The organism is Pseudomonas sp. FP1762 (assembly GCF_030687105.1).
In the GTDB taxonomy this organism is placed as follows: Bacteria; Pseudomonadota; Gammaproteobacteria; order Pseudomonadales; family Pseudomonadaceae; genus Aquipseudomonas; species Aquipseudomonas siliginis.
Genome location: NZ_CP117458.1, coordinates 57,672 through 288,357, shown reverse-complemented (window position 1 = coordinate 288,357; position 230,686 = coordinate 57,672). Strand labels below are relative to the sequence as shown.

General features: G+C 60.3%; 188 protein-coding genes, 3 tRNA genes, 4 rRNA genes and 1 pseudogene (2 of these 196 only partly in view). 96 read left to right on the top strand and 100 right to left on the bottom strand.

Annotated elements, in window-relative coordinates; all coding sequences use genetic code 11:
• A protein-coding gene (locus PSH90_RS01225; RefSeq protein ID WP_305381982.1) for an ATP-dependent DNA helicase RecQ crosses the window boundary here: on the bottom strand, nucleotides 1-1,048 show its 5' portion. 881 nt of this gene lie to the left of the window's left edge; 1,048 of the gene's 1,929 nt are visible here — the first part of the coding sequence; its start codon is at nucleotides 1,046-1,048; the stop codon falls past the left edge of the window.
• Nucleotides 1,049-1,319: 271 nt separating this feature from the next.
• On the opposite strand from PSH90_RS01225, the gene PSH90_RS01220 reads away from it, so the two are divergent.
• From PSH90_RS01220 to PSH90_RS01210, 3 genes are all read left to right on the top strand, one after another.
• A complete protein-coding gene (locus PSH90_RS01220) occupies nucleotides 1,320-2,456 on the top strand; it encodes a hypothetical protein (protein WP_305381980.1) in 1,137 nt (378 codons plus the stop codon).
• A gap of 324 nt (nucleotides 2,457-2,780) precedes the next feature.
• Nucleotides 2,781-3,227, top strand: coding sequence for a hypothetical protein (locus PSH90_RS01215; RefSeq protein WP_056787116.1), 447 nt, complete (start codon nucleotides 2,781-2,783; stop codon nucleotides 3,225-3,227).
• Nucleotides 3,227-3,499 carry a type II toxin-antitoxin system mRNA interferase toxin, RelE/StbE family gene (locus PSH90_RS01210; protein ID WP_056787114.1) on the top strand — a complete coding sequence of 91 codons (273 nt, stop codon included), beginning with the start codon at nucleotides 3,227-3,229 and terminating at the stop codon, nucleotides 3,497-3,499. The genes PSH90_RS01215 and PSH90_RS01210 overlap by 1 nt, the downstream gene beginning before the upstream one ends.
• 177 nt (nucleotides 3,500-3,676) lie before the next feature.
• Here PSH90_RS01210 and PSH90_RS01205 read toward each other — a convergent pair whose 3' ends face one another.
• On the bottom strand, nucleotides 3,677-5,218 hold the full coding sequence (locus tag PSH90_RS01205; protein WP_016772179.1) for a phosphoenolpyruvate carboxykinase: 1,542 nt from the start codon (nucleotides 5,216-5,218) through the stop codon (nucleotides 3,677-3,679).
• Between the two features lie 181 nt (nucleotides 5,219-5,399).
• On the bottom strand, nucleotides 5,400-6,302 hold the full coding sequence (gene hslO / locus PSH90_RS01200; protein WP_150637920.1) for an Hsp33 family molecular chaperone HslO: 903 nt from the start codon (nucleotides 6,300-6,302) through the stop codon (nucleotides 5,400-5,402).
• Between the two features lie 107 nt (nucleotides 6,303-6,409).
• Between hslO and PSH90_RS01195 the strand changes: the two genes are divergently transcribed.
• Nucleotides 6,410-7,210, top strand: coding sequence for a phosphatase PAP2 family protein (locus tag PSH90_RS01195; protein WP_150741778.1), 801 nt, complete (start codon nucleotides 6,410-6,412; stop codon nucleotides 7,208-7,210).
• A gap of 97 nt (nucleotides 7,211-7,307) precedes the next feature.
• Here PSH90_RS01195 and PSH90_RS01190 read toward each other — a convergent pair whose 3' ends face one another.
• Nucleotides 7,308-7,715: an RNA-binding S4 domain-containing protein gene (locus PSH90_RS01190; protein ID WP_016772182.1), complete on the bottom strand. Its 408-nt coding sequence runs from the start codon at nucleotides 7,713-7,715 to the stop codon at nucleotides 7,308-7,310.
• Nucleotides 7,716-7,831: 116 nt separating this feature from the next.
• On the opposite strand from PSH90_RS01190, the gene PSH90_RS01185 reads away from it, so the two are divergent.
• From PSH90_RS01185 to rimK, 3 genes are all read left to right on the top strand, one after another.
• Nucleotides 7,832-8,611, top strand: coding sequence for an EAL domain-containing protein (locus PSH90_RS01185; protein ID WP_150638092.1), 780 nt, complete (start codon nucleotides 7,832-7,834; stop codon nucleotides 8,609-8,611).
• Nucleotides 8,612-8,687: 76 nt separating this feature from the next.
• Nucleotides 8,688-9,107, top strand: a complete 420-nt coding sequence (locus tag PSH90_RS01180; RefSeq protein ID WP_231982547.1) for an ATP-dependent zinc protease — start codon at nucleotides 8,688-8,690, stop codon at nucleotides 9,105-9,107.
• Complete coding sequence (rimK, locus tag PSH90_RS01175) at nucleotides 9,104-10,009, top strand: 30S ribosomal protein S6--L-glutamate ligase (RefSeq protein WP_024011184.1); 906 nt, start codon at nucleotides 9,104-9,106, stop codon at nucleotides 10,007-10,009. Before PSH90_RS01180 ends, rimK begins: the two co-directional genes overlap by 4 nt.
• An 88-nt stretch (nucleotides 10,010-10,097) precedes the next feature.
• Here rimK and PSH90_RS01170 read toward each other — a convergent pair whose 3' ends face one another.
• Both PSH90_RS01170 and ompR read right to left on the bottom strand, forming a co-directional pair.
• Nucleotides 10,098-11,411, bottom strand: a complete 1,314-nt coding sequence (locus PSH90_RS01170) for an ATP-binding protein (RefSeq protein ID WP_016770645.1) — start codon at nucleotides 11,409-11,411, stop codon at nucleotides 10,098-10,100.
• A 114-nt stretch (nucleotides 11,412-11,525) separates the two neighbouring features.
• Complete coding sequence (gene ompR, locus PSH90_RS01165; RefSeq protein ID WP_016772186.1) at nucleotides 11,526-12,266, bottom strand: two-component system response regulator OmpR; 741 nt, start codon at nucleotides 12,264-12,266, stop codon at nucleotides 11,526-11,528.
• Between the two features lie 358 nt (nucleotides 12,267-12,624).
• Here ompR and PSH90_RS01160 point away from each other — a divergent pair, with 358 nt between their 5' ends.
• From PSH90_RS01160 to tauD, 7 genes are all read left to right on the top strand, one after another.
• Nucleotides 12,625-14,949, top strand: a complete 2,325-nt coding sequence (locus tag PSH90_RS01160) for a Tex family protein (RefSeq protein ID WP_305381979.1) — start codon at nucleotides 12,625-12,627, stop codon at nucleotides 14,947-14,949.
• Nucleotides 14,949-15,332, top strand: a complete 384-nt coding sequence (locus PSH90_RS01155) for a PaaI family thioesterase (protein ID WP_052512482.1) — start codon at nucleotides 14,949-14,951, stop codon at nucleotides 15,330-15,332. Before PSH90_RS01160 ends, PSH90_RS01155 begins: the two co-directional genes overlap by 1 nt.
• A gap of 247 nt (nucleotides 15,333-15,579) precedes the next feature.
• Nucleotides 15,580-17,163: a glutamate--cysteine ligase gene (gene gshA / locus PSH90_RS01150; RefSeq protein ID WP_041477477.1), complete on the top strand. Its 1,584-nt coding sequence runs from the start codon at nucleotides 15,580-15,582 to the stop codon at nucleotides 17,161-17,163.
• A gap of 329 nt (nucleotides 17,164-17,492) precedes the next feature.
• Nucleotides 17,493-18,470, top strand: a complete 978-nt coding sequence (tauA, locus tag PSH90_RS01145; RefSeq protein ID WP_110644783.1) for a taurine ABC transporter substrate-binding protein — start codon at nucleotides 17,493-17,495, stop codon at nucleotides 18,468-18,470.
• Nucleotides 18,471-18,485: 15 nt separating this feature from the next.
• The gene (gene tauB / locus PSH90_RS01140; RefSeq protein WP_305381978.1) at nucleotides 18,486-19,280 is read left to right on the top strand and encodes a taurine ABC transporter ATP-binding subunit; all 795 of its coding nucleotides are present in this window, start codon (nucleotides 18,486-18,488) and stop codon (nucleotides 19,278-19,280) included.
• Entirely contained in the window at nucleotides 19,277-20,110 is an 834-nt protein-coding gene (tauC, locus tag PSH90_RS01135; RefSeq protein ID WP_150637913.1) for a taurine ABC transporter permease TauC, read from the top strand. Before tauB ends, tauC begins: the two co-directional genes overlap by 4 nt.
• A 144-nt stretch (nucleotides 20,111-20,254) precedes the next feature.
• Nucleotides 20,255-21,097 (top strand): taurine dioxygenase, encoded by an 843-nt coding sequence (gene tauD, locus PSH90_RS01130; RefSeq protein WP_305381977.1) that lies wholly within the window; start codon nucleotides 20,255-20,257, stop codon nucleotides 21,095-21,097.
• Between the two features lie 199 nt (nucleotides 21,098-21,296).
• Here the strand turns inward: tauD and mgrA are convergent, their stop codons facing one another.
• The 3 genes from mgrA to PSH90_RS01115 form a co-directional block, all read right to left on the bottom strand.
• Complete coding sequence (gene mgrA / locus PSH90_RS01125) at nucleotides 21,297-22,334, bottom strand: L-glyceraldehyde 3-phosphate reductase (protein ID WP_252879236.1); 1,038 nt, start codon at nucleotides 22,332-22,334, stop codon at nucleotides 21,297-21,299.
• A gap of 193 nt (nucleotides 22,335-22,527) precedes the next feature.
• Nucleotides 22,528-23,847, bottom strand: a complete 1,320-nt coding sequence (locus PSH90_RS01120) for an LLM class flavin-dependent oxidoreductase (protein WP_056787075.1) — start codon at nucleotides 23,845-23,847, stop codon at nucleotides 22,528-22,530.
• Between the two features lies 1 nt (nucleotide 23,848).
• Nucleotides 23,849-26,074 (bottom strand): TonB-dependent receptor, encoded by a 2,226-nt coding sequence (locus tag PSH90_RS01115; protein WP_305381975.1) that lies wholly within the window; start codon nucleotides 26,072-26,074, stop codon nucleotides 23,849-23,851.
• Between the two features lie 203 nt (nucleotides 26,075-26,277).
• On the opposite strand from PSH90_RS01115, the gene PSH90_RS01110 reads away from it, so the two are divergent.
• Nucleotides 26,278-27,315: a LacI family DNA-binding transcriptional regulator gene (locus tag PSH90_RS01110; RefSeq protein ID WP_252879235.1), complete on the top strand. Its 1,038-nt coding sequence runs from the start codon at nucleotides 26,278-26,280 to the stop codon at nucleotides 27,313-27,315.
• Nucleotides 27,316-27,353: 38 nt separating this feature from the next.
• Here the strand turns inward: PSH90_RS01110 and PSH90_RS01105 are convergent, their stop codons facing one another.
• The 4 genes from PSH90_RS01105 to epsC form a co-directional block, all read right to left on the bottom strand.
• Entirely contained in the window at nucleotides 27,354-27,755 is a 402-nt protein-coding gene (locus tag PSH90_RS01105; protein WP_039756416.1) for a type II toxin-antitoxin system HicB family antitoxin, read from the bottom strand.
• Nucleotides 27,730-27,954 (bottom strand): hypothetical protein, encoded by a 225-nt coding sequence (locus tag PSH90_RS01100; protein ID WP_252879234.1) that lies wholly within the window; start codon nucleotides 27,952-27,954, stop codon nucleotides 27,730-27,732. The genes PSH90_RS01105 and PSH90_RS01100 overlap by 26 nt, the downstream gene beginning before the upstream one ends.
• A 48-nt stretch (nucleotides 27,955-28,002) precedes the next feature.
• Nucleotides 28,003-29,964: a choline transporter BetT gene (gene betT, locus PSH90_RS01095; protein ID WP_305383100.1), complete on the bottom strand. Its 1,962-nt coding sequence runs from the start codon at nucleotides 29,962-29,964 to the stop codon at nucleotides 28,003-28,005.
• A 473-nt stretch (nucleotides 29,965-30,437) separates the two neighbouring features.
• Nucleotides 30,438-31,364: a serine O-acetyltransferase EpsC gene (gene epsC / locus PSH90_RS01090; RefSeq protein ID WP_024011175.1), complete on the bottom strand. Its 927-nt coding sequence runs from the start codon at nucleotides 31,362-31,364 to the stop codon at nucleotides 30,438-30,440.
• A gap of 190 nt (nucleotides 31,365-31,554) precedes the next feature.
• Between epsC and PSH90_RS01085 the strand changes: the two genes are divergently transcribed.
• From PSH90_RS01085 to PSH90_RS01035, 11 genes are all read left to right on the top strand, one after another.
• Nucleotides 31,555-32,547: a D-cysteine desulfhydrase gene (locus PSH90_RS01085; RefSeq protein ID WP_305381974.1), complete on the top strand. Its 993-nt coding sequence runs from the start codon at nucleotides 31,555-31,557 to the stop codon at nucleotides 32,545-32,547.
• 243 nt (nucleotides 32,548-32,790) lie between these two features.
• Entirely contained in the window at nucleotides 32,791-33,591 is an 801-nt protein-coding gene (gene tcyJ / locus PSH90_RS01080; RefSeq protein WP_305381972.1) for a cystine ABC transporter substrate-binding protein, read from the top strand.
• A complete protein-coding gene (gene tcyL, locus PSH90_RS01075; protein WP_305381971.1) occupies nucleotides 33,591-34,256 on the top strand; it encodes a cystine ABC transporter permease in 666 nt (221 codons plus the stop codon). The genes tcyJ and tcyL overlap by 1 nt, the downstream gene beginning before the upstream one ends.
• 4 nt (nucleotides 34,257-34,260) lie before the next feature.
• On the top strand, nucleotides 34,261-35,010 hold the full coding sequence (gene tcyN / locus PSH90_RS01070; RefSeq protein ID WP_041477470.1) for an L-cystine ABC transporter ATP-binding protein TcyN: 750 nt from the start codon (nucleotides 34,261-34,263) through the stop codon (nucleotides 35,008-35,010).
• A gap of 462 nt (nucleotides 35,011-35,472) precedes the next feature.
• Nucleotides 35,473-36,237, top strand: coding sequence for a hypothetical protein (locus tag PSH90_RS01065; protein WP_236168232.1), 765 nt, complete (start codon nucleotides 35,473-35,475; stop codon nucleotides 36,235-36,237).
• A 265-nt stretch (nucleotides 36,238-36,502) separates the two neighbouring features.
• Nucleotides 36,503-37,744, top strand: a complete 1,242-nt coding sequence (locus tag PSH90_RS01060) for an SfnB family sulfur acquisition oxidoreductase (RefSeq protein ID WP_305381970.1) — start codon at nucleotides 36,503-36,505, stop codon at nucleotides 37,742-37,744.
• A 27-nt stretch (nucleotides 37,745-37,771) separates the two neighbouring features.
• A complete protein-coding gene (locus PSH90_RS01055) occupies nucleotides 37,772-38,965 on the top strand; it encodes an SfnB family sulfur acquisition oxidoreductase (RefSeq protein ID WP_305381968.1) in 1,194 nt (397 codons plus the stop codon).
• Nucleotides 38,965-40,323: an LLM class flavin-dependent oxidoreductase gene (locus tag PSH90_RS01050; protein ID WP_305381967.1), complete on the top strand. Its 1,359-nt coding sequence runs from the start codon at nucleotides 38,965-38,967 to the stop codon at nucleotides 40,321-40,323. The genes PSH90_RS01055 and PSH90_RS01050 overlap by 1 nt, the downstream gene beginning before the upstream one ends.
• 126 nt (nucleotides 40,324-40,449) lie before the next feature.
• Entirely contained in the window at nucleotides 40,450-41,259 is an 810-nt protein-coding gene (locus PSH90_RS01045; RefSeq protein WP_236168236.1) for a MetQ/NlpA family ABC transporter substrate-binding protein, read from the top strand.
• 2 nt (nucleotides 41,260-41,261) lie between these two features.
• Nucleotides 41,262-42,383, top strand: coding sequence for a methionine ABC transporter ATP-binding protein (locus tag PSH90_RS01040; protein WP_305381965.1), 1,122 nt, complete (start codon nucleotides 41,262-41,264; stop codon nucleotides 42,381-42,383).
• Nucleotides 42,373-43,017 carry a methionine ABC transporter permease gene (locus PSH90_RS01035; RefSeq protein ID WP_150741789.1) on the top strand — a complete coding sequence of 215 codons (645 nt, stop codon included), beginning with the start codon at nucleotides 42,373-42,375 and terminating at the stop codon, nucleotides 43,015-43,017. The genes PSH90_RS01040 and PSH90_RS01035 overlap by 11 nt, the downstream gene beginning before the upstream one ends.
• Before the next feature lie 77 nt (nucleotides 43,018-43,094).
• Here PSH90_RS01035 and PSH90_RS01030 read toward each other — a convergent pair whose 3' ends face one another.
• Nucleotides 43,095-45,902 (bottom strand): RHS repeat domain-containing protein, encoded by a 2,808-nt coding sequence (locus PSH90_RS01030; protein WP_305381963.1) that lies wholly within the window; start codon nucleotides 45,900-45,902, stop codon nucleotides 43,095-43,097.
• A 457-nt stretch (nucleotides 45,903-46,359) separates the two neighbouring features.
• Here PSH90_RS01030 and PSH90_RS01025 point away from each other — a divergent pair, with 457 nt between their 5' ends.
• Both PSH90_RS01025 and PSH90_RS01020 read left to right on the top strand, forming a co-directional pair.
• Complete coding sequence (locus tag PSH90_RS01025) at nucleotides 46,360-46,716, top strand: hypothetical protein (RefSeq protein ID WP_041477463.1); 357 nt, start codon at nucleotides 46,360-46,362, stop codon at nucleotides 46,714-46,716.
• Between the two features lie 105 nt (nucleotides 46,717-46,821).
• Nucleotides 46,822-47,451 carry a bifunctional 2-polyprenyl-6-hydroxyphenol methylase/3-demethylubiquinol 3-O-methyltransferase UbiG gene (locus tag PSH90_RS01020; protein WP_056787053.1) on the top strand — a complete coding sequence of 210 codons (630 nt, stop codon included), beginning with the start codon at nucleotides 46,822-46,824 and terminating at the stop codon, nucleotides 47,449-47,451.
• Nucleotides 47,452-47,541: 90 nt separating this feature from the next.
• On the opposite strand, the gene PSH90_RS01015 is transcribed toward PSH90_RS01020, so the two are convergent.
• From PSH90_RS01015 to PSH90_RS01005, 3 genes are read right to left on the bottom strand one after another with little or no spacing between them, the layout of a single operon-like run.
• Entirely contained in the window at nucleotides 47,542-50,595 is a 3,054-nt protein-coding gene (locus PSH90_RS01015) for an efflux RND transporter permease subunit (protein ID WP_305381962.1), read from the bottom strand.
• Nucleotides 50,592-51,656, bottom strand: coding sequence for an efflux RND transporter periplasmic adaptor subunit (locus PSH90_RS01010; RefSeq protein WP_041477460.1), 1,065 nt, complete (start codon nucleotides 51,654-51,656; stop codon nucleotides 50,592-50,594). Before PSH90_RS01010 ends, PSH90_RS01015 begins: the two co-directional genes overlap by 4 nt.
• A complete protein-coding gene (locus PSH90_RS01005) occupies nucleotides 51,653-52,756 on the bottom strand; it encodes an efflux RND transporter periplasmic adaptor subunit (RefSeq protein WP_150637886.1) in 1,104 nt (367 codons plus the stop codon). The genes PSH90_RS01010 and PSH90_RS01005 overlap by 4 nt, the downstream gene beginning before the upstream one ends.
• A 146-nt stretch (nucleotides 52,757-52,902) precedes the next feature.
• Between PSH90_RS01005 and PSH90_RS01000 the strand changes: the two genes are divergently transcribed.
• Nucleotides 52,903-54,063, top strand: a complete 1,161-nt coding sequence (locus PSH90_RS01000) for an AAA family ATPase (RefSeq protein ID WP_056787044.1) — start codon at nucleotides 52,903-52,905, stop codon at nucleotides 54,061-54,063.
• 830 nt (nucleotides 54,064-54,893) lie between these two features.
• Here PSH90_RS01000 and PSH90_RS00995 read toward each other — a convergent pair.
• The 7 genes from PSH90_RS00995 to PSH90_RS00965 form a co-directional block, all read right to left on the bottom strand.
• Nucleotides 54,894-55,691 carry a MetQ/NlpA family ABC transporter substrate-binding protein gene (locus tag PSH90_RS00995; RefSeq protein ID WP_041477458.1) on the bottom strand — a complete coding sequence of 266 codons (798 nt, stop codon included), beginning with the start codon at nucleotides 55,689-55,691 and terminating at the stop codon, nucleotides 54,894-54,896.
• Between the two features lie 167 nt (nucleotides 55,692-55,858).
• On the bottom strand, nucleotides 55,859-56,791 hold the full coding sequence (locus PSH90_RS00990; protein WP_095181118.1) for a sigma 54-interacting transcriptional regulator: 933 nt from the start codon (nucleotides 56,789-56,791) through the stop codon (nucleotides 55,859-55,861).
• A 51-nt stretch (nucleotides 56,792-56,842) separates the two neighbouring features.
• Nucleotides 56,843-57,424: an alpha/beta hydrolase gene (locus tag PSH90_RS00985; RefSeq protein WP_041477456.1), complete on the bottom strand. Its 582-nt coding sequence runs from the start codon at nucleotides 57,422-57,424 to the stop codon at nucleotides 56,843-56,845.
• A gap of 362 nt (nucleotides 57,425-57,786) precedes the next feature.
• Nucleotides 57,787-58,188 carry a biopolymer transporter ExbD gene (locus PSH90_RS00980; protein ID WP_056787038.1) on the bottom strand — a complete coding sequence of 134 codons (402 nt, stop codon included), beginning with the start codon at nucleotides 58,186-58,188 and terminating at the stop codon, nucleotides 57,787-57,789.
• Between the two features lies 1 nt (nucleotide 58,189).
• Nucleotides 58,190-58,915: a MotA/TolQ/ExbB proton channel family protein gene (locus tag PSH90_RS00975; RefSeq protein WP_041477454.1), complete on the bottom strand. Its 726-nt coding sequence runs from the start codon at nucleotides 58,913-58,915 to the stop codon at nucleotides 58,190-58,192.
• 45 nt (nucleotides 58,916-58,960) lie between these two features.
• Nucleotides 58,961-59,776 (bottom strand): energy transducer TonB, encoded by an 816-nt coding sequence (locus PSH90_RS00970; protein WP_252877230.1) that lies wholly within the window; start codon nucleotides 59,774-59,776, stop codon nucleotides 58,961-58,963.
• Between the two features lie 408 nt (nucleotides 59,777-60,184).
• Nucleotides 60,185-62,545, bottom strand: coding sequence for a TonB-dependent receptor (locus tag PSH90_RS00965; protein ID WP_305381961.1), 2,361 nt, complete (start codon nucleotides 62,543-62,545; stop codon nucleotides 60,185-60,187).
• 165 nt (nucleotides 62,546-62,710) lie between these two features.
• Between PSH90_RS00965 and PSH90_RS00960 the strand changes: the two genes are divergently transcribed.
• Both PSH90_RS00960 and PSH90_RS00955 read left to right on the top strand, forming a co-directional pair.
• The gene (locus tag PSH90_RS00960; protein ID WP_056787027.1) at nucleotides 62,711-63,655 is read left to right on the top strand and encodes a LysR family transcriptional regulator; all 945 of its coding nucleotides are present in this window, start codon (nucleotides 62,711-62,713) and stop codon (nucleotides 63,653-63,655) included.
• Between the two features lie 178 nt (nucleotides 63,656-63,833).
• The gene (locus PSH90_RS00955) at nucleotides 63,834-65,450 is read left to right on the top strand and encodes an alkaline phosphatase family protein (RefSeq protein ID WP_305381960.1); all 1,617 of its coding nucleotides are present in this window, start codon (nucleotides 63,834-63,836) and stop codon (nucleotides 65,448-65,450) included.
• A 197-nt stretch (nucleotides 65,451-65,647) separates the two neighbouring features.
• Here PSH90_RS00955 and PSH90_RS00950 read toward each other — a convergent pair whose 3' ends face one another.
• Nucleotides 65,648-66,556: a TauD/TfdA family dioxygenase gene (locus PSH90_RS00950; protein WP_056787022.1), complete on the bottom strand. Its 909-nt coding sequence runs from the start codon at nucleotides 66,554-66,556 to the stop codon at nucleotides 65,648-65,650.
• A 182-nt stretch (nucleotides 66,557-66,738) separates the two neighbouring features.
• Here PSH90_RS00950 and PSH90_RS00945 point away from each other — a divergent pair, with 182 nt between their 5' ends.
• Complete coding sequence (locus tag PSH90_RS00945; protein WP_095181123.1) at nucleotides 66,739-67,659, top strand: LysR family transcriptional regulator; 921 nt, start codon at nucleotides 66,739-66,741, stop codon at nucleotides 67,657-67,659.
• Nucleotides 67,660-67,759: 100 nt separating this feature from the next.
• Here PSH90_RS00945 and PSH90_RS00940 read toward each other — a convergent pair whose 3' ends face one another.
• Entirely contained in the window at nucleotides 67,760-68,773 is a 1,014-nt protein-coding gene (locus tag PSH90_RS00940) for an ABC transporter substrate-binding protein (RefSeq protein WP_252877226.1), read from the bottom strand.
• A gap of 395 nt (nucleotides 68,774-69,168) precedes the next feature.
• On the opposite strand from PSH90_RS00940, the gene PSH90_RS00935 reads away from it, so the two are divergent.
• From PSH90_RS00935 to PSH90_RS00925, 3 genes are read left to right on the top strand one after another with little or no spacing between them, the layout of a single operon-like run.
• Nucleotides 69,169-70,767, top strand: coding sequence for an ABC transporter permease (locus tag PSH90_RS00935; protein WP_095181124.1), 1,599 nt, complete (start codon nucleotides 69,169-69,171; stop codon nucleotides 70,765-70,767).
• Nucleotides 70,764-71,579 (top strand): ABC transporter ATP-binding protein, encoded by an 816-nt coding sequence (locus tag PSH90_RS00930; protein WP_041477445.1) that lies wholly within the window; start codon nucleotides 70,764-70,766, stop codon nucleotides 71,577-71,579. Before PSH90_RS00935 ends, PSH90_RS00930 begins: the two co-directional genes overlap by 4 nt.
• A 14-nt stretch (nucleotides 71,580-71,593) precedes the next feature.
• Nucleotides 71,594-73,204: an arylsulfatase gene (locus PSH90_RS00925; RefSeq protein ID WP_150743119.1), complete on the top strand. Its 1,611-nt coding sequence runs from the start codon at nucleotides 71,594-71,596 to the stop codon at nucleotides 73,202-73,204.
• Nucleotides 73,205-73,382: 178 nt separating this feature from the next.
• Here the strand turns inward: PSH90_RS00925 and PSH90_RS00920 are convergent, their stop codons facing one another.
• Nucleotides 73,383-74,453, bottom strand: coding sequence for a fatty acid desaturase (locus PSH90_RS00920; RefSeq protein WP_305381959.1), 1,071 nt, complete (start codon nucleotides 74,451-74,453; stop codon nucleotides 73,383-73,385).
• Nucleotides 74,454-74,553: 100 nt separating this feature from the next.
• Between PSH90_RS00920 and PSH90_RS00915 the strand changes: the two genes are divergently transcribed.
• Nucleotides 74,554-75,558 carry an AraC family transcriptional regulator gene (locus tag PSH90_RS00915; protein WP_305381957.1) on the top strand — a complete coding sequence of 335 codons (1,005 nt, stop codon included), beginning with the start codon at nucleotides 74,554-74,556 and terminating at the stop codon, nucleotides 75,556-75,558.
• 3 nt (nucleotides 75,559-75,561) lie between these two features.
• Here the strand turns inward: PSH90_RS00915 and PSH90_RS00910 are convergent, their stop codons facing one another.
• From PSH90_RS00910 to PSH90_RS00895, 4 genes are all read right to left on the bottom strand, one after another.
• Nucleotides 75,562-76,785, bottom strand: coding sequence for a type II toxin-antitoxin system HipA family toxin (locus PSH90_RS00910; RefSeq protein ID WP_305381956.1), 1,224 nt, complete (start codon nucleotides 76,783-76,785; stop codon nucleotides 75,562-75,564).
• Complete coding sequence (locus PSH90_RS00905) at nucleotides 76,778-77,026, bottom strand: helix-turn-helix domain-containing protein (RefSeq protein WP_016772238.1); 249 nt, start codon at nucleotides 77,024-77,026, stop codon at nucleotides 76,778-76,780. The genes PSH90_RS00910 and PSH90_RS00905 overlap by 8 nt, the downstream gene beginning before the upstream one ends.
• Nucleotides 77,027-77,137: 111 nt before the next feature.
• Complete coding sequence (locus PSH90_RS00900; protein WP_150637866.1) at nucleotides 77,138-78,526, bottom strand: heavy metal sensor histidine kinase; 1,389 nt, start codon at nucleotides 78,524-78,526, stop codon at nucleotides 77,138-77,140.
• Complete coding sequence (locus PSH90_RS00895; protein ID WP_041477440.1) at nucleotides 78,516-79,196, bottom strand: heavy metal response regulator transcription factor; 681 nt, start codon at nucleotides 79,194-79,196, stop codon at nucleotides 78,516-78,518. Before PSH90_RS00895 ends, PSH90_RS00900 begins: the two co-directional genes overlap by 11 nt.
• 136 nt (nucleotides 79,197-79,332) lie before the next feature.
• Between PSH90_RS00895 and PSH90_RS00890 the strand changes: the two genes are divergently transcribed.
• Entirely contained in the window at nucleotides 79,333-79,818 is a 486-nt protein-coding gene (locus tag PSH90_RS00890) for a heme-binding protein (RefSeq protein WP_150637864.1), read from the top strand.
• An 11-nt stretch (nucleotides 79,819-79,829) separates the two neighbouring features.
• The gene (uraH, locus tag PSH90_RS00885) at nucleotides 79,830-80,240 is read left to right on the top strand and encodes a hydroxyisourate hydrolase (RefSeq protein ID WP_150637862.1); all 411 of its coding nucleotides are present in this window, start codon (nucleotides 79,830-79,832) and stop codon (nucleotides 80,238-80,240) included.
• Nucleotides 80,241-80,399: 159 nt separating this feature from the next.
• Here the strand turns inward: uraH and PSH90_RS00880 are convergent, their stop codons facing one another.
• Nucleotides 80,400-81,077 (bottom strand): Crp/Fnr family transcriptional regulator, encoded by a 678-nt coding sequence (locus PSH90_RS00880; protein ID WP_041477437.1) that lies wholly within the window; start codon nucleotides 81,075-81,077, stop codon nucleotides 80,400-80,402.
• Between the two features lie 84 nt (nucleotides 81,078-81,161).
• On the opposite strand from PSH90_RS00880, the gene PSH90_RS00875 reads away from it, so the two are divergent.
• Complete coding sequence (locus PSH90_RS00875) at nucleotides 81,162-81,686, top strand: DUF962 domain-containing protein (protein ID WP_252868591.1); 525 nt, start codon at nucleotides 81,162-81,164, stop codon at nucleotides 81,684-81,686.
• 82 nt (nucleotides 81,687-81,768) lie between these two features.
• On the opposite strand, the gene PSH90_RS00870 is transcribed toward PSH90_RS00875, so the two are convergent.
• The 6 genes from PSH90_RS00870 to dibA form a co-directional block, all read right to left on the bottom strand.
• Nucleotides 81,769-82,758, bottom strand: a complete 990-nt coding sequence (locus tag PSH90_RS00870) for a sulfate/molybdate ABC transporter ATP-binding protein (RefSeq protein ID WP_305381955.1) — start codon at nucleotides 82,756-82,758, stop codon at nucleotides 81,769-81,771.
• Between the two features lie 3 nt (nucleotides 82,759-82,761).
• Entirely contained in the window at nucleotides 82,762-83,634 is an 873-nt protein-coding gene (cysW, locus tag PSH90_RS00865) for a sulfate ABC transporter permease subunit CysW (RefSeq protein WP_041477435.1), read from the bottom strand.
• Nucleotides 83,635-83,646: 12 nt separating this feature from the next.
• A complete protein-coding gene (cysT, locus tag PSH90_RS00860) occupies nucleotides 83,647-84,465 on the bottom strand; it encodes a sulfate ABC transporter permease subunit CysT (RefSeq protein WP_016772245.1) in 819 nt (272 codons plus the stop codon).
• A 126-nt stretch (nucleotides 84,466-84,591) separates the two neighbouring features.
• Entirely contained in the window at nucleotides 84,592-85,605 is a 1,014-nt protein-coding gene (locus PSH90_RS00855; protein WP_305381953.1) for a sulfate ABC transporter substrate-binding protein, read from the bottom strand.
• 139 nt (nucleotides 85,606-85,744) lie between these two features.
• Entirely contained in the window at nucleotides 85,745-85,927 is a 183-nt protein-coding gene (oscA, locus tag PSH90_RS00850; RefSeq protein WP_041477433.1) for a sulfur starvation response protein OscA, read from the bottom strand.
• Between the two features lie 299 nt (nucleotides 85,928-86,226).
• Nucleotides 86,227-88,146 (bottom strand): phosphodiesterase DibA, encoded by a 1,920-nt coding sequence (dibA, locus tag PSH90_RS00845; RefSeq protein WP_305381951.1) that lies wholly within the window; start codon nucleotides 88,144-88,146, stop codon nucleotides 86,227-86,229.
• Nucleotides 88,147-88,293: 147 nt separating this feature from the next.
• Here dibA and desA point away from each other — a divergent pair, with 147 nt between their 5' ends.
• Both desA and PSH90_RS00835 read left to right on the top strand, forming a co-directional pair.
• On the top strand, nucleotides 88,294-89,478 hold the full coding sequence (gene desA / locus PSH90_RS00840; protein ID WP_016772248.1) for a delta-9 fatty acid desaturase DesA: 1,185 nt from the start codon (nucleotides 88,294-88,296) through the stop codon (nucleotides 89,476-89,478).
• Nucleotides 89,479-89,673: 195 nt separating this feature from the next.
• Nucleotides 89,674-90,663, top strand: a complete 990-nt coding sequence (locus PSH90_RS00835; protein ID WP_150638089.1) for a sensor domain-containing diguanylate cyclase — start codon at nucleotides 89,674-89,676, stop codon at nucleotides 90,661-90,663.
• A gap of 135 nt (nucleotides 90,664-90,798) precedes the next feature.
• Here the strand turns inward: PSH90_RS00835 and PSH90_RS00830 are convergent, their stop codons facing one another.
• The 3 genes from PSH90_RS00830 to gabD all read right to left on the bottom strand — a co-directional run bounded on the left by PSH90_RS00830 (nucleotide 90,799) and on the right by gabD (nucleotide 95,050).
• Nucleotides 90,799-92,010 (bottom strand): response regulator, encoded by a 1,212-nt coding sequence (locus PSH90_RS00830; protein ID WP_150637854.1) that lies wholly within the window; start codon nucleotides 92,008-92,010, stop codon nucleotides 90,799-90,801.
• A 134-nt stretch (nucleotides 92,011-92,144) separates the two neighbouring features.
• Nucleotides 92,145-93,422 (bottom strand): 4-aminobutyrate--2-oxoglutarate transaminase, encoded by a 1,278-nt coding sequence (gabT, locus tag PSH90_RS00825; RefSeq protein ID WP_003220503.1) that lies wholly within the window; start codon nucleotides 93,420-93,422, stop codon nucleotides 92,145-92,147.
• Nucleotides 93,423-93,607: 185 nt separating this feature from the next.
• Entirely contained in the window at nucleotides 93,608-95,050 is a 1,443-nt protein-coding gene (gene gabD, locus PSH90_RS00820) for an NADP-dependent succinate-semialdehyde dehydrogenase (RefSeq protein WP_024011131.1), read from the bottom strand.
• Between the two features lie 433 nt (nucleotides 95,051-95,483).
• Between gabD and PSH90_RS00815 the strand changes: the two genes are divergently transcribed.
• Nucleotides 95,484-95,560 (top strand) — tRNA-Arg (locus PSH90_RS00815).
• A gap of 77 nt (nucleotides 95,561-95,637) precedes the next feature.
• Here the strand turns inward: PSH90_RS00815 and PSH90_RS00810 are convergent.
• Nucleotides 95,638-95,907 (bottom strand): hypothetical protein, encoded by a 270-nt coding sequence (locus PSH90_RS00810; protein ID WP_071174021.1) that lies wholly within the window; start codon nucleotides 95,905-95,907, stop codon nucleotides 95,638-95,640.
• A gap of 46 nt (nucleotides 95,908-95,953) precedes the next feature.
• Nucleotides 95,954-96,514: a YbhB/YbcL family Raf kinase inhibitor-like protein gene (locus PSH90_RS00805; RefSeq protein WP_016772253.1), complete on the bottom strand. Its 561-nt coding sequence runs from the start codon at nucleotides 96,512-96,514 to the stop codon at nucleotides 95,954-95,956.
• Nucleotides 96,515-96,653: 139 nt separating this feature from the next.
• On the opposite strand from PSH90_RS00805, the gene PSH90_RS00800 reads away from it, so the two are divergent.
• A complete protein-coding gene (locus PSH90_RS00800) occupies nucleotides 96,654-98,177 on the top strand; it encodes an FAD-dependent oxidoreductase (RefSeq protein WP_305381950.1) in 1,524 nt (507 codons plus the stop codon).
• A gap of 18 nt (nucleotides 98,178-98,195) precedes the next feature.
• Here PSH90_RS00800 and pgaD read toward each other — a convergent pair whose 3' ends face one another.
• The 11 genes from pgaD to PSH90_RS00745 form a co-directional block, all read right to left on the bottom strand.
• Nucleotides 98,196-98,726: a poly-beta-1,6-N-acetyl-D-glucosamine biosynthesis protein PgaD gene (gene pgaD, locus PSH90_RS00795; RefSeq protein ID WP_305381949.1), complete on the bottom strand. Its 531-nt coding sequence runs from the start codon at nucleotides 98,724-98,726 to the stop codon at nucleotides 98,196-98,198.
• Nucleotides 98,723-100,078, bottom strand: a complete 1,356-nt coding sequence (gene pgaC, locus PSH90_RS00790; protein WP_305381948.1) for a poly-beta-1,6-N-acetyl-D-glucosamine synthase — start codon at nucleotides 100,076-100,078, stop codon at nucleotides 98,723-98,725. The genes pgaD and pgaC overlap by 4 nt, the downstream gene beginning before the upstream one ends.
• Nucleotide 100,079: 1 nt before the next feature.
• Nucleotides 100,080-102,077 (bottom strand): poly-beta-1,6-N-acetyl-D-glucosamine N-deacetylase PgaB, encoded by a 1,998-nt coding sequence (gene pgaB, locus PSH90_RS00785; RefSeq protein ID WP_305381946.1) that lies wholly within the window; start codon nucleotides 102,075-102,077, stop codon nucleotides 100,080-100,082.
• A 12-nt stretch (nucleotides 102,078-102,089) separates the two neighbouring features.
• On the bottom strand, nucleotides 102,090-104,570 hold the full coding sequence (gene pgaA, locus PSH90_RS00780; RefSeq protein WP_305381945.1) for a poly-beta-1,6 N-acetyl-D-glucosamine export porin PgaA: 2,481 nt from the start codon (nucleotides 104,568-104,570) through the stop codon (nucleotides 102,090-102,092).
• Between the two features lie 237 nt (nucleotides 104,571-104,807).
• On the bottom strand, nucleotides 104,808-106,313 hold the full coding sequence (locus tag PSH90_RS00775; protein WP_305381944.1) for a YdgA family protein: 1,506 nt from the start codon (nucleotides 106,311-106,313) through the stop codon (nucleotides 104,808-104,810).
• A gap of 249 nt (nucleotides 106,314-106,562) precedes the next feature.
• Nucleotides 106,563-107,198 carry an NADH:ubiquinone oxidoreductase subunit N gene (locus PSH90_RS00770; protein WP_150742987.1) on the bottom strand — a complete coding sequence of 212 codons (636 nt, stop codon included), beginning with the start codon at nucleotides 107,196-107,198 and terminating at the stop codon, nucleotides 106,563-106,565.
• 93 nt (nucleotides 107,199-107,291) lie between these two features.
• Complete coding sequence (locus PSH90_RS00765; protein ID WP_305381943.1) at nucleotides 107,292-108,734, bottom strand: efflux transporter outer membrane subunit; 1,443 nt, start codon at nucleotides 108,732-108,734, stop codon at nucleotides 107,292-107,294.
• Complete coding sequence (locus PSH90_RS00760) at nucleotides 108,731-109,618, bottom strand: HlyD family secretion protein (protein ID WP_056786955.1); 888 nt, start codon at nucleotides 109,616-109,618, stop codon at nucleotides 108,731-108,733. The genes PSH90_RS00765 and PSH90_RS00760 overlap by 4 nt, the downstream gene beginning before the upstream one ends.
• Entirely contained in the window at nucleotides 109,615-109,824 is a 210-nt protein-coding gene (locus PSH90_RS00755; protein WP_016772264.1) for a DUF1656 domain-containing protein, read from the bottom strand. The genes PSH90_RS00760 and PSH90_RS00755 overlap by 4 nt, the downstream gene beginning before the upstream one ends.
• Nucleotides 109,821-111,884 (bottom strand): FUSC family protein, encoded by a 2,064-nt coding sequence (locus tag PSH90_RS00750; protein ID WP_305381941.1) that lies wholly within the window; start codon nucleotides 111,882-111,884, stop codon nucleotides 109,821-109,823. Before PSH90_RS00750 ends, PSH90_RS00755 begins: the two co-directional genes overlap by 4 nt.
• Nucleotides 111,881-112,309 (bottom strand): MarR family winged helix-turn-helix transcriptional regulator, encoded by a 429-nt coding sequence (locus PSH90_RS00745; RefSeq protein ID WP_016772266.1) that lies wholly within the window; start codon nucleotides 112,307-112,309, stop codon nucleotides 111,881-111,883. Before PSH90_RS00745 ends, PSH90_RS00750 begins: the two co-directional genes overlap by 4 nt.
• 195 nt (nucleotides 112,310-112,504) lie before the next feature.
• On the opposite strand from PSH90_RS00745, the gene PSH90_RS00740 reads away from it, so the two are divergent.
• Together PSH90_RS00740 and PSH90_RS00735 are read left to right on the top strand one after the other, a co-directional pair.
• A complete protein-coding gene (locus tag PSH90_RS00740) occupies nucleotides 112,505-112,783 on the top strand; it encodes a hypothetical protein (RefSeq protein ID WP_016772267.1) in 279 nt (92 codons plus the stop codon).
• Entirely contained in the window at nucleotides 112,780-113,061 is a 282-nt protein-coding gene (locus PSH90_RS00735) for a type II toxin-antitoxin system RelE/ParE family toxin (protein WP_016772268.1), read from the top strand. The genes PSH90_RS00740 and PSH90_RS00735 overlap by 4 nt, the downstream gene beginning before the upstream one ends.
• On the opposite strand, the gene PSH90_RS00730 is transcribed toward PSH90_RS00735, so the two are convergent.
• The 11 genes from PSH90_RS00730 to PSH90_RS00680 all read right to left on the bottom strand — a co-directional run bounded on the left by PSH90_RS00730 (nucleotide 113,049) and on the right by PSH90_RS00680 (nucleotide 126,844).
• A complete protein-coding gene (locus tag PSH90_RS00730; protein WP_056786950.1) occupies nucleotides 113,049-113,303 on the bottom strand; it encodes a DUF2789 domain-containing protein in 255 nt (84 codons plus the stop codon). The genes PSH90_RS00735 and PSH90_RS00730 overlap by 13 nt on opposite strands.
• 78 nt (nucleotides 113,304-113,381) lie before the next feature.
• The gene (locus PSH90_RS00725; protein WP_305381939.1) at nucleotides 113,382-114,977 is read right to left on the bottom strand and encodes an efflux transporter outer membrane subunit; all 1,596 of its coding nucleotides are present in this window, start codon (nucleotides 114,975-114,977) and stop codon (nucleotides 113,382-113,384) included.
• Complete coding sequence (locus PSH90_RS00720; protein WP_150637840.1) at nucleotides 114,974-116,041, bottom strand: HlyD family secretion protein; 1,068 nt, start codon at nucleotides 116,039-116,041, stop codon at nucleotides 114,974-114,976. Before PSH90_RS00720 ends, PSH90_RS00725 begins: the two co-directional genes overlap by 4 nt.
• Nucleotides 116,042-116,068: 27 nt before the next feature.
• Nucleotides 116,069-117,607: an MFS transporter gene (locus PSH90_RS00715; protein ID WP_305381938.1), complete on the bottom strand. Its 1,539-nt coding sequence runs from the start codon at nucleotides 117,605-117,607 to the stop codon at nucleotides 116,069-116,071.
• Between the two features lie 224 nt (nucleotides 117,608-117,831).
• Nucleotides 117,832-118,749 carry a LysR family transcriptional regulator gene (locus tag PSH90_RS00710; RefSeq protein ID WP_016772273.1) on the bottom strand — a complete coding sequence of 306 codons (918 nt, stop codon included), beginning with the start codon at nucleotides 118,747-118,749 and terminating at the stop codon, nucleotides 117,832-117,834.
• Between the two features lie 174 nt (nucleotides 118,750-118,923).
• Nucleotides 118,924-119,790, bottom strand: a complete 867-nt coding sequence (locus PSH90_RS00705; RefSeq protein WP_041477414.1) for an ABC transporter permease — start codon at nucleotides 119,788-119,790, stop codon at nucleotides 118,924-118,926.
• 20 nt (nucleotides 119,791-119,810) lie between these two features.
• Complete coding sequence (locus tag PSH90_RS00700) at nucleotides 119,811-120,671, bottom strand: ABC transporter ATP-binding protein (protein WP_305381936.1); 861 nt, start codon at nucleotides 120,669-120,671, stop codon at nucleotides 119,811-119,813.
• A gap of 17 nt (nucleotides 120,672-120,688) precedes the next feature.
• Nucleotides 120,689-121,585, bottom strand: a complete 897-nt coding sequence (locus tag PSH90_RS00695; protein WP_236168266.1) for a TauD/TfdA family dioxygenase — start codon at nucleotides 121,583-121,585, stop codon at nucleotides 120,689-120,691.
• A gap of 359 nt (nucleotides 121,586-121,944) precedes the next feature.
• Nucleotides 121,945-123,312, bottom strand: a complete 1,368-nt coding sequence (locus tag PSH90_RS00690; protein ID WP_056786928.1) for an HlyD family type I secretion periplasmic adaptor subunit — start codon at nucleotides 123,310-123,312, stop codon at nucleotides 121,945-121,947.
• The gene (locus PSH90_RS00685; RefSeq protein ID WP_051600365.1) at nucleotides 123,302-125,458 is read right to left on the bottom strand and encodes a type I secretion system permease/ATPase; all 2,157 of its coding nucleotides are present in this window, start codon (nucleotides 125,456-125,458) and stop codon (nucleotides 123,302-123,304) included. The genes PSH90_RS00690 and PSH90_RS00685 overlap by 11 nt, the downstream gene beginning before the upstream one ends.
• A gap of 33 nt (nucleotides 125,459-125,491) precedes the next feature.
• Nucleotides 125,492-126,844: a TolC family outer membrane protein gene (locus PSH90_RS00680; protein WP_305381935.1), complete on the bottom strand. Its 1,353-nt coding sequence runs from the start codon at nucleotides 126,842-126,844 to the stop codon at nucleotides 125,492-125,494.
• A 361-nt stretch (nucleotides 126,845-127,205) separates the two neighbouring features.
• On the opposite strand from PSH90_RS00680, the gene PSH90_RS00675 reads away from it, so the two are divergent.
• Together PSH90_RS00675 and PSH90_RS00670 are read left to right on the top strand one after the other, a co-directional pair.
• Nucleotides 127,206-143,144, top strand: a complete 15,939-nt coding sequence (locus PSH90_RS00675) for a LapA family giant adhesin (protein WP_305381934.1) — start codon at nucleotides 127,206-127,208, stop codon at nucleotides 143,142-143,144.
• A 149-nt stretch (nucleotides 143,145-143,293) separates the two neighbouring features.
• Complete coding sequence (locus PSH90_RS00670; protein ID WP_016772279.1) at nucleotides 143,294-143,632, top strand: hypothetical protein; 339 nt, start codon at nucleotides 143,294-143,296, stop codon at nucleotides 143,630-143,632.
• 209 nt (nucleotides 143,633-143,841) lie between these two features.
• Here PSH90_RS00670 and lapD read toward each other — a convergent pair whose 3' ends face one another.
• Both lapD and lapG read right to left on the bottom strand, forming a co-directional pair.
• Nucleotides 143,842-145,788: a cyclic di-GMP receptor LapD gene (gene lapD / locus PSH90_RS00665; protein WP_305381933.1), complete on the bottom strand. Its 1,947-nt coding sequence runs from the start codon at nucleotides 145,786-145,788 to the stop codon at nucleotides 143,842-143,844.
• 14 nt (nucleotides 145,789-145,802) lie between these two features.
• Nucleotides 145,803-146,495 (bottom strand): cysteine protease LapG, encoded by a 693-nt coding sequence (lapG, locus tag PSH90_RS00660; RefSeq protein ID WP_256811911.1) that lies wholly within the window; start codon nucleotides 146,493-146,495, stop codon nucleotides 145,803-145,805.
• Between the two features lie 196 nt (nucleotides 146,496-146,691).
• Between lapG and PSH90_RS00655 the strand changes: the two genes are divergently transcribed.
• From PSH90_RS00655 to PSH90_RS00635, 5 genes are all read left to right on the top strand, one after another.
• Complete coding sequence (locus tag PSH90_RS00655) at nucleotides 146,692-147,402, top strand: GntR family transcriptional regulator (protein WP_056786898.1); 711 nt, start codon at nucleotides 146,692-146,694, stop codon at nucleotides 147,400-147,402.
• A 699-nt stretch (nucleotides 147,403-148,101) separates the two neighbouring features.
• On the top strand, nucleotides 148,102-148,878 hold the full coding sequence (locus tag PSH90_RS00650; protein WP_236169884.1) for a DUF3050 domain-containing protein: 777 nt from the start codon (nucleotides 148,102-148,104) through the stop codon (nucleotides 148,876-148,878).
• A complete protein-coding gene (locus PSH90_RS00645; RefSeq protein ID WP_252877209.1) occupies nucleotides 148,875-149,804 on the top strand; it encodes a diiron oxygenase in 930 nt (309 codons plus the stop codon). The genes PSH90_RS00650 and PSH90_RS00645 overlap by 4 nt, the downstream gene beginning before the upstream one ends.
• Nucleotides 149,805-149,814: 10 nt before the next feature.
• A complete protein-coding gene (locus tag PSH90_RS00640) occupies nucleotides 149,815-153,207 on the top strand; it encodes a non-ribosomal peptide synthetase (RefSeq protein ID WP_305381932.1) in 3,393 nt (1,130 codons plus the stop codon).
• Nucleotides 153,208-153,229: 22 nt separating this feature from the next.
• On the top strand, nucleotides 153,230-153,697 hold the full coding sequence (locus tag PSH90_RS00635; RefSeq protein WP_056786888.1) for an SRPBCC family protein: 468 nt from the start codon (nucleotides 153,230-153,232) through the stop codon (nucleotides 153,695-153,697).
• Nucleotides 153,698-153,824: 127 nt separating this feature from the next.
• Here the strand turns inward: PSH90_RS00635 and PSH90_RS27400 are convergent, their stop codons facing one another.
• Nucleotides 153,825-154,610: a methyl-accepting chemotaxis protein gene (locus PSH90_RS27400; protein WP_370593577.1), complete on the bottom strand. Its 786-nt coding sequence runs from the start codon at nucleotides 154,608-154,610 to the stop codon at nucleotides 153,825-153,827.
• A gap of 117 nt (nucleotides 154,611-154,727) precedes the next feature.
• A pseudogene (locus PSH90_RS27395) lies at nucleotides 154,728-155,705 on the bottom strand (cache domain-containing protein); the annotation flags it as partial.
• Nucleotides 155,706-156,017: 312 nt separating this feature from the next.
• Here PSH90_RS27395 and PSH90_RS00625 point away from each other — a divergent pair.
• The 4 genes from PSH90_RS00625 to PSH90_RS00610 all read left to right on the top strand — a co-directional run bounded on the left by PSH90_RS00625 (nucleotide 156,018) and on the right by PSH90_RS00610 (nucleotide 161,363).
• Nucleotides 156,018-156,518 carry a sigma-70 family RNA polymerase sigma factor gene (locus PSH90_RS00625; RefSeq protein WP_071173994.1) on the top strand — a complete coding sequence of 167 codons (501 nt, stop codon included), beginning with the start codon at nucleotides 156,018-156,020 and terminating at the stop codon, nucleotides 156,516-156,518.
• Nucleotides 156,518-157,519, top strand: coding sequence for a FecR domain-containing protein (locus PSH90_RS00620; protein WP_305381931.1), 1,002 nt, complete (start codon nucleotides 156,518-156,520; stop codon nucleotides 157,517-157,519). The genes PSH90_RS00625 and PSH90_RS00620 overlap by 1 nt, the downstream gene beginning before the upstream one ends.
• An 87-nt stretch (nucleotides 157,520-157,606) precedes the next feature.
• Nucleotides 157,607-160,108 carry a TonB-dependent siderophore receptor gene (locus PSH90_RS00615; protein WP_305381929.1) on the top strand — a complete coding sequence of 834 codons (2,502 nt, stop codon included), beginning with the start codon at nucleotides 157,607-157,609 and terminating at the stop codon, nucleotides 160,106-160,108.
• A 76-nt stretch (nucleotides 160,109-160,184) separates the two neighbouring features.
• On the top strand, nucleotides 160,185-161,363 hold the full coding sequence (locus PSH90_RS00610; protein ID WP_095181160.1) for a PepSY domain-containing protein: 1,179 nt from the start codon (nucleotides 160,185-160,187) through the stop codon (nucleotides 161,361-161,363).
• Between the two features lie 66 nt (nucleotides 161,364-161,429).
• Here the strand turns inward: PSH90_RS00610 and rrf (PSH90_RS00605) are convergent.
• The 8 genes from rrf (PSH90_RS00605) to PSH90_RS00570 form a co-directional block, all read right to left on the bottom strand.
• Nucleotides 161,430-161,545 (bottom strand): 5S ribosomal RNA (rrf, locus tag PSH90_RS00605).
• A 105-nt stretch (nucleotides 161,546-161,650) separates the two neighbouring features.
• Nucleotides 161,651-161,766: ribosomal RNA gene (rrf, locus tag PSH90_RS00600) — 5S ribosomal RNA — on the bottom strand.
• A 154-nt stretch (nucleotides 161,767-161,920) separates the two neighbouring features.
• A 23S ribosomal RNA gene (locus PSH90_RS00595) occupies nucleotides 161,921-164,814 on the bottom strand.
• Nucleotides 164,815-165,061: 247 nt separating this feature from the next.
• Nucleotides 165,062-165,137: transfer RNA gene (locus PSH90_RS00590), tRNA-Ala, on the bottom strand.
• A 30-nt stretch (nucleotides 165,138-165,167) separates the two neighbouring features.
• A tRNA-Ile gene (locus PSH90_RS00585) sits at nucleotides 165,168-165,244 on the bottom strand.
• Nucleotides 165,245-165,325: 81 nt separating this feature from the next.
• Nucleotides 165,326-166,861 (bottom strand): 16S ribosomal RNA (locus tag PSH90_RS00580).
• The 16S, 23S and 5S rRNA genes sit together here with 2 tRNA genes alongside, the layout of an rRNA operon.
• Before the next feature lie 629 nt (nucleotides 166,862-167,490).
• On the bottom strand, nucleotides 167,491-168,711 hold the full coding sequence (locus PSH90_RS00575; protein WP_076564898.1) for a CaiB/BaiF CoA-transferase family protein: 1,221 nt from the start codon (nucleotides 168,709-168,711) through the stop codon (nucleotides 167,491-167,493).
• Nucleotides 168,712-168,725: 14 nt separating this feature from the next.
• A complete protein-coding gene (locus PSH90_RS00570; protein WP_024015035.1) occupies nucleotides 168,726-169,907 on the bottom strand; it encodes an acyl-CoA dehydrogenase in 1,182 nt (393 codons plus the stop codon).
• A gap of 157 nt (nucleotides 169,908-170,064) precedes the next feature.
• On the opposite strand from PSH90_RS00570, the gene PSH90_RS00565 reads away from it, so the two are divergent.
• The 10 genes from PSH90_RS00565 (at nucleotide 170,065) to PSH90_RS00520 (ending at nucleotide 179,917) form a co-directional block, all read left to right on the top strand.
• Complete coding sequence (locus PSH90_RS00565) at nucleotides 170,065-170,964, top strand: LysR family transcriptional regulator (RefSeq protein WP_095182267.1); 900 nt, start codon at nucleotides 170,065-170,067, stop codon at nucleotides 170,962-170,964.
• Nucleotides 170,965-171,398: 434 nt separating this feature from the next.
• Nucleotides 171,399-172,520, top strand: coding sequence for a Re/Si-specific NAD(P)(+) transhydrogenase subunit alpha (locus tag PSH90_RS00560; RefSeq protein ID WP_056791317.1), 1,122 nt, complete (start codon nucleotides 171,399-171,401; stop codon nucleotides 172,518-172,520).
• A gap of 15 nt (nucleotides 172,521-172,535) precedes the next feature.
• Nucleotides 172,536-172,856 carry an NAD(P) transhydrogenase subunit alpha gene (locus tag PSH90_RS00555; protein ID WP_003220416.1) on the top strand — a complete coding sequence of 107 codons (321 nt, stop codon included), beginning with the start codon at nucleotides 172,536-172,538 and terminating at the stop codon, nucleotides 172,854-172,856.
• Complete coding sequence (locus tag PSH90_RS00550) at nucleotides 172,856-174,289, top strand: NAD(P)(+) transhydrogenase (Re/Si-specific) subunit beta (protein WP_041476447.1); 1,434 nt, start codon at nucleotides 172,856-172,858, stop codon at nucleotides 174,287-174,289. The genes PSH90_RS00555 and PSH90_RS00550 overlap by 1 nt, the downstream gene beginning before the upstream one ends.
• A gap of 214 nt (nucleotides 174,290-174,503) precedes the next feature.
• Nucleotides 174,504-175,997: an acetyl-CoA hydrolase/transferase family protein gene (locus tag PSH90_RS00545; RefSeq protein WP_071173986.1), complete on the top strand. Its 1,494-nt coding sequence runs from the start codon at nucleotides 174,504-174,506 to the stop codon at nucleotides 175,995-175,997.
• A gap of 321 nt (nucleotides 175,998-176,318) precedes the next feature.
• Nucleotides 176,319-176,534 carry a DUF1127 domain-containing protein gene (locus tag PSH90_RS00540; protein WP_007911656.1) on the top strand — a complete coding sequence of 72 codons (216 nt, stop codon included), beginning with the start codon at nucleotides 176,319-176,321 and terminating at the stop codon, nucleotides 176,532-176,534.
• A gap of 333 nt (nucleotides 176,535-176,867) precedes the next feature.
• Nucleotides 176,868-177,185: a DUF2388 domain-containing protein gene (locus PSH90_RS00535; protein ID WP_016772298.1), complete on the top strand. Its 318-nt coding sequence runs from the start codon at nucleotides 176,868-176,870 to the stop codon at nucleotides 177,183-177,185.
• Nucleotides 177,186-177,293: 108 nt separating this feature from the next.
• Nucleotides 177,294-177,611 carry a DUF2388 domain-containing protein gene (locus PSH90_RS00530; protein WP_056791311.1) on the top strand — a complete coding sequence of 106 codons (318 nt, stop codon included), beginning with the start codon at nucleotides 177,294-177,296 and terminating at the stop codon, nucleotides 177,609-177,611.
• Between the two features lie 27 nt (nucleotides 177,612-177,638).
• Complete coding sequence (locus PSH90_RS00525; RefSeq protein WP_041476450.1) at nucleotides 177,639-177,959, top strand: DUF2388 domain-containing protein; 321 nt, start codon at nucleotides 177,639-177,641, stop codon at nucleotides 177,957-177,959.
• Complete coding sequence (locus PSH90_RS00520; protein ID WP_236167911.1) at nucleotides 177,956-179,917, top strand: DUF4105 domain-containing protein; 1,962 nt, start codon at nucleotides 177,956-177,958, stop codon at nucleotides 179,915-179,917. The genes PSH90_RS00525 and PSH90_RS00520 overlap by 4 nt, the downstream gene beginning before the upstream one ends.
• Nucleotides 179,918-179,975: 58 nt before the next feature.
• On the opposite strand, the gene trpA is transcribed toward PSH90_RS00520, so the two are convergent.
• Together trpA and trpB are read right to left on the bottom strand one after the other, a co-directional pair.
• On the bottom strand, nucleotides 179,976-180,785 hold the full coding sequence (trpA, locus tag PSH90_RS00515) for a tryptophan synthase subunit alpha (protein ID WP_076564881.1): 810 nt from the start codon (nucleotides 180,783-180,785) through the stop codon (nucleotides 179,976-179,978).
• The gene (trpB, locus tag PSH90_RS00510; RefSeq protein ID WP_305381927.1) at nucleotides 180,785-182,026 is read right to left on the bottom strand and encodes a tryptophan synthase subunit beta; all 1,242 of its coding nucleotides are present in this window, start codon (nucleotides 182,024-182,026) and stop codon (nucleotides 180,785-180,787) included. Before trpB ends, trpA begins: the two co-directional genes overlap by 1 nt.
• Before the next feature lie 113 nt (nucleotides 182,027-182,139).
• Here trpB and PSH90_RS00505 point away from each other — a divergent pair, with 113 nt between their 5' ends.
• On the top strand, nucleotides 182,140-183,057 hold the full coding sequence (locus PSH90_RS00505) for a LysR family transcriptional regulator (protein WP_095182271.1): 918 nt from the start codon (nucleotides 182,140-182,142) through the stop codon (nucleotides 183,055-183,057).
• On the opposite strand, the gene PSH90_RS00500 is transcribed toward PSH90_RS00505, so the two are convergent.
• On the bottom strand, nucleotides 183,030-183,356 hold the full coding sequence (locus tag PSH90_RS00500) for a YqjD family protein (RefSeq protein ID WP_039757078.1): 327 nt from the start codon (nucleotides 183,354-183,356) through the stop codon (nucleotides 183,030-183,032). The genes PSH90_RS00505 and PSH90_RS00500 overlap by 28 nt on opposite strands.
• A gap of 166 nt (nucleotides 183,357-183,522) precedes the next feature.
• Here PSH90_RS00500 and PSH90_RS00495 point away from each other — a divergent pair, with 166 nt between their 5' ends.
• The gene (locus tag PSH90_RS00495; protein WP_016772305.1) at nucleotides 183,523-183,738 is read left to right on the top strand and encodes a dodecin; all 216 of its coding nucleotides are present in this window, start codon (nucleotides 183,523-183,525) and stop codon (nucleotides 183,736-183,738) included.
• Between the two features lie 129 nt (nucleotides 183,739-183,867).
• Entirely contained in the window at nucleotides 183,868-184,092 is a 225-nt protein-coding gene (locus tag PSH90_RS00490; protein WP_071173980.1) for a DUF1161 domain-containing protein, read from the top strand.
• Between the two features lie 83 nt (nucleotides 184,093-184,175).
• Here PSH90_RS00490 and PSH90_RS00485 read toward each other — a convergent pair whose 3' ends face one another.
• Together PSH90_RS00485 and PSH90_RS00480 are read right to left on the bottom strand one after the other, a co-directional pair.
• Nucleotides 184,176-185,147, bottom strand: coding sequence for an IS110 family transposase (locus PSH90_RS00485; protein ID WP_305381925.1), 972 nt, complete (start codon nucleotides 185,145-185,147; stop codon nucleotides 184,176-184,178).
• A 332-nt stretch (nucleotides 185,148-185,479) separates the two neighbouring features.
• Nucleotides 185,480-186,481 (bottom strand): LLM class flavin-dependent oxidoreductase, encoded by a 1,002-nt coding sequence (locus tag PSH90_RS00480; RefSeq protein ID WP_150637340.1) that lies wholly within the window; start codon nucleotides 186,479-186,481, stop codon nucleotides 185,480-185,482.
• Nucleotides 186,482-186,721: 240 nt separating this feature from the next.
• On the opposite strand from PSH90_RS00480, the gene PSH90_RS00475 reads away from it, so the two are divergent.
• Both PSH90_RS00475 and PSH90_RS00470 read left to right on the top strand, forming a co-directional pair.
• Nucleotides 186,722-187,153: an OsmC family protein gene (locus PSH90_RS00475; protein ID WP_252868559.1), complete on the top strand. Its 432-nt coding sequence runs from the start codon at nucleotides 186,722-186,724 to the stop codon at nucleotides 187,151-187,153.
• Between the two features lie 240 nt (nucleotides 187,154-187,393).
• Nucleotides 187,394-187,633, top strand: coding sequence for a DUF1161 domain-containing protein (locus PSH90_RS00470; RefSeq protein WP_056791294.1), 240 nt, complete (start codon nucleotides 187,394-187,396; stop codon nucleotides 187,631-187,633).
• Nucleotides 187,634-187,640: 7 nt separating this feature from the next.
• Here the strand turns inward: PSH90_RS00470 and PSH90_RS00465 are convergent, their stop codons facing one another.
• Entirely contained in the window at nucleotides 187,641-188,060 is a 420-nt protein-coding gene (locus PSH90_RS00465; RefSeq protein ID WP_056791291.1) for a hypothetical protein, read from the bottom strand.
• A gap of 39 nt (nucleotides 188,061-188,099) precedes the next feature.
• Nucleotides 188,100-188,522: a hypothetical protein gene (locus tag PSH90_RS00460; protein ID WP_056791288.1), complete on the bottom strand. Its 423-nt coding sequence runs from the start codon at nucleotides 188,520-188,522 to the stop codon at nucleotides 188,100-188,102.
• Nucleotides 188,523-188,580: 58 nt separating this feature from the next.
• Between PSH90_RS00460 and PSH90_RS00455 the strand changes: the two genes are divergently transcribed.
• Complete coding sequence (locus PSH90_RS00455) at nucleotides 188,581-189,672, top strand: aminopeptidase (RefSeq protein ID WP_252868558.1); 1,092 nt, start codon at nucleotides 188,581-188,583, stop codon at nucleotides 189,670-189,672.
• A 99-nt stretch (nucleotides 189,673-189,771) separates the two neighbouring features.
• Here the strand turns inward: PSH90_RS00455 and PSH90_RS00450 are convergent, their stop codons facing one another.
• Nucleotides 189,772-190,422, bottom strand: a complete 651-nt coding sequence (locus PSH90_RS00450; protein WP_252868557.1) for an HAD family hydrolase — start codon at nucleotides 190,420-190,422, stop codon at nucleotides 189,772-189,774.
• A gap of 28 nt (nucleotides 190,423-190,450) precedes the next feature.
• Nucleotides 190,451-190,996: a gamma carbonic anhydrase family protein gene (locus PSH90_RS00445; RefSeq protein ID WP_016772314.1), complete on the bottom strand. Its 546-nt coding sequence runs from the start codon at nucleotides 190,994-190,996 to the stop codon at nucleotides 190,451-190,453.
• Between the two features lie 89 nt (nucleotides 190,997-191,085).
• On the opposite strand from PSH90_RS00445, the gene prlC reads away from it, so the two are divergent.
• The 3 genes from prlC to PSH90_RS00430 all read left to right on the top strand — a co-directional run bounded on the left by prlC (nucleotide 191,086) and on the right by PSH90_RS00430 (nucleotide 195,565).
• Nucleotides 191,086-193,137 carry an oligopeptidase A gene (gene prlC, locus PSH90_RS00440; RefSeq protein ID WP_051600831.1) on the top strand — a complete coding sequence of 684 codons (2,052 nt, stop codon included), beginning with the start codon at nucleotides 191,086-191,088 and terminating at the stop codon, nucleotides 193,135-193,137.
• Nucleotides 193,134-193,424 (top strand): YheV family putative zinc ribbon protein, encoded by a 291-nt coding sequence (locus PSH90_RS00435; RefSeq protein ID WP_056791282.1) that lies wholly within the window; start codon nucleotides 193,134-193,136, stop codon nucleotides 193,422-193,424. The genes prlC and PSH90_RS00435 overlap by 4 nt, the downstream gene beginning before the upstream one ends.
• A gap of 113 nt (nucleotides 193,425-193,537) precedes the next feature.
• Entirely contained in the window at nucleotides 193,538-195,565 is a 2,028-nt protein-coding gene (locus tag PSH90_RS00430; RefSeq protein ID WP_305381923.1) for a M3 family metallopeptidase, read from the top strand.
• Nucleotides 195,566-195,570: 5 nt separating this feature from the next.
• Here the strand turns inward: PSH90_RS00430 and PSH90_RS00425 are convergent, their stop codons facing one another.
• Nucleotides 195,571-196,218, bottom strand: coding sequence for a tyrosine-protein phosphatase (locus tag PSH90_RS00425; RefSeq protein ID WP_024015019.1), 648 nt, complete (start codon nucleotides 196,216-196,218; stop codon nucleotides 195,571-195,573).
• A 280-nt stretch (nucleotides 196,219-196,498) separates the two neighbouring features.
• On the opposite strand from PSH90_RS00425, the gene PSH90_RS00420 reads away from it, so the two are divergent.
• Genes PSH90_RS00420 through PSH90_RS00410 form a run of 3 tightly spaced genes read left to right on the top strand, consistent with a single transcriptional unit; the run spans nucleotide 196,499 to nucleotide 200,343 of the window.
• Nucleotides 196,499-197,242: a gluconate 2-dehydrogenase subunit 3 family protein gene (locus tag PSH90_RS00420; RefSeq protein WP_056791272.1), complete on the top strand. Its 744-nt coding sequence runs from the start codon at nucleotides 196,499-196,501 to the stop codon at nucleotides 197,240-197,242.
• 2 nt (nucleotides 197,243-197,244) lie between these two features.
• Nucleotides 197,245-199,029 (top strand): GMC family oxidoreductase, encoded by a 1,785-nt coding sequence (locus PSH90_RS00415; RefSeq protein WP_041476464.1) that lies wholly within the window; start codon nucleotides 197,245-197,247, stop codon nucleotides 199,027-199,029.
• 12 nt (nucleotides 199,030-199,041) lie between these two features.
• A complete protein-coding gene (locus PSH90_RS00410) occupies nucleotides 199,042-200,343 on the top strand; it encodes a cytochrome c (protein ID WP_305381920.1) in 1,302 nt (433 codons plus the stop codon).
• Nucleotides 200,344-200,412: 69 nt separating this feature from the next.
• Here the strand turns inward: PSH90_RS00410 and PSH90_RS00405 are convergent, their stop codons facing one another.
• Nucleotides 200,413-200,715 carry a hypothetical protein gene (locus tag PSH90_RS00405; protein WP_236167900.1) on the bottom strand — a complete coding sequence of 101 codons (303 nt, stop codon included), beginning with the start codon at nucleotides 200,713-200,715 and terminating at the stop codon, nucleotides 200,413-200,415.
• A gap of 243 nt (nucleotides 200,716-200,958) precedes the next feature.
• Here PSH90_RS00405 and PSH90_RS00400 point away from each other — a divergent pair, with 243 nt between their 5' ends.
• The 3 genes from PSH90_RS00400 to PSH90_RS00390 all read left to right on the top strand — a co-directional run bounded on the left by PSH90_RS00400 (nucleotide 200,959) and on the right by PSH90_RS00390 (nucleotide 204,600).
• Nucleotides 200,959-202,017 carry a PA0069 family radical SAM protein gene (locus tag PSH90_RS00400; RefSeq protein WP_305381918.1) on the top strand — a complete coding sequence of 353 codons (1,059 nt, stop codon included), beginning with the start codon at nucleotides 200,959-200,961 and terminating at the stop codon, nucleotides 202,015-202,017.
• Nucleotides 202,018-202,254: 237 nt separating this feature from the next.
• Nucleotides 202,255-202,983, top strand: coding sequence for a carbonic anhydrase (locus PSH90_RS00395; protein WP_305381917.1), 729 nt, complete (start codon nucleotides 202,255-202,257; stop codon nucleotides 202,981-202,983).
• 90 nt (nucleotides 202,984-203,073) lie between these two features.
• Entirely contained in the window at nucleotides 203,074-204,600 is a 1,527-nt protein-coding gene (locus PSH90_RS00390; protein ID WP_305381915.1) for a SulP family inorganic anion transporter, read from the top strand.
• Nucleotides 204,601-204,735: 135 nt separating this feature from the next.
• Here the strand turns inward: PSH90_RS00390 and PSH90_RS00385 are convergent, their stop codons facing one another.
• Complete coding sequence (locus tag PSH90_RS00385; protein ID WP_041476468.1) at nucleotides 204,736-205,386, bottom strand: hypothetical protein; 651 nt, start codon at nucleotides 205,384-205,386, stop codon at nucleotides 204,736-204,738.
• A gap of 370 nt (nucleotides 205,387-205,756) precedes the next feature.
• Between PSH90_RS00385 and coxB the strand changes: the two genes are divergently transcribed.
• The 4 genes from coxB (at nucleotide 205,757) to PSH90_RS00365 (ending at nucleotide 210,151) form a co-directional block, all read left to right on the top strand.
• A complete protein-coding gene (coxB, locus tag PSH90_RS00380; RefSeq protein WP_016772326.1) occupies nucleotides 205,757-206,884 on the top strand; it encodes a cytochrome c oxidase subunit II in 1,128 nt (375 codons plus the stop codon).
• Between the two features lie 82 nt (nucleotides 206,885-206,966).
• On the top strand, nucleotides 206,967-208,553 hold the full coding sequence (gene ctaD, locus PSH90_RS00375) for a cytochrome c oxidase subunit I (RefSeq protein ID WP_016772327.1): 1,587 nt from the start codon (nucleotides 206,967-206,969) through the stop codon (nucleotides 208,551-208,553).
• Nucleotides 208,554-208,686: 133 nt separating this feature from the next.
• Nucleotides 208,687-209,238 carry a cytochrome c oxidase assembly protein gene (locus PSH90_RS00370; protein WP_016772328.1) on the top strand — a complete coding sequence of 184 codons (552 nt, stop codon included), beginning with the start codon at nucleotides 208,687-208,689 and terminating at the stop codon, nucleotides 209,236-209,238.
• A 25-nt stretch (nucleotides 209,239-209,263) separates the two neighbouring features.
• The gene (locus PSH90_RS00365; RefSeq protein ID WP_095182286.1) at nucleotides 209,264-210,151 is read left to right on the top strand and encodes a cytochrome c oxidase subunit 3; all 888 of its coding nucleotides are present in this window, start codon (nucleotides 209,264-209,266) and stop codon (nucleotides 210,149-210,151) included.
• 9 nt (nucleotides 210,152-210,160) lie between these two features.
• Here the strand turns inward: PSH90_RS00365 and PSH90_RS00360 are convergent, their stop codons facing one another.
• A complete protein-coding gene (locus tag PSH90_RS00360) occupies nucleotides 210,161-210,364 on the bottom strand; it encodes a twin transmembrane helix small protein (protein WP_016772330.1) in 204 nt (67 codons plus the stop codon).
• Nucleotides 210,365-210,434: 70 nt separating this feature from the next.
• On the opposite strand from PSH90_RS00360, the gene PSH90_RS00355 reads away from it, so the two are divergent.
• Genes PSH90_RS00355 through PSH90_RS00335 form a run of 5 tightly spaced genes read left to right on the top strand, consistent with a single transcriptional unit; the run spans nucleotide 210,435 to nucleotide 214,343 of the window.
• Entirely contained in the window at nucleotides 210,435-211,175 is a 741-nt protein-coding gene (locus PSH90_RS00355; RefSeq protein WP_305381913.1) for an SURF1 family protein, read from the top strand.
• A complete protein-coding gene (locus tag PSH90_RS00350; RefSeq protein ID WP_305381911.1) occupies nucleotides 211,141-211,734 on the top strand; it encodes a hypothetical protein in 594 nt (197 codons plus the stop codon). Before PSH90_RS00355 ends, PSH90_RS00350 begins: the two co-directional genes overlap by 35 nt.
• Before the next feature lie 10 nt (nucleotides 211,735-211,744).
• Nucleotides 211,745-212,824 (top strand): heme A synthase, encoded by a 1,080-nt coding sequence (locus PSH90_RS00345; RefSeq protein ID WP_305381909.1) that lies wholly within the window; start codon nucleotides 211,745-211,747, stop codon nucleotides 212,822-212,824.
• Complete coding sequence (gene cyoE / locus PSH90_RS00340) at nucleotides 212,812-213,711, top strand: heme o synthase (protein WP_150743231.1); 900 nt, start codon at nucleotides 212,812-212,814, stop codon at nucleotides 213,709-213,711. Before PSH90_RS00345 ends, cyoE begins: the two co-directional genes overlap by 13 nt.
• Nucleotides 213,708-214,343 carry an SCO family protein gene (locus tag PSH90_RS00335; protein ID WP_071173962.1) on the top strand — a complete coding sequence of 212 codons (636 nt, stop codon included), beginning with the start codon at nucleotides 213,708-213,710 and terminating at the stop codon, nucleotides 214,341-214,343. Before cyoE ends, PSH90_RS00335 begins: the two co-directional genes overlap by 4 nt.
• Before the next feature lie 281 nt (nucleotides 214,344-214,624).
• Here PSH90_RS00335 and PSH90_RS00330 read toward each other — a convergent pair whose 3' ends face one another.
• From PSH90_RS00330 to PSH90_RS00320, 3 genes are all read right to left on the bottom strand, one after another.
• Nucleotides 214,625-215,395 carry a MetQ/NlpA family ABC transporter substrate-binding protein gene (locus PSH90_RS00330; protein ID WP_252879183.1) on the bottom strand — a complete coding sequence of 257 codons (771 nt, stop codon included), beginning with the start codon at nucleotides 215,393-215,395 and terminating at the stop codon, nucleotides 214,625-214,627.
• A gap of 64 nt (nucleotides 215,396-215,459) precedes the next feature.
• A complete protein-coding gene (locus tag PSH90_RS00325; protein WP_016772337.1) occupies nucleotides 215,460-216,134 on the bottom strand; it encodes a methionine ABC transporter permease in 675 nt (224 codons plus the stop codon).
• Entirely contained in the window at nucleotides 216,134-217,141 is a 1,008-nt protein-coding gene (locus PSH90_RS00320) for a methionine ABC transporter ATP-binding protein (protein WP_016772338.1), read from the bottom strand. The genes PSH90_RS00325 and PSH90_RS00320 overlap by 1 nt, the downstream gene beginning before the upstream one ends.
• A gap of 263 nt (nucleotides 217,142-217,404) precedes the next feature.
• Between PSH90_RS00320 and katE the strand changes: the two genes are divergently transcribed.
• Entirely contained in the window at nucleotides 217,405-219,546 is a 2,142-nt protein-coding gene (gene katE / locus PSH90_RS00315; RefSeq protein WP_252885092.1) for a catalase HPII, read from the top strand.
• A 94-nt stretch (nucleotides 219,547-219,640) separates the two neighbouring features.
• Here katE and PSH90_RS00310 read toward each other — a convergent pair whose 3' ends face one another.
• The 4 genes from PSH90_RS00310 to PSH90_RS00295 are packed head-to-tail and all read right to left on the bottom strand — an operon-like array spanning nucleotide 219,641 to nucleotide 222,440.
• On the bottom strand, nucleotides 219,641-220,354 hold the full coding sequence (locus PSH90_RS00310) for a PA5502 family lipoprotein (RefSeq protein ID WP_016772339.1): 714 nt from the start codon (nucleotides 220,352-220,354) through the stop codon (nucleotides 219,641-219,643).
• Nucleotides 220,355-220,391: 37 nt separating this feature from the next.
• The gene (gene znuB / locus PSH90_RS00305) at nucleotides 220,392-221,180 is read right to left on the bottom strand and encodes a zinc ABC transporter permease subunit ZnuB (protein WP_305381908.1); all 789 of its coding nucleotides are present in this window, start codon (nucleotides 221,178-221,180) and stop codon (nucleotides 220,392-220,394) included.
• On the bottom strand, nucleotides 221,173-221,958 hold the full coding sequence (znuC, locus tag PSH90_RS00300; protein WP_024014991.1) for a zinc ABC transporter ATP-binding protein ZnuC: 786 nt from the start codon (nucleotides 221,956-221,958) through the stop codon (nucleotides 221,173-221,175). The genes znuB and znuC overlap by 8 nt, the downstream gene beginning before the upstream one ends.
• Nucleotides 221,958-222,440 (bottom strand): Fur family transcriptional regulator, encoded by a 483-nt coding sequence (locus tag PSH90_RS00295; protein ID WP_024014990.1) that lies wholly within the window; start codon nucleotides 222,438-222,440, stop codon nucleotides 221,958-221,960. Before PSH90_RS00295 ends, znuC begins: the two co-directional genes overlap by 1 nt.
• 66 nt (nucleotides 222,441-222,506) lie before the next feature.
• Here PSH90_RS00295 and PSH90_RS00290 point away from each other — a divergent pair, with 66 nt between their 5' ends.
• Nucleotides 222,507-223,427: a zinc ABC transporter substrate-binding protein gene (locus tag PSH90_RS00290; RefSeq protein WP_236167891.1), complete on the top strand. Its 921-nt coding sequence runs from the start codon at nucleotides 222,507-222,509 to the stop codon at nucleotides 223,425-223,427.
• A gap of 128 nt (nucleotides 223,428-223,555) precedes the next feature.
• On the opposite strand, the gene PSH90_RS00285 is transcribed toward PSH90_RS00290, so the two are convergent.
• Nucleotides 223,556-224,509 carry a homoserine kinase gene (locus tag PSH90_RS00285; RefSeq protein WP_095182294.1) on the bottom strand — a complete coding sequence of 318 codons (954 nt, stop codon included), beginning with the start codon at nucleotides 224,507-224,509 and terminating at the stop codon, nucleotides 223,556-223,558.
• A gap of 55 nt (nucleotides 224,510-224,564) precedes the next feature.
• A complete protein-coding gene (locus PSH90_RS00280; protein WP_041476480.1) occupies nucleotides 224,565-224,855 on the bottom strand; it encodes a DUF2782 domain-containing protein in 291 nt (96 codons plus the stop codon).
• A 74-nt stretch (nucleotides 224,856-224,929) separates the two neighbouring features.
• Here PSH90_RS00280 and polA point away from each other — a divergent pair, with 74 nt between their 5' ends.
• Nucleotides 224,930-227,734, top strand: a complete 2,805-nt coding sequence (gene polA, locus PSH90_RS00275; protein ID WP_305381907.1) for a DNA polymerase I — start codon at nucleotides 224,930-224,932, stop codon at nucleotides 227,732-227,734.
• 401 nt (nucleotides 227,735-228,135) lie between these two features.
• Here the strand turns inward: polA and yihA are convergent, their stop codons facing one another.
• Nucleotides 228,136-228,780: a ribosome biogenesis GTP-binding protein YihA/YsxC gene (yihA, locus tag PSH90_RS00270; RefSeq protein ID WP_150637305.1), complete on the bottom strand. Its 645-nt coding sequence runs from the start codon at nucleotides 228,778-228,780 to the stop codon at nucleotides 228,136-228,138.
• 191 nt (nucleotides 228,781-228,971) lie between these two features.
• On the opposite strand from yihA, the gene PSH90_RS00265 reads away from it, so the two are divergent.
• The 3 genes from PSH90_RS00265 to PSH90_RS00255 form a co-directional block, all read left to right on the top strand.
• Nucleotides 228,972-229,277, top strand: coding sequence for a cytochrome c5 family protein (locus PSH90_RS00265; RefSeq protein WP_016772347.1), 306 nt, complete (start codon nucleotides 228,972-228,974; stop codon nucleotides 229,275-229,277).
• Between the two features lie 30 nt (nucleotides 229,278-229,307).
• Entirely contained in the window at nucleotides 229,308-229,919 is a 612-nt protein-coding gene (locus PSH90_RS00260) for a cytochrome c (protein ID WP_056791217.1), read from the top strand.
• 199 nt (nucleotides 229,920-230,118) lie between these two features.
• Nucleotides 230,119-230,686, top strand: the 5' portion of a protein-coding gene (locus PSH90_RS00255; protein WP_016772349.1) for a thiol:disulfide interchange protein DsbA/DsbL. 74 nt of this gene lie beyond the right edge of the window; the window shows 568 of its 642 coding nt (coding positions 1-568); it begins with the start codon at nucleotides 230,119-230,121; the stop codon falls past the right edge of the window.

Sequence of the window (230,686 nt, the reverse complement as noted above, 5' to 3'; positions counted from 1 at the left end):
CGCGTTCGGGTGTATCACCGTAGACGAAATTTTCCAGCACATTGAGGCTGTCGCGGTTGGCCAGTACCAGGCAGTCGGAGAGCTGCCCGTCACGCCCGGCGCGGCCGATTTCCTGGCTGTAGTTTTCGATGGATTTGGGCAGATCGAAATGCACCACGTTGCGGATGTCGCTCTTGTCGATGCCCATGCCGAAGGCAATGGTGGCGACAATGCAATTGGACTGCCCGGCCATGAAGCGGCGTTGAATGTCTTCACGCTGATCGTGGGGCAAACCGGCGTGGTAAGCCTCGGCCTGGATTCCATTGCGTTGAAGATGCTCGGCGATGTGCTCGGCGGTCTTCTGCAACGTCACGTAGACAATGCTCGGTTGCCCAGGACGCTCGGTCATCCATTCGACCAGACGCTGGCGTTTGTCCTGACCGCGTACAGGCTCGACCAGCAAATTGAGGTTGGGCCGATAGAAACCAGTGGTCACTACATCGTCCGGAGCGATGGCGAATTTGGCCTGCATGTCGGCGATGACTTTTGGTGTCGCCGTGGCGGTGAGCAGCAAAGCCTGCGGAATGTTGAACTGACGCTGGTAGTCGGGCAGTTTCAGATAGTCCGGCCGAAAGTTGTGGCCCCATTCGGAAATGCAGTGCGCCTCGTCGACCACCAGCAACGAGATCGGCACCTGCTGCAGGAAATTGCGGAAGCGCTCGTTCTTCAAGCGCTCGACGGAGATCATCAGAATTTTCAGCTCGCCCGAACGCGCACGGGCCATGACGTCGTTGGCATCCTCGCGGCTCTGCGCCGAATCGATACTGCCTGCCGAGATGCCGCGGGACTTGAGAAACGCCAGTTGATCCTGCATCAACGCCAGCAACGGCGAGACCACCAATGTCAGGTGTGGCAGTAAAAGTGCCGGCAGTTGGTAGCAAAGCGATTTGCCGGAGCCGGTGGGAAAGATCGCCGCCGCCGAACGTCCCGCCAGCACCGCGCTGACAGCGGCCTCCTGACCGGGGCGAAACTGTGGATAACCAAAAACCTGTTCCAGGGTGTGGTGCATTTGCTGTCACTCCTTTGACTGCTGCCATGCCCAAAGCCTAGCGGGCGATTGCAGCGAGTCGAGAAAAGGTCGGGGTTGAATCAATACTGAATGATACATGGGAAGCGAAAACCAAGCGTTGAACAATCGAAGCGCCTCGACATACTTTCGAAAAGCTCAGCTACATATATAACAAACTTCACATTACAAACACAGATACAACAGCGCCCTTTATTTTTTACACCACCTAAAACTAACTTGACTGCTCTTATAAATATGCAAGAGCAACGAAATGACAACTTTAACAATATTTTTCTGCGGCACCGGCTCCAACAAATTTGATGACAAACATAAAAGCTTCTGGGACGGCGAAATCGTTTCTACGCTCGCTGCACACCACAGTGGACGCGAATTTGCCGAGTGGATCGTCGTCGATGGCCCTGGCAGCGGCAATCTGCAAGCCGACGACCTGTTCACCAAGACCTCTGAATACGGCCTGTCCGGCACCCTGTTTGGTAAAGGCTGGGACGAAAACGTGCAACACGCTGTGAACATTATTAAAGGCAAATGCGACTGGCAGCGTAAACAACTGACCGAGTTAGAATATAACCGTCTGAAAGCCGCAGGCATTCCTATTGAAGATGTGAAAGTGGAAGGCTCCTGGTTCTGGCGCCAGTATAACTATGGCGATCGGAGTATCACGCAACAGAAGTTGCAGGAACAGATCATCAAGACTTTCCGCAAGAACGGCGTTATTCCCGCGCGAGTCAATCTGGTCGGCTGGAGCCGTGGCGGTATCAGTTGCCACATGCTCGCCAATGCGATGTTCCAGGACGCTGCACTCAAACATATTCCGGTGAATATATTTGCGATTGATCCAGTCCCGGGCATCGGCAACTTCCAGGAAAACCGCGTCAAACTTCAATCCAACGTCAAGGAATACATCGCCTTCTATGCCCGCGACGAGCGCTCAAAAGGCTTCAGCTGCGTGATCCCGCAAACCGCTACCGGCACCAAAACCTCGATCTATCCAATGGCCGGTCGCCACGCCACCCTCGCCGGCAACGCCACGGCCCTCGGCGGCGATCCCACCAACAGCAGCGACCTCAATGCGCTGATCGAGCCCGGCCGCATCGTTCGCCATCTGGCGGAAACCTGCCTCAAGCGTTGGGGCGTGCCACTGAGCAAAACGCTCAATCTGAGCGATACCGACCTGCTGCGCTTCACCGGCACCATCGTCAGCGACGAAGCCCGCTACAAGAAGATGCACAGCCAGTCCTACACCTATTTCACCGAACAGGACAAAGGCGAGCGCTATGTCTCGCTGGGCAGCAAAGGCGTGCCGTTCTCGGCAGTCAAAGGCACGATCTACCGGCCGGCAACAGGACTGACCACAAGCCTGCTGGATATTTCTGGCTACCAACATTGAAAAGCGTTTAAGAATCGGTAGCAACGTCTGGCGAATTGTTCGCCCCATTCCTACTTCACGCAATGCCTTGTCGGCTATCGCGAGCGGGTGGTGCGAACCTATAGTCGTGGGTGTCGCTGCTTTGGCAGCGACACCCACATCACCCACGCCCTGTACCTGCTGACACAGGACGGCTGGGACCTGCTGCAAGTCAGATGCCCCCGGCCAAGTAACAAACGAAACATCATCGCTGCACACGCCGTGTCCAGCACCAGGAGTCAAAATTTGCAAACTACTATTGATTGCGTACGATGGGAGCCATTACTCAGCGAAGGGCTCGCATTTATGGCCAGCACTGAAATCATCGATCACAGCGCCCTCGTTCGCTTGGTCGAAAACGGTTCTGTGAGCGGCACAATTATCGTCGCGAAACCAGGAGGCTGGTCGGTCGAGATTCGGCAAGGCAGCCGCAAATGCGCGCTGACAGCACAACGCAGTGGTCAGGTGCGCCTGTTCAAGAGGCTGGAGACGCTTGTGACCTATCTGCAGGGCTTGGGCATCAGCCAATTCAACGTGGATGCCTCCGGCTATGACCCGCTGCAACTGAAAACCTACGCCAGGCCTGATCGCTCTGAAGCGTTGAAACAAGCCCATGAAGCGGCCGCTTATGAGGAATGGTTCAAGCGACAGGTGCAGATCAGCATCGATGATCCAAGGCCAAGTATCAGCGATGAAGATGCTCGCCGAATATTCGCCGCCAAGCGTGATGCCCTGCGTCAACGAGGGCGCTGATGAGGTTGGTCTGGCGCCCGGAAGCGCTTGCTGACCGAGACCGGATAATGGACCGAATCGGTCAGGACAACCCAGACGCTGCTGCGGATCTCGATGAAATGTTCGAATCAAAAGGGGAAATAGCAAGACAGCGCCCAACCTTGTACCGAAAGGGCAGGGTCCTCGGAACACGTGAAATCGTTGCGGCCGCCAACTACGTCATCGTCTACGCAATCAAAAAAGACCGGGTGGAAGTGCTGCGTGTCATGCATGCACGGCAGCAATGGCCTTAATTAGAGGATCATGTTGCAGTACTGTTGAGTGGCATTACTCTGGCCGTATCAGGCCAAAAATGAATGAATACTGCTACATGGCAAGTGACGAACCGCCGTTGAGATGAGCTTACCCAAATCTTCGCCCATGAAAAAACCGCCCCAAAGGGCGGTTTTTTATTCACTGCAAACTACTACTTACAACTTCGGCCCAGCCGCCTTGATCGCGTCGCTCACTTCGAACTTCTTGAAGTTCTCGATGAACAGACCGGCCAATGCTTTCGCTGCCTCGTCGTACGCAGCCTTGTCAGCCCAGGTGTTGCGTGGGTTGAGCAGGTTGGTGTCGACGCCCGGAACGGCCAGTGGCACGTCGAGGTTGATGGTGTCGAGGTGCTCGGTGGCAGCACCGATCAGAGCGCCGCTCTGGATCGCTGCGATCACCGCGCGGGTGGTCGGGATGTTGAAGCGTTGGCCGACGCCGTAGCCGCCGCCGGTCCAGCCGGTGTTGACCAGGTAGACCTTGGAGCCGAAGCCGCGGATGCGCTTGATCAGCAGTTCGGCGTATTCGCCAGCCGGACGCGGGAAGAACGGTGCGCCGAAGCAGGTGGAGAAGGTCGACTTGATGCCGCTGCCCGAACCCATTTCAGTCGAACCCACCAGTGCGGTGTAGCCGGACAGGAAGTGGTAGGCCGCTTGCTCTTCGTTGAGGATCGACACTGGCGGCAGCACGCCGGTCAGGTCGCAGGTCAGGAAGATCACCGCGTTTGGCTCGCCACCCAGGTTCTTCTCGGAACGCTTGGCAACGTGCTCCAGCGGGTAGGCGGCGCGGCTGTTCTGGGTCAGGCTGACATCGGCATAGTCGGCGTGCTTGGCGTCGTCGATGACGACGTTTTCCAGCACCGCGCCGTGCTTGATGGCTTTCCAGATAACCGGCTCGTTCTTCTCGGAGAGGTCGATGCACTTGGCATAGCAACCGCCTTCGATGTTGAACACCACGCCTTCGCCCCAGCCGTGTTCGTCGTCACCGATCAGGTAACGGCTTTCGTCGGCCGACAGGGTGGTTTTACCGGTGCCCGACAGACCGAAGAACAGGGTCACGTCACCGTCTTCGCCGATGTTGGCAGCGCAGTGCATTGGCAGCACGTCAGCGGCCGGCAGCAGGAAGTTCTGCACCGAGAACATGGCTTTCTTCATCTCGCCGGCGTAACGCATGCCAGCGATCAGCACTTTCTTCTGCGCGAAGTTGATGATCACGCAACCGTCGGAGTTGGTGCCGTCACGCTCAGGCACGCACTCGAAGTTGGCAACGTTGAGCACTTGCCATTCTTCACGGCCAGCCGGGTTGTACTGGGCCGGGTTGATGAACAGGCAACGACCGAACAGGTTCTGCCAGGCAGTCTGTGTGGTCATTTTCACGGCCAGGTAGTGATCTTCCGCCGCGCCTACATGCACGTGGGAAACGAAGTGCTCTTGCGCGTTGTTGAAGGCCTCGACGCGAGCCCACAGGGCATCGAACTTGTCGGCCGGGAACTTGCGGTTGATCGGGCCCCAGGCAATAGCGGCCTGGGTGGAAGGCTCTTCAACGATGAAACGGTCGACTGGCGAGCGGCCGGTGCGGTGACCGGTGCGAACAACCAGAGCGCCGGTATCGGCAAGCTCGCCTTCACCGCGATTCAGGGCTTCTTTTACCAGATCATCAACACTCAGATCGGTGTACACGGCGTTATTGGCTTGCGTCATGAGGTTCCCCGTCGGCCAGTGGCCGAGTGTGCTCCAAACGTTTTGTAGTAGAAAGTCGTGCACTACTACCGCGAAAAAAGTGGGCCGGATTATGCCAGAAAAGCCCAAAAAGAGTAGGGTCCTCCCGTCGTAACGGCGATATTCCGTCATTCCGCAGTGAATTTACCTGCGCTGAACCGTTTTAGTGACGGGTATCTGACGGCGTATCGACGCCCGCGCCAGCGAACAATTGAGCAATATCGGCTGCGTCAAACAGATACTGCTGATTGCAGAACTGGCAATCGATCTCGACTTTGCCGCCCTGCTCGGCGGCCAGCGCCAGCGCATCTTCCAGCCCAAGACTGACCAGCGCATTGCCGGAGCGTTCCCGCGAGCAGCTGCAACTGAAGCGCAGATGCTGCACATCAAACAGACGTACCTGCTCTTCGTGGTACAGGCGATGCAGCACGGTTTCGTTGTCGAGGCTGAGCAATTCATCGGCGCTCAGAGTGCTGGCCAACGCGGTGAGATGCTGCCAGCTGGCGGCGCGGTCCTCTTCGTCTTTCAAGCGATCGGCGGGGAGTTGTTGCAGCAACATGCCACGGGCACGACGACCGTCGGCGAAGAGCTTGAAGCGCGTGCCGACCTGTTGTGACATGACGAAATAGTTGGTGAAACAGTCCGACAGGGTTTCGCCGTCAAGATCAACAATGCCCTGATAGCGCTGGCCAACAGTCGGGTCGACGGTCAGGGCCAGAACGCCGTTCGGCATCAAGTCGGCAAGGGTCGCGTCAACCGCGATCTGCTCGGCGTCGTAACGCGCCAGGCCACGGATTTCGCGCTCGCTGGAGCACTCGATCATCAGCAGCGGAATCGGCCCTTCCGAACGCGCCTGCAAAATCAGCAAGCCATCGAACTTGAGCGTGCCGACCAGTAACGACGCGGCCGCCATCAGTTCGCCGAGCAACTGCGCGACCGGCTCCGGGTACGGGTGTTTGGCGAGGACTTCGGCGTAGCTGCGCTCCAGCGCTACCAGTTCGCCGCGAGTGTCGCTGTCATCGAAGATGAAGCGTTGAGTGAAATCGGTATCCGCTAGATCGGTCATAGGTCTGGGTATCTGAATGTGATGACAAAATGGTTACAAAACGTGAAAATTTGCGCTTGCTGGCACTTTTTTTGGTGCCGGCGCTTTTTCGCCATGGGAGGCATTTTATGAACAATCCGGGTTTGTTCCAATCAAGGTGGAACCTCGGCCGGCTGGTTCTGTGTAACGTAGTGCCGCTGGCGCTACTGGCTTTCTGGTTATGGCCTACCGGTCAGATGCTGTGTGTGATTTTCGACGAGTGGCTGTTCCGCTCGTTGAATGCGCCGCTGGCCAGCAACCCGATATGGCTCCACATCTGGGCAATTGCAAGTCTGCGCCCGTTCGACATCGTCGTCGGACTGATTCTGCTGACGCTGCTGATCAAGGGCGATTGGGTTTTCAGGGCGATCGACGTGCGTCGCGCGTTCTTCGGTTTTTTCTCGATCCTGCTGCTGATGGTGGTGATCCGCGCGCTGTTTTCCAAATTCGCCGATCACATGGGCTGGCAGCACAGCAGCCCGTCAATGGTGCTTGAGGGCGCCGTGCACATCAGCGATTACTTTCCGCATCTGGAAAAAACCTGGGAGCTGAAGGACCGTTCCGGCCAGAGTTTCCCCGGTGATCATGCCTCAGTGCTGTTGATCTGGGCATTGTTCATGGGCGTGTTCAGCCGCACCGTCGGACAATTTCTAACAGTATGGGGTCTGGCCGTATTGTTCATGTTGCCGCGTCTGGTGGCCGGCGCGCATTGGGGTCAGGACGACTACATCGGCGGTGTGCTGCTGGCGGTGTGGGCGTTGGGCTGGGGTTACTACACGCCGTTTGCCTATCACGCGTCGAACTTCTGGTTGAAGCTGACCGCGCCGGTTTTCGCGCTGTTGGGCAAGCTGCCGATGGTGTCGCGGATGAGTGTGGTGCGTAGCGCCTGATACCGCGTCGTACTCGATTCGCGAGCAGGCTCGCTGCCACAGACGACTCGATCGAATGTGGGAGCGAGCCTGCTCGCGAAGAGGCCGGCACAACGTTTCAATCTTCGTTGCTGCTACCGCGAAACTTGAACAGATCCCGCCGCTGCTTCTTGCTCGGCTTGCCATCGGTGCTCACGCCCAACGAGCCCGCCTTGCGCATCGCCGCAGCCGCTTCACGCTTGGCGACACTCGCTTCGGTCTCCGCGTACAAGGTTTGCGCCTCGGGTGCGCCACGACGCACGATCGACAATGCCTCGACCCTCACCGTGCGCACTTCGAAGCCGGTGCGAATCTCGAACTCATCACCAATGCGCGGCTCCTTGCCCGGCTTGCAGCGCTCGCCACGACAATGCACCTTGCCGCTTTCGATTGCTGCTTTGGCCAGAGCACGCGTCTTGTAGAAACGCGCCGCCCATAACCACTTATCGAGACGGACCTTGTCGTCCTCCTCCTGCTTCTGTCCCATATGAATTCCTCGCTCAGCCAGTAGTCGGAACTGTACTACCGTTTCTGTCGGGCGCAAGAACTCGGCCCTCCAGATTGACTGTGATCTTCGCCGCCCGACCGGCCTGGAGTGACCGCGTGACTAAATTTCCAACTTCGTTGACCTCACCTAGGGGCGGTTGCCAGGGCTGCCAGCAAAGCGAACCGCTGGATTTCGATTTTGCCTTCGCCTACCAGCCGATTGTCGACCTGCGCGATCAATCGGTATTTGCCCACGAAGCGCTGGTCCGAGGCGTGTCAGGGGAAGGTGCACTGTCGGTGTTAAATCAGGTTACAGAAGACAACCGCTACCGTTTCGACCAGCTCTGCCGGACCCGCGCCATCGAAGGCGCAGCGAGCCTTAATATGCAGACACACTTGTCGATCAACTTTTTGCCCAACGCCGTCTACCGTCCAGAGCTATGCATTCGCAGCACACTGGAGGCCGCACGCAAACACAACTTTCCGATCGACCGACTGATTTTCGAAACTCTGGAAATCGAGCACGTAGATAATTATCGCCATTTGACCAATATTCTGCGTGAATACCGCGAATTCGGCTTCAAGACCGCCATCGACGATTTCGGTGCCGGCTATTCGGGGCTCAATCTGCTGGCCGATTTCCAACCAGACCTGATCAAACTCGACATGGCGCTGATCCGCGATGTTGACCAGGATCGTGTCCGTCAGGTGATCGTTCGGGGGATTGTCACAATGTGTGCGGAGTTGGACGTTACAGTCATTGCCGAAGGCATAGAAAGCGCCGGGGAACGGGATTTCCTCGCGGACTGTGGAATTTTCCTGATGCAGGGCTACTGGTTCGCCAGACCTGCATTCAAAGCGTTGGCCCAGGTGCCGGACGGGGCCTGGAAGCGTTAACCCTTGGTTTTTTTCTTTGAAGACATTTGATCATTTGACCGTTGTCGGTCTGCGCGAGTGGGTGGCGCTCCCGGGTTTGGGAGTTGCGGGCCTGCGCGCAAAAATCGACACCGGCGCCAGCACCTCCAGCCTGCACGCCACCGACATCGAGCCTTTCGAACGCGACGGCGAGAAATGGGTGCGCTTCACTGCGCATCTCGGCACCGTGGTGCAGTTGCGTCACCGGCGCTGCGAAGCGCCGCTGGTCACGCGTAAAACCATCAAGAGCTCCAACGGCCATGCGCAAGTGCGCTACGTGATCAGCACCACGCTGGCGCTGGGTGATCGGGTCTGGCCGGTGGAGTTCACTCTGGCCTGCCGCAAGTCCATGCGCTATCGCCTGCTGCTCGGTTCCAAAGCCCTGATCGATGGCCAGTTGGTGGTCAATCCGGGCATCAAATATGTACAAGACAAGCCGGTGTTCCCGGTATCTACCTCCTCCACAGGTGTTGCATGAAGATCGCTGTGCTGTCGCGTAATCCGCGTCTGTATTCCACCCGCCGTCTGGTCGAAGCCGGAATCGAGCGCGGGCATGAAATGGTAGTGATCGACACCTTGCGCGCCTACATGAACATTGCCAGCCACAAGCCGCAGATCCATTACCGCGGCAAACCGCTGGAAGGTTTTGACGCGGTGATCCCGCGGATCGGCGCATCGGTGACGTTCTACGGCTGCGCGGTGTTGCGTCAGTTCGAAATGATGGGCGTGTTCCCGCTCAACGAGTCGGTGGCAATTGCCCGCTCGCGGGACAAATTGCGTTCGCTGCAGCTGCTGTCGCGGCGCGGCATCGGTTTGCCGGTGACCGGTTTTGCCCACTCGCCGGACGATATTCCCGACCTGATCGCCATGGTCAACGGTGCACCGCTGGTGATCAAGGTACTGGAAGGCACCCAGGGCATCGGCGTGGTGCTGTGCGAAACAGCCACGGCGGCAGAATCGGTGATCGAGGCGTTCATGGGCCTGAAGCAGAACATCATGGTCCAGGAATACATCAAGGAAGCCGGCGGCGCGGATATCCGCTGCTTCGTGGTCGGCGACAAGGTGATCGCCGCAATGAAGCGCCAGGCCAAACCGGGCGAGTTTCGCTCCAACCTGCATCGCGGTGGCAGCGCCAGCCTGATCAAGATCACCCCGGAAGAACGCATGACCGCGTTACGCGCTGCCAAGGTCATGGGCCTGGCGGTGGCGGGTGTGGATATCCTGCGTTCCAATCACGGTCCGCTGGTGATGGAAGTGAATTCGTCGCCGGGACTGGAAGGCATCGAGACCACCACTGGCAAGAATGTCGCCGGAATCATCATCGAGCATCTGGAAAAGAATGGCGGGCCGAATATGACCCGCACCAAGGGCAAAGGTTAAAAGCAAAAGATCGCAGCCTTCGGCAGCTCCTACAGGGGAATGCATTTCCTGTAGGAGCTGCCGAAGGCTGCGATCTTTTTTTCCGCCGTTACACCGCATCTCGGGGCAACATCAATCCCAACGGCAATCTCACCCGCGCCTCCAGTCCACCCCCGGACCGGTTGCGCAATTCGACATTGCCGCCATGCATCGCCGCAATCCTTTTCACGATCGCCAGCCCCAGCCCGGTGCCTTTGCCACCGCGAGCCCGATCACCTCGGGTAAACGGGTTGAAGATCGCTTCAAGCTCGGACGGATCAATTCCCGCGCCACGGTCCATCACACTCAGCACCACATACGGCGCGCTGGTATCTCCCGATACATACGCCGCTACTTCAACGCCGGTACCGGCATGGTTCAAGGCATTGCCGATCAGGTTGTTGAGCAGGCGTTTCATCGACACACGACGCAGCGGGAACGGCTGGATCGGTTCCAGACGCAGGCGCACTTTCTCTTCGTTCTGGTTGTACGGCGCGGCGACTTCGCGCACCAGATCGCTGAGGTCGACCTCTTCCACCGACTCGTCACGACCGTCGCGAATGAACGCGAGGAACTGGTCGAGAATCGCGTCCATGTCCTCGATGTCGCGGACCATGTCGTCGGTGAGGTCGGTGTGATCGCCCATCAGTTCCAGCGACAGGCGCAAGCGCGTCAGCGGTGTGCGCAAGTCGTGGGAAACCCCCGCCAGCATCAGCTCGCGCTCACGCCCGGCCTGTTCGACGTCCTCGGCCATCTGGTTGAAGGCGCGATAAACCTCGGTCATTTCGCTCGGCGTATCACTGATCGGCAGACGTACGCTGCGACCCTGGCCGAGTTGCCGCGCGGCATACACCAGGCGCTTCAACGGCTGGTTGAGCTGGCTGACGAAAATCCATGCGGAGGCTGTCGACAACAGGCCGATGGCGAGGAACCAGCCGAGCACGTTCCAGATTTTCTGGCCGCGCAGCGGATGTGGATACAGCGGCACTTTCAGCCAGCCATCGCCCAGACTCGGTGCCCTCACCCACAGCGCCGGCGGCGAATGCATGCGCAAACGCACCTCGGTGTCGGCACCCAGTTCCGCCTGCATCTGACGTTGGTAGATTTCGCTGTACGGCCAGTGCTGTTCGCCTTCCGGCACACCGGCGCCGACCACCCGAATCAGGGTCGCGGCATCGGCAATTTTTGCGCGGTTCTCTTCGTCGGCGGCCCAATAGGCGCGTAGCGTCAGAGCGACACCATGGCTGTATTGGCGATCCACCAGCACGTCCTCGTTCATCAACAGATAAACCAGGGTCAGCGCCTTGGAAAACAGCACGACGATCAGCACCAGCCAGAGGGTGCGGGAGAAAAAACTTTGGGGGAACCAGACGGGGGTTTTCATCTTTAACCGCTACACACTTGCAGGAGCGAGCAATGCTCGCATATTGCGGATTGCGAGTCTGTGGCAATGGCCGTGCGACCAGAGCCTTGCAGACCCGCTCCTACAAATCACCGATCACTTGGTGGCGGTGCCATCCGGTACGAACACGTAACCCACGCCCCAGACGGTCTGGATGTAGCGCGGTTTCGACGGATCGGGTTCGATCATGCGGCGCAGACGCGAGATCTGCACGTCGATGGAGCGCTCCAGCGCATCCCATTCACGGCCACGGGCGAGGTTCATCAGCTTGTCGCGGGTCAGCGGCTGACGCGCGTTCATCACCAGCGCCTTGAGTACCGCGAACTCACCGGTGGTGAGCATGTGCACTTCATCGCCACGCTTGAGCTCGCGGGTCGCCAGCGACAACACGTAATCACCGAAGGTGACGTTTTCGTCTTCACTGCCTGGCGCGCCCGGCACCGGTGCGGCCTGACGGCGCAATACCGCTTTGACCCGAGCCATCAGCTCGTCCGGGTTGAACGGCTTGGCCAGGTAATCGTCGGCGCCCAGTTCAAGGCCCTTGATACGGCTCAGCTCATCGCCCTTGGCGGTGAGCATGATGATCGGAATCTGGTTGTTCGCGCTGCGCAGACGGCGGCACGCGGTCAGGCCGTCTTCGCCCGGCAGCATCAGGTCGAGAACGACCAGATTGAACACTTCACGCGCCAGCAGACGGTCCATCTGCTCAGTGTTCGGAACGGTACGGGCACGGTAGCCCTTGCTGACGAAGAAACGCTCCAGCAGGCTGCTCAGCCCCGGATCGTCATCAACGATAAGAATTTTTTCGCCTTCAGCCGTTTGTGCAGTGCTGCTCATTGGATGCTCCTTTTAGCTCGGCGCGCATTATGGCGTAGCTGTCGTTATACGCACCGTGCGCATTGTTAGCAGATTTTTCCTTCACTGCCAGAAAACCGGGGTTTATGCCTACAGCCTGCAACGCCCCCGAATGACAGAACGCTGGTTATAATGCGCGGCGTTTTGCGCCAGGCAACGTCTGAATCGTTACCGTAAGTGGCCGGTATTTTTTCCGGCCCTGTGCAGTAACTGTTCGATTTCACGGGTCAATGGGCAGCTTCTTGATCCAGGCAGCGGCAATTTTCCAGCCGCTCAATCAGCCTCCAGGCCATTATCTGCGTGCCTGCGAGCCTGCTTTCATACTATGTCAGGTGGTTTTATGGACAGCATCAACAGCCGCATCGCCGAGGAACTCGGCGTACGCCCACAACAGGTCGAAGCGGCCGTCGCGCTACTCGATGAAGGTTCTACCGTCCCCTTCATCGCCCGTTACCGGAAAGAAGTCACCGGCAGCCTCGATGACACCCAGTTGCGTCATCTGGAAGAGCGCCTGCGCTACCTGCGAGAACTCGACGAACGGCGCATCAGCATCCTCGCCAGCATCGAAGAGCAAGGCAAGCTCACCCCTGCCCTGGAACGCGACATCAAGCTCGCCGACACCAAAACCCGTCTCGAAGACTTGTACCTGCCGTACAAGCAGAAGCGCCGCACCAAGGGCCAGATCGCCCTCGAAGCCGGCCTCGGCGAACTGGCCGACGGCTTGTTCAACGACCCGAACCTGTCGCCGGAAACCGAAGCCGCACGCTTCGTCGATGCCGAAAAAGGTGTGGCCGACGTCAAGGCTGCGCTGGAAGGCGCCAAGTACATCCTCATGGAGCGCTTCGCAGAAGACGCCAGCCTGTTGGAAAAGCTGCGTAATTTCCTCAAACAGGAAGCGATCCTCAGTGCCCGCGTCATCGCCGGCAAGGAAGAGGAAGGCGCCAAGTTCCGTGATTACTTCGAACACGACGAGCCGCTGAAAAGCATGCCATCGCACCGTGCCCTGGCGATTTTCCGTGGCCGCAACGAAGGCATTCTCAGCTCCGCGCTGAAAGTCGGCGATGAGCTGCCCGGCACGATGCACCCGTGCGAAGGCATGATCGCTCAGCAGTTCGGCATCCAGAACCAGAACCGCCCGGCGGACAAATGGCTCGGTGAAGTGGTGCGCTGGACCTGGAAGGTCAAGCTCTACACCCACCTGGAAACCGACCTGCTCGGCGAGTTGCGCGATGGCGCCGAAACCGAAGCGATCAACGTTTTCGCGCACAACCTGCACGACCTGCTGTTGGCCGCTCCGGCAGGCCCGCGCGCGACGCTGGGCCTCGACCCGGGCCTGCGTACCGGCTGCAAGGTGGCCGTGGTCGATTCGACCGGCAAGCTGCTCGACCACGCCACGGTTTACCCGCACGTGCCGCACAACAAATGGGATCAGACCATCGCCATCCTCGCCGCGCTATGCGCCAAGCATTCGGTGGACCTGATCGCCATCGGCAACGGCACTGCCAGCCGCGAGACCGACAAGCTGGCGATCGAGCTGATCAAAAAATATCCAGCGATGAAAATGACCAAGGTCATGGTTTCCGAAGCCGGCGCCTCGGTGTACTCGGCGTCGGAACTGGCGGCCAAGGAATTCCCGGACCTCGATGTGTCGATCCGTGGCGCCGTGTCGATCGCCCGTCGCCTGCAGGATCCGTTGGCCGAGCTGGTGAAAATCGATCCGAAATCCATTGGCGTCGGCCAGTACCAGCACGACGTCTCGCAGCTGAAACTGGCGCGCGGTCTGGACGCCGTGGTCGAGGACTGCGTGAACGCCGTGGGCGTGGATGTGAACACCGCCTCCGTGGCCTTGCTGGCACGGATTTCCGGCCTCAATGCGACGCTGGCGCAGAACATCGTTGCTCACCGTGACGAACACGGCGCGTTCAAGACCCGTGCAGCGCTGAAGAAAGTCGCGCGACTGGGCGAGAAAACCTTCGAACAGGCCGCCGGTTTCTTGCGCGTGATGAACGGCGACAACCCGCTGGATTCGTCGGCGGTGCACCCGGAAGCCTATCCACTGGTGCAGCGCATTGCCGCTGAAACCGACCGCGACATTCGCTCGCTGATCGGCGATGCCGCGTTCCTCAAGCGTCTGGACCCGAAGAAATTCACCGACGAAACCTTCGGTCTGCCGACTGTCACCGACATCCTGCAAGAACTGGAAAAACCCGGTCGCGACCCACGTCCGGAGTTCAAGACTGCCGAATTCCAGGAAGGCGTCGAAGACCTCAAGGATCTGCAACTGGGGATGATCCTTGAAGGCGTGGTGACCAACGTGACGGCGTTTGGTGCATTCGTCGACATCGGCGTGCATCAGGATGGTCTGGTGCACATCTCGGCGCTGTCGGAGAAGTTCATCAAGGACCCGCGCGAAGCGGTCAAGGCCGGTGACGTGGTGAAAGTGAAGGTCATGGAAGTCGATATCCCGCGCAAACGCGTCGGTCTGTCGATGCGCATGAGCGACACTCCCGGCGAGAAAATCGATGGCGCCCGTGGCTCGCGTCCGGGCTCGGCACCGCGCCAGTCTTCGGGCAACGCGCCGCGCAAGGAAACCACCACCGCCGCGCCGGTGAACAATGCGATGGCCTCGCTGTTCGCCAACGCCAAGCAGTTGAAGAAACGCTGATGGAAATGCCGGCCGGGCTCGTCGAGAGCGCGTTTTTCAAGCTGTTGGGCTGTCGCCTGCACAGTCTCGAAACCGGGGTGGCGCAAGTCGCCCTGGCGCTTGAGCCCGAACTGCGCAACCGCGGCGGCAAACTGCACGGCGGCGCGCTGTTCAGTCTGGTCGACATCGCCATGGGCCTGGCTTGTTCCAGCAGCCATGGCTTCGATCAGCAGAGTGCGACCATCGAATGCAAGATCAACTACATCCGCGCCGTTTCCGACGGCGAGGTGCTGTGCACGGCGCGGGTGATCCACCCGGGCCGGCGCACGCTGGTGGTCGAAGCCGAGGTGATGCAGGGCGACAAACTGGTCGCAAAAGCGCAAGGCACCTTCGCTGTCCTGTAGATGTTGCTCATCATTTTGAGTTAATTTCGGCGCAACGAATCCTGTGGGAGCTGCCGAAGGCTGCGATCTTTTGATTTTGTTTTTCAACAGCAAGATCAAAAGATCGCAGCCTTCGGCAGCTTCTACGGGTTCATGTGTGCGGCTGACAGGCTAGAAAACCAGGCGATAACGCCAGTTTCAACTTCACCCTTGTAGACCGTCTTGCCCACCCCCATATTGGGGCGACTGACGCGTGAAGGAATCCAAATTGAGCGAACTTCTCAACCGCCGCCTGGCTCTGCTCGGCGAGCGCGCTAACCTCTCTCTGCTCAAGCAGTGCCTGCACGGTATCGAACGTGAATGCCTGCGCGTGACCAGTGAAGGTCGCCTGGCGCAAACGCCGCACCCCGAAGCCCTGGGTTCCGCGCTGACCAACGAACAGATCACCACCGACTACTCCGAGTCGCTGCTGGAATTCATTACGCCTGCCCTGCCGGATCCTGCCGACACGCTGGCGAGCCTGGACAAGATTCATCGTTTTGCCTACAGCAAACTCGGCAACGAGTACCTGTGGAGTCCATCGATGCCGTGCCCGTTGCCGGCCGAGGAAGATATTCCGATCGCCTATTACGGCACCTCCAACATCGGTCAGCTCAAGTACGTTTATCGCAAGGGCCTGGCCCTGCGTTACGGCAAGACCATGCAATGCATTGCCGGGATTCACTACAACTTTTCCCTGCCGGAACAGCTCTGGCCATTGCTGCGCGAGGCCGAAGGTTTCGTCGGCACCGATCGCGATTTCCAATCGGTTTCCTACATCGCGTTGATTCGCAACTTCCGTCGCTACAGCTGGCTGCTGATGTACCTGTTCGGTGCCTCGCCGGCGCTGGACGCCGGCTTCCTGCGCGGGCGTTCGCATCAGCTCGAGCAGCTCGATCCGGACACGCTGTATCTGCCGTACGCCACCAGCCTGCGCATGAGCGATCTCGGTTATCAGAGCAATGCCCAGGCCGGCCTGACACCGTGCTACAACGACCTGGCGAGCTACACCGACAGCCTGCGCGAAGCCGTGGCCACGCCCTACGCGCCATACGTGGAAGTCGGCACGCACAAGGATGGCGAATGGGTGCAGCTCAACACCAACATCCTGCAGATCGAAAACGAGTACTACTCCAACATCCGCCCGAAACGCGTGACCTACACCGGTGAGCGGCCGATCCAGGCGCTGATGGCGCGCGGCATCCAGTACGTCGAAGTGCGCTGCCTGGACATCAACCCGTTCCTGCCGATGGGCATCGACCTCACCGAATCGCGCTTCATCGACGCCTTCCTGCTGTACTGCGCGCTGAACGACAGCCCGCTGCTGACCAACACTTCGTGCGGCAACGCCACCTCGAACTTCCTCAGCGTGGTCAAGGAAGGTCGCCGTCCGGGCCTGCAATTGCAGCGTGACGGTCAACCGGTCGAGATGAAGCAATGGGCGGCCGAACTGCTGGAACAGATTGCTCCGCTGGCGGCGATGCTCGACCAGAGCGTCGGCGGCGATGCCCACAGCAAGGCGCTGGATGCGCAACTGGCCAAGGTCAACGACCCGTCCCTGACCCCATCGGCGCAGGTGCTGGCGGCCATGGCTGAGCACAAGGAAAGCTTTGCGCAGTTCTCCCTGCGCCAGAGCCAGACCCACGCCGAGTTCTTCCGCAGCGAGCCGTTGGCGGCTGACGAGCAAGCGAAGTTTGAAGAACTGGCGCGCGCATCGCTGGCGCAGCAGACCGAGCTTGAACAGAACGAGGTTGGCGATTTCGATGTGTTTGTTGGCGCGTATCAGGCGAGCATCCTCGCCATCAGCAATTAAAAGCCCCTCACCCTAACCCTCTCCCAAAGGGAGAGGGGACTGACCGCGTTGTTCTTGCGAGCTACACCGACCTGAAATACCGGGCCGAACTCAGGCCTTGAAAAGCATGAAGATCAGCTCCCTTTCCCCCTCGCCCCCTTGGGGGAGAGGGCTGGGGTGAGGGGGCAAAGTTCTGACGTCGAACGAATCATCCGAAATCCCCACACCCTCTCCTATCCTTAGATTTTTCCGCTCATAAGCTCATTCGAAAAAGTTATTTATTTCGCGATTCTTAGATCATTTAGTCTCCACTCATGCCGACATTCGGTCGCCTGATCTGGAGCTCTCAATTGAAACTGAATTCCCCGCTTCGCCTGCTCGCCGCCGCCTCGCTGGCCGCTGCAAGCTTCCTGGCCCAGGCGGCCGATCTCACCGTCGCCTACCAGACCACCGTCGACCCGGCCAAAGTCGCGCAGGCCGACGGCGCCTACGAGAAAGCCACCAAGGCTGACATCAGTTGGCGCAAATTCGATAACGGTGCCGACATCATTGCCGCCATCGCGTCCGGCGATGTGCAGATCGGCTATCTCGGTTCGAGCCCGTTGACCGCCGCGATCACCCGCAAAGTGCCGGTCGAAACCTTCCTGATTGCCACGCAGATCGGCGCCGCTGAAGCACTGGTCGCGCGCGACGGTTCCGGCATCAAGACTCCGCAGGATCTGATCGGCAAGAAAATCGCCGTGCCGTTTGTGTCCACCGGGCACTACAGCCTGCTCGCCGCGCTGAAGCATTGGAACATCGACCCGTCGAAAGTCACCGTGCTCAACCTCGCGCCGCCAGCCATCATCGCGGCGTGGAAACGCGGCGACATCGACGCCACTTACGTGTGGGATCCGGCACTGGGCGTGGCCAAGGAAAACGGCAAAGTGCTGATCACCTCCGGCGAGCTGGCCAAGTTCGGCGCGCCGACCTTCGACGCGTGGATCGTGCGCAAGGACTTCGCCGAGAAGCACCCGGAAATCGTCACCGCATTCGCCAAGGTCACCCTCGACGCCTACGCCGCTTACCGCAAGGATCCGCAGGCCTGGCTGGCCAACCAGAGCAACGTCGACAAACTGGTCAAACTCTCCGGCGCCAAGGCCAGCGACATTCCATTGCTGCTGCAGGGCAACGTCTACCCACTGGCGGCGGATCAGGTCAGTGACCTCGGCGCGCCGACCACCAAAGCCATCACCGACACCGCCGCGTTCCTCAAGGAGCAAGGCAAGGTCGACGCCGTCCTGCCGGACTACGCGCCTTACGTCAGCGCCAAATACATCACCAACTGATCGGGAGATACAGCGATGGCCTTGCTACAGCTGGAGCGCATCAGCGCACAGTACCCGGGCAGCCCGGAGCCGGTGCTGGCGGATATTTCTCTGACCCTGGGGCCGCAGCAATTGCTGGTCGCCCTCGGCCCGTCCGGCAGTGGCAAGACTTCGCTGTTGAACCTGATTGCCGGCTTCGTCGAGCCGAGTGCCGGGCGCATCACCCTTGACGGCGTGCCGGTCAAAGGCCCGAGCGCCGAACGTGGCGTGGTGTTTCAGGACGACGCTTTATTGCCTTGGCAGGACGTATTGGCCAACGTCGCCTTCGGCCTCGAACTGGCCGGTGTCGGCAAGGACAAGCGGGAAAAAATCGCCCGTGAAATGCTCGCGCTGGTCGATCTTGCCGGCTTCGAAGACCGGCGCATCTGGCAATTGTCCGGCGGCCAGAAACAACGCGTCGGCCTCGCCCGCGCCCTCGCCGCCGCTCCGCGCGTGCTGCTGATGGATGAGCCGTTCGGTGCGCTTGATGCGTTCACTCGCGAGCAGATGCAGGAGCTGTTGCTGCAAGTCTGGCAGCGCACTGCCAAACCGGTTTTCCTGATTACCCACGACATTGAAGAAGCGGTGTTCCTCGCCACGGACCTGATTCTGCTGGCACCGAATCCGGGGCAGATCGTCGAGCGCCTGCAGCTGGATTTCGGTCAGCGTTACGCCGCTGGCGAGTCGGCCCGCGCGATCAAATCCGATCCGCGTTTTATCGAAACCCGCGAGCATGTACTGAGCAAAGTCTTCTCGCAACGCAGCGCCGTACCCCGGCAGGAGCCCGCATGAGCAGTTACGACGTTTCCGCTGCGGCGGTGAAAACACCTTCGGTGAGCATCCCGCTGCGCCGCAGCCTCAGCACTCGCTGGATCAGCCTGCTGACCCTGTTCGGCCTGTTGGCGGTCTGGTGGGCGGTGACCGCTACCGAGTTGATCGAACCGCTGTTCTTGCCACCGCCCTCTGCCGTGCTGCAAAAAGGCTGGCTGCTGGCGACCTCGGGATATATGGATTCGACGCTGTGGCAGCACCTGGGCGCGAGCCTGAGCCGCATCGGCCTGGGTCTCGCTTTTGCGATTCTCACCGCCGTGCCGGTGGGCATTGCCATTGGTGCAAACCGCATCGCTCGCGGTGTGCTCGATCCACTGATCGAGTTCTACCGCCCGATCCCGCCGCTGGCGTATCTGCCGCTGATCGTGATCTGGTGCGGCATTGGCGAGTTGTCGAAAGTGCTGCTGATCTACTTGGCGATTTTTGCGCCGATTGCGATTGCCACCGCGACGGGTGTGCGCACGGTTGATCCAGCAAAACTGCGCGCGGCGCAGTCGTTGGGCGCAACGCGCGTGCAGTTGATTCGCCATGTGATTCTGCCCAGCGCTCTGCCGGACATTCTCACCGGCGTGCGCATTGGCCTGGGGGTTGGCTGGTCGACCCTGGTTGCGGCCGAACTGATTGCTGCCACCAGCGGCTTGGGTTTCATGGTGCAGTCGGCCGCGCAATTCCTGGTCACCGATGTCGTGGTGCTGGGAATTCTGGTCATCGCCCTGATCGCCTTCGCCATGGAAATGGGCCTGCGCGCATTGCAGCGCAGACTGGTGCCATGGCACGGCCAGGCGCACTAAATCGCCTTGTGAAAATTCCCCTGTGGGAGCGAGCCTGCTCGCGAAAGCGTCAGATCATTCACTGCACTGTCGCCTGACACTCTGCATTCGCGAGCAGGCTCGCTCCCACAAAAGCATGACACTCCGAATTCGAAGAGAACGACCATGAGCACCCTCAACATCACCCCGTTAAGCTCGGCCCTCGGCGCGCAGATCAGTGGCGTCGACATTAGCCAGCCGCTGAGCCTGGAACACCGCGACGCCATCGAACAGGCGTTGCTCAAATATCAGGTGCTGTTCTTCCGCAACCAGCCGATCGAGCCAGCGCAACAGGCACGCTTCGCGCATAATTTCGGCGACCTGCACATTCACCCGATCTACCCGAACGTGCCGGAACAACCGGAAGTGCTGATCCTCGACACCGCCGTCACCGACGTGCGCGATAATGCGATCTGGCACACCGACGTGACCTTCCTGCCAACGCCCGCGATGGGCGCAGTGCTCAGCGCCAAGTTGCTGCCGGAGTTCGGTGGCGACACGTTGTGGGCCAGCGGCATCGCGGCATATGAAGCGCTGTCGGTGCCGATGAAAACCCTGCTCGAAGGGCTGACAGCGACCCACGATTTCACCCGATCGTTTCCGCTCGAGCGCTACGGCAACACGCCTGAGGCGCTGGCGCAGTGGGAAGAAGCGCGGCGCAAGAATCCGCCGCTGTCGCACCCGGTGATTCGCACCCACCCAGTGAGCGGGCGGCGCTCGCTATTCGTCAATGAAGGATTTACCTCAAAGATCAACGAATTGTCGGAAACCGAGAGCGAGGCGATTCTGAAGTTTCTGTTCGCCCACGCGACACGGCCGGAATTCACCATTCGCTGGCGCTGGCAGAAGGACGACATCGCCTTCTGGGACAACCGCGTGACGCAGCATTACGCGGTGGACGATTACCGCCCGGCGCGGCGGGTGATGCAGCGGGCGACGGTGTTGGGGGATGTGCCGTTTTTTCGCTGAGCCCTTTTAAAGGCAAAAGCCCCTCACCCTAACCCTCTCCCGGAGGGAGAGGGGACTGATTGGGGATGCTGTAGAAGTACGCCGACCTGAACGTACTTTGCTGAATCCATAATCGACTCGGTATTTCAGGTCGATGTAAGACGCAAGACACCTCGGTCGGCTCCCTCTCCCTCTGGGAGAGGGCTGGGGTGAGGGTGGCTCACTCCGCCGTCGAAGGCTTCTCCCAAAGATTGATCCCGCCCTCCTGGGCAAACCGGTCAATCTCCGCCAGCTCTTCTGCACTGAAGCTCAGATTCTTCAACGCCCCAACGTTCTCGACAATCTGCTCCGGCCGGCTCGCGCCGATCAGTGCCGAGGTCACCCGTGGATCACGCAGCGTCCACGCCAGTGCCAGTTGCGCCAGACTCTGGCCGCGACGCTGGGCGATCTCGTTCAACGCTCGCACGTGAGCGATGTTGGCCTCGGACAAGTGCGAAGCCTGCAGCGAGCCGCCGCCCGGGCGATTGACTCGCGCATCGGCCGGCACGCCGTTGAGGTATTTGTCGGTGAGCAAGCCCTGCGCCAGCGGCGTGAACGCGATGACGCCCGTGCCGAGTTCATCGGTGGTGTCGAGCAGATCCTTTTCCACCCAACGATTGAGCAGGTTGTACGCCGGCTGATGAATCAGCAGCGGCACTTTCCACTCTTTCAGCAGCCCGGCCATCTCGCGGGTTTTCACCCCGGAATAGGACGAGATACCGATGTACAGCGCCTTGCCCTGCTGCACAGCGGTGGCGAGGGCGCTGGCGGTTTCTTCCAGCGGGGTGTCCGGGTCGAAGCGGTGCGAATAGAAGATGTCCACATAGTCCAGACCGAGGCGTTGCAGGCTCTGGTCGAGGCTGGCCAGCACGTATTTGCGCGAACCGCCGCCCTGACCATACGGGCCGGGCCACATGTCCCAACCGGCCTTGCTGGAGATGATCAGCTCGTCGCGATACTGCTTGAAGTCTTCGCGCAGCAGCCGACCGAAATTGATCTCGGCGCTGCCGTATGGCGGGCCGTAGTTGTTGGCCAGATCGAAATGATTGATGCCCAGATCGAACGCGGTGCGCAGCAAGGCACGCTGGGTCTCGATCGGCGTGCTGTCGCCAAAGTTGTGCCACAGGCCCAGCGACAAGGCCGGCAGCACCAGACCGCTGCGGCCGACGCGGCGGTAGGGAATGGAGTCGTAGCGATTTTCGGCAGCGGTGTAAGTCATCGAATCCTCTCTTGTCTGTCTTTTAGTCATCTGCAACCGGACACCTTTGTGGCGAGGGGATTTATCCCCGATGGATGGCGAAGCCGCCCCAAAACCTGAAACCTCGGCGAATCTGGTGTACCGAATGCGCTGGTTTTACGACTGCTTCGCAGCCGAACGGGGATGAATCCCCTCGCCACAAAAGCCCCATCAATCATGCAAAGCGATTTGCTGGTCGAACCAGCCCCAGGTTCTGCCGCAGCGTGCGGCCTTCATATTCAGTTCTGAACAAGCCACGCCGTTGCAGTTCCGGCACCACGCCATTGGCGAAATCTTCCAGCCCGCCCGGCAGGTGCGGCACCAGCACATTGAAGCCGTCCGCCGCGCCTTGTTCGAACCACTCCTGCAGGCAATCGGCAATCTGTGCCGGCGTGCCGACCAGGCTGTGATGCCCCCGCCCGCCAGCGATCCTGCGACCAAGCTCGGCGAGGGTCAGGCTCTCCCGCCCGGCCAGCTCGGTCAGCAATTTCTGTCGGCTCTGCTGACCGCTGTCAGTCAGCGGCAATGGCGGCAGCGGCCCGTCCAGCGGGTACTTCGATAAATCGAAGTTGCCCAGCATACGCCCAAGCAGCGCGACGCCCACCTCCGGTTCGACCAATTGCTGAAACGTTTCAAACTTTTCCTGCGCTTCAGCTTCGGTAGCAGCGACCACCACGAACACACCGGGCATGATTTTCAGCGAATCGGTGCTGCGCCCGAACTTGGCCAAGCGTCCCTTGATATCAGTGTAAAACGCCTGTGCGGCGGCCAGCGAAGTCTGCGCGGTGAACACCACTTCCGCCGTTTGCGCCGCCAGTTCGCGCCCGGCTTCGGAAGAACCGGCCTGGACGATCACCGGTTGCCCCTGCGGCGAGCGCGCGACGTTCAGCGGGCCTTTGACCCGGAAATGTTCACCGACATGATCGAGCACGTGCAGCTTCTGCGGGTGGTAATAGGCGCCGCTGGCCTTGTCGCGGTGGAAGGCATCGTCTTCCCAACTGTCCCAGAGCCCGGTGACCACCTGATGAAACTCACGGGCGCGGCTGTAGCGTTCGGCGTGGCCGATGTGTGCGTCGCGGCCGAAATTCAGCGCCTCGGCCGCATTGTCCGAAGTCACCAGATTCCATCCCGCCCGTCCGCCCGACAAATGATCGAGCGAAGCGAACTTGCGCGCGACGTGGTATGGCTCGTTGTAACTGGTGGTGGCCGTGGCGATCAGGCCGATGTGCTCGGTCACCGCGCTCAGTGCCGAGAGCAAGGTCAGCGGCTCGAAGTGATCGGAGCGCGCCATGCGGCTGGCGATGTTTTCGGTCGGTGCGGCGACGCTGTCGGCGACAAACAGCGCATCGAACTTTGCCGCTTCGGCGATCTGCGCCAGACGTTTGTAATGGGCGAAATCCAGCCCAGCATCCGCCGGCACGTCCGGGTGCCGCCAGGCCGCTACGTGATGCCCGGTGGCCATGAAAAACGCACCGAGTTTCATCTGTCTGCTCATCTCAGAAATCCTTGCGCAGTTGCACGCCGAAATAGCGCTCGTCATCCCGTGGCACGGCGCGATAGATGTAGCTGCCGCCACTGGCCAGCAATGACGAATAGGATTTGTCGGCGAGGTTCTTGCCGAGCAGGGCGACACGCCAGCCATTGCTGTAATCGGCCAAGGCGACGCTGGCGTTCCACAGCCCGTAGGCGCCCTGTTTGGTATCGGGGTTCTGGCTGATGTCGTACTGCACTTCGCTCTGCCAGCTGTAGTCAGTGCCCAGTTCGATATCGAGACCGTTGTCCAGCGGAATTGTGTAGTCGGCGCGCACGTAGCTTTTCCAGTCCGGGCTGAACGGCAATGGTTTGCCGTTGACGTTGCACGACGCCGCCGCGCCGGCCGGGCAGGCGAATTCGTCGATGCGTGCGCGGGTGTAGGCCAGTGAGCCGGAGAACTTCAGTTGCTGGGTGGCTTGCAGGGCGTAATCGAGTTCGATGCCTTCACTGGTGACGCTGCCGGCGTTGATCAAACGCGTCACCACCTGCCCGGCGACGGTGTCGAAAAAGTTCGCCTGATAGTTGTCGTACTCGCTGTGGAAGATCGCCAGGTTGGTGGTCAGGCGGTTGTTCCAGGAGGTGGCTTTGATCCCCACTTCCCAGGTGTTGGAGGTCTCCGGTTTCAGCGCTTCGGTGTCGCGCGGCTGCATGTTGAAAAACACGTTGTACGCCGGGCCTTTGTAACCGCGCGAATAGGTCAGGTAACTGGTAACGGTATCGCTCAGGTCATATTGCAGACCGAGGCGACCGGACCAGCCGTCCTCGTCCACCGAGCCAGAGCTACTGGTCGCCGGTTGAATGCCGCTGACGGTGGTCGCTGATGTTGAAACGCGACGGTGATCGTATTTCAGATCATCGTGGGTATAGCGCAGACCGGCGATGCCGCGAAAGTTCGAAGTGAAGTTCAGCGTGCTCTCACCAAACACCGCGTAGCTGTCGCTGGTGGTGCTGTAATCGGCAACGCCACGGTCGGTGCGTGTGGTGGTCGTGAGGGTGCGCTGATAGGTCTCGTCGTCCTTGCCGTGCATGTAGAACAGGCCGCCGACGTACTCGAGAAACTCGCCCTTCGGTGAGGCCAGACGCAGCTCTTGCGAATACTGGTCGAAGGCCAGATCGCCTTTATCTGCCGTGCCGGGGAACGCCGCCGTCACGGTGCCGAGGCGATCACCATCCTGATACTGGGTATTGTCCCAGCCGCGCCATGCGGTGATCGATGTCAGCGTGTAATCGCCCAGTTGCCAGTCGAGCTGGCCGGACAGGCCTTTGTTGATGTCCTCGATGTGAGAGCGGGTGTCGGTGTTGATGTCGCGGTTGTGGCTGCTCGCGCTCACCGGACTCAGCGCGTTGGCGAAGGCCGGCGTCAGCGCTTGGCTGACGACACCATTGGGCGCGTCGTCGTGGGACTGCATGTAGTCCGCGATCAGGGTGAAAGTAATGTCGTCGTTCGGGGTGAATTCGAGTTTGCCGCGCACACCGCGGTGGTTGTAACCGTTGACCTCGTGGCCGTTGTGTTGATTGTCGATGTTACCGTCGTACGTGCCGAACAAGGTGCTGATCGAGCCCTTCAGCGTGTCCGGAATCAGACTGCCGCCAAGGCCGAAACGGCTGCGGCTTTCGTTGCCGCTGTAGAACGCCTGATCGATATAGCCGTGTGTTTCGGCGGTCGGTGCCTTGCTGGAGACGTTGAGTACACCGGCCGAGGCGTTCTTGCCGAACAGCGTGCCTTGTGGGCCACGCAACACTTCGACGCGCTCCAGATCGAGCAGATCCAGCGTGGCCTGACCGGGCCGCGCGTACACCACGCCGTCGATCACTGTCGCCACGGTCGGCTCGACGCCGGGCGAGGTGGAAATCGTGCCGACGCCGCGCACGAATAACGAGGTGTCCTTGTTCGAGGCGCCGGTACGGAAATTCAGCGACGGCACTTGCTGAACGATGCTCGCCAAGCTATTGCGGTTATCGCGTTCGAGCTGTTCGCCGTCGAGCACGGAAACCGCCACCGGCACTTTCTGCAGGGACTCTTCGCGGCGAGTCGCGGTCACCGTGACGGATTTCAGCGTCGGTTCCTGATCGCTGCTGTCAGCGGCAAACGCCATGGGCAGCGGCAGCGCCGCCAGCCCGGTGAAAATCCAGCCCGCCGCGTGTATCGACTGCGTCAGTGTGTGTAATGCCCCAGGAAAATTACGCATAGGTGTTCGCTCGAAAATGGCCCTGAACCGCTGCCGTTCTGCGACGACAGCGCCTGAATCTGTCTTGGGCATTCGCTCGAGCGAGTAGCAGACAACGCGCCTTGTTAGCGCTAACATCGGCAATATTGGCCATCGGCGAATAGAGCGTCCAATACTGAAAAATTACTTTTATATGCGATTTGGTTTTTAGAAAGGATCGAGTCTTGAACGTTGAAAAACCGCGTAAACGTCGTGGCGCCGGCCGTGTAACGTTGAATGCCGTGGCGCGTGCGGCCGGGGTGTCGGCGATTACCGTGTCGCGGTATTTCAATCAGCCCGAACAGGTTTCGCCCGAGCGGCGCGAGCGTATTGCAGCGGTGGTTGCCGAGCTCGGTTATGTGCCGAATCTGGTGGCGGGTGGTCTGGCCTCGGCGCGGGGGAAAATCGTCGGCATGGTCATTCCGAACATCTCCGGGCCGATTTTTGCCAACACGATCCAGGGCTTCAGCGACACCCTTAGCCGTCACGGTTATCAACTGTTGCTGGCGTCGAGTTATTTCGATATCAAGCAGGAAGAAAATGCCGTGCGCGCGTTTCTCGGTTGGTCGCCGGCAGCGCTGGTGCTGACCAGCCACTTTCACAGCGCAGGCACCGAGAAAATGCTCGCCGAGGCGGATATTCCAGTGATCGAAACCTGGGATTACCAGCCGGAACGCGGGCCGATGCAGATTGGCTTTTCGCATTTCGAAGTGGGCGTGACAGCGGCAAGGCATCTGCTGGACAAAGGCTATCAACGCATTGCTTTCGTACAGAACAGTGCGCCGGGCGACTTCAGTGCACTGGAGCGCCGCGATGGTTATGCCGCCACTGTGCGTGAAGCAGGACGTGAGCCATGGATCTTCGCCCCGGACGCCGACCGCGCACCGTTCGAGGCCGGCAAGCAAGCGATGGACGCCCTGATGAACGCCTCACCACGCCCCGACGCGATCATCTTCGCCAACGACAATCTCGCCGCCGGCGGCCTCCTCGCCGGACAACGCGCGGGTATCAAAATCCCCGCAGACTGCGCCGTGCTCGGCTTCGGTGATTACCCGTTTGCCGAGATGTTATTGCCCAGTCTGAGCACGATCAAACCGCCAGCGCTGGAGATTGGCGTGCTGGCGGCAACGCGAGTGCTGGAAAGCCTTGGCGTACTGCCCAACGAAGCAGTGCAACGGCTGAACCTGCTGCGATGCCAAGTGATCGAGCGCGAAAGCTCCTGACTGCGGGAGTGAGCAGGATCGCTCCCACAGAATTTCTGTCATACCGACAATTCGCGCAGCGCAGCCGCCGCCAGAAATCCGGAGCGGGAACGGTAGCGCCGGTCTCGCCGGACGGTCTGGTCAATACGTTCCAGCAACTGCTCGGGCAATGTGGCATTGAAGCGCACTGATTTGCCGAAGTAAGGCGTGATGTCAAAGTCGACCACGCCCCAGATACCGCCCGCGTAATCCGGGTTATCAAGATGAGCATCAATGTCGCGCACTTGCGGCAGTGGGGCGCCATCGGCGACCAGCCCCTCGTAGTGCAGCGCCAGCGCTTCCTGCGTGTTTTCGAAAGCTTCGGCTACCGTGGCGCCTGCGGAATAACACCCCGGTACGTCCGGAATGATCACGCCGTAGTCCGAGTCGGCATCCTTATGCAGAACGACCGGGAATTTCATAAAGGTTTCCTTCGCCCTTTCCGACGTCAAGAATTACAACTCTAGGGCATAAAGCGCGCAGCGATACACACCATACACACTTGGATAAATAATAGTCTGTTTCGTGATCATCACAGAGGGACGGATCGCCGGCGGGGCCCAAGATTGCGATGGGCAGTGCGGTGTTTGGCGTGCCGGTGGCGGCGATGGTGTTGTTCATGGTGCTGAGCGCCGAGGCGTAAAAACCTCTCGGCGCTCAGCCGCTGGATCAACGCACCAGATGCAGGAACTGCATGTGCCGTTCGTACTGGTCGAGGATGTCGTTGATGATCTGCTCTTTGGTGTAGCCGACCAGATCGTAGTCCTGACTGCCCTCGCTCAAGTGCACTTCGGCGCGGTAGTAGCGGCGATTGTTGAGTTGCTTGGAACCCATGCCGCCGCGCGCGAACGATGGCGTGAAGTAGCCGCGCATCTGCACCTGATAGATGAACGGATGCTGCTCGCCATGGCCGATTTCCAGGCTGACGTTGTCATGCGCCGGATCCGGCTGGGTAACCACGTGCAGGCCTTTTTCGACGAACACGGCGGTCACTTCCTCGATCGCCGGACGCACCGTGCTTTCCATGAAGCGGTACACCTCGTCGCGGGACGGGAAGTGCACGGCCTGACTCAGGCGCTGACGCCAGCCACCGGTGCCACGCCGCGAACCGGAGACCGGCGCCAGCGAATGCAACTGCGCGATCTGCTTCTGCGACTCCAGATAGAACGCCTTGTGCAGGCCCCACATCATCAGCAGCAGAATCAACGAGAACGGCAATGAGGTCAGCACCACCGCCGACTTCAACGCGTCGATGCTGCCGGAAAACAGCAGTGCGCTGGTGATCAGCGCGGTCATCGCACCCCAGAACACCCGCAGCCATTTCGGCCCGTCTTCATCCGGGTTGCCGCCTTTCGCCGACAGGGTGGAGAGCACCACGGTGCCGGAATCCGCAGACGTCACGAAGAACACGAAGCTGATGAACACCGTCACGGCGATGACAGTCTTGCTCCACGGATAGGTTTCCAGCAGCAGATAAATGCTCATCGACGGATTGTCGATGGCCGACATGCCCAGCGCACTCATGCCGTGATTGAGCACTTGATCCAGGGCGCTGTTGCCGAAGATCGACATCCACGCCAAGGTGAAACCGAGCGGAATCAACAGCACGCCGAAGACGAATTCACGGATGGTGCGGCCACGGGAAATCCGCGCGATGAACAGGCCCACGAACGGCGACCATGCGATCCACCAGGCCCAGTAGAACACGGTCCAGCCGCCCAGCCAGTCGCTCGGTTTGTCGTAGGCGTAGAGGTCGAAACTCTTCATCGGAAGCGCGCCGAGGTAATCGCCGACGTTCTGGATCAGGGTGTTGAGCAGGTGCTGTGTCGGCCCGGCAAACAATACGAACAGCAGCAGCCCGCAGGCCAGCAGCATGTTGATGTCCGACATCACCCGCACGCCTTTGTCGACGCCGGAGACGGCCACAATGATCGCCGCACCCATCATCAGCGTGATCAGGCCGACCTGAATCCACTGCGTGTGGGCGATGCCGAACAGGTAGTCCAGCCCGGAGTTCAGATGCAGCACGCCGAAGCCCATGTCGGCACCGAGGCCGAACACCGTGGCGATGATGCCGAAGCCGTCCACCGCATAGCCGATCGGGCCGTTGATGCGTTTGCCGATCAGCGGATACAGCGCCGAACGCAGGGCCAGCGGCAGATTGTGCCGATAGGCGAAATAGGCCAGCGCCATGCCGACGAAGGCAAACACGCCCCAGCCATGCAGGCCCCAATGCAGGAACAGGATCTGCATCGCCTGGCGTGCCGCATCCGCCGTGCCCGCGCCGCCTTGCGGTGGCTGGAGCATGTGGGTCAGCGGTTCGGAGACGCAGAAGAAAAACAGCGTGATGCTGATCCCGGCGGCGAACAGCATGCCGGCCCAGGACAGGTAACTGAATTCGGGTTCGTCGTGGTCGGCACCGAGTTTTATCTTGCCGTAGCCGGATAAGGCGGTGACCACCACGAAGACCAGATACAGGGTCATCGCGAGCATGTAGTACCAGCCGACCGTGTTGGCCGCCCAGTTTTGCGCTTCCAGCAACCAGGCGCCGGCCTGCTCGGGGATGGCGATGACGACAAGACCAAACAGCAGAATGACCGTCGCGGCGAAGTAGAACACCGGCGGATTCATGCGCACCAGACCGCTGGCGGGGGTAGACGATGCACTCATGAAAGGTGCACCTCGAAGGGTTGAAACGTGGCTGAAATGATCGGACTCAGCAAAGGCAAGCCTCCTGTTGTGAGCGGGCAGCGAACCACCGGTTTAACTTGAATGAACGTTCAAGTTAAACATGAATGGGGCGGTAAGGACTAATCGCAGGGCTGGGCGGTAGGTTTCCTACAGCGCCCGAGGAGGTTTATGACGCGGGTTTTGTGAGATTCGTTCACTGCGCCAAGCAAGAATCAAAAGCCCCTCACCCTAACCCTCTCCCAGAGGGAGAGGGGACTGATTGGGGGATGTTCAGAATGTGCGCCAACCTGAGGAAACCGTGCCGAATCCATAATCGACCCGGTATTTCAGGTCGATGTATGACGCAAAACACCTCGGTCGGCCCCCTCTCCCTCCGGGAGAGGGCTGGGGTGAGGGGAAAAGGATTCCACGGCCTACTTCTGCGTCCCGTCATCATGCTGCAGATTTGCCTGCGTCAGATTCGCCCCCGCCGGCACACTGCGCGTCAGCCAGACGTTGCCGCCAATGGTCGAGCCCTTGCCGATGGTGATCCGTCCGAGAATCGTCGCCCCGGCATAAATCACAACGTCATCCTCAACGATCGGATGGCGCGGGTGGCCCTTCTGCAATTGGCCATCCTCATCCGCCGGAAAGCGCTTGGCACCCAAAGTCACCGCCTGATAAATGCGCACCCGTTCGCCAATGATCGCGGTTTCGCCAATCACTACGCCTGTGCCGTGATCGATAAAGAAACTGCGGCCGATCTGCGCGCCCGGGTGGATATCGATGCCGGTCGCCGAGTGCGCGATCTCCGCGCTGATCCGCGCCAGCAACGGCAGCCCGGCGCGATACAGATGGTGCGCCAGGCGATGGTGAATCACCGCAAGAATGCCCGGATAGCACAGCAGCACTTCGTCAACGCTGCGTGCCGCCGGGTCGCCGTGATAAGCCGCCAGCACATCGGTGTCGAGCAGCGTGCGCAGGCCCGGCAAGGCCAAGGCGAAATCCTGCACGATCTGAATGGCGCGGGTCTCGACTTCACTGTCGTCCTGCGCGCTGTGGCGGGCAACGTAACGCAGCTCCAGGCGCGTCTGCGCCAGCAATGCATTGAGCGCTACATCAAGCGTGTGGCCGACGTAGAAGTCTTCACTTTCTTCACGCAGATCGACCGGCCCCAGACGCATCGGGAACAGCGCGCCACACAGCGCCTCAAGGATTTCCGCCATCGCCGCTCGCGATGGCAATTCGCGGCCGCCCTGCTCCCCTGAAGCCCGGCCATTCTGTGCGCGCCACTGATCCCGCGCGCTGCGCAGCTGGCTGACGATGGTCTGCAATTGCCAATGGCTGGAACGCTCGCTCACGGTAAAGACTCCTCACGGGCGGCCGGACTGTCTGGCCGCGTCAACGGCGCCTACTTTACGGCATGCCTTTGCCGACGAATTAAGAACCGATAGTGCTGGCCTCAGTCCATTTGGCTATAAGCGATTGGCGGTTGCCCGTGCAAAAACGCGTGCCTATAGTCCTTTCATTCTTCTGCGCCAGTACGGACCCATGATCAAACAACAGCTGCAACGCTTCCCCCGTCTCGAACTGCTGAGCCACCCTACTCCGCTGGAAAAACTCGAACGCCTGTCCACCTGGCTTGGTCGCGAGGTGTACATCAAGCGCGATGACCTGACGCCGCTGGCGATGGGCGGCAACAAGCTACGCAAACTCGAATACCTGGCCGCCGACGCGCTCGCGCAAGGTGCTGACACGCTGATCACGGCCGGTGCGTTGCAATCGAACCACGTGCGCCAGACCGCCGCGCTGGCCGCGAAACTCGGCCTCGGTTGTGTGGCGCTGCTGGAAAACCCGCTCGGCACTGATGATGGAAATTACACCGGCAACGGCAACCGCTTGCTGCTGGATCTGTTCGACACCAAAGTCGAGCTGGTCGACAACCTCGATAATGCCGACGAACAACTGGCCGCCCTGGCCGTGCGCCTGCGCAGCAACGGCAAGAAGCCGTATCTGGTGCCGATCGGCGGCTCCAACGCCCTTGGTGCTCTGGGTTATGTGCGCGCCGGGCTGGAACTGGCTGAGCAGATCAAGGACAGCGGCCTCGATTTCGCCGCTGTGGTGCTGGCTTCAGGCAGTGCCGGTACTCACAGTGGTCTCGGACTGGCGCTGAGTGAGGTGCTGCCGCAACTGCCGGTGATCGGCGTGACCGTTTCGCGCAGTGAAGAAGATCAGCGCCCGAAGGTTCAGGGTTTGGCCGAATGCACCGCTGAGCTGCTGGGCATCGAGTTGCCGGCCAGTTTCAAGGTCAAGCTGTGGGACGAATATTTCGGCCCGCGTTACGGCGAGCCGAATGCCGGTACTTTGGCGGCGGTGAAACTGTTGGCGGCTCAGGAAGGTCTGTTGCTTGACCCGGTGTACACCGGCAAGGCCATGGCCGGCCTGTTAGACGGGATTGGCCGGCAGCGATTCGATGACGGCCCGGTCATCTTCCTGCACACCGGGGGCGCGCCAGCGTTGTTTGCCTACAAGGATTTTCTGTAAGAGCAGATCAAGAGATGGTGATTGTTCCCCACGCAGAGCGTGGGAATGATCTTATGCAGAAAGTGAATATCAAAATTGATATTAAGTATTTTCAAGTCTAACGATCACATCTTATAGTCTCGCCGCAGGCGAATTTCGGGCGAGACGCTTAAGCTGCTTTAAGGCAGGATAGCGCTGTCGTCCAGATCACCAATTTGCCTACATTCCTTAAGCGTCTTCCATAAGAAAACACAGGGGCTTGTCATGAATTTTTCCGCACTACGTCGCACTCTGCTGGTCGGTTCGCTGGGTCTTGCGCTCAGCGCCGGCCTGATCGGTCAGGCAGTGGCCGGTGAGCAGTTGCAACAGATCAAGGACAAGGGCGTTCTGAACGTCGGCCTGGAAGGCACTTACCCACCGTTCAGCTATGTCGACGAGAACGGCAAGCTGTCGGGTTTTGAAGTGGAGCTGTCCGAAGCGCTGGCGCAAAAGCTCGGCGTCAAGGCCAAGATTCAGCCGACCAAATGGGACGGCATCCTCGCCGCACTGGAATCCAAGCGTCTGGATCTGGTGGTCAACCAAGTGACCATCTCCGACGAGCGCAAGAAGAAGTATGACTTCTCCGAACCGTACACCGTCTCCGGCATCCAGGCCCTCGTGCTGAAAAGCAAAGAGTCGGCGCTGAACATCAAGACTGCCGCTGACCTGTCCGGCAAGAAAGTCGGTGTCGGCCTGGGCACCAACTACGAGCAGTGGGTCCGCGCCAACGTGCCGGGTGCTGACGTGCGCACCTACGATGATGATCCGACCAAATTCGCCGACCTCAACAACGAGCGTACCGATGCCATCCTGATCGACCGTCTGGCTGCCCTTGAATACGCCAAGAAAGCCCCGAAAACCGTAGCTGCCGGTGAGGCCTTCTCGCGTCAGGAATCCGGTATCGCGCTGCGCAAAGGCGAGCCTGAACTGCTGGCTGCGGTGAACAAGGCGCTCGACGAACTGCGTGCTGACGGCACTCTCGAGAAACTGTCGAAGAAATACTTCAACGCAGACGTCACTAAATAATGGAAGGGGCTTTCCAACTCGCGCTGGATTCCGCGCCCTTTCTGTTGAAGGGCGCGTACTACACGGTAGTCCTCAGCCTCGGCGGGATGTTCTTCGGTCTGCTGCTGGGCTTCGGCCTCGCGCTGATGCGCCTGTCGCGCTTCAAATCGGTCAGCTGGCTGGCCCGCATCTACGTGTCGTTCTTTCGCGGCACGCCGTTGCTGGTGCAGCTGTTCGTGATCTATTACGGCTTGCCGCAACTGGGCATGGAGCTTGATCCGCTGCCGGCAGCGCTGATCGGTTTCTCGCTGAACATGGCCGCCTACGCCTGTGAAATCCTGCGTGCCGCGATCGGTTCGATCGAACGCGGTCAGTGGGAAGCTGCTGCGAGTATCGGCATGACCCGCGCGCAGACCCTGCGCCGGGCCATCCTGCCGCAAGCGATGCGCACGGCATTACCGCCGCTGGGCAACAGCTTCATTTCGCTGGTCAAGGACACGGCGCTGGCCGCGACCATTCAGGTGCCGGAGCTGTTCCGTCAGGCGCAGCTGATTACCGCCCGGACTTTTGAAGTCTTCACCATGTATCTTGCCGCCGCGCTGATCTACTGGATTCTGGCCACGGTGCTTTCGCACTTGCAGAACAAGTTGGAAGAGCGGGTCAATCGGCACGACCAGGAGTCCTGACGCGATGATTGTCGTGGAAAAACTGACCAAGCAATTCAAGGGACAGGTCGTGCTCAACGGCATCGACCTTGAGGTAAAGGAAGGCGAAGTCGTCGCGATCATCGGTCCCAGTGGTTCGGGGAAAACGACGTTCCTGCGCTGCCTGAATTTCCTCGAAGAACCCACCAGCGGCCGGATCAAGGTCGGCGATATCGAAATCGATACCAGCCGCCCGCTGAACCAGCAGCAAAGCCTGGTGCGCAACCTGCGCCAGCACGTCGGCTTCGTGTTCCAGAACTTCAACCTGTTCCCCCATCGCACCGCTTTGGAAAACGTCATCGAAGGCCCGATCGTGGTCAAGAAGATGCCGCGCGACCAGGCAGTTGCTCTGGGTAAAAAGCTGCTGACCAAAGTGGGGCTTGCCGGCAAGGAGGACGCGTATCCGCGCCGGCTTTCCGGTGGCCAGCAACAGCGCGTGGCAATTGCCCGGGCGCTGGCGATGGAGCCGGAAGTCATTCTGTTCGACGAACCGACCTCCGCCCTCGACCCGGAACTGGTCGGCGAAGTGCTGGCGACCATCCGCGGTCTTGCCGAAGAAAATCGCACCATGGTGATTGTCACCCATGAAATGGGTTTTGCCCGTGACGTGGCCAATCGCGTGGTGTTTTTCGACAAGGGCGTAATTGTTGAACAAGGTGAAGCCAAGGCACTGTTTGCCAACCCGAAAGAAGAACGCACCCAACAGTTTCTCAGCAAGTTTCTGAATCACGCCTGAGAACTTTCTCTGCCACAGCCCTCAACTTCCACGGACGGAAGTTATCCCTCCCCCGGCACTTCATTCTTCTAAATATTTATTAATTGTGCGCGCAGATATACATTGCGCAACGATGACGCACGTTCTCGATTCGTCATATTTCCACACGTTTCCCGGTGAACGAACCCGCACAAAACGCCGCGAAACCGCTGTTTATCTGTAGCTGATTTCGCGCTTACGCCTAGGCTTAGTGCCTCGATGACGTAGGAGCTTTCTGATTAACTTGTAATTTACGCATTAACTAATCCCCTCTATTGACACCCCTCTCCGCAGACTTTTATCTAGTCGGCAACCGGCGCCCATTAGTTCAAACAACCCGCACTAATACCGAGCAAATACTTGTCGCTTTTATTGCCAGTTGATTCGCGCCTTTTTTGTTTTCCAGAAACGGATTTCGCTGCAAGACTTCAAGGAGAGAAACCGATGACCCGCACTTCGCACACACCCGAACTTGCAGCGCCAACGCTGGCATGCGCACAAAAAACCGGCATCAACCTGGCAACGGCAGCTCACCTGCTCATCGACGTGCCGCCCTACTGCGGCATGGACGATGGCGATCTGATCGAACTGTTCTGGAACAAATGTTATGTCGCTTCGAAAGTCCTCAGCGCGGCCGATGTGGGCGAGTCGGTCAGCCTGCGGGTGCCGGAGAGTTTCATTGCCAATGGCACCGCGCGCATTCACTACCGCGTGATGCAGGTCGGCCAGGGCCCCGCGCTTTCGGCAACGACGCGGATACAGGTCAAACTCGATTGCCCGGGTGGCCAGCCCGCTGCGCACTGCGAAGATGAAAACCAGCAACTGGCACCGGTGATCATCCCCGAAGCGATTCGCCGCCAGGGCGTCAACCCCAGCCAGATCAAACGCGGCGTGCCGCTGACTATCGAGCCTTATCTGAACATGGCCGAAGACGACGCCATCACATTGCGCTGGGGTGATGTGCGCATGGATCTGGCGGCGCTCACTGCGGCCGACGTCGGGCTGCCGATTCAGGTCTGGGTGCCACCGGCGGTCATTGTCGAAGCGGGCGAAGACCTGCGACTGGACGTGACCTACTGCATCCTCGACCGGGTCGGTAACAACTCGCGCTGGGCACCGCCGCGCACGTTGAAAATCGGTTGCGTGAATCCGTACGTGAAAGTCCCGCTGAAGCCCGAATTCAAGGCTGCTGAATCACGTACCAAGTGAGACCTGCTCAGGGGTGGGAGGTCAGTTATCTCTCACCTGAACCTCGTTAACCAACACGAACATTCCACCCTTATATGTATATTCCTAAAAGTTAGTTTATTTAATTTTTATACACGCTTAGGGTATATGCACCGGACCACCGGACATTCTTTCAATCGCCGCCCTTCGCGGCGTTTTTCATGAAATGTGAGGTAGGTATGGTCCGGAACACAATCACCCCAGTGCAGATCGCCAGGGCATTGCGTGCAGCCAGGGAGCGGCACTGATGTCCAGTCTGGCAGATGCGAATCTGCAGTCCGATCTGGACATCGCCCCACTGTTGTTGCCCGCGCAAGTACTGCGCAACGACGCTCAAGCCATCAAGGCCGCCCACGAGCTGGCGCAAGCCGCCCGTGTGCAAGCGGCCAAACGTGACCGTCAGCGCAAGCTGCCGTGGTCGGAAATCGAACAGTTCACCCGCAGCGGTCTGGGCAGCATTGCCATCCCGCGCGAATACGGTGGCCCGCAGGTTTCCTTCGTCACATTGGCCGAAGTATTCGCGATCATTTCTGCCGCCGACCCGGCGCTCGGACAGATCCCGCAGAACCAGTTCGGCATCATCCATCTGGTGCTCGGCACCGCCACCCAAGCGCAGAAAAAGCAGCTGTTCCAGAGTGTTCTGGAAGGCTGGCGCATCGGCAATGCCGGCCCGGAACGCGGCACCAAAAACACCTTGGAACTGAAGGCGCGGATCACCGCTGACGGCGACGACTACGTGATCAACGGCCAGAAGTTCTACTCCACCGGCGCCCTGTTCGCCCACTGGGTCGCGGTGAAAGCGCTCAACGATGACGGCAAGCAAGTGCTGGCCTTCGTCCGTCGCGGCACGCCAGGTTTGCGCATCGTCGATGACTGGTCGGGTTTCGGCCAGCGCACCACCGCCAGCGGCACGATTCTGCTGAACAACGTGCGCGTCGAGTCGAGCCTGGTCATCGACAACTGGAAGATCAACGACAAGCCGAACACCCAAGGCGCGGTGTCGCAGCTGATTCAAGCGGCCATCGACGCTGGCATCGCCCGTGGCGCCATCGACGACGCCATCGACTTCGTCAAAACCCGCGCGCGGCCATGGATCGACGCCAAGGTCGAGCGCGCCAGCGATGACCTCTACGTGATCGCCGATATCGGCAAACTGAAAATCGAACTGCACGCCGCCGAAGCGCTGCTGCGCAAGGCCGGCAAAGTGCTCGATGAAGTCCACGCCGCGCCGCTGACTGCCGAATCCGCCGCACGCGCTTCGATCGCCGTGGCTGAAGCAAAAGTACTGACCACCGAGATCTCGCTGCTGGCCAGCGAAAAGCTCTTCGAACTGGCGGGCAGCCGCGCGACCCTCGCCGAATTCAATCTCGACCGCCACTGGCGCAACGCCCGCGTGCACACCCTGCACGACCCGGTGCGCTGGAAATATCACGCGGTCGGCGCCTATCGCCTGAACGGCACTTTGCCGGCTCGCCATTCCTGGATCTGAGACGACCAGTCATCTGGAGAACCCCCTATGACGCTTTCCCATCACGTCGCGCTCATCACCAGCGATGAGCAAGCCCTGATCGTCGCCAGCGACCTGTCCGAAGATTTCAAACGCGACAGCGCGATCCGCGACCGCGAACGCCGCCTGCCATTGGCCGAGCTGGAAGTGTTTTCCCGCTCCGGCCTGTGGGGCATCAGCGTGCCGAAAGAATATGGCGGCGCGGGCGTATCCAACGTCACCCTGGCCAAAGTCATCGCACTCATCGCTCAGGCCGACGGTTCGCTCGGGCAGATTCCGCAGAACCATTTCTACGCACTGGAAGTGCTGCGCGTGAATGGCAGCGATGAACAGAAACAGCGTCTGTACGCCGAGGTCCTCGCCGGCCAGCGCTTCGGCAATGCTCTGGCAGAACTCGGCACCAGAACCGCTCACGACCGCGTCACTAGTCTCAAACGCGACGGCGCTGGTTATCGCATCAACGGTCGCAAGTTCTACTCGACCGGGGCGATTTACGCGCAGCGCATTCCGACGTCGGTGGTCGATGAAAACGGCGTACAGCAACTGGCCTTCGTCCCGCGCGAGAGCAAGGGCCTGACGGTGATCGACGACTGGAGCGGCTTCGGCCAGCGCACCACTGGCAGCGGCTCGGTGGTGTTCGAAGATGTCTATGTAGCGGCCGAAGATGTGCTGCCGTTCCAGAGCGCTTTCGAGCGCCCGACCACGGTCGGCCCGCTGGCGCAGATTCTCCACGCCGCCATCGACACCGGCATTGCCCGCGCTGCTTACGAAGATGCCTTGCATTTCGTGCGCAGCAAAACCCGTCCGTGGATCGATTCCGGCAACGACAAGGCCACCGAAGATCCGCTGACATTGAAGAGCTTCGGCCACTTGAGCATTCGGCTGCACGCCACCGAAGCCTTGCTCGAACGCGCGGGCGAAATCCTCGATGCCGCGCAAGCCGAAACCAACGCCGAAACCGTAGCCGCCGCATCGATCGCGGTTGCCGAAGCGCGGGCGATCAGCACGGAAATTTCCCTCGCCGCCGGCAGCACCCTGTTCGAACTGGCCGGCAGCCAGGCGACGCTGAGTGAACACGGCCTCGACCGGCACTGGCGCAACGCCCGAGTGCATACCCTGCATGACCCAGTGCGCTGGAAATATCACGCAGTTGGCAATTATTACCTCAACGACGAAAACCCTCCGCTGCGAGGGACGATCTGATGAGCGCTGCGAAAAAGAAAATTCTGCTCAACGCGTTCAACATGAACTGCATCGGCCATATCAATCACGGCCTGTGGACGCATCCGCGCGACACTTCGACCCGCTACAACACGATCGAATACTGGACCGAACTGGCGCAGTTGCTTGAGCGTGGATTGTTCGATGGTTTGTTCATCGCTGACATCGTCGGCGTCTACGACGTCTACCAGAACTCGGTGGACGTCACGCTGAAAGAGTCGATCCAGTTGCCGGTCAACGATCCGCTGCTACTGGTTTCAGCGATGGCAGCCGTCACCAGAAACCTCGGCTTCGGCCTGACCGCCAATCTCACTTACGAGCCGCCATATTTGTTCGCCCGACGCATGTCGACGCTCGATCATTTGAGTCGCGGCCGGGTCGGCTGGAACATCGTCACCGGTTACCTGGACAGCGCCGCCAAAGCCATGGGCCTGCGCGAACAGGTCGAACATGACCGCCGCTACGACCAGGCCGAAGAGTATCTGCAGGTGTTGTACAAGCTCTGGGAAGGCAGTTGGGAGAACGGCGCGGTGCTCAACGACCGCGAGGAGCGTATCTACGCCAATCCGGAAAAAGTGCACAAGGTCGAGCACAAGGGCGAGTTCTATCAGGTCGAGGGTTATCACCTCTGCGAGCCGTCACCGCAGCGCACGCCGGTATTGTTCCAAGCCGGCAGCTCCGATCGCGGCTTGCTCTTCGCCGGGCGTCATGCCGAGTGCGTATTCATCAGCGGCCAGAACAAACCATCGACCAAAGTGCAGGTCGACAAGGTCCGTGCCAGCGCGGTCGAAGCCGGGCGCAATCCTCAAGACATCAAGGTGTTCATGGGCCTCAATGTGATCGTCGGCGCCACCGAAGAAGCGGCGTGGGCCAAGCATGCCGAGTATCAGAGCTACGCCAGCGCCGAGGCCGGCGTGGCGCATTTTTCCGCGTCCACCGGCATCGACTTTGCCCAGTACGACATCGACGAGCCGATCCAGTACGTGAAAAGCAACGCCATTCAATCGGCGACGAAAAATCTGCAGAACAACGACTGGACCCGGCGCAAATTGCTCGACCAGCACGCCCTCGGTGGTCGTTACATCACCGTGGTCGGCTCGCCCGAGCAGGTGGCGGATGAACTCGAATCGTGGATCGCCGAGACCGGTCTGGACGGCTTCAACCTGACCCGCATCGTCACCCCGGAAAGCTATGTCGATTTCATCGAACTGGTGATTCCCGAGCTGCAGCGGCGCGGCTCGTACAAGACTGCGTATGAGGGCGGGACCTTACGCGAGAAGTTGTTTCACGGTGAGGCGCAGTTGCCTGAGCAACATGCCGGCTCTTCGTACCGACGCTAAAAGCATCGCTGGCAAGCCAGCTCCCACAAGGGTCTGCGGCGCACACAAAACCTGTGGGAGCTGGCTTGCCAGCGATGAGGCCACAACAGGCACCACAAATCTTATGCACTGACTGGAAAACTCATCATGACCAAGAAAACCCTGTCCCACCCAGTCAAAGCACTGGCTCTGGCCTTCGGCCTGTTCAGCTCGGCGGTATTCGCTGCGGATGCGCCGCTGAAAATCGGCACCACCGCCGCTTTTGCCATCCCGCTGGAAGCCGCCGTCGAGGAAGCCTCCAAACAAGGCCTGAAAGTCGAACTGGTGGAATTCACCGACTGGATCGCGCCCAACGTCAGCCTCGCCGCTGGCGACATCGATGTGAATTACTTCCAGCACATTCCGTTCCTGGAAAACGCCAAAGCCGCGTCCGGTTTCGATCTGGTGCCATTCGCTCCTGGGATCATTAACAACGTCGGTCTGTATTCGAAGCGATACAAAAGCTTCGATGAGCTGCCCGAAGGCGCCAGCGTCGCCATCGCCAACGACCCGATCAACAGCGGACGCGGTTTGCAATTGCTCGCCAAGGCCGGGTTGATCAGCCTGAAACCGGGCGTCGGCTACAAAGCCACCGAAGACGACATCGTCGCCAATCCGAAGAAGATCAGGATTCTTCAGGTCGAAGCCGTGCAACTGGTGCGCGCGTACGACGACGCCGACCTGGTCCAGGGTTATCCAGCCTATATCCGCTTGGCGAAGACCTTCGATGCCGGCTCGGCACTGCTGTTCGACGGTCTCGATCACAAGGAATACGTGATCCAGTTCGTCATCCAGCCGAAGAGCAAAACCGACCCGCGCCTGATCAAGTTCGTCGACATCTATCAGCATTCGCCGGCCGTTCGCGCGGCACTGGACAAGGCCCACGGCAAGCTCTATCAGGCCGGCTGGGAAAGCTGAACATGACCGCAGCGATCCAACGGCGACTGGAGCTTCCAGAGCCACACAATGCTGAAAAAACCGAGCTGCACCCCGAGTTGAATCGCGCCCACGTACGCTTTATTGGCGTGGGCAAAACCTACAACGGCCGGCAAGGACCGGTCGCGGCCTTGCAGGGCATCGACCTGGCGATTCAGCGTGGTGAAGTGTTCGGCATCATCGGCCGCAGCGGCGCCGGCAAGTCGTCGCTGATTCGCACGATCAATCGTCTCGAACAGCCGACTTCAGGACGCGTGCTGATCGATCAGGTCGATATCGGCGAGTTCGATGAAGACCGCCTCGTCGCTCTGCGCCGGCGTATCGGCATGATCTTCCAGCACTTCAATCTGATGTCGGCCAAGACCGTCTGGCAGAACGTCGAGTTGCCACTGAAAGTCGCCGGCGTGCCGAAGGAACAGCGCGACAACAAGGTGCGCGAACTGCTCGAACTGGTCGGCCTGCAAAGCAAGCACAAGGCCTACCCGGCACAACTCTCCGGCGGGCAGAAGCAGCGTGTCGGCATCGCCCGCGCGCTGGTGCATGACCCGGACATTCTGCTCTGCGATGAAGCGACATCGGCACTCGATCCGGAGACCACGCAGTCGATCCTCGGCCTGTTGCGCGAGATCAACAAACGCCTCGGCCTGACCATTGTGCTGATCACTCACGAAATGGCAGTGATCCGCGACATCTGCGATCGCGTCGTCGTGCTTGAGCATGGCCATGCGGTCGAGCAAGGGCCGGTGTGGCAAGTGTTCGGCAATCCGCAACACGAGGTCAGCCAGACCTTGCTCGCGCCGCTGCAACACGCCTTGCCGGAAGAACTGCAAAGCCGATTGCAGGCGCAATCCACGGCTTCTGATGCAGCGGTGGTGTTGCGTTTGCAGTTCACCGGCAGTGCCGCTGATGAGCCGGATCTGGCTGCATTATTTGCGGCGTTGGGTGGCCAAGTGAAGCTGCTTCAGGGCGGCGTGGAAAGGATTCAGGGTCACGCGCTGGGGCAGCTGTTGCTGGCCGTCAGCGGCTCGGCGTTCAGCGCCGAACAATTGCGCGAACGCGCCGGGCAATGGGCGCAACGAGTGGAGGTATTGGGCTATGTGGTTTGATCGCTTGCTGCAGGGTTTTATCGACACCTTCCTGATGGTTGGCGTGTCGTCGTTGATCGCGCTGCTGGCGGGGATTCCCATGGCGGTGATTCTGGTCACCAGTGACAAGGGCGGGATCTATGAGGCGCCGCTGTTGAACCGTGCGCTGGGCGCCTTGGTCAATCTGTTCCGCTCGATCCCGTTCCTGATTCTGATGGTTGCGCTGATTCCGTTTACCCGCCTGATCGTCGGCACCACCTATGGCGTGTGGGCCGCTGTGGTACCGCTGACAATCGCCGCAACGCCCTTCTTCGCGCGGATCGCCGAAGTGAGTCTGCGCGAGGTCGATCATGGTCTGATCGAAGCCGCGCAGGCCATGGGTTGCCGGCGCTGGCATATCGTCTGGCATGTGCTGCTGCCCGAGGCGCTGCCGGGGATTGTCGGCGGTTTCACCATCACCCTGGTGACGATGATCAATTCGTCGGCCATGGCTGGGGCAATTGGTGCTGGTGGGCTGGGGGATATCGCTTACCGCTACGGTTATCAGCGCTTCGACAGCCAGATCATGTTGACGGTGATTGTCTTGCTGGTGGCGTTGGTGGCGGTGATTCAGTTGGGTGGGGATCGGTTGGCTCGGGGGTTGAATAAGCGGTGAAGCAGACTCTTTGCTTCCGATGGCTGGGACGCCAGCGCCCACCATCGGATGCGAACTGGTGGCGCTACTGTGAGTGTTCACCCGACATAACCTGGAGTAATCGAATTTTTTTTCAGAAAAGCCCGGGTATTTCCCTGATCAAGCGTGTTTTCCATGTTTTCTCTTGTCTGAAAAATCAGACTCGTCATGTCTTTCCACTTCACGCTGTTATGAGATTGCCACTCCACATACTCATCAGGCGAAGCCAGATCCGTTTCGACACCCGACATAATCCTTGTCAATACTTGCCACGTTTTGGATTGCATTTGGTGAAACACTGGATACAGATTTCCAAATGAAGCCAGATTATTGATTGAAGGCTTCAGATCAAAGCTGTCGACTCCGGTCAACGTCATATATTTACGTGACTCATCTTTCAGATGGAAGGCAGCAGCCCCATAGGCTGAAGCGCCACCCGCGCTGGCCAGACCGGCAGAGAGTTTCAAAGCCCCATAAACAGGCCTGAAATCCCCATTGAATTTCGAATGATCTAGCGAGCCATACTCTTTTATTATTCTGGAAGGGGAATGAGCATAGTCAAACATGCCCATTTCGAAACCATCCCGGATCTCCGTTGCAAAACCCGGTTTAACCCCCTGATGCCACATATTCATGAGGCCATCACCTTCTAGATCAGGGATGTTTTGCGGATTGATATTGAAAGTCAGTTTCGCCCTGGATATGACATCAACAGCGGCTTCCAGCAATTCATCCGCAGCCACATCGCTCTGGATGCGCGCCAGCTTTTTAATTTTGCCAATGGCAGAACTCTTATCCGTGTCCTTTCTAGCCATGATGCTGGGGAGCAAATGCAATTTGAAATGGGCCCTGCGCGCATGTTCCGCGTCACTTTCGCCGCTCAAAACGCTACTCAAACCTCTGATCGTCCCCTGTTCATCAACGAAAATCAGCGGACTATTTCCTAGCATTGCGTAAAGATTGATTCCATCGATATCTCGGCCAGGATCGGGACTTGTCCAGCGTTGTAACCACGGCGCGTAATAACGATAGCCATAATAGTAAAGACCGGTCGCATCCCGCTCTTTGCCTGAGTAGCGAATCGTTTTGTTTTTCACCGCCAATGAATTCTTACCAGCCCAGCACGCCGTGCCACCAAACGGGTAATAGTGCTCCTGAGTCAAAATCCCCGCACCATCATCCAATTCCAGCGTGCTGGAACCAAGATGATCACTGAGGCTGTAACGCAGTTGGTCGCCTTCCACCCCGCTTGGCCAGTGCAGCAGTCGTACCCGATTGCGCCCGGTGTCGACATTGACGACATGTCGCTCGACACCATCGACTTCGCGATGAATCTCGAGCCCCGGCAGATAACGAACTTCTACCGTCAGCGTCTGACCGGACGCTTGGCTGACAGTCGTTTTACGCAACCGATGCCCCGGCTCGTCGTAGCCATAACACTCGTAGTCATCGCTTTCATCCGCACGCTGCACCAACACAACCCGGCTTAACTCATTGCGTACGTTCCAGTACATGGCCTGACCGCGTTGCAACTCCAACTGATTACCCGCCGCATCAAATCCCAGCGCTATCTCCGCTTCTCCGGGCAAGGAACCATCGTCGCGCTGCGCCAGGCTTCGGTTGCTGCGATGGGAGGTGTACATCGAAAAACCCGGCGCACCGCTATGCTGGCGAGTGATCAGGTTGCCCGCTGCGTCGTAGTCGAATTTCTGCGTGTAGTTGCGCCGTTGATTAGGATCCAGCGGCGTTGGCAGCAGCTCCGGCAAGGCCGGGCCATGACTGGGCTGGCTGACTTCCCAGCCGCTGGCCTCGACCAGTTGATAAAGGCTGTCGTAGCGATACCGACTGACCGGATCGATGCGCTGATTGTTGAGCCAGGACACGGCTTGAGTCTTGTCTTCCAGGCTGATGATGTTGCCCACCGGATCGTAGACGTAATTCAGATCCTGCAACGGAGGATGCGTGCCGACACTGGCGAGCAGTCTGAGCAACCGGCCGTCATCGCGGCTGTATTCGGCGCGGGCGATGACGCCGTTGCCGGCCGTTTCGCTTTCGATCTGACCCTGCGCGTTGTAGCGAATCGCGCTGACCAGGCACTTCGGCTGCCTGCCCTCGCCGGCCTGCAACAGCCAGGTCGCGCAAGCTTGCCCGGCGATGTTGTAATGCTGGGTCCGGAGGTTGCCTACCGCGTCGGTGTGATGCTGCAACTCGCCGGTTGGAGTGAAAGTCTGCCGGGTGACGTAGGTTGTTTCCTCGAGATAGTCATCCCGCCGGTCGGGTTCGAGCGGCCAGTCAGGCGTCTCGAGCTCGATCAAAAAGCGTCGCGACTCCACCACCACTGCGCCACCGAGGCCGTAGCCATCGAAATGCCGATTGCCGGCCGGGTCGTCGTGGCGGATTGGTCGACCGCACTGGTTGTGCAGCGCACGATCATCGGTGGCTTTTCCATAGATCCAGCGCTCGACCACGCGAGGCTGCCCGTCGTGCGCCTGCTCGGTGAGGGCTAGCGGTCGCAGCAGATCATCGTATTGGCGGTGACTCTGACTGCCCCGGGCATCCCAGCCAGAACACATCGAGCCCGCTTCATTCAACAGCCGCACCTGCCAACCGGCGTCGACGCTGTCTGCGAGTAGGTCTTGACCGCTCAATGCGTAGAGTGTGGCCAGATTCGGCTTGGGCGCAACGCCGTACAAACGCGGATCCCACGACGCTACCTGACGCCCCGCCTCATCAAAGATCTGCCGGGTGATGCGCGATTCGATGTCGGCTTTATCCGGGTGTCGGCAATAGGCAACGCTGCGAACCACCAGTGCGCGCGGGTCAATGACCGACAAGGTCGGAGTGGCGGTGTGATGGTGGGTATTCACGGCTACGCGAGTCCCTGATGTCTATACGCCGAGACTGAACCAGTTTTCTCCATCCCGATACTGTAAGAACTACCAGTTGCATTCAGGTTTGCGCACCCATGCGGTCATTCAGACAGGCTGGCGCGAGGACTGAATAAGCGCTAAGGTCGATGGCGGCAGGTGGCCATCAATCAGGCCCTTGTGATCGCGATATCTTAGGCAACGCCCTTCGCAAAAATCAGATGCTTCCTACACCACTTTTGTCGTTTCGCCAGCCCGAACCACGGGGGTTTGCAGGACGATTCCTAGAATATTTTGCCCGCTTGTACCCGAAATATCCTGTAGCTAATCTCCGGTCGTCACTGTTTTGCGGTGACTGGATTCAGTTGTCCGGCCGGCGACTGATCCGCGTGCAGCCGCCGTCCTGCTCGTTTAGTCGCGAAATGGTTGGCTCCCACTTGAAGTCAGGAGTTTACCCATGGAAAAAAATCTTGCCGATCCGCCACTCAGCCTTACCTCAAGCAAGCGGTTCACCGAGGATTTGCTCAAGGATCGCTCTGCACTGTGCCGCGCCGTCGACTCACATCTGGCCGGCAATCAGGTCACGTTGGCGGGACAGAAACGCGTCTACAGCATCAGCGAAGATGTGACGCTGGAGGACGCCCAACTGTATGTTGCCGATCTGCTGCGCTGCGCTTCGGTGACCGTCCATCAATGCGGTGACCAGCTCGGGGGCGCGGATCGGGCCATGGTGTTCTCGGTCTGGCATCTGCTGGAAATGGCCAAGGCGATGATGGACCGCTCGATCGATTGTCTGGGAGCGAAGCAGCACTGAAGCCTGGCACCCATTGCCGCCTGCACTGGCCCCAGCGCAGGCGGCGTTTTTTTGCCGGTGAAAAGGCTTATAGTCCGCCCTCACACCGCCAATACAGCATTGATCATGAAGCAAACGCCCAGCGACCTCGAACAGATCACCGCCACCACCCTTGGACACTACAACTCGGTGGCCGAGGATTTCCGTGAAGGCACGCGCGACCACGATGTCAGCCAGAATATCGAGGCCTTGCTGCGCCACATTCACGGTGAAGCACCCTTCACGATTCTCGATTTCGGCTGCGGGCCGGGGCGGGATTTGCAAACCTTCACGCGCATGGGCCACGTCGCGATCGGCCTTGATGGCTCACAGGAGTTCGCGCGCATGGCCCGCGAAGACAGCGGTTGCGAAGTCTGGCAGCAGGACTTTCTCAAGCTCGATCTACCCGCCGAGCGCTTCGACGGGATCTTCGCCAATGCCGTGCTGTTTCATGTGCCGTTGCAGGTGTTGCCGCAAGTGCTACGGCAACTGCACGGCACCTTGAAACCGGGTGGCGTGCTGTTCAGTTCCAATCCGCGTGGCGACAACCAAGAGGGCTGGAACGGGCCGCGCTACGGCTCGTATCACGATCTCGAGGCCTGGCGCGGGTTGCTGACGGCGGCGGGGTTTGTCGAGCTGGAGCATTATTACCGGCCTGCGGGCTTGCCGCGCGAACAGCAGCCGTGGCTGGCGAGCGTGTGGCGTCGAGTTGATTGAAGATCAAAAGATCGCAGCCTTCGGCAGCTCCTACGTTGGAATGCGTTTCCCTGTAGGCGCTGCCGAAGGCTGCGATCTTTTGCTTTTGCTTCAGGAAGATTCTTTTTCAGGCTCGCGAATCTTGTACCAGGCCACATACAGCGCCGGCAGGAACAGCAGCGTCAGCAGCGTCGCCACGACAATCCCGCCGATCATTGCGTAGGCCATCGGTCCCCAGAAAACTTCGCGGGCGATCGGGATCATGCCCATGCTCGCTGCCGCTGCGGTCAGCAGGATCGGTCGGCGCCGGTGTTCGGTGGCTTCGACCACCGCGTCCCACGGCGCATAGCCTTTCTGCTCGAACTCATCGATCTGCGTCACCAGAATCACCGAGTTGCGGATGATGATGCCGATCAGCGCGAGAATCCCCAGGATCGCCACGAAGCCCATCGGCGTGCCGGTCGGCACCAGCGCCAGGACCACGCCTATCAACCCCAGCGGCGCCACACTGGCGACCAGGAACATCTTCTGCACGCTGTGCAACTGGATCATCAGGAACGTCGCCATGAGGAACAGCATCAGCGGCAACACCTTGGCAATCGGCCCCTGGGCCTTGCCGCTTTCCTCGACCGTGCCGCCGGTGGCGACCTTGTAGCCGACCGGCAGTTTCGAGGCAAAAGCATCGATCGACGGCTTGAGCAGTTTCACCAGATCGGTCGGCTGAATCTCGTCGCGCACCGAGGCCTTGATGGTAATGGTCGGCAAGCGGTCGCGACGCCAGACCAACGGCTGCTCCAGTTCATAGCGCACGGTGGCGAACGCCAGCAGCGGAATCGAGGTGCCGCTCGGCGTGACGATCTGCAGGTTCTGCAGGGTTTCCGGGGTACCGCGCTCGGAATCCACGGCGCGACCGACCACGTTGATCAGGTAGATATCGTCATCGACCTGGGTCAACGGTGAGCCGCTGACAATGCTGTTCATCAGGTTGGCCACATCTTCTGACGACAGTCCCAGTTGCCGCGCCTTGTCCTGGGCGATGTCGATGCGCAGGACTTTGCCGGGCTCGTTCCAGTCGTAAATGATCTCGCCGATGTGCGGGTTCTTGTCCAGTTCGGTGGCCAGATCGATGGCGTGTTTGCGCACCTGATCGACGTCTTTGCCGCTGACTCGATACTGAATCGGACGCCCCACCGGCGGGCCCATTTCCAGAGCCTGCACGTAGCTGCCGATGCCGACGAAGTCTTTGTGCAGGCGCTCACGCAAGCGCTGGCTGAGTGCCTCGCGGGCTTCGAAATCCTTGCTGACGATCACCAGTTGCGCGTAGTACGGGTTCTGCAACTGTTGGTCCAGCGGCAGGTAGAAACGGATCGCCCCCTGACCGATGTAAGTGCTCCAGCGCACGATGTCCGGGTCGCCCTTGAGCGTCGCTTCGAGCTTGTCCACCGCCTTGCGGGTTTCGTCGATCGAGGCGTTTTGCGGCAGGTTCAGGTCGACCAGAATTTCCGGGCGGTCGGAAGCGGGGAAGAACTGGTTCTGCACGAAACGCATGCAGAACACCGCCAGCACGAACAGCAGCACGGTGACGCCGATCGCCCACCAGCGATTGCGCATGGCCCACAACAGACCACCGTTGAACGCCCGGCCGACGCGACCCGGCTCGGCATCGTGGGCCTTCACCTTGTCGCTGAGGATGTGCACGCCGATCACTGGTGCGAAGAACACCGCGACCACCCACGAGACGATCATCGCCACGGCAATCACCGCGAACAGCGTGAACGTATATTCACCCGCCGAACTGGCGTTGAGGCCGATGGGCACAAAACCGGCGACGGTCACCAGCGTACCGGTGAGCATCGGGAATGCCGTCGAGGTGTAGGCGAACGTCGCCGCCTGCTCCTTGCTCTCGCCCATTTCCAGGCGCGTGACCATCATTTCCACGGTGATCATCGCGTCGTCCACCAGCAGACCGAGGGCAATGATCAGCGCGCCGAGGGAAATCCGCTGCATGGTGATGCCGCTGTATTCCATGAACACAAACACCATCGCCAGCACCAGCGGAATCGAGCAGGCCACCACCAGACCGGCGCGCACGCCGAGGCTGATGAAACTCACCACCAGCACGATGATGACCGCTTCGAACAGTGCGCTGGTGAAACCGCCGACGGCCTCTTCCACCACCACCGCCTGATCGGAAACGGTGTGCACGCCGACGCCGACCGGCAAATCTGCGGTGAGCTGGTCGATGCGCTCATGCAGCGCTTTACCGAACTCCTGAACGTTGCCGCCCTTCTGCATGGCAATCGCCAGGCCGATCGCCGGTTTGCCGTCGAAGCGGAATTCCGGTCTCGCCGGGTCGACGTAGCCACGGCTGATCTCGGCGATGTCGGCCAGACGATAGAAGCGATCGTTGAGCTTGAGATTGACCTCGGCCAGATCTTTCTCCGACTCGAACTGGCCCGAGGTGCGCACGGAAATCCGCTCAGGCCCCGCCTCGATCACCCCGGCCGGAGTCACTGCGTTCTGCGATTGCAGGCTCTGCACCACCTGGCGCTGGTCGATACCTAACGCGGCAAGTTTGCGCGTGGAGAAGTTCAGGTAAATCGTTTCGTCCTGCTGGCCGACCATTTCGATTTTGCCCAGCCCCGGCACGTTGCGGATTTCTGCGCGCGCCTGTTCCACGTAATCGCGCAACTGGCGCATGGTCAGGCCGTCGGCGGTGAAGGCGTAGACCGAGCCGTACACGTCACCGAACTCATCGTTGAACCCCGGCCCCTGAATACCCTGGGGAAACTGGCCGCGAATGTCGTCGATCTTCTTGCGCACCTGGTACCAGATTTGCGGAATGTCCTCAGCGCTGGTGGTGTCGCGCAGGTACACGTACACCGTCGATTCGCCGGGGCGGGTATAGCTTTTCACGTAGTCGAGGGAATCGAGCTCTTCGAGTTTTTTCTCGATGCGGTCGGTGACCTGCTTGAGGGTTTCTTCCTGGGTCGCGCCCGGCCATTTGGTCTGGATCACCATGGTCTTGATGGTGAATGACGGGTCTTCTTCGCGGCCGAGATTGAAGTAGGAGAACACCCCCATCAGCAGCCCGACGAACATCAGGTACCAGACGAATGACTGGTGCTTCAAGGCCCATTCGGAGAGGTTGAAAGAGCCTTTCATTGACTGTCCTCGTCAAGTTTTACCGATTGTCCGGGTTTGAGACTGTTGACGCCGGCGCTGACCACGCGCTCGCCGTTTTGCACGCCACCGGCCAGCACCACGCTGTTGTCGCCACGGCTGACCACGCTGACGTCGCGCGGGTTGACGGTTTTGTTCTGCGTGTCGATGACCCAGATCCGGGTTTTACCGTCGGCTTCCTGCAACGCCGTCACCGGCAGTTCGATGCGCGGCTTGATCGCCGAGCTGAGGGTCACGCTGATCGCGGTGCCGAGGCGGAAACCGTCCGGCGTATCCGACAGGGTCAGGCGCGCGCGGCGGGTGCGCGTGGCGCTTTGCGCCTGGGGTTCGATCTCGCGGATGATCGCCGTGGTGTTGATGCTCGGGTCGAGTTGCGCGGCCACCGAGAACACCACGTCGCTGGGCAGCTGATCGACCAGCGTATCGGGCAGATCGATCACCGCTTCCTTGATGTCAGGTTGCGCCAGCGTCACCACCTGTTGGCCGGCAGTTACTACTTGCCCGGCTTCGGCGTTCCACGCGGTGACCACGGCTTTGTGATCGGAGCGCAGCTCGGTGTAGCTCAGTTGATCCTTGCTCTGGCTGACCGCCGCGCGGGCCTGATCGAGCGAGGCCTGAGTGGTTTTCAGATCGGTATTGGCGACGTCCAGTTGCGCCTGCGCACCGACGCCGCGATCAAACAGCGCTTGCTGACGACGTGCATTGGCCTGGGCGTTGATCAGTTGCGCCTGGATTCTCGCCAGATCGCCCTGGGCCGAGCGCAACTGGTTCTGCTGGTCGGACGGATCGAGGGTGGCGAGCAAGGTGCCCTTCTGCACCTCGGCGCCGACATCGACGTTGCGGCTGGCGATGCGTCCACCGACGCGGAAACCGGTGTTGCTCTCGTAACGCGCCTGAATGCTCCCGGCAAAGCGTCCGAGGCTTTCTTCGTTGAGCGCTTTGACCGTGACCGACAGCACCGGGCGTACCGGCTCCGGCGGGGTTTCCTTTTCCGAGCAGGCGCCCAGCAGCAACGCCATGCACAACAGGCCGAGGCGCTTCATGGCTGCGCTCCCGGTTGCAGATCCTTGTAGGTGTTTTCGGCAATCTCGACTTTCATGCCGGGGTGCAGCAACTGACCGCCGGCGACAATGACTTTCTCGCCGCCCTTGAGACCTTCGCTGATGATCACTTTGCCGGTCAGGTAGCGACCGACCGTGACCGTGTGCAACTGCGCTTCACCCTTGTCATCGACCAGCCATACCGCCGGGTCGCTGACGTTTTTTGTCAGCGCTGACCAAGGCAGTTCCACCGCCGATTTGCCGGTGCCCTTGGCGGTGGCACTGACCACCGAACCGAGCTGCATGCCCGGCGGCAGTTTGTCGAGGCTGACCTTGACCTGCACGGTGCCCGATTGCGCAGACACCGATGGCGTGATCTCACGCACGGTGCCGGTGGTCTTGATCGCGGGATCGTCGAGCAGGCTGACCACGATCGAACGATCGGACGGACGCTCGGCCAGCAGCGATTCGTAGACATTGAATACCGCGTCGCGGTCGCCATCGCGGGCGAGGCTGAAAATCGGCGCGGTGGCCTGCACCACCTGGCCGACTTCGGCCTGGCGCTCGGTGATCACCCCGGGTGCATCGGCGATCAGCGCGGTGTAGCTGAGCTGGTCCTTGGCGTTCGCCAGTTGCGCCTGCGCCGCGCTCAATGCGCTCTGACTGCTGCGCAGCGCGGCTTGTGCCGAATCGTATTCGCTCTGGCTGGTGTAGCCCTTGGGCAGGAGTTTTTGCTGACGCACGAAAGCGGCCGCCGTTTGCTTAACGCGGGCCTGTTCGGCGACGACCTGGGCCTGAGCGGAATCGACGTTGGTCTGCAGATCCTTCGGATCGAGTTTGGCCAGCACCTGTTTGGCCGTGACGCGGTCGCCGACATCGACCATGCGCTGGATGATTTTGCCGCCGACGCGAAATGACAGCTGGGTCTGCACCCGCGCCTGCACATCACCGGTAAGGGTCACCGCTGCGGCGTAGTTGGCCGGTTCGACCTCTTGCACAAAGACCCGTGGCAAGTATTCCTCAGCAGGCTTCTTGTCGCCGCAAGCGGTGAGCAACGCCATGGCGCTCACGGCCATCAGCACTTTCAATCCGGGACCCGCCATGCACACTCCTTGGCCTTAAATGCTGCTGTCGAGACGATACGACTTCAGAGCTTAGAACAGGGTTCCACGGTTGCGGACGCCAACACCAGATTTATCTCATTAAAGGTATGCTGCGCGCGTATCGCAGTGACCCGGAGAAGGATTTCATGCTCAACACCCTGGCGGTGGCCAATTACCGCTCGATCAACAAACTGGTGATTCCGCTCGGGCGCCTGAACCTGATTACCGGGCCAAACGGCAGCGGCAAGTCCAACCTCTACCGCGCCTTGCGCCTGCTGGCGGAAACCGCCCAGGGCGGTGTGGTCAATGCACTGGCGCGTGAGGGCGGGCTGGAATCGACGTTCTGGGCCGGGCCGGAAACCATCAGCCGACGCATGCGCAACGGTGAAGTGGCGATCGAGCCGACGGTGCGCCAAGGCGTGAAAAGGTTGCGCTTGGGATTCGCCGGCGAGGATTTCAGTTACGCCATCGGCCTGGGCCTGCCGGAGCCGAGCACTTCATGCTTTTCCCTCGACCCGGAAATCAAGCGTGAGTGCATCTGGGCCGGCCCGGTGTTTCGCCCGGCGAGCCTGCTGGTCGACCGCAACGGCCCGATGATCCGCGCCCGTGAAGGTCGCGCCTGGGATGTGCTGGCGCAACACACGCCGAACTTCGACAGCCTGTTCGATCAGGTCGGCAATCTGCGCAGCTCGCCGGAAGTGTTTCAGATGCGCGAATTCATCCGGCGCTGGCGCTTTTATGATCACTTTCGCAGCGATGCCGACGCGCCGGTGCGTCAGCCGCAACTGGGCACGCGCACGCCCGTCCTGCACCACGATGGCCGTGATCTGGCGGCGGCCTTGCAGACAATTATCGAGATTGGCGATCCGCAAGCACTGAGCGCGGCGATCAGCGATGCGTTTCCCGGCGCGCGGCTGAATATCGCACTGTTGGCCGGTGGGCGTTTCGCTATCGAGTTTTATCAGGAAGGCTTGTTGCGACCGCTGTCAGCGGCAGAACTGTCGGACGGCACTTTGCGTTATCTGCTGCTGATCGCCGCCCTGCTGACCCCACGACCGCCATCGCTGATGGTGCTCAACGAACCGGAAACCAGCCTGCACCCGGACCTGCTGCCGGCGCTGGCGCGGCTGATCATTCGCGCTTCGGAGCAGTGTCAGGTGTGGGTGGTGTCACATGCGCGACGATTGATCTCGGCGTTGCAGGAAGACCCGGAATGCAATTGCATCGTGCTGGAGAAGACGCTGGGCCAGACCGGGATTGTCGGGCAGCGGGTGCTGGATGAGCCGGCGTGGCAGTGGCCGGATTGAGGGTGCCAGCGAAAAGCCCCTCACCCTAACCCTCTCCCAGAGGGAGAGGGGACTTCACCGAGTTGTTTGCGAGAGTTACGCCGACCTGAAAGCCTGAAGTCGAACCTGATTTTGAAAAGCCCAGACATCGGCTCCCTCTCCCTTGGGAGAGGGCTGGGGTGAGGGGCGAGCCTCACCGCTGATCCAACGGGCAATCACCCCAACCACTTGCCCCCTTCACCAATCACACTCTCAGGCCGGGTGTCATCACTCAGCTCTTTGCGCACATATTGGGTGACCGAATTTTGCTTAGCCCATCTGGGCTGCCCACATTCATCTCGCTTAAACATTATTCTGCGGGTTTGCCGGGAAGGAATAAGACGGCTATTTTTCCTTGCGCTGTAGGACGGATCTTTTTTTCAGGAAAGACCTCCAAGGACCCACAGCTTTTGGCCAGACTCTCCGGCCCATCCACCACAAGGAAGAACAACATGGACGTAAAAGTGCCGCAGCGGCTGGATCCGCAGGACATTGTGAAATTGCTCAGGGCGTTGCGCCGGGCGTTGAAGACTACAGCGTAAGTCGAAAGCCCCTCACCCCAACCCTCTCCCGAAGGGAGAGGGGGCCGACCGTGGTGTCTTTCGTCGTACATCGACCTGACGAACCGAGTCGATTATGGATTCAGCGACGCACGAACAGGTCGGCGGGCCTCTACAGCATCCCCCAATCGGTCCCCTCTCCCTCTGGGAGAGGGCTAGGGTGAGGGGCTTTTCAAGACACACAAAAACGCCGATGACCATCACTGGCCATCGGCGTTTTCACGTCTGAAGCGGATTCACTCAAGCGTCAGATCAGAACGCCGGCAATACCGCGCCGCTGTACTTCTTCTCGATGAAGGCTTTGACTTCCGGGCTGGTCAGGGCCTTGGCCAGTTTCTGGATCGCGTCACTGTTCTTGTTGTCCTCACGGGCCACCAGGAAGTTCACGTATGGCGAGTCAGCGCCTTCAATCACCAGCGCATCTTTCTGCGGGTTGAGCTTGGCTTCCAGCGCGTAGTTGGTATTGATCATGTCCAGATCAACTTCTTTCAGCACGCGCGGCAGCAGCGCCGATTCCAGTTCCTTGAACTTGAAGTTGTGCGGGTTCTTGGCGATGTCTTTCGGCGTTGCCAGAGCGTTTTTCGGATCTTTCAGTTCGATCAGACCGGCCTTCTGCAGCAGGATCAGCGCACGGCCGCTGTTGCTGCCTTCGTTCGGGATGGCGATGGTGGCGCCATCCGGCAGTTCAGCCAAGGTTTTGTACTTGCTCGAGTAGCCACCGAACGGTTCAACGTGTACGCCCTGCACGGTCACCAGGTACTTGGATTTGTCATCCTTGTATTTGCCCTGGTTGAAGCTGTCCAGATACGGCTTGGTCTGGAAGTAGTTGGCGTCCAGACGCTTCTCGCCAACCTGTACGTTCGGCTGCACGTAGTCGGTGAAGACCTTGATTTCCAGATCGACGCCTTCTTTGGCCAGGGTCGGTTTGATCAGCTCAAGGATTTCAGCGTGGGGCACCGGCGTTGCGGCAACCACCAGTTTCTCGCCGGCGTTGGCGAAAGAAGCCGTCAGCGCAGCCGCCAATGCGGTAAACAACAGAACCTTTTTCATGCAGTGTCCTTATCGAAAATCACGGTCGTCATCGACGACGGCATTTAATACGTGTGCCAGTGAAGTGATATCGCTGGCGTGAGGCGGACAATACCCGGATTTTTTATTCCCGGACAATAACGTTTATTCAGCTTCATATTCCATTTTGTTCATGCTGAAGAAAATGCTTATACCGCCTCGCTCAAGCGAATCAGCCAATCTTTCAAGGCCTTACGCTCTGCACTGCTACCGCCGATGTGGGTCTGCCTCACCAGACGTTCGATCTGAACCTGCGGCGCAGACGCGTCAGGCAGGTTCAGATGTTCCGGCAGGATCTCGTCGCCGGTGCTGACCAGCAGAGCGAAGTGGATGACGTTTTCCAGTTCGCGGGTGTTGCCCGGCCAGCCGTGTTGTTCGAGCACATGTTGCGCGGCTTCGCTGATCAGCGGCACGGGCAGGTCCAGACGCTGGCTGTAGATGCCAAGGAAATACTCGGCCAGCGAGAGGATGTCGCCGGTCCGCGCGCGCAACGCCGGCAGCTCCAGATGACCCTCGCTGAGATAGTGATAGAGCCGCTCGTGAAATTTCCCGGCGTCCACGGCCTGGGCCAGATCGATGCTGGTCGCCGCCACCAGACGCACATCCACGGGGCTCGGCTGATGCGCACCGACGCGGGTGACTTCGTGATTTTCCAGCGCCGCGAGCAGCTTGACCTGAATCGGCAGCGGCAAATCGCCGATCTCATCCAGGTACAAGGTGCCGCCGTTGGCCGAACCGAACCAGCCGGCGCGGCTGCTGGCCGAACCGCTGTAGCTGCCGGCGGCGTAGCCGAACAGTTCGGCGTCGGCGTAGGTCGGGCTGATCGCGCCGCAGTTCACCGAAACGAACAGACCGCTGCGGTCACTGGCGCGATGGATATGCCGGGCGAGCAGCTCTTTACCGGTGCCAGTCTCACCGCGAATCAACACTGAAATCGAACGGGGAGCCAACTGCTCCAACTCCTCGCGCAATTGCCGCGAGCGTGGGTCGACGAACACCAGCGCCTTGGCGCGAATGCTCAGGGGGCTCTTTTCCGCATCGGGAAAGGTCAGCAAGGGCTGACCGAAGGTTTCAAAACTCATGGTAGGCTCCCGCCCAAAACCGCCAGCCGACGGGGGCGTTGAAAAATTAGATCAGGCGCGACGGCGGGCGTGGTCTTCCAGGCGGTTTTGCAGGCGATAGAGATAGGCGAAACCCTGCTCCCAACGCTGATGCCCGGACTTGACGTTGATGTGCCCGGCACCGGCAAGAATCCCCGCCTCCGCCCCCCAGTTACGTGCCAGTTCGAGCGCGCGCGGGGCACTGACGGCGGCGTCGTTGTCGGAGCTGACGACCTGACTGGGAAACGGCAAAAGATCCGTCGGGATCGGCGCGAAATTGCGCAGTGCCGGCGCACAGGCAGGACGCTCGACATCGGCCGGCGCAACCAGCAACGCCCCGCGCACCTGACGCAGGTATTGCAGCGGCGCAGTCGCCGCCCAGTGGGCAACGGTGATGCAGCCGAGGCTGTGAGCGATGAGAATGACCGGCGTGCTGTCGGCGGCAATCGCTTCGGCCAGCGCGGCGACCCAGTCCTCACGGCGCGGCGTCAGCCAATCGGCCTGTTCCACCCGTGCGCTGTTCGGCAGGCTGTTCTGCCAATGGCTTTGCCAATGATCTTCTGGCGATCCTTGCCAGCCCGGCACAATCAGGTAGCGGATTGATTCGTTGCGCATGGGGAAGCTCTCCTGCGTCGTGTCTGTTCCGGGTCGAGTATAGGGAGAGGAGTTATATTCGTTAAGGAATAAGAAGCTATTTATTAAGACCTGTATCGAATATGTGATCTGTGTAGGGCGTGAGATTCTTCCCCCTCACCCCAGCCCTCTCCCCCAAGGAGCGAGGGGGAAAGGGAGCTGATCTTCAGGCTCTTCAAATCTTGAGTTCGACTGGATTTCTCATATCGGTGTATAGCCGCCAGACAACCCGGTCAGTCCCCTCTCCCTCCGGGAGAGGGCTAGGGTGAGGGGCTTTTCAAAAACTGAACGCAAAAAAAGGGCCGCACCCTGCCAAGGAGACGGCCCCGGAAAAACGAAATCTGTCACCGCGCAGTAATCACCGACAACTTGGTAATCCCCGCCCGTTCGATCGAAGCCATGGCTCGCGCCACTTCGCCGTAATTCACCCCGTCATCGGCCTGCAATTGCACGCGCACCTCCGGGTCCTTGGCTTTGGCCGACTTGAGGTTGAATTCGAGCAAGTCGGGCTGAATCTCGTCCTTGTTGATAAACAGTTTGCCGACGCCGTCGATGCTCACCACCAGCGGATCCTTCTGCTCGACCGGCGCCACCGCTTCGGTCTTCGGCAGGTTGATCGGGATCGCGTTGGTCAGCAGCGGCGCGGTGACGATAAACACCACCAGCAGCACCAGCATCACGTCTACCAGCGGCGTCACGTTGATTTCACTGAGCACCTCATCCGTGTCTTGCGTGGAGAAGGCCATATCAGGAGGCCTCCTTCACTTTTGCCGCGTTGCCCGACGTTGCCACTTTGTGTGCGGTCGGGTGGATCAGCACGCGGAACGCGCTCTTCTGCGCCAGGCTGTAGAAGTCGTGGGCGAAGTCATCCAGATCCGCGGCGGTCAGTTTCAGCCTTCGCAAAAAATAGTTGTAAACCAGCACCGCCGGCACCGCAACGGCGATCCCCACGCCGGTCGCGACGAGTGCCGCACCGATCGGGCCGGCCACCGTTTCCAGGCTCGCCGAACCGGCGGCGCTGATGCCTTTCAAGGCCTCCATGATTCCCCACACCGTGCCAAACAGACCAATGAACGGCGAGGTGCTGCCGATACTCGCGACAACCGCCAGACCGGTTTCCAGCGAACGCCGTTCGCGGACGATCTGCTGGCGCAAGGCACGCTCGAGGCGATCCTGATGGTTGATCGCCTGGCTCAGATCATTCGCCTGCGGCGCCTCGCCCACCTGGATCGCTGCATAGCCAGCCTGCGCCACTCGCGCTGCGGCGCCGGGCTGGGTTTCGCTCAACTCTGCCGCGGCATCCAGACTCGACGCCGCCCAGAAACGTTTGTGAAAGCGCCGATCCTGCGCTTTCAGACGACCGAACTGCACAGCCTTGAGCAACGCCAGGCCCCAAGTGGCGACGGAAAAAACCACCAGCAGCCAGATCACCGCGCTTTCGATGGATTCCAGTGGAGATGCCAGTAACGTCATGATGTGTTCCCTCGTGTAAACATTTCGCGCGAATTTGGTTTCGGTTTAATGAATCTTGAAATCGATGGGCACGCTGACCCAGCCGTCCTGGGCGACATCACCCTGTTTGGCCGGAACGAAACTCCAGCGCTTTACAGCGTTGAGCGCTGCGTCGTCGAGCTGCTGCCGGCCACTGCTTTTGGCAATCTGGATCTCGCCCGGTTTACCGCTGGCCAACACATGCACCCGTAACAACACCGTGCCTTCCCAACCGCGCCGCTGGGCCAGCGACGGGTATTCCGGCGCCGGATTTTTCAGATACGCAGCGTTGGCTGAAGCCGGGGTAACGGGCGCCGGTGCCGGTGGCGCAGCCGGCGCTGGTGCGGCGACGGGCGCTATCGGTTTCGCTGGCGCTGGCGCTGGCGGCTGCTCTACTGCCTTTGGCGCCGGTTTGGGCGGCGGTTTCACCACCGGTTTGGGTTTGGCGATCGGCTTGGGCGGCGGCGGTTTCACCGCCAACTCGTCCTCCACTGGCGGTGGCGGCTCGACCACGGGCGCCGGTGGTGGCGGCGCAACAACCGGCGGCGCGGGCGGAGCCGGGCGAGAAAACTCGATAGTCATCGGCGGAATTTCCGGCGGTACCACCGGCAGCACCGGCGTCGGTTTCTGGCTGACCCAATAAATCACCGCACCGTGCACAATCAACGCGAGCACACCGAGCAGAAGGGTTTCGCGCCGACTCAAAATGCCCTTGGGCGCACGTTGCAAACGCAACTGTCCCAACGGCATCCGGTGCGGCCGGCCAAGATCGACCAGTTCGCCACCCGGCGTGTGCCGCCACAGCAATTCCCCTGCGCTGACGGCGGTCTGGACATTGCCCATTGTTCAACTCCCTGCGGTCTCTTTCGTTCTACGAGCCAAAGCGATCGACCCGCCATTCTTGAAGCCCCCACGGCGTAGTCGATGGGGCAATCATTGGCTGTGGACGCTTATCACCGAAAGCAATCTTTAACGTTATGCATAGGCCTTCAAGGAATATGCAGATCGTCCGTTTTTACCGAAGCCGCGCACTACAAGGGCTGCAGCGATCTGCCATAAACGCCATGCTTTTACGGCATGAAAAGTATTCGGCTACGGCATCCGTTAACGCCTTAAAAGGCTGTTTTTGGTTCTCTGATTGCCGACGTCATGCGCCATTGCCGCCGTCGCTGTCGATCAGCTGCGTCTGCTTGCCGGCGCCGCTGAGGATTGGTGAACGGCCATGTCCAGGTCAGCGCCTTGATAGCCCGATCAGAAGTCGTAGCGTCCTGTAACCCCCAAGGTCCGTGGCGTGCCGAGCAGGCCTTCATAGCCGCCGTTACCGCCGGTCCACAGGGTCGTGTAGTAGGTTTTGTCGAAGGCGTTCTTCAGCCACAGCGAGACATCCCACTGGCCCTGATTGAAATCGCCGCGCAGGCCGGTGGAAAGGTTGACCACCGCGTAACTGGGTATCTGCCCGTAATCGGAATCCTCGACCGTGCCCACCGCTTTGGAGCGAAACGCATAGCTGCCGGTGACGTAGGGTTCGAAGCCGTTAGCCAGATTCCATTTGTATTCGCCGTTGGCGTTGCCGATCCATTTCGACGCGCCGACCACTTGATGGCCGCTGAGGTCGCACGAGGCCGGTGCACCCGGGGCCTGGCTGACTTCCGGCGGGCACGGCGCATCCTTGTACGAGAGGTAGCTGACGTCGTTGTACGAGCCGTTGAAATTCAGGGTCAGGCCACGCAGCGGCACCAAGCTGCTTTCGAACTCGATGCCACGCGAGCGCACCGAGCCTGCGTTGGTCAGGTATTGCACGCGGTTGGCGGCGTCGTAGGCGTTGGTCTGGTAAGCGTTGACCTGGGTCCAGAACACGTTGGCGTTGAGTTGCAGGCGGCGATCCCACAGGGTGCTTTTGAAGCCGAGTTCGGCGTTGTTGGCGCGCTCGGTGCCGATCAATAACGAGTCGGCGCCAGCGGTAGGTGCGGAGCCGACCGCAAGGTTGACCCCGCCGGATTTCTCGCCGTGGGACAGCGTGGCGTAACCGAGTATGTCGTCGGTGATGCGATAGCTCAGGTTGAGCAGTCCCGAGGGGCTGGAGCTGTACTGATTCAAGTCTCCGGAATCGTAGACGCCGGCACGGCCGCGACGCGCATTGGCTGCCGCACCCGCCACCGCCATGCCACCGAGCGGCGCGTTGCGGCTGACCGAGGCGTTTTTCTCCTCGTAGGTGCCACGCACCCCGGCGGTGAAATCCAGCCGCTCGCTCAGGTGCCAGGTGCCTTGGGCAAACAGGGCGAAACTGTCGGTCTTGATATGGCCGTTGCCGACGCTGCTGACGTTGGCCAGGGCGCCTGCCGGCGTGCCGTTCCAGATATCCGCTTGCGGGCCGTAATAGGCGAAGGATTTGTTGTCCAGGTCCGAGCCGAAATAGTAGGCGCCGACCACGTAATCGAAGAACTCGCCCTTGGGCGAGGCCAGGCGAAATTCCTGCGAATACTGTTTGTCTTCCACCGACACACCGGCGTTGTAACTGGCCGGCACATTGAGGCCGTCATCGTTGCGCGGGGTGAAATTCCAGAAACGATAAGAGCTGACCGACGTCAGGGTGAAGTCGCTCGGCAACGTCCAGTTGGCTTCCACTGAAGTGCCGCCCTGATGCACGGTGACGTGCTGGTCATTGTCGAGATTGACCTTGCGATGCCGGCCGTTGACCAGCGTCGCCCCGGCCGCGCTGGCCCGCGATTCATACAGATTGACGCCGTTGATGGTCGGCCCGGTGTTGTACAGCACGCGGGTGCCGGCACTGGAATCTTCTTCGTTGTAATCGCCGATCCAGCGCAGATTGAAATTTTCATTGGGCTTGAACAACAGCTGCGCGCGGAAGCCCTCGCGGGAGCCGCCGTTGAGGTCGTGGCCGTCATATTCGTTCTTGATGTCGCCGTCACTGCGCGTGCGATAGGCGGAAAAACGTCCGGCCAACTCATCATTGAGCGGCCCGGAAATCGTGCCCTTGGTCTGGAAATAACCGTCCTCGCCGACCGATGTTTCGATGCTGCGCTCAGGCGTGAAACTGGGCGCGCGGGTGCTGATATTGATGACCCCGGCGGTGGTGTTCTTGCCGAACAGCGTGCCCTGCGGCCCGCGCAAGACCTCAAGCTGCTCGATATCCATCAAGTCGAACACTGCCATACCCGGACGGCCCAGATAAACGTTGTCGATGTACAGGCCAACGCTGCCTTCCAGGCCATCACTGGCCGGGTTGTTACCGAGGCCACGGATCGACACGCTGGACTGCCGCGCATGCATGTAAGCGACGTTGACGCTGGGCACCAGTTGCTGCAAATCCTGAATCCGGTAAACCCGCTGCGTCTCCAGATTCTGCCCGCTGACCACGCTCATTGGCGTCGGCACGTCTTGCGAACTTTCTTCGCGGCGGCGCGTGGTGACGGTCACGGTTTCCAGCTGCGAACCGTTGGCCGCCGCTGTGTCTGCGGGGACGGGCGGAGGGGTTTCGGCTTCGGCGGCATAGCCGTGAGTCCAGCTGGCGCTGCCTGCCAGCAACAGCGCCAAAGGCAGGCGTTTGAGCCGTCGGGGAGATGGGGGTAACGCGAGATTCAACGGACTCATGGCGCGGCTCCTGGTCAAAAAACACACAGACATCTTCAGTGCTGCATATTCTTTTCAGTTATTTATTTATGGATTTACAAATATTTACTGCATAAGAGATTGCCTTTATAAGGAGTCGACCTAATGCATATCCAATGCATTTCCCGGATATTTTTTATGTGAAAAATGCATATCGACTTGCGCCAATTGCGTCACTTCATCGCTCTGGTTGAGCAACGCAGCTTTGTCGCTGGCGCGCAGGCGGTGAACCTGTCGCAGTCGGCATTCAGCCGCAGCATCCAAGCACTGGAACACAGCGTCGGCTGCCAGTTGGTCGACCGTGGGCGCAAGGAATTGCCGCCGACCAAACAGGGCCATGTGCTGCTCGAACATGCGCGGCGACTGGTCAGCGGTGCGCAGCAGATGGCCAATGAGATCAGCCAGTTCAATGGCCTCGAGGCCGGGGAATTGCGCTTTGGTTGCGGGCCGGCGCCAGCCGCCGGATTGATCCCGCGCGCGATCGGCGCATTCATCGGCCGCTACCCGAAGGCGCGCGTACAGTTTCTGGTCGATGACTGGCAGAGCCTGAGCAAACGCCTGCTCAGCGAAGAGTTCGAATTTTTCGTCGCCGATACCCGACAATTCGAGGCCGACCCGGATTACCAGACCCACCGCCTGCGGGCGCGCAAATGGCATTTCTGCTGCCGCGCCGGGCATCCGCTGACGGCGTTCGAACGCATCACCGCCGAGCAGTTGCTGAGTTATCCACTGGCCGTAAGCATTCGCCCGCCGAACCTGCGCAAGGTCATCGTCGACCTCAGCGGCCGCCCTGATTTCACCCCGAATGTGGAATGCGAAAACGGTTCGACGCTGTTGAGCGTGGTGCTGCGTTCGGAGGCGATCGGAATTGTCGGCGCGTATTCCGATGCGCTGCATCTGGCCAAGGGTGAGCTGGTCTGTTTGAAGATCGAAGGCCTGGCGGATGATCTGGAGGAGCTGTACACCCGCTATGGGATTGTCAGCCGCGCGGGGTATCGGTTGTCGCCACTGGCCGAGGCGATGATCGAACAGATCAAGGCGATTGATGCGGAGGATGAGGAGGTGTGTTCGCTGGAGAATTTCGCGGTCTGAGCTGGCCCCTTCGCGAGCAGGCTCGCTCCCACAGGAATACGCATTTCAAATGTGGGAGCGAGCCTGCTCGCGAAGAGGCTGATGCAATCGCTGCATAAAAACCATTCCCCAAATGCACTTGCCGAAAACCCCCACCGACAGCGAAAACCCTCACCTGTCCCACTGACCGGTGAACTCCATGCCCACCCCATCCAACCCCGTGCGCAACGTGCTGTACATCATGTGCGATCAACTGCGCCGCGATTACCTGTCCTGCTACGGCCACCCGCATCTGCACACACCGAACATCGATCGCCTCGCTGCCGAAGGCGTTCGTTTCAGCCGTGCCTACACCCAAGGCACGATCTGCGGCCCGTCGCGGATGTCGGCCTACACCGGGCGCTATGTCAGCAGTCATCAAGTGGCCTGGAACTCGGTGCCGTTGCCGCTGGATGAATTGACGATCGGCGATTACCTGCGACCTCACGGCATCCGCACCGCGCTGGTCGGCAAGACCCATGCGACGGCCAATGTCGACGCCTTGCAGCGGCTGGCGATCAACCCGCAAAGCGCGCACGCCGAGTTGCTCAATGAGGTCGGCTTCGAACCGTACCTGCGCCACGACGGCATCTACCCCGACGATCCGTCATTCGACGACAAGCGCGAATCCGCGCCCTATACCCAATACCTGCGCGCGCAGGGCTTCGATGGCAAGAATCCCTGGCACGACTGGGCGAATGCCGCCGAAGGCGAGAACGGTGAAATCCTCAGCGGCTGGAAAATGCGTCATGCGAATTTGCCATCACGAATTCCCGAGCAACACTCAGAGACTGTCTACACTACAACTCGGGCCATCGACTTCATCGCTGAGCAAGGCGAGAAATCCTGGTGTTTACACCTCTCGTACATCAAACCACATTGGCCATATATCGTACCGTCTCCATACCACGCCTTGTACAGTACGAAATCGATTCTGCAAGCGATCCGCGCGACGCTCTCCGAAGCCAGCAAACACCCCGTATACACTGCCTTTCGCCAACATGAGGAAAGCCGCAACTTCTCCCGCGATTCAGTACGATTGAATGTAATCCCCACCTACATGGGCCTGATCAAGCAAGTGGATGATCAGTTGGGGAGACTGTTCGATTTTCTACAGAGCAACGGGCGCTGGGATGACACGTTGATCGTGTTCACCAGCGATCACGGCGATTTCCTTGGTGATCACTGGCTCGGCGAGAAGGAGTTTTTGCTGGAGCAGGCGGTGGGTGTGCCGTTGATCGTGCGCGATCCTCGGGGGGCGGCGGATGTCACTCGCGGCACTGTCGATGAGCGCTTGGCAGAAACCATCGATGCGCTGCCGACATTTCTTCAAGCACTGGGATTGCCGGCAGCAGAGCATCGGCTTGAAGGGCGTTCATTGATCCCGTTGCTGCACGGGGAAAATCCCGATTGGCGCCGCTATGCCATCAGCGAATACGACTACGCCTTCCAGGCCCCGGCGCGGGAACGTCTCGGCCAGCCGATCGACCGTTGCCGCATGACCATGGTGCGCAGCGAGCGCTGGAAATACCTGGCGTACGACGGGTTTAGACCGCAGCTGTTTGATCTGTTGAATGATCCGCAGGAGCTGAATGATCTGGGTGAGGACCCGGCGTACGCGGCGGTGCGCGAGGAGCATGCCGGATATCTGTTTGAGTGGATGAGGGGGTTGAAGCGGCGGACGACGATCAGCCATCCGGAGATCGATTTGCGCGGGCAGCGGTTTCGTTATGGCGAACCGGAAACCGAGAAGGTTGTTCAGATTGGTGTTTGGTAGCGGGAAGAGCCCCTCACCCTAACCCTCTCCCGGAGGGAGAGGGGACTGAATGGGGGATATTTCAGAGGTGCACCGACCTGATCCAGCTTCACCGAATCCATAATCGATAAGGTCTTTCAGGTCGATGCATAACGCAAGATAACTCGGTCGGCTCCCTCTCCCTCTGGGAGAGGGCTGGGGTGAGGGGCTCTTGATCTTCAATCACGACCTTTGATGGTCTGGCTGCGCTGCCCATTCACCCCCACCGGCACCTCGCCCTTGAGCGTCACCCGGCGCACCACGCGATCCTGGGTGCCGTAATCATCAATCGCGTAATGCTGCGTCGAGCGGTTGTCCCAGATCGCCACATCTCCAGCCTGCCAGCGCCAGCGCACGGTGTTTTCCTGGCGGATCACATGGCTCTGCAGCAAGCCGAACAGGTGTGCCGAATCGGCCTGTGAATAACCTTTGATGCGTTTGACGAAATGCCCCAGCAGCAAGCTCTTCTCGCCGCTGATCGGGTGCACGCGCACCACCGGGTGCTCGGTTTCGTAGACGGTCGAGGTGAAGACTTTGCGATAGCGCTCCAGCTTCTCTGCCGAGACGTCCGGCTTCGCCCCGGCGTAGTCGTACTCGTTGCTGTGCACAGCGGTCAGTTTGTCGGCCAGCTCACGCAGCTCGCTCGGCAAACCGCTGTAAGCGGTCGCGGTGTTGGCCCACAGCGTATCGCCGCCGAATGCCGGCGCAACCACCGAGCGCAGGATCGATGCTTTCGGATAGGCATCAACGAAGGTCACGTCGGTGTGCCAGGAATTGGCGCGCTGGCCCTCGGCGCCGTCCAGCTCCAGAAGGTAGCGAGTGCCTTCACGCACCGGCACGGTCGGGTGCGCCACCGGTTCGCCAAGCAGATGGGCAAAGGCTTCCTGACGCTGATCGTCGAGTTGCGTCTGCTCGCGGAAGAACAGCACTTTGTATTCGACCAAGGCTTGCTGGATGGCTTCGACAGTGGCGGCGTCCAGCTCACCGGACAGGTGAACGCCGCGGATTTCGGCACCGATACGACCGGCCACCGGGTGAATTTCCAGCGCGTGAGAAACGGGTTTTACAGCGAGTGCGGCATTGCTCATGGGAAGACCCTCATCGACGGCTTGCGGTTTTGACGGCAGCGAAACAACGCTCTATCTATATTCCATTTACATCTAATAGATAATCACATGCTTCGTTGACGGAATAAGAGCTTGCATTTAAAACCTCAAGCAACCCTCGTCGCAAATGCCTTCGAGCTATTTTTAGGATGCCGGAAAAGCATATGGATCTTCGCCAGTTGCGCTACTTCATCGCCCTTAACGAACACCGCAGTTTTGTCCGTGCGGCAGACGCCATGGGCATCACTCAACCGGCGTTCAGCCGCAGCATTCAGGGGCTGGAGCAGGAATTCGGTTGCGTGCTGGTCGATCGCGGCAACAAGGATCTGCGCCCTACGCCCGAAGGCCAGGTGGTGCTGCAACACGCCCTGAGCCTGGTGCAGGGCGCAGCTTTGCTCAGCGCCGAAGTGACGCAGATGACCAAGCTCGACGCTGGCGAAGTGCACTTCGGCTGCGGCCCGGCGCCGGCAGTGAAACTGGTGCCGGATGCGGTGGCGCAGTTCATCAATGCGCACCCGAAAGTGCGCACCTGTTTTCAAGTGGATAACTGGGAAAAACTCAGCCGTGCGCTGAGCCGCGAAGAGATCGAATTCTTCATCGCCGACATCCGCCATTTCGAGTCCGACCCGAATTTCCAGACGCAACCGCTGACGCCCAAGCGCGGCGTGTTTTTCTGCCGGCCGGGGCATCCGTTGCTGGCCAAGGAAAGCCTGTCGACCAACGACATGTTCGACTACCCGCTGGCCGCCACACTGATCCCGCCGGGCATTCGCAAGTTGCTGGCGAATCTCAGCGGGCGCATCGATTTCTCGCCGACCATCGAGACCGAGCACTTTCCGGCACTGGTCAAAGTGGTGCTGCAATCCAATGCGATAGGTGTCGGTACCGAGGAGGCGTTTGCCGAGGATGTCGCCAAGGGCTCGCTGGTGCTGCTGCACTGGCGCAACCTGCCGCAGAACCTCGAAACGATGAACGCGCGCTGCGGCATCGTCAGCCGCACCGGGTTTCGACTATCACCAGCAGCGAGGGCAATGATCGAGACGTTGATCGCGTTGGATCGGCAGGACGTCAGCGTCGCTGTCTGAAACCCTTTCGCGAGCAGGCTCGCTCCCACACAGGACCTGTGTACACATCCAATGTGGGAGCGAGCCTGCTCGCGAAGAGGGCAGCGAAGACGCTGGAGATCTAAAGCTTGGCGGCTGAGAGTTCAGGCGCCACCCAATCACTGACCTTGAACGGCTTGCGGATCAGCTTCTGCTGCGCCGCCAGGTCGACCTTGTCTTGCAGGCCGCTCAAGAACACCGGATCCAGTGTCGACGGGAAAATCTCGCTGAGATTCTGATCCTTCAGATCCTGAGCAAGAATCACCGGCGGATAACTGGCCAGCCCTGATACCAGCTGCACATAAGCGTCCTTGTTGCTGTCCTGCGTCAGCCACTCGACCGCTTGCTGCTGCGCCTTGAGCAGTTTCGCAATGACCTCAGGATGGGCGTCGACAAACTTGCCATTACCCAGCAGCACCGCCTGCACGCTGCCAGCGCCGCCAAGGTCCTTGGTGTTGAGCGGCAATTCCGCCAGGCCTTTGGCTTGCAAGGCACTCAGCGCGGAGCTGCCCCACGAGGCATCGATCTGCTTGGCCGCGAGTGCCGAAACCGCCGCGTTGAAATCCAGATTGATGACCTTCAGATCCTTCTCGCTCAGGCCCTGACTGGCGAGCGCCGCATCGAACGACAGCTGCGTCGCCGTCCCGCGAAAGATCGCCACGCGTTTGCCCTTGAGATCCTGCAAGGTCTTGATCCCCGAGCCGGGCACCACGCCGAGGTATTGCTTGACCCCACGCGCCGTCGCGCTGAGCAGGCGCGTGTCCAGACCGTTGGACTTGCCGATGATCGCGGCCAGATCACCGAGATAGGCCAGATCGACCTGCCCATTGGCAAACGCCTCATTGATCACCGGCCCGGCGCCCTTGAAGAAACTCCACTGGATCTTGATGCCCTGCTCGGCGAAGGCCTTTTCGAAGATCTGCTGATCGCGCAGCACATCGACGATGCCGCCGCCGCTGTGTTGAGTGCCGGCGCTGAGGTCGGGCACCGCGATGCGGATTTCCTTGAGTTCTTCGGCTTGGGCGCCAAGCGCAAGAAAGCCTGCAAGCGCCGGGGCGGCCAGCAGGCTGATGATTCGTTTGAAGGGAAGGTTCATGGGTGCGGCTCCTTGATCGCTGAGGAGCCGAAAGTAGGCCGGATGCACACCTTCACTTAAATACTATAAATGCACATTTTTATATCCATATGAGCTAAGCGAGGGCGTGTGCGGTTTGCAGCGCGATATGCATTAACAGCATCGAAAATATTCTTCGAATGCATTGGATGCGCGTAAGCAGGCAAGCCTTAAATGGATTCGCTTATCTCCCGATAGCATCGAACGCAACTTTGTTAGATCAGTTTCATATATGACGAAACCCAGTGTGGGAGCGAGCCTGCTCGCGAATAGGCCATACCAGCCGACATCAGTGCTGCCTGAAACAGCCATTCGCGAGCAGGCTCGCTCCCACATGAAAAGCGGTTCGCCATGCAACCCGACAACGGAGGTCACCCATGGCCCGTCAATCTCTGCTCAGCCTGCCGCTGGCCGCGCCGCCGCTGAAAAGCCGTCGCACCTGGCCGAGCCTGAATCAACGCCTGTTGCCCTGGCTGTTGCCCGTCAGCCTGTTCGTCCTGTGGTGGCTGGCCGCGCGCAATCAGTGGATGAGCGAGCAGATCCTGCCGGCGCCATCGCTGGTGTGGAGCAGCGCTGTGGAACTGGCCCAAGGCGAGTTGTGGAGTCATTTGTGGATCAGCCTGCAACGGTTGTTCTGGGGCTTGTTGGCAGGCGTTTCGACCGGCGCGGTGCTTGGCGCCGCACTGGGCTTCAGTCGACGTCTGGAGCGCCTGGTTTTTCCGACATTCGCTGGATTGGCGCAGGTGCCGACGCTGGCGTGGATTCCGCTGTTCATGGTGTTCTTCGGCATCGGCGAAGTGCTGAAACTGGTGGTGCTGATCAAGGCCATTGTGGTGCCGGTGACCTTGCACACACTGGTTGGCGTGCGCGATGCGCAACCGAAACTGCGCGAAGCCGCCGCCGTGTTGCGCCTGCCGCCGCGTCTGCTGATTCGTCGTCTGGTGCTTCCCGCTGCGCTGCCGGCGTTCATGGCTGGCGTGCGCCTGGCACTCGCCGCCGGCTGGACCTCGTTGCTGGCGGTCGAGCTGCTGGCCTCCAGTGAAGGCATCGGCTATCTGATGGTCTGGGCGCGGCAGCTGTTCATGCTCGACATCGTGTTCGTGTGCATCGTGGTCATCGGTCTGATCGGTGTGGCCATGGATCGCGGCATCGGCCTGCTCGACCGCAGACTGGTGCACTGGCCGCACCCGGCCACCGCGCACATCACACGCGGCCCGCGCTATCAGGGCTGGCAACGCCTGCAACCGTGGCTGTTGCCGCTGGGCTTGTTGGCGCTCTGGCAACACGCCAATGATCAGCAGTGGGTCGACGCGAATATTCTGATCAGCCCTGCGGCTGTGCTGAGCACGACGTGGGACGGACTACTCGACGGCACGCTGGTCAACGGCATGGCGCTGAGCCTGAGCCGCACCCTGGGCGGCTTGCTGATCGGTGGCGGCCTCGGTTTCGCCCTGGGCTTGCTGCTCGGCCTGTCGCGTTTCAGCGAACGCCTGCTCGGCCCGACACTCGCCGCACTGCGGCAGATTGCGATTTTCGCCTGGGTGCCGCTGCTCACCGCGTGGTTCGGCCTCGGCGAACTGGCCAAGTGGGTGTTCGTCGCTCTCGCTGCATTCTTTCCGCTGTTCGTCGCCACCCAGCGCAGCGTCGCCAACCTCTCGCCGCAACTCAACGAAGCCGCGCAAGTGCTGCGCCTGAGGCTCGGCCAGCGCCTGCGTCGACTGGTGCTGCCCGGCGCTGCGCCGGGGATTTTCGCAGGGCTGCGATTGAGCCTGATCTACGCCTGGCTCGGCACCATCGGCGCTGAATATTTCATGCCGTCCAATGGCGGCATCGGCAGCCAGATGATCGGCGCGCAGCAGCTGTTGCGCATGGATCTGATCATGGCCGGCATGCTGCTTGTCGGCCTCACCGGCGCCCTGCTCAACCTGATCGGCCAACGCCTGGAAATTCGCGCGACCCGCTGGAGACACGCATGAACGCACCGATTGTCAGCTTCAACCACGTAGGCAAATCCTTCGCCGTCAACGGTTTCGAACTGGAGGCGATTCGCGAATTCAACCTGGACATTGCCGAGGGCGAATTCGTCGCCATCGTCGGCTCCAGCGGCTGCGGCAAATCCACTTTGCTGCGTTTGCTGGTCGGCCTCGACACCGAGTTTCGCGGACAGATCAGTGTCGATGGCAAGGCCGTCAGCGGCATCGGCGGCGAGCGCGGTATCGTCTTTCAGGAACATCGTCTGTTTCCGTGGCTGACGGTCGCCGACAACATCGGCCTCGGTCTGGTCAATGAACCGCTGAGCGGAGCGCAGAAACAACAACGCATCAAAGACTTTATCGAGCTGGTCGGCCTCAGCGATTTCACCGCGGCCTATCCGCATCAACTCTCCGGCGGCATGGCGCAGCGCGTGGCGATTGCTCGCGGTCTCGTCGCCAGCCCGCGAATCCTGTTGCTCGACGAACCCTTCGGCGCCCTCGACGCACTGACCCGCCAGCAAATGCAGGACGAACTGCTGGCAATCCGCGAACGAGCAAAGATCACCACGATTCTGGTGACCCACGATGTCGAGGAAGCGATTTTTCTGGCCGATCGCGTGGTGGTGATGGAGCCGCGTCCGGGGCGGATCAAGCAAGTGGTCGACATCGCCCTGCCGCACCCGCGCCAGCGCAGCAGTTACGATTTTCATCAGCTGCGCGAAGAACTGCTGCACGAGCTGACCAGTGATGACCATTACCAACCGAGCGCACCGGTGCAGATCCGCGATCTGCCGCTGACGTTCATTGCCTGCTGAACAGGAGTTTCGCGATGCCGCAACGTCCCAACTTTCTAGTGATTCTGGCCGACGACCTAGGCTTTTCCGACATCGGTGCGTTCGGCGGCGAAATCGCTACGCCGAACCTCGATGCGCTGGCCGAGAACGGTCTGCGCCTGACCGATTTCCACACCGCACCGACCTGCTCGCCGACGCGCTCGATGCTGCTGACCGGCACCGATCACCACATCGCCGGCATCGGCACCATGGCCGAAGCGTTGACCCCGGAACTGATCGGCAAACCTGGCTACGAAGGCTACCTGAATGACCGCGTCGTCGCCCTGCCCGAGCTGCTGCGCGAGGCTGGCTATCAAACCTTGATGAGCGGCAAATGGCATTTGGGTCTGAAGGCTGAACTGGCGCCCCATGCGCGCGGTTTCGAGCGCTCGTTTTCACTGTTGCCGGGCGCTGCCAACCACTATGGTTTCGAGCCGACCTACGATGAGCAAACGCCGGGCCTGCTGAAATCCACCCCGGCGCTGTACATCGAGGACGATCAGTTTGTTGACGAGTTGCCGAAGGATTTCTATTCCTCCGATGCCTTCGGCGACAAGCTGCTGCAGTACCTCAAGGAACGCGATCAGACCCGGCCGTTCTTCGCTTACCTGCCCTTCTCCGCGCCGCACTGGCCGCTGCAGGCACCGGCCGAGATCGTCGAGAAATACCGTGGCCGCTATGACGCCGGCCCACAAGTGCTGCGCCTCGAACGCCTGGAAAAACTCAAGGCACTGGGTCTGATCGAGGCAGACGTCGAACCGCACCCGCTGATTCAGCTCAGCGCGCAGTGGGACGCGATGAGCGATGAACAAAGGCAGATTTCCGCACGAGCCATGGAGGTCTACGCGGCGATGGTCGAGCGCATGGACTGGAACATCGGCCGGGTCGTCGATTACCTGCGCCAGCAAGGCCAGCTCGACAACACCTTCATCCTGTTCATGTCCGACAACGGTGCCGAAGGCGCGCTGCTGGAAGCGTTCCCCAAATTCGGCCCGGAGCTGATGACCTACCTCAACCAGCATTACGACAACAGCCTCGACAACATCGGCCGGGCCAATTCCTACGTCTGGTACGGGCCGAACTGGGCGCAAGTGGCAACCGCGCCGTCACGCTTGTTCAAGGCTTTCACCACCGAGGGCGGGATCCGCGTGCCGGCGCTGCTGCACTATCCGCAACTGCCGCTCAAAGGGCAGATCAGCCATGGTTTCGGCACGGTGATGGATATCACCCCGACCATTCTCGATCTGGCTGGCGTGCGGCATCCGGGTAAACAGTGGAAAGGCAAAGCGGTGGCGCCACTGCGCGGCAAGTCGTGGCTGGGCTTCCTGTCCGGCGAGACCGCGCAGGTGCATGACGAGCACACCGTGACAGGGTGGGAATTGTTCGGACGCCGGGCGATTCGCCAGGGCTCGTGGAAAGCGGTATGGATCCCCGGGCCGGTCGGGCCAGCGACCTGGCAACTTTATGATCTGGCGAATGATCCAGGGGAGATTCATGATCTGGCGTTGAGTCAGCCGCAGAAACTCACTGACCTGATCGGGCATTGGCAGCGGTATGTAGAAGAGACCGGGGTGATCCTCAGTGCTTCGCCGTTTCAGCCGGATTGAACCAAGATCAAAAGCCCCCCTCACCCCAGCCCTCTCCCTGAGGGAGAGGGGGAAAGGGAGCAGATCTTCATGCTTTTCCAACCTGAGGTCGGCTCGAAATTTCAGGTCGATGTATCCAGCATAAACAGCTGGATCAGTCCCCTCTCCCCTGGGAGAGGGTTAGGGTGAGGGGCATCTGTCAGGCCTCCACCGCCTCCCCGGTCACCACTTCCTCATCTCCGCGCACAAACCGGTTCGCCCGGCCAAACGTGCCGAAGTCATTGAAGCGCACACCCATCTCGCGCATCACCTTGTGCGCCACCGGCACGGTCATCTGACGAATGTAAAACGGCTCCTTGACCACGAAGTGATGAATCCCGTGACTGCTGCCGAAGTTGAAGCAGAACGCTTGCAACGGCCACAGCCACCACGGGTTCAGCACCTGGCATTGCTGCAGCACGTTGCCCGGTTCGACGTCGCCGTAGTAATGCATGTTCGAGCTGATGAAGTGCAGGCAGAAAGTGCGCAGCACGTTGGGGCCGATGATCACCACGGCGGCGATATCGATCACCTGCATCACCGACAGCGTGGTGGCCGACCACTCGATGGGCGAGCCGAGCAAATGCGCGATGCCGTTGGCCCCGTGAAAGCCGAGAAACACGTACCACGCTCCCCAATGCAGCAGCGCCAGCGGTGCGTAGACCTTGAGCACGCGCTTGCCGATGCTCCACTTGTGTGCCCAGGTCCTGGCGCGGAGCAGGCGGATAAACGCCGACATGACGTTATCGCCAACCATCAGCAGACGGGCAAACCCCCACGGCTCGCCATTGGTGATTGCGCGCTCTTCCATGTCGGCTTCAGTGCCGGAAACCTTGTGATGGTTGAGGTGCAGATGACGACGGATCCACGGGTTGATCGTGCTCGGTCGCGCCAGCCAGACCAGGCCCATCATCAGGTTGTGCGGCACGCGCTGCTTGCGGAAGTACATGCTGTGGATCAGGTCGTGTTCCAGCTCATGGGTCAGCGAGGCGAAAAAAGCATTGAACAGCAGGCACACCCACCAGGCCATATGGCCAGTGATGTACAGCGCCGCCGAGCCGATCATCCCGGCCAGCGCGAACGCCAGAATCCCCGCACCGAGGGCATCCTGACGCTGAAGAATCGGGTAGCGCTCACGCAATTGCGCACCCTTGGCCAACACCACTTGGCGAATATGTGCCGAGCGCTGCGCCGCATTCAGTCGTTCAGGGCTTGCAGAAGTACCGTCCATGCTTCCATCCTCGGGTCTAAGATGAATGCATCGTGCCTTGCCGGGGTTCGATCCGCGCTAGCCAAGAACGCCAACCTGTTGACCGGACGCGCCAATCCGCATGAAGGAACCGACCTCCCTCGCCAGCTGGACCCGCGCCTTGCGCAAACAACTCGACGCGCTCGGGCTGGACAGCCTTGCCTTGTGCCAACAGGCCGGGCTCGACCCTACGCTGATGGACGACCCCAATGCGCGCTATCCGCTATCCGGTACCACGCGCCTGTGGGCGCTCGCCGTTGAAGCCAGCGGCGACCCGGCGCTGGGCTTGCGCGTGTCGCGTTTTGTCAGCCCGACCACGTTCCACGCGCTTGGTTATGCACTGGTGGCGAGCGGCAGCTTGCGCGAAGTGTTCGAACGCATCGTGCGTTATCATCCGGTGGTCAGCGATGCGCTGGAGCTGGAGCTGAGCCGCCGCCAAGACCGTTATCAATTTCGCCTGAAAATTCCGCCCGGCAACCCGGCGCCGGCCTTCGAAGCCATCGACGCATTTACGGCGATCTACGTGCGCACCTGCCGCAATCGCCTCGGCCGTGACTACGCACCGCTGGCGGTGTACTTGCGCCGCCCCGAACCGAGCGATGCCCAGCAATGGCACAAAGTCTTCCGCGCGCCGGTGTATTTTTCCGCCGCCGAAGACCGCCTGGAATTCGCCCTCGGCGACTTCGACAGCCACCTCGACGACGCCAACCCGGAACTGGCCGAGCACAACGAAGCCGTACTCAAACGCACCCTCGCCCAGCTCAAACCGCTGACCTGGGAGCGCAAGGTGCGCGATGCCATTGAAGAACAACTGCCCGAAGGCGAACCGAGCGCCGAGCGCATCGCCCAGGCCTTGCACCTGAGCCTGCGCAGCCTGCAGCGGCATCTGGCGGATGAGGGCTGTCGCTTCGACACCCTGCTCAACGAAAGCCGCGAAAATCTCGCGCTGCTGCACCTGCGTGACCCGCAGTGTTCCTTGAGTGAAGTCAGCTATCTGCTGGGATTCGCTGACACCAGCAGCTTCAGCCGCGCGTTCAAGCGCTGGACCGGGATGACGCCGGGGCAGTTTCGGGATCAGTTGCGCTGAGTTTCAACTGTTGCGCAGGCTGCGCGCCAGACCGGCCGACCATTGTTCGATCATTGCAGCGCCCACCTCTGCGAAGGCAGGATGATTTGCGCTGTACTCCGCCATTTCGCCCAGCGCTTGCTGTACACCCTGCGCGACCATTTGCAGTAACTGGTTGCAACGCGCTTCACTTAGATTGCAGGCCGTACGACCAAACTTGGTAAGCATTTTATGCTTGGGCCACGCCTTCGAACCGCCCAACAGCAGTGCCATGCTATCGCTCTTGATGTACACCGACGTGGTGATGATGTCGTACGCCGGAGCCAGCCTGACCAATGCGCGCTCGCCACAATCCTCATAGAGCACGCCAAAGTTTTTCAGGTGGGCATCGCCGTTTTTCAATACCGCCGATAAAGCGACAATCTTGAAGAAAGCTTCCAGTGCGTGCTTGAGTAATGAGGGCGAAACAAACGCCTTGATCTGCCGTGCGACTCCTTCGTAAGAGCCATCGTATTTGGCCTTCGACGGCCAGCCGTTGAGCACGCAAAAGTCTTCGAAACCGAGGTATCCGGTGTCGCTCAAGTCAAAACGCTCGATGACGAGAAACTTGCCATGCTCGCTGAGTTCGAAATGCGGCACGTCGAGGCCACAAAGTTGCGCAGCGCGCAGGCAGAAATATTCGTTGGTTGCCAGCTCGGGATGCTCTTCGGCACGGAAGGCTTTGACCAGATGAGTCGAGCCTCGGTGCGTCAGTCGGTCTATTGCAGCGGCACTGTCACGCACCAACACTTTGGGCTGCACGCCTGAAACTCCGGAATACTGCCCGTAAGTCTGCAAAAGATCCTCGAACAAACCTTGCGCACCGTCATGAACCAACAATTCAGCCAGCGAGGTTTCAGGTGGACGATCAGTTGTCGATGCGCTCGCGATCGAAAGACGCCCGAGTTGATGCGGGCCGACGATACTTAGTAAAGCGAAGTCATCGAAGCCGCGCACGGCTTTGCTGAAACGCCGGACCAACTCATCGCGCAACGCACCTTCAGGAAGATTCATCTCGAATATCGGATGAATGCCGCGTTCATAACCATAACTTTCCAGGCGTGTCGGCATGGTCAGCGAAACGGCATTTTCATCAATCGCATCGTCCCGATAGCTGAACACGCTGTCGACACCTGCGTGCCCGCGCCCCAATCTTCCAACCTCATGGCCGCCGACGCAGACCTGCAAGCGGTCCAATGCCTCAGTCATGGAAGTTCACCTTGCGCAGCGTGTCGAGTGTCGGCCGTCGAGAGGCGCGGGGGATTGCGGCCAATTCGTAGCCGAATCCGTTAAGAATCGCTTCGACTTTACGCAGACCGATTTCCGAGATTGTGTTGTTTTCAATCCCCGAGATTGTTGCGCGGCTCATGCCGTATTGCTGCGCCAAAGCTTGCTGGGACAGCTTTTCAGCCTTACGCAAGCTTCTGATCAACTCGCCAATTTTTTCCATCACCGCCCCAGATGCATTGTTTACAATGCAAACCCACTAAAAAAAATTAACTGCATCATAAGCAATGCAATTAATTGAGCTTAGCGTAGATGGTCAGCCATCGCTAACGTCTTAACACCGCCCCGCAAACCCTAACTCAAACACCGTCCCCCCCACATCACTCCTCACCCGCACCTGCCCGCCATGCAACTGCATGATCGACTGCACGATCGCCAAACCCAGCCCACCCGAATCTCCCGGTTCCGCACGTGAAGGATCGACGCGGTAGAAACGGTCGAACAGTTTGCCCAGATGCTCAGGCGCGATGACCGGGCCGTGGTTGTGCACTTGCAGCCAGCACATACCCGGTTCATCGCGGCGTTGCAGGCTGATCAGGCTGCCGGGGTCGGCGTGGCGTACGGCATTGGCCAGCAGATTGCCGAGGGCGCGTTGCAGCAGTTGCTGGTCGGCGAGCAATTCGCCGTGCATGCGGTTTTGCAGTTGGAGGTCGCGGTCATCGGCCAGGGCTTCGAAGTAATCGCAGAGTTCGTCGCCGACGTTGCGCAAGTCCAGTGTATGCAGATTGAGCGCACGTTCGGCCTGTTCGGCGCGGGCGAGGAACATCAGGTTCTCGGCCATGCGCTTGAGCCGTTCGAACTCTTCCATGTTCGAGGCCAGCACTTCCTGATATTCGGCCGTGCTGCGCGGATGGTTCAGGGCCTGGCCGTTGCTGGCGAGCAAGGTGTGCAGAGGGGTGCGGATTTCGTGGGCGAGGTCGGCGGAGAATTGCGACAGGCGCTGCACGCTGTCGTCCAGCCGCGCCAGCATGGTGTTGAGCGCGTGCACCGGCTCGCGCAGTTCGGTCGGCGTGCCCTCGGTAGGCAGGCGTCGATCGAGGCTGCGCAGATCGATACTGCGCACCGCTTCGCTCAACTGATGCAAGGGCTGCAAGCCACGCCGCAGCAATAACAGGCCCAGAGCAAACGCGAGCACCGCGCCGAGGCCGACGGACAGGTACAGACGCAGGCGATAACTGCCGAGCATCTGCTCACGCTCGGTGAGCACTTTGCCGGCGATCACCGTGAGGGTTTCACCGTTGGGGCCTTGGGCCTGGCCGGACAGCAAGGCCAATTCGGCGCCGTCGCTGGCCTGCCAGGTGAGCACGTCACGGCGCTGCGGCATTTGCTCTCGCGGTAATGCATTGAGCGCGGGCAGTTCACGCTGACGCGGGTTGATCGCGATCACGCTGGAGCCGTCGGCCCGGCGCACCAGCAGCAGACTGTCGAGATTACCGAGCATGTTCTGATACAACCGTGGCCGTGCCTGCAAGGCGTCGAGGCTGTCGCTGTCGGCGAGCAAGGCGCGTACTTGCTCGAGGCGACCGAGCAAGGCCATGTCATCACGAAAGGCCAATTCCGAGGCCAGCGAGCGGTAGAGAAACACGCCGATTGCGCTCAGCACCAGCGCGCAGACCATGGCGAAGGCCAGTGCCAATCGCCAGGCGATCGACTTACTCCACATCGTCCGGCGCTTCCAGTTGATAACCGACGCCGCGCACGGTGTGGATAAGTTTCGGCATGTACGGATCATCAACCTTGGCGCGCAGACGCCGGACGGCGACTTCGACCATGTTGGTGTCGCTGTCGAAATTCAGGTTCCACACTTGCGAGGCGATCAGCGTGCGCGAAAGCACTTCGCCCTGGCGGCTGGCGAGCAGTTGCAAGAGGGCGAATTCCTTGTTGGTCAGGGCAATGCGCTGGCCGCCGCGACTGACCCGTCGGCGCAATACGTCGATTTCCAGGTCGGCGATGCTGTACGACTCGGCTTCGCGCATCGGCCCGCGCCGCAGCAGCGTGCGCACGCGCGCGAGCAGTTCGGCGAAAGCGAAGGGTTTGAGCAGGTAGTCATCTGCGCCCAGCTCAAGACCACGCACACGGTCTTCGATAGCGTCCTTGGCGGTGAGAAACAGCACCGGTGTGGCGCCGCGCTGGCGAATCAGCTGGAGCAATTGCCAGCCGTTGAGGCCAGGCAGCATCACATCGAGGATGATCAGGTCGTATTCCTGTTGCTCGATAAAATAGCGGCCGTCGAGGCCATTGAGCGCCACGTCCACGGCGAAACCCGACTCGCCCAGGCCCTTGGCGAGGAAATTGGCGGTTTTGGCTTCATCTTCTACGACCAGCAAACGCATGGCACACCTCGATTGATCAGGTACACAGGCTAGGCGTGTTCGGCGCCGTTGCCCATTACAAACTTGTAATCCGCCTGACGGGGTTCTGACGAAGTGCGCCGGTTAAGGTGCAGACCTTCCCATTCGGAGCCTGCACATGACCGTCAAATACCTTGTCGCCAGCCTGATCCTCGGCCTCAGCGGCGCTGCAAGTGCCACGCCAGAACTGCTGCGCCACGCCGATCTCGACCTGAAAACCGCACGCTGGCTGGCGGACAAGGCGATGAGCAGTTGCACCGGCACGGTGTCGGTGCTCGACCGTGGCGGCAACCTGCTGGTGACTCTGCGTGGTGACGGCGTTGGCCCGCACAACACCGCCGCCAGCCAACGCAAGGCCTACACCGCGCTGTCGACCAAGACGCCGACACGGCTGTTCGCCGAGCGCGCCCGCAGCAACCCGGAAACCGCCAACCTCAACACCCTCGATGAATTGCTCTTGCTCGGCGGCGGCATTCCGCTGTTCGCCGGCAGCGAACTGGTCGGCGCCATGGGCGTGGCCGGTTCCGGCGGCGGTGAGCAAGACGAAAACTGCGCCCGCGCCGCCGCCGACAAAGCCGGCCTGACCATCACCCGTTCCCACTAAGGAGATCCACCATGACCACCCTGCGCATGACCCTCGCCGCGCTCAGCCTGAGCGCTGTTTCCAGCCTGGCGCTGGCCGCCGGCAATCCGCTGAGCGTGCACGTGCTCAACCTGGAAAACGGCCTGCCGTCACCGGGCATCAACGTCACCCTGGAAAAACACGTCGGCGAAAACTGGCAGCCACTGGCCAAAGGCACCACCAACGAGCAAGGGCGGATCGCCGAGCTGTTCCCGGCCAAACAGCCATTCGAAGCCGGTGAATACCGCGTGGTGTTCAAGACCGGCGAGTACTACCAGAAGATCAAGCACGAGACGTTCTTCCCGGAAATTCCGGTGATCTTCCAGGTCAAGCAGACCGATCAGCACTACCACATCCCGCTGCTGCTGAGCCCGTACGGTTTCTCGACCTATCGCGGTTCGTAATCCAAACGCAGATCCTTCGTAGGAGTGAGCCTTTGTGGTGAGGGGATTTATCCCCGCTGGAGTGCGCAGCAGTGCCTTTTTCAGGGCCGCTTCGCGCCCCAGCGGGGATAAATCCCCTCGCCACAGGTGCCAGTTCCGACATTGGATCGGTTTCAGTTTTCAGATCGTGGCCAAGGCACGCAATCTCACCGCATCGAGAATTTCGATTTCGCCGTATGCGAGCCCGATAATCCCCTGCCCCTGCAGATCCTTGAGGATCTGATTGGTGGTCTGCCGCGACAGCGACAGCATCGCCGCCAACTGCTCCTGCGGCAGTTGCAGCGTCCGGCGTGGTGCGTCGAGTTCGCCGTAGCCTTCGGCAATCATCAGCAGCCGATGGGCGAGACGCGCCGGGGCTGGCAGCAGGCTCAGCTGTTCGAGATTGATGAAGGCCAGGCGCAATTTGTGGCTCATCAGCAGCGCCAGATGCCGCCAGTACTGCGGCTGTTCGTCGAGCAATTTGAGCAACGCCGCTTGCGGAACATTCAGCAAGGTGCACGACCCGACTGCATAGGCATCGTGAGTGCGAGGCTGGCCATCGAACAGGCAGATTTCGCCGAACCAGTGCGGCGCCTCCACCAGACTCAACAACGCCTCCTTGCCCTGCTCGCTCACCGCGCCGATGCGCACGGCGCCATCGAGCACTGCATACAGACCGCACGGCGCATCGCCACGCTGGAACAGTCGTTGTCCCGCCGTCAGCCGCCGCTCCCGAGCCAGCGCCAGCAGGCTATCCTGAAAAGATGCAGGCAAATGACTGAACCACTGGCCGCTGAGCAACCGTGCACGAATTTGCATAACCACTCCTGGAGTGTCGCCTGCCCGACAGAGCGAACGCGGATCCCGAGGGATGATGCATTCAACCCCACTGGAGGAACAACAATGAAAAGCCTCGTCGACCACCTCAGTCAATACGCCGCCTACCACCGCGACCCGCGCAACATCGCCAGCCACTTTATCGGCATTCCGCTGATCGTGGTGGCGGTGGCTGTTCTGCTGTCTCGGCCGCAATGGACACTGGGCGGATTGTGGATATCTCCAGCCGTTGTGGTAGCGCTGGCCTCGGCGTGGTTTTACCTGCGTCTGGAGTTGAAGCTCGGTGTATTGATGACCGTACTGATGGGCCTGTCGGTCTGGGCCGGGCATGCGCTGGCGCAGCAGAGCACCCTGGTCTGGCTGAGCAGCGGCCTGGCGATGTTCGTGATCGGCTGGGTGATCCAGTTTGTCGGGCATCACTATGAAGGGCGCAAACCGGCGTTTGTCGATGACATCAGCGGGCTGATTGTCGGGCCGTTGTTCGTTGTGGCTGAGTTGGCGTTTCTGCTGGGGATACGGCAGGAATTGAAACAAGAGATCGAGTTGCGGGCGGGGATGGTGCGGGTCAATCCGAATCGCGCTGCTGTCTAGATCGTATTCGCGAGCAGGCTCGCTCCCACATTTGGAATGAGTTTTCCCTGTGGGAGCGAGCCTGCTCGCGAAGCTTTTGCCTTTAAATATTGGCGGCTTTCTGCCAGACCTTCGGCTTGAAGAACAGGGTTTCACCCTTGGCCAACCCGATCAGGCTGTCGTGGTCTTTCACCACTTCCGCTTCGATCAGATCCGTCTGCCCTTCCACCTTCAGCGTCACCCTCGTCGTCGCACCCAATGGGCGGATATCGCGCACTTCAGCGGCATGGTGATCTTCCAGCTCATGCTTGGACAACGACACTTCATGCGGGCGGAACAGCACGTGGTTGTCGTCGCTCAACAGCAAGCGGTTCGAATCGCCGAGGAAGTGATAGACGAAATCGCTGGCCGGGTTTTCGTAGACGTCGCCCGGTGAGCCGATCTGCTCGATCACACCCTTGTTCATCACCACGATGCGGTCGGCGACTTCCATCGCTTCTTCCTGGTCGTGGGTCACGAACACCGAAGTCAGGTTGATGTCTTCGTGCAACCGCGCCAGCCAGCGCCGCAGTTCCTTGCGCACCTTGGCGTCGAGGGCGCCGAACGGTTCGTCGAGCAGCAGCACTTTAGGTTCCACCGCCAGGGCACGGGCCAACGCGATGCGCTGACGCTGGCCACCGGACAACTGCTCCGGGTAGCGATCCGACAACCAGTCCAGTTGCACCATGTTCAGCAGTTCGTGAACCTTGGTGGCGATCTGGCTTTCGCTCGGGCGCTGGTTTTTCGGTTTCATCCGCAGGCCGAACGCGACGTTGTCGAACACCGTCATGTGGCGGAACAAGGCGTAATGCTGGAACACGAAACCGACGTTACGATCACGCACATCGTGGCCGGAAACGTCCTCGCCGTGAAAAACGATGTTGCCCTGATCCGGGGTTTCCAGACCGGCAATAATGCGCAGCAAGGTGGTTTTGCCGCAGCCCGACGGACCAAGCAGCGCGACCAGCTCACCGCTGTGGATATCCAGGCTGATGTTGTCCAGCGCCTTGAACGCGTTGAAATTCTTGCTGACGTTACGCACTTCGATCGACATGAATTATTCCTCCGCGGCGCTGGCGCGCAGGCGGTTGATACGGTTTTCGCTCCACTGCTTGAGCAGCAGGATGAAGAGCGCCAGGATCAGCAACAGGCTCGCCACGGCGAACGCGGCCACGTGGTTGTATTCGTTGTAGAGGATCTCGACGTGCAGCGGCAAGGTGTTGGTCACCCCGCGAATGTGCCCGGAAACCACCGACACCGCACCGAACTCGCCCATGGCCCGCGCGGTACACAGCACCACGCCATAAATCAGGCCCCACTTGATGTTCGGCACGGTGACGTGCCAGAACATCTGCCAGCCATTGGCACCGAGCAGGCGCGCGGCTTCCTCCTCTTGGGTGCCTTGTTCCTGCATCAGCGGAATCAGTTCACGGGCCACGAACGGCACGGTGACGAAAATCGTCGCCAGCACAATGCCCGGCAGGGCGAAGACGATCTGGATGTCGTGATCCTGCAGCCACGGCCCGAACAGGCCCTGCGCACCGAACATCAGCACGTAGACCAGACCGGCGATCACCGGCGACACCGAGAACGGCAGGTCGATCAGCGTCACCAGCATGCTCTTGCCACGGAACGAGTATTTGCTCACGCACCACGCCGCACTGACACCGAACACCAGGTTCAGCGGCACCGAAATCAGCACGGCGAACACTGTGAGTTTCAATGCCGAAAGCGCGTCCGGTTCAAAAATCGCGGTGAAGAACGCGCCGAGACCGTTTTTCAGACCTTGCGATACGACGATGAACAACGGCAGCAGCAGAAACAGGAAAAAGATCAGCCAGCCAAGACCGATCAGGACTCTGCGCGAAGTGGCACTGCCACGGCGCGCAGCGTTGGCCGAAGAGGCGGCCGCAATGGACGATTGGGACATGTTCGCGCCTCCTTATGGGGTTTCGATGCGCCGCTGCAGCAAGTTGATCAGCAGCAACAGGATGAAGGAAACCACCAGCATCAATACGCCGATGGCGGTAGCGCCGGTGTAATCGTATTGGTCGAGTTTGACCATGATCAGCAGCGGCAGGATCTCGGTTTTCATCGGCATGTTGCCGGCGATGAAAATCACCGAACCGTACTCGCCGACGCCACGCGCGAACGCCAGGGCAAAACCGGTCAGCCAGGCGGGCAGCAGTGCCGGAACCAGAATGTGGCGAAATACCTGCCATGGCTTCGCACCCAGGCACGCCGCCGCTTCCTCGACTTCACGGGGAATATCGGCCAGCACCGGTTGCACCGTGCGCACCACGAACGGCAGCGTGACGAAGGTCAGTGCGAGGGTGATGCCCAGTGGGGTGTAGGCGATTTTGAAACCGAGATCGGCAGCGAACTGCCCGACCAGCCCGGCCGGCGCGTACAGCGCGGTCAGCGCGATACCGGCCACAGCGGTCGGCAGGGCGAACGGCAGATCGATCATCGCATCGATCACCTTGCGCCCGGGGAAGGTGTAGCGCACCAGCACCCAGGCCAGCAACGTGCCGATGATGCCGTTGATGATCGCCGCACACAGCGCGGTACCGAAGCTCAGCTTCAACGCCGCCAGCACCCGCGGTGCGGAGATGATCGTCCAGAACTGATCCCAGGTCAGCTGGGCGGCGTGGACGAACATCGCCGCCAGCGGGATAAGCACAATCAGGCTGAGGTACACCAAGGTGTAACCCAGCGTCAGCCCGAAGCCGGGTATGACGGGGGAGATACGACGCGACATAAAAGTCCCTGGTTGAAAACGCATCAATGTGGGAGTGAGCCCTGTGGTGAGGGGACTTATCCCCTCACCACAAAAGCTCAGTCCCACATGTCATGTGCCCAGACATCAGGCCGGTTGAAGGCGAGATTACTGCGCCTGATAAATCTGGTCGAACACGCCGCCGTCGTTGAAGAATTTCGGCTGCGCGGATTTCCAGCCGCCGAAGTCCTTGTCGATGGTCACCAGTTCCAGTTTCGGGAACTGCTGGGCGTACTTGGCCGCTACATCCTTGTCACGTGGACGATAGAAGTTTTTCGCGGCGATTTCCTGGCCGGCCGGGCTGTACAGGTGCTTGAGATAGGCCTCGGCGATCTGCGCGTTGCCCTTCTTCTCGGCATTCTTGTCGACCACCGCCACTGGCGGTTCGGCGAGGATCGACAGCGACGGCACGACGATATCGAACTTGTCCGCGCCGCCGTCTTCTTTCAACGCCAGGAACGCTTCGTTTTCCCAGGCCAGCAACACGTCGCCCTGACCGTTGTTGACGAAGGTGATGGTCGAACCACGGGCGCCGGTGTCGAGGATCGGCACATGCTTGAACAGGGTTTGTACATATTCTTTGGCCTTGGCTTCATCACCGCCGTTGGCTTTCAGGCCATAGGCCCAGGCTGCGAGGAAGTTCCAGCGCGCGCCACCCGAGGTTTTCGGGTTTGGCGTGATCACCGAGACATCGTTCTTGACCAGATCGCCCCAGTCCTTGATGCCTTTCGGGTTGCCCTTGCGCACCAGAAACACAATGGTCGAGGTGTACGGCGTGCTCGCTTGCGGCAGACGCTTCTGCCAGTCGGCCGGCAGGCTCTTGCCGAGCTTGGCGATTTCGTCGATGTCACCGGCCAGGGCCAGGGTCACCACGTCAGCACGCAGGCCATCGATCACCGCACGCCCCTGCTTGCCCGAGCCACCGTGGGACTGCTGGATTTTCACCGTGTCGCCGGCATGGTCCTTCTGCCAGAACTTGATGAATTCGGCGTTGTATTCCTGATACAGCTCCCGCGTCGGGTCATACGACACGTTGAGCAGCTCGTAATCCTTGGCAACGGCGGAACCGGCAAACACGGCACTGACCAGCGCGGCCAGAGCGTAACGGCGAATCGACGGCATGGTGAAAGCTCCTGGAATTCTTGGTGATGGCTTTTTCTTATGTATTGCTGGAATCGGATCGCGTTGAAAGATCGCCGCCTTCGCCAGCTCCTGCACGCAGCCCCCTTTAGGAGCCGCCGAAGGCTGCGATCTTTTGATCTCAGCCCGGTTGCTTACCGGGTTGCTGCAAACGAAATTTCTCTTTGCGTTCGATCTGTACGACTTGCGCGTTGTGCACAGTGATCTCCACCGCGCCGAACCGCAGATCGCGCAGGGCACTCTGGATTTCACGCAAGATCGTGGCTTCGTCCTGACCGTCAACGCTGCGAAGGGATGCGCTCATGGTGCTGCTCCTTTGAAGGGGATTTGCCTGGCAGTGGGCGGCACTGCGTTCGGCGTGGGAGCAATATAAGAGAGGCACGGATATTCTTAAAAAGACTATTTAAGAATGTTTATATAACCAGAAATCAATATGAGAGAGGGCAAGGGGTTTGCGCTGATTTGAAATCGTCAAGAGAACTTGTGGCGAGGGGATTTATCCCCGTTGGACTGCCTAGCAGTCCCGTTTTTTTGGGGTCGCTTCGCGACCCAACGGGGATAAATCCTCTCGCCACAGGATCGGTGTTAGCCATATAGGCTTATTCAGCCAATCATTGGCGTTTTCGCCCAATCAAGCCGATCCGCAGACACCGGCCGCCCAAACCAGTAGCCCTGCCCCAGATCGCATTCCTGCGCCAACAGAAATGCCGCCTGCTCAACCTGTTCGATCCCTTCGGCATGGACCTGCATGCCCATGCTGCGGGCCAGCGCGATGATCACCCGGACAATCGCCACGTCATCTTCATCCCACGGCAACCCGGCGACGAAGCCCTGATCGATCTTGAGTTTCTGCACCGGCAGGCGCTTGAGCCGCAACAGCGAGGAATAACCCGTGCCGAAATCATCGATGGCCAGACGCACACCCAGCTCGCGCAAGCGATGCATCTGTTCCAGCGCCACTTCAGGGTCATCCATCACCGCGCTTTCGGTAACTTCCAGTTCCAGATACGCCGGATCCAGCCCCGTGTCGTGCAGCACCTGCGCTACCTGCTGGTAAAGCTCACGTCGGGCAAACAGCCGCGAGGAGACATTCACCGCGACGAACGCCAGCACCACACCGCTCTGCTGCCATTGGCACATCTGTCGGCAAGCCTGCTGCATCACCCAGGCATCGATCTCGGCGATCAGCCCGGTGCGCTCGGCAATCGGAATGAATTCTGCCGGCGACACCAGACCGCGTTGCGGATGCTGCCAGCGCACCAGTGCTTCGACGCCGACCAGACGGCCGCTTTGCAGGTCATGCACCGGTTGGTAATAGACACGCAGTTCCTCCTGCTCCAGTGCGCGGCGCAGTTCGAAGGCGATTTCGACCCGTTGCTGGGCATGGGCGGTCAGCTCTTCGGTATACAGCGCGTAGCCATTGCGCCCGCTGCTTTTGGCCTTGAACAGCGCGCTGTCGGCGTTGCGTAACAACTGCTCGGCGCTGAGGGCATCGCTGGGAAACAGGCTGATGCCGATGCTCGCGTTGATGAACAGTTGATTGCCATCTACCAGCACCGGCTCCTTCAAGGCGTCCAGAGTCCGTTGCGCCAGCGCGGCAGCCTGGGCCGGCTGTGGACAACTTTCCGCGAGCACCGCGAACTCGTCACCGCCGAGCCGCGCCAAGGTAATGCCGTGGCCGAAGAGTTCCTGCAAACGCGTCGCCACCGCTTTTAGCAACCGATCGCCGACGTTATGCCCGAGGCTGTCGTTGATCATCTTGAAATGATCCAGATCGAGCATCAGCAGCGCGCAGCCACGCTTGTGCGTCTGCGCGGAAGCCAACGCCTGTTCGGCGCGGTCGCTGAACAGCAGGCGATTGGGCAGATCGGTCAACGGATCGTGATGCGCCAGGTGTTTGAGCTCGGACTCGGAATCCTTGATCGCACTGATGTCGGAGAACACCGCCACGTAATGGCTGAGCCGGCCGGAATCATCGTGAATCACCCGGATGGTTTGCCACTGTGGATAAATCTCGCCAGTCTTGCGCCGGTTCCAGATCTCGCCGCTCCACTCACCTTCAGCCTCGAGGGTAGCGAACATCGCCTGATAGAAGCCCGGCGGATGATGGCCGGACTTGAACAGACTGGGCTGCTGGCCGATGACCTCGTCGCGCCGATAACCGGTGATCTCGATAAAGGCGCGATTGACGTGGACGATCAGGCCCCGGTGGTCGCTAACCAGCACCCCTTCGCGAGTGCAGTCGAACACGGCGGCCGCCTGACGCAGACGCTCACGGTCGGTGTGGCGCTCGCGCAAATGCGCGCCGATGCCGAGAAACCCGCACAGCCGCGCCCGTGCGAGGAAAATCAGCGCGGCGCTGATCGTCGCCAGCAGATAACCGTTGATCAGTTGCCAATGGGTCAGCTCACGGGAGTCATCGAAGAATCTGCTTAATAAATGATCAGAAACTTGCAGCCACAGGGCGGCCAGTACGAGGTAGAGCAGCGCTGCACGCAAGGCATCGCGGTAAGTCGCAGACATTCGGTCGTCCATGTCCCTACAAAAAGGTTGGAATTATAGGTCAAGAAACATTCAGCGACTTCTTATCTGAAAGGGCGACTGGTTTTATCTGTGTGCTTAGTGATAATGCAACGGCTGTTTTTATCTTTATCGAGGGCCCTATAGCCTATGTGGTACGAAGGTTTTCTTGGCTTGTCGGCCTGGTCACTGGTCGCGGTCACCCTGCTGATGACCCATGTGACGATTGTCGCCGTCACGGTCTATCTGCACCGTTACTCGGCCCACCGCTCGCTCGAGCTGAATGCGGGTCTGAAGCACTTTTTCCGTTTCTGGCTGTGGCTGACCACGGCGCAGAACACCCGCGAGTGGACTGCCATCCACCGCAAACACCACGCCAAATGCGAGACCGAGGATGACCCGCACAGCCCGGTCATCAAGGGTCTGTCCACCGTACTGCGCACCGGCGCCGAGCTGTACCGCAGCGAAGCGCAGAACCCGGAAACCCTGCGCATCTACGGCAAGAACTGCCCGGAAGACTGGATCGAACGCAACGTCTACAGTCGCTATCCGCTGCTTGGCGTGGCGATCATGGGCGTGATCGACCTGCTGCTGTTCGGCACCATCGGTATCACCATCTGGGCCATCCAGATGATGTGGATTCCGGTGTGGGCCGCTGGGGTGATCAACGGTCTGGGCCATGCCGTCGGCTATCGCAATTTCGAATGCCGTGACGCAGCGACCAATCTGGTGCCGTGGGGCATCCTGATCGGCGGCGAAGAGCTGCACAACAACCATCACACCTACCCCAACTCGGCCAAGCTGTCGGTGAAGAAGTGGGAATTCGACCTCGGCTGGGCGTGGATCAAGGTCTTCTGCTTCCTGCGTCTGGCCAAAGTGCAGCGGGTCGCACCGATTGCCCACCGCGTCGAAGGCAAGGGCAGCCTGGACATGGACACCGCCATGGCGATCCTCAACAACCGCTTCCAGATCATGGCCCAGTACCGCAAATTGGTGATCGGCCCGCTGGTCAAGCAAGAGCTGGCCAAGGTCGATCATTCGGTGCGCCACCAGTTCCACCGGGCCAAACGCCTGCTGTCGCGGGAAACCAGCCTGCTGGAAGACCGTCATCACCTGCGCATCCAGACCATGCTCGAACACAGCCATGCGTTGAAAGTGATCTACGAGAAGCGCCTGGCTTTGCAGCAGATCTGGGTCAAGACCAGTTCCAATGGCCACGACATGCTGGCCGCCATCAAGGAATGGATTCACGAGGCCGAGGCCAGTGGCATCCAGTCGTTGCGGGATTTTGCTGATCAGCTGAAAACCTACTCGCTGCGTCCTGCGACTGCCTGACCGGCAACGAGGCTGCGATCTCAAAGATCGCAGCCTCGTTGCGCTCTTCGGTTCCTGCACCTCGCCGCCCGGCGGGACTCGGTAATGGCCGGGAACTTCGCCGAAAATCCTCTATCTCAATGACACTTCGCCATCCCGGCGGGCTGTCCTGTGGCCGTTGTCGACATTGCGGCGCGCCCTTTGAGATTTGTGCCGATGGTCAACAACAACCAGAAAGACACGTCCTTCACTCAATGGCCCGAGGCCGCGCAAACGCTGATGGCGCTGATGCACGCGCAGGGCGAAGTCGCGCGCCTGAGCGAGCGCGAACAATTGATCAGTTCGCTGCTGGTCAGCGTCAACGCCGTGCTCTGGGCTTTCAACTGGGAAACCCGACAGGTGTTGTACGTCAGTCCGGCCTATGAACGGATCTTCGGCCGTTCCGCCGCGCTGTTGTTGGCGGATTACAACCAGTGGCGCGACAGCATTTATCCCGATGATCTGGAGTACGCCGAGCAGAGCCTCGCCGAAGTCCTGCACCGAGGTGCGGTGGAAGATCGCGAGTACCGCATCATTGCCGCCGATGGCCAGGTGCGCTGGCTCAGCGACAAATGTTTTATCAATCGCCAGGACGAGCCTGGACAGCCGGTAATCATCGTCGGCATCGCCGAAGACATCACTGACAAGAAAAACATGGAAACCGAGCTGCAGCGCTTGGCCACCACCGATGTGCTGACGCAAAGCAGCAACCGCCGCCACTTCTTCGAATGTGCCCACCGCGAGTTCGCTGAGGCCCGCCGCCAAGGCACACCGCTGGCCTTCCTGTTGCTGGACATCGACGATTTCAAAGTGATCAACGACAGCTACGGCCACCCCGAGGGCGACAACGTGCTGCAACGGATCGCCGAATGCGGGCGCGGCTCATTGCGCCGTGGCGATCTGTTCGGGCGGATTGGTGGTGAGGAGTTCGCTGCGGTGTTTCCCGGCTGTGCGCCGGACATGGCCGTGCAAGTGGCAGAGCGACTGCAGCAGGAGATCCAGCGACTGCGCTTCAACCACGACGGGCAAGCATTCAGCATCACCGTGAGCCAGGGCCTTACCAACCTCACCGACGAAGACAAGAGCCTGGACAGCCTGTTCGCCCGCGCGGATGCGGCGATGTACGAGGCGAAACGGCAGGGCAAGAACCGGATTATTGCGGCCTGATCCGTATTTTGTGGCTGCCGCAATTCCTGTGGGAGCGGGCTTGCCCGCGATGAGGCCCGCACTTTCAACAAAAATGTTGCCTGCGCTGGCGCCTTCGCGAGCAGGCTCGCTCCCACATTGGAATGTGGTGATCTGTCATTTGCGCATCCGCAGCAACTCCGGCAAGCCGATCTTGAGCAACCGCGCCGTCCGGCTCTTCGCCAGTTCCTCAACGCCTTCATGCTCGGTCAGCCGTGCCATCTGCGCCGCCATGTGCATCACCAGCGCCTCGCGACTGTAAACGCCACCACCGAGCTGGTAGGCCGAAGCAATCAACTCGCGCAACTCCAGCGGCAGACGCCAGCGAGTGCGCAATGCCGAGCCGTAAGAAGCGCCAAACTTCGCCAACGCTTCACCGACCTCCTGCAACTCGTCCAGCTCGCCGCCGGCTTGTTGCCACTCCTGCAAGCAGCGCAGCAGCGCCAGATCGCCGAGCCGATGCAGCATGCCCGCGCAATAGCAACGCTCCTGATCCAGATCGAGCAGGCGCGCCAGCGTGCGCGCATATTCCGCCGTGTGCAGGGACAGTCCCCAATAGCGCTCGGCGTAATCCGCCAGGCATGGATCGCTGAGCCGCGCGCTGCGTTTGAGCGCCAGGCCGAGAATCAGGTTCATGCTCTGCCCGGTGCCGAGTCGGTGCAGCGCCTGGGCCAGGGTTTGCACCGGCGCGCCGTAGTGTTGCGCGGCACTGTTGGCGGCTGCGATCAGCACGGCGGTAATCTGCGGATCGGTGCGGACCTCTTCCTCCAGCAACTTGAGGTCCAGCCCTTCGGGATTGAGGCTACGCTTGACCGCCACTTGCACGTCGGTCATCAACGGCGCGCCATCGGCCTGCTCGCGACGCCGCTCAAGGAACACCGACAGGGTCATGCCCGGCGCCAGTGCCGGCACTTCGCAAACCACCGCTTCGCCAGCGTTGAGCAGCAAGCCCTGCAAGCGCTCGGTCAGGCCTTCCATGTTCAACGGTTTGGTCAGGTACGCCGTCGGCGCCAGCGGAATCGCTTCGCGCACGCTGGCGCTGTCGTTGCGGCTGCTCATCAGAATGAACGGCAACGGCGGATTGCGTTTGCGCTGGCGGACGCTGCGCAGCACATGCAATCCGTCGATGCCGGGCAGCTCCCAATCGACGATGGCCAAGTCATAGGGCACCTCGCTGAGCAACGACATTGCCTGCTGGCCATCGGCACACAAATCCAGACGCGCATCGCAGCGCACATTGAGTAGCACTTGTTTGAGCAGGTCACGGGACCAGGGATCGGCCTCGGCAATCAACACCCGAGGTACGGCGGGTAAATCAACGGCAGTCATGCGCGCTCTCCTTGCAATGTCTGAACCTTAGCCAATGCTGGCGATTCGATACAGCGCAAACAGGTCCGATGTGTTTCAAGGGACGAAAAAAACCCGCCGAAGCGGGTTTTTGTCGAGCTAGTCACACCAACGGATCAGAGCTCAGAGAAGCACTCTTCGATAATCGCCAGACCTTTGTCCAGTTGCTCATCGGGCGAAGTCAGCGGAACCAGCACGCGCAGCACGTTACCGTAAGTGCCGCAGGACAGCAGGATCAGGCCCTTGTCACGCGCCTTGGCCACCACAGCGGCCACGGCAGTCGGGTTCGGCTTGTGGCTGTCGCCGTTTTCGAACAGCTCGACCGCGATCATTGCGCCCAGCGCACGCACTTCACCGATCACCGGGTACTTGGCCTGAATCGCCTTCAGGCCAGTGACCAGACGCTCACCGACAGCCTTGCAACGGTCCAGCAGTTGCTCTTCTTCAAACACTTCCATCACGGCCAGTGCAGCGGCGCAAGCGATCGGGCTACCGGCATAGGTGCCGCCCAGGCCGCCCGGCGCAATGGCGTCCATGTACTCGGCCTTGCCGCACACGCCGGCCAGCGGGAAGCCGCCAGCGATGGACTTGGCGAATGTGGTGAGGTCGGCGGCAACGCCCATCTGTTCCATAGCGAAGAAGGTGCCGGTACGGCCAGCGCCGGTCTGCACTTCGTCAGCGATCAGCAGGATACCGTGCTGGTCGCACAAAGCGCGCAGACGCTTCATGAATTCCTTCGGCGCGACGTAGAAACCACCTTCGCCCTGCACTGGCTCGATGATGATCGCAGCGATGTCTTTCGGCTCGGCGTCGTTCTTGAAGATGCGTTCGATGGAAGCGATCGAATCGTCGATGCTCACGCCGTGCAGTTCGTTCGGGTACAGCGCGCGGAAGATGCCGCCTGGCATCAGGCCCATGCCCGCCGAGTACGGCACGACTTTACCGGTCAGGCCCAGGGTCATCATGGTGCGACCGTGGTAAGCGCCGGTGAAAGCGATCACGCCAGCGCGGCCAGTGGCGGCACGGGCGATCTTCACGGCGTTTTCCACCGCTTCGGAACCGGTGGTGACCAGCAGGGTTTTCTTGGCGAAATCACCCGGCACCTTGGCGTTGATTTTTTCGCACAGCTCAACGTACGGTTCGTAGGCCAGCACCTGGAAGCAGGTGTGGGTCAGCTTATTCAGCTGTTCAGTCACGGCGGCGATGATTTTCGGGTGTACGTGGCCGGTGTTCAGTACAGCGATACCGCCAGCGAAGTCGATGAACTCACGACCTTCAACGTCGGTCACTGTGGCGTTCTTTGCCGACTCGGCGAAGATCGGGTGAATCTGGCCAACACCACGTGGAACAGCTGCGGTACGACGGGCCATCAGTTCAGCGTTAGTCTTGCTCATTACAGTCCTCATTCGCCGCTCATCGGGCGGCGTGGTTCAAGGATGAAGCGGGAGGAATCGGCGGTGGCAGCATGCGATGATCGACTGCCACGGCGTTCCTGGCCGCAGAGAAATTTCCTGTTTGAAACCACGCAAAGGGACAGCGCTCTCGTGCCCTTTGCGTTTGCAGCGATCCCTTTCCCGGCTTAGATGCCCAGGCAGAGGTATTTGATTTCCAGGTAGTCTTCGATGCCGTACTTGGAGCCTTCACGGCCCAGGCCCGAAGCCTTGATGCCGCCGAACGGCGCGACTTCGTTGGAGATCAGCCCGGTGTTGACGCCGACCATGCCGTATTCCAGCGCTTCGGCGACACGGAACACACGGCCGAGGTCACGTGCGTAGAAGTACGAGGCCAGACCGAATTCGGTGTCGTTGGACATGGCGATCACTTCGGCTTCGTCTTTGAAGCGGAACAGCGGAGCCAGCGGACCGAAGGTTTCTTCCTTGGCCACGGCCGCGTTTTTCGGCACGTTGGTGAGAATGGTCGGCTCGAAGAAGTTGCCTTCCATCGCCTTGCCGCCCGCCAATACGGTGGCGCCTTTGCTCACGGCGTCAGCGATGTGTTCCTGAACCTTGGCCACGGCTTTTTCGTCGATCAGCGGGCCGGTGGTGGTGCCGTCTTCCAGACCGTTGCCGATCTTCAGTTTGGCCACAGCTACTTTCAGCTTCTCGGCGAACGCATCGTAGACCGCGTCCTGAATGTACAGACGGTTGGCGCAGACGCAGGTCTGACCGTTGTTGCGGTATTTGGAGATGATCGCGCCTTCGACGGCCTTATCCAGATCGGCGTCGTCGAACACGATGAACGGCGCGTTGCCGCCCAGTTCCAGCGAGACTTTCTTGATGTCCTTGGCGCATTCGGCCATCAACTGGCGACCGATTTCGGTCGAGCCGGTGAAGGACAGTTTGCGCACGATCGGGTTGCTGGTCAGCTCGCTGCCGATGTCGCCAGCGCTGCCGGAGACCACGCTGAACACGCCCGCAGGAATGCCCGCGCGCTGAGCCAGTTCGGCCAGGGCGAAAGCGGAAAACGGAGTTTGCGATGCCGGCTTGAGCACCATGGTGCAACCAGCGGCCAGCGCCGGGCCGGCCTTGCGAGTGATCATTGCTGCCGGGAAGTTCCACGGAGTGATCGCAGCGGTGACGCCGATCGGCTGCTTGATCACGATCAGGCGCTTGTCCGGCTGGTGGCCTGGAATCACGTCACCGTAGATGCGTTTGGCTTCCTCGGCGAACCACTCGATGAACGATGCGGCGTAAACGATTTCGCCCTTGGCTTCGGCCAGCGGCTTGCCTTGCTCGAGGGTCATCAGGCGCGCGAGGTCGTCCTGGTTCTCGATCATCAGTTCGAACCAGCGACGCAGCTTGCCGGCACGCTCTTTGGCGGTCAGTGCACGCCAGGCCGGCAGCGCCTTGTCGGCGGCCTCGATGGCACGGCGGGTTTCAGCGGCGCCCATCTTCGGCACGGTGCCGAGGATTTCGCCGGTGGCCGGGTTGTTGACCTTGATCGTCTGACCGTTGTCGGCATCGACCCAAGCGCCATCGATGAAGGCTTGCTGGCGGAACAACTGGGTGTCTTTAAGCTGCATGTCGGCTTTCCTTAACAGCACCGCGGCCTGCGCGGAGCAAATTATGATTGTAGAAAGGCGCCTCGCAAGGCTGCCGTCAGGGAAATCAGTGAGCGGATTGTGGCGCATCAACAGTGCACGACCGGGCGCACCTGCGCTGCAACATCCCGCCAAAGAGCGTTTGAAATCTCAAACGGATCGTAGGTTCAAAGGGGGTAAAGGACAATAGGTCGTTCGAAAAAAAGAACAAAAATGCCGCTTTTCAGATCAACGCACACAATACCCATGCCGCAGGAAAAACCTTAGATCAACCCCGATGAAGCGCCAAGCGAGGGTTTTGCAGGACGTTACCGCTTTAAGGAATGCAGCGATTTTGCGCCGACACGCACACTGACAAAACCCGCCAAACCCGGCATGGACGCCCCGAGCCGACCTAGGTATGATGTCGCCCGCTGCACCAGTAGCTCAGCTGGATAGAGTACTGCCCTCCGAAGGCAGGGGTCGTGGGTTCGAATCCCGCCTGGTGCACCATGAATCAAACGAGAAAGCCCCGGACTGTGATGGTCCGGGGCTTTTTTGTGGGCGATGGCAAGATCGCTGGAACGCCGTCACTCCGTCGTCCAGTCAAACTCGTCATATTCATCGTCGTCATCCCCCTCCTCCTCAGCCTCGTCAAATACCTCGTCTTCTTCAACGAGGTCTTCTTCCGGCTGATTCAGCAGAAACTCCTTACGTGTCTCGGTTACTGCACGCCGCATTTGTTCGCCCTTTTCCGGGCAGTTGAGTAGCTGGGCGATGCGGTCGATTTTTGCTGCCACGGTGTCCTCCAGCGCATTGGCAATGGCTTGATAGTGCGCGTTTTCGCGGGGCAATGCCAAATGGCTGGGGAATCAGGGCAGTCAGCCGCCCGTGAGCGGCCGAACCTCAGCGGTGATAACGCCGCACCGCGCTGCTGTTGCGCAGCACATGGCCTTTGATTTTTTCCATCAGCTCGGCGCGGGTCAGGCCGGCAGGCAGGGCGTCCGGGGCGAGGTCGAGGGCGTAGATCTGGATGATGTAGTGGTGCGCGCTGTCGCCCACTGGCGGGCACGGACCCATGTAGTGGGTGTTGCCTTTGCTGTTGGTGCCGCCGACGCCTTCGAGGGCGGATTTGGCACCGACGCCGGCCGCGATCTGGTGGGTGGTGGGTTTGATGCCGTAGTGAATCCAGTGATCGACGCCCAAGCCTTTCTGGCCGTCCGGGTCGTGCATGACGATGGCGTAGCTCTGGGTACCGGCCGGGCCGGCGTTCCAGCTCAGCGCCGGCGACTGGTTCTTGCCGCCGCAGCCGGGTGCGTCACTTGCCGCTGCCGAGGTGAACAGACGGTTATCCGACACGCCGGGGATGCTCAGGGTGAAGCGCTCCTGGGCCTGTGCCGGGAACTGCACGCAAAGGGTCACGGCGATGGCCGCCAGCCATGGGTTGAGAGAGGTCAATCGGGTCATTCCGGGAGCACCTTGTGCAGTGAGGCCGTCGTCGGCCCGCAAACTATAGCTGTACCGTTCGTGCCTTGGCAGTAGCAAATGGCTGAACCTCGCGCGGCGCCGTCAACTCACAAGAGAAATGCCTGCGAGGAAGCCGAAAATGTCCCTGCACCGTGTCGCCCGTTTCGCCGATGTCCCGCAAGACCGTGGCCTGCAAGTCGAAATCGGCGACTGCAAGATCGTCCTGCTGTGTGCCAACGGCGAGTTGCGAGCGTTTCAGGGCCTGTGTCCACATGCCGGCGCACCGTTGGCCGAGGGGGCGTTGTGTCACGGCAGGTTGATCTGCCCCTGGCACAAAGCCGCCTACCGCGCCGAGGACGGCGGCCTGTGCGAGCCGCCATCGCTGGACAGTCTCAAGCGCTATCCGCTGGAGTTGCGCGGCGATGAAGTGTGGGTCGATGACCAGCCGTTGCCCGATCCGCACACCCCGCCCGCTGACGATTCAAGAACATTCGTGGTGGTCGGCGCCGGGGCGGCGGGCACGGCTTGCGCGGCGGCATTGCGGGAGAAGGGTTTTGGCGGGCGCATCGTGCTGGTCGATGGCGAACCGGGTGCCGGATACGACCGCACGGTGTTGAGCAAATTTGTTCTCGCCGGGGAGATGTCGCCGAAAGAAGTGCCGCCGCTGCGCGATGAGGCGTTCTATCAAGCGCAACGGATTGAGCGCGTGCAAGGCGAAGTGACTTCACTCGACGCCCCAGGCAAAACGCTTCATCTGCACAACGGCGGCATCCTGCGCTACGACGCCGCTGTACTCGCCACCGGTGGCGCGCCCAATCCGTTGAAGCTGCCTGGTGCCGGGCTGGCCAACGTCTTCGTCCTGCGTTCGAAAGCCCAGGCTGAACAAATCATCAACGCCGCTCAACCGGGCCAGCGCGCGGTGATCATCGGCGACAGTTTTATTGCTCTCGAATGCGCATCGGCCCTGCGCGAGTACGGCCTCGACGTTACCGTGCTGGCACGCCACTCAGTCCCGTTTGCCAAACAATTCAGCGAGGCCGTGGGCAAGGCGATTCGCGCCCTGCACGAAGAGCACGGGGTGAAGTTCATCAGCGAACACGAGGCCACGCAGATCCTTGGCGAGGACATGGTCGAGGGCGTGCTGCTCGACAACGGTCTGCGCCTGGCGGCGGATCTGGTTCTCGCCGGCGTCGGCGTTCACCCGGCCACTGAGCCTTTCGACTCATTGCCCAGGGAAGAAGACCAATCATTGCGTGTCGACGGCGGCATGCGCGTGAGCGATGGTTTATGGGCGATCGGCGATATCGCCACGTTTCCGCTGAGCGGCCAGCCAACTCGCATCGAGCATTGGCGCCTGGCCCAGCAACACGCGCGCATCGCTGCGGCCAACATGCTGGGTGGCGAGGAGCATTATCTGGATGTGCCGTTTTTCTGGACGTACCACTTCGGCAAGAACTACGACTATCTCGGTCACGCGCAGGAATGGGACGAGGTCGAGTTCAGCGGTGAGCCGGAACAGCCGCCGTTCATCGGCCTGTTCGCAAAAGACGGCATCGTTGTTGCGGCGGTGGCCTGCGACAAGCAACGCGCGATGGCGCTGCTGGCCGAGCGGATGAAGCAACCTCTGCGGATCAAAGAGGCCTGGACGCTGATCCAGGCCTGACACCGATGCTGTACGAGATCAGGTCAGGCGTTTCACCGGCTCGCGACTGTCGTCTTCTTCGGCATGCAGAAAGATCACCCGTGGATGCTCCAAAGGTGCCAGCGGCGCCGGTAGTGCTTGCTGCTGAAGCGGCCAGAAGTGCGTTTCGACATGGCTGATGTCGCCGTCCTGATCGTTGTGAATGGTCATCACCCCCGGCGTGCGCAGTTTCTGGAAACGTTCGTCGCACAGCTTGAAACTCTTGCTCAGACCTTCATCGCCAATCACCGGTGACGGCAAACGGCGCTGGGCGAAGCTGCGGCTTTTGCGTTGCTGGTAACGCGCCCAACCGATCAGGATCACCGCGTTGACCAGCGCCACCCACATATAGACCTGCAAAGTGCCCAGGGCATCGAATGCCGAATGATCGATGCGCGGGCCGCCGGTGGTTTCGATCAATGGCCATAACCCGCGTACCAGCAGGAACAGCAGGCCGACCCAGGCCAGGACGGTGAGGATCACGTCGATCACCACCAGAAAGGGCCGTTGGCGAGTCCGGATAATTTTCATTTGATGACTTCCTCCTGGTCGTCGCCCAGCGGGCGAATGCCCCGATCAGGACTGACCCAGCGCGCGCGTTTTTTGTGTTGGCTGAACAACACCTTGGGGAAACTGACCAGGGTGGTCAGCAGACTGACGAGCCAGAACACCAACGGATACCAGACCACCCAGAACATGGTCTTGCCCAGACCGGGTTCATAGCGGCGGTCAATGACGATGCTGACGGCGAACTGCACCAGGCAGACGAACGCCAGCAACAGACCGGTGAAGGCCGGCGGCATCAGGTGATCGACAGCGATCGCGTCGGGCATGACCATGAACTTGCCCATGCCCCAGAAAATCACCGACAGCAGGAAAGTGAAGGCCCAACCGGTGGACAGGCAGTATTCGAACAGCAGCGGCCACAGGTAGCGATGGCGGTACTGCCAGATGCCGCGAATGTTCTTGAACAGCACTTCGGCGCCGCCCTGAGCCCAGCGCAGACGCTGCTTCCACAGGCCGCCGAGGGTTTCCGGCATGAGAATCCAGCACAGCGCACGCGGTTCGTAGAAGATGCTCCAGTGATCCAGTTGCAGCTTCCAGCTGATGTCGATGTCTTCGGTGATCATGTCCGGGCTCCAGTAGCCGACCCGGTTCAGCGCGGTGCGGCGGAACGCGACGATCACGCCGGAGACGGTAAAGATGCGCCCGAACACCCGTTGCGTACGTTTGATCAGCCCGATGATCGAGGAGAACTCGCCGACCTGCACCCGCCCGATCAAGGTCGAACGCGTGCGGATGCGCGGGTTGCCGGTCACTGCGCCAAGACGTGCGTTATCCAGCATCGGCGCGACCAGATAAGCCGCAGTGTTCGGGGCCAGCAAGGCGTCGCCATCGATGCACACCAGATACTCGCTGCGCGCAGCGATCGCGCCCATGCGCAGAGCCACAGCCTTGCCCTGGTTTTCCGCCAGATGCAGCACCCGCAGTCGCGGATCTTCCTTGGCCAGCGCATCGAGCACTTCGGCGGTGTTGTCCTTGGAGCCGTCGTTGATCGCGATCACTTCGATGTTCGGGTAGTGCTGGGCCAGCGCCGCGTAAATGGTATCGGCAGCGTTATCGCCTTCGTTGTAGCAAGGAATCAGGATCGAAATCAGCGGCTCGCCTTCCAGCGGCGGCGGCAGCGTGTCGTCCTGCCATGGCCAGTGGCGCTCCCAGTGCAGCCAGAAATACAGGCCGCCGGCGATCCACAACCCGGACATGAACAGTGGGTAGAAGAACACGAACGACATCAGGAACTGGCCGGTCACCAGGAAGATCAGCCCCAGCGGAACGCCAAGGACAATCGCCAGAACAAGCAGGGCTAACAGTCTATCCAGCATGTTATGGATTCCATTTGTTGGAGAGTGCAGGCCTTACGGTTTTCAGGTCTGGCAGGTTGTCGAGGAAGTTGTCCGGGTAGTAACCGAAACTGGTCGCGCCCTGGCGCTTGAGTCGGCCCATCCAGTCCGCCAGATGCACGGCATCGATATCGGCCTGATCCTTCTGGTTCCAGTCGCGCGCCTGCAATTCGAACACGGTGCGGTTGAGTGCGCCGGGGCGTTTCTTCACCGTGGCAACCAGTTCTTCCAGCCACGGGCCGGACTCGGCCAGTGTCTGTTTTTCCATCAATGGCATGGCCATCGGCGCCGTCCAGTCGTAGGTGGCGAGGAAGTCATCGAGGTTCTGCGCGAACCACGCTTCGCTTTCAGGATTGAGCATCGGCTCGGCGAAGATGTTGCGTGCGGTCAGCACTTGCGGGCCGCGAATCGCACGGACCTTCGCGGTCAGTTTGTTGGTGAAGTCGATCAGGTAGCGGCTCTTGAACCGCGTCCAGCGTTGCATCGCCGCTGGATCGTCGCGGAGCGCGGCAATCGAACCCGGCAGACCTTGAGCGGCATAGGCCTTCAAGGCATCCGGGCTGGCGTCTTCGAAATCCGAGAGCACCGCATCGTCGTGGTAGAGAATGCCGTCGACCGAGGTCAGCCGCGCCACGTCTTCATAGATTTCACCGATGATCTTGCGCACTTCGGGATTGAACGGTGACAGGCGTTTGTACTGCTTCGGATCGACCGAGGTGATGGCGGTTTCCGGGTCCCAGCGGGTTACACGCGGCAGCTTCGAATCCAGTTCGAAACTCAGCACCGGCATCCACGCAAAGACCTTCACGTGGGCACGGGTGCGCAGTTGCCAGGCGACGCGGTCGAACAGGTCCGCGCGCATCGGCAAGTGACGGTTGGGGAAGTACAGCGAATGCACCAGACCATCGCCCTTGGGGTCGGCGAAGGCTTGCAGAAACACCGTGCTGGCGCCCAGGTCAGCCATGCGCTGCACCAGTTTGCCAAGGTTGATGTCCTGCTGGGCCGGGTCCGGGTCGTAGACGTTGTCGAGATCGACATGCACCACGCGCATCGGCGCTTCGGCCTGCACCGAGACGATGCTGTTGGCGAAATGCTCGCCATCAGGATCGGAGGCGACCAGAAAGCGCGGCCCGCTCATCAGGTTATCGAGGGTGTCGAGGCCGTCGTCCAGGGTCAGGGCCATTTCATAGCCCTCCTCACCGACCACGGTCAGCGAGGTACCGTCGGCGGTGCCGTACGGCCAGACCCAGACGCGTGGTTTGTAACCGGTGGCCTTGCGGATCTTCTCGGAAATGTTTTTCACGTCGGTGCGAATGCGCGCCTGGAAATCGGCTTCGGATTCGTAGCGTTTGGTCACCGGGTCATAACGCCGGGTCGCGGCGGCCGGCTGCAGGTTGCCCTGCGGGTTGCCAAGGATGCCTTTGTGGTTGGCATCGGTGTGAGCGGCGATCTCTACCAACCCGGACCTGGAAATTTCGCGGATCTGCTGCCAGGTCAGGAAGTTCTCACGGTTACGCGGCGTGCCGGCGAAATCCACCGGCTGATTGAGCGGCGTGTCGATCCAGGTGCCGACCGGCGCCAGCAAGGCGTGCCAATTGTAGGCGCGCAACACTGGCAACACGCGGGTATAGAAGCTGGCGTAACCGTCGTCGAAACTGAGCAACACCGCTCTCGCCGGCAGCTCCGGGCCGCCCTTGCGTGCCGCCATGATCTGGTCGACGGTCACTGGTTTGTAGCCGTTCTCGCGCAGCCAGGCGAGCTGCTCGATCATGCGCTCGGTGCGCACCGCCACCACGGCCTGATCGGGATCACGGTCTTCGACATCGTGGTAGGCGATGCCGAGCACGTGGTTTTTTGGCCACGGTTGTTCACTGGCCGCGACCGGCCGCTCGGAGGGCGGCGCGAAGCCCGGGGCTTGCTGGGCGCAGGCGCTGACCAGCAGCGCTCCCAGCAGAAGGATGAAACGCGAGATAAAAGGCATCTTCAAACTCTTCTAGAAGCGGAAAGTGAGGTCGACAAGCAGACGCAGATCAGTTTCCCGATCACCGTCATAAGGCCGGTTGATCACACTGAACATGCCGCCCACATCGAACACGTCGTTCCAGGCGTACCGTTGGCCGTAACCGAGCAATGCCATGCCGCCGGTGCCGTGGTCGCGCTGACTGTAAGTGCCCGCGCCGGCCTGGAATTGCTGGCTCCAGGAAGTCTCGTAGCGGTGGTAGAGCACGTGATTGACGTTGACCAGCGGCATCACGCTGAAGTCCGACTTCGGGTTGAAGTACGGCACATCGTCGGATTTCGAGTTGTGGCTGGTGCCGACTTCCAGGCCAGCGTCGACCTGGATGTTCGGCGCGGTGTAGATACCCTCGCGCCCGGTCACCAAGGCTTCGACGCGGTTGTTGCCATCGCTGAAGTGCGACGGGCTGACCGACACGCGCCACTCGCGGCTTTCGTTGGCGCGCCAGCGCAGGAACGCACTGCCGCCATTGGCCTTGATGTCGCTGTTGAGCGCGCGCAGCGGCGTTTCCGCCGAGAGGTATTCGAGGCTGCCGCCGTACTGCCAGTGATCGTTGATGTCGCGGGCTATCGCCAGGCGTGCGCCTTGTTTGTCACCGAAGCCGTAATCGTGATTCGACACCTCGGCTTCGAGGGTCATGTCACGGGTGCGCCGTTCCAGGCCGACACGCTGGAAGCGATGGTGGCCGGTGCCTTCGGCGAAATCACCGGTGGCATAACCGGCCCCGGCGAAGACACGCCAGTCTTCGTTGATCGGCGGACTGTACAGCGTGCTCTGGATACCGAAATCACGGCTGCCGCTGACCGCACCGGCATCGCCGCTGCCGCCACCGTTGGCCTTGCCGCCGTAGGCTTCGACGCGCAGTTCGGCCATGTCATGGACTTCCCGTTCGCGAGCCAGACGCTGCACCTGGCGGTTGTCCGGATAGCGCGCGACCACGTCGTCGACCAGCGCATCGTTCTGCCGCCACTCCTGCAACTCCATCGCGGTGCGCGCCTGAGCGACTTCCAGGCCGGCATCGCGGGGCGCCATGCTCTCGGTTTCCTTGAGCTGGCTTTCCGCGCGGCGCGGCCACTGGCGGGCGAGGTAGAGATCGGCCTGGGCCAGACGCAAGCCAAGGTTGCCCGGCGCCTGATCGACCAGCGTCTGCAAACGCTCTTCGCCGTGCGGAAGATCGGAACCGTAGGTGCCGGCCTGGGCGGCGAGTTGCTGGGCGTCCATCCATTCGTCGTTGGGATTGCCGATGGGCAGACCTTTGAGCTCGACGCGCGGACGCTGGGCTTTCGCTGCGTCTTCGGCGACCTTGCGTGCTTCGTCGGCGCGGTCGCTTTCCAGCAGCGAGTAGTACAGCGCAGTGCTGTCCTCAAGACGATCACCGACATCGGCGTCCGGCGCCGAAAGCACCTGGCGATACAGATCGGTGGCAGTCTCGGGCTCACGCTGATCCAGATAAGACGCTGCCACCCAGCGCAGGGCATAGGTCGGAATCTCCACGCCCTCGGCTTGCAGCTTTTGATATTCGCTGATGACGTCGGCGGTGCGCGCCCGCGCCTTGAGCGCGCCCATGCGGTCGATGCGCCAGCGCGTCACGTCGTCGTGAGCAGTGGCGTCAGGGGTCCAGGTCGCGAGCAATTTGTCGTAATCGGCCAGCGCGCGGTCGGCGATGACGTAGCGTTCCTTTTCGCTGCGGGTGGCCAGTTCGGCGAGGCGCACGCGTTCGGCGGCGAGATCGCCTTCCAGGCGGCGCAAGGTCACCGGATCAATCAGGCCGGGACGTTGACTGGCCAGCCGCAGCGCCGGTTCTGGCAGGCGGGCCTTTTGCAGGGCGACCACGTACTCGCGGGCAACTTCCGGCTTGTTGCCGGCGCGGATGAAGGCCTGATCGTATTCGAAGAGTGCGTCGTACTGTTTGCCGGCGCGACCGAGTGCGTAGCCCAAGGCGAGACGGCGTGACGGATCGTCGGGTTTGGCGGCGACCAGCGCCTGGGCGCGGGTGACGGCCTGATCGGGTTTGCCGGAATCGGCCTGGGTCAGCGCGAGACCCAGTTGCAGGTCGGCGTTGTCCGGCTCCAGCGCCAGCGCCTTGTTGTACACCTGGATGGCCTGATCCCAGCGCTTGAGGTTGCGATAGGCACGCGCAACGGCAGTCAGCGCCTGCACCGGCAGAACGCGGTCACGGCCTTGGGTTTCATAGACCTTGACCACTTCGGCATCGAGCCCGGCCCAACTGGCGATTTGCAGATGATCGCTGACCTGGCCTTCGCTGGCCTGGCCAGGCGGCACCTGACGCAGCACGGTCAACGCAGGCGTGTAATGCCCGGCCCGGGCATCGCGCACCATCTCGTCGTAGGGTGTGTCGGCCAACGCCAGCAGCGGCCAGAGCAACTGGCTGCACAGGGCGAATCGGAACAAAGGGCGTAAACCACGATGTAATACAGGGCCATCAATACGCGGCATTTGTCAGCATCCTTACATGGCCAGCCGGGTCGCAATGCCCTCCTTGCCCATTCGTAACGGTGGCCGACAAAAACAGCCTTCGGCCAAGCTTGGTGAGGCAGTCTGCACGCAAGCGAGAGCGAATTTTCACAACGCAATATTTGTTCAGAATCGGTCCATCTGTACAAAATCCGTACAGCAAAACGCCCGGCGCCTGTTCACACAGGGGCCGGGCGTCTGGGGGGTGCGCGGTTGGGTTTATTGCTCTTGGGTGACGCCGGCAAACTTGCTCATGAGGAAACCGATGAACTGCTCGACGGTCATCTTCTGGCCGTTGAATTCGACCTGATTGGCCGCGTAATGCAGTTTTGTCACCACGTTGGTGCCGTCGGCGACAGCCAGTTGCGAGCCGACCGCCATGCCGGCGAACATGTCCGCCGCTTCCTTGGACTGATCGACGATGGCTTTGGCGTCAGTCTGGCCATCGAGTTGCGCCTGCACGCTGAGCAGATCGACCAGCATCGGCTTGGATACCTGAATGTTCAGGTCGAGCAGCGCGATCAGTTGCTTGCCGAGTTGATCCGGCGGCAGATCCATCGATTGCGGCTTGGTCAGGTCGATCACCAGATTGGCGCGGCTTTCACCGTTGGCGGTGTTGAACGACAGGTTCTCCAGCGCCAGTTGCGGGCCGGCCGCCAGCAACTTCTGCAGATCGGCTTTGACCTGGGCGTTTTCCGCTTCGGTCAGATTCAGCTCCGGTGCCGGCAAACCCTGCGCGGCGGCCTCGGCGGCAGCTTTTTCGTATGGCTGCAATTTGGTCTGGTAGATCTGCATCAGCGACATGGTCGACGGAATGTCGAGGTTCTTCATGCTCATGGCCATGGCCGCCGAACCGACTTTCTTGTCGTTGAGCGTCACTTCGCCGATTTTGTAGTCGGCACGCCCCGAGGCGTTGCTGCCGCTTTCTTCGGTGCGGTTCTTCATTTCGAAGTTCTTCACGCCCAGCACCATCGGCTTGGCGCCGAAGGTGGTTTTGCTGCTGGTCACTTCCAGGGTGTTTTCCCCGGTGTAGTAGCCGTAGCTGCTCTTGGCGAGGTTGCTGGCCAGGGTCAGACCGTTGAGCTCGACCTGCACCGGCGCCTGGTCTTCCGACACGGTGACCAGTTTCAGATTGTCCATGTAGCCGTCGGCCTTGACCTTCTGCGCCTGGGCGCTGGCGGCGATGTCCATGCTCAGACCGGAAAACTTCAGGCTCGACTGCTCATCCAGCGCGGTTTCGAACGGCACCAGGTTGAGGGTGCTGGTGGTCGATTCGTCGTAGCCGATGTTGGTCACGCCCTTGAGCGGCGCGGCGCCGTTGGTAGCGGCGAACCATTTTTCCGTGGACGGGCTCTTTTCCAGCTCGTAGTTGCTGGTGGCCATGACCGGCAGCCACTTCAGCGAAACCAGACGCGAGAACGGCAGCGGGCCGTGCTCGATGTGGTCGACGAATAGTAGCTCGACCGGGGCATCGCCGAACATTTCGCCTTCGCCCTTGAGGCGATAGTGCGCGGTGCTGGTGAAGGTGTGGCGCTCAAGCGATACCAGTTCCAGCGACGCGGTGCCGTTGGAGCCGGCCATGGCGGTCTGCAGCTCTTTGTTGGCGTTGCTGACGGCGTTGTTCAGTACGCCTTCGATCTTGGTCCCGGTGTACCAGGCCCCGCCTGCGCTGATCGCGCCGATGGCAACAACAATTCCGAGAAGCACGCCTGCTGATTTATTCATGAATGACCTGATCGGTTTCCGTGGCTGTGGATGAAGTCGTCTTCCTTGAACCCGGGATCGGGTCGCGGCTCGACTGTGCGCAATTAAGCGGTGGAGATTAGCACCGGGCGCGGGCGACGGCCCAATGTTTAAAGGTTAAAGAGTGTCTATGGACACTTGGGAGAGCAAAAAGATCGCAGCCTTCGGCAGCTCCTACATTTGCAATCCGATTGTCCTGTAGGAGCTGCCGAAGGCTGCGATCTTTTGATTTCAGGAATACTGAACCTCGATTTCATCCAGCTGATGATCAAAGCTCTTCAGCCGCGCGGTCCAGGTATACACCAGCACTTCGAAGTCACGATCGATCACCGCTCCGCCGGTGGTATCCGCCCGCACATCGCAGAAATCCAGCTGATAGCGTTCACGAGCCATGGCCGTGGCGACGTCGGACAGCTCGCGGGCGTTGCTCAGCCAGTGCCAGCCGTCATCGGCGATCTGCTTGTCGAGTTCCAGGCATTGCTTCTTCAGCCCTTCGAGGCTTTTTTCCAGCGGCGTGCCGGTGAGCTCGCCCATGACTTCGGCGAAGGTTCGCCCGGGCTGCCAGTAACTGCCCCAGAAGTAGCGATCAAACACGGTTTCAACCCGGCGCAGGGCGACTTTGGTGTCCCAGATCAGCACCAGCATCTTGCCGCGCTCGAGCTGGCGCTTCTTGACCCGTTGCAGCTGAATCGAGGTCCACGCGACGACGACGATCGCCATCACCGCGATCAACGCAACGGCGCTGTCGAGGAAAACCATTGCCGTGTCGATCTGGTGGGCCAGCATGATCCCGTAGAAATACGTGGCCGAGAGCAGCACCAGTGCGACCAGAGCGCACCAGAAGCCGAGAGCGTAAGGGTTTTTCATTATTGGTTTCCCCTGGGCCAGCACGAGCAATGTGCATTGCAGGAGCGCTTGGCATGGGGCGCCCCTCCAACACTTCAAAGCATAGCAACGGCCTCAGGGTTTGCTGGCGCTCGAGGTGTTCGTTCGTCCGCTTTCCCAGCCACCGCCCAGGGCGAGGAACAAATCGATCTGGCTCATTGCGACCTGGGTGTTGGCGGCGGCCAGTTGCGCGGTGACATCGGTGTAGGTGCGGGTTGCTTGCAGGTCGGCGAGGAACGACTCGCGGCCGGCCTGGAAGAAGCGGTGCGTCTGCTCGGCGGCGAGCTTGGCCGACTGTTCGGCTTCGGCCAGCGCATCGCGGCGTTGCAGCAGCGCGCTGTACTGGGCCAGACCGGTCTGGGTCTCGCGGATGGCGTTGAGCACCACGCCGTCGAAATGCGCTAGCGCGCCTTGAGTGTTGGCCTCGGCTTCACGGATGCGCGCGCGGGCGCCGTTGGTTGGTACTTTCCAGCTCAACGACGGGCCGAAGCCCCAGCGGTTGGTCGACGGGTCGCCGAGGTCATCAATAATGCCGACGGTGCCGATGGTCGCGCCGATGCTGATGTCCGGGTACAGCTCGCCGGTGGCAATGCCGATGCCGGCGGTTGCCGCCGCGAGGCGCCGCTCGGCCTGACGAATATCCGGGCGGCGCTTGAGCAGCGCAGCGCCGTCACCGACCGGCACCAGTTGCGCGATCTTCGGCAACTCGGCGCAACTGGCTGTACCTGCCGGCAACTGCTCGACCGGTTTGGCCAGCAGCATCGACAGACGGAACAGCCCGGCCTGACGCGCCGCTTCATAACGCGGCAAGTCGGCGCGCAAGGATTTGAATTGGGTCTGCGAACGGGTGACCTGGGTCTCGTCACCACGCCCGGCGTCACGCAGACGCTGGATCAGCGTGGTGCTCTGCGATTGCAGATCGAGAGAGTGCTCGGCGATTTCCCGCTCTTCGTTGGCTGCGCAGACCTGGGTGTAAGCACGAACCACGTCCGCCACCAAGGTAATACGCGCAGTGTCGGCTGCGGCCTGAGTAGCATCGGCATTGGCTTTGGCCGCTTCGATACCGCGCTGCAAGGTGCCCCACAGGTCGAACTGATACGAAGCGCTGATGCCGATATCGGCGATGTTGGCCACCGGGACTTTTTCCGGCAGCAGGAACGCCTGACCGGATTCCTGCAGACGTTGGGCACCCATTTTCACCCCGCCGCTCCAGCCGCCAGCGGCCTCGGCTTCATCCACCTGAGCGCGCGCCCGCGACAGGTTCGCCGCCGCTACACGCAAATCGGTGTTGGAAGCCATGGCCTGCTGTACCAGTTGATCGAGGCGCGGGTCTTTATACAGCCGCCACCAGTCCGCCGGCACCGGCGCCGAGACCACCGGTTTGCCGGCGACTGCCAGCTCACCCTGAATATCCTTGCGCTGCACCGCCGCGTCGGCGGGCACCTGATAATCCGGGCCGACCATCTGACAGGCCGAGAGCATCACGCCCATCCCGGCGATCAACCAGGCCCTGCTCATGGCTGCGGCTCCTCATGCTGGTCGTCGATGATCGACACGGTGGCGGTACGCCCGGCAATCATGCGGAAGTCGGCCGGTACATCATCGAATGCGATGCGCACCGGAATCCGCTGCGCCAGGCGCACCCAACTGAACGCCGGGTTGACGTTGGGCAGCAGGTTGCTGCCGCTGGTGCGGTCGCGGTCTTCGATGCCGGCGACGATGCTTTCGACATGCCCGCGCAACCGCGCGCGGTCGCCGATCACGCGAATATCCACCGATTGCCCGACGTGAATGCCGTCGAGTTTGGTTTCTTCAAAATAGCCGTCGATGTGGAATGAATTGCTGTCGACCACCGATAACACCGGGCGCCCGGCGGTGACGAACTCCTGCGGACGCGGCGCGCGGTCGTTGACGTAACCGTCGACCGGGCTGCGGATCACCGAGCGATCGAGGTTGAGCTGTGCACTGTCGACCGCCACCAAGGCTTCGGCCAATGCCGACTGCGCACGGGCGACGCGCGACTGGCTTTCTTCCAGTTGTTCGGCCGGCACCAGGTTACCGAGGCCACGGTTACGCTTGGCTTCACGCTGCGCCTGGGCGAGGGTTTCTTCGCGATCGGCAACGGCGGCCTTGGCCTGGCGCAGAGCCAGTTTGAAGCGATCCTGGTCGATGCTGAACAGCACCTGACCGCGCTTGATCAACTGGTTGTCCTTTACCTCGACCTGCTGGATCAGCCCGGACACGTCCGGAGCGATCTGGATGATGTCGGCACGAATGTGGCCGTCGCGGGTCCACGGCGCGAACATGTAATACATCACCATGCGCCAGACGAGGACAACGGCAAAAGTCACGATCAGCAGGGTCAGAACCACGCGACCGATGGTCAGAAACGGTTTTTTCATGTCATCAGGTATCGACTGAGTGAGTCCACGCCGTACAGCAGCACGGCATAGAGCGCCACGTTGAACAATGCCCGGTGCCAGACCAGACGGTAAAAGTGCAGGCGTTGCAGCACGCCATGCACCAACAAAAACAGCACGTAAGTGATGCCCATCAGCACCAGCAGGGTCGGCAGGAAGATGCCGCTGATATCCAGATCACCGATCATAGGGGCGCTCCATCGGGCAGCGGTTCTTCGGGCTCGGCGCTGGAGACGAACTCGACGCCGGGCAGCAAGGTCAGACGCAGACCGCTCAAGGCGTGCAACAGGTGCAGACGGGTTTCATCGTCACCCTGGCCGTTGAGCGCACGGCGCGTGCGATCGAGGGTCATCAGCAGACCGCTCGGTGCCGGCAGGCGTTCGTCGGCTTTGAGGCAGGCGCGAAAATACTCGCCGACCTCGCCCACCACTTGTCGCAGCAGGGCGTTTGGCGCGCCGGTGACGCGCGGGGTGTAGGCAAGCAGATCGAGCATGTTCAGACCGACACGCACTTCACGCATGGCGATGCCGGTGTCCTGACCGGTCAGGGCCAGACGCGGCAGGTGCTGCATCAGCCGATCGAGCAACTGCACGCCCAACTGCCGATGCTCGACGAGGCTGGCCGGTTCGGTCATGCTGACGATGTCTTTCCAGCTGAATCGGGTCAGACGCTTGGCCGCCAGTTCGGCACCGAATGGCCGCGCTACCAGCGTCCAGATGAAGGCGAACAACAGCCCCAGCGGTCCAGCCAGATTGGAGTTGGCGAAGGCGAAAAAGTCCGCGTCGTAGGCACCCTGAATACTGATGAACGACGAGGTATTGACCAGCGTCAGCAGCATGCCGAGGTAGAAACGCGGCTGCACGGTCAGCGTACCGATGCAAATGAACGGCACGGCAAACGCCAGCACCAGCATCGGGAAATCGTGCAGGTTGGGTAGAATCAGAAACAGGTAAAGACTGGCGAACAGCACCGACATCCCGGTCCAGAAAAAGAACCGGTAAATCTGCGGCGCCGGGTCGTCCATCGAGGCAAAGAAGCTGCACGCCACCGCCGCCAGAATCACCGCGCTGCCACCGTCCGGCCAGCCGAGCAGGATCCACAGCACCGAAGCAACGATGATCGCCAGAATGGTCGAGGTCACCGAGTAGAGCATCAGCCCGCGATCGATGAACGGCGTCAACCGGCCCAGGCGCCAGTGCCGGTACACCGCGCGCCAGCTGTCCTGGCGCTCGCAAAGAATCGCATCCTGCAGGCTGCGGCAGTCCTGCCACAGATCGATGAATTCACCGAGGCGGTAAATCGCATTGGAGAACAGCAACTGTTTGCGCTCCTCCAGCGCTTCGGCGCTCGGTTGCAACGCGTCGAGTTGATCTCTCAGTGCTTGCCAGCGCTCGAGATTGGCGTCCGCGTGGTCCAGCCATTCCCGGGTCGCGGTCAGCAATGGCTGGAATTTTTCCACCAGTTCCGGGGTGCGGCGTTCGAGGGCGTACAGCGAATCCTCTAGGGCATCGATCACTGGCAACAGGTGAATCATCCGGCCGCGCAGTTCCTTGGTGTTACGCACGGTTTGTGGCCGCGCGCCTTCGTGGGGCAACTGGCCGATCATCAACTCGAGGCTGTTGAAATTGGCGACCATGGCCATGCGCAGCGCGGTGACCTCTTCCGGCTGCACATCGCGGCTGAGAAACTTCAGGCTGTAGCTCGTCGCATCGGCGAACCATTTGCTCACGGCATCATTGAACACCGGCGCCAGGCGTCGCGGCCAGAACATCGCACCGACCACCGCAGCGACGGCGATGCCAAGGAAAATCTCTTCGGTACGCGCCTCGGCCACGTCCCACACCGCCAGCGGATTATCGACCACCGGCAGGGCAATCAGCGGCAAGGTGTAACCGGCCAGCATCAGCGCATAGCTGTTGGCGGTGCGCAGATGCAGGGACATGAACAGCAGAATGCCGGTCCACAAAGCGATCACCACCACCAGCACGTACGGGCTCTGCACGAACATCGGCACGAACAGCACCGCCGCCGCTGCGCCGAGAAATGTACCGGCCGCGCGGTACAGCGCTTTGGAGCTGGTCGGGCCGAGAAACGGGCTGGAGACGATATACACCGTGGCCATCGCCCAATACGGACGCGGCATTTGCATGAGCAACGCGATGTACAGCGCAATCATCGACGCTGCAAAGGTACGAACCCCGTAAAACCAGTCACGGGCCGGCGGCATGCCAGTGAAAAAACCGTTCAAGAATTGACCACCACAGGCGAACTCGCCGCCTCAAAAGCCCTCAGTACCCGAAGCGTAGCTTCCAGATCACTGCGCTCGATGCCTTCCAGCACCTCATGACGCAAGCGCACCAGCTCAGCCTCCACCGCCTGCACCAGCTCGCGACCGGTATCGGTCAGGCTCAGGCACTTGGCCCGGCGATCCTGGGCATCTTCGGTGCGACAGACGTAACCGGCGTGGCACAGCTGATCGAGCAAACGCACCAGCGAAGGACTCTCCATCCCCGCAGCCTGGGCGACTTGCACCTGACGCACGCCCTCGCCCAAACGCCCGATCATCAACAAGGGCACGGCGCAGGCTTCGGAAATTCCATAGTTGACCAGCGTGGTCTGGCAGATCTTCCGCCAATGCCGGGCGGCCACCACCATGGCGCTGCTGATGTTCATCTGGAGACTGTCGAGGGAATCGGACACGGGATAACGGACACTGTTAGTTTGCTAACTATCAATATCGCATTGGAGGGGAATTTCAGTCAAGTTTTGAAACAAATCTCTCCGTTAGTCGCCCTATCTGACTCAAAGCTATCTCCTTCGATACTGACAAGGTATATATGTTGTCATCACCAAATTCAGGAGCCCAACATGTCAAAACAAGCCGTTTTCACAATGAAACTGGAGCCGGAACTGCGGGAGGAGTTCATGGCGGAAGCCGAAGCGGCACACCGGCCGGCGTCGCAAATCATGCGAGACATGATGCGTCAGTATGTTCAAACCCAGCGAGAGGCCCGCGAATATGAAGCGTTCCTGCAACGCAAGGTTGAAATCGCTCGGGAATCCGTACGTGCCGGAGACGGATTGAACAACGAAGACGTAGAAGCAGCGTTCGCGGCAAAGCGCAGGCAGGCAGAAGATCACCTATGAAAATCATATGGACGCCAGCCGCCGCACAGGATCGTGCAGACATTTGGGACTACTTGCAGGCCGCCAACCCAAGAGCGGCCATCGAAATGGATCTGCGCTTCAGCGAAGCGGTTCATCGCCTTTCCGACAATCCGTTGATTGGCCGTGCCGGCATCATTGCCGGTACGCGTGAGCTGATTCCGCATCCCAGTTACCGTCTTGTCTATCAAACGGAGAGAGATGCCGTCTGGATCATGGCGCTGGTGCATACGGCACGGACTTGGCCTCAGCCGAAGTAATCAGCCCGCCCCTTGCGCAACATCACATTCAACTGATCCACCACCTCCGCCCAATCCGCATCGTCGAGAATCTCCTCGCGCAGAAACTGCGCCTGACTTTCCGTCCAGAAAAACGCGTCAGCCAGATGCAATTCCGGTTTGAGCGGTGAATGGCTGGCGATGAATTGTTCGATGCCGGTCGGATCGTCATCGAGGCCGAGTTGTTTGAACAGGGCCGGCAGGCTGTGCTGCGGATTTTCCATGATGCAACTCCTCTGCAATTCAGGTCCGGCGTTGCGCCGTTTGCTGCAAGGGAGTTGATCATAGCTGGCGCTGCGGGTTCAGGGTCTGGCGACGTCAGGTGAGCCTGCGGCCAGTTGCGCTGCCGGATAGACCGATTGCCATCCGCCGCCCAACGCCTTGTACAAACCGACCATCGCCAGGGAAACGCCGGTCGAGCTTTCCACCCATTGCTCCTGCGTGGCGAGCAACGCGCTCTGCACGGTAAGGACGTTGACGAAATCGACCACGCCTTCGACGTATTGCTGTTGCGCGGTGCGCAGGGCGATCTGGTTCTGGCGCACGGCTTCGGCGAGGCTGTCGCGCCGGCGCTGGCTGGCGTTGTAGGCGGTCAGCTGGTCGTCGATTTCATGCCAGGCACGCAGCACAGTCTGCTGGTAGGCGATGGCCGCTTCTTGTTGCTGGGCTTCGCGCAGTTGCAGCATGCCGCGAAGGCGACCGCCGTCGAACAACGGCAAGCTGAATTGCGGGCCGATGGCAAAGGCACGCGAGCCCCATGAACCGAAATCGCTCAGCTGCATGGCCTGGGAACCGAGGTTGCCGGACAGGGTGATGCGCGGATAGAAATCGCCCTTGGCTACGCCGATGTTGGCGGTGGCGGCGTGCAGACGCGCTTCGGCCTGGCGGATATCGGGGCGGCGTTCGGCCAATTGCGACGGCAGGCCGATGGCGACTTGCAGTGGTGACTGCGGTACTGCCGCGTCTGTGGATAACGTTTGAGCGAGAGCTTGCGGTGGCTCGCCCATCAACAGACTGATCGCGTTGATCAGTTGCGCCTGACGCTGCTCGAGCGCCGGCAGCCGTGCCTCGATGGCGGCGACTTGCGCGGCGGCTTCGGCGACGTCCAGGTCGGTCGCCACGCCATCGGCCAGCCGCAGCTGCGAGAGTTTCAGGCTGTGGCGAGCGACGTCGAGGTTCTGCTCGGTGACGGCGCGGGTGTTCTGCACGCCGCGCAGCTGAATGTAGTTTTGCGCGGTGTCGGCGAGCACGGTCAGCAGTACGTCACGACGGTCGTTTTCTGCCACTTCGAGATTGGCATCAGCGGCTTCGGTTTCACGGCGCACGCGGCCCCAGAAGTCCAGTTCCCATGACGCCGAGAAGCCGGCATCCCACAGGTTGAAAGCCTCATCGCCGTTATTTCCCGATGGATCGTTCAAGCCTTTGCCACTGTTGCGTTTACGTGCGTAGCTGCCGGTGGCGGCGCTGTTCGGATAACGCTCGGCGGTGATCACCTGGCGCGCGGCGCGGCTTTGTTGCAGGCGGCTGCTGGCCAGTTGCAGGTCGAGGTTGCTGTTCAGCGCGCGCAGGGTGAGCGCAGACAGCTGCGGGTCCTGGAAGGTTTCCCACCAGCGTTCGTTCAAGGGTTCGCTGACGGCCTGGCTCGGGGCGGACCGCGCCGGTTTGGCCCAGTCGGCAGGTTGGGTGGCTTCGGGTTTCTGGAAGTCCGGGCCGACGGTACAAGCACTGAGGCTGACTGCAAGCAAGGCACTCAGGGTGAGCTGCTGCCTATGCCCCCATCGCTGGCAAGCCAGCTCCCACAAGGATTGTGCAGGTTGTGCAAAATGGTTCAGCCTGCCAATGACCCCTGTGGGAGCTGGCTTGCCAGCGATGAGGCCAACCGATTCAACACCGATCATCGTTGCGTCACCTCGCGCCCGGACGCCTTCGAGCTGGCGGTATCAATACTCGCCTCGACCGACATCCCCACCCGCAAGCGCTCGGCCAGTGGCTGGCCCGGTTCCAGCATGATCTTCACCGGAATCCGCTGCACAACCTTGGTGAAGTTGCCCGTCGCGTTGTCCGGTTTCACCGCCGCAAAGGTCACACCAGTTGCCGGCGCAATGCTCTCGACGCGGCCGGTCAGGGCTTCGCCGCCCAAGCTGTCGACCCGCACTTGCACATCCTGCCCCGGCTGCACGTCGGTCAACTGGGTTTCCTGAAAATTGGCGACCACATAAGCCTGCTGCAACGGCACCACCGCCAACAGTTTGCTGCCCGGGGTGACGTAGGCACCGACACGCACCGCGCGCTCGCCGATCATGCCGTCCTGCGGCGCGGTAATGCGCGTGTAAGAGAGGTTGAAACTGGCGATTTCCAGTGCCGCCTGCGCGTGTTTCAGATTGCCTTCAGCGGCGTTGCGCTGGGCAGTGAGGATTTCGACTTGTTTGCGTTCGGCCGCCAGTTTCGCCGTCGCAGTGTCAAGGCGCGCCGAGGCCTGATCGATGCGCGTGCGCGCCTGCTGCGCGTTCTGCACGGTGCCAGCGCCGACACCGGCGAGATGGTTGTAGCGGTTCAGTTCCTGCTGCGCAAAAGCCATTTGCGCTTTGGCCGAGACCACGGTGGCCTGCGCCTGAGCGATCAGCGACGCCTGCCGCTCAAGGGTCGCATTGGCGTTCTGCAATTGCGCCCGCGCGACCAGGGTTTGCGCGTCCGCCGCTTCCGCCGCTGCGCGCAAATCACGGTCATCGATCAGCGCCAACAATTGCCCGGCCTTGACCTGCTGGTTGTCTTCGACCAGCACCTGCTTGATGAACCCGGCCACGCGCGGCACCACCAGCGTGTAGTCGGCGGAGACGAAGGCGTCATTGGTGGTTTGCTCGGTGCGTTGGCCGAACAGCCCGGGCATCGCCAGGTACACCAGCACGCCCACCGCCAGCGCGGCAGCCACGGCCACCGCGAGTTTTTGCTTGGATTGAGTCATAAAAAACCTTCAGTTTCAGTACAGCGATCAGGTCGGCGCGCGCGGCGGATAAATCCGCGTCGGCAGCCAGAAAATCAGCAGGATCAACGCCACGGCGACGCCGGCCATGCACACGTAGAGATCGGCCGAAGTCAGCACCACCGCCTGCTCGTGCACGCGGTGAGCGAGGCCCGGATCGCTGTGATCGGCCAGCGGCGAATTGCCCAGGCTGTCGACCAACATGGTCGAATGGAAATGCAGGCGCGCGGTGGTCAGCGCTTCGATCACGCCGGTGGCGACCACTGCGGCGAGACCTTTGACGGTGTTGAACCACGCCGACGCGAACGGCCCTTCCATCGGCGTGATACTGCCGGTCGACAACATCAGCAGCGGCAACACCGCCATCGGCTGGCCGAAAATCTGCAGCCATTGCAGGACGTAAAAGTCATCGCGAATCCACGCCGAAGTCAGGTGTGAACCGCCGAGGCAGGACAGCGCGAGCATGCTCAGACCCATGCCGAGCACCCAGCGGCAATCGACCCAGCGCAAGTTGCATAGCGCCGCCACCAATGGCAGCGCAATCAGCTGCGGCAGCGCGGCAATGAGCATGATCGGCGCGGTTTGCGCCGGACGATAACCCTGCACCTGGGCCAGATAACTCGACGGAATCAACACCACCGCCAGCAGCACGATCAGCACCCCGGCGAGGGTGATCAGGGCGAACAGCAGGTTGCGGATGCCGAGCATCTGCAGCTTGAAAAACGGAATCGGCTGCGACCACTCATTGATCATAAAAGCCACCAGCAGCAGCGAACCGGCACCGAGTAATTCACAGATCAGATTCGACTCGAACCAGTCCAGCCGATTGCCCTGCAACAGACCGATGACCAACATGCAGATCGCTGGAAAGCCCAGCAGCAGGCCTTTCCAGTTGAATGACTTGAGCCGCTCCAGCCGCAGCGGATCCTGCGGCAAGCCGTAGGCCACGGCAGCCATGGCGATCAGGCACGGCACGATGATCTGCCAGAAGGTCCATTGCCAGCCGACGTATTCGGTCCACAGCCCGGCCAACGGCGTGCCGAGTCCCGGGCCGAAAGTCGCGGTCAGTGCGTAGCCGGCCAGTCCGTAAAGTTTGATGTTCGCCGGGAGAAAGCGCAGCGCGACGGTCATCAGCATCGGCGGCAATGCACCGCCGGCGAGACCTTGGAGGATGCGCATCAGCAGCAGACTTTCGTAGTTCGGGGCGAACGGGCACAGCACGCCGAGCACGGTAAACAGACCGATGACGCAGAGGGTGAAGCGACGCAGCGAGAAGGTCACCGAGCACCACGGCGCAAAGGCCATGGCCGCGACCGACGTGGCGGTATAGCTGGCGACCAGCCAGGTGCCTTCGTCGTAGCCGATGTGCAGCGCGCCGCGAATATCGGCGAGTGCGACTTTGGTGACCATCTCGTTGAGGCCCGAGACCAGCACGGCCAACAGCACGCCGACCAGACCAATGATGATCCGCGCCCCGAACACCGGTGGCGCAGCCGCCGTCGCCGGGCTGGTCGCGGCGAGAGGCGCCGAGACCGTCAGGAATGTCATGAATGAAAAGCTCCGGGGGTGAAATACCGGAGCATTTTAGTGGGGCTTGATGCTGACGAAAATTGACTTATTGGCAGGTTATAAGTGCATCAGACACAACGGTGAATGCCTATGTGGGAGCGAGCCTGCTCGCGAAAGCGGAGGACCAGCCGCCATTGAGGTGACTGACTCGACGCCTTCGCGAGCAGGCTCGCTCCCACAGGGATTCGATGGTGCCTGATGATTTACGGCTGTGCCGCCAGCCACGTTTCATCGCAGCAGGTCTTGAGGGTTTCGCGCAGCCAGCGGTGGGCCGGGTCCTTGTCGAAGCGCGGGTGCCAGGCTTGGGTCAGCATCAGCATTGGCAGCGGAATCGGCAGGTCGAATGAACGCAGTTTCAGGCCCAGCCGCCGCACGCTGAGCAGGGCTTCTTTAGGCACCGGCAGGATCAGGTCGGAGTCGGGCAGGGCAAACATCGCCGCATGGAAACTCGGCGCGATCACCGCCACTCGACGCTCCAGCCCCAACGCATTCAACGCCGTGTCGATCGGGCCGCGAGCGATGCCACGGCGCGACATGCTGATGTGGGAAAAACCGGCGTAGCGCTCAGCGGTGATTTCGCCATCGAGCAACGGATGATTTTCGCGCACCAGGCCGACGAAATGCGTGGAGAACAGGTTCTGCACTTTCACTTCCGGCGTAAGCGGACGGGTGTTGCTGACGCTCAGATCAATGCGCCCTTCGCGCAGTGCCTCATCGTCGCCGTCGCCTTCCGGGACGAAGCGTAATTCGCAATGCGGGGCGAGTTGGTCGAGGGTGTCGAACAGCTTGCCGCCGTAAACGCCGACGAAGAAATCATTGGCGCGAATGCTGAAGCGCCGGCGCAAGGTGCCCAGCTCGACGCTGTCGGCGGAGCGGAACAGCAGCGCCGCCTGCTCGACCACGTCGCGCACCTGTTCGCGCAGTTCGAGGGCTTTGGGGGTCGGCACCAGGCCACGCCCGGCGCGCACCAGAATCGGATCGCCGATGGCTTCGCGAATCCGCGTCAGCGTGCGGCTCATGGCCGCCGGGCTGAGGTTCATCCGCCGCGCCGCGCCGACCACACTGCCCTCGTCGAGCAAGGCATCGAGGGCGACCAGAAGGTTCATGTCCGGGAGTTGCATGCTGAGCACTCTTGGCTGATCTGGATTGATCCGGGCGCAATGCTAGCAAACATCCCTAAAGAGTGACGATGCCAGCGCTGGCCTCTTCGCGAGCAGGCTCGCTCCCACCTTGGAATGCGTTCTCATGTGGGAGCGAGCCTGCTCGCGAAGAGGCCGGCCCAGCCAACGAAGACCTCAGCGCTGCATACCCCAGCGCTTGACCGTCACCCGCTCAAGGGTGGCAAACACCAGATTCTCCACCAACAGGCCAATCAGGATCACCACCGCCAACCCGGCAAACACCTTGTCGGTGTACAGCTCATTGCGATTCTGGAAGATGTACCAGCCCAGCCCGCCCTTGCCGCTGGTCGCGCCAAACACCAATTCGGCCGCGATCAACGTACGCCAGGCAAACGCCCAGCCAATCTTCAAACCGGCGAGAATCGACGGGAGTGCCGCCGGGATCAGGATGAACAACACAAGGCGCAAACCCTTGAGGCCATAGTTGCGCCCGGCCATGCGCAGCGTCTCGGACACACCGAGAAATCCGGCATAGGTGTTCAGCGCCAACGCCCACAACACTGAATGCACCAGCACGAAAATCAGACTGTTCTGCCCCAAGCCGAACCAGAGCAGCGCCAGCGGCAGCAGGGCAATCGCCGGCAACGGATTGAACATCGAAGTCATGGTGCTGAGCAGATCACGTCCCAACTGGGTCGAGACCGCCAGTGTCGTCAGGGCGAACGCGAGGACGATGCCGATCAGGTAGCCCTTGATCAGCACCACCAGCGAGATCCAGACCTTGGCCAGCAGCTCGCCACTGAGCAGCCCGTCGAACAGGGCCTGCGCGGTTTGCAGAAAACTCGGCAGCATCAGGTCATTGTTCTGAATCCGCGCGACCACCTCCCAGATGATCGCCAGCACGATCAGGATCAGGCTTTTGCGCAGCCAGCCCTGTTGCCACAGGCGTGTGCCGAGCGGCAATTCGCGCTCGACCGGCACTGCGGTCAGCGGCTCGAGCACGGTTTCGAATTCTTCACGCACGGATGATGAATGGCTCATCGGGTAGTCCTCCTGGCCGCTCAATAGGCGATGCGAATGTCGTTGAAGTCGTGCTCACGCTCGGTCTCCGGCGCTTGGCCCTCATCGAACAGCAGACGATGAATGTGCCGCGCCGACTCCTGAAACGCCACGCCGCCGAGGCTGTGCAGATCGTATTGATGGCTGTGCACTTCGGCGCGCACCCGGCCTGGATGCGGTGACAGCAAGAGGATGCGATTGCCCACCACCAATGCTTCTTCAATCGAATGGGTGACGAACAACAAGGTGAAGCGCACCTCTTCCCAGAGCAGCAGCAACTCTTCCTGCATCTTGCGGCGGGTCAACGCATCGAGTGCAGCGAAGGGTTCGTCCATCAAAAGAATTTTCGGTTGCATGGCCAACGCCCGGGCGATCGCTACCCGCGCTTTCATGCCGCCGGACAAGGTGTGTGGATAGGCGTCGGCAAACGCCGCCAGGCCGACCTTTTCCAGATAGTGCAGCGCGCGTTCTTCGGCGTCTTTCTTGCTCAAGGTGCGCGAGGCCAGCAGCGGGAACATCACGTTCTGCTTAACGGTTTTCCACGGCGGCAACTGGTCGAATTCCTGAAACACCACAATGCGGTCCGGCCCCGGCGCATCGACGCGCTGGCCTTGCAGGCGGATCTCGCCTTCGCAGGGCTGGATGAATCCGGCGACCGCTTTGAGCAAGGTCGATTTACCGCAACCGGACGGGCCGAGCAGGACGAACCGATCAGCCGGGTCGACGGCGAAACTGACTTGATGGGTAGCGCGCACCACTCGCTGCGGCGTGCGGTATTCGAGGCTGACGTGATCGACGGCCAGCAACGCTTCGCTGTGGGCGATCGGGTTGCTGACCGCGCGGCCTGGCAAAGGGGCGTTCATGATCGATCTCCGGCAAATCAGAAAGGCGCGTCGCCCTGGATGGTCGTGCGATACAGCTTGCGGCGCAGGTGCGCAGGACAGCCGGCGGCGAGATGGATCAGCGAGCGGTTGTCCCAGAACACCAGATCATGCGGCTCCCACTGATGGCGGTAGATGTTTTGCGGCAGCACGCTGTGGGCGAAGAGTTCGCCGAGCAGCTGACGACTTTCGTCTTCCGGCAGACCGACGATGCGCGTGGTGAAGCCTTCGCTGACGAACAAGGCTTTGCGGCCGTTTTCCGGATGGGTGCGCACCACTGGGTGCACCACTTCGGCGACTTGGGCCAGTTGTTCCGGGGTCAGGGTCGGGCGCCAGTTACCTTCGAACTTGGTTTCGCTGTAGCGCGCGGTATAGGAATGCGCAGCGGAACGTCCTTCGACCGCAGTGCGCAAGGCAGCGGGCAAGTCGTCCCAGGCTTTGTGCATGTCGGCGAACAGCGTGTCGCCGCCCTCGGCGGGCAGCTCTTGGGCGTGCAGCATCGAGCCGAGACTTGGCAGCTCTTTATAGGAGAGATCGGAATGCCAGAACTTGCCGGCGTCACCGAGACCGATGTTCTGGCCGTTCTCGATAATGTTGGAAACGATGAGGATTTCCGGGTGATTGGCCAGCAGGAACTGCTTGAGCACATGGATCTGCAACACGCCGAAACGGCGGCTGAAATCGATTTGCTGTTGCGGGGTAATCTGCTGATCGCGGAAGACCACGACGTGGAAATCCAGGTGCGCGCGGTGAATCCGCGCGAAGTCCTGATCATTGACCGGCCGGCGCAGGTCGAGGCCAACGATCTCGGCGCCGACGGCACCGCTGAAGGGGCGAATTTCGAAGATTTGCGGCGCGACAGTTGCGGCGCTTTCGGTGGCAGTAGCGGCGGACATCAATCATCTCCCACGCACGGCGCGCTCACGGACGCGCTCGTCGATCAGACACTCACGCTGGATTGCGTGTCGGTTCAGGTCGTGCGGCGCGCCGATTGGTCGGCAGGTACGCAGGTTAGTGACTTTATAGCTATAAGAATTGGAAATTAAATACCGTTAGAGAATAACGATATGGCGATTGGTGAGGGGGTGGAGTGACGATTTGTGTCACTTACCGACAGGTATATGCCGCTCTAAAGGACGCCATCGCGGGCAAGCCCGCTCCCACAGGGGTTCTCAGCTGACTCCGAAAATGCGCTCAATACAAAAACCTGTGGGAGCTGGCTTGCCAGCGATGAGGCCAGCAAGGCCACTGGGGATCAACGCTCGTGCAACGCCTCAGCCCGCGCCCGAATGATCGGCTTGAGCAAATAGCTCAACACCGACTTCTTGCCAGTGATGATATCCACCGAAGCGACCATCCCGGGAATGATCAGCAAAGGCTTTTCATCCGTGCCCAAGTGGCTGCGCTCGGTACGCACCTTGATCACGTAATAAGTGGTTTTCTTGTCTTCGTCGGTGATGGTATCCGCACCGATCTGCTCCAGCTGTGCCTTCAGGCCGCCGTAAATCGTGTAGTCATAGGCGGTGAATTTGACGATCGCTTCCTGACCCGGATGCAGGAACGCGATGTCCTGCGGGCGGATCTTGGCTTCGACCAGCAGGGTGTCGTCCAGCGGCACGATTTCGACCATGTCGCTGCCCGGCTGGATCACACCGCCGATAGTGTTGACCAGCAACTTGTTGACGATGCCCCGCACGGGTGAGGTAACCAGCGTACGGCTGACGCGGTCTTCCAGCGCCTTGCCGGTGGCCTGGGCCTTGTTCAGATCGGTGCGCGCTTCGTTGAGTTGGGTCAGCGCTTCGCTGCGGAATTTGCCGCGGGTTTCGTCGATCTTGCGCTGCACTTCCTTGATCGCCGATTCCGCGCGGGGGATGGCCAGCGTGGTCGCATCGAGCTGGCCACGGGTTTCCACTTCGGCACGCTTGAGGCGCAACACTTCCACCGGCGAGACCGCGCCCTGCGCCACCAGCGGCTCGGACATGTTGATTTCCTGACGCTGCAAGCCGAGTTGCTGACGGTACTGCGCCTGCTTGGAGCTGAACTCACGCAGCTCCTGCTGACGCTGGATCAACTGCTCCTGCAAGCCGCCGATTTCATCGTGTAATTGCTGACGGCGGCTGATGTACAGCGACTCTTCGCTTTTCGCCTGACCCGGCACGGCTTTGAGTACGTCCTCGGGGAAGTTCAGCGGACGATCCTCGACTTCCGCGCTCAGACGCTCGACCCGCAGCAGCATCGACAGGCGATCAGCCTCGGTTTCGCCGACGTTGGAGGCAAAACGCGTGTCGTCGAGACGAATCAGCGGCGCGCCGGCCTCGACGATCTGGCCTTCCTTGACGAACAGCTCGGAGACGATACCGCCCTCCAGGTTCTGGATTTTCTGGATCTTCGACGACGGAATCGCCTTGCCGTCGCCCTTGGTCACTTCGTCGATTACGGCGAAGTTGGCCCAGAGCATGAGGAACACGAAGAAGCCGATGATCGCCCAGATGGTCAGGCGCACGACGCGCGGGGCGTCTTCGATCAGCGCCTTGTTGACCTCTGGCAGCGGCTGGCCCTGCAGCGAGGCAGAGCCCTTGAAGTAGCGACGGATCGACTCCTTGACACCGGACTTAAGCAACACTGATCTGCCCCTTCTTCAACGCTTCCATCACGGCGGCTTTCGGGCCGTCGGCGAGAATCTGCCCGCGATCGATCACCAGCAGGCGATCGACCAGCGACAACAGCGATGCCCGGTGCGTGACCAGCACCACGGTCTTGTTTTCAATCACTGCTGCGAGGCGTTGCTTGAGGCGTTCTTCGCCGGTGTTGTCCATCGCACTGGTTGGCTCATCCATCAGCAGAATCGGCGGATTGAGCAACAGCGCCCGGGCCAGGGCGACGTTTTGCCGCTGGCCGCCGGAAAGGTTCTGCCCGCGCTCGCCGACTTGCAGTTCGTAGCCTTGCGGGTGCAGACGGGCGAATTCGTGGACGCCGGCCAGTTCGGCGGCTTGCAGCACCAGCTCGTCTTCGACGTAACGCGCGCCGGACACCAGGTTGTCACGCAGGGTGCCGGACAGCAGCTGGATGTCCTGCGGTACGTAGCCGATGTTGTAGCGCAGTTCGCTGACGTCGATCTGGCGGATGTCCACGCCGTCGACCAGCAAGGCACCGTCGTCCGGTTGGTACAGGCCCACCAGCAGTTTCGCCAGCGAACTCTTGCCCGAGCCGCTGCGGCCGATGATGCCGATCTTCTCGCCGGGACGGATGACCAGGTTGATGTTCTTCAGCGCAGGGTTCTGCTGGTCCGGGTAGGTGAAGCTGAGCTGACGGCATTCGATCGCACCCTGCAAAACCTTGCGGCTCAGCGGGCGCTCTTCGAAATTGCGCTCCTGCGGCAGCTCCATCATCTGGTCGACCGAAGTCATGGTCACCCGCGCCTGTTGATAGCGCGTGAGCAGGCCGGACAGCGACGCCAGCGGGCTCAGCGCACGACCACTGAGCATGTAGCAGGCAATCAGCCCGCCCATGCTCAGGTTGCCGGCGATGATCTGGTACACGCCGAAGACGATCATGATCACCCCGGCCAGTTGCTGGATCAGCAAGGTGATGTTCATCGCCAGACCGGAGAGCATTTTCACTCGCAGCTCTAGGCGGCTGAGGGTGCCGATGGTCTGCTCCCACTGATACTGGCGCTCGCTTTCGGCGTTGTTGACCTTGACCGCGTCCAGACCGGCGAGGGTTTCGATCAGGCTCGACTGGCGCTCGGCGCCCAGCGCCATGGTCCGTTCCATGGTCGCGATCAACGGCTTCTGCAAGGCGTAGCCGATCAGCAGGGCAATCGGGAAAGCCAGCACCGGAATCCACACCAGATGCCCGCCGAGAATGGCGATGACGATGAAAATCAGGATGGTGAACGGCAGGTCGATCAGGCTGGTCAGGGTCAGCGACGCGAGAAAGTCGCGCAGGCTCTGAAACTCATGGATGTTCTGGGCAAAGCTGCCGACCCGCGCCGGGCGGTATTTCATCGCCATGCCGACAATGCGCTCGAACAGCGTGGCGGAGATGATCAGGTCGGTTTTCTTCCCGGCCAGATCCAGGCACAGGCTGCGCAGGCTCTTGAGGATCAAGTCGAAGATGTAAGCGCCGGTGATGCCCAGCGCCAGCACCCAAAGGGTTGCTTCGGCCTGGTTCGGCACTACGCGGTCGTAGACGTTCATCACGAACAGCGGCGCGGCCATGGCGATGATGTTGATCAGAAAACTGGCGGCGATCGCATCGGCATACAGCCAGCGCGAACGCTTGAGGGTGTCGCGAAACCAGGAGCGTGCACGCGGGATCAGCGTGCCGTGATTGACGTCGAATTTGTGCTGCGGCTGGGCGAAGAACACTTTGCCGGTGTAATCGTCGCTCAGCAGTTCGCGGCTGACCACCGATTCGCCGCCATCGCTTTCGCTGAGCAGCACTCGTGCTTCATTGTCGCCCTGCCAGCCGAGCAGAACGGCGCTGCGGCCATCCTTGAGCAGCAACAGCGCGGGCATGGCGATCGCCGGAATTTCTTCGAGTTTGCGCTGCAACACCCGCCCCTGCAGCCCGGCGCGAGCCGCTGCGCGCGGCAGCAACTCGACACTCAAACGTTGTTTGGGCAGCGGCAGGCCGGTGGTCAGCATCGCCGCGCTGGCAGGCTTCTGGTGCAGCATGCACAGGGCGAGCAGACCATCCAGCAACGGATCGTCATGCAACGCGCGTGGATCATGGCTGAGTTGAACTCGACTGACTTCTGATTCCACGCTCGACACTCTTTAACAGTTGAAAGGGATAACTCAGTTCATCCCAGGCAGCTGGACCTTGGGCTTCACGTCGTTCTGCACAACGGATGCCAACGGCGCGACCACTCCCTGGCTTTTGAGCAATTGGCCCATGGTCGCCTTGATTCGGTACTGAGTAAATAACTGAATGTTCTTGATTTCCGCCAGACGCCGCGAGGCGGTGAACAGCTCGTTCTCGCTGTCGAGCAAGTCCAGCAGGGTGCGTTCGCCGAGGCTGAATTGACGCTGGTAGGCGGTACGCACCGAGGTGCTGCGATCGACGTACTGCTGAGCGATCGGCACTTGGGCGTTGGCATTGTTCAGCGCGTTCCAGGCGAGGCCGAGCTCTTCATTCAACTGACGCAGGGCGTTGTTGCGGATGTCCAGCGCCTGGTTGGCCAGGTACGACTTGGATTCCAGATCGGCCTTGTTGCTGCCGCCGGAATACAGGTTAAAACGCATGCGCAGCATGGCCTGCCATTCGTTGTTGTGGCCGTTCTGACCATCGAGATCGTTGTCGGCGGAGCGGCCCAGTTCGGCGTCGAAACGCGGGTAGAAGGTCGATTTGGCGGTGGCGAACTGCTTCTCGGCAGCGGCGATGTCCGACTCGGCGGAACGCAGGATCGGGCTGTTTTCCAGCATTTGCGCGCGGGCTTCATTGAGGTTGGCCGGCATCATCGCCATGAACGGCGCCGGGCGCTCGAGCTGGTCGGGCATCTGGCCGACGGCGCTGAGGAAGTTGGTTTCCGCGTCGGCGAGGTTGGTCTGTTCGGTGATCAGGTTGTTGCGGGCCTGGGCCATACGCGCTTCGGCCTGATCGAGGTCGGCACCGCTGCCGACGCCGCGCTGGGTGCGCAACTGGATCTGGTCGTAGATGCGCTGGTGGCTCTTGAGGTTCTCCTCGGCCAGACGCACGAATTCGCGACGGGTCAGCACGTCCAGATACACCTGGGCGACGGTCAGTGCAGTACGCTCGGAAGTGCCCAGCAGCGAGTAAGCACGGGAGCTGACGTTGGCTTGTTGACGCGCAACTTCGTTGGACGTCGCGAAACCGTCAAAAACCATTTGCGAGAGACGTAAACTTGACTCGCTGCGGTTCAACGTCTCCCAGTGATTGCTTCCACCGTTCGCTCGCGTGGTCACACTGTCAGTGCCTTCACGGCCATAACCGCCCAGCAGATCGACCTTGGGCAGGTATCCCCCTTTCGCAGCCTTTAACTGATAATCCGCCGCCAATCGACTGTTGACCCCCGCCTGAATCTCCGGATGGACATCCAGCGCCTGTTGAATGGCTTCTGGTAAGGATTGTGCTTGTACAAAAGAGGCGGCGAGAGCGAAGGGAGCGGCAAGGAGCAAAAGCGAACGCATGGTTGGAATTTTCCCGGAACTTCTTGTCTTGAATCACAGCAGAAACGTGGTGCTGCGTCGGATGATGGCAACCCGAAAGACCGTATGTCGGAAAGTTCAAAACAGGAACTGGATGACAGGCTGAAGGACAGGTCGCCGCGGAAATATCAATGTGACATTAGTGGGGCGATTGTTTAGGATGGCTCCCAGAAGGTCAATAGTTTGGCATAAAGTTAATCGCGATAATTTATAGCCAGATTATTGACGGAAATACAGCGTCAATAAGTTATCCATTTATAGAAAGTACGTCCAGACTGAAGTGGCGCCGACGCCCGTCAGGTCCATGGAAGTCAACTGAATGTGACACCCCGGAGAGTCTTCAATGAGCAGTGTTGTTGCCGTCGTCAAAAGCATTGTCGGTCAGGTTTTCGTGGTGTCCCCAGAGGGCGTGCGTCGCGTACTCGTTGAAGGCGATCGCCTGTATGTCGGCGACCAGATCGATACCGGTCTGTCCGGCGCGGTGTCGCTGGAACTGGCCGATGGCCGCATGCTCGATCTGGGCCGTGACACCCAGTGGAGCGCCAGCTCGCCTGACTCCAGCACTGACCTGGCCGAAGCCACGGCGCAGGCCGCGCCTTCTGTAGAAGAACTGCAGCAAGCCATCGCCGCCGGTGTCGACCCGACCACCGCACTCGAGTCCACCGCGGCCGGCCCGACCGCCGCAGGTACCGGTGGTGCTGCCGGCGGCGGTCACAGCTTCGTCATGCTCGACGCCACCGCTGGCCGCGTCGATCCGACCATTGGCTTCCCCACGGCGGGCATCAATTCTGCCGGGCAAGTCGCGCAGGACACCACGGGCGGCCTGACCACCGACACCACCACCAACGCACTGCGTGACTCGACCCTGAGCCTCAGCGCCACGCCGACCATCACCGAAGCCGGCGGCGTGCTGGTGTACACCGCGACCCTGACCCAGGCGCCGCTGACCGACCTGACTATCACCCTGTCCAACGGCGCAGTCATCGTCATTCCCGCCGGCGCCACCACCGGCACCGTCAACGTGCCGCTGGCGCCGAACGACACTGTCTATAACGACCCGACCCAGATCGACGTGACCGTCACTGGCACCAGCGGCGGCAACGGCATCACCGTGACCCCGCCAACTATCCCGGCGACCACGCAGGTCACCGACACCGTCGATACCACTACCGTCACGCTGACGGCTGGTTCGAGCGTGACCGAAGGCAGCCAGATTACCTACACCGCGACACTGACCAACCCGGCGCAGACGCCGGTGACCGTCACGCTGTCGAATGGCTCGACCATTACCATTGGCGCTGGCCAGACTAGCGGCACCGTCAACGTGCCGACCCCAGCCAATGACGTTTACAACAATGGCAGCACCGTTACGACCACGATCACCGGGGCTACCGGCGGCAACTTCGAAAATCTGGTGCCGAACCCGACACCAGCCGTTACCACCATCACAGACTCGGTTGATAACACCGGCCTCACGCTGACCGCGACCAACAACATCGTCGAAGGCGGCCAGATCACCTACACCGCGACGCTGACTAATCCAGCGCAGACGCCGGTAACCGTCACTCTGTCCAACGGTTCGACCATCACCATCGCGGCTGGCGAAACCGTCGGCACCGTCAATGTGCCGACTGCGGCCAATGACGTCTACAACAATGGCAGCACCGTCAGCACCACGATCACTGGCGCTACCGGTGGCAACTTCGAAAACCTGGTGCCGAACACCACACCAGCCGTTACCACCATCACAGATTCGGTCGACAACACCGGCCTGACCCTGACAGCGACCAACAATATCGTTGAAGGCGGTCAGATCACTTACACCGCAACGTTGACCAACCCGGCGCAAACCCCGGTAACCGTCACTCTGTCCAACGGTTCGACCATCACCATTGCAGCCGGCGAAACCGTCGGCACCGTCAACGTGCCGACTGCGGCCAATGACGTCTACAACAATGGCAGCACCGTCAGCACCACGATCACTGGCGCTACCGGTGGCAATTTCGAAAATCTGGTGCCAAACACCACACCAGCCGTGACCACCATCACCGACTCGGTCGATGACACTGGCCTGACTCTGACCGCGACCAACAACATCGTTGAAGGCGGTCAGATCACTTACACCGCGACACTGACCAACCCGGCGCAAACCCCGGTAACCGTCACTCTGTCGAACGGTTCGACCATCACCATTGCTGCGGGCGAAACCGTCGGCACCGTCAACGTGCCGACTGCAGCCAACGACGTCTACAACAATGGCGGCACCGTCAGCACCACGATCACTGGTGCAACCGGTGGCAATTTCGAAAATCTGGTGCCAAGCAACACGCCTGCGGTCACCACGATTACCGATTCGGTGGATGACACTGGCCTGAGCCTCAGCGCCACCGGTTCCGTGGCCGAGGGTGGCCAGATCACCTACACCGCCACGCTGACGAATCCGGCCGGCACCCCGGTAACCGTGACCCTGAGCAACGGCTCGGTGATCACCATTGATGCCGGCAAAACCACCGGCACCGTTAGCGTTCCAGCGCCGGCCGATGACGTCTACAAAGACGCCGGCCAGGTCGAAGTCAGCATCAAGGACGCCACCGGCGGCAACTTCGAAAATCTGGTGCCGAACACTACGCCGGCTGTGACCGAAATCACTGACACCGTCGATACCTCGACGGTGAAGCTGAGCGCAGACACCTCGGTTGCCGAAGGCGGCACCGTGACTTACACCGCCACCGTCGGCGCGCCAGTCACCGGCTCGCCTGTGGTCGTGACGTTGGCCAATGGTCAGAACATCACCATCGCCGTCGGCCAGACCACCGGCTCCATCACCTACACCGCACCGAACGATGCCTTGACCGGCAACGCTCCGCTGACCAACTCGATCACTGGCGTAAGCGGTGGCAACTACGAAGATCTGGTGGCGGACAAAACTCCAGTTTCGACCACCGTCACCGACGTGGCCGACACCACCAATCTGTCGCTGAGCGCGACCGCTTCCGTGGCTGAAGGCGGCCAGATCACTTACACCGCAACCTTGACCAATGCTGCTGGCTCGCCAGTGACCGTGACCTTGTCGAACGGCGCCGTCATCACCATCAAGGCAGGCGAAACCAGCGGTAATGTGAGCTTCCCGGCTCCGTCCGACGACGTCTACAAAGACGCCGGCTCCGTGCAGGCCACCATCACCAGCGCCACCGGCGGCGACTTCGAGAACCTCGTTCCGAGTACCACGCCAGCGGTCACTCAAGTCACCGACACCATCGATACCTCGACGGTCAAATTGACCGCCGACACCTCGGTCGCTGAAGGCGGCACCGTCACCTACACCGCCACTGTCGGCGCGCCCGTCACCGGCTCGCCAGTTGTCGTGACCCTGGCCAACGGCCAGAACATCACCATCGCCGTCGGCCAGACCACCGGCAGCGTTACCGCCCCGGTATCGAATGACGTGCAGATCGGTCACGCACCGCTGACCAACTCGATCACCAACGTCAGCGGTGGCAACTACGAGAATCTGGTCGCCGACAAGACCCCGGTCAGCACCACTGTGACCGACACCGTCGACACCACCAGCGTCGCGCTGACTGCCACCGGCAACGTCAACGAAGGCGGGCAGATCACCTACACCGCGACGCTGAGCAACCCGGCCGGCGCGCCTGTGACCGTGAATCTGAGCAACGGCTCGGTCATCACCATTGAAGCCGGCAAGACCACCGGCACCGTGACCGTTCCGGCACCTGCCGATGACGTCTACAAAGACGCCGGCAAAGTCGAAGTGACCATCAAGGACGCCACCGGTGGCAACTTCGAAAATCTGGTGCCGGATACTACGCCTGCGGTGACCAATGTTGCCGACACGGTCAACACCACGCACCTGACCCTCAGCGCAGAAAGCTATGTGCTCGAAGGCTCTACGATCACTTACACCGCAACGCTGACCAACGCCGCGCAGACGCCGGTGACCGTCAACCTGAGCAATGGCCAGACCATCACCATCGAAGCCGGCAAGACCAGCGGTTCGGTGACGATTGCCGCACCGAGCGATGACGTCTACAAGGACGTCAGCAAGCTCACCGTAACCATGACCGATGCCAGCGGCGGCAACTTCGAGAAACTCGACGTCAGCAAGACCCCGGTCAGCACCACGGTCAACGACACCGTCGACACAACCGCACTGACCCTGACTGCCAGCGATACCGTCAGCGAAGGTGGCCAGATCACCTACACCGCGACCCTGAGCAATCCGGCCGGCACTGCGATGACCGTGACCCTGGCCAACGGCGCGGTGATCAACATTGCCGCTGGCGCGACCAGCGGCTCGGTGAATTTCCCGGCGCCCGCCAACACCCCGTACATCGATGGCAGCAACGTGCGGACGGCGATCGCCAGCCACAGCGGCGGCAATTTCGAGCGCGTTGAGGCCGATCGTTCGGCTGTGGTGACCAAAGTCACCGACGCCGTCGACACCACCAACATCAGCCTGAGCGCCACCGGCAGCGTTGCCGAGGGCGGCTCGATCGTCTACACCGCCACCCTGAGCAATCCGGCCGGCACCGCCATGAGCGTGACCCTGAGCAACGGCGCGGTGATCAACATTGCCAAAGGCGCGAGCACCGGCAGCGCAACCGTCGCCGCCCCCGCCGATGACGTGTACAAGGACGCCGGCAAGGTCGATGCGAGCATCACCAAGACCAGCGGCGGCAACTTTGAAAACCTGGTGATCGACAAGACGCCTGCGGTAACTGATGTCACCGACACCATCGACAACAGCACGGTTTCGCTGACCGCCAGCGCCAGCGCGGTAGAAGGCGGTGTGGTTGTCTACACCGCGTCCGTGACCGCCCCGGTCACCGGTTCGCCAGTGCTGGTGACCCTGTCCAACGGCCAGACCATCACCATTCCGGTCGGCGCCAGCAGCGCCAGCGTCAACTTCACCGCGCCAAACGATGCACAGGCCGGCGGCAACACTCTGAGCGTGAAAATCGACGGCGCCAGTGGTGGCAATTACGAAAATCTCGTCGCCGACCAAACCCCGGCGGTGACCTCGGTAACCGACGTCGCCGACACCACCAACCTGTCGCTGTCCGCGACCGGCTCCGTGGCCGAGGGCGGTTCGATTGTCTACACCGCAACCCTGAGCAACCCGGCCGGTACCCCGGTGACCGTGAATCTGAGCAACGGCGCGGTGATCACCATCGAGGCCGGCAAGTCTACCGGCACCGTCACCGTTCCGGCACCTGCCGACGACGTCTATAAAGACGCTGGCAAAGTTGAAGTCACGATCAAGGACGCCACCGGCGGCAACTTCGAAAACCTGGTGCCAAGCACCACGCCAGCGGTCACTGATGTCACCGACACCGTCGACACCTCGACGGTCAAACTGACCGCCACCGAAACCGCGGCCGAAGGTGGCACCGTCACCTACACCGCCACCGTCGGCGCGCCGGTCACCGGTTCGCCTGTGGTCGTGACCCTGGCCAATGGTCAGAACATCACTATCGAAGTCGGCAAGACCAGCGGCAGCGTGAGCACCACCGCGCCGAACGACGTCCTCGCCGGCCACGCGCCGCTGACCAACTCGATCACCAACGTCAGCGGCGGTAATTTCGAAAATCTTGTCGCCGACCAGACCCCGGTCAGCACCACCGTGACCGACACCGTCGACACCACCAACCTGTCGCTCAGCGCGACCGGCGCGGTGAACGAAGGCGGCCAGATTACCTTCACCGCAACCCTGAGCAACGCCGCCGGCACACCGGTCATCGTGACCCTGTCGAACGGTGCGACCATCCTCATCGAGGCCGGCAAAACCACTGGCACCGTGACCGTCGATGCACCGAAGGACGACGTCTACAAAGACGCCGGCAGCGTTGAAGCGACCATCCAGAGCGCAACCGGCGGCAACTTCGAAAACCTCGTCACCAGCACAGCGCCGGCGGTGACCACGGTCAACGACACCATCGACACCACCACCGTGTCGCTGAGCGCCACTGCGAACGTCGCTGAAGGCGAAACCGTGGTCTACACCGCGACCGTGGGCGCGCCAGTGACCGGTTCGCCGGTCACCGTCAGCCTGTCCAACGGCCAGACCATCACCATCGCCGTTGGCGAAACCACCGGCAGCGTCAACTACGTCGCGCCGAACAGCCCGCTGGCGGGCGGCAGCTCGCTGAGCGTGACCATTGATGGCGCCACGGGTGGCAATTACGAAAAACTGGTGGTCGACGGCAAGTCCGCAGACACCGTGGTTTCCGACACCACCGACACCACCAACCTGAACCTGACCGCCAGCGATTCGGTAGCCGAAGGCGGCCAGATCACTTACACCGCAACCCTGACCAACCCGGCCGGCACACCGGTGACCGTGACCCTGTCGAACGGCGCCACGATCACTATTGATGCAGGCAAAACCACCGGCACCGTGACCGTCGACGCACCTAAAGATGACGTCTATAAAGATGCCGGCAAAGTCGAAGTGACCATCGAGGGTGCGACCGGCGGCAACTTCGAGAACCTGGTGCCAAGCGCGGTTCCAGCGGTGACGAATGTCACCGATACCATCGACACTTCGACGGTCAAACTGACCGCCGATACTTCGGTGGCTGAAGGCGGCACCGTGACTTACACCGCCACCGTCGGCGCGCCAGTCACCGGCTCGCCTGTGGTCGTGACTCTGGCCAACGGTCAGACCATCACCATCGGCGTCGGCCAGACTACCGGCACCGCAACCGCTGTTGCTGCGAACGATGCGTTGGCCGGTAATGCTCCGATCACCAACTCGATCACTGGCGTGACCGGCGGCAACTTCGAAGATCTGGTGGCGGACAAAACTCCAGTTTCGACTTCAGTCACGGACGTTACCGACACCACCAACCTGTCGCTCTCGGCGACCGGTTCTGTGGCTGAAGGTGGCTCGATCGTTTACACCGCTACGCTGACCAACGCCGCTGGCTCGCCAGTGACCGTGACCCTGTCGAACGGTGCTGTGATCACCATCAAGGCTGGCGAAACCAGCGGTAATGTGACCGTTCCTGCACCGTCCGATGACGTTTACAAAGACGCCGGTTCCGTCCAGGCGACGATCACCAGCGCCACCGGCGGCAACTTCGAAAACCTGGTACCAAGCACTGCTCCGGCCGTGACGACAGTCACCGACACCATCGATACCTCGACCGTCAAACTGACCGCCGACACTTCGGTGGCTGAAGGCGGCACCGTGACCTACACCGCCACAGTCGGCGCTCCGGTCACCGGCTCGCCTGTGGTCGTGACTCTGGCCAACGGCCAGACCATCACCATCGGCGTCGGCCAGACTACTGGCACTGCAACCGCTGTTGTTGCGAACGATGCGCTGACGGGCAACGCTCCGATCACCAACTCGATCACTGGCGTGAGCGGCGGCAATTTCGAAGATCTGGTTGCGGACAAAACTCCAGTTTCGACTTCTGTCACGGACGTTACCGACACCACCAACCTGTCGCTGAGTGCGACCGGTTCCGTGGCCGAAGGTGGCTCGATCGTTTACACCGCTACGCTGACCAACGCCGCTGGCTCGCCAGTGACCGTGACCCTGTCGAACGGTGCTGTGATCACCATCAAGGCTGGCGAAACCAGCGGTAATGTGACCGTTCCGGCACCGTCCGATGACGTCTACAAAGATGCCGGTTCGGTGCAGGCGACGATCACAAGCGCTACCGGCGGTAACTTCGAGAACCTGGTACCGAGCACTGCTCCGGCCGTGACGACAGTCACCGACACCATCGATACGTCGACCGTCAAATTGACCGCCGATACATCGGTGGCTGAAGGCGGCACCGTGACTTACACCGCCACCGTCGGTGCGCCAGTTACCGGTTCTCCTGTCGTCGTGACATTGGCTAACGGCCAGACCATCACCATCGGCGTCGGCCAGACTACTGGCACCGCAACCGCTGTTGCTGCGAACGATGCGTTGGCCAGTAATGCTCCGATCACCAACTCGATCACTGGCGTGACCGGCGGCAATTTCGAAGATCTGGTTGCGGACAAAACTCCGGTCTCGACCACTGTTACGGATGTTAACGACACCACCAATCTGTCGCTCAGCGCCAGCAATTCGGTGGCTGAAGGTGGCCAGATCACCTACACCGCGACACTGACCAATGCCGCTGGCTCACCAGTGACCGTGACCTTGTCGAATGGCGCCGTGATCACCATCAAAGCAGGCGAAACCAGCGGCACTGCGACCGTTCCTGCACCGTCCGATGACGTCTACAAAGATGCCGGCTCCGTCCAGGCGACGATCACTAGCGCCGCCGGCGGCAACTTCGAAAACCTGGTTCCGAGTACCACGCCAGCGATCACCCAAGTCACCGACACCATCGATACGTCGACCGTCAAATTGACCGCCGATACATCGGTGGCTGAAGGCGGCACCGTGACTTACACCGCCACCGTCGGTGCGCCAGTTACCGGTTCTCCTGTCGTCGTGACATTGGCTAACGGCCAGACCATCACCATCGGCGTCGGCCAGACTACTGGCACCGCAACCGCTGTTGCTGCGAACGATGCGCTGACTGGCAACGCTCCGATCACCAACTCGATCACTGGCGTGAGCGGCGGCAATTTCGAAGATCTGGTGGCGGATAAAACACCGGTTTCGACCACTGTCACCGACGTTTCCGACACTACCAATCTGTCGCTGAGTGCGACCGGTTCGGTAGCCGAAGGTGGCCAGATCACTTACACCGCGACCTTGACCAACGCCGCTGGTTCGCCAGTGACCGTGACCTTGTCGAACGGCGCTGTGATCACCATCAAGGCTGGTGAAACCAGCGGCACCGCAACAGTTCCTGCACCGTCCGACGACGTCTACAAAGATGCCGGTTCGGTGCAGGCGACGATCACAAGCGCTACCGGCGGTAACTTCGAGAACCTGGTACCGAGCACTGCTCCGGCCGTGACGACAGTCACCGACACCATCGATACGTCGACCGTCAAATTGACCGCCGATACATCGGTGGCTGAAGGCGGCACCGTGACTTACACCGCCACCGTCGGCGCTCCGGTCACCGGCTCGCCAGTTGTGGTAACTCTGGCCAACGGTCAGACCATCACCATCGGCATTGGCCAGACTACTGGCACTGCAACTGCTGTTGCTGCGAACGATGCGCTGACCGGCAACGCCCCGATCACCAACTCGATCACAGGCGTAACTGGCGGCAATTTCGAAGATCTGGTTGCAGACAAAACTCCAGTTTCGACTTCTGTCACGGACGTTACCGACACCACCAACCTGTCGCTGAGTGCGACCGGTTCCGTGGCCGAAGGTGGCTCGATCGTTTACACCGCTACGCTGACCAACGCCGCTGGCTCGCCAGTGACCGTGACCCTGTCGAACGGTGCTGTGATCACCATCAAGGCTGGCGAAACCAGCGGTAATGTGACCGTTCCGGCACCGTCCGATGACGTCTACAAAGATGCCGGTTCCGTCCAGGCAACGATCACTAGCGCTACCGGTGGCAACTTCGAGAATCTGGTACCGAGCACAGCTCCGGCCGTGACGGCTGTCACCGACACCATCGATACCTCGACAGTCAAACTGACCGCCGACACTTCGGTGGCTGAAGGCGGCACCGTGACCTACACCGCCACAGTCGGCGCTCCGGTCACCGGCTCGCCAGTTGTGGTAACTCTGGCCAACGGCCAGACCATCACCATCGGTGTCGGCCAGACTACTGGCACTGCAACCGCTGTTGCTGCGAACGATGCGCTGACCGGCAACGCCCCGATCACCAACGCCATCACCAACGTCAGCGGCGGCAATTTCGAGAATCTCGTCGCCGACAAGACCCCGGTCAGCACCACCGTGACCGACACCGTCGACACCACCAATCTGTCTTTGAGCGCCACCAACTCGGTGGCCGAAGGTGGCCAGATCACCTACACCGCGACCCTGACCAACGCCGCTGGCTCGCCAGTGACCGTGACCCTGTCGAACGGCGCCGTGATCACCATCAAGGCTGGCGAAACCACCGGCACCGCAACTGTTCCTGCACCGTCCGACGACGTTTACAAAGACGCCGGTTCCGTCCAGGCAACGATCACTAGCGCTACCGGTGGCAACTTCGAGAACTTGGTACCAAGCACAGCTCCGGCCGTGACGACTGTCACCGACACCATCGATACCTCGACCGTCAAATTGACCGCCGATACCTCGGTGGCTGAAGGCGGCACGGTCACCTACACCGCCACTGTGGGTGCTCCGGTCACCGGCTCGCCTGTGGTCGTGACTCTGGCCAATGGCCAGACCATCACCATCGGCGTCGGCCAGACCACTGGCACCGCAACCACTGTTGCTCCGAACGATGCGCTGACCGGCAACGCGCCGATCACCAACTCGATCACAGGCGTGAGCGGCGGCAACTTCGAAGAACTGGTGGCGGACAAAACACCGGTTTCGACCACTGTTACGGATGTTAACGACACCACCAATCTGTCGCTCAGCGCCAGCAACTCGGTGGCTGAAGGTGGCCAGATCACCTACACCGCGACCTTGACCAACGCCGCTGGCTCGCCAGTGACCGTGACCTTGTCGAACGGCGCCGTGATCACCATCAAGGCTGGTGAAACCACCGGCACCGCAACCGTTCCTGCACCGTCCGATGACGTCTACAAAGACGCCGGTTCCGTCCAGGCGACGATCACCAGTGCCACCGGTGGTAACTTCGAAAATCTCGTGCCGAGCACCACTCCAGCGATCACTCAGGTCACTGACACCATCGATACTTCGACCGTCAAACTGACGGCTGATACTTCGGTGGCTGAAGGCGGCACCGTGACTTACACCGCAACCGTCGGTGCGCCAGTTACCGGTTCTCCTGTCGTCGTGACATTGGCCAACGGCCAGACCATCACCATTGGCGTCGGCCAGACTACTGGCACTGCAACTGCTGTTGCTGCGAACGATGCGCTGACCGGCAACGCCCCGATCACCAACTCGATCACAGGCGTAACTGGCGGCAATTTCGAAGATCTGGTTGCAGACAAAACTCCAGTTTCGACTTCTGTCACGGACGTTACCGACACCACCAACCTGTCGCTCTCGGCGACCGGTTCTGTGGCTGAAGGTGGCTCGATCGTTTACACCGCTACGCTGACCAACGCCGCTGGCTCGCCAGTGACCGTGACCCTGTCGAACGGTGCTGTGATCACCATCAAGGCTGGCGAAACCAGCGGTAATGTGACCGTTCCTGCACCGTCCGATGACGTCTACAAAGACGCCGGCTCCGTGCAGGCGACGATCACCAGTGCCACCGGCGGCAATTTCGAGAACCTCGTTCCGAGCACTGCTCCAGCGGTGACGACAGTCACTGACACCATCGACACGTCGACCGTCAAACTGACCGCCGATACTTCGGTGGCTGAAGGCGGCACCGTGACTTACACCGCCACCGTCGGCGCGCCGGTAACCGGTTCGCCTGTCGTCGTGACTCTGGCCAACGGCCAGACCATCACCATCGGCGTCGGCCAGACCACTGGCACCGCAACCGCTGTTGCTGCGAACGATGCGCTGACTGGCAACGCTCCGATCACCAACTCGATCACTGGCGTAACCGGCGGCAACTTCGAAGATCTAGTCGCCGACAAAACTCCGGTTTCGACTTCTGTCACCGACGTTACCGACACTACAAATCTGTCGCTCAGCGCCACCAACTCGGTGGCCGAAGGTGGCCAGATCACCTACACCGCGACCCTGACCAACGCCGCTGGCTCGCCTGTGACAGTCACCTTGTCGAACGGCGTTGTGATCACCATCAAGGCTGGCGAAACCACCGGCACCGCAACCGTTCCGGCCCCGTCCGATGACGTCTACAAAGACGCCGGTTCCGTCCAGGCAACGATCACTAGCGCTACCGGTGGCAACTTCGAAAACCTGGTACCGAGCACCACGCCAGCCGTGACCAGCGTCACCGACACCATCGATACCACCACCGTAAAACTGAGCGCAACCGCCACAGCGGCAGAAGGCGGCAACGTCGTCTACACCGCGACCGTCGGCGCGCCAGTCACCGGTTCGCCAGTGGTGGTCACTTTGGCCAACGGCCAGAACATCACCATCGCGGTCGGCCAGACTACCGGCACCGTAACTGCCGTCGCACCGAACGATGCGCTGACCGGCAACGCGCCGCTGACCAACTCGATTACCAACGTCAGCGGCGGTAACTTCGAAAATCTCGTCGCCGACAAGACTCCGGTCAGCACCACCGTGACCGACACCGTCGACACCACCAACCTGTCCCTGTCGGCGACCGGTTCGGTGGCTGAAGGTGGCCAGATCACTTACACCGCGACCCTGACCAACGCCGCTGGCTCGCCAGTGACCGTGACCCTGTCGAACGGTGCCGTGATCACCATCAAAGCGGGCGAAACCACCGGCACCGTGAACGTTCCAGCGCCAGCTGACGACGTCTACAAAGACGCCGGCACCGTGCAGGCGACCATCAGCAGCGCCACCGGTGGCAACTTCGAAAAACTGGTATCGAGCACCACGCCAGCGGTGACCAGCGTCACCGACACCGTCGACACCACCACCGTCAGCATCACTGGCAGCAGCTCGGTGACCGAAGGCCAGACCGCCAGCTACACCGTCAGCCTCAATCACCCGGCGCAGACCGAAGTGACCCTGAAAATCGTCTACAGCGGCACTGCTGCCGACGGTTCGGACTTCACCGGCGTGTACACCGTGAAGATCCCGGCGGGCGCCAGCAGCGCGCAGTTCAACGTCGTCACCCTCGATGACAAGATCACCGAAGGCACCGAGAACTTCGTGGTCAAGATCGATTCGGCTACCGGCGGCAACTTCGAGAACCTCGCGGTCAGCAGCACCAATGGCAGCGTCAGCACCTCGATCATCGACAACGATGCGCCACCGGTGCTGGATCTGGATGCCAACAACTCCAGCGGTGCGACCGGTGCCGATTACAAAGTGACGTTCACCGAGAACACCCCGGGCGCCGGCGTGTCGATCGCTGACACCGACATCAGCATCACCGACCCGGACAGCACGATGCTGACCGGCGCCACTGTGGTACTGACCAACCGTCAGGACGGCGATGCGCTGAATCTGGGCAACAGCGTCAACGGCATCACCATCAATGCCAACAGCACCAACGGCACGGTGACCCTGACCCTCTCGGGTAACGCGACCCTGGCCGACTACATGCAGGCCATCAAGAACATCAGCTTCACCAACAGCAGCGAAAACCCGAGCACCGTGCCACGGGTCATCACTGTGACGGTGACTGATGGCGGCAATTACTCCAACACCGCGACGACCACAGTCAACGTGGTGGCGGTCAACGATGCACCGGTCGCTGCGCCGAGCAATGTCACCGGCACCGAAGACACGCCGCTGGTACTCGGCTGGTCGACCTTTGGCGTCAGCGATGTCGACAGCCCGGCGAGCAGCCTTGGTATCAAGATCACGCAGCTGCCGGGCGAGGGCAAACTGCAGTATTTGGACGGCTCGACCTGGAAGGATGTTGCCAACAACCAGACCTTCAGCAAGGCCGACATCGACGCCGGCAAGCTGCGCTTCCTGCCGGATGCCAACGAGTCGGGCACCAACGGTTACGGCGGCACCGGTCTGGGCAACAAGCAGGCGGACTACGCACAGATCAAGTTCCAGCCTACCGATGGCCAGACGCTGGGCAGCACCGGCACGGTGAAGATCGACATCACGCCAGTGGCGGATGCGCCGACCGTAGCCGTGGCTGACAACAGCGTGAAATCCACTGGCCTGATCAAGGAAGTCTGGACCGGTCTCTCGGGGCTGGGCACTGACGGCAGCGGCGCGAACTCGACCACCCTGAAAAACGTGATCGACGCCGCCGGCAAACCGAACTCCAGCGCCAACGTCACCAACGTGCAGTCTGACGGCAGTGTCGCCGCCGGTACGGCGTCGAAGACCTCGGGCCTGATCTACCTGGAAGCCGGCAAGACCTACAGCTTCAGCGGCGTGGCCGATGACAGCCTGCTGATCACCATCGGCGGCAAGAACGTGGCGTCGGGTACCTGGGGCGCGGGCGGTGCGATCAACGGCTCGTTCACCCCGACCACCAGCGGTTACTACACGCTCGACATCTATCACCACAACCAGAGCGGCCCGGGCAGCTACGACGTCAACCTGTCGGTCAACGGCGGCACGCCAATCGATCTGAGCAACGCCGGCGTGCCGATCTACACCGGTGTGCAGGACCTGATCAACTCGGGCGTGACCGTCTCCGATCTGCACGGCACCAACGGCGAAGGTTATTACGACGGCTACAAGCTCAACACCGGCGCTGAAGGCACCACGGTGAAACTGTCGGCAATCAGCACCGCGCTGACCGACACCGACGGCTCGGAAACCCTGATCGTGAAGATCAGCGGCGCACCGGTCGGTTCGGTGCTCAGCGATGGCGCGGGGCATACCTTCACCGTTACCGCGAGCAATGGCGAAGCCAACGTCACCGGCTGGAACCTCGGCTCTCTGACCGTGACTCCGCCGACCTACTACAACGGCCAGTTCAACCTGACCGTGACCTCGACGTCCACCGAACAGGTCGGTGGCTCCGCGAGCAGCACCGCGACCATTCCGGTCACGGTAGTGCCTGCGGTGTACAACGCGGTCACCGCCACCTCGGGTGATGACAACGTCATCGGCACCGACGCCAACGACATCATCGTCGCTGACATCGGCGGCCTGACCGTGGTGCCGGGCACCAACTACAACATCGCGTTCATGGTCGACAGCTCGGGCAGCATGAGCACTTCGTCGCTGAACGCCGCGAAAGACTCGCTGACCTCGGTGTTCAACAGCCTCAAGCAAAGCCTTGGCGGCAGCAACTCGGGCACGGTGAACATCTTCCTGGTGGACTTCGATACCCAGGTCAACAAATCGGTGTCGGTGAATCTCAACGACCCGAACGCGCTGACGATGCTCAAAGCCGTACTCAACTCGATGGGCTCTGGCGGCGGTACCAACTACGAGGACGTGTTCAAGACCACGGCCAACTGGTTCCAGAGCGCCGATGCGGTCGCCAACACAGGGGCGAAGAACCTCACGTACTTCATCACCGATGGCCAGCCGACTTACTACCAGACCGGCGAGCAGACCAACCCGACGCTGTATGGCAACGTGAAACTCGACAGCGTGGTAAACACCAGCAACTACAAGCAGGGCGACACGTTCAGCACCTACATCGACAACTCGCACTACCTGACCATCAACAGTGCCGGCAGCGTTGTGCTGCAAACCTACAACTCGTGGTGGGGCTGGAGCAGCGAGACCCTGGGCACGATTCATGCGCAGGGCGACGGTACTTATGAATTGTCGAACCTCGCGGGTACCGGCAACAGCACCAACTCGTCGACGACCAGCAATTCGACCAGCGGCTTCGCTTTGTTGAGCGGATTGTCGAGCGTCGAAGCCATTGGTCTGAACAACGACGTCAGCCTCAACGACCTCAAGCCGTACGACTCGGACAAAACGCCGCAAACCAACATCGATCCGAAGGACCTGGCCAACTCGATCATCGGCCATACCGAAGCGACGATGCCGGGTAACGACACCGTCAATGGTGGCGAAGGCAACGACATCCTGTTCGGCGATCTGGTCAGCTTCAACGGCATTGCCGGCGAGGGTTACCAGGCGATGCAGGCGTTCGTCGCCAAAGAAACCGGCGTCGACGTCAGCAAAGTCACCACCAGCAACGTGCACCAGTACATCACCGAGCACTATCAGGCGTTCGATGTGTCCGGCGCGCACGATGGCAACGACACGCTGCTGGGTGGCGCAGGCAATGACATCCTGTTCGGCTCGGGCGGCACCGACCTGCTCGACGGCGGCAAAGGCAATGACATCCTGCTCGGCGGCACCGGCAACGACACGCTGATCGGCGGTCAGGGCAATGACATCCTCATCGGCGGTTCCGGTGGCGACACCTTCGTCTGGAAATCGGGCGACACCGGTAACGACGTGATCAAGGATTTCAAAGCCAGCGAAGGCGACCGCATCGACCTGCGCGACCTGTTGCAGGGCGAGACCGGCAGCACGATCGACAACTTCCTGAAGATCACCACAGTGGATGGCACGTCGTCGCTGCAAGTCAGCTCGGCGGGCAAATTCAACTCGGGCGATGCCGCTGCGGCCACGCCGGACGTGACGATCAAACTGGAAGGCAACAACTGGGCGAGCGCCAACCTGCACAACCTGATTGCCGGCAGCGATCCGACCATCAAGGTCGATCACAACAACAGCTGAGGCTGAAACAACAACGGCCGCCTCTTGTGAGGCGGCCGTCGCGTTTGCGGGCAATGTAGCGGTGACGATTTGATCGGCGCCCCGCATACTGGCGCGCAGTTGGCTATGCTGCTGACAGCATGACGCTGTTCATTTGTGAGGGATGCTCAATGTTTTACGTGCAACGCGATGCGCAAGGCCAGTTGATTCGCGTGGAAGCTGCGGCGTACGCCGAGGCCACGGAAACGCTGCCCGCCGATAACCATGAGATTCAGGCGTGGTACGCCAACGAAGCCGTGGAAAACAGCCTCAAACAGCTCAAGCAGAGCGACTTTGAAATGATTCGGGTACTCGACGACCTGATTCAGGTGCTGACCCAGAAAGGCGTGATCCGCGTCACTGACCTGCCAGCGGCGGCCCAGGCCAAACTGATGGACCGCACCCAGGCACGTGAAGCGTTGGGCGGGTTGAGCCAGTTGATCGATGAGGATGAGGGTGGGTTGATCTGATCCTCCCAGGATCCAAAGCTTACCCTCACCCCAGCCCTCTCCCTGAGGGAGAGGGGGCCGATCGAGGTGTCTTGCGCTATCCATCGACCTGAGAGATCGAGTCGATTTTGGATTCAGTGGAGCTCTTGCACGTCGGCGTATCTCGTAAATATCCCACGGTCAGTCCCCTCTCCCTCTGGGAGAGGGTTAGGGTGAGGGCGCTTATTGGCTCACCCCCAAGGCTTCGGCTCACCGAGCAACTGCCCCTGCACGCCATACAAGCCCATCTCGCGAATCACTGACAACTCCCCTTCAGTCTCGACCCGCTCGGCAATCAGCGGCAGATCGATGCTGTGCGCTGCACGTTGGATCGCTTCGATGAACAGGCGCTTGTCGCTCTCCTGATCGATCGCCCGAATGTAGCTGCCGTCGATCTTCAAGTACGCCAGACCCAACCGCGCCAGGTTGCCGATCATGCTGAAGCGCCCGCCGAAGCGTTGCAGGCTCAGCGAGAAACCGAGCTCGCGCAGGCGTCGGGTCAACTGCTCCAGCACCGCCTGTTCAGGCAACTGCTCCTCGCCAATTTCCAGAGTCAGACGCGCGCCGAGATTGGAATGCGCGCGCAGAATCTCGAAGACCTTGTTCAGCGCCTGCGGGTCGGCCAGCGTCGCCGAGGACAGGTTCAGCGCCAGCGAATCCTCGTGCCCTTTCATCTGATCAAGCACGCGTTCGAGCATCAGCCGATCGAGTCGCGCGGTCCAGCCGAAGCGCTCCAGCCACGGCAGAAAGCGCCCGGCGGGAATGGTCTGGCCCTGCTCGTCGAGCAAGCGCGACAGGACCTTGTAATGCAGCACCAGTTGCGTGTCCTGCGCGGCGACCACCGGTTGGAAATACAACTCGAAACGCTGCTGACTCAAAGCCTGATCCAGCAGTCGATGCCAAGCGTGATGGTCGTCACCGACCTCCGCCACCAGACTCTGATCGATGCACGCCCAATTCTGCTCGCCCTGCCCTTCGGCCTGCGCGAGTGCCTGATCGCCCAGTGTCAGCACCGCTTGCGGGGAGTCACCGTGGGCGAAGGGCGCCAGCCCGATCGAAGCCACCGCCGGCACATCGGTCGCGCCAGTGGCATGCAGGCTGCTCAATGCATTGTCGAGATTCTGCGCCAGTTGCAGCGCTTCCTCACGCACCAGCCCCGGCGCCAGCACGGCGAATTCACCGCCGCGAATACGCGTGACCAAGTCCTGGGTTTGTGGATATCTGGCGCACTCGCGGGTCAGTTGCTCACCGACAGCCTTGAGCAATTGGTCGGTACGCTGGCCGCCGAGACGCTGGTTGAGCCCGGCCAGATCCTTGACCCGCAACAGCAGCAAATAACCGGAACTGGCCTGCTCCGGGTTGCTCACGCGGTTGTTCAGTTGCATCTCGAAATAACGACGGTTGGCCAGGCCGGTGAGGTTGTCCTGATAGGACTCGGTACGCAGTTTTTCACTGCGCTCGGCCTGCTCCTGAAACAGCGTCTTGAGCTTCTCGACCATCTGATTCATCGCCTGCACCACGCGACGCAATTCAGGCGTGCGCGGCAGATCCGACAGGCTGAGAAACTCGCGGCGGGCAATCGCATGGGACTGCTGAACCATGTAATCGAGCGGCTTCAACTGCCGACGCAGCAACAGCGCGCCGAGCACCGCACTCAATGCACCGCAGATCAGCAACCAGCCAAGGCTGCCCAGTGCGCTCTGCCACAGCTTGGCCACGGCGAACATCGGATGGCTGACGACTTCGACCCGCGCCGCCTGCTCCCAGCCACGACTGACCAGTGCATCGCCACCAGCCGGCTCGAGGCCGATCAGTTTGACGAACCAGTCCGGCACATTGCTCACCGCCGGGGTACCGCTACGCTCGACAATGGTCTGGTCGGTCTTCACGTCGACCACGCGGATGCTCGCGTAATAACCGCTGTCGAAAATCGAACTGACCAACAGCTCGACCATCGCCGGGTCGTCGATATTCGGCGTCAGCGACAACGCCAGCGCCGTCGCCGCGTCCTGTGCGTGGGAGCGCAACTGGTTGACGTACTGGGTGCGCGAGCTCTCCAGGCTGACCATGAAGCTGCCGGTGAAGGCCACGACCAGGAACAGACAGATAGCGATCAACAGCTGTTTGAACAAAGACATCTGAGCGCGTGCTCCTAGTTAGTCGTCTCGACCGGGAAACCTTCGGCCTGCATTTTTTTCAGCACATCCTGCCAGCGCGACAGGCGTTTGGTGTCGCCGACCTTTTTATTGCCCTTGGCGCCTGGCAGATACAGACCTTCGGCATTGAAAGAGTAGACCGGCAGCAAATCGGTCCGCTGCGCAGCCGGCTGGATCGGATCGATCAGGCTGTCGAGCACCAGCGGCATGGCGTCGGGGGTCGCATAGTACGTCAACACCATGTGCGCGCGGTTCTGCCGCAGCGCCTTGACGTAGGTGATGCGCAGCTTGTCACTGGAAACGCCGAGATGGCGCAGGCTGAAATACTTGGCGATGGCATAGTCTTCACAGTCGCCGGCGCCCTTCCACAGCGCTTCGATCGGGGTTTCCCAGTAATCCACTTCGCGCCACAGATCGATGTCTTCGACGTAACGCACCTGCTTGTTGAAGAACAGGTTCACCACTTTGAGCTTGTCCATCTCACTGGCCTGCTTCTGCGTCGCCAGCAGATTCTGCCAGGCATCGATGCGCTGCTGCCCGGCGCCCAGTGGCCCATAAAGAGCACTGGCCTTGCGGCTGATCGCGGAAAAATCCCAATCGGCGTGCAGACCGCCCAGCATGACGCCGGCCAGCAGCAATGCGCAGCCAAGCCAGCGCAAGGTCCGAGGGATCGCGAAACGTACCGCCACTGCAGGTTTCCAGAAGGACAGAAAGGAAGCGTTTGATGGTGAAGCTTAGCCCGGCAAAAAACAATGGCACCGTGAGATCATCGAAGACCCGCTAGACTTGAGATTGCCGCGCAACGTTTTACAAGGTTTGACAACCTGTAGAGCAATCACTAGTGTCATTTGGATCCAAATATTGCGACCTACAGGGTGTGTTGTCGTGACTCAGAAGCCCAAACCGCTGCACAGCATCAAAGTCGAAGGACCGATTCCTGCGCATCTGGCCCGGTCGGTGATTGAAGAAACCCTGCGCTCGGCCATTCTCGATGGCCGCCTGCCCTGTGGCACTGCGCTGCGCCAGCAGGATCTGGCCGATCTGTTCGGGGTCAGCCGCATGCCGGTGCGCGAAGCCTTGCGTCAGCTCGAAGCGCAGGAGCTGCTCAGCGTCACCACGCACAAAGGCGCCGTGGTCGCTCCGCTGATCCAGGGCGATGCCGCTGAAACCTACGAGTTGCGCATTTTGCTCGAATCCGAGGCATTGCGGCAGTCCATTCCGCTGCTGACTGAGGCCGAGCATCAACTCGCCGCCGGCTACATCGAAGAACTGGAAGCGCAGCACGACTACAACGAGATCGGCCGCCTCAACCGTCTGTTCCACATGGCCCTGTACAGCAAGGCGCCCAATCAGCGACTGCTGCGCCTGGTGGAGGACGGTCTGAACGAAGAAGAACGTTTTCTGCGTTTCAATCTGGAAGCCATGGGCCTGGGCAAGCTGTCCCAGGATGACCATCGCGCCATGCTCCAGGCCGTGATCGAGCGGGACATCCCGCGCTCGCTCGAAATGCTGGAGCAGCACCTCAACCGTGGCGTCGAGGTCATCACCCGCTACCTCGCGACTCCCGCCGCGCAGAAGCGCCACACCGCACGCTGATATCTCGTACGTCGAATAATCCCCTTACAAATCTTCGCGACCGCTCTGCTGCCGGCTCTGGCAGCGGATCGGCGTGCCCGCTGGTGCCCGCCCCGACCCTGCCGACGCGTTTCTGCTGCCCGCCGATGACCAATCGGTAATAGCCGTGACGGCAATTTACCCGCACTCTTCCAGCGCCACCCCTACAGAACGGGGACGCGCCGCCCTGACGGCACAGTCCCCGCAACAGGAACCTACGGAAGGAGCCTTGTCACGGGAAACAGGAAGTCATGGCGCCGGTCCCGGCCAACTTTCGCCTCCTTTGAATTCATAAACTTCCCTTGTTTAAAAAGTTGCTTCGAGTGAGGCATTCACTCTTGTTATCGATTTTGGCCGTTATTAGCCGAAAGGAGTAACTACGCCCAAATAAAACTTGATCCGAAAGTTTTATCGGCCACTCTCATATTCAAAAAACAGCCAACTTAAAATAATTGAAAATAAACTTGTTAAATGCATTTGCCCTGTATTAGTTTTTCTCTCGCCAGGTTTGAACGTCGCCGTTCAGCGCGGCATACCTCACGTAACAACCGCAGCACCCGTGGCGCCGCAACGGCGCCACAGCGCAATCAATATTTGCCCGACCAACTTGCTATCCAACTTGCTCGACCGCTTACAGCGACTGAAAAGAACCGTGCACTTCAATCAATGATAAAGGACATCATGATGCCTACTAAGCAGCAACTCGCCCTGAAGAAAGCCGAACTGAGTATTCACCCGATCTTTTCCGAGATTACTTCGTTATCGGTATTACGCCGTTTCATGGAAACCCATGTATTTGCCGTATGGGACTTCATGTCGCTGACCAAGCGCCTGCAACAGGAACTGACCTGTACGCGTTTACCCTGGTTGCCGCCGCGCGATCCCCACGCCGCTCGGTTGATCAACGAGATCGTGCTGGGCGAGGAATCGGACGATCGCCTCGATGCCGGCCACTACAGCCACTTCGAGTTGTACCTGGATGCGATGCGCGAAATCGGCGCGAGCACCTCGGCGGTGGAGCGCTTCGTCGCGTTGCAGCGCGAAGGCGTGAGTTATGACGTCGCGTTGCAGAGCGTCGACGTCGACCCGGCGGCGGCGCAGTTTGTCCGCGATACCTTGCGCATTGCCCTGGAGGCGCCGGGACACAGCGTTGCCGCCGCGTTCCTGCATGGTCGCGAGAGCGTCATTCCGACAATGTTCCAGCGCATCCTCGATGACTGGGGCATCGGCATCGAACAGGCGCCGACCTTCCGCTACTACCTGCAACGGCATATCGAAGTCGATTCCGAAGACCATGGCCCCGCCGCCGAACAGTTGCTGGAGCGTCTGGTCGATGGCGATCCGCAGCGCGCAGCCGAGGTTTACGCCAGCGCCATCGCTGCCGTGGAAAGCCGCATCGCCTTGTGGGACGGGCTGCGCTTGAGCATGGGCGTGGAAGTTGCCGAGGTGGCCCAATGAACGCTGCCGACTATCAATCCTTCGCCGAGGCCTGGGAAAGCCGCGCGACCATCCGCACCCGTCCACGGCGGTTGCTCGAAGACGATCAGCGCTTGATCTATCCACTCAGCCGCCAGCCGCTGGTGCTCAGCGAAACCTTCCTGCGTGAATGCCCGCAACAACGTGATTTCGCCCTAGTGCAGACGTTGTACAAATTCATCAATGACGTAGTGATTTTCGAGACCGAAATCGTCGACAAGACCGCCCGCAGCATTGCCAAGAATCGCTTCGCCGTGGCGTTCCCGTTCGCCTGTCGTTACGACGCGATGACCGTGGTGGTCGATGAGGATTACCACGCGCTGGTGGCCATGGATTTCATGCAGCAAACGGTGGCACTGACCGGTATCGAACCGATTCCGTTGCCCGATGAAATCGAACTGAGCCGGGCGATTCCCGCCGCTGTTGCGCTGGCGCCGGAACACCTGCGCAGCGCGGTGGAATTGATCTGCGTGGCGATCGCCGAAAACACCGTGACCGGTGATGTCGCGGCGTTCGCCCGCGACGATTCGGTCAAGCCATCAATCAAGGGCCTGATGGCCGACCACTTGCTCGACGAGGGTCGCCACTCGAGTTTCTGGGCGCGCATGGTGCGCATCTATTGGCACACCGCCAGCGACGCGGATCGCGAAACCATCGCTCAGATTCTGCCGGTGTTCATCGGCCATTACCTGACCAATGATATCCAGAAATCCTTCGATTTGCGCCTGATCGATGCGCTGCCGGTCAGCGAAACCACGCGGTGCTCACTGCGCGAGGAAATCGCTGGATTCGCCTTCCCGATCAACCGCCACCACCCGTTGGTGGGCAACATCGTCAGGTTTTTCCACAACAGCTCGCTGCTCGCCACACCGTGCGTGCAGCACGCGCTGCGCGACTATCTGGTTTGAGGAGGCTGACATGAAACGTCTCGACATTTTGCTCACCGGCGCCAGCCAGGCCATGACCGATCTGGCCCGGGAGCTCGAACAGCATGGCCATGCTGTGACCCGCAGCGGCGTGGCTCAAACGGCGGTGGATCTGATCATCGACGATGGCTTTATCGCTGCCGGCGACTTCTGCGCGATCCCGCATCTGCACCTGCGCCTGGGTATCGCCGCGCAAGAGCATGGCGGCCTGCCGACCCTCGACTTGCTGTGCTTTCTCGGCTCGTCGCTGATCAGCCGTGTGCCGATTGGCGATGAGCCGTCCGGCAACGGTCAGTCGCTACGCCAACGAGCGCTTGCCCATGTGGTCGATGAGGTGGCGTTGCTGGTCAGCCGCTTTTCCCGCGATGCCGATTATTTCCGCCATGCTCCTGCGCTGATCGCGCCGGATTTCGAACGCCTGGAAGACCTGCTGTTCCTCGACAAACTGGCGTATGTCCACCGTCTCAATGACACGGCAAACCCGGCGCTGCTGGAGCAGGCGCAAATCCCGCTGATCGAGCGCCTGCAACAGAGCCTGATCGAGCATGCCGAACGACCGGCGCTGCATGTCGGCGGGAAGACCATCAGCTACGAGCAGCTGCACGCCCACAGCCGCGCGATTCAACAGCGCCTGCTGCCCTTGCTCGAGCAACATCCGCAGCCGTGGGTGGTCGGTGTCTGCCAAGGCAAAAGCCCGGCACTGTTCGCCTCGATTCTGGCGATTCTCGGCAGCGGCGCGGTGTACTTGCCGCTGGAGCCGAGCCATCCTTTGCCGCGCCAGCAATACATCCTGGAAAACGCGGGCGCGGTGCTGTTGCTTCACGATGGACAGCAGGCGCTCAGCGAATCGATAGCGGGGCTCGATGTCAGTGACATCGGGGCAATGGACGCCGCTCGTGATCGACCGCTGATGCAGCGCTGGCCCGAGCTCGAAGCGCCGTGCATGGCGCTTTATACCTCGGGTACCACCGGGCATCCGAAAGGCGTGCTGCTCAGCCAGGCCAATCTCGCCCACTTCACCGCGTGGTACGCCGACTACGTGCAGTTGCACGCCGAGAGTCGGGTGTTGCAGTTCTCATCGCTGAGCTTCGATTCATCGCTGATCGACATCTTCCCCAGCCTGCTCGCAGGGGCAGAACTGGTCGTGCCCGACGACACCCAGCGCCGCGATCCTTTGCAGCTGATTGCGCTGATTCGCCGACGACAACTGACCCACGCCTTCCTGCCGCCGGCGCTGTTGAGCATCCTGGCGCTGGAGCAACTGGAGGGCGTGCAGGTGATGACCGGCGGTGATGTCTGCGAGCCGTACGTCATCGAGCAACTGACCCGCCAAGGCACCCTGCACAACCTGTATGGCCCGACCGAAGCCACCGTGCTGATCACCGCGCGCCAGCTCAAACCGGGCGACAGCAACCGCACGCTGGGAGGGCCAATCGCCAACAGTCGGGTGCTGATTCTCGACGACGACCTGCAACCGGTGCCCGATCAAACCGTCGGTGAGCTGTTCATCGTCGGCCCCGGTGTCTGCCTCGGTTACCTGAACAATCCGCAACAGACCGCCGAGCGTTATCTGACCCTGTCGCTGCCCGGCGGCGAGACCTTGCGCGCCTACCGCAGCGGCGACATGGCCCAATGGGGCGAGCATGGTATCGAGCTGTGCGGGCGGCGCGACAATCAGGTGAAAATCCGTGGCTTCCGCGTCGAGCCGGAAGAGATCGAGCGCTGCCTGCGCGAGAGCCGCTTGTATCGGCAGATCGCCGTGGTCATCGACAGTCAGCGGCGGATTCTGGCGTTCCTCGCCCAGCCACAGACCGAGACTGCCCGCGATGAATTGAAGGCGCATGCCCGGCAATTTCTGCCGGACTACATGCAGCCGATGGCATGGACTGAACTGGCGCAGATGCCGTTCGCCAGCAACGGCAAAGTCGATCGCAACGCGCTGCTTGCATTGCCGGTGACGGTGCAGGACAGCGCTGCGAAATGCCTGCCGGCCAATGCTGACGAAGCGCTGCTGTTGGAGATCTGGGCCGAATTGCTGGAACTGCCGACCAGCGACATTTCCACCGACGAAAGCTTCTTCAATCTCGGCGGTCATTCGATTCTGCTGTCGCGGATGTTGCTGCGCTTGCGTGAGGAATTCGGCCGGAGCATTTCGATCAATCGCTTCATCGAACAGCCGACCATCAGCAAACTGGCGACGCTGGTGCGCGGCAGCGATGACAGCGCCGTGCTCAGCGCTCAGGCCATGGCCGACGCCGAGCGCGAGCTGGATATCGAACCGCTGCCGATCAGCCGCATGGGCGATGTGCACAAGGTCATCGTCACCGGTGCCAACAGTTTTGTCGGCGTGCACATCGTCGAAGCGCTGCTCGGTTGGGGCGCCAGCGAGGTCGCCTGTCTGGTACGTGATAGCGCCGGGCAAACGGCGACGCAACGCTTCGCTCAGGCACTGAGCGAAAACCGTCTGGAGCACCTCGATCTCAGCCGTGTGCGGGTTTACGCAGCTGATATCAGTCGCCCGCAACTGGGCCTGGGCGATGAGGATTATCAGCGCCTGGACCGCGAGTTCGGTGCGCTGGTACACAACGCCGCCAACGTCAACCACGTACTCGATTACGAGTCCCTGGCGGCGGACAACGTCGAGCCGATCTTCGCCCTGCTGAAGCTGTGCGAGGGGCGCAGTAAGAAGGTCTTCAACTTCGTCTCGACCCTGTCGGCATCCAGCACCGTGGATGATGCCGGTCGGGTGCTGGAACTGCCCGCCGCCGCGACGCCGCCGATCTACATTCGCAACGGCTACAACCTGTCGAAGTGGGTCGGCGAACGCATCCTTGAGCGGGCGCGCGAGCGGGGTGTACGGGTCAATCTGTATCGCCCCGGCAACATCAGCTTCAACAGCCTGAGCGGCGTCTGCCAGCCGCACAAGAACCGCTTGATGCTGATGCTCAAAGGCTCGATCCAGCTCGGTCAGGTGCCGGCCTTTGCGCTGAATTTCGACTTGATGCCGGTGGACTTTCTCGCCCGCTTCATCGCCTTCCATGCCAGCCGTTATTCAGCGGATCGCGCGGTGTTCAATCTGCACAATCCCGAGCCGCTGAGCTGGGATGCCTACGTCGCATCGTTCCGCGAAACCGGCAGCGAGTTTTCGCTGGTCAGCGTCGCCGACTGGCAGCAGCAACTGAACCGGGTCGACGCCGACAACGCGCTGTTCGGCGTGCTCGGTTTCTACCTCAACGGCTTTGAAGAAGACATCGGCGACATCTCGCTGATCGGCCACGCCAACGCCGAGGCCGGCGTGCAGCAGATGGGCGCGCACTACCCGCAGAAATCCCCGGCGCTGCTGCGTCGCGGCTGCGACTACCTGAAACAAATCAACTTCATCTGACTCATCCAAAAGGAGCAACACCATGAGCAATCTGCAACCCGACACACTGATCAAAAACCCGCAAGGCTGCCACGTTGTGTCGTCGGTGGAAGTGCCGGCGGACGCGGCACAAGTCTGGGCGGTCGTCGGCGATTTCGCCGGCTTCGATCGATTCATTCCGGCGCTGTCACACACCGAAATGACCGGCGAGGGCGTGTCTTCGCTGCGCAAGAAAATCTTCAAGGACGGCAACGTCGTGGTCGAACAACTCAACTCGCGCGATGAACAGGCACAGCGCATGACCTGGACGACGATTTACAACACCCTGGGGGTGGCGAATCTGTGGGCGGCAATGCAGGTGGAATCGCTGAGCGAAGGGAAGTCGCGAGCGACCTGGACGATCATTGCTGAACCAGCTTCCGGCGGAGAAGAGGCGTTGCCGGGATTCAGGGATTTCGTGCAGGGGTTTGCCGATGATGCGATGGGCAATGTCTTGAAGTTGTTTGTTTAAGGCATCGGTTTGGCGGTGATTGAACCGCCGCTTTCGCGAGCAGGCTCGCTCCCACATTTGGAATGCATTTTCCCTGTGGGAGCGAGCCTGCTCGCGAAGAACGATAACGCGGTCTGCGATCTGTGAATCAGATCTTGAAGCTGTCGACCAACTGCTTCAACCGGTTCGCCTGCTGCGACAACGCATCACAATCCTTCAACGTTTCGTTGAGGTTGGCCACGCTCTGCTGGTTCAACAGGTTTATCTGGTTGACGTCGACGTTGAGAGTTTCCACCACCGCAGTCTGCTCTTCAGTCGCAGCTGCCACCGACTGGTTCATACCGTCGATTTCGCCGATACGCTGAGTCACGCTGACCAGACGCAGACCGGCCTGATTCGCCACTTCCACGCTCTGCTCGCTTGACGCCTGGCTGGCGTTCATGGTGCTGACCGCCTCACGCGAGCCGACCTGCAGCGAGGTGATCATCTTGTGGATCTCTTCCGCCGATTCCTGGGTGCGATGCGCAAGGTTGCGCACCTCATCGGCGACCACGGCAAAACCGCGCCCGGCTTCACCGGCACGTGCGGCTTCGATGGCAGCATTGAGCGCCAGCAGGTTGGTCTGCTGCGAGATGCCTTTGATCACATCGAGAATGTGGCCAATGTTGTCGGTGCTGGCGTTCAGGGTTTCGATCTGTGTGCACGACAGGCTGATTTTCTGCGACAGCTCGGTCATCGCCTGAATGGTTTGCTCGACCACCTGACGACCGTCGTCAGCTTGCTCGCTGGCGCCACTGGCGTGCTGCGAAGCATCCGCCGCGTTGCGCGCGATCTCCTGAGTAGCGGCGCCCAGCTGATTGATCGCCGCCGCCACGCTGTTGGTGCGCGCACTTTGCTCGTCGGAACCGACGATCGAAGCGTTGGACGACGCCATCACCCGTTGCGACAAGTCGTGAACGTGACGAGTCGCCGACGACACTTCGGAAATCGAAGCGTGAATGCGCTCGACGAACTGGTTGAACGCGCTGCCCAGTTCACCGAACTCGTCTTTGCTCTCGACCACCAGACGCCGGGTCAGATCGCCCTCGCCCTGGGCAATGTCTTTCATCGCGCGGCCCATAGTGGTCAGCGGACGCATCAACACATTGATCAACAGGCTCAACAGCAACGCAATCGCCGCGACCGCGACAAACATCGCGATCAGCGCTGAGGTGCGGAATTGGCTGAGGGCGGCGTAGGCCTTATCGCGATCGATCGACAGACCGATGTACCACTGCGCATTCGGCAGATCGCTGACCGGGGTGAACGAGAGAATGCGCTCCTGACCGTTGAGCACGACATTCTGGTTGCCCTTCTCGATGCGCACGCTGGTATTCGGGTAAATGTCCTTGAGGTTTTTCATCACTTGGTCTTTGTCCGGGCTGACGATCACCTGACCGTCAGCACTGACCAGAAACGCATGGCCGAGGCCACCGAAGTCCACCGAGTTGATGATCTTCACCAGGGTTTCCAGGCTCAGGTCACCGCCGACCACACCGAGCAGTTCGCCGTCCTTCTTCACCGGCATGGCGATGGTCACCACCAAGCCGCCGACTGCCGCCATATACGGCGGCGTCAGCATGGTTTTGTCGGCGGCCACGGCCTGCTTGTACCAAGGCCGCTGACGCGGATCGTAACCGTCCGGCATCTTCGCATCGGGGCGCTGGGTGAAGACACCGTTGGCCTGGCCGACGTAAGTGAACTGGAAGTTCGACGTGAAGGCCGGCTGATCGACAAGACCCGGCAAGTCGGCATTCCTGCCTTGATGGGCAACGTTCTGCGCGAGGTTTTCCAGCACCAGAATCCGTCCGCTCATCCAGTTCTGCACGCTGCTGGCGGTGAGGTCACCGGCCTGCTGCACAGAGGACTGCAAATTCTGCCGAATGGTGTTTCGCTGCAAGTAATCGTTGTAGAGCGTGAACAACGCGAACGCCAGGACGACGACGCCCGAAGCGGCCAGGAGGATTTTATGGCTGAACTTGAGATTCATTTCATGGGACTTCTTATGCCAAAAGTGGGGATGCGTTTCCGGATGCAACATTCCATGTACGGCGCAGGCAGCGTTCTTCTGGCCGCTCTACTTTGGTGCACGCATTTCTCACCAGTCTGTCGGCCAGCGGCGGAGAAATCTTAGGGGCGCGTGAGAAATGGACGGGGTTTGTGCAGGATTCCCGCCGAACGGCGTGCCAGAGCAGCTGCGAGGGAATTTTTCGCATCGACATGGGGGCAGCAGTTGCAAAATCTGTAACCCTTGATGACAATGCGACTAATTATCATTTGTGACGTTCGGGCTGGCGTGGTCATGTCTTCACCTGAGTTGGTCGTACAGGCGCTTTACGGTAGTCATCACGGCTGGCTCAACGCTTGGCTGCGCGCGCGGCTGGGCAACGCAGCGGATGCGGCGGATCTGGCTCAGGACACTTTCCTGCGTCTGCTGCAACGTACCGAACGCCTCGAACTCAGAGCGCCCCGAGCTTTCCTGCGAACCATCGCGCGCGGTCTGGTGATCGATCATTGGCGCCGCGAGGAAATCGAGCGGGCCTATCTGGAGACCATTGCTCACTTGCCTGAAGGCGAAGTACCTGACGCCGAATCCCGCGCGTTGGTGCTGGAACTGCTGGAAAGCATTGCGCGTATGCTTGAGGGTTTGAAGCCGAAAGTGCGTCAGGCATTTCTCCTGGCGCAGTGCGAAGGGTTAACGCACAAACAGATCGCCGAGCAGTTGGGCGTGTCGGTACGTTCAGTGGAACGCTACGTCGCCGACGCGCTATATCACTGCTATGTGTTGCGGTATGAAAGCTGATGCCTGTGGATAACCTCTCACTCGCTCGCCGCGTCGAACCGCGCCAACAGGTGGTCAAGCAAGCGATTCACTGGCTACTGCGGCTGCGCAACAACCACGGCAATTCGCGGCTGACTCGCCAATGCGAGCAGTGGCGCGCCGAGCATCACGAACATGAAATCGCCTGGCAGCGGGTACAGTCGCTGCAAGCCGAATTGAGCTCCAGTCTGCGCGCCGTGCCGGGTGCGCAGGTCGCTTTCAATACCTTGGAAAACAGTGCGCAGGGGCTGGGCCGACGCCAGGCCTTGAAGTTGTTGTCGGGCGCGCTGTTGATGGGCTCCGCCGCGTGGCTGGCCAAGGACAGCGCCCCTTGGCAGCAATGGAGCGCCGACTACGCGACGGCGACCGGCGAACGGCGCGGTTTCCAGTTGCCCGACGGCACGCGGATCGAACTCAACACGGCCAGCGCCGTGGACCTGGATTACACCGCGCAGCAGCGCCTGATCAAACTGACCCGTGGCGAGATCATCGTTACCTGCGGCGGCTCTGACGAAGGCGCGGGATCCGATCGACCGCTGCGCGTACAGAATCGCCACGGGAGTTATGAACCGTTCGACGCGCGTTTCATTTTGCGTCAGGACGATCAGTGCACGCGGCTCAGCGTTACCCGCGGCCGAGTGTTGGTTCGCGCTGGCGGTCATTCCCTCGAAGCGCTCGCCGGGCAAAGTTTTCTGGTCAACCAAAGCGGTTTGCGCGCAGCGCCTACGCCGGATATGGATGCGGGCGCCTGGCTCGACGGTTTGATCGTCACGCGCAATATGCGCCTGGGTGATTTTCTTGCTGAAGTCGCCCGTTATCGCCCGGGGTTTCTGAGTTGCGCGGCGGATATCGCAGACTTGCGCCTCTCTGGGGTGTTCCGTCTGGAGGACACCGACAGGCTGCTGGCGGTCCTGCCGCAGACGCTGCCGGTGCAATTGCGTTATCGCACCCGTTGGTGGGTGACTCTGGAGCGTGCGGTCTGAACATTTTTTGGCGGGTTTTCGCAGGCAGTCCGGCTTAGTCAGTAAGCACTTCAACTCAGCCCCCGCGACTGCCTACGGAAATCCACAATGACTGTCCGCGCCACTTGTAAGAACCCTCTGAATTTCACTGCAGAATCGACACTGCTGCGCCATGCGGTTCGGGCCGCACTGCTGACCACCGCGCTGGGCGTCAGCGTGTTACCGAGCCTGAGTCTGGCCGCCAACACCGGCACCGAGATCAGCCACCGCTACAACATTGCTGCCGGGCCATTGGGCGAGGCGTTGAATCAGTTTGCCCGGCAGGCCGGTATCACCCTGGCGATGACACCGCAACAGACTCAAGGTCAGCAATCACCCGGCGTGCAGGGTGAATATTCGACCGACCAGGCCTTGAGCCATTTGCTCGGCAGCTCAGGGTTGGAAGCCGTCAGCCAGGACGGCAGCAGCTACATTCTGCGCCCACTCGCTGAAAGCGAAGCTCTGGCCTTGCCGACCACTGATATCAAAGGTTTTGCCCTCGGCAACGCGCTGGGCAGCATGGCCGGCTACAACGCCACGCACAGCCAGATCGCCACCAAGACCAGTACCGCATTGCTGGAAACCTCGCAAAGCGTATCGGTGGTCACGCGCGAGCAAATGGATGACCAAGGCTCGCAGACCGTCTCGCAAGCGATGCGCTACGCCCCGGGCGTGCTGACCAACCCGTATGGCGCTACGCACCGTTACGACTACGTGGCGATGCGCGGTTTCAACGACGGCTCGGTGGACAACATCTACCTCGACGGCCTCAAGTCGATGGGCGACAGCGGCACCTACAGCACCATGCAGGTCGATCCGTATTTCCTTAAGCGTGTGGACATTCTCAAAGGCCCGTCGTCCGTGCTGTACGGCCGCAGTTCGCCCGGAGGCCTGGTCGCATTGACCAGCAAAAAGCCGTTGTATGAGGCCTACCATCAGGTGCAAGCCACGGTGGGGACGCAAGGCCAGCGTGGGGTTGGTTTTGACTTCAGCGGTCCGGTCGATGACGACAAGCGCATTGCCTATCGTCTGACCGGACTAAGCGATCAGTCCGACACGCAATTCGACCATAACAAGGAAAAACGCTTCGCCCTTGCGCCGACGCTGAGCGTCGATTTCAGCGAAGACACCTCGCTGACTCTGCAAGCCTATCTGCAGCACGATCCGGACGGCGGCTATCACGGCGGCGTTCCGGCGGACGGCACAATCCATCAGCACAATGGCGAGCGCATCTCACCGCGCTTCTTCGAGGGCGAGCCGGGGATCGATGGCTACTCCCGTGACCAGCAGTCGTTTGGCTATCAGTTCGAACATCGCTTCAACGATGTCTTCACGGCGCGGCAGAATTTCCGTTATCTCGATTCCAAAGTGAACATGGATCAGGTCTACGCCTATGGCTGGACCACTCCGACCAGCAATGAACTGAACCGTTATTACACCGGCGGTGATGAGCGCCTGCATGCGTTTATCGTCGACAACATGCTGCAGGCCGAATTCTTCACCGGCGCGACCAAGCACACAGTCCTGATGGGCGCGGATTATCAACGGCGCAAAACCGTGGTCGACTGGACCAGTGGTGGACTGGCGCCGATCAATGCGTTCAATCCGGTATACGGCAACTCGGCGATCGAAATGTATGGCGACACCAGCTATCTGCGTCGCCTCGAACAGACCGGTGTGTACCTGCAAGACCTGATCGAGATGGACAAGTGGCGCTTCTCGCTGGGCCTGCGTCAGGACTGGGTCGAGACATCCGATGAAAACCGCATCGCCGAAGCGGGGCGTCCGGTTGGTACAGAGATCAATGATCGGCGCACGAAACTCACTGGGCGTGCCGGCGCTTTATATCTGTTTGATAACGGTCTGGCGCCATACATCAGCTACTCCGAGTCGTTTAACCCGAACTCCTATGCCGACAGCGCCGGTAATCCACTCGCCCCTACCGATGGCACACAGTGGGAAGTCGGTTTGAAGTATCAGCCGCCGGGCACCGATAACCTGTTCACCGCCTCGCTGTTCCGCATCGACCAGGAAAATCTCGCGACCAAACTGCCGCAGGAAAACTTCTATCGCGCGGTCGGTGCCGTACGCTCGCAAGGTCTGGAGCTGGAAGCGCACATGCAACTGACCGATAACTTGAAAGTGCTCGGCAGTTACACCTTCACCGACATCGAATATTCCAAATCGATGATCAGCACCTTGAGCACGCCGACCGATGTCATCGAGAACAAGGGCAACTCGCCGACTCAAGCGCCGCGCCACATGGCCTCGCTATGGGCTGACTACAAATTCGACAGCGCCGCACTTGATGGTCTTCGCCTGGGTGGTGGGGTGCGCTATGTCGGCTACAGCTGGGCCGATGCGGAGAACACAATGAAGGTGCCGTCTTACACGCTGTTCGATGCCTCGATTGGTTATGACTTGGGCAAGGTCGGCTTGAAAGGAGTGGATGTACGGCTCAATGCGAACAACCTGACCAATGAATCCTATGTCGCGTCCTGCGCCAGTCTGAACTTCTGCTACATGGGCGAAGAACGCAACGTAGCGGCGACCGTCAGCTATCAGTTCTAAAGCCGTGTCCTGTGCATAAAAAAGCCAGCCCCTGATATCAGGGGCTGGCTTTGTCGTTTCTTCGGGGGTGTTCTGTATGCGTGCGTTTCTGGTTTTATTGCATCGATATATCGGCCTGGCCATTGCGGTGTTTCTATTGCTGGCGGGCCTTACAGGCAGTGTGCTGGCGTTCAATCATGAACTGGATGAATGGCTGAATCCGCAATTCTATAAAGCGACGTCAGTGGGTGAGCGCCTGCCGCCCGGCGCGTTGGTAGAGGCGGTGCAAACTGCACATCCGAAACTGCAAGTCTGGTACATGGAGTATCCGCAGGAGGCGGGGCATACGGCGCTGCTGGCGGCCGTTCCGCGTAAAGATCCGGCGACGGGCCAGCCGTTCGATGAGCGCAATCAGGTGTTCTATCTGGACCCGATCAGCGCGGAGCAAAAAGGCGCGCGCTACTGGGGTGAATGCTGTTTTCAGCGGGAGAACTTCATCCCGTTCATTCTGGAGTTTCACTACAACCTGACATTGCCGGGTAACTGGGGATTGCTGTTGATGGGTGGGGTGGCGATCGCGTGGGTGATCGACTGCTTTGTCGCATTGTTCCTGACCTTGCCGCGCGGCAAGCCCTTCTGGAAGAAGTGGGCGACTGCTTGGAAGGTCAAAGGCGGGCATGCCTACCGCTTGAACTTCGACCTGCATCGCGCCGGAGGATTGTGGTTGTGGCTGCTGCTGTTACCGATCGCCGTCAGCAGCGTAGCAATGAACTTGCCGAGCCAAGTGTTCAAGCCTGCGGTTTCTTTGTTTTCGCCCATCGAGCCGAGCGTTTATGAAGCCAGAGGACGAATGCCCGCCAATCAACTGGGGACGACACAGTTGAGCTATCAACAGGCGTACGAAAGGGCATTGCAGGAAGGGGAACGATTAGGACTGACGGCCGCGATCGGCGAGTTGTATTACAGCTTTGAGTACAACTTCTACGGCGCAGGATTTGGACAGCACGATACGGACGCTCACGGTAAATCCTGGTTGTTCTTTCACGGTACCGATGGCCGATTATTGGGACAGGAGGTCGCGGGACAGGGCACGCTTGGAGAGCAGTTCTATCGACTCCAGTTGCCCATACATGGGGGACGGATCATCGGGGTGACAGGGCAGGTAATGATCGCGGTACTGGGTGTGTTGATTGCGGGGTTGTCAGGGACGGGCGTTTATATCTGGTGGCGCAAGTGGCGGGCAAGACGCAGCAGCAAGACTCGCAGAACGGCATGATCTTTCGTACACGCTTAAATGACAAAACCCCTGTCTGCGTTAGCAGACAGGGGTTTCGGAATTCAATCTTGACGATGACCTACTCTCACATGGGGAAACCCCACACTACCATCGGCGATACATCGTTTCACTGCTGAGTTCGGGATGGGATCAGGTGGTTCCAATGTTCTATGGTCGTCAAGAAATTCTTTATCTGGCCCGTCAACACGGTAACAAACCAGCAAAAACAGGAACTTCTACTAAAACAAAACCCCAACTGCTTTCGCAATTGGGGTTTCGGAATTTAATCTTGACGATGACCTACTCTCACATGGGGAAACCCCACACTACCATCGGCGATGCATCGTTTCACTGCTGAGTTCGGGATGGGATCAGGTGGTTCCAACGCTCTATGGTCGTCAAGAAATTCGGGTACTGACTCGGGACCGGATGGCCTCGCTTCAGCAAATTGGGTATGTGACAGCTAGGTGTTTGTGAATTTCGAACTTTCGGTTCGTTTCGTCTTCACACACCGCAATCTGGCGCCTTTTCAGGTCAGCAAATTGCTTGGGTGTTATATGGTCAAGCCTCACGGGCAATTAGTATTGGTTAGCTCAACGCCTCACAGCGCTTACACACCCAACCTATCAACGTCGTAGTCTTCGACGGCCCTTCAGGGAACTCAAGGTTCCAGTGAGATCTCATCTTGAGGCAAGTTTCCCGCTTAGATGCTTTCAGCGGTTATCTTTCCCGAACATAGCTACCCGGCAATGCCACTGGCGTGACAACCGGAACACCAGAGGTTCGTCCACTCCGGTCCTCTCGTACTAGGAGCAGCCCCTCTCAAATCTCAAACGTCCACGGCAGATAGGGACCGAACTGTCTCACGACGTTCTAAACCCAGCTCGCGTACCACTTTAAATGGCGAACAGCCATACCCTTGGGACCGGCTTCAGCCCCAGGATGTGATGAGCCGACATCGAGGTGCCAAACACCGCCGTCGATATGAACTCTTGGGCGGTATCAGCCTGTTATCCCCGGAGTACCTTTTATCCGTTGAGCGATGGCCCTTCCATACAGAACCACCGGATCACTAAGACCTACTTTCGTACCTGCTCGACGTGTCTGTCTCGCAGTCAAGCGCGCTTTTGCCTTTATACTCTACGACCGATTTCCGACCGGTCTGAGCGCACCTTCGTACTCCTCCGTTACTCTTTAGGAGGAGACCGCCCCAGTCAAACTACCCACCATACACTGTCCTCGATCCGGATAACGGACCTGAGTTAGAACCTCAAAGTTGCCAGGGTGGTATTTCAAGGATGGCTCCACGCGAACTGGCGTCCACGCTTCAAAGCCTCCCACCTATCCTACACAAGCAAATTCAAAGTCCAGTGCAAAGCTATAGTAAAGGTTCACGGGGTCTTTCCGTCTAGCCGCGGATACACTGCATCTTCACAGCGATTTCAATTTCACTGAGTCTCGGGTGGAGACAGCGCCGCCATCGTTACGCCATTCGTGCAGGTCGGAACTTACCCGACAAGGAATTTCGCTACCTTAGGACCGTTATAGTTACGGCCGCCGTTTACCGGGGCTTCGATCAAGAGCTTCGCGTTAGCTAACCCCATCAATTAACCTTCCGGCACCGGGCAGGCGTCACACCCTATACGTCCACTTTCGTGTTTGCAGAGTGCTGTGTTTTTAATAAACAGTCGCAGCGGCCTGGTATCTTCGACCGGCATGAGCTTACGGAGCAAGTCCTTCACCCTCACCGGCGCACCTTCTCCCGAAGTTACGGTGCCATTTTGCCTAGTTCCTTCACCCGAGTTCTCTCAAGCGCCTTGGTATTCTCTACCCAACCACCTGTGTCGGTTTGGGGTACGGTTCCTGGTTACCTGAAGCTTAGAAGCTTTTCTTGGAAGCATGGCATCAACCACTTCGTGTTCTAAAAGAACACTCGTCATCAGCTCTCGGCCTTAAGATCCCGGATTTACCTAAGATCTCAGCCTACCACCTTAAACTTGGACAACCAACGCCAAGCTGGCCTAGCCTTCTCCGTCCCTCCATCGCAATAACCAGAAGTACAGGAATATTAACCTGTTTTCCATCGACTACGCTTTTCAGCCTCGCCTTAGGGACCGACTAACCCTGCGTCGATTAACGTTGCGCAGGAAACCTTGGTCTTTCGGCGTGGGTGTTTTTCACACCCATTGTCGTTACTCATGTCAGCATTCGCACTTCTGATACCTCCAGCAAGCTTCTCAACTCACCTTCACAGGCTTACAGAACGCTCCTCTACCGCATCATCCGAAGATGATACCCGTAGCTTCGGTGTATGGTTTGAGCCCCGTTACATCTTCCGCGCAGGCCGACTCGACTAGTGAGCTATTACGCTTTCTTTAAAGGGTGGCTGCTTCTAAGCCAACCTCCTAGCTGTCTAAGCCTTCCCACATCGTTTCCCACTTAACCATAACTTTGGGACCTTAGCTGACGGTCTGGGTTGTTTCCCTTTTCACGACGGACGTTAGCACCCGCCGTGTGTCTCCCATGCTCGGCACTTGTAGGTATTCGGAGTTTGCATCGGTTTGGTAAGTCGGGATGACCCCCTAGCCGAAACAGTGCTCTACCCCCTACAGTGATACATGAGGCGCTACCTAAATAGCTTTCGAGGAGAACCAGCTATCTCCGAGCTTGATTAGCCTTTCACTCCGATCCACAGGTCATCCGCTAACTTTTCAACGGTAGTCGGTTCGGTCCTCCAGTCAGTGTTACCTAACCTTCAACCTGCCCATGGATAGATCGCCCGGTTTCGGGTCTATTCCCAGCGACTAGACGCCCTATTAAGACTCGCTTTCGCTACGCCTCCCCTATTCGGTTAAGCTCGCCACTGAAAATAAGTCGCTGACCCATTATACAAAAGGTACGCAGTCACAGAACAAAGTCTGCTCCCACTGCTTGTACGCATACGGTTTCAGGATCTATTTCACTCCCCTCTCCGGGGTTCTTTTCGCCTTTCCCTCACGGTACTAGTTCACTATCGGTCAGTCAGTAGTATTTAGCCTTGGAGGATGGTCCCCCCATATTCAGACAAAGTTTCTCGTGCTCCGTCCTACTCGATTTCATGACTAAGAGATTTTCGCGTACAGGGCTATCACCCACTATGGCCGCACTTTCCAGAGCGTTCCGCTAATCTCAAAGCCACTTAAGGGCTAGTCCCCGTTCGCTCGCCACTACTAAGGGAATCTCGGTTGATTTCTTTTCCTCAGGGTACTTAGATGTTTCAGTTCCCCTGGTTCGCCTCTTGCACCTATGTATTCAGTACAAGATAACCATCTTATGATGGCTGGGTTCCCCCATTCAGACATCTCCGGATCAAAGTCTGTTTGCCGACTCCCCGAAGCTTTTCGCAGGCTACCACGTCTTTCATCGCCTCTGACTGCCAAGGCATCCACCGTATGCGCTTCTTCACTTGACCATATAACCCCAAGCAATCTGGTTATACTGTGAAGACGACATTCGCCGAAAATTCGAATTTCTCAACTAAGAGAACTCACAAATTTTACCTTAGCCTGATCCGTTACCAGTGAAAGTAACGTTCAGTCTATCTTTCTATCACATACCCAAATTTTTAAAGAACGATCTAGTCAAAGACTAGAAATCAACATTCATCACCAAACCGGTGGAATGCTCATTTCTAAGCTTTCAAACTTCAGAAGCAGTAGTGGTGGAGCCAAGCGGGATCGAACCGCTGACCTCCTGCGTGCAAGGCAGGCGCTCTCCCAGCTGAGCTATGGCCCCGTATTTCTACAGGCGTTTCCCACACAAAATTGGTGGGTCTGGGCAGATTCGAACTGCCGACCTCACCCTTATCAGGGGTGCGCTCTAACCAACTGAGCTACAGACCCAATTTCGGGCTGCTTCTATCGTCTTCTTCAATGAATCAAGCAATTCGTGTGGGAGCTCATGCAGCAGCTGATGTCGTCGATTAAGGAGGTGATCCAGCCGCAGGTTCCCCTACGGCTACCTTGTTACGACTTCACCCCAGTCATGAATCACACCGTGGTAACCGTCCCCCCGAAGGTTAGACTAGCTACTTCTGGTGCAACCCACTCCCATGGTGTGACGGGCGGTGTGTACAAGGCCCGGGAACGTATTCACCGCGACATTCTGATTCGCGATTACTAGCGATTCCGACTTCACGCAGTCGAGTTGCAGACTGCGATCCGGACTACGATCGGTTTTATGGGATTAGCTCCACCTCGCGGCTTGGCAACCCTTTGTACCGACCATTGTAGCACGTGTGTAGCCCAGGCCGTAAGGGCCATGATGACTTGACGTCATCCCCACCTTCCTCCGGTTTGTCACCGGCAGTCTCCTTAGAGTGCCCACCATTACGTGCTGGTAACTAAGGACAAGGGTTGCGCTCGTTACGGGACTTAACCCAACATCTCACGACACGAGCTGACGACAGCCATGCAGCACCTGTCTCAATGTTCCCGAAGGCACCAATCCATCTCTGGAAAGTTCATTGGATGTCAAGGCCTGGTAAGGTTCTTCGCGTTGCTTCGAATTAAACCACATGCTCCACCGCTTGTGCGGGCCCCCGTCAATTCATTTGAGTTTTAACCTTGCGGCCGTACTCCCCAGGCGGTCAACTTAATGCGTTAGCTGCGCCACTAAGAGCTCAAGGCTCCCAACGGCTAGTTGACATCGTTTACGGCGTGGACTACCAGGGTATCTAATCCTGTTTGCTCCCCACGCTTTCGCACCTCAGTGTCAGTATCAGTCCAGGTGGTCGCCTTCGCCACTGGTGTTCCTTCCTATATCTACGCATTTCACCGCTACACAGGAAATTCCACCACCCTCTACCATACTCTAGCTTGCCAGTTTTGGATGCAGTTCCCAGGTTGAGCCCGGGGATTTCACATCCAACTTAACAAACCACCTACGCGCGCTTTACGCCCAGTAATTCCGATTAACGCTTGCACCCTCTGTATTACCGCGGCTGCTGGCACAGAGTTAGCCGGTGCTTATTCTGTCGGTAACGTCAAAATTGCAGAGTATTAATCTACAACCCTTCCTCCCAACTTAAAGTGCTTTACAATCCGAAGACCTTCTTCACACACGCGGCATGGCTGGATCAGGCTTTCGCCCATTGTCCAATATTCCCCACTGCTGCCTCCCGTAGGAGTCTGGACCGTGTCTCAGTTCCAGTGTGACTGATCATCCTCTCAGACCAGTTACGGATCGTCGCCTTGGTGAGCCATTACCTCACCAACTAGCTAATCCGACCTAGGCTCATCTGATAGCGCAAGGCCCGAAGGTCCCCTGCTTCTCCCGTAGGACGTATGCGGTATTAGCGTTCCTTTCGAAACGTTGTCCCCCACTACCAGGCAGATTCCTAGGCATTACTCACCCGTCCGCCGCTGAATCCAGGAGCAAGCTCCTCTCATCCGCTCGACTTGCATGTGTTAGGCCTGCCGCCAGCGTTCAATCTGAGCCATGATCAAACTCTTCAGTTCAAACATCTTTGGGTTTTTAAGAAACCCTAAACTTGGCTCAGCAATCGTTGGTTACATCTTTGATTTCTCGCGGAGTAACTTGTGATGCTGATAATCTTGTTGACTATCAGTCTGACTGCACAAGCACCCACACGAATTGCTTGATTCAGTTGTTAAAGAGCGGTTGGTTAAGATCTTTCGTCTCAACCGAGGCGCGCATTCTACAGCAGCCTCATTTGCTGTCAAGTGATTATTTTCAGAAGTTTTCGAAGAATTCTTCAACAACTTCAACCACTTGCGCTTCCGATCTCTCGTTAGCGGGAGGCGAATTCTACAGCGTTAATCGCTGCTGTCAACACCTCTTTTCTCCGCTTTCGACCGAGAAGATCGAACCGTTAAAAGAGCTACACATCACTGCTCTTTCAACTCCTTCCAGGCTTCGATGATCTGAAGCAAGCCACTGTCGAAAACTGCGTAACTCTTTGAATCTCAAGGAGTTTTCCGTTTCGACTGCGCCGGAAGTGGGGCGAATTATAGACCTCTGGAATCTGCCGTCAACCGTTAATTTCGCTTTTCTTTCAATAACTTGCGTATTGGTTAAAAAACATCCAATCAGATGAGAAAAGAGCTTCTTCTATATAGAAGAAGACTTAAAGGACGCCTTCCTTCTTCAACATAGCCACCGCGCCTGCCCCCAGACCCAGCACCCGCTGCAGAACCTCTAATGTGTGCTCACCTAATAAAGGAGGCGCATGACGATATTCAACGGGCGTCTCCGACAACCGAATCGGGCTGGCCACCTGAGGCACCATCCCCGCCAATGCATGCGGCAGCTCTATCGCCAGACCGCGCGCCTTCACCTGAGGATCTTCAAATACCTGCGACAGATCATTGATCGGCCCACAAGGCACGCCCGCCTGCTCCAATTGAGCAACCCACTCGGCCGTGGTCTTGAAGACCGTAGCTTGGCGGATCAACGGGATCAACACCGCGCGGTTCGCCACCCGCAGCTTGTTGGTCGCGAAGCGCGGGTCATCCGCCCACTGCGGTTGCCCCGCGACTTCGGCGAACTTGCGGAACTGCCCGTCATTACCCACGGTGAGAATGAAGTCGCCATCCGCCGTAGGAAAGTCCTGATAAGGCACGATATTCGGATGCGCATTGCCCAGGCGCTTCGGCGCATTGCCGGTGGTCAGGTAGTTCATCGCCTGATTGGCCAGGCACGCGACCTGCACATCCAGCAACGCCATATCGATGTGCTGGCCGCCACCGTCGTGATCGCGATGAGCCAATGCCGCGAGGATCGCCACTGTCGAATACAGCCCGGTAAGAATATCCGTCAGCGCCACGCCCACTTTCACCGGCCCAGCGCCTTCATCTCCTTCAGGTCGACCAGTCAGACTCATCAAGCCGCCGAGGCCCTGGATCATGAAGTCATACCCCGCACGCTTGGCGTAAGGGCCGGTCTGGCCGAAGCCGGTGATGGAGCAATAGATCAGATTCGGGTTGAGCGCCTTCAGCGACTCATAGTCCAGACCATAGGCCGCCAGACCACCTACTTTGAAATTCTCAATCAGAATGTCCGACTTCGCCGCCAGGTCGCGCACCAGCTTCTGCCCTTCAGAACGGGTGAAGTCGATGGTCACCGATTGCTTGTTGCGGTTTGCCGAGAGGTAATAAGCCGCTTCCGATGTGTTCTCGCCGTAAGCATCTTTAAGAAAGGGCGGGCCCCAGGCGCGGGTGTCATCACCATTGCCCGGGCGCTCGACCTTGATCACCTCGGCGCCCAGGTCGGCGAGGATCTGTCCGGCCCAAGGCCCGGCCAGTACTCGCGATAAATCCAGTACCCGTAGATGCGACAGCGCGCCCATGGTCCGCCCTCCTATTAATAGAACGCCTGCAGACCGGTTTGCGCACGCCCGAGGATCAGCGCGTGAACGTCGTGGGTACCTTCATAGGTATTCACCACTTCCAGGTTGACCAGATGACGGGCCACGCCGAACTCATCGGAGATACCATTGCCACCGAGCATGTCGCGCGCCATCCGCGCAATATCCAGCGACTTGCCGCAGGAGTTGCGCTTCATGATCGAAGTGATTTCAACGGCGGCGGTACCTTCGTCCTTCATCCGGCCCAAGCGCAGGCAACCTTGCAGTGCCAGAGTGATCTCGGTCTGCATGTCGGCGAGTTTCTTCTGCACCAGTTGAGTCGCGGCCAACGGTCGACCGAATTGCTGACGATCCAGAGTGTATTGACGCGCGGTGTGCCAGCAGAACTCGGCCGCGCCCAGTGCGCCCCAGGAAATGCCGTAGCGTGCGGAATTGAGGCAGGTGAACGGACCTTTCAGACCACGGACGTCCGGGAAGATGTTTTCTTCCGGCACGAAGACGTTGTCCATGACGATCTCGCCGGTGATGGAAGCGCGCAGGCCGACCTTGCCGTGAATCGCCGGAGCGCTCAGGCCTTTCCAGCCTTTCTCCAGAACGAAACCACGGATGTCGCCAGCATCGTCCTTGGCCCAGACCACGAATACGTCAGCAATCGGGCTGTTGGTGATCCACATCTTCGCGCCGGTCAGGCTGTAGCCGCCATCGACCTTGCGCGCCCGGCTGATCATCGCGCCCGGATCGGAACCGTGGTTCGGCTCGGTCAGACCGAAGCAACCGATCCATTCGCCGGAAGCCAGTTTCGGCAGATACTTCTGTTTCTGTGCTTCGGTACCGAATTCGTTGATCGGCACCATCACTAGCGAGGACTGCACGCTCATCATCGAGCGATAGCCGGAGTCGACGCGCTCGACCTCACGGGCAATCAGGCCATAACTGACGTAATTCAGACCACTGCCACCGTATTGTTCGGGAATGGTCGCACCGAGCAGGCCGACTTCACCCATCTCGCGGAAGATTGCCGGGTCGGTCTTTTCATGACGGAAAGCTTCGAGCACACGCGGGGCGAGACTCTGTTGAGCGAACTGCGCGGCGGTGTCGCGGATCATCCGCTCTTCTTCGGTGAGCTGTTGATCCAGCAGCAGGGGATCGATCCAGTTGAAGCTAGCTTTACCGCCCATGAGTGTGCCCTCGCAATCGGGTGAATTAACGTGGCATTGATCCTAGGCGCGGTTCGCCGTCGGAGCAAACGAGGATTTCGCATTCTGTTGTGCTAATTTCTCACTCCGTACCGTCGCGAATAGCCTTTTATGCGGCGCATTAGTGAGGTTGACGTACATGCGCAGGAAGATCCCCAGCACCGCCGCCCTGATCAGTTTCGAAGCTGCCGCCCGCCATGAGAGCTTTACCCGTGCTGCTGAAGAACTGTCGCTCACCCAAGGCGCCATTTGCCGACAGATCGCCAGCCTGGAAGATTTCCTCAGCGTGGAACTGTTCCGACGCTCGCGACGTGGAGTGAAACTGACCGAGGCGGGTCTTTCCTACAGTCGTCGGGTGGCGACTCAGCTTGATGCGGTGGAGCGCGACACCCTCTCGGTAATGGGCCAGCAGGGCACCAACGTCATCGAGCTCGCAGTCGTCCCGACCTTCGGCACGCAATGGCTGCTGCCACGGCTCAAGGATTTCCAGCTCAAGCACCCGGAAGTGACCGTCAACCTGACCAACCGCACCCGGCCGTTCCTGTTTGCCGACACCGAATTCGATGCCGCGATCTACTTCGGCGATGCCGATTGGTCGGGTACCGAATCCCACAGATTGATGGGCGAGAATCCGATGCCGGTGTGCAGCCCCGCCCTACTCGGCGATCACACGCAGCTGACAGCGCAAGCCATCGCCGAGCTACCGCTGCTGCAGCAGACCACCCGACCTTACGCCTGGCGCCAATGGTTCAACTCGCAGCAATTGAATATCCCTCGCGACATGACAGGTCCACGCTACGAGCTATTCTCGATGCTTGCCCAGGCAGCCATGCACGACATGGGCGTTGCGCTGATTCCGCCGTTTCTGATTCAGCGCGAGCTGACAGAGAAACGTCTGGTGGTTGCCAACTCTCAAGCGCTTTCCAGCATCAAGGCCTATTACCTGATGATTCCGGAGCGAAAGGTCGAATCGGCATCGCTGAAGGCATTTCGTGACTGGCTGGTAAATCAGGCGCAGAGCTACAGCCTAGAAGAATAAAGGCTTTGCGCAATACCTAACCTCGTAGTCAGAAAAACCAAAGCCCTACAGATATAACTATTTGTCGCTTCTGAGCAGACTGTATCCGAAAGTCGTACAGACGTCCCACAAGCTGCCAAACACGTGGCTTTGAGCCTCTAACGGCGACTCATTGCTGCCTATTCACGCCACCGATGCGAATTTTTTTCAAATTCAGCCAGAATCCTTGCAGGGCACGGCCTGCAAGGGGTTCAACTGGCCATCTGCGACATTCGGTCACGGCATGACTTGTAGTTAATTTTCCGTCACCCGTCATAACCCCTTGAAGGGCATAAAGTTCGCCTGCAAAATGCCGCGCCCCGCCCTGATTCGGCGGGATCGTGCTGATCGGCCGCCCCAGTCGCACCATCCGTAGTGCATGGGTTTACTCAATAAGATCACGCAGGAGATTTGACGTGCACATTGGTGTTCCTCTCGAAACCCAGACCGGTGAAACACGGGTTGCTGCAACCCCGGAAACCATCAAGAAGCTGATCAGCCAAGGCCATAAGGTCACTGTGCAAAGCGGCGCTGGCGTCAAAGCCAGTGTCGTCGACAGTGCCTATGAAGCGGCCGGCGCAAGCATTGGCAGCGCCAATGACGCGTTTGGCGCCGAGCTGATTCTCAAAGTGGTCGCGCCAAGCGATGCCGAACTGCCGCTGATCAAGCGCGGCACGGTGCTCGTGGGCATGCTCAACCCGTTCAACAACGAGACCATCGCGAAGATGGCCGAATGCGGCATTACCGCATTCGCCCTCGAAGCGGCGCCGCGCACCTCGCGGGCGCAGAGTCTTGATGTGTTGTCGTCGCAGGCGAATATCGCCGGCTACAAAGCGGTGTTGCTCGCGGCTCACCATTACCCACGCTTCATGCCGATGCTGATGACTGCTGCGGGTACCGTGAAAGCGGCGCGGGTGCTGATTCTTGGCGCGGGCGTGGCCGGTTTGCAGGCGATTGCCACAGCGAAACGCCTGGGTGCGGTGATCGAAGCGTCCGACGTGCGTCCAGCGGTGAAGGAACAGATCGAATCCCTCGGCGCGAAGTTCGTCGACGTGCCTTACGAGACCGATGAAGAGCGCGAATGCGCCGTCGGTGTCGGCGGTTACGCGCGGCCGATGCCGGCGAGTTGGATGCAGCGTCAGGCCCAGGCCGTGCACGAGCGCGCCAAGCAGGCCGATATCGTCATCACCACCGCGCTGATTCCGGGCCGCAAAGCGCCGACGCTGCTCAGCGCCGAGACCGTGGCGCAGATGAAGCCGGGCTCGGTGGTCATCGACCTAGCGGCCGCTCAGGGTGGCAACTGTCCGCTGACCGTCGCCGATCAGGTCGTTGTGGAAAACGGTGTGACGATCGTCGGTCCGACCAACCTCGCCGGTGAAGTCGCCGCCGACGCTTCGGCGCTGTACGCACGCAACCTGCTGGACTTCCTCAAGCTGGTGTTCACCAAGGAAGGCCAGTTCGACGTCAACCTCGAAGACGACATCGTCGCCGCGTGCCTGATGTGCCGCGACGGCCAAGTCATCCGCAAAAACGCCTAAGCAGGGATTCAGACGATGGAAGAGCTTATCTCCCCCGGTATCTACAACCTGATCATCTTCGTGCTGGCGATTTATGTCGGTTACCACGTGGTCTGGAACGTTACACCTGCGCTGCACACGCCGTTGATGGCAGTCACAAACGCCATTTCCGCGATCGTGATCGTCGGCGCCATGCTCGCCGCTGCGCTGACAGTCACGCCTTTGGGCAAGACCATGGGCACGCTGGCTGTGGCACTGGCGGCGGTCAATGTGTTCGGTGGCTTCCTGGTCACCCGCCGCATGCTTGAGATGTTCAAGAAGAAAGCCCCGAAAGCAAAAGAAGAGGCGCCGAAGTAATGAGCATGAATCTCGTGACGACGCTCTACCTGATCGCGTCGATCTGCTTTATCCAGGCCCTCAAAGGCCTGTCCCACCCGACCACCTCGCGGCGCGGCAACCTGTTCGGCATGCTTGGCATGGCGCTGGCCATCATCACAACGGTCGGCCTGATCTATAAGCTCGGGGCTGAGCTCGCTACAGCCGGTATCGGTTACGTCATCGTTGGCCTGCTGGTCGGCGGCACCGCCGGTTCGATCATGGCCAAACGCGTTGAAATGACCAAGATGCCGGAACTGGTAGCGTTCATGCACAGCATGATCGGCCTCGCGGCGGTGTTCATTGCCATTGCGGCAGTGGTTGAGCCGCAGTCGTTGGGTATCGTTAAACAGCTGGGCGATGCGATCCCGGCGGGCAACCGTCTGGAGCTGTTCCTCGGTGCGGCAATCGGTGCGATCACTTTCTCCGGTTCGGTGATTGCCTTTGGCAAGCTCTCGGGCAAGTACAAGTTCCGCCTGTTCCAGGGCGCACCGGTACAGTTCAGTGGCCAGCACAAGCTCAATGCGATTCTGGGTCTGGCAACGCTGGTTCTCGGTCTGACTTTCATGTTCACCGGCAACCTTACGGCGTTCGCACTGATGCTGGCCCTGGCGTTCGTGATGGGCGTGCTGATCATCATCCCGATCGGCGGCGCCGACATGCCGGTGGTGGTGTCGATGCTCAACAGCTATTCCGGCTGGGCGGCGGCGGGCATCGGTTTCTCGCTGAACAACTCGATGCTGATCATTGCCGGCTCGCTGGTGGGTTCGAGCGGTGCGATTCTCTCGTACATCATGTGCAAGGCGATGAACCGCTCCTTCTTTAATGTACTGCTCGGCGGTTTCGGCAATACGGCAGATGCAGGTCCTGCCGGTGCGCAGGAAGCCCGCCCGGTGAAATCCGGCTCGGCGGATGACGCGACTTTCCTGCTGACCAACGCCGACACCGTGATCATCGTCCCGGGTTATGGCTTAGCAGTAGCGCGTGCACAACATGCGCTGAAGGAGCTGACCGAGAAGCTGACCCATCGCGGCGTGACTGTGAAGTACGCGATCCACCCGGTGGCCGGTCGGATGCCTGGGCATATGAACGTCCTGCTCGCCGAGGCCGAAGTGCCTTACGACCAGGTGTTCGAGATGGAAGACATCAACTCCGAGTTCGGTCAGGCCGACGTGGTGCTGGTGCTCGGCGCGAACGACGTGGTCAACCCGGCCGCGAAGAACGATCCGAAGTCACCGATTGCCGGCATGCCGATTCTCGAAGCGTTCAAGGCCAAGACCATCATCGTCAACAAGCGCTCGATGGCCAGCGGCTATGCCGGTCTGGACAACGAATTGTTCTATCTGGACAAGACCATGATGGTTTTCGGCGACGCGAAGAAAGTCATCGAAGACATGGTCAAAGCGGTCGAGTAATCACCCGTTGCAATAACGAACGCCCCGACTTGTCGGGGCGTTTTTGTTTGCGCCAGACGCTGGACAATTTGCCGCGTTGTTGCAGATCCGGTAACGGTGTTTTACTGCAAACCCGCGAAATAGAGGCCTCGTTTGCGACCTTGGTAGCGGGACAGGCGCCGGCCAAATTCACTAGACTGCGCATCCTGCTACTCGTTGCCCGAGATAATAATCCATGTACCGTGACCGTATTCGCCTGCCTTCGTTGTTGGACAAAGTGATGAGCGCTGCCGACGCTGCCGCTCTAATTGAGGACGGCATGACCGTCGGCATGAGCGGTTTCACCCGCGCCGGCGAAGCCAAGGCCGTTCCCCACGCACTGGCCGAGCGCGCCAAGGTCACGCCGCTGAAGATCAGCCTGATGACTGGCGCCAGCCTGGGCAACGACCTCGACAAGCAACTGACCGAGGCCGGCGTGCTGTCGCGGCGCATGCCGTTTCAGGTCGACAGCACGTTGCGCAAGGCAATCAACGCCGGTGAAGTGATGTTCATTGACCAGCATCTCTCGGAAACGGTCGAGCAGTTGCGCAACCAGCAATTGAAGCTGCCGGACATCGCCGTCATCGAGGCAGTCGCCATCACCGAACAAGGCCATATCGTGCCGACCACGTCGGTGGGCAACTCGGCCAGCTTCGCGATCTTCGCCAAACAAGTGATCGTCGAAATCAACCTGGCCCACAACGCCAACCTCGAAGGCCTGCACGACATCTATATCCCGACGTACCGCCCGACGCGGACGCCAATCCCGCTGGTGAAAGTCGACGATCGCATCGGCAGCACGGCGATCCCGATTCCACCGGAGAAGATCGTTGCGATTGTCATCACTCAGCAGTCGGACTCGCCATCCACAGTGTCGGTACCGGACGTTGATACCAATGCCATCGCTGAACACCTGATCACCTTCTTCAAGCAGGAAGTCGCGGCCGGGCGCATGACCAACAAGCTTGGCCCACTGCAGGCCGGCATCGGCAACATCGCCAACGCAGTGATGTGCGGCTTGATCGACTCGCCGTTCGAAGACCTGACCATGTACTCGGAAGTGCTGCAGGACTCGACCTTCGACCTGATCGATGCCGGCAAGCTAAGCTTCGCCTCGGGCAGTTCGATCACCCTGTCCGAGCGCCGCAACAGCGACGTGTTCGGCAACCTGGAGAAGTACAAGGACAAACTGATTCTGCGGCCGCAGGAGATCTCCAATCACCCGGAAGTGGTGCGGCGTCTGGGCATCATTGGCATCAACACCGCGCTGGAGTTCGACATCTATGGCAACGTCAACTCCACCCATGTCTGCGGTACGCGGATGATGAACGGCATCGGCGGTTCCGGCGACTTCGCACGCAATGCGCATCTGGCGGTATTCGTCACCAAGTCGATCGCCAAGGGTGGCGCGATTTCCAGCGTGGTGCCCATGGTTAGCCACGTCGACCATACCGAGCATGACGTCGACATTCTGGTAACCGAGGTCGGCCTCGCCGACCTGCGTGGCCTGGCGCCACGGGAACGTGCACGAGTGATCATCGACAACTGCGTGCATCCGGACTTCCGCCAGGCACTGAATGATTACTTCAGCGCTGCCTGTGCAATCGGCGGTCACACCCCGCATATTCTGCGCGAAGCCCTGAGCTGGCATATGAACCTGGAAGAAACCGGGCGCATGCTGGCAGTGTGATTCACACAGATACCCACCGAGGCAAACACAGTTTTGCCTCGGTGGATGCCCGCGAGAAACAGGATCGCAAAAAACTGTACTGCTGTACCGGTCTTTTCCTACCGCAAACTCCTACTCAACCCCCTGATACGAGCCGAAATGCACCAATCAAGTGCAGACAGGTACAGTTCGCCCAATTTCGACCCGTACACCATCCATAAACAGTTAACTGCTCACTCACAATACAAATGAACTGTATCTACAGAGACTATCCAAACGAGAGGATCATGGGCACCAGTCAAACCACTACCTGATCCCGCCACAAGCGGAAGGATGTCAACCATGGAACGTACACTCAGTTCCGAACTGTTCTTCGAAGACAAAGCTGTAAACACCCAGGCTTCCCTGCCTCTGCGCGTTATCGCCAACCTGATGTTGTGGCAGCGCCGCATCTCCAGCCGCCACCAACTGGCCCGTCTGGATTCGCGTCTGCTGGCCGACGCCGGTATCAGCGAAGCACAACGCTACGAAGAGCTGAGCAAGCCGTTCTGGCGCTAAGCAGCGTCGCTGGCTCTGGTCGTCAGACCCACCGCCAGCAACCCGAATTGCACAAGCAAAACCCGTCGTGGGCAACCACGGCGGGTTTTGTCGTTTCAGGGCCTTGAATGCTCTAAAACGCATAACTGAACGAGAACAGGTACAATTTACGAAAACCTCAGATAACACCAGTACAGTTATGCAGAACCTTTGGAGTATCACTGGCCACCACTGGGCGAACCGGATTTGGCAGCCTAATATCCATGCAGAACGTGGCGAACGTTGCGCAACAGGCGTCTGACTCCTCAGATACCGAGCCACCTCTCACTACGGTTTATCCAAAGGAGTTACATCATGACCCGTCTTCGCCTGCTCAGTGCCGCCGCCCTGCTGGCCGTGGCTGCCAACGCCAGCGCTACCAGCTTCATCGTGACCACCGACTCGATCGTCGGCGCGCTGAAAGCCACTTCCGACGCCACTTCCGATGTGACCTCCTCGTTCCGTGACGACAAGATCGTCCTCGCCGCCCGCGACGATGCCGCCAGCTTCGTGGCCAGCGAAGGCGATATCCGTGGGGTGAAGCTGGAAAGCGCGCTCGATCACATCCGCCATCAGGCGCCACAACTCAATGCCACCGATGCCCAATTGGCTCAGGCCATTCTGACGCTCTGATCGCTTGCGGTATTGCGGGACACGCCAGCCGTGTCCCGATGTTTCAACGCTGGCTCTGGCCCGGGCATTTGCGCTAGCCTTCAGGCTCGCTAACAGTTGTCGAGTCCCATGCGCTTTCTTCCAACTTTGCTCATCTCTTCCACTCTATTCACCGCCTGCTGGGCGATGTCTGCCAACGCCTTCGATGCTTTCAATGCATCGACCCAAGGCACGGTTGTCAGCGGTTACGCCACCAGCATGGTGTCTTCTGCGCCGTTCGACCGTAAACTGCTGCGCGCCGCCCATGATGACGCGGCCGCCTTCGTCGCCAGTGACGGTGAATGGCGAGGCGCACGGCTGGAATCCGCGCTGCATTACCTGCGCAAAACCCGGCCGAAACTTCATGCCAGCGACCTTGAACTGGCAGAAGCAATTCTCGTCCAATAGTTATCCTTGTCCTTCCGGAGTCGTTCCATGCGTAGCCCGCTGATTGCTGCCGCCCTTGGCCTGTTTGTGTTGGCCGATGTGGCCCAGGCGCACACCCTGGTAGCCACCAGTAACATCATCGTTCGTGCCTCCCAGCGCAGCATCGATTTCACCTCCGATACCACCACGTCGATTCGCGATTCGAAAATCATCCGCGAAGCCCACGACGACGCCGCCAGTTTCGTCGCCAGCAACGGCGACATCCGTGGCGCGCACCTCGAGGCCGCTCTCAACACATTGCGTACACGGGTGCCGGAAGCGCGCGACGCCAGTGATCAGGTACTCGCCGAAGCCATCCTCGCACTGTGAGGTCCGTTGGCGCCTGGCTGCTGGCCGGGGCGTTGTTGCTGCTTGGCAACAGCGCCCACGCCGGCCTGCAATTGCGGCTCAAGACCGAGGGTCTGAGCCCCGCTCAACAACAGGTCAGTCAGGCGCTGATTGATGAGGCCATGGCGAAACTGCCGCCGAGCTTCATCGAGCGGCTGGATCGGCGTATCGATGTCGGCTGGACCGATGACATGCCGGCCAACGCTTACGGGCAGGCAACGCTGGTTGCCGAGCTTGATCTGAATCGCAAGCTTCTCGCCGCTCTCACCGATGGCAGCGCGGCCAAAGAAAAAACCAATCGCCCCCACGGCACTGTGCGCCAGGAACTGCTAGCCACAGTGCTGCACGAAATCACGCATATCTACGACCGCGCGCGTTTATGGCCAAGCGCTGAGCGCACGTTGATCCAGCGCTGCACCCGACGCTTCAACAGCGCCGGGCTGATCGGTATTCCCGATGAGTGTCGCGGGCAGAACGGTCGCCGCTTCACCATCAGCGACGATCCGCGCCTGCTTGACCTGGCCGGGTGGCAACAGTACGTCGGCCGCCGTGGCGAGCGTGAACAACACAACCGCCAGATCGCGCGCAGCCCGGATCTCTACGAGATTTCCAGCCCCAAGGAGTTCGTTGCGGTCAACATGGAGTACTTCCTCCTCGACCCGAGCTACGCCTGCCGCCGCCCGGCGTTGTATCGCTACTACAAGGAACATTTCGGCTGGGCGCCGCCAGCGCAGGACACCTGCAGCAAGAGCTTTGCCTTTCTCAATGCGGGCAATGACTTCGCCAAGCAGCCTCTGGGGCAAGTCGATCCGGAGCGCGTCTACGCTGTCGATTACCTGCTGGCCGAGGCCAATCAGAACTGGGTCAGTCGCTGGGGCCACAGCATGTTGCGCCTGGTGATCTGCGCCCCCGGTCGCCCGCGCGGCCCGGATTGCCGCCTCGATCTCGATCAACACTTGGTGCTGTCCTATCGCGCCTTCGTTGGCGATGTGCAGCTGTCGAGCTGGGACGGACTGGTCGGCAAATACCCGTCGCGGCTGTTCGTGTTGCCGCTGGCACAGGTGATCGACGAATACACCAAGACCGAGCTGCGCAGCCTCGCTTCAGTGCCGCTGAACCTGTCTCGCGAGGAGATCGAGGGCGTGGTCGAACATGCCGCCGAGATGCACTGGAGTTACGACGGCAATTACTTCTTCCTCTCCAACAACTGCGCGGTGGAAGGCTTGAAACTGTTGCGCAGCGGTAGCAATAACAGCCAACTGGTCGGCCTCGACAGCATCATGCCCAACGGCTTGCTGGAAGTGCTCAAGGGCCGTGGTCTGGCCGACACCAGTGTGCTCGACGATCCGAAAGAAGCGCTGCGTCTGGGTTACCGCTTCGACTCGTTCCGCGATCGCTATCAAGCGATGTTCGATGTATTGAAGAAGCAGCTGCCGATCAAGCAGACCACTGTCGAAGACTGGCTGTCACTCAGCGCTGAGCAACGCCGCGAATGGTTCGACCGCGCCGACCTGCGCACCAGCGCGGCGCTGTTGCTGCTGGAGCAAGCCAGTTTCCGCCGGCAGTTGTTGCTGGCCCAGGACGAGGTCAAGCAACGCTACCTCGGCGCCCGCGAGCTGGAGAACGGCGGCATGGACAAGGCCAACGCGACCTTGCAGGAAATCCTCGCCAACAGTGGTTTCCTCAGCCGCCCGGCGGAACTGCTCGACTCCAAAGGTTACGGACTACCGCAGCCGAGCGAGTTTGGCCGACTGGAAGCGGAAAGCAGCCAACGGCAGAAGAAGCTGCTCGCCCTGTCCGGCGACCTCGATACTGAAGTGCGCAAGCTGCTCGAACCCAAGCGCGCCGCCGAGATTGCCGCCAGCGAGGCCAACGTGAAACAGATTGGCGAGCATCTGCGCAAACTGCACAAGGCTTCGGGCGGACTGCAATTGCCCTGAGCACAAAAAAAGGCTTCAGAACGCCTGTTCTGAAGCCTTTTTGATTTCCCCTGCGGCTTTAGACGCGAGCCTTGCGCACGCCTTGGGACAGCGCCGAACACAGACTCAACACGCCATCGATGGCCTGCTCAGGCGTATCGGCACTGGCGATGTGATCGATCAACGCCGAGCCCACCACCACACCGTCAGCCAGACGCGCGATGGCCGCAGCCTGCTCCGGTGTACGGATACCGAAGCCAATGCTGATCGGCAGGTCGGTATGCCGACGCAGACGCGCAACCGCCTCTTCCACGTGTTCCAGAGTCGCTGCACCGGCGCCGGTGACACCCGCGACCGACACGTAGTAGACAAAACCGGAACTACCGTTGAGCACACGCGGCAGGCGCGCGTCGTCGGTGGTCGGCGTGGTCAGGCGGATGAAGTCCAGGCCAGCAGCCTGCGCCGGGTCGCACAGCTCTTCGTTGTGCTCTGGTGGCATGTCGACCACGATCAGGCCATCGACGCCGGCATCCTTGGCTTCTGCGATGAAACGCTCGACGCCGAATTTGTGAATCGGGTTGAAGTAACCCATCAACACCAGCGGCGTGTCGCTGTTGCTTTCACGGAATTCGCGCACCATTTGCAGGGTTTTCGCCAGATTCTGTTTGGCGCCCAGGGCGCGAATGTTGGCCAGCTGGATCGCCGGGCCATCGGCCATCGGATCGGTGAACGGCATGCCCAGCTCGATCACATCGGCACCTGCGGCAGGCAGGCCTTTGAGGATTGCCAGCGAAGTGTCGTAGTCAGGATCGCCAGCGGTGACAAAGGTCACCAGCGCGGCGCGGTTCTGTTGCTTGAGGTCGGCAAAGCGGGTTTGCAGGCGGCTCATCAGTGTTTCTCCTGCTGCGACTGTTGCATATGGTGCATATGGTGCATTACGGTTTGCATGTCCTTGTCGCCACGGCCCGAGAGGTTGACCACCATCAGGTGATCCTTCGGCAGCTTCGGTGCACGTTTGAACACTTCGGCCAGGGCGTGAGCGCTTTCCAGGGCAGGGATGATCCCTTCCAGACGGCAGCATTTGTGGAACGCTTCAAGCGCTTCGTCGTCGGTCACCGAGGTGTACTGGACGCGGCCGATGTCATGCAACCAGGCGTGTTCAGGGCCGATGCCCGGATAGTCGAGGCCAGCGGAAATCGAGTGGGCGTCGATGATCTGCCCATCGTCGTCCTGCAGCAGGAAAGTGCGGTTACCGTGCAGCACGCCCGGCACACCGCCGTTCAGACTGGCCGCGTGCTTGCCGGTTTCGATGCCATAACCGGCGGCTTCGACGCCGATGATCTCCACGCTCTTGTCATCGAGGAACGGGTGGAACAGGCCCATGGCGTTGGAACCGCCACCGATGCATGCCACCAGACTGTCCGGCAGACGACCTTCCTGAGCCTGCAGCTGATCGCGGGTTTCCTTGCCGATGACGGCCTGGAAGTCGCGGACCATTGCTGGATAAGGGTGTGGGCCGGCCACAGTGCCGATCAGATAGAAAGTGTTGTCGACGTTGGTCACCCAGTCACGCAGGGCTTCGTTCATCGCATCCTTCAGGGTGCCGGTGCCAGCCACCACCGGAATGACTTCAGCGCCAAGCAGCTTCATGCGGAAGACGTTGGCCTGCTGACGTTCGATGTCGGTGGTGCCCATGTAGATCACGCAGTCCAGACCGAAACGCGCAGCGACGGTGGCCGTGGCCACGCCGTGCATGCCGGCGCCGGTCTCGGCGATGATGCGCTTCTTGCCCATGCGCCGCGCCAGCAGGATCTGGCCGATGCAGTTGTTGATCTTGTGCGCGCCGGTGTGATTCAGCTCTTCACGCTTGAGGTAGATCTTGGCGCCGCCGCAGAACTCGGTCAGGCGTTCGGCGAAATACAGCGGGCTCGGACGTCCGACGTAATCACGCTGGAAGTAGGCCAATTCTTCTTTGAATGCCGGATCTTCCTTGGCCGCTTCGTATTCGCGGGCCAGGTCGAGGATCAACGGCATCAGGGTTTCCGCTACATAACGGCCACCGAACGCACCGAACAGGCCGTTGGCGTCAGGGCCGTTACGCAGATCAGAGGTGTTCGAAGTCTGGGTCATGGGTCGCTCCAGGTGAATTCGGTCAGAAGACAATGACGACCACTCTACCCCTGACTTTCCAGGCTGAAAACCGATAAGATCGCCGCAACCTGTCAGGAAAACTCACAGATACCATGAGCCACGACCTTCCCCCGCTCAATGCCTTGCGCGCCTTCGAGGCCACCGCCCGTCTGAACAGCGTCAGTCAGGCTGCCGAGCAGCTGCATGTCACTCACGGCGCGGTCAGCCGCCAGCTGAAAGCGCTTGAAGAACATCTCGGCGTGAGTCTGTTCGTGAAGGATGGGCGCGGCTTGAAACTCACAGATGCCGGCGTGCGTCTGCGCGATGCCAGCGCAGAGGCGTTCGATCGCTTGCGCAGTGTTTGTGCGGAATTGACCCAAAGCACTGCCGATGCGCCATTCGTGCTTGGTTGTTCGGGGAGTCTGCTGGCGCGCTGGTTCATTCCGCGCCTGGGGCGGTTGAATGCCGATTTGCCGGATCTGCGACTGCACCTGTCGGCCGGTGAAGGCGATCTCGACCCTCGGCGCCCGGGACTCGATGCGCTATTGCTGTTCGCCGAGCCACCGTGGCCGGCCGATATGCAGGTCTATGAACTGGCGGCGGAACGCATCGGCCCGGTGATGAGCCCGTTATTCAGCGGTTATCAGAACCTGCACGACGCTCCTGCCGCAGAATTGCTCAAGCAGCCCTTGCTGCACACCACCTCTCGCCCGCAAGCCTGGCCCAGCTGGGCGCAGCAAAACCACCTCGATCCCAAGGCGTTGAAGCTCGGGCAAGGTTTTGAGCATTTGTATTATTTGCTGGAGGCGGCTGTTGCAGGTCTCGGCGTGGCAATCGCACCGGAGCCGTTAGTAACTGAAGACCTGAAGGCGGGTCGCCTGGTTGCGCCGTGGGGCTTCTGCGAAACCCCGGCGCAACTGGCGTTGTGGCTACCCAAGCGCGCCGCGGACGGGCGCGCCCGGCAACTGGCGCAGTGGCTCAAAAACGAGCTGCGCCAGCCTGATCACTCACCGCGCTTGAACAAAAAGTAGGCAGCGAGCAGACCGATTGCACCGACAGCCACACCGGCTGTGGTCCAAGGATGTTCCTGCGCGTAATCACGAGTGGCAATGCCGGTCTCGCGGGTTTTCACTTTGACTTCTTCGTACGCGTCGCTGAGCAGATGACGGGAATGTTTCAGTGCACTTTCGGCATTGCTTTTCAGCGCCTTGAGGGTCTTGCGCGACTCGTCCGAAGCATCGTCTTTCAAGCTTTCCAACGATTTGAGCAGACTCTCGATCTCGGCTTCCATGCTTTGCAACGAGGCTTTACGTAAAGAGGTGTTGGCCATGGTGGCTCTCCTGCATTGGTGATGAGTGGCGTGTGTTGGTTGGGACTTCACCACTTCGAGAAAGTGCAGAAATTCTGAACTTCGGCAGCGCAGAGGCGCCGAAATCAACAGTGCAATTGCCTGCTAGGCTCAATTTCATACGCCATTCCAACCCAAGGAGAACGCCATGAGTGACCATCACACGTACAAGAAAGTCGAGCTGGTCGGTTCGTCCACCACCAGCATCGAAGACGCCATCAACAACGCACTGGCCGAAGCCAACAAAACCCTGCGCAATCTGGAATGGTTTGAAGTGACCGAAACCCGTGGCCACATCGAAAACGGCCAGGTGGCGCACTTTCAGGTAACGCTGAAAGTCGGCTTCAAGATTGCCGCCAGCTGAGTTTGAGCTAGTCTTCTGAACTTGCGCGCTGGCCGAGTGCCATAGGGAATGGCAAAGCGCTACAAGGTGAGCGCATCGGGTGGATGACCCGATGCCCGCCTCATTCAATCCGACCAGGGAGTGCGACCGATGAAGAAGTTCATGTTGGCAGTAGGTTTGTTGAGCCTTGCGGGTGGTGCGTTTGCAGCCGGCAAGCCATGTGAAGAGCTGAAAAGCGAAATCGCCGCGAAGCTCGACGCCAAAGGCGTATCCGGTTATTCGCTGGAAGTTGTCGACAAGGGTGCGGCCGCTGATGGCGACGTCGTCGGCAGTTGCGAAGGCGGCAGCAAGGACATCGTCTACAAGCGAGGCTGATTGCGCCTGAAATACAAAAGCCGACGCGGATGCGTCGGCTTTTTTGTGGACGATGATTTTCCGGGTAGATACCGTCTTGAGCCTCACCGGGCAAGCGCAAGTTTCGGGTCATATGGCAGTCCTGACTTGAGCACTCCGTAAACGAAGTGCAGCAGCTTGCGCATTGCTGCGCAGATGATCTGCTTGGGGGCCTTGCCATTGGCTTCCAGGCGTTCTTTCATCGCCTTGATCGCCTTATTGTGTTTCAGCGCCACCATGCCAGGCATGTAAAGGCCTGCACGCAGCCGTGCTGACCCTACTCTTGAGATCAGGGTGTGACCTTTGAACTTTCCTGATTCCTGCAGCTTTGGATTGAGCCCTGCAGCAGCGACCAGTTGGCGAGGATCACTGTATTTGCGCAAGTCACCCAGTTCGGCGAGCAATCGTTCAAGCGTTTTTTGTCCGATGCCGTCGATGGTTACGATGAGATCCCGCATCTGACGCATATCCGGGTCGTCATCGATGTGTTTTTTGATCGCCTTATGCGTTTCTACGATCTCTTTTTCGATATGGCGCAGAACGGAGTTGATCGAGTCTTTGACCTTTTCGTCGGAAACGTCCAGACGATTAAGCTCCATTTGTTCCATTTCCTGAAGGTCATCCAGGCGGCGCACCATTGCTTTTAACTGGCGGTATTTCAGCGGCTCAGGCGCCCATGGGTGAAGTTTTTGATCCTTTTCCCGGGCAAAGTCGGCGATCAGTTTGGCATCGCTTTTATCAGTCTTGATGCGGCGCAGTTCGCTGTCAGCGTACGCTTTGGTCGTAGCCGGGTTCACGACGCAGACCCGGAAGCCTTTGTTGTAAACGAATTCCGCGAGCTCCAAGTGGTAGACGCTGGTGGCTTCCATCACGATCAGGGCCGAACGCTCGGCGTTTTTTTCTAGCCACGCCTCAAACTCTTTAAAGCCCTTTGGATCGTTGGCCAGCTTGGCCTTGGTTTTGTGCTTGCCGTTGGGCTGGTGTGTAGCGATATCAAAGGTGTTCTTTGCGATGTCGACGCCAACGAAACCGGACATGATCGTTTCTCCACTTGTTCCCTGTTGCGATCATCACGTCACTCTGTCCAACCTTGCGAATGCGGGCTCTCGCCGCAGGCGGGCCCAAGATACCGTGCGAACTGTACGAGTGAGTGTGGAGGGCTGGAGCACGATCTACGTCACAGGCAAAAAGCCTAAGGAGCTGCGCGGCTTCCAAGTCCCTCCCTCGATGATCAGTCGAGAACTATCGCTCCTGACGGAGCGTTAGTCGAGATACAAGGAGCTGCGGGACGCTGCGATCTTTTGATCTTGATTTCAAATCATAATCAAAAGATCGCAGCCTCGTTGCACAGCTCCTACAAGGGTTCGCGTTATCCCTTCATGACTTGGGCCAGCAATTCGTAGGAATGGATGCGATCGGCGTGTTCGTAAAGATCACTGGTGAAAATCAGCTCATCCGCCTGGGTCTGCTCGATCAACACTTCCAGTTTGGCTCGGATCTTCTGCGGGCCGCCGACCATGGCGAGGCCGAGGAAATCGCCCACCGCTTCACGTTCATGGGGCAGCCACAGGCCGTCCATGGTTTTCACCGGTGGACGCTGCACCAGGCTCTGGCCACGCATCAGCGCAAGAATGCGCTGGTACACAGACGTCGCCAGGTAATCGGCTTGCTCATCGGTATCCGCTGCCACCAGCGGCACGCCGAGCATCACGTACGGCTTGTCGAGCACCGCCGACGGTTTGAAGTGATTGCGGTAGATGCGGATCGCCTCGTGCATGAAGCGCGGCGCGAAGTGCGAGGCGAAGGCGTAAGGCAAGCCGCGCTCTCCCGCCAATTGCGCACTGAACAGGCTTGAGCCGAGCAGCCAGACCGGCACGTTGGTGCCGGTGCCGGGCATGGCGATCACCCGTTGTTCCGGAGTGCGCGGACCGAGGTAGCGCATCAGTTCGGAAACGTCTTCAGGGAAGTCGTCAGCGCTGCCCGAGCGCTCACGGCGCAAGGCGCGGGCGGTCATCTGGTCAGAGCCGGGCGCGCGACCCAGACCCAGGTCGATCCGTCCCGGGTACAGGCTCTCGAGGGTGCCGAACTGCTCGGCGATCACCAGCGGCGCATGGTTGGGCAGCATTACCCCGCCGGAACCGACGCGGATCGTCGACGTGCCTCCGGCCAGATAGCCGAGCAACACCGAAGTTGCCGAACTGGCGATGCCGTCCATGTTGTGATGTTCGGCGACCCAGAAGCGCGTGTAGCCGAATTTCTCGGCATGCTGCGCCAGGTCCAGCGAGTTGCGCAGCGATTGCGCCGCGCTGCCGTTTTCGCGTACCGGCACCAGGTCGAGGGTGGAAAATTTTACGTCGGACAGTTTTTTCATGAACCTGCATCTCCGGGTGGGGAGGCAGGTTTTTCTTGCGAGCGAAAACCTGCCAAATCCATAAGCGTGTTTTATGGAATGAGGGCATATACCCGAGATTCAATAGCAGCGACGAAATTTCCTACTAAAAAAGTCAACGATTCAGCCAGGCTGAACTTTGTTCCGCCGTCTATCCTCAGAAGCCTTGCTAGTAAAAACCGCGACGGCGCGGCGTTCCGCGCCACATTTGAGGAGGCAGACATGGCTATCGTGAAAAAGGCATCGGCGCATTGGAAAGGCGATCTGAAAACCGGTCTCGGCTCGATCTCCACCGAAACCGGCGTACTGCGGGAAGCACCGTACGGCTTCAAGGCGCGCTTTGAGGGCGGCAAGGGCACCAACCCGGAAGAACTGATCGGCGCGGCTCACGCCGGCTGCTTCTCCATGGCGTTTTCGATGATTCTCGGCGATGCCGGCCTGAAGGCAGACAGCATCGATACCAACGCTGAAGTCACCCTCGATCAGGTTGACGGCAGCTTCGCAATTACTGCGGTAAAGCTGATTCTCAAGGCGAAGATTCCAGGCGCAACTCAGCAGCAGTTTGAAGAACTGAGCAACAAGGCCAAGGAAGGTTGCCCGGTTTCCAAGGTGTTGAATGCGAAGATCACGCTTGAGGCTTCGCTGGTCAGCTGATTGGGCGTTTGCAGGGCTGACGCTATCGCGGGCAGGCTCGCTCCCACAGGGGATTTGTGCACGGCGCAGATCCAGTGTGGGAGCGAGCCTGCTCGCGAACGCAGTCTCGAAACCAGCTCAGCGGCCGGCAATTAATACAAGGTGTGAGCAAAGTCAGAACCCGCTCCGCAGAAATGTGGTCGAATAATCGAAAGCAGCTTCAGCGCACACCCGTGCGCGCTGCCTCAAGGAGCTTCATCGATGAAACGTATTGGCTTGGCGATCCTTTGCAGTGCACTGGCCACGTCCGCAATCGCAGCCCCCAAAAAATGCGAGGAGCTTAGAAAGGAAATCGAGGTCAAAATTCAGGCGAAAGCGGTGCCAACGTACACCCTTGAAATCATCACGGCGGAAGAGGCGAAGCAGCATGACTCAGCCATGATCGTTGGTTCTTGCGAGAACGGCACCAAGCGAATCATCTATCAGAAAAACGATAGATGATTGTCCTTCACGGCACGCAATTGATCTGCCGCTCGTTGGCAACGATCTGGCCCTGACGATTGATCAAGCGTGCACTTGGCGTGAAGGCCAGCGATCGGGCCTCAAGGCGGTAACGCTGCCCGGCCTCGAAGTGGTCATAGGGCACGGTCATGTAACACAGCCGCTCTTGCGGATCGGTATCCATGCCCTGACCACCCCCGAATACTTCGAAGTCAAAGCGCACGGTGAGCTCATGACTACCGGGCGTCACCTGAAAAAACCGTCCGTCGCGCAAGCGCTGTTTATCCAGGCGCTCGGCCATCAGCACTTTGCCGCCGGGGGTAGGCATGGCGAAGTCGACCCAGGCTTTGTCTGGATCGGCCGCCGGCAACGGGCTCTGACAACCGGCGAGCACACTGGCGGCCAGCAATGTCGTCAACTTGCGCATGATCGATATCCTTAGACGGGATTTCCAGCATAGCGCTGATCAACTGCTCTGACAGCCCGCCGGTGTGCCCTGACCGACAACCTTGCGCTGTTCGTCATAAAGCTTGGCCCAAGGCCGGAAGCCGATGCTGCCCGCCTGCAACTGATAGCGCTGGCCGGCGTTGAAGTCCTTGAATTTCACGCTCAACTGGCAATCGCGCCACAGCGGTTCGGCAGTCGGGCCGATATTGGTGGCCTCCACCGGGAATTGATAGCGCACCTTCAGCTCATGGCTGCCGGGCTGCACTTCGAAATAGCGTTTGTCGATGGCCTGGGTGGCATCGACTTGAACGGCTTGCAGCGCCGTGTCGTGTTGGCGAGCGTCAAGATCGATCCAGGCTTGCGAGGGGTCGGGGTCGGGCATTCCGAATCCGGCACAACCGGCCAGCGTCAGCAGGCCTCCTGTCAGCATGAACATGCGCATAGCGGTGCTCCTTGAGGCGGGATAGTCTTGGGGCAGACTTTCCGGGGAATTTCTTATTTTGATCAGGCCGTTTTCCAGCCTTGGGTTACTTGATCGCGTTTTTCCGATTTTGTTTCCGGGTGTGTTGTTTTTGTTGCTCAACGGTTGCGCCAGCGTCAGCTATTACAGCCAGCTCGCCAGCGGCCAGTTGCAATTGCTGCGCGCCCGGGAGCCGGTGGAGAAGGTCATTGCCGACCCCAGCCGCGATGCCAAATTGCGCGCGCATCTGGCTCAATCACAAAAGGCCCGTACCTTTGCCAGCGAGCATCTGCATTTGCCGGATAACCAGAGCTATCGTCTGTACGCCGACATCGGTCGCCCGTACGTGGTGTGGAACGTGTTCGCCACCGCAGAGTTTTCCCTGACGCCGCAGAATCACTGCTTTCCGATTGCCGGCTGCGTGGCCTATCGCGGCTACTACAGCCAGAGCGCGGCCCGTGGCGAGGCGGCGATTCAACGTTTGCAGGGCATGGACGTGTCGATCGGCGGGGTCGAGGCGTACTCGACGCTTGGCTGGTTCGATGACCCGATCCTCAATTCGATGATGGGCTGGGGCGACGAACGGCTGGCCACGTTGATCTTTCATGAACTGGCGCACCAGAAGTTCTATGTGAAGGACGACACTGAATTCAACGAGTCTTTCGCCACCTTCGTCGAGCAGGAAGGCACGCGGCAATGGCGCACGTTTCGCGGGCTACCGGCAGAGTCGGATTCCAGGCTCAAGCAGCGTGACCAGTTCATCGAACTGGTACTCGACACGCGTTCAAGACTGGAGAAGCTCTATGCGCAGCCGCTGTCGGTTGAGCAGATGCGTGAGCGCAAAGCAGCTGAATTCGAGCACTTGCGCCGGGAGTATCGGGTCATGCGCGACAGTCAGTGGGCCGGGGACAAACGTTATGACGCTTGGGTCAATGCGCCACTGAACAACGCGCGATTGTTGCCGTTCGGGTTGTATGACCAGTGGGTGCCGGCGTTTGCGGCGCTGTTCAACCAAGTGGGTGGGGATTGGCTGAGGTTCTATGCCGAGGTTGAGCGGTTGGGGCGATTGCCGGTTGATGAGCGTAAGGCGGCTTTGAGGGCCTTGGCAGTTCCTGAGTCCACCAGCGGCTGAACGGACCTCACCGCTGGCAAGCCAGCTCCCACAGGGACAGCGGTGAGCCTGAAGAATCGCTAACCTGTGGGAGCTGGCTTGCCAGCGATAGCCATCTGCTCAGCGCTGCAAAAAAGCCTGATGCAACGCATTCAAAGTTTCAAAGTGATAAGCCGGCGATTCGGCGTTCAATTCCTCGAAGCTGCCAAACCCATAGCCCACCGCCGCCGCATCCAGGCCGTTGCTGCGGGCGCCGATCAGGTCGTGCTTGCGATCGCCGATCATCAGGGTCTGCACCGGGTCCAGGCGTTCTTCCTCAAGCAAGTGCGCAATCAACTCAACCTTGTTGGTCCGCGTGCCGTCCAGCTCGCTGCCGTAGATCACCTTGAAGTGGCGGGCGAAGTCGAAGTGCCGGGCGATCTCGCGGGCGAACACCCACGGTTTGGAGGTGGCGATGTACAACTGCCGCCCCTGCCCGCTCAAGGTTTCCAGCAACGGCGTGACCCCGTCGAACACCCGATTCTCGTAGAGCCCGGTGACCTTGAAGCGCTCGCGATAGAAATTCACCGCTTCCCAGGCCCTGGCCTCGTCGAAGTCGTAGAACTGCATGAACGCTTGCAGCAGCGGCGGGCCGATGAAGTGTTCCAGTTTGCTCAGGTCCGGTTCGTCGATGCCGAGATTGGCCAAGGCAAATTGAATTGAGCGGGTGATGCCCTCACGCGGGTCGGTCAGGGTGCCATCGAGGTCGAACAGTACGGTCTGGTAATGCATGAGAGTTCCTGAGCTGGTGTAGAGCAATTCAGAGCTGGTCGTAGCCTTCGGCCAGATGCAGGTCCTTGAGCTTGACGTAGTTCGCCGCGCTGTACGTAAAGAAGGCATTTTCCTTATCGGTCAGCGGGCGCACTTGCTTGACCGGGCTGCCGACATACAGGAAGCCGCTCTGCAGGCGCTTGCCCGGCGGCACCAGGCTGCCGGCGCCGATGATCACGTCGTCCTCGACCACGGCGCCGTCCATGACGATGCTGCCCATGCCGATCAACACGCGGCTGCCAACGGTGCAGCCGTGCAGCATGACCTTGTGGGCGATGGTCACGTCATCGCCGATCAGCAAGGGAAAACCGTCCGGGTTGAACGGGCCGGCGTGGGTGATGTGCAGCACGCAGCCATCCTGCACGCTGGTGCGCGCACCGATGCGGATGCGGTGCATGTCGCCACGGATCACCGTCAGCGGCCAGACCGAGCTGTCTGCGCCAATTTCGACGTCGCCGATCACCACCGCCGAACCGTCGACGAATGCGCCGTTGCTCAGGCGGGGGGTGTGATTCTGGTATTTGCGAAGGGACACGATTAGTTCTCTCTCTGTCGCCGATAGCTGCGGTGAGTGTCGATTGTAATTAAGATGGGCGCATGTTTCTTCCAGCCAAGGTGCCAACCGTGAGCGTGAACAACCCTCTTTTGCAGTCCTACGACCTGCCGCCGTTCTCCACGATCCGTGCCGAACACGTCCTGCCCGCCATCGAAACCATCCTCGCGGACAACCGCGCCGCCATCGCCGAGATCCTCAAGACCCAGGGCAAGAACCCGACCTGGGCCGGTCTGGTATTGGCGATGGACGAACTCAATGATCGCCTCGGTGCGGCATGGAGCCCGGTCAGCCATCTTAACGCCGTGTGCAACAGCGCCGAATTGCGTGAAGCCTATGAGTCGTGCCTGCCGGCCCTGAGCGCCTACTCCACCGAAATGGGCCAGAACCGCGAACTGTTCCAGGCGTATGAGGCGTTGGCCAACAGTCCGGAAGCTGCCAGTTTCGACGTCGCGCAAAAAACCATTCTGGAACACGCCCTGCGCGATTTCCGTCTGTCGGGTATCGATCTGCCGGAAGCCGAGCAGAAACGTTACGCCGAAGTGCAGAGCAAGCTGTCCGAGCTCGGCAGCCGCTTCTCCAACCAATTGCTCGACGCCACTCAGGCGTGGACCAAACACATTACCGATGAAGCCGCCCTCGCCGGCCTGACCGATTCGGCCAAGGCGCAGATGGCTGCCGCCGCCCAGGCCAAAGGTCTGGATGGCTGGTTGATCACTCTGGAATTCCCCAGCTATTACGCGGTGATGACCTACGCGCAAGACCGCGCGCTGCGCGAAGAAGTCTACGCCGCCTACTGCACCCGTGCCTCGGATCAAGGCCCGAATGCCGGGCAGAACGACAACGGCCCGGTGATGGAAGAGATCCTCGACCTGCGCCAGGAACTGGCCCGACTGCTGGGCTTCGCCAGTTTCGCCGAACTGAGTCTGGCGACGAAAATGGCCGAATCCAGCGATCAGGTGCTGAGCTTCCTGCGCGATCTGGCCCAACGCAGCAAGCCGTTCGCCGCGCAGGATCTGCAACAGCTGCGCGCGTACGCCGCCGAACAGGGCTGCGCCGATCTGCAAAGCTGGGACAGCGGTTTCTACGGTGAAAAACTTCGCGAGCAGCGTTACAGCGTCGCTCAGGAAACCCTGCGAGCCTACTTCCCGATCGACAAAGTCCTCAGCGGCCTGTTCGCCATCGTCCAGCGTCTGTACGGCATCGAGATCGCCGAGCAGAAAGGCTTCGACACTTGGCACCCGGACGTCCGCCTGTTCGAGATCAAGGAAAACGGTCAGCACGTCGGCCGCTTCTTCTTCGACTTGTATGCCCGCGCCAACAAGCGTGGCGGCGCGTGGATGGACGGCGCCCGCGACCGTCGCCGCACCATCGACGGCGTGCTGCAAAGCCCGGTGGCCAATCTGGTGTGCAACTTCACTCCGGCCGACAGCGGCAAACCGGCGCTGCTGACCCACGATGAAGTGACCACCCTGTTCCACGAGTTCGGCCACGGCCTGCATCACCTGCTGACCCGCGTCGAACACGCTGGCGTATCCGGCATCAACGGCGTGGCCTGGGACGCGGTCGAGCTGCCGAGCCAGTTCATGGAAAACTGGTGCTGGGAGCCGGAAGGCCTGGCGCTGATTTCCGGCCACTACGAGACTGGCGAGCCACTGCCGCAGGACCTGCTGGAAAAAATGCTCGCGGCGAAGAACTTCCAGTCCGGGCTGATGATGGTGCGTCAGCTGGAGTTTTCGCTGTTCGACTTCGAACTGCATGCCACCCATGGCGATGGCCGCAGCGTGGCGCAAGTGCTCGAGGGCGTGCGTGACGAGGTGTCGGTGATGCGTCCACCGGCTTACAACCGCTTCCCCAACAGCTTTGCGCACATTTTCGCTGGTGGTTACGCGGCGGGTTATTACAGCTACAAGTGGGCTGAAGTGCTGTCCGCCGACGCCTTCTCGAAATTCGAGGAAGACGGCGTGCTCAACGCTGAAACCGGTCGGGCGTTCCGCGAGGCGATTCTGGCGCGCGGCGGCTCGCAGGCACCGATGGTGCTGTTCGTCGACTTCCGTGGCCGTGAGCCGTCGATCGACGCGCTGTTGCGCCACAGCGGCCTGAGTGAGGACGCGGCAGCATGAGCGACGGCCCTGTGATCACCAAGAAGCGCTTCATCGCCGGGGCGGTCTGCCCGGCGTGCAGCGAGCCGGACAAGTTGATGATGTGGAACGAAGACGGCGTGCCGCACCGCGAATGCGTGGCCTGCGGTTACTCCGACACGCTCAACGAGCAAGGCCTGTCGGTGCCCAAAGAGCTGGGCACGCGGGTCAATACCAGCGCGCTGAAACCTGCCGCCGACAAAAAGGTTCAGGCGGTGCAGTTCTTCCCCAACCCCAAGTTGAAGAAAAAGTCCGACGAGCAACAATGACAACGACCGCTGCCTGCCGATCATCGTCGGCAGGTGGCGGTATCTATTCACCACCTTGCCTCTGCGCTTCCTGATTAGGCTGGCCAATCCAGCCCTCTCTCACGGAAGACGCCATGCCTGACACCAACCCACTCCTGCAACATTGGCAGTTGCCGCCCTGGGCGGCGATACGCGCCGAACATCTGCTGCCAGCAGTCGAGCGCATCGTTGCCGACAACCTGCTGATCATCGAAAACGTCATCGCCACTCAGGTCGATCATCCCAACTGGGACGACGTGGTAATTGCCATCGATGAAGCCGATGCGCGCCTGGATGAAACCATGGCGATCATCGAATTCCTCTCGATCAGTCATGCCGATGAGCCCCAGTGGTTGATGCAGGAAGCCCTGAGTACGCACGCCGCGCAGCGTTACAAGACTGCGAAGGCCGGCAATCGACAGTTGCTCCAGGTTTATCAACGATTGGCACAGAGCTCCATAGCCGCCAGCTTCAGTGATGCACGCAAAGCCTCGCTGGCGAAAATCCTGCGCCGGTTTCACTTGGCGGGAAGCGAATTGTCGAGTGCGCAGCGCAAGGATCTGGCGCGATTGAACGGCGAAATCGATCTGCTGGAAAAGCGCTTCATGAGCAACCTCAAATCGGTCAACGCGGCATGGAGCAAGGACATCGACGATGCCGCGCTATTGGCGGGACTGCCGGCCGAAATGCAGACGCATCTGGCCGCCAATGCCCACAAGGCCGGCCTGCCCGGGTGGCGGCTGACCCTGGATCAGAACACTTACCAACAGGTCATGAGGCGGGCACAACACCGCGGACTGCGCGAGGAGTATTTCAAAGCCTGGTGCACCCGCGCTTCGGATCAGGGGCCACAGGCCGGTCGCTTCGATAACGGGCCGGTTTTGCAGACGCTGCTGGCCGCACGTCATGCCAAAGCCCGGCTCTTGGGTTTTGACAACTTTGCCCATCTGCGCCTGCACAACCGTATGGCTACCGGTACCGATCAGGTTGGCCGTTTTCTGCGCCAGCAGATCGCCCGCAATGCCGTGTCACTGGCGGGCGAGACCGATGATTTGCAGGCCTTGGCCCGCGAGCACGGGGTTGAACAGCTAGAAGCGTGGGATCACGATTTCCTCGCCGAGCAATTACGCCTGAAGCAGTCCGGCGGCACGGAGCAGGACCTGCGCGAGTTCTTCGCGCTGCAAGCCACACTGCACAGCCTCTGCCGCTTCAGCGAGCATATGTTCGGTATCAGCATCAGCGAAAATACCGTCCACGAGCGTTTCGCCGAAAATGTTCGCCTGTTCGAAATCAGCGAGCGTCAGCAACCGGTTGGTTACATCTACATCGACCCGTTCCACCGCGACGCGGGCAACGACTATGCCTGGACCGGTGTACTGCGCAATCGACGGATCACCGCCGAAGGCCGACCATTACTGCCGATTGCCTCGCTTCAATGCAATTACCCGGCAGCGGAAAACGGGCAACCCTACCTGCTGGATCCGCAGGATCTGCGTGTTCTGCTGCACGAATTCGGCCATTGCCTGCATCATGTGCTGACGCGTTCGCCGCATTACAACCTGTCCGGCATTTCGCATCTGAGCCGCGACGCTGCCGAGTTTGTCGGGCAACTGTTCGAAAAATGGGCGTTATCCGGGCAATTCCTGCGCTGGCTGGGTACGCATCACCAGAGCGGTGAGCGTCTGTCCGAAGCGCAGGCCAATACCGCGTTTTCCGCCACAGGCATCCAGCGCAGCCGGGAGACGGCAATGCTGTTGCTGAACGCGCTGGTCGACTTCGAACTGCACCGCTGTCACGGTGACGGTCGCACTGTTCAGCAAGTAGTCGAGGATGTGCAAAGTGAGTTCGCGCACCTGTCCATCCCGGCCTACTGCCGCTTCGCCAACAGCTGCGATTATCTGGTTACCGGTTATGAGGCTTCGCTGTACGCCTACAAATGGTCGGGTGTGCTGGCGAGCGAGGCGTTCAAGCGCTTCGAACGTGAAGGTCTGTTCAACGAACAGACGGGCCGCGACATGCGCGAACACCTGCTCTCGGGGGACAGGCAGGCACTGCCCGCCGCACTGCAAGCCTTTCTCGGAAAACCCATCGACAGCGCACTGTTTCCTGCGCCAGCCGATTGAACTGATCAACGCTGGACGTGCGCCGAGTCGAACCAGCTCTTCATCGAACACATGGCGAATGCACTGGTGCTGCATTCGCCATTGATCAAGGCTTCATGCAACCGATCGACATCGGCCTGCATCACGTAGCGCACGCTGTCGTGGAAATGCTGACTGTCACCAAAACCGCCCTCGGTCATTTCCTTGAGCGCCTGCTCTTTACTCCAGCCCTGTACCACCACGCGGTACATCGCCGCCATCAGTCCGGTGCGGTCAGAACCGTGCTTGCAGTGCATGAGCACCGGGCCGTCGGCTTCGGCGGACTGAATCGCGCGCAAAGCCTTGAGCACATCGCTGTCGTCGACGTGGTTGGTGCGATACGGCAGCTGCACTTGCTTGATGCCCGGCGCGGAGAGCCAGTCGCTATCAGCGTCAGGCAGGAAGTTGATTACGGTGACGACATGCAGATCGTTCAACAGCGGCACCGCACTGCGGCTGGGCAAGGCGCTGCGATACAGCGTCGGTGACATGCGGAACAGGTTGAACTGCGCCTCAACCGGCTGCGCCCACTCGGCCGGGCGAGATGGCGTGGCGTCGGCCGCCCGGGCGGCAATGCCATGCAACAGTGCAACAAGCGAAAAACATAACGCGGGGAAAAAGCGCACTCGAGACATGCTGGGCTGACCGTTTCGGCAATCTTCATGGGAGGAATTGCAGCTTCGCTATCAAGCGGTCAATACGCCGTGAGCCGGCCGTCAAAGAAACGTGAATCGGCGCCTCGCCGGGCTTTTTTCCGTGCAAACGGTTTTTCTTGATGCTTAGCCTGCTACCATTTGTCACATGATGTTGCAGAGGGAACGGCTTTTACCCGACCGGACACTGATCGTCGCAACGCAAAATTCCTCGAGCTGCTCGCAGAAGCGGCTGACTTCTATGCCTGATGAGGTGCCCCCCATGTCTGATCAAGATCGAGACAACCCGCGGCGTGAGTTCTTGCGCAAATCCCTGACCCTGATTCCGGTGGTCACGCTTGCCGGTACCGGCCTGGGCAGCAGCGTGCTGCAAGCCGCACCTGAAAGCACACCGGCGCCGGCCGCAGCAAAACCGGCCTCTGTCGCTGGTGACTATCAGCCGAGCTTTTTCACCGCTGAAGAATGGGCATTCATCAATGCCGCCGTCGCCCAGTTGATCCCCAACGACGCGCAAGGCCCCGGTGCCCTCGAAGCCGGCGTGCCGGAATACATCGACCGGCAGATGAACACCCCGTACGCCGCCGGTGCCCTGTGGTACATGCAAGGCCCGTTCAATGCCGACGCGGCACCGGAGATGGGCTGGCAGAGCAAACTGGTGCCCAAAGACATCTATCGCCTCGGCATCGCCGCCACGGATCAGTGGGTAAAAGGTTTGAGCGGTAAAACATTTGCCGAGCAAGACAGCGCTACCCGAGACGATTTGCTCAAGCAACTGGAAGCCGGCAAGCCGCAGTTCGATGCGGTGCCGGCGAAGATCTTCTTCAATCTGCTGCTGCAAAATACCAAGGAAGGTTTCTTCTGTGACCCGATCCACGGTGGCAATAAAGGCATGGTCGGCTGGACCATGATCGGTTTCCCCGGCGCCCGCGCCGATTTCATGGATTGGGTGGAACGCAACGAGCAATACCCCTTCCCGGCAGTGTCGATTCGCGGCGAGAGGGCGTAAGCATGGCAACGGTAATGAAGAAGGTTGATGCAGTCATCGTCGGTTTCGGCTGGACGGGCGCGATCATGGCCAAGGAGCTCACCGAGGCGGGCCTCAACGTGCTGGCGCTGGAGCGCGGGCCGATGCAGGACACCTACCCCGACGGCAACTATCCACAGGTGATCGACGAACTCACCTACAGCGTGCGCAAGAAACTCTTTCAGGACATCTCCAAAGAGACGGTGACCATTCGCCACAGCGTCAACGACATCGCCCTGCCCAACCGCCAGTTGGGCGCGTTTTTGCCGGGTAACGGCGTCGGCGGCGCCGGTCTGCACTGGTCGGGCGTGCACTTTCGCGTCGACCCGATCGAGTTGCGTATGCGCAGCCACTACGAAGAACGCTACGGCAAAAGCTTCATCCCCAAAGACATGACCATCCAGGATTTCGGCGTCAGCTATGAAGAGCTGGAACCGTTTTTCGACTTCGCGGAAAAAGTCTTCGGCACCTCCGGCCAGGCCTGGACGGTGAAAGGCCAACTGGTCGGTCAGGGCAAGGGCGGTAACCCTTATGCGGCGGATCGCTCCAATCCGTTTCCGCTTGAAGCGCAGAAGAACACCGTATCCGCACAGCTGTTCGGCAAAGCGGCCACAGAAGTCGGTTACAAACCCTACAACCTGCCTTCGGCTAATACTTCGGGGCCGTACACCAATCCCTACGGCGCACAGATGGGGCCATGCAACTTCTGCGGGTTCTGCAGCGGCTACGTCTGCTACATGTATTCCAAGGCCTCGCCGAACGTGAACATTCTGCCGGCGCTCAAGCCCCTGCCGAATTTCGAGCTGCGGCCCAACTCCCATGTGCTGCGGGTCAATCTCGACAGCACGAAAAGCAAAGCCACCGGCGTCACCTACATCGATGGCCAGGGCCGCGAGATCGAGCAGCCGGCGGATTTGGTGATCCTCGGCGCATTCCAGTTGCACAACGTGCGTCTGATGCTGCTGTCCGGGATCGGCAAACCGTACGACCCGATCAGCGGCGAAGGCGTGGTCGGGCGTAACTTCGCCTATCAGAACATGGCGACCATCAAAGCCTTTTTCGACAAGGACACCCACACCAACAACTTCATTGGCGCCGGCGGCAACGGCGTGGCGGTGGACGATTTCAACGCCGACAACTTCGACCACGGGCCGCACGGCTTCGTCGGCGGTTCGCCGATGTGGGTCAACCAGGCTGGCAGTCGACCGATTGCCGGCACCTCGAACCCGCCGGGCACACCGGCCTGGGGCAGCGCATGGAAACGCGCCACCGCCGATTACTACACCCACCAGGTGTCGATGGACGCCCACGGCGCGCATCAATCCTACCGTGGCAACTACCTCGATCTCGATCCGGTGTACCGCGATGCCTACGGCCTGCCGCTGCTGCGCATGACTTTCGACTGGCAGGAAAACGACATCAAGATGAACCGCTTCATGGTCGAGAAAATGGGCAAGATCGCCCAAGCCATGGGCCCGAAAGCCATTGCAGTGATCGGCAAGCAGGTCGGCGATCACTTCAACACCGCCTCGTACCAGACCACCCACCTCAACGGTGGCGCGATCATGGGCACCGATCCGAAGACCAGCGCCCTGAACCGCTATTTGCAGAGCTGGGACGTGCACAACGTATTCGTCCCGGGCGCCTCGGCGTTCCCGCAGGGCCTGGGCTACAACCCGACCGGGCTGGTGGCGGCGCTGACCTACTGGTCGGCAAAAGCGATCCGCGAGCAATACCTGAAAAACCCCGGCCCGCTGGTACAGGCTTAAGGAGCGATGACCATGAAAACTTTCGTTATCGCCACCCTCGCCCTGCTCGGCAGCACTGCAATTTATGCGGCCGATGTTGATCAAAATCTGATCAAGCAAGGCGAATACCTTGCCCGCGCCGGTGACTGCGTGGCCTGCCACACGGCCAAGGGCGGCAAGCCGTTCGCCGGCGGTCTGCCAATGGAGACGCCGATCGGCACGATCTACTCGACCAACATCACCCCGGACAAGACCGGTCTGGGCGACTACAGCTTCGAAGACTTCGATCAGGCCGTGCGCCACGGTGTGGCCAAAAACGGCAGCACGTTGTACCCGGCGATGCCTTATCCGTCCTACGCGCGGGTCAACCAGGCCGACATGCAGGCGCTGTACGCCTACTTCATGCACGGCGTCGAACCGGTGGCGCAGGAGAACAAGGCCAGCGATATTCCTTGGCCGTTGAGCATGCGCTGGCCGCTGATGGGCTGGCGCTGGCTGTTCGCGCCGAAGGTCGAGGATTACCAGGCCACATCGGCCGATCCGGTGATCGATCGCGGGGCATATCTGGTTGAAGGTCTCGGCCACTGCGGTGCCTGTCATACCCCGCGCGCGCTGACCATGCAGGAAAAATCCCTGAGCGCGGCGGACGGCAGCGAATTCCTCGCCGGCAGTGCGCCGCTGGAAGGCTGGATCGCCAAGAGCCTGCGCGGCGATCACAAGGATGGCCTCGGCAGCTGGAGCGAAGAACAACTGGTGCAGTTCCTCAAGACCGGGCGCAGTGATCGCAGCGCAGTGTTCGGCGGTATGAGTGATGTGGTCACCCACAGCATGCAGTACATGAGCGACGCCGACCTCACCGCGATTGCCCGTTATCTCAAATCACTGCCGGCCAATGACCCGGCGGATCAGCCGCATCAGTACGACGAGAAAGTGGCCAAAGCGCTGTGGAACGGCGACGACAGCCAACGCGGCGCGTCGGTGTACATCGACAACTGCGCAGCCTGCCACCGTACCGATGGCCAGGGCTACACCCGGGTGTTCCCGGCGCTGGCGGGCAATCCGGTGCTGCAGACGGATGACCCGACATCGCTGATCCACATCGTGCTCAAGGGCGGGACTTTGCCGGCAACGCACACCGCGCCATCGACCTTCACCATGCCCGGTTTCGCCTGGCGCCTGTCGGATCAGGAAGTGGCGGATGTGGTGAGTTTCATTCGTGGCAGCTGGGGCAACAAGGGTGCGCCGGTCAGTGCCAAAGATGTTGCACACCTGCGCAGTGAAGACATGCAAACCACCTCTGGTGATGATCTCGGCCAGGTCACCCAGCACAACTAAGAACTAACCCCCTGCATGATGTCTTCATGCAGGGGGTTTTATTTATGGATGTGTGGCAACTACTTCTGCTTATGGATTAATGATGGCCACATAAGCTTTGGCCAATGCGATCAACTTTGCCTTGTCATCGCGATCAATATCGCCGTCGCCATCGACATCTTTCTTGTTCGTGCGAATGGTGAATGTTTGGCCTTTGTCGGCAGATACCGCCACGACGTAGATCGAATCGACCAGAGTCTCGGTGGAAAGCTCTTGCTCCGCGTTCCAGCCCAGTTCCTTGCGCGCCAGCTGTAGCGAAACAATAGTGTTGGAGTCGGTGATGCTGGGCCGCGTCATTTGCAGAAAAACACCACGTTGATTCAAATAAGACATTCAATCAAATCCCTTTAATTAGTTGGCCGGAGTCTGTTGCCGGGAAGTCCAGAGCCTATATAGCGGATTTGAGTTCAGCAATTGAGCATCTGTATCTTCGATTGTCGTCAATCAGCGAAGATTATCTGACGAACAACTTTACCAACGAGCGGCACCGCAATTTCAATAGCGTCGCTGAACGGTACTGGATCACAGCGCACAGCCTCGGATACTGTATGCATATACAGAGCAGAGGTTCGTTCGATGATCACTTCAGTCCCGCCCCGCGGTCGCGGCACCGCAACCAATCCGCACAACCGCTTTGCGCCGAGTCGTTCGGTGGCCGAGGACGATGGCTGGTATCAGGAAGTGCCAGAGACGCAAAACACCGAAGTGATCATCGAGAAGGCCAAATCGATCATCAGCCGCAACACCTCGCCGGATCTGCCCTTCGACCGTTCGCTCAATCCCTATCGCGGCTGCGAACACGGCTGCATCTATTGCTACGCACGGCCCAGCCACGCCTATTGGGACATGTCGCCGGGCCTGGATTTCGAAACCCGGCTGATTGCCAAGACCAATGCCGCCCAGATCCTTGAAGAACAACTGAGCAAACCCGGCTATCAATGTGCGCCGATCAATCTCGGCTCCAATACCGACCCGTATCAGCCCATCGAGCGCGAATACAAAATCACCCGTCAGACCCTGGAAGTGCTGCTGCGTTACCGGCATCCGGTGACCATTGTCACCAAAGGTTCGCTGATTCTGCGCGATCTCGATTTGCTGACCGAGTTGGCGCAGCAACGGCTGGTGTCGGTGATGATCAGCTTGACCACGCTGGATGATGAACTCAAACGCATCCTCGAACCGCGCGCCGCAGCGCCCAAGGCACGCCTGCGCGCGATCCGGGTCATGCGCGAAGCAGGCATTCCAGTAGGCGTGCTGTGTTCGCCGATGATTCCGATGATCAATGACAGTGAGATCGAAAGCCTGCTCACCGAGGCCCACGCCGCCGGTGCGCAAAGCGCTGCCTACATGATGCTGCGCCTGCCGCTGGAAGTCGCGCCGCTGTTCGAGGAGTGGTTGCAGGCGCACTATCCGCAACGTGCCGCCCATGTGCTGAGCCTGATCCGCCAGAGTCGCGGCGGCGAACTCTACGACAGCCGTTTCGGTGCGCGCATGCGCGGTGAAGGACCGTTTGCAGACCTGCTCGCACAAAGATTTGCCAAGGCCATCAAAAAGCTTGGCCTGAACAAACGCGAGGGCTATAACCTCGACTGCTCGGCCTTCTGTCCGCCGGGTCGCCAGATGTCGTTGATTTAGCGACAATTGGCTTTGGGTTGACGGGTTGGAATCCTTCCGCCGAAACACGCCAGTCACGTTTTTTGTGACCTGGAACACACGTTCTAGAGCGTTTGATTCAGTTTCAGTTAAGTTTCGGCGGCTACCTTGTTCATCGAGTGACTGACGGGTCGGGATGACCCGGATGGTTTAAACAGCCACTGGCTTCATACCGGAATACCGGGGAAGACTCCCTGAATCCGCACAAGAGGATGAATCATGAGTGACAAGGATAAACAGTCGTTGGCTGCCTCGGCGCAAAGCCCTGAAGCACAATCCGCCGATGCAGCACTGCGACAGATCGTTGATGGCTTTTTACGCTTTCACCATGACGTTTTTCCGCAGCAGGAAGAATTGTTCAAGAAGCTCGCCACCGCTCAGGCGCCCAAGGCGATGTTCATCACTTGCGCCGACTCGCGCATCGTTCCCGAGCTGATCACCCAGAGCTCGCCGGGCGATCTGTTCGTTACCCGTAACGTCGGCAACGTGGTGCCGCCCTACGGTCAGATGAACGGCGGCGTCTCCACCGCGATCGAATACGCGGTACTGGCGCTGGGCGTGCAGCACATCATCATTTGCGGCCACTCCGATTGCGGCGCCATGCGCGCGGTACTCAACCCCGACAACCTGGAAAAAATGCCGACGGTCAAAGCCTGGCTGCGCCACGCTGAAGTCGCAAAAACCATGGTGCACGACAACTGCAACTGCACCGACGAAAAAGACAGCATGCCGATCCTCACCGAGGAAAACGTCATCGCCCAACTGCAGCACTTGCGTACCCATCCTTCGGTAGCCTCGCGCATGGCGAACGGTCATCTGTTCATCCATGGCTGGGTCTACAACATCGAAACCAGCGAAATCAAAGCTTACGACGCGGACCAGGGTCGTTTCCTGCCTCTCGACGGCAGCCATCCGATTCCTGTGGCGACGCCCAAAGCGCGCTTCTAAATCTTCCCAACAATCTGTGTGGTATGACGCCGGCCGCTGATTCAGCGGTCCGGCCTCGCCACGCCTGAAGAAAACTTCGGGAGAATCGCCATGCGTGCGGCTCAATTGAAAGCTGTGTTGCCACGGGAGCTGCTCGCTTCCGTGGTTGTGTTTCTGGTCGCCCTGCCGCTGTGCATGGGCATCGCGATTGCGTCAGGGCTGCCGCCGGCAAAAGGTCTGATCACCGGCATTATCGGCGGTCTGGTGGTCGGTTGGCTGGCGGGGTCGCCGTTGCAGGTCAGCGGTCCGGCGGCGGGTCTGGCGGTGCTGGTTTTCGAGCTGGTGCGCCAGCATGGCGTCGAGATGCTCGGGCCGATCCTGCTGCTCGCCGGTTTTCTGCAACTGGTCGCCGGGCGACTGAAGCTTGGCTGCTGGTTTCGGGTCACGGCGCCAGCAGTGGTCTACGGCATGCTCGCGGGCATTGGCGTGTTGATTGTGCTCTCGCAAATCCATGTGATGCTCGATGCCAAGCCGCAGCCTTCCGGGCTGGACAACCTCACGGCGTTCCCGGCGGCCGTGGCGCAGGCCTTGCCATCGTTGGGCTGGCAGGCGGGTCTGCTCGGTCTGTCGACGATTGCGGTGATGTGGCTGTGGGAAAAATTCCGTCCGCATTCGCTGCGCTTCATTCCCGGCGCATTGCTCGGTGTGGGTCTGGCGACGGTGGCGAGCCTGATGCTGGCGTTGCAGGTCAAGCGCGTTGAGGTACCGGCGAACCTGGCCGAAGCGATCGATTGGCTCAAGCCGGCCGACCTGATGAATCTGGCCGACCCGACACTGCTGATTGCCGCGTTCGCCGTAGCGTTCATCGCCAGTGCCGAAACCCTGTTGTCGGCGGCAGCGGTGGACCGCATGCACAGCGGCGTGCGTTCGGACTTCGACCGTGAACTGTCGGCGCAAGGTGTCGGCAACATGCTCTGCGGTCTGGTCGGCGCGCTGCCGATGACCGGGGTGATCGTGCGCAGTTCGGCCAACGTCCAGGCCGGTGCGACCACACGCTACTCGACGATTTTCCATGGCCTGTGGCTGCTGGCATTCGTGCTGTTGCTGTCGAGCGTGCTGCAAAGCATTCCGGTGGCGAGTCTGGCGGGTGTGCTGGTGTATACCGGCTTCAAGCTGGTCGACCTGAAAGCTTTCCGTGGTCTGGGTCGGTACGGGCGGATGCCGATGTTCACCTACGCCGCTACAGCGTTGGCGATCATCTTCACTGACCTGCTCACCGGTGTGTTGATCGGTTTCGGCCTGACGATGTTGAAGCTGGCGTTCAAGGCTTCGCGCCTGAAGATCAGCCTGATCGACCTGCCGCAGGAAGGCGAGATGGAATTGCGTCTGGTCGGCGCGGCGACGTTCCTCAAAGTGCCGGCGCTGACCCAGGTGCTGGGCAGCATTCCTCACGGCACCACAGTGCATGTGCCGCTCAACAACCTGAGCTACATCGACCATTCGTGTCTCGAGTTGCTTGAGGAGTGGGGCCGGGCGAATGCGGCGAAGGGGTCGAAGCTGTTGATCGAATCGCGCGGGTTGAAGCGACGGCTGGAAGGCCGGGTGCGGACCAATACCGGGATTGGTGCGGCGGGTTAGAAGTCGACCTCAAACGCAAACCCTGTGGGAGCGAGCCTGCTCGCGAAAACGGAACATCAGCCAACAGAGATGTTGAATGATCGACCGCATTCGCGAGCAGGCTCGCTCCCACACTGGATTTATGACCCAAGAAAATCAGGCAGCAGGCTGATCGAGCTCAAGCCCCACACCCAACCGGCGGCTCATGCACGGCCAGCGTTTCCACGCCGCGCCAGTGTCCGGGCTGCTGAGTTTCTCGCGATAGGCTTCTACCGACTCCAAAGCAAAACTCTCTTCGTTGAGCATCTCGTCGATCGCGTGATGCACCGCTTCGTCCAGTTGGTTGGCGAATTCCTCACCGATCAATTGGTGAGCAATCAGGTTGGCGACCGTCATGTCCAAGGGGATCAATGGCTGGCCGAAATGCTTGATGTACAGGTCGTTGACCTCTTCGACAAAACGGTGTGCCAGATAGGCCTCGTCGAGCAGGCTGTCCAGGCCGACATGTCCGGCCATGATCGCCGGCGGCTGGAGGAAATACTGCTCGGCGATTTTCAGCACCGGTTTGATCTGCGATTCGATTCCCGCTTCCCTGGCGACTTCATTGGCTGCATCCAGCAGGTCCGGCACTTCATCGATGTAGGCGGCGACAAAACGTGTCAGCACGCCCTGGGCGTCGGCTTCCGGCAACTGGATCGCCGGGTGCAGGTGAGGCAGCTTGCTTTCCAGCTGACGGGTCAGCAGGCCGGTGTCTTTTTCGTGCTGTTGGGCTTGTTGGATCTGCTCGCGCAATGCGGCGGTGTTCATGAAAACTCCAGGAAACAAGGCAATGAAATAGGGAAGACATAACTTAGCTGGCTTACGAAAAACGCTAAGACGCATTTGTCATAATTATTTCATCCTTGATGCAGCTGCGTTATATCCATTCGCCACCACTCGTCTGCATCCTTCTCCATTCGGGCACTTGAACGCAAGCGCCGGGTGTTTCAGCTCATTTACGTGCCCGGGTTGCAAATCCCGGGCGCTGTCTATACTCGCCAATGAATGGAGTTAGCTGATGACGCCCGACTGCACCCGCAGCAAGGCCCGGCGATTCAAGTTCGTAGTCTGATGCAGCCGCTCCCTTGCCGCAGGCGATACGCCGGCGGGATAACAAGAACGATAAGGGGAACCCGCAATGATGCGACATCCACATGTCTGGATGGGCCTCCTGTTGTGGTCGATTTTCAGCCCGGCCAACGCGGCCTGGACTGTGAATATGGCGCCTGGAGCGACTGAAATCAGTCACGCAGTATTCGACCTGCACATGACCATTTTCTGGATCTGTGTGGTGATCGGGATCATCGTCTTCGGCGCCATGTTCTGGTCGATGATGGTGCACCGCCGCTCTACCGGCCAGGTCGCGGCCAAATTCCACGAAAGCACCGGCGTCGAGATCATGTGGACCATCGTGCCGCTGCTGATCCTGGTGGCCATGGCCGTGCCGGCCACCGCGACGCTGATCAAGATGTACGACACCAGCGAGCCGGACATCGATATCCAGATCACCGGTTATCAGTGGAAGTGGCACTACAAATACCTGGGCCAGGACGTTGAGTTCTTCAGCAACCTGGCCACCCCCGCCGAGCAGATCCACAACAAGGAAGCCAAGGGCGAGCATTACTTGCTCGAAGTCGACAAGCCGCTGGTGCTGCCGATCGGCGCCAAGGTGCGCTTTCTGGTGACCTCGGCTGACGTCATTCACTCATGGTGGGTGCCGGCGTTTGCGGTCAAGCGCGATGCGATTCCCGGGTTCGTCAACGAAGCCTGGACGCGCATCGACAAGCCCGGCCTCTACCGTGGCCAGTGCGCCGAATTGTGCGGCAAGGACCATGGCTTCATGCCGATCGTGGTCGAGGTCAAGGAACAGGCCGACTACGAAAAATGGCTCGCCGAGCGCAAGGCCGAGGCCGCGCAGCTCAAAGAACTGACCAGCAAGGAATGGACCCTCGACGAGCTCAAGGAACGCGGCGACAAGGTCTATCACACCACTTGCGTGGCCTGTCACCAGGCCGAAGGCCAGGGCCTGCCGCCGATGTTCCCGGCGCTCAAGGGCTCGAAAATCGCCACCGGGCCGATCAAGGATCACCTGAGCATCGTCTACCACGGCAAACCCGGCACCGCCATGGCGGCGTTCGGCAAGCAGCTGTCGGAAGTCGATATCGCAGCGGTCGTGACTTACGAACGTAACGCCTGGGGCAACAACAAGGGCGACATGGTCACGCCAAAAGAAGTGCTGGAGCTGAAACAGGCGGAAAGCAAATGAGCCGGTCAATTGCGTATTCAGTGAACCGGTCGGGGCAGCGCGCCCTGGCCTGCCCCGTCCACTTTCGTAAAGGAGACCGGCCATGAGCGCTGTCATCGATGACCACGGTCACGCCGACCACGCCCACGGCCCCGCCAAAGGCCTGATGCGCTGGGTGCTGACCACCAACCACAAGGACATCGGCACGCTGTACCTGTGGTTTGCCTTCTGCATGTTCCTGCTCGGCGGCTCGTTCGCCATGGTCATTCGCGCCGAGCTGTTCCAGCCCGGCCTGCAGATCGTGCAGCCGGAATTCTTCAACCAGATGACCACCATGCACGGTCTGGTCATGGTGTTCGGCGCGGTGATGCCGGCGTTCGTCGGTCTCGCCAACTGGATGATTCCGCTGATGGTCGGCGCGCCGGACATGGCCCTGCCACGGATGAACAACTTCAGTTTCTGGCTGTTGCCGGCCGCGTTTCTGCTGCTGGTCTCGACCCTGTTCACCCCCGGCGGCGGGCCGAATTTCGGCTGGACGTTCTACGCGCCGCTGTCGACGACCTATGCACCGGAAAGCGTGACGTTCTTCATCTTCGCCATCCACTTGATGGGCATCAGTTCGATCATGGGCGCGATCAACGTAGTCGCGACCATCCTCAACCTGCGCGCACCCGGCATGACCCTGATGAAAATGCCGCTGTTCGTGTGGACCTGGCTGATCACCGCGTTTCTGCTGATCGCAGTGATGCCGGTGCTCGCTGGCTGCGTGACGATGATGCTCATGGACATCCACTTCGGCACCAGTTTCTTCAGTGCTGCCGGCGGTGGTGATCCAGTGCTGTTCCAGCATGTGTTCTGGTTCTTCGGCCACCCCGAGGTGTACATCATGATCCTGCCGGCGTTCGGCGCGGTCAGCCAGATCATCCCGACCTTCGCGCGCAAACCGCTGTTCGGCTACACCTCGATGGTCTACGCCACGGCGAGCATCGCGTTCCTGTCGTTCATCGTCTGGGCGCACCACATGTTCGTGGTCGGCATCCCGCTGGTGGGCGAGTTGTTCTTCATGTACGCGACCATGCTGATCGCCGTGCCGACGGGTGTGAAAGTGTTCAACTGGGCCAGCACCATGTGGCAAGGCTCGATGACCTTCGAGACGCCGATGCTGTTTGCCGTGGCGTTCGTCATCCTGTTCTCGATCGGTGGTTTTTCCGGGCTGATGCTGGCAATCGCCCCGGCGGACTTCCAGTACCAGGACACCTACTTCGTCGTCGCGCACTTCCACTATGTGCTGGTGCCCGGGGCGATCTTCGGCATCTTCGCCTCGGCCTATTACTGGCTGCCGAAGTGGACCGGGCACATGTACGACGAAACCCTCGGCAAGCTGCATTTCTGGCTGTCGTTCGTCGGCATGAACCTGACCTTTTTCCCGATGCACTTCGTCGGCCTTGCGGGGATGCCGCGACGGATTCCGGACTACAACCTGCAGTTCGCCGACTTCAACATGGTCTCGTCGATCGGCGCGTTCATGTTTGGCGCCACGCAGATCTTCTTCCTGTTCATCGTCATCAAGACCATCCGTGGCGGCGCACCGGCCCCGGCGAAACCGTGGGACGGCGCCGAAGGGCTGGAGTGGAGCGTGCCGTCGCCGGCGCCGTATCACACCTTCACCACGCCGCCGGAAGTGAAATGAACACCTCCTGTTTTTTGCAATGTGTGCAGAGGCACAGATCCCCAGTGGATGCTCACAGATCTTCTGTGGATGTACACAGATCCCCTCACCACAGCATCACCGGCCACCAGGGAACACGAGGGAGGCATGAACCATGGCTGACTCGATCTCGCTGAAGAAACTCGTCACCCGCCTGTTGCTGGTGGTGGTGGCGATGTTCGTCTTCGGTTTCGCCCTGGTGCCGATCTACGACGTGATGTGCAAAGCCTTCGGCATCAACGGCAAGACCGGCGGCCAGTATGCGGGCGAGCAAGTGGTCGACACCTCGCGCCAGGTGCGCGTGCAGTTTCTCTCGACCAACACCGCCGACATGCCGTGGGACTTTTACCCGAAACACGACGAGCTGACCGCCAATCCCGGCGCGGTGAACGAGATGGTCTTCATCGCACGCAATCCCACCGACAAACCGATGAGTGCGCAAGCGGTGCCGAGTATTGCGCCGAGCAACGCCGCGGCGTTTTTCCACAAGACCGAATGCTTTTGCTTTACCCAGCAGGTGCTGCAACCCGGTGAACAGATCGAGATGCCGGTGCGTTTCATCGTTGACCGCGACATGCCCAAGGAAGTGAAGCACCTGACGCTGTCCTACACGCTGTTCGATATCACCGCCCGACATCCGCCGGTGGCTGTAAACACTGGCGGCTGAGCGTGGCCGATAAGGAGAACAATAAATGGCAACTCATGAGCATTATTACGTCCCGGCCCAGAGCAAATGGCCGATCATCGCCACGCTCGGGATGTTCGTCACCGTGTACGGCCTCGCCACCTGGTTCAACGATCTCAAGGCCGCACGCCCGGACTCCCACGGCCCGCTGATCTTTTTCGTCGGCGGCCTGCTGCTGGCGTACATGCTGTTCGGCTGGTTCGGTGCGGTGATCAAGGAAAGTCGCGCGGGGCTGTACAGCCCGCAGCTGGACCGCTCGTTCCGCTGGGGCATGAGCTGGTTCATCTTTTCCGAGGTGATGTTCTTCGTCGCCTTCTTCGGCGCGCTGTTCTATGTGCGCCATGTGTCCGGGCCGGCGCTGGGCGGTGAGGGGCCGAAAGGCATCGCGCACATGCTCTGGCCGAACTTCGAATTTGTCTGGCCGCTGCTGCACACACCTGATCCGAAACTGTTCCCGCCGCCAAAAGAAGTCATCAGCCCGTGGGGCCTGCCGCTGATCAACACCATTCTGCTGGTCAGCTCCAGCGTGACCATCACCATCGCCCACCATGCGCTGAAGAAAGGCCATCGCGGCGCACTGAAACTGTGGCTGGCGATCACCGTACTGCTGGGCATCGCGTTCCTCGGTTTCCAGGCCGAGGAATACATCCACGCCTATAAAGAGCTGGGGTTGACCCTCGGCTCGGGCATCTACGGCGCGACGTTCTTCATGCTCACCGGATTCCACGGCGCCCACGTGACCATCGGCACGATCATCCTGTTCGTGATGCTGATGCGCATCATGAAGGGCCACTTCGACAACGAGCACCAGTTCGGTTTCGAGGCGGCTAGCTGGTACTGGCACTTCGTCGATGTGGTGTGGATCGGTTTGTTCTTCTTCGTTTACGTCCTCTGACTGCTGGCGCTACCAGGGCGCATGGGACACCAACTGGCCGCTGTAGAAACCCCAGGCCATCAGGCCGACGGTGACCACGGCCAGTGCCACCCGAACACTCAGGGCGATGACCAGGCGATTGGAGCTGCTGTCGTCCTTGACCAGGAAAAACAGGCCGCTGAACAGGCTGACGACCGTGGCAATCAGCATCAGGACGATCGCTGCTTTGAACATGGCAAGACTCCGGGGGACAGGCGATGCAATTGAGTATAGCGATCGCGATGACTGACTTTATGGCGCGCCCATGAAGCGCTTTAGCCCGGGCGTGATTCCCACTGTCGTGGTGGCGCTGTTGCTGCCGCTGATGGTTGCGCTGGGCTTCTGGCAACTGGGCCGGGGCGCGGAGAAAACCGCGCTGCTGGCCAGTTATGCCGAACGTCGCGTGGCCGAACCGCTGGCCAGCAGTGAACTGCTCGGCAACGCCGACCCGGCTTACCGCCGCGTGCGCCTGCACGGCCAGTTCGACCCCGCCCATACCCTGTTGCTCGACAACCGCCAGCGAGGCGGCAAGGTCGGCGTTGAATTGCTGCAACCGTTTCAGGATCAACGCAGCGGTCTGTGGCTGCTGGTCAATCGCGGCTGGCTGCCTTGGCCCGACCGGCGTGTGCCGCCGCAATTCACGACACCCGCCGAGGCGCTGACGCTCGACGCCTGGGTCTATGTCGCCCCCGGCGCAACGTTCCAGTTGCACGCCGATCCGGTCAGCAGTGTCTGGCCGCAGACCATCACCGCCGTCGAGCCGGGCAAATTGTGGCAAACCCTGGAGCGCGACGGCTTCGCCTACGAATTACGCGCCGAACCCGGCCCGGTCAGCTATCAGACCGATTGGCCGGTAGTCGCGATGGGGCCGGAAAAACACCTCGGCTACGCCGTGCAATGGTTCGCCATGGCCACGGCCCTGCTCGGTCTTTACCTCTATTTGGGCTGGCACAACGCAAAGGAGAAACGCCATGGGAAGCGCCATGAATCCACCCAGCATGTCTGAGGCCAAACCCGTTCCCAGCCGCCGGCGCGGGCGCATTCAGTTGTTGCTGATCGTGCTTGGCGTGGTCGGGCCGATGCTGCTCGCCACCGGCATGTACAAATTGCAGTTCTGGGTGCCGGAAGGACGCAGCTATCACGGCGAGCTGATCGGCAACGGCCAGACCCGCGCCGACCTCGGCGTGCAGGCCGACGAGCAGCGCTGGCAGATTCTGGTCACGGCGCCGAAGGATTGCGCCGTCGATTGCCAGCAACTGGTTTATCTGGTGCGGCAGATCCAGATCAGCCTCGGCCGCGAAGCCGGGCGCGCCAGCCACGCCCTCGCCGCCGCGCAACCACTGAGCGCCGATTACGCCGCCAAGCTCGACCGCGAATATCCGCAACTGCAGCGCTATCCGCTGGATGCCGGCGTGTTCGCCAGGACCACCGGCGACAAAGCCGTGCCGCAGCTGTGGATCGTCGACCCACACGGCAATCTGGTGCTGCGTTACGAGCCGAATGTGAAGGGCAAGGATCTGCTTAACGACCTGCGGCATCTGCTGAAACTGTCGAACATCGGATGAGGGCATCGTCATGGCCAAACCTGGATTTCGCCTCGCGCTGTTTGCCACCCTGCTGGCACTGATTGTAGTGCTGCTCGGCGCCTACACCCGCCTGACCCACGCCGGCCTCGGCTGCCCGGACTGGCCAGGCTGCTACGGCTTTATCAGCGTGCCGAAAAGCGAGGCGCAACTGGCCCATGCCGAACTGCACTTCCCTGACGCGCCAGTGGAGGCGCACAAGGGCTGGAACGAGATGATTCACCGCTACTTCGCCGGCACCCTCGGTTTGCTGATTTCAGTGCTGGCCGGGCGCGCCTGGGTCAACCGGCGTCATCCGGGCCAGCCGCTGAAACTGCCGCTGTTTCTGCTGGCAGTGGTCATCGCTCAGGCGGCATTCGGCATGTGGACGGTGACGCTCAAGCTCTGGCCGCAAGTGGTCACCGGACATTTGCTCGGCGGCTTTGCCACGCTGAGTCTGCTGTTTCTGTTGACGCTGAGGTTATCCGGCGTGCTGCCGGCGCTGATAGTACCGAAGCGCCTGCAATACTGGGCGACAGCGGGGCTGCTGCTGGTGATCGGCCAGATCGCCTTGGGCGGCTGGGTCAGTTCCAACTATGCAGCGGTGGCCTGCATCGACTTTCCCACCTGCCATGGCCAATGGCTGCCGCCAGCGGACTTCGCCAACGGTTTCCACCTGACCCAGCACATCGGCCCGAATTATCTCGGCGGGCAACTCGATAGCGATGCACGCACGGCGATTCACCTGACCCACCGCATCGGCGCTTTGCTGGTGACGGTCGTACTGCTCGGTCTGGCCTGGCAGTTGAAAGCGGTAGGCATGACCCGATTGGCCGGATTGCTGCTGATCGCCCTTGCGGCGCAGATCACCCTCGGCATCAGCAACGTGCTGTTTCATCTGCCGCTGCCGGTGGCCGTCGCCCATAACGCTGGCGGTGCGGCGCTGTTGCTGACGCTGGTACTGGTCAATTACCACGCCCGCACCAGCCTGCTGCGGGTGAGCCAACCGGTGCTGGCGCGCTGGCGCTTGAGTGCGCACAAACCTGCCGTCGCGCCCATCGCATTGAAAGGAGAAACGCCATGGCGAGTCTGATCGGCGAGCGTGCGGCGCAAGCGCTGTGGCGCGATTATCTGGAGCTGACCAAACCGAAAGTCGTGGTGCTGATGCTGATCACCTCGCTGGTCGGCATGTTCCTCGCTACCCGCGCCGGCGTGCCGTGGACAGTGCTGGTGTTTGGCAATCTGGGCATCGCCTTGTGTGCCGGTGGTGCGGCGGCGGTCAATCATGTGGTCGATCGGCGCATCGATGCGGTAATGGCGCGCACGCACAAACGGCCTCTGGCCGAGGGCCGGGTTTCACCTGCGGCGGCGTTGACCTTCGCCTTGGTGCTGGCGCTGCTCGGCCAAGCCCTGCTGCTGACTTTCACCAATCAATTGACCGCGTGGCTGACCCTCGCCTCGCTGCTCGGTTACGCGGTGATCTACACCGGTTTTCTCAAACGCGCGACGCCGCAGAACATCGTCATCGGCGGCCTCGCTGGCGCCGCGCCACCGCTGCTGGGCTGGACCGCCGCCACCGGCCATGTCAGTGCCGAACCGCTGTTGCTGGTGCTGATCATCTTCGCCTGGACCCCGCCGCATTTCTGGGCGCTGGCGATTCATCGCAAGGAGGAATACGCCAAGGCCGACATTCCGATGCTGCCGGTGACCCATGGCGAGCACTACACCAAAGTGCACATTCTGCTGTACACCTTTGCGTTGCTGGCAGTGAGCCTCTTGCCCTACGTGATTCACATGAGCGGCGTGCTGTATCTGGTCTGTGCGCTGGTGTTGGGCGCAAGGTTTCTGCAATGGGCCGTGGTGCTGTACCGTGGCAGTCGGCCGCACGCGGCGATCAACACCTTCAAGTACTCTATTTATTACTTGTTCCTGTTGTTCATCGCCCTGCTCGTAGACCACTACTTACTGTTGAACCTATGACCCGAACCCAGAAAACCGTCTTCATCCTCGTCGCCGTGATCGCGCTGATCCTCGGGCTTACCGTCAACAAAGTGCTCAGCGGCAAAGGCCAGGGCGACCCGACTGCGCTGATCGACGCCGGAATCATCCTGCTGCCGCAGAGCCGCAACCTGCCGGACGTGACCATGACCGATCAGGACGGCAAACCGGTTGCCATCGATGAGTTGAAAGGCAAGTGGAGTCTGTTGTTCTTCGGCTACACCTTCTGCCCGGACATCTGCCCGACCACCCTGGCGCAACTGCGACAGATCAAGAGTGAACTGCCGAAAGAGGCTGTGGACAAGTTGCAGATCGTGCTGGTCAGCGTGGACCCCAACCGCGACACCCCGAAGCAGTTGAAGCAGTACCTGGGCTACTTCGATCCGCAGTTCATAGGCCTGACGCCTTCATCTATCGAGGAGCTGCAGAAGGTGGCGAACGCGGTGAGCATTCCGTTCATTCCGGCTGATACCAGCAAGCCGAATTACACGGTGGACCATAGCGGCAATCTGGCGGTGATCGGGCCGGATGGTACGCAGCGTGGGTTTATTCGGGCGCCGTTGAATAACACCAAACTGGTGGCGCAATTGCCGGTGATGCTCAACCGCAAATAAACGCAGAAAGCGAAAAGCCCCTCACCCTAACCCTCTCCCAGAGGGAGAGGGGACTGATTGGGGGATGCTGAAGCAATACGCCGACTTGTAAGCGCTGTGCTGAATCCATAATCGACTGGATCTTTCAGGTCGATGCATAGCGCCAGACACCTCGGTCGGCCCCCTCTCCCTCTGGGAGAGGGCTGGGGTGAGGGGCAGCTTCAAAGCAGGTCCAAAGCCAGACACCAGACACAAAAAAGGAGACGCCATTGGCGTCCCCTTTTTCATTGCAGCCATCCAAATCAGAACGCCGGCAATACCGCGCCTTTGTACTTCTCGGTAATGAACTGCTTCACTTGCGGGCTGTGCAGCGCAGCCGCCAGTTTCTTCATCGCGTCGCTGTCCTTGTTGTCCGGGCGGGACACGAGGATGTTCACGTACGGCGAGTCGTTGCCTTCGATCACCAGCGCATCCTTGGACGGATCAAGCTTGGCTTCCAGCGCGTAGTTGGTGTTGATCAGCGCCAGATCGACCTGAGTCAGCACGCGCGGGATGGTCGCGGCTTCCAGTTCACGGATCTTCAGGTCTTTCGGATTCTCGGCGATGTCTTTGACGGTCGACAGGATGTTCTTCGAATCCTTGAGCTTGATCACGCCAGCCTTGTCCAACAGCAACAGCGCGCGGCCGCCGTTGGTGGCGTCGTTCGGGATCACCACGTTGGCACCGCCGGGCAGGTCTTTCAGATCCTTGATCTTGCTCGAATAAGCGCCCAGTGGCTCCAGATGCACACCGGTCACGGCTACAAGATCAGTGCCCTTGGCCTTGTTGAATTCATCAAGATACGGCTGGTGCTGGAAGAAGTTCGCGTCCAGACGCTTTTCCGCGACCTGTACGTTCGGCTGAATGTAGTCGGTGAAGACCTTGACCTTCAGATCCACGCCTTCCTTGGCCAGGGCCGGTTTGACGAACTCGAGGATTTCCGCGTGCGGCACCGGGGTGGCGGCAACGGTCAGGGTCTCGGCGTGGGCCGAAAACGCCGCAACAGCGGCGAAAGCAGCGATCAGTTTTTTCATTCAGCTAACTCCTTGTGAGGGCGCCCGCCAGCGAATGACCGGCGCCTCTTGATTAAAAAACCGCTTATTTGCGCGAGAAATGCACGACCAGGCGGTCGCCAACCATTTGCAGCACTTGCACCAGAATCAACAGCAGCACCACGGTGACGATCATCACGTCGGTCTGGAAACGCTGGTAGCCGAAACGGATCGCCAGGTCGCCCAGACCACCGGCGCCGACCACACCGGCCATCGCCGTGTAGGACACCAGTGTAATCGCTGTCACCGTAATCGCTGCGAAGATGCCCGGACGGGCTTCCGGCAGCAGGGCGTTCATGATGATCTGCCGCGTGGTCGCGCCCATCGACTGGGTCGCTTCGATGATGCCGCGATCGACTTCGCGCAGCGCGGTTTCCACCAGACGCGCGAAGAACGGCGTAGCACCCACCACCAGCGGCGGAATCGCCCCGGCCACGCCCAGCGAGGTGCCGGTGATCAGCACGGTGAACGGAATCATCACAATCAGCAGAATAATGAACGGCAGCGAACGCAAGATGTTCACCACCAGCGACAGCACGGCGTAGAGGCCACGGTTCTCCAGCAACTGACGCGGGCTGCAGAGAAACAGCAGCACGCCCAGCGGCAGGCCGAGCAGCACGGTGAACAGCAGCGAACCGCCGAGCATCAGCATGGTGTCGCCAGTCGCCAGCCAGATTTCGTACCAGTCGATATTGGCGAAGAAACTCATCAGATCAGCCATTAGCGCAACACCTCCATGTGAACGTCAGCGGCGGTGAAGCGGGCGAACGCCGCCTCCATGTCGCCACCGGTGACAGCGAGGGTCAGTTGCCCGTACGGAATGTCTTTGATGCGGTCGATGCGACCGGCGAGGATGCTGTAGTCGACGCCGGTTTCCCGGGCGACGGTGCCGAGCAACGGCGCGTAGGTCGCTTCACCCTGGAAGGTCAGACGCACGATGCGCCCGGGCACGTGGGCGAAGTCGTCACGCTGCTCGCTCTCGTCGATCTGCTCGCTTTCCTGGACGAAACGCTTGGTGGTCGGGTGCTGCGGATGCAGGAACACATCGGCCACCGGACCCTGCTCGACGATCACGCCAGCGTCCATCACCGCGACCTGATCGCAGACGCGCCGGATCACGTCCATCTCGTGGGTGATCAGGACAATGGTCAGTTTCAGTTCGCGATTGATTTCCGCCAGCAGTTGCAGGACCGATGCGGTGGTCTGCGGGTCGAGGGCGCTGGTGGCCTCGTCGCACAGCAGAATCTTCGGCTTGGTCGCCAGCGCACGGGCGATGCCGACGCGTTGCTTCTGACCGCCGGACAGTTGCGCCGGGTACTTTTTCGCGTGGTCGGACAAACCGACCCGCGCCAGCAGCTCGGCCACTCGTTGATTGATTTCACTGCTCGACAGCTCACCGGCCAGGGTCAGCGGCAGGGCCACGTTGTCGGCGACGGTCTTGGAGGCGAGCAGATTGAAGTGCTGGAAGATCATCCCGACCTGCTGGCGGAAACGGCGCAGTCCGTTGGCGTCCAGTGCGGTGACTTCTTCGCCGTCGACGATGATCTTGCCGCCACTGGAATCTTCCAGGCGATTGATCAGACGCAGCAGGGTACTTTTGCCCGCACCGGAATGGCCAATCAGGCCGAACACCTGGCCGTTCTCGATGGCGAGACTGGTCGGGTGCAGCGCGGGAATATCCTTACCGGCAACGCGGTAAGTCTTGTGGACGTTTTGAAACTCGATCACGTAGCGAACCTTGTGGGGCGCGTTGGAAAAGGATCAGCGGTTAGCCGGGCGCGCATTTTAGCCTGTCCGTATAGAGGTTCTTAGCATTTATTTCGCAATTAACCTTCAATTTGGCAATAACGCGATCAAAGGTCAGATAAACGGAACGGCTGAAACGCTCATCAGTCACTACTTAAGCGACTTGAAACCCCTGGGTGCCGTGCCCGGGAATCACTCAAGGGTCTTCGGAAGGCATCCGGGGCCAAACGAGGAGTTTACGTCTGATGAGCATCAAAAAGCCTGCACCTGATAAAAGCGAAATGGCCGGGACCGATACCCCGGATCGCGCCAACACCAACGCCAAGCTCGACAGCCTGGAAGAATTCCGTTCCGACGCCACCGGTCAGGCACTGCGGACCAATCAGGGCGTGAAGATCGCCGACAACCAGAACACCCTTAAAGCCGGGCCGCGCGGGCCGTCGCTGCTGGAAGATTTCATCATGCGTGAAAAGATCACGCACTTTGACCATGAGCGCATTCCGGAGCGTATCGTCCATGCGCGCGGTACCGGCGCCCACGGTTTCTTTCAGACTTACGAGAACCATGCAGCACTGACCAAGGCCGGTTTCCTACAGGATCCGGGCAAGAAAACCCCGGTGTTCGTGCGTTTTTCTACGGTGCAGGGGCCACGGGGTTCCGGCGATACCGTGCGTGACGTGCGCGGCTTTGCGGTGAAATTCTTTACCGACGAGGGTAACTTCGACCTGGTCGGCAACAACATGCCGGTGTTCTTCATTCAGGACGCGATCAAGTTCCCAGACTTCGTCCACGCGGTGAAACCCGAGCCGCACAACGAAATCCCGACCGGCGGCTCGGCTCACGACACGTTCTGGGACTTCGTCTCGCTGGTGCCGGAATCGGCGCACATGGTGATCTGGGCGATGTCCGACCGGGCCATCCCGAAAAGCCTGCGCAGCATGCAGGGCTTTGGCGTACACACCTTCCGCCTGATCAACGCCGAGGGCAAATCACGTTTCGTCAAATTCCACTGGCGCCCTACCGCCGGCACTTGCTCGCTGGTGTGGGACGAGGCGCAGAAGCTCGCCGGTAAGGACACCGACTACCACCGCCGCGACCTGTGGGAAGCGATCGAGATGGGCGATTACCCGGAATGGGAACTGGGCGTGCAGATCGTCGAAGAAGAGAACGAACACGATTTCGACTTCGACATCCTCGATCCGACCAAGATCATTCCAGAAGAAATCGTCCCGATTACGCCGCTGGGCAAAATGACCCTGAACCGCAACCCGGACAACTTCTTCGCCGAAACCGAGCAGGTCGCCTTCTGCCCTGGCCACATTGTGCCGGGTATCGACTTCTCCAATGACCCGTTGCTGCAAGGTCGGCTGTTTTCCTATACCGACACGCAGATCAGCCGACTCGGCGGGCCGAACTTCCATGAGTTGCCGATCAACCGTCCGGTGGCGCCGTTCCACAACGGCCAGCGCGATGCGCAACACCGCAGCACCATCGACAAGGGGCGTGCCTCGTACGAGCCGAACTCGATCGACGGCGGTTGGCCAAAAGAAACCCCGCCAGCGGCACAGGACGGTGGTTTCGAGAGCTACCCGGAGCGCATCGATGCGGCGAAGATCCGTCAGCGCAGCGAATCGTTCAGCGATCACTTCTCCCAGGCCCGCTTGTTCTTCAACAGCATGAGCGACCACGAAAAAGAGCACATCATCGCTGCCTACAGCTTCGAGCTGGGCAAGGTCGAGCGTGAGTTCATCCGTGCCCGTGAAGTGAACGAGATCCTCGCCAATATCGACCTGACCCTGGCCAAACGTGTGGCTGAAAACCTTGGTTTGCCGGCACCAGCCAAAGGCACGGTCGAAGTGCGCAAGACCTCGCTGGAGCAATCGCCAGCGCTGAGCCAGGCCAACCTGCTGCCAGGCAACATCAAGACGCGCAAAGTGGCGATTCTCGCGGCCAACGGCGTTGATGCTGCAGCGATCGATGCGATGAAGAAAGCACTTGAAGCCGAAGGCGCCCACGCGAAACTGCTCGGCCCGACCTCGGCGCCAGTGAAGACCGCTGATGGCAAGGCATTGCCGGTGGATGCGTCGATGGAAGGCATGCCTTCAATCGCTTTCGACGCCGTGTTCGTACCGGGTGGTGCAGCGTCGATTACCGCGTTGAGCGGTGACGGCGTGGCGTTGCATTATCTGCTCGAAGCTTACAAGCATCTCAAGGCGATCGCGCTGCACGGCGAGGCCAAGCAGTTGCAGGACCTGTTGAAGCTCGACGCGGATGCGGGGTTGTTGCAGGGCGCGGATGTAGGGGCGCTGACCAAACCGTTCTTCGCCGCGATCGGCGAGCACCGGGTCTGGGCGCGCGAGCCTAAGGCCAAGGCTATTCCGGCTTAAGATCTTTATTGGTTGAGAGGACGCTTTCGCGAGCAGGCTCGCTCCCACAGGTACGCTGTTGCACCTGTGGGAGCGAGCCTGCTCGCGAAGCTTTTTATGGCTTGCGCGGACTTAAAACCATCTGCGCCGGAACCGTGCGCAAGATCTGCTTCTCGATCTGCAAATCAAAATCAGGATCGAGCTTCTTTACTCGCTTGCTCAGCAACGTCGCCAGCCAAGGATAATCCGCGGTGCGCGGCGCCTGAATGCTGACAGCGCATTCGTAATTCACCACATCGGCGGCGATAGCATCGAGTTGCCGTTGCAGCTTGTGAATATCGCCGATGTTCAACGCAACAGTGGTGCTCTCGGCGGTCGGGTCGATGACCTTGGCTTTCGGCCTGGCTTCGGCAGCCAGCAGCGCGGCCTCGGCCTTTTCCAGCTCGGCCTTGCGCGCTTCGGTGATCGCGCCGTTGACGCCGCCGGTCAGCGCTGGCGCCTTGGGCATCAGAGCACGGGCGCGGCTGAGCGCGGTGGCGGCAGCGTTGACATCGCCCTTTTGCAGAACGATCTGGCTGCGGCGCAGGTACGCCTCGGCCAGCTGCCGCTGGTACTGCTCAAGGGACTGATCGTTGGGGGTCGCGGCCTGCAAAGCGGCCAACTGGTCTTCGGCGGTGGCCAGTTCGCTGCTGGCCAGGCTTTGCTCCAGCTGTGCGATGGCCGTAGCCCGCGCATCGGGGACTTCAGCCACCGGCGGCGTGCTTTGGCAGGCGCCCAGCAGCACTGAAAATGCGACAAGGAGCAGATAACGGGAGGCGAACGGCTTCATTCCTGCGACTCTCTAATTGCGCAAAAAGCGGCCAAGTCTACACCCCACGACGGGGCAGAACAAAACTCAACAGAAACAGCGCGGCTGCCGTCACAACGATAGACGGCCCCGCCGGAGTGTCCTTGAACCACGACAACGCCAGCCCGCCGCACACCGCGAGCATGCCCAGCAGGCTCGCGCCCAAGGCCATCTGCTCCGGCGAACGGGCGTGACGCTGTGCCGCAGCCGCCGGGATGATCAGTAGCGATGTAATCAGCAACACCCCGACGATTTTCATCGCCACGGCGATCACCACCGCGATCAACAGCATCAGCGCCAAGCGCAAACCCGCAACCGGCAGGCCTTCGACCCGCGCCAATTCTTCGTGCACGGTGACCGCCAGCAGCGGCCGCCACAGCGTCACCAGCAACACCAGCACCGCCGCGGTGCCACCGAGAATCCACGCAAGATCGCTCGGACTGATTGCCAGCAAGTCGCCGAACAGATAGGCCATCAGGTCGATCCGCACTTCATGCATGAAGCTTAGTACCACCAGGCCGAGAGAGAGGGTGCTCGGTGCAAGAATTCCCAACAGCGTGTCGGATGCCAGTGGCTGACGCTGTTGCAGCGTCACCAAGAGCACCGCCAGCAGCAGGCAACCGACCGTCACCGCCGCCGTCGGGCTGACGTCCAGCAAAAAGCCCAGTGCCACGCCGAGCAATGCGGCGTGGGACAGGGTATCGCCGAAATAGGCCATGCGCCGCCACACCACAAACGAGCCGAGCGGTCCGGCCACCAGTGCCAGGGCCAGACCTGCAAGCAGGGCATACAAGAGAAAATCAGCCATGCTTGCAGCCGTCTCCATGAACATGAGGTTGCCCGCCGAGCGGGCCTTTGACCACCGAACCGTGCAGGTCGTGGGCGTGGTCGTGATGGTGGTGATAGATCGCCAGACTCGGCGCGTTCTTGCCGAACAACTCGACAAATGCCGGATCGCCGCTGACCTGCTCGGGGTGCCCGGAGCAGCAGACGTGACGATTGAGGCAGACCACCTGATCGGTAGTGCTCATCACCAGATGCAAATCGTGGGACACCATCAGCACGCCGCAACCGTGGCGGTCACGCAGACGGGTGATCAGGCTGTACAGCTCGGCCTGCCCGGCCACGTCGACGCCCTGCACCGGTTCATCCAGCACCAACAGTTCCGGCTCACGCAGCAGTGCCCGAGCCAGCAGCACACGCTGCATTTCGCCGCCGGAAACGCTCTGCACCGGGCTGTCGATCACGTGTTCGGCGCCAACTTCCTTCAACGCGGCCAAGGCACGCGAACGATCGACGCCAGGCACCAGGCGCAGGAAGCGCAGCACTGACAGCGGCAGCGTCGGGTCAACATGCAGTTTCTGCGGCATGTAACCGACGCGCAATTTCGGCTTGCGCCAGACGCTGCCACTGTTCGGCTTCAACAGCCCGAGCACGGCGCGTACCAGCGTGGTCTTGCCGGCGCCATTGGGGCCGATCAGGGTGACGATCTGCCCCGGCTCGACGCTCAGCTCGATGTTGTCCAGCACGGTCTGCCCGGCAAACGTGACGGCGACCTGCTCCAGACGGATCAGCGCGTTGCTCATCAGGCCCCCTGGCAACCGGCGCACAGACCAACCACTTCGACCGTCTGCGCTTCGACGATGAAACCGACATCTTTGGCGCTGCTGATGATCGCGTCGCTGATCACTTTTTGCTCAAGTTCGATGGCGGCGTGGCACTCGCGGCAGATCAGGAACTGGCCTTGGTGCGCGTGTTCAGGATGCACGCAGCCAACGAAGGCGTTGAGCGACGAGATGCGATGGACCAGGCCGTTTTCGAGCAGGAAATCCAGTGCGCGGTACACCGTAGGCGGCGCGGCGCGGCGGCCGTCCTGCTCGCTGAGCACCGCAAGGATGTCGTAGGCACCCAGCGGCTTGTGGCTTTGCCAGACCAGTTCCAGCACGCGGCGGCGCAGGGCAGTCAGACGCAAACCTTTCTGCGCGCACAAGGTATCGGCCTCGGACAGAGCGCTGTGCACGCAATGGGAGTGGTCGTGGGGACGGCTGGCAATCGGTGTAATAGGCATGAGCGGCGACGAGATTTGCTGGAGACGTTATTATGTTACCCGTTCTCGCTTCCTTGAGTGGTCATCGTGTCCCGACTTTTTTCTGTTTTTGTGGCTTGTGTTGCCAGTTTTCTGCTGATCGGTACGGCCCAGGCCGAGGTCAAAGTGCTCACCAGTATCAAACCGTTGCAGCTGATTGCCGCTGCCGTGCAGGACGGCGTGGCGATTCCCGAGGTGCTGCTGCCGCCGGGTGCCTCCCCACACAATTACGCCCTGCGCCCATCCGACGTACGGAAGGTGCAGTCAGTCGATCTGCTCTACTGGATCGGCCCGGACATGGAAGGTTTCCTGCCGCGCGTACTCGGCGGTCGCAGCCTGCCGAGCGTCGCCGTGCAGGATCTGCCGGGGCTCAAGCTGCGGCATTTTGGCGCGGACAACCATTCCCATGCCGAAGAAGCCGACGAGCATGATCACGATCATCGCCCCGGCTCGCTGGATGCACATTTGTGGCTGTCACCGGTCAATGCGCGGGTGATCGCCGACAAAATGGCCGCCGACCTCAGCGCCGCCGACCCGGCCAATGCCCAGCGCTATCAGAGCAATGCCAAAGCCTTCGATGAACGTCTGGATGCGCTGGATCAGCGCTTGAAGAAGCGTCTTGCCAATGTCGAAGGCAAGCCGTACTTCGTCTTCCACGAAGCCTTCGATTATTTCGAAGACGCTTACGGCCTGAAGCACGCCGGGGTGTTCGCGGTGGCCGCCGAAGTACAGCCCGGCGCCCAGCATGTCGCGGCGATGCGCAAGCGTTTGCAGGAAGTAGGCAAGACCTGTGTGTTCAGCGAGCCGCCATTGCGTCCGCGCCTGGCGGAAACCCTGGTGGCCGGTTTGCCGGTGAAACTCGCCGAGCTGGATGCGTTGGGTGGTTATACGCCGGCGACGGCTCAGGGCTATGAGCAGGTGCTGGAAAAACTCAGCAATGATCTGGCCGGGTGCCTGGAGTCGCTGTAACAACACAAACCTTGTGGGAGCGAGCCTGCTCGCGAAAGCGGTTGGTCAGTCAGCAAAAATGCTGAACGGGCCGCCGCCTTCGCGAGCAGGCTCGCTCCCACAGGTTCGTGTTTGCTTGGCGAATCTACTCAGAGGGCGAAGGGCAACGGTGTATTGACCTTCTGCCGCTGCGCCAGGCGCTGCTCGAATTCCTGCGGATCGTGAATCAACACATCCTGCCCGGCGAACTGCTCGGCGGCGATCAGGCGTGACAGCCAGAAACGCACACAAGCCACACGCAACATCGTTGGCCAGAGCTCAGCCTCCGCCGCCGTGAACGGGCGCAGCGCCGCGTAGGCACCGAGGAATGCCCGGGCGCGCGGGCCATCGATCACGCCCTCCTCGTCCGAACACCAGTCATTCAACGCGATCGCCACGTCGTACAGCATCGGCCCCGAGCAGGCGTTGTAGAAGTCGATCAACCCGGTCAGATGGGTGCCTTCGAACATGGCGTTGTCGCGGAACAGATCGGCGTGAATATTGGCGCGAGGTAGCGCAAGAATCTTCTCTTTGCGCTCGGTGATCTCATCCAGCGCCTTTTGCAGCAAGGCACGCGGCTCATCGCTCAGGTGCGAGAGAAATTCAGTGCCCTCCTCCAGCATCCAGTCCAGGCCGCGATCGGTTTTGCGCTTGATCATGCGCTCGCCCTGAGTCGCCAGATGCAGATGTGCCTGCAACTCACCGACCTGGGCGCAATGCTGGGCGTTGGCGACCTTGATGTGCTTGCCCGACAGACGCGGTTGCAGCAACGCCGGCTTGCCTTTGAGTTCACGCAGGGCCAAGCCGTCGGTGGTGCGCAGGGCGTAAGGCACCGGCAGTTCGGCTTCGTGCAGCACGTCGAGCAGGTCGATGAAGAACGGCATCTCCTGCACCGGGCCGCGTTCGACCAGGGTCAGGACAAACTCGCCCTGCTCCAGACTGATGAAGAAATTGGTGTTTTCGCTGCCGGCGGCGATCCCCTGGAAATCGAGCAGGCGGCCGAGCCCGTAAGGGGCGAGAAAGGTTTCCAGCTCGGGCCGAGCCAGGGGAGTGAACACAGACATGTCTTGACTGCCAGTACGGGCGCCGCAACGGCGGCGCCACAAGTGAATTAAAAACCTACTTCCATTCGAAGATCTTCCATGACGGGATCAGCATATCCGGCTGGTCCGAGCGGATGAAGTTGGCATCCGTTCCGTCGGCGCGCACCAGAAAGTACGGCGGCGCGCCCTTCGGCGTGACCTTGATCGCATACAGGAAACCGTTCTGACGGTACTCCTGAATAGTCTTGTCGCCCTCCGTGCGGATGGTGACCTCGGGGTCGCCGCCCGGCGCATCATCCGCCGCAATCGCGGCCAGTGGTGAGACAGCGATCAACCCGACCAGCAGCAAGCGATTTAACGTACGCATGATAACCTTGTCCCTTTGTCGTCAACGGTCCCGCTATTCTAGCGCCGGACCCGCCGAAAAGGTTGATCCTGCTCATGAGCCAAGCCCCCCTCGTCCTGGTGGACGGTTCGTCTTACCTGTACCGCGCCTTTCATGCACTGCCACCACTGACCACGTCCAAAGGCCTGCCGACCGGTGCGGTCAAAGGCGTGCTGAACATGCTCAAGAGTCTGCGCAAGCAGTACCCGGACAGCCCCTTCGCCGTGGTGTTCGACGCCAAGGGCGGAACATTTCGTGACGAGATGTACGCCGAATACAAGGCCAACCGGCCGAGCATGCCCGATGACATGCGCGTGCAGATCGAGCCGCTGCACCAGAGCGTGATCGCCCTCGGCTTCCCGCTGCTGTGCGTGGACGGCGTCGAAGCCGACGACGTGATCGGCACCCTCGCTCGCAGCAGTGCGGCGGCCGATCGCCCGGTGATCATCTCCACCGGTGACAAGGACATGGCGCAACTGGTCGACGGCCACATTACCTTGGTCAACACCATGTCCGGTAGCTCGATGGATGTGGAGGGCGTTAAGGAGAAATTTGGCGTCGCACCGGAACAGATCATCGATTACCTGGCGCTGATGGGCGATTCCTCCGACAACATTCCGGGCGTGCCGGGCATCGGCCCGAAGACGGCGTCCGGCCTGTTGGTCGGCGTCAACGGCGGTCTGACCGAGCTGTACGCCAACCTCGACATCGTGCCGACCCTGCCGATCCGTGGCGCAAAAACCCTGCCGGCCAAGCTCGAAGAGCACCGGGAGATGGCGTTCCTGTCCTATCAACTGGCGACCATCAAGGTCGACGTGCCGCTGGATATCGGCCTCGACGATCTGCAGATGGGTCAGGAAGATCCGGCCAAACTCTACGAGCTGTACACCCTGCTGGAATTCAAGAGCTGGCTCAATGATCTGGATCGCGATGCCAAGCGTCTGGAACTGAGCGCGGCGGCCGAACCTGCGCCCGCCCATGATCTGTTCAGCGCCCCGCAAGCCGAGGCACCTGCTGCCCCTGCCGAAGCCGCCTACGAAACCATCCTCGATCAGGCTCGCTTCGACGTCTGGCTGGAAAAACTGCGCAACGCCAAGCTGATCGCCTTCGACACCGAAACCACCGGCATCGACGCGCAGCGAGCGCAACTGGTCGGTCTGTCGTTCGCCGTACAGGCCAACGAAGCTGCGTACATCCCGCTGACCCACTCCTACATCGGCGTGCCGGAGCAGCTGGATCGCGACACCGTGCTGCGCGCACTCAAGCCGATTCTGGAAGACCCGAGCAAACTCAAGGTTGGCCAGCACGCCAAGTTCGACATGAACATTCTGGCCAACTGCGCCATTGGCGGCGATCAGAGCCAGGGCATCAGCGTGCACGGCATCGCCTTCGACACCATGCTTGAGTCCTACGTACTCAATTCCACCGCGACCCGTCACGACATGGACAGCCTCGCGCAGAAGTACCTTGACCACACCACGGTGAGCTTCCAGGACATCGCAGGCAAAGGTGCCAAGCAACTGACGTTCGACCAGATCGCTCTGGAACAGGCCGGGCCGTATGCCGCCGAAGACGCCGACATCACTCTGCGCCTGCACCAGATCCTGTTCGACAAGCTCAGCGCGATTCCGAGCCTGGCCAGCGTCTTGACCGACATCGAAATCCCACTGGTACCGGTACTGGCGCGCATCGAACGCCAGGGCGCGTTCGTCGATGCCGAACTGCTCGGCATTCAGAGCATTGAGCTGGGCAACAAAATGGTCGCGCTGGAGCGTGAAGCCTTCGAAATTGCCGGGGAGGAATTCAACCTCGGCTCGCCGAAGCAGCTGGGCGTGATTCTCTATGAGAAGCTCGGCCTGCCGGTGCTGAAGAAAACCGCCAAGGGCCAGCCGTCCACCGCTGAAGAAGTGCTGGCGAAACTCGCCGAAGACGATCACCGCTTGCCGAAGGTGCTGATGGAGCACCGCTCGATGAGCAAGCTGAAAAGCACCTACACCGATCGCCTGCCCGAGCAGATCAACCCGCGCACCGGGCGCATCCACACCTCGTATCATCAGGCCGTGGCTTCGACCGGGCGCCTGTCTTCCAGTGATCCGAACCTGCAGAACATTCCGGTGCGCACCGCCGAAGGCCGACGCATTCGTCAGGCGTTCGTCGCGCCGAAGGGCTACAAACTACTGGCGGCGGACTACTCGCAGATCGAATTGCGGATCATGGCCCACCTGTCCCGCGACGAAGGCCTGATGAAAGCCTTTCGCAACAATCTCGACGTGCACACTGCAACCGCTGCCGAAGTATTCAAGGTCGAGCTTGATCAAGTGACCTCCGACCAGCGCCGCAGCGCCAAGGCGATCAACTTCGGTCTGATCTACGGCATGGGCGCGCAGAAGCTCGGCAAGGACATCGGCGTCGACACCAAGACCGCCAAGGCCTACATCGATACTTACTTCGCTCGTTATCCAGGCGTTCGCGAATACATGGAGCGCACTCGTGCGCAGGCGGCGGATCAGGGTTACGTCGAAACCTTCTTCGGTCGTCGCCTGTACTTGCCGGAGATCAACTCGAACAAGCCGCAGGAACGCGCCGCTGCAGAACGCACAGCGATCAACGCGCCGATGCAGGGCACGGCAGCGGATATCATCAAGAAAGCCATGGTCGCAGTGGACAACTGGCTGGCCACGTCGGGGCTGGATGCCCGGGTCATCCTGCAGGTGCACGATGAACTGGTGCTGGAGGTTCGCGAGGATCTGGTCGAGCAGGTCAGTGCCGAAATTCGTACGCACATGAGCGAAGCGGCGAAACTGGATGTGCCGCTGCTGGTGGAAGTTGGCGTGGGCAACAACTGGGATGAGGCGCACTGAGTTTGTAGAGGTGCCGCGACGCGACGTCGCGGCAAGCCCCGTAAACCGGCTTAGAACCATAAATGCTTGAGGCTATTCCAAAGCTTTTTGAAAAAAATCTGAACTAATCTGTCGACCGAACACTCAGAGGTACTGAATGGCTGGTGAAGCCCTTCGATGCTCCTATGTTGTGTTAAGTGTTGGCAGATATCTGAACCCCGCCCTAGCGGTTCGGAACTTGAACCCCGGAACTTCTCCCTCCCCAATGAAGTCCGGGGCTTTTTTTGCCCCAAAACTGGCTGTGATGCCGTCATGCTGCGTTAAAAGCACCGCTAAAAATGCTCATTTAGGTACCCTGAACTCCGCTTTTTAGCGGTGCTTTCGCCTTGCCTGACAGCACCACAGTCAGTTTTGAAATTGTCTTACTCGGCTGCCGCCTCGGTGTTTTTGTCTGCCAGTTCCATCCAGTCGGCCAATACGGTGTAGGCCTCTTCCAGGCCCATGCGTTTTGGTGCGGAGAACAGTTGGATGGTGATCGAGTCGCCCCAGCCTTTGCGGATTTCCGACTGTACTTTCAGCAGGGTGTTCTTGGCTGCGCCGTAGGTGAGTTTGTCGGCTTTGGTCAGCAGGATGTGCATCGGCATGCCAGCGGCGACGGCCCAGTCGAGCATCAGCAGGTCGAAGTCGGTCATCGGATGGCGGATGTCCATCATCAGAATCAGACCTTTCAGACTCTCCCGACCACCGAGGTAAGCCTCAAGGTGGCGCTGCCAGTGTTGCTTGAGCGGGATCGGTACTTTTGCATAACCGTAGCCCGGCAGGTCGACCAGACGGCGATCTTCGTCTAGCTTGAAGAAGTTCAACAGCTGTGTGCGACCCGGAGTTTTCGAGGTGCGCGCCAGGCTGGCGTGAGTCAGGGTGTTCAGCGCGCTGGATTTGCCGGCGTTGGAACGACCGGCAAACGCCACTTCGAAGCCTTCGTCGTCAGGGCATTGATCGACTTTGGCGGCACTGAGCATGAATGTGGACTGTTGGCACAGGCCGAGGATGGGATTCTTGAGTTGCATGGGATTTCCGATGTGGGCGGCGCCGGGATTGGGCGCGGAACGCGGTGTCGCTTCCGTTTCAGTGACGCCAGTATATAATGCCGCAGATTTTGTGTGTGCTTTGTCCCAGCGAAGGATGAAGCTCACGAGAGCGACAGACTTTGATTGCGCATTAGAACGCAGAACGCTCTCAACCCTGAAAAGGTCGTTTTATGACGAAATGGCTGCTGGCTGCCGGAGTCTTGATGCCGCTTTACAGCGCACAGGCTACACAGGATCCGGAAGCCGTGTACAACCGTGTTTGTGGTGCCTGTCATTCCGGCCAACTACCCATGGCGCCCGCAAGAGGCGATCAGGAAGCTTGGACGCCGAGGTTGGCGAAAGGTATGGGGACGCTGGTGCAACACGTGACCCAGGGTTTCAAGGCGATGCCGCCGCGTGGTTTGTGCATGGACTGCAGTGCCGAGGATTACCAGGCCATCATCCTGTGGATGAGCGAGAGTAAGCCCGGTCCATAACTTAACCCTTAGCCGTAGTTGGATTAGCTGATGAACAAATTGATCGTGAGTCTGCTGTTGACCGTGGGAATTTCAGGTATCGCCCATGCTGCCGGCGATGCCGCAGCAGGCCAGGCCAAAGCTGCCGTGTGCGGAGCCTGCCATGGCCCGGACGGCAACAGCATGGCGCCAAACTTTCCGAAACTGGCAGGTCAAGGTGAACGCTACCTCGACAAGCAATTGCACGACATCAAGTCGGGCAAGCGCGTAGTGCTGGAAATGACCGGGCTGCTGACCAACCTGAATGACCAGGATCTGGCCGACATCGCTGCGTACTTCGCCAGCCAGAAAGGCAGCGTCGGCGCCGCCGATCCGAAGATCGTCGCTCGCGGTGAAGCGCTGTTCCGTGGCGGCAACCTGGAAAAAGGCCTGCCAGCCTGCACCGGTTGCCATTCGCCGAACGGTGCCGGCAATGCCGCCGCAGGCTTCCCGCACCTGGGTGGCCAGCACGCTCAATACATCGCCAAGCAACTGACCGATTTCCGCAAGGAAGACGGCGGTCGCGCCAACGACGGCGACGCGATGACCATGCGCACCATCGCGCGCAAGCTGAGCGACGAAGACATCGCTGCGGTTTCCAGCTACATCCAGGGCCTGCACTGAGGCCCTGAATCGAGGGCTGAACGAGGCGCGCAGCGCCGGCCACGTTAACGCTCGATTAATCCTTCGCAGCAAGTATAAAAAGGGTGGCTTTGGCCGCCCTTTTTTGTGGCCGCTGCCGTTACACTACAGCACTCATGCCCGCCAGGATCTGTGTCGCAACAGGTCGAGCGAGGCGACCCAAATTGTTCAGGAGTAAAGCATGCGTAATCTGATCATCAGCGCCGCCCTCGTCGCTGCCAGCCTGTTCGGCGTCACCGCCCAGGCCGCTGAAGCCCCTGCCGCCCCTTATGTCGAACTGGCCAATCCGGTGCCGGTTGCAAAGCCTGGCAAGATCGAAGTGGTCGAGCTGTTCTGGTACGGCTGCCCGCATTGCTACGCTTTTGAGCCAGTGATCAATCCATGGGTTGAAAAATTGCCGTCCGACGTCAACTTCGTGCGCATTCCCGCCATGTTCGGCGGCCCATGGGACGCTCACGGCCAGATGTTCCTGACTCTGGAAGCCATGGGTGTCGAGCATCAGGTACACAACGCCGTGTTCAACGCGATCCAGAAAGAACACAAGAAGCTCACCGACAAGAATGACATGGCTGACTTCCTCGCCACTCAAGGCGTGGACAAGGACAAGTTCCTCGCCACTTTCGACTCGTTCGCTATCAAAGGCCAGATCGTCAAGGCCCGTGAGCTGGCGAAGAAGTACGAAATCACTGGCGTGCCAACCATGATCGTCAATGGTAAATACCGCTTCGACATCGGCTCTGCCGGTGGTG

Excerpts from the sequence above, each read along its gene's own strand:
- PSH90_RS01220 (WP_305381980.1), top strand. The coding sequence starts at position 1,320 with ATGACAACTTTAACAATATTTTTCTGCGGCACCGGCTCCAACAAATTT.
- PSH90_RS01215 (WP_056787116.1), top strand. The coding sequence starts at position 2,781 with ATGGCCAGCACTGAAATCATCGATCACAGCGCCCTCGTTCGCTTGGTC.
- PSH90_RS01210 (WP_056787114.1), top strand. The coding sequence starts at position 3,227 with ATGAGGTTGGTCTGGCGCCCGGAAGCGCTTGCTGACCGAGACCGGATA.
- PSH90_RS01205 (WP_016772179.1), bottom strand. The coding sequence starts at position 5,218 with ATGACGCAAGCCAATAACGCCGTGTACACCGATCTGAGTGTTGATGAT.
- hslO (WP_150637920.1), bottom strand. The coding sequence starts at position 6,302 with ATGACCGATCTAGCGGATACCGATTTCACTCAACGCTTCATCTTCGAT.
- PSH90_RS01195 (WP_150741778.1), top strand. The coding sequence starts at position 6,410 with ATGAACAATCCGGGTTTGTTCCAATCAAGGTGGAACCTCGGCCGGCTG.
- PSH90_RS01190 (WP_016772182.1), bottom strand. The coding sequence starts at position 7,715 with ATGGGACAGAAGCAGGAGGAGGACGACAAGGTCCGTCTCGATAAGTGG.
- rimK (WP_024011184.1), top strand. The coding sequence starts at position 9,104 with ATGAAGATCGCTGTGCTGTCGCGTAATCCGCGTCTGTATTCCACCCGC.
- PSH90_RS01170 (WP_016770645.1), bottom strand. The coding sequence starts at position 11,411 with ATGAAAACCCCCGTCTGGTTCCCCCAAAGTTTTTTCTCCCGCACCCTC.
- ompR (WP_016772186.1), bottom strand. The coding sequence starts at position 12,266 with ATGAGCAGCACTGCACAAACGGCTGAAGGCGAAAAAATTCTTATCGTT.
- PSH90_RS01160 (WP_305381979.1), top strand. The coding sequence starts at position 12,625 with ATGGACAGCATCAACAGCCGCATCGCCGAGGAACTCGGCGTACGCCCA.
- PSH90_RS01155 (WP_052512482.1), top strand. The coding sequence starts at position 14,949 with ATGGAAATGCCGGCCGGGCTCGTCGAGAGCGCGTTTTTCAAGCTGTTG.
- tauB (WP_305381978.1), top strand. The coding sequence starts at position 18,486 with ATGGCCTTGCTACAGCTGGAGCGCATCAGCGCACAGTACCCGGGCAGC.
- tauC (WP_150637913.1), top strand. The coding sequence starts at position 19,277 with ATGAGCAGTTACGACGTTTCCGCTGCGGCGGTGAAAACACCTTCGGTG.
- tauD (WP_305381977.1), top strand. The coding sequence starts at position 20,255 with ATGAGCACCCTCAACATCACCCCGTTAAGCTCGGCCCTCGGCGCGCAG.
- mgrA (WP_252879236.1), bottom strand. The coding sequence starts at position 22,334 with ATGACTTACACCGCTGCCGAAAATCGCTACGACTCCATTCCCTACCGC.
- PSH90_RS01120 (WP_056787075.1), bottom strand. The coding sequence starts at position 23,847 with ATGAGCAGACAGATGAAACTCGGTGCGTTTTTCATGGCCACCGGGCAT.
- PSH90_RS01115 (WP_305381975.1), bottom strand. The coding sequence starts at position 26,074 with ATGCGTAATTTTCCTGGGGCATTACACACACTGACGCAGTCGATACAC.
- PSH90_RS01105 (WP_039756416.1), bottom strand. The coding sequence starts at position 27,755 with ATGAAATTCCCGGTCGTTCTGCATAAGGATGCCGACTCGGACTACGGC.
- PSH90_RS01100 (WP_252879234.1), bottom strand. The coding sequence starts at position 27,954 with ATGAACAACACCATCGCCGCCACCGGCACGCCAAACACCGCACTGCCC.
- betT (WP_305383100.1), bottom strand. The coding sequence starts at position 29,964 with ATGAATCCGCCGGTGTTCTACTTCGCCGCGACGGTCATTCTGCTGTTT.
- PSH90_RS01085 (WP_305381974.1), top strand. The coding sequence starts at position 31,555 with ATGATCAAACAACAGCTGCAACGCTTCCCCCGTCTCGAACTGCTGAGC.
- tcyJ (WP_305381972.1), top strand. The coding sequence starts at position 32,791 with ATGAATTTTTCCGCACTACGTCGCACTCTGCTGGTCGGTTCGCTGGGT.
- tcyL (WP_305381971.1), top strand. The coding sequence starts at position 33,591 with ATGGAAGGGGCTTTCCAACTCGCGCTGGATTCCGCGCCCTTTCTGTTG.
- tcyN (WP_041477470.1), top strand. The coding sequence starts at position 34,261 with ATGATTGTCGTGGAAAAACTGACCAAGCAATTCAAGGGACAGGTCGTG.
- PSH90_RS01065 (WP_236168232.1), top strand. The coding sequence starts at position 35,473 with ATGACCCGCACTTCGCACACACCCGAACTTGCAGCGCCAACGCTGGCA.
- PSH90_RS01060 (WP_305381970.1), top strand. The coding sequence starts at position 36,503 with ATGTCCAGTCTGGCAGATGCGAATCTGCAGTCCGATCTGGACATCGCC.
- PSH90_RS01055 (WP_305381968.1), top strand. The coding sequence starts at position 37,772 with ATGACGCTTTCCCATCACGTCGCGCTCATCACCAGCGATGAGCAAGCC.
- PSH90_RS01050 (WP_305381967.1), top strand. The coding sequence starts at position 38,965 with ATGAGCGCTGCGAAAAAGAAAATTCTGCTCAACGCGTTCAACATGAAC.
- PSH90_RS01045 (WP_236168236.1), top strand. The coding sequence starts at position 40,450 with ATGACCAAGAAAACCCTGTCCCACCCAGTCAAAGCACTGGCTCTGGCC.
- PSH90_RS01040 (WP_305381965.1), top strand. The coding sequence starts at position 41,262 with ATGACCGCAGCGATCCAACGGCGACTGGAGCTTCCAGAGCCACACAAT.
- PSH90_RS01035 (WP_150741789.1), top strand. The coding sequence starts at position 42,373 with ATGTGGTTTGATCGCTTGCTGCAGGGTTTTATCGACACCTTCCTGATG.
- PSH90_RS01025 (WP_041477463.1), top strand. The coding sequence starts at position 46,360 with ATGGAAAAAAATCTTGCCGATCCGCCACTCAGCCTTACCTCAAGCAAG.
- PSH90_RS01020 (WP_056787053.1), top strand. The coding sequence starts at position 46,822 with ATGAAGCAAACGCCCAGCGACCTCGAACAGATCACCGCCACCACCCTT.
- PSH90_RS01015 (WP_305381962.1), bottom strand. The coding sequence starts at position 50,595 with ATGAAAGGCTCTTTCAACCTCTCCGAATGGGCCTTGAAGCACCAGTCA.
- PSH90_RS01010 (WP_041477460.1), bottom strand. The coding sequence starts at position 51,656 with ATGAAGCGCCTCGGCCTGTTGTGCATGGCGTTGCTGCTGGGCGCCTGC.
- PSH90_RS01005 (WP_150637886.1), bottom strand. The coding sequence starts at position 52,756 with ATGGCGGGTCCCGGATTGAAAGTGCTGATGGCCGTGAGCGCCATGGCG.
- PSH90_RS01000 (WP_056787044.1), top strand. The coding sequence starts at position 52,903 with ATGCTCAACACCCTGGCGGTGGCCAATTACCGCTCGATCAACAAACTG.
- PSH90_RS00995 (WP_041477458.1), bottom strand. The coding sequence starts at position 55,691 with ATGAAAAAGGTTCTGTTGTTTACCGCATTGGCGGCTGCGCTGACGGCT.
- PSH90_RS00990 (WP_095181118.1), bottom strand. The coding sequence starts at position 56,791 with ATGAGTTTTGAAACCTTCGGTCAGCCCTTGCTGACCTTTCCCGATGCG.
- PSH90_RS00985 (WP_041477456.1), bottom strand. The coding sequence starts at position 57,424 with ATGCGCAACGAATCAATCCGCTACCTGATTGTGCCGGGCTGGCAAGGA.
- PSH90_RS00980 (WP_056787038.1), bottom strand. The coding sequence starts at position 58,188 with ATGGCCTTCTCCACGCAAGACACGGATGAGGTGCTCAGTGAAATCAAC.
- PSH90_RS00975 (WP_041477454.1), bottom strand. The coding sequence starts at position 58,915 with ATGACGTTACTGGCATCTCCACTGGAATCCATCGAAAGCGCGGTGATC.
- PSH90_RS00970 (WP_252877230.1), bottom strand. The coding sequence starts at position 59,776 with ATGGGCAATGTCCAGACCGCCGTCAGCGCAGGGGAATTGCTGTGGCGG.
- PSH90_RS00965 (WP_305381961.1), bottom strand. The coding sequence starts at position 62,545 with ATGAGTCCGTTGAATCTCGCGTTACCCCCATCTCCCCGACGGCTCAAA.
- PSH90_RS00960 (WP_056787027.1), top strand. The coding sequence starts at position 62,711 with ATGCATATCGACTTGCGCCAATTGCGTCACTTCATCGCTCTGGTTGAG.
- PSH90_RS00955 (WP_305381960.1), top strand. The coding sequence starts at position 63,834 with ATGCCCACCCCATCCAACCCCGTGCGCAACGTGCTGTACATCATGTGC.
- PSH90_RS00950 (WP_056787022.1), bottom strand. The coding sequence starts at position 66,556 with ATGAGCAATGCCGCACTCGCTGTAAAACCCGTTTCTCACGCGCTGGAA.
- PSH90_RS00945 (WP_095181123.1), top strand. The coding sequence starts at position 66,739 with ATGGATCTTCGCCAGTTGCGCTACTTCATCGCCCTTAACGAACACCGC.
- PSH90_RS00940 (WP_252877226.1), bottom strand. The coding sequence starts at position 68,773 with ATGAACCTTCCCTTCAAACGAATCATCAGCCTGCTGGCCGCCCCGGCG.
- PSH90_RS00935 (WP_095181124.1), top strand. The coding sequence starts at position 69,169 with ATGGCCCGTCAATCTCTGCTCAGCCTGCCGCTGGCCGCGCCGCCGCTG.
- PSH90_RS00930 (WP_041477445.1), top strand. The coding sequence starts at position 70,764 with ATGAACGCACCGATTGTCAGCTTCAACCACGTAGGCAAATCCTTCGCC.
- PSH90_RS00925 (WP_150743119.1), top strand. The coding sequence starts at position 71,594 with ATGCCGCAACGTCCCAACTTTCTAGTGATTCTGGCCGACGACCTAGGC.
- PSH90_RS00920 (WP_305381959.1), bottom strand. The coding sequence starts at position 74,453 with ATGGACGGTACTTCTGCAAGCCCTGAACGACTGAATGCGGCGCAGCGC.
- PSH90_RS00915 (WP_305381957.1), top strand. The coding sequence starts at position 74,554 with ATGAAGGAACCGACCTCCCTCGCCAGCTGGACCCGCGCCTTGCGCAAA.
- PSH90_RS00910 (WP_305381956.1), bottom strand. The coding sequence starts at position 76,785 with ATGACTGAGGCATTGGACCGCTTGCAGGTCTGCGTCGGCGGCCATGAG.
- PSH90_RS00905 (WP_016772238.1), bottom strand. The coding sequence starts at position 77,026 with ATGGAAAAAATTGGCGAGTTGATCAGAAGCTTGCGTAAGGCTGAAAAG.
- PSH90_RS00900 (WP_150637866.1), bottom strand. The coding sequence starts at position 78,526 with ATGTGGAGTAAGTCGATCGCCTGGCGATTGGCACTGGCCTTCGCCATG.
- PSH90_RS00895 (WP_041477440.1), bottom strand. The coding sequence starts at position 79,196 with ATGCGTTTGCTGGTCGTAGAAGATGAAGCCAAAACCGCCAATTTCCTC.
- PSH90_RS00890 (WP_150637864.1), top strand. The coding sequence starts at position 79,333 with ATGACCGTCAAATACCTTGTCGCCAGCCTGATCCTCGGCCTCAGCGGC.
- uraH (WP_150637862.1), top strand. The coding sequence starts at position 79,830 with ATGACCACCCTGCGCATGACCCTCGCCGCGCTCAGCCTGAGCGCTGTT.
- PSH90_RS00880 (WP_041477437.1), bottom strand. The coding sequence starts at position 81,077 with ATGCAAATTCGTGCACGGTTGCTCAGCGGCCAGTGGTTCAGTCATTTG.
- PSH90_RS00875 (WP_252868591.1), top strand. The coding sequence starts at position 81,162 with ATGAAAAGCCTCGTCGACCACCTCAGTCAATACGCCGCCTACCACCGC.
- PSH90_RS00870 (WP_305381955.1), bottom strand. The coding sequence starts at position 82,758 with ATGTCGATCGAAGTGCGTAACGTCAGCAAGAATTTCAACGCGTTCAAG.
- cysW (WP_041477435.1), bottom strand. The coding sequence starts at position 83,634 with ATGTCCCAATCGTCCATTGCGGCCGCCTCTTCGGCCAACGCTGCGCGC.
- cysT (WP_016772245.1), bottom strand. The coding sequence starts at position 84,465 with ATGTCGCGTCGTATCTCCCCCGTCATACCCGGCTTCGGGCTGACGCTG.
- PSH90_RS00855 (WP_305381953.1), bottom strand. The coding sequence starts at position 85,605 with ATGCCGTCGATTCGCCGTTACGCTCTGGCCGCGCTGGTCAGTGCCGTG.
- oscA (WP_041477433.1), bottom strand. The coding sequence starts at position 85,927 with ATGAGCGCATCCCTTCGCAGCGTTGACGGTCAGGACGAAGCCACGATC.
- dibA (WP_305381951.1), bottom strand. The coding sequence starts at position 88,146 with ATGTCTGCGACTTACCGCGATGCCTTGCGTGCAGCGCTGCTCTACCTC.
- desA (WP_016772248.1), top strand. The coding sequence starts at position 88,294 with ATGTGGTACGAAGGTTTTCTTGGCTTGTCGGCCTGGTCACTGGTCGCG.
- PSH90_RS00835 (WP_150638089.1), top strand. The coding sequence starts at position 89,674 with ATGGTCAACAACAACCAGAAAGACACGTCCTTCACTCAATGGCCCGAG.
- PSH90_RS00830 (WP_150637854.1), bottom strand. The coding sequence starts at position 92,010 with ATGACTGCCGTTGATTTACCCGCCGTACCTCGGGTGTTGATTGCCGAG.
- gabT (WP_003220503.1), bottom strand. The coding sequence starts at position 93,422 with ATGAGCAAGACTAACGCTGAACTGATGGCCCGTCGTACCGCAGCTGTT.
- gabD (WP_024011131.1), bottom strand. The coding sequence starts at position 95,050 with ATGCAGCTTAAAGACACCCAGTTGTTCCGCCAGCAAGCCTTCATCGAT.
- PSH90_RS00805 (WP_016772253.1), bottom strand. The coding sequence starts at position 96,514 with ATGACCCGATTGACCTCTCTCAACCCATGGCTGGCGGCCATCGCCGTG.
- PSH90_RS00800 (WP_305381950.1), top strand. The coding sequence starts at position 96,654 with ATGTCCCTGCACCGTGTCGCCCGTTTCGCCGATGTCCCGCAAGACCGT.
- pgaD (WP_305381949.1), bottom strand. The coding sequence starts at position 98,726 with ATGAAAATTATCCGGACTCGCCAACGGCCCTTTCTGGTGGTGATCGAC.
- pgaC (WP_305381948.1), bottom strand. The coding sequence starts at position 100,078 with ATGCTGGATAGACTGTTAGCCCTGCTTGTTCTGGCGATTGTCCTTGGC.
- pgaB (WP_305381946.1), bottom strand. The coding sequence starts at position 102,077 with ATGCCTTTTATCTCGCGTTTCATCCTTCTGCTGGGAGCGCTGCTGGTC.
- pgaA (WP_305381945.1), bottom strand. The coding sequence starts at position 104,570 with ATGCCGCGTATTGATGGCCCTGTATTACATCGTGGTTTACGCCCTTTG.
- PSH90_RS00775 (WP_305381944.1), bottom strand. The coding sequence starts at position 106,313 with ATGAATAAATCAGCAGGCGTGCTTCTCGGAATTGTTGTTGCCATCGGC.
- PSH90_RS00770 (WP_150742987.1), bottom strand. The coding sequence starts at position 107,198 with ATGAAAAACCCTTACGCTCTCGGCTTCTGGTGCGCTCTGGTCGCACTG.
- PSH90_RS00765 (WP_305381943.1), bottom strand. The coding sequence starts at position 108,734 with ATGAGCAGGGCCTGGTTGATCGCCGGGATGGGCGTGATGCTCTCGGCC.
- PSH90_RS00760 (WP_056786955.1), bottom strand. The coding sequence starts at position 109,618 with ATGAAAAAACCGTTTCTGACCATCGGTCGCGTGGTTCTGACCCTGCTG.
- PSH90_RS00755 (WP_016772264.1), bottom strand. The coding sequence starts at position 109,824 with ATGATCGGTGATCTGGATATCAGCGGCATCTTCCTGCCGACCCTGCTG.
- PSH90_RS00745 (WP_016772266.1), bottom strand. The coding sequence starts at position 112,309 with ATGAACATCAGCAGCGCCATGGTGGTGGCCGCCCGGCATTGGCGGAAG.
- PSH90_RS00740 (WP_016772267.1), top strand. The coding sequence starts at position 112,505 with ATGTCAAAACAAGCCGTTTTCACAATGAAACTGGAGCCGGAACTGCGG.
- PSH90_RS00735 (WP_016772268.1), top strand. The coding sequence starts at position 112,780 with ATGAAAATCATATGGACGCCAGCCGCCGCACAGGATCGTGCAGACATT.
- PSH90_RS00730 (WP_056786950.1), bottom strand. The coding sequence starts at position 113,303 with ATGGAAAATCCGCAGCACAGCCTGCCGGCCCTGTTCAAACAACTCGGC.
- PSH90_RS00725 (WP_305381939.1), bottom strand. The coding sequence starts at position 114,977 with ATGATCGGTGTTGAATCGGTTGGCCTCATCGCTGGCAAGCCAGCTCCC.
- PSH90_RS00720 (WP_150637840.1), bottom strand. The coding sequence starts at position 116,041 with ATGACTCAATCCAAGCAAAAACTCGCGGTGGCCGTGGCTGCCGCGCTG.
- PSH90_RS00715 (WP_305381938.1), bottom strand. The coding sequence starts at position 117,607 with ATGACATTCCTGACGGTCTCGGCGCCTCTCGCCGCGACCAGCCCGGCG.
- PSH90_RS00710 (WP_016772273.1), bottom strand. The coding sequence starts at position 118,749 with ATGCAACTCCCGGACATGAACCTTCTGGTCGCCCTCGATGCCTTGCTC.
- PSH90_RS00705 (WP_041477414.1), bottom strand. The coding sequence starts at position 119,790 with ATGAGCCATTCATCATCCGTGCGTGAAGAATTCGAAACCGTGCTCGAG.
- PSH90_RS00700 (WP_305381936.1), bottom strand. The coding sequence starts at position 120,671 with ATGAACGCCCCTTTGCCAGGCCGCGCGGTCAGCAACCCGATCGCCCAC.
- PSH90_RS00695 (WP_236168266.1), bottom strand. The coding sequence starts at position 121,585 with ATGTCCGCCGCTACTGCCACCGAAAGCGCCGCAACTGTCGCGCCGCAA.
- PSH90_RS00680 (WP_305381935.1), bottom strand. The coding sequence starts at position 126,844 with ATGCGTTCGCTTTTGCTCCTTGCCGCTCCCTTCGCTCTCGCCGCCTCT.
- PSH90_RS00675 (WP_305381934.1), top strand. The coding sequence starts at position 127,206 with ATGAGCAGTGTTGTTGCCGTCGTCAAAAGCATTGTCGGTCAGGTTTTC.
- PSH90_RS00670 (WP_016772279.1), top strand. The coding sequence starts at position 143,294 with ATGTTTTACGTGCAACGCGATGCGCAAGGCCAGTTGATTCGCGTGGAA.
- lapD (WP_305381933.1), bottom strand. The coding sequence starts at position 145,788 with ATGTCTTTGTTCAAACAGCTGTTGATCGCTATCTGTCTGTTCCTGGTC.
- PSH90_RS00650 (WP_236169884.1), top strand. The coding sequence starts at position 148,102 with ATGATGCCTACTAAGCAGCAACTCGCCCTGAAGAAAGCCGAACTGAGT.
- PSH90_RS00645 (WP_252877209.1), top strand. The coding sequence starts at position 148,875 with ATGAACGCTGCCGACTATCAATCCTTCGCCGAGGCCTGGGAAAGCCGC.
- PSH90_RS00640 (WP_305381932.1), top strand. The coding sequence starts at position 149,815 with ATGAAACGTCTCGACATTTTGCTCACCGGCGCCAGCCAGGCCATGACC.
- PSH90_RS00635 (WP_056786888.1), top strand. The coding sequence starts at position 153,230 with ATGAGCAATCTGCAACCCGACACACTGATCAAAAACCCGCAAGGCTGC.
- PSH90_RS27400 (WP_370593577.1), bottom strand. The coding sequence starts at position 154,610 with ATGGCGTCGTCCAACGCTTCGATCGTCGGTTCCGACGAGCAAAGTGCG.
- PSH90_RS00625 (WP_071173994.1), top strand. The coding sequence starts at position 156,018 with ATGTCTTCACCTGAGTTGGTCGTACAGGCGCTTTACGGTAGTCATCAC.
- PSH90_RS00620 (WP_305381931.1), top strand. The coding sequence starts at position 156,518 with ATGCCTGTGGATAACCTCTCACTCGCTCGCCGCGTCGAACCGCGCCAA.
- PSH90_RS00615 (WP_305381929.1), top strand. The coding sequence starts at position 157,607 with ATGACTGTCCGCGCCACTTGTAAGAACCCTCTGAATTTCACTGCAGAA.
- PSH90_RS00610 (WP_095181160.1), top strand. The coding sequence starts at position 160,185 with ATGCGTGCGTTTCTGGTTTTATTGCATCGATATATCGGCCTGGCCATT.
- PSH90_RS00575 (WP_076564898.1), bottom strand. The coding sequence starts at position 168,711 with ATGGGCGCGCTGTCGCATCTACGGGTACTGGATTTATCGCGAGTACTG.
- PSH90_RS00570 (WP_024015035.1), bottom strand. The coding sequence starts at position 169,907 with ATGGGCGGTAAAGCTAGCTTCAACTGGATCGATCCCCTGCTGCTGGAT.
- PSH90_RS00565 (WP_095182267.1), top strand. The coding sequence starts at position 170,065 with ATGCGCAGGAAGATCCCCAGCACCGCCGCCCTGATCAGTTTCGAAGCT.
- PSH90_RS00555 (WP_003220416.1), top strand. The coding sequence starts at position 172,536 with ATGGAAGAGCTTATCTCCCCCGGTATCTACAACCTGATCATCTTCGTG.
- PSH90_RS00550 (WP_041476447.1), top strand. The coding sequence starts at position 172,856 with ATGAGCATGAATCTCGTGACGACGCTCTACCTGATCGCGTCGATCTGC.
- PSH90_RS00545 (WP_071173986.1), top strand. The coding sequence starts at position 174,504 with ATGTACCGTGACCGTATTCGCCTGCCTTCGTTGTTGGACAAAGTGATG.
- PSH90_RS00540 (WP_007911656.1), top strand. The coding sequence starts at position 176,319 with ATGGAACGTACACTCAGTTCCGAACTGTTCTTCGAAGACAAAGCTGTA.
- PSH90_RS00535 (WP_016772298.1), top strand. The coding sequence starts at position 176,868 with ATGACCCGTCTTCGCCTGCTCAGTGCCGCCGCCCTGCTGGCCGTGGCT.
- PSH90_RS00530 (WP_056791311.1), top strand. The coding sequence starts at position 177,294 with ATGCGCTTTCTTCCAACTTTGCTCATCTCTTCCACTCTATTCACCGCC.
- PSH90_RS00525 (WP_041476450.1), top strand. The coding sequence starts at position 177,639 with ATGCGTAGCCCGCTGATTGCTGCCGCCCTTGGCCTGTTTGTGTTGGCC.
- trpA (WP_076564881.1), bottom strand. The coding sequence starts at position 180,785 with ATGAGCCGCCTGCAAACCCGCTTTGCCGACCTCAAGCAACAGAACCGC.
- trpB (WP_305381927.1), bottom strand. The coding sequence starts at position 182,026 with ATGACCCAGACTTCGAACACCTCTGATCTGCGTAACGGCCCTGACGCC.
- PSH90_RS00505 (WP_095182271.1), top strand. The coding sequence starts at position 182,140 with ATGAGCCACGACCTTCCCCCGCTCAATGCCTTGCGCGCCTTCGAGGCC.
- PSH90_RS00500 (WP_039757078.1), bottom strand. The coding sequence starts at position 183,356 with ATGGCCAACACCTCTTTACGTAAAGCCTCGTTGCAAAGCATGGAAGCC.
- PSH90_RS00495 (WP_016772305.1), top strand. The coding sequence starts at position 183,523 with ATGAGTGACCATCACACGTACAAGAAAGTCGAGCTGGTCGGTTCGTCC.
- PSH90_RS00490 (WP_071173980.1), top strand. The coding sequence starts at position 183,868 with ATGAAGAAGTTCATGTTGGCAGTAGGTTTGTTGAGCCTTGCGGGTGGT.
- PSH90_RS00485 (WP_305381925.1), bottom strand. The coding sequence starts at position 185,147 with ATGTCCGGTTTCGTTGGCGTCGACATCGCAAAGAACACCTTTGATATC.
- PSH90_RS00480 (WP_150637340.1), bottom strand. The coding sequence starts at position 186,481 with ATGAAAAAACTGTCCGACGTAAAATTTTCCACCCTCGACCTGGTGCCG.
- PSH90_RS00475 (WP_252868559.1), top strand. The coding sequence starts at position 186,722 with ATGGCTATCGTGAAAAAGGCATCGGCGCATTGGAAAGGCGATCTGAAA.
- PSH90_RS00470 (WP_056791294.1), top strand. The coding sequence starts at position 187,394 with ATGAAACGTATTGGCTTGGCGATCCTTTGCAGTGCACTGGCCACGTCC.
- PSH90_RS00465 (WP_056791291.1), bottom strand. The coding sequence starts at position 188,060 with ATGCGCAAGTTGACGACATTGCTGGCCGCCAGTGTGCTCGCCGGTTGT.
- PSH90_RS00460 (WP_056791288.1), bottom strand. The coding sequence starts at position 188,522 with ATGCGCATGTTCATGCTGACAGGAGGCCTGCTGACGCTGGCCGGTTGT.
- PSH90_RS00450 (WP_252868557.1), bottom strand. The coding sequence starts at position 190,422 with ATGCATTACCAGACCGTACTGTTCGACCTCGATGGCACCCTGACCGAC.
- PSH90_RS00435 (WP_056791282.1), top strand. The coding sequence starts at position 193,134 with ATGAGCGACGGCCCTGTGATCACCAAGAAGCGCTTCATCGCCGGGGCG.
- PSH90_RS00430 (WP_305381923.1), top strand. The coding sequence starts at position 193,538 with ATGCCTGACACCAACCCACTCCTGCAACATTGGCAGTTGCCGCCCTGG.
- PSH90_RS00425 (WP_024015019.1), bottom strand. The coding sequence starts at position 196,218 with ATGTCTCGAGTGCGCTTTTTCCCCGCGTTATGTTTTTCGCTTGTTGCA.
- PSH90_RS00420 (WP_056791272.1), top strand. The coding sequence starts at position 196,499 with ATGTCTGATCAAGATCGAGACAACCCGCGGCGTGAGTTCTTGCGCAAA.
- PSH90_RS00415 (WP_041476464.1), top strand. The coding sequence starts at position 197,245 with ATGGCAACGGTAATGAAGAAGGTTGATGCAGTCATCGTCGGTTTCGGC.
- PSH90_RS00410 (WP_305381920.1), top strand. The coding sequence starts at position 199,042 with ATGAAAACTTTCGTTATCGCCACCCTCGCCCTGCTCGGCAGCACTGCA.
- PSH90_RS00405 (WP_236167900.1), bottom strand. The coding sequence starts at position 200,715 with ATGTCTTATTTGAATCAACGTGGTGTTTTTCTGCAAATGACGCGGCCC.
- PSH90_RS00400 (WP_305381918.1), top strand. The coding sequence starts at position 200,959 with ATGATCACTTCAGTCCCGCCCCGCGGTCGCGGCACCGCAACCAATCCG.
- PSH90_RS00395 (WP_305381917.1), top strand. The coding sequence starts at position 202,255 with ATGAGTGACAAGGATAAACAGTCGTTGGCTGCCTCGGCGCAAAGCCCT.
- PSH90_RS00390 (WP_305381915.1), top strand. The coding sequence starts at position 203,074 with ATGCGTGCGGCTCAATTGAAAGCTGTGTTGCCACGGGAGCTGCTCGCT.
- PSH90_RS00385 (WP_041476468.1), bottom strand. The coding sequence starts at position 205,386 with ATGAACACCGCCGCATTGCGCGAGCAGATCCAACAAGCCCAACAGCAC.
- coxB (WP_016772326.1), top strand. The coding sequence starts at position 205,757 with ATGATGCGACATCCACATGTCTGGATGGGCCTCCTGTTGTGGTCGATT.
- ctaD (WP_016772327.1), top strand. The coding sequence starts at position 206,967 with ATGAGCGCTGTCATCGATGACCACGGTCACGCCGACCACGCCCACGGC.
- PSH90_RS00370 (WP_016772328.1), top strand. The coding sequence starts at position 208,687 with ATGGCTGACTCGATCTCGCTGAAGAAACTCGTCACCCGCCTGTTGCTG.
- PSH90_RS00365 (WP_095182286.1), top strand. The coding sequence starts at position 209,264 with ATGGCAACTCATGAGCATTATTACGTCCCGGCCCAGAGCAAATGGCCG.
- PSH90_RS00360 (WP_016772330.1), bottom strand. The coding sequence starts at position 210,364 with ATGTTCAAAGCAGCGATCGTCCTGATGCTGATTGCCACGGTCGTCAGC.
- PSH90_RS00355 (WP_305381913.1), top strand. The coding sequence starts at position 210,435 with ATGAAGCGCTTTAGCCCGGGCGTGATTCCCACTGTCGTGGTGGCGCTG.
- PSH90_RS00350 (WP_305381911.1), top strand. The coding sequence starts at position 211,141 with ATGGGAAGCGCCATGAATCCACCCAGCATGTCTGAGGCCAAACCCGTT.
- PSH90_RS00345 (WP_305381909.1), top strand. The coding sequence starts at position 211,745 with ATGGCCAAACCTGGATTTCGCCTCGCGCTGTTTGCCACCCTGCTGGCA.
- cyoE (WP_150743231.1), top strand. The coding sequence starts at position 212,812 with ATGGCGAGTCTGATCGGCGAGCGTGCGGCGCAAGCGCTGTGGCGCGAT.
- PSH90_RS00335 (WP_071173962.1), top strand. The coding sequence starts at position 213,708 with ATGACCCGAACCCAGAAAACCGTCTTCATCCTCGTCGCCGTGATCGCG.
- PSH90_RS00330 (WP_252879183.1), bottom strand. The coding sequence starts at position 215,395 with ATGAAAAAACTGATCGCTGCTTTCGCCGCTGTTGCGGCGTTTTCGGCC.
- PSH90_RS00325 (WP_016772337.1), bottom strand. The coding sequence starts at position 216,134 with ATGGCTGATCTGATGAGTTTCTTCGCCAATATCGACTGGTACGAAATC.
- katE (WP_252885092.1), top strand. The coding sequence starts at position 217,405 with ATGAGCATCAAAAAGCCTGCACCTGATAAAAGCGAAATGGCCGGGACC.
- PSH90_RS00310 (WP_016772339.1), bottom strand. The coding sequence starts at position 220,354 with ATGAAGCCGTTCGCCTCCCGTTATCTGCTCCTTGTCGCATTTTCAGTG.
- znuB (WP_305381908.1), bottom strand. The coding sequence starts at position 221,180 with ATGGCTGATTTTCTCTTGTATGCCCTGCTTGCAGGTCTGGCCCTGGCA.
- znuC (WP_024014991.1), bottom strand. The coding sequence starts at position 221,958 with ATGAGCAACGCGCTGATCCGTCTGGAGCAGGTCGCCGTCACGTTTGCC.
- PSH90_RS00295 (WP_024014990.1), bottom strand. The coding sequence starts at position 222,440 with ATGCCTATTACACCGATTGCCAGCCGTCCCCACGACCACTCCCATTGC.
- PSH90_RS00285 (WP_095182294.1), bottom strand. The coding sequence starts at position 224,509 with ATGTCTGTGTTCACTCCCCTGGCTCGGCCCGAGCTGGAAACCTTTCTC.
- PSH90_RS00280 (WP_041476480.1), bottom strand. The coding sequence starts at position 224,855 with ATGCGTACGTTAAATCGCTTGCTGCTGGTCGGGTTGATCGCTGTCTCA.
- polA (WP_305381907.1), top strand. The coding sequence starts at position 224,930 with ATGAGCCAAGCCCCCCTCGTCCTGGTGGACGGTTCGTCTTACCTGTAC.
- yihA (WP_150637305.1), bottom strand. The coding sequence starts at position 228,780 with ATGCAACTCAAGAATCCCATCCTCGGCCTGTGCCAACAGTCCACATTC.
- PSH90_RS00265 (WP_016772347.1), top strand. The coding sequence starts at position 228,972 with ATGACGAAATGGCTGCTGGCTGCCGGAGTCTTGATGCCGCTTTACAGC.
- PSH90_RS00260 (WP_056791217.1), top strand. The coding sequence starts at position 229,308 with ATGAACAAATTGATCGTGAGTCTGCTGTTGACCGTGGGAATTTCAGGT.